This is a genomic window from Streptomyces sp. JNUCC 63 (assembly GCF_054366325.1).
Genome location: NZ_CM135963.1, coordinates 2,801,236 through 3,028,788 on the forward strand (window position 1 = coordinate 2,801,236; position 227,553 = coordinate 3,028,788).

A 227,553-nucleotide genomic window follows, 5' to 3' on the forward strand; every position below is an offset into this window, starting at 1 on the left:
CGGTGCCGACGCGGGTGTAGTTCTGCTGGACGCTGAGGGAGCCGTCGGCGGCCGGGAGGGGCTTGGCGTAGATGGGGCGGGCGTCGGTGGCCGGGAAGGCGGAGGCGGGCCAGGAGTACAGCGCGAGGTCGTACTGGCCCGAGGCGATGTGGTCCCGGAAGTAGCTCTCGTCGGAGACCTTGCTGATCTCCGTGGCGATGCCGACCTTCCCCAGCATGGCCGTGATCCGGTCGGCGACCTTGCCCAGCGTGTCGGAGCCCGGTCCGGAGGGCAGCACGAAGCGGAGCGTGAGCGGCTTGCCGTCCTTGGCCAGCGGGCCGGAGACGGCGCCCGCCGCCGGCGCCGCGGTGCCCTTGGGGGCGTAGGCACCGGGCGCGCCGCCCGGCCTGAAGCGGTCGTCGGTGTACCGCCGGACGTCCTGGGCCAGCTGCTCGGCGCCGTCGTCCGCGCCGGCCTCCTCTCCGCCCGGCTCGCGCTGTTCCCGGCCGTCCTTGTCGCCCGGGCCCTCCTGCTTCCTGGCGGGTGCCTTGTTGTCCTCCACGTGGTCGTTCACGCCGACGACGTACGTACCGTCGCCGCTGTCCGAGGAGCCCTGTGCGCCGTGGCCCTCGGCGCCGGCCGCCTTCCCCTCCTTCTTCTTCTGATCCTTCTCCTTCTTGTCCTTGACCGGGCCGGGCACCCAGCCCGCGTCCGCGAGCAGGGCGCGGGCCTGGCCGGTGTCCTGGCCACCGAGGGCGTCGCTGCCGTCGGCGTAGGCGCTCTGGCCGGACAGGGCGAGGTGGCTGCCGACCGGGACCGCGGGCAGGCCGAGCGGCTTCAGGACGACTTCGGCGAGTTCCTTACGGTTCAGCGCGTGCGCCACGGCGTGACGGACCCGCTCGTCGGCCAGGGGGCCGCCCGAGCCGTTGAGGGCGAGCTGGGTATAGGCGGGCTCCAGCGACTTGCGCACCTGGATGTCACGCAGCGACTGCTGCTGCCGCAGGCGGGTGGTGAGCGACTTGCTCTCCTTCTTCAGGGCGCGCAGTTCCCGGTCGGTGCCCTCGCCCTGAGTGCCGTGCGCCAGCGCCCAGGAGCGCAGTGCCTTGGCGGCGGTGCGGCCGCCGGCCGGGCTCTGGAAGAGCGAGCCGCCCTGGGCTGCGGCGGCCTTGATCCGGGAGGCGTCGGCGGGGTCGACGTCGGCCACGTCCACGGAGCCGTCGGCGAGCGCCGCGGCCCGCTTGTCGCGCGGTACCTCGTGCAGCACGATCTCGGACAGCTTGGCCGGGCGGCCCCACCAGCGCGGGTTGCGGGCGAGGACGACGTCCTTGGCCTTGGCGTCGATCTTCTGCACGGTGAACGGGCCCGCGCTGACCTTCAGCTTCTTGCGGGCGCCGTCGTTGAAGGAGTTCGCGGCGCCCATCACGTCCTTCGGGTACAGCGGCGAGAACAGCGACCGCCAGTCGGCGTAGGGGCGGGCGAAGGTGACCCGGACCTCCAGGTCGCCGGCGCCGCGCTCGACCTTCTGGATGCGGTCGTAGCCGGCGTTGCGAGCGGTCCAGTACGCGGAGTCCTTGCCGGACAGGGCACGCCACTGGGCCGCGAAGTCGGCGGCGCCGATCTCGCGGCCGTCGCTCCAGACGGCCTGCTGGTTGAGCCGGTAGACGACGACCTGCTTGGGCTCGGTCTCCACCACCCGGGCGGACTCCAGGTAGTCCCCGTCGCGCTGCGGGCGGCCGCTCGCGTCCATCCGGAACATGGCCGGCAGCACCGCCTGGGCGATCCGGGTGGTGCCGGCGTCGGCGTCCGCCTGGAAGGTGTTCAGCGTCTGCGGCATCGCGTCCACGGCCCAGCGCAGCGTGCCCCCGTCGGCGACCTCGTGGCGGGCGGCGGGGGCGATGTCCTGTCCGGCCAGCGGCTTGCCGCCGTCGTCGTCGGAACCGCAGCCGGCCAGGAGGGGCATCGCGAGGACGCCCGCGGTCAGGAAGGCGGCCGAGCGCATGACCGCGCCGGACCCGACACCGTCGTAGGACATCTGTGCTACCTCCGTGGAGCCGCTGCCGCCGATGGCCCGGGTGGGAAATGTCACATTTGGCGGTATTTTGGTGCTCATCAGATCTACGGCCCACTGAAGAGGAAAGGGTTCGCCGGCCGGAGGCGACACGGCGGCGCGGGTCCGGAAGGCCACCCGCCCGGCGCAACACACGCCCCGGCACACACAGAACGCATTACCGAGCCGACACAGAGCGAACACAGAGCGCATGCGAGCGCGCACGAGGGACGTGCAATCCGCCAATCGCCGCACACCCCCTTCCCACCGCGAGGTGTGACGCGCAACACTCGCAGACGCATGAACGTCGCCACCCAGGGCCGCCGCACGGCCCGCGGAAGTGAGGTCACGTCATGTCCGTGCACGACGACCTGACATCGGTCCAGCGCGCCCTCGACGACCTGCTGCGGTCGGTGGGGCGGCTGGAGCAGCAGCTCTCCGGCGGGCTGGAGATACGCCGCGTACGCACCGACGCCGATCACCTGCGCGAGAGCGTCGCCCTGCTGCGCGAGGTCTCCCGGAGCCCCGCCGCCACGCAGACCCCCGCCCTCGTCACCATCTCCGACGCGCCCTACGACATCTCCCTGTGGACGGACTCGGACGACGAGGGTCTCGGCGCCCGCGACCGCCACGCCCCCTGACCCGACCGACCGGAGTCCTGCATTGGCCACTGGTACGGAACCCCCCGGCACAGAACCCCATACGCTCCGCGACGGCGTCCGCTCCCCGGCGCGCGCCGAGATCGCCGTCCCGCACCTGCGCACCGACCGCTGGTGGCTGGCGCCCGCCGCCACCGCGGCCGGTCTGTTCGCCTTCGTCGTGTACTCGACCTGGCGGGCCTTCGCGAACACGCACTACTACGCGGCCCCGTACGTCTCGCCGTTCTACTCGCCCTGCCTGGCGGAGAACTGCCGGACCATGCGCGCGGGCCCCAACTTCGACCTCTTCGGCAGTTGGTGGGTGATCTCCCCGGCGATCATCATCCTGGTCTTCCCACTGGGCTTCCGGCTGACCTGCTACTACTACCGAAAGGCCTACTACCGGGGCTTCTGGGCGTCCCCGCCGGCCTGCGCGGTCGCCGAGCCGCACAAGAAGTACACGGGCGAGACGCGCTTCCCGCTGATCCTGCAGAACGTCCACCGGTACTTCTTCTACGCGGCGATCCTGGTCGCCGGCGTGCTGACCTACGACACCGTGCTGGCCTTCCGCGACCAGCACTACCGCTGGGGCCACATGGGGCTCGGCACGCTCGTCTTCCTGGTCAACATCGTGCTGATCTGGGCGTACACGATCTCCTGCCACTCCTGCCGGCACATCGTGGGCGGGAAGCTCAGGCACTTCTCGAAGCATCCCGTGCGCTACCGCTTCTGGCAGTTCGTGAGCAGGCTCAACGCCCGCCACATGCAGTTGGCCTGGGCCTCGCTGTTCAGCGTGGCACTCGCCGACTTCTACGTGTTCCTGGTCGCCTCCGGCGCCTTCGACGATCCGCGCTTCTTCTGATGAGTTCTGAATGAGTGGGGCCTTGTGATGTCCGTGGTGGACCGGCAGGAGTGGGACGTCGTGGTGGTCGGCGCGGGCGGCGCCGGGCTGCGGGCCGCGATCGAGGCGCGTGAGCGCGGGGCGCGTACGGCGGTGATCTGCAAGTCGCTGTTCGGCAAGGCGCACACGGTGATGGCCGAGGGCGGCATCGCGGCGGCCATGGCCAACGCCAACGAGCACGACAACTGGCAGGTCCACTTCCGCGACACCATGCGCGGCGGCAAGTTCCTCAACCAGTGGCGGATGGCCGAGCTGCACGCGCAGGAGGCGCCGCAGCGGGTGTGGGAGCTGGAGACCTGGGGCGCGCTGTTCGACCGTACGAAGGACGGCCGGATCTCGCAGCGCAACTTCGGCGGGCACGAGTACCCGCGCCTGGCGCACGTCGGCGACCGCACCGGCCTGGAGCTGATCCGGACGCTGCAGCAGAAGGTGGTGTCGCTGCAGCAGGAGGACTTCAAGGAGACCGGGGACTACGAGTCCCGCCTGAAGGTCTTCCAGGAGTGCACGGTGACGCGGATCCTCAAGGACGGCGGGCGAAGCGAGACGGGAGTCCCCCCGGCCGAAGGCCGGGGGAGGGTCTCGGGAGTCTTCGCCTACGAGCGCGAGTCCGGCCGTTTCTTCGTACTGGAGGCGCCCGCGGTCGTGATCGCGACCGGCGGGATCGGCAAGTCCTTCAAGGTGACGTCGAACTCGTGGGAGTACACCGGCGACGGCCACGCCCTCGCGCTGCTCGCCGGGGCGCCGCTGCTGAACATGGAGTTCGTGCAGTTCCATCCGACGGGCATGGTCTGGCCGCCGTCGGTGAAGGGCATCCTCGTCACCGAGTCGGTGCGCGGCGACGGCGGGGTGCTGCGCAACTCCGAGGGCAAGCGGTTCATGTTCGACTACATCCCCGAGGTCTTCAAGGAGAAGTACGCCGAGTCGGAGGAGGAGGCGGACGGCTGGTACGAGGACCCGGACAACAACCGGCGCCCGCCGGAGCTGCTGCCCCGTGACGAGGTGGCCCGCGCGATCAACTCCGAGGTGAAGGAGGGCCGTGGCTCGCCGCACGGCGGGGTGTTCCTCGACGTGTCGACGCGGATGCCGGCGGAGGTCATCCGGCGGCGGCTGCCCTCGATGTACCACCAGTTCAAGGAACTGGCCGACGTGGACATCACGGCGGAGTCGATGGAGGTCGGGCCGACCTGCCACTACGTGATGGGCGGCATCGCGGTCGACTCGGACACGGCGGCCGCGCGCGGGGTGCCGGGGCTGTTCGCGGCCGGGGAGGTCGCGGGCGGCATGCACGGCTCCAACCGGCTCGGCGGCAACTCGCTGTCCGACCTGCTGGTCTTCGGGCGCCGGGCGGGCCTGCACGCGGCCGAGTACGCGCAGGGGGTGGCGTACGAGCGTCCGCCCGTGGACGACGCCCAGGTGGACGCGGCGGCGGCGGAGGCGCTGCGGCCGTTCTCGGCGGAGGAGGCGGAGGCCGGGGAGGAGGCGGTGACCGGAGCGCCGCCGGAGAACCCGTACACCCTGCACCAGGAGCTCCAGCAGACCATGAACGACCTGGTCGGCATCATCCGCCGCGAGGGCGAGATGGAGCAGGCCCTGAAGAAGCTCGGCGAGCTGCGGGTACGGGCCCGGCGGGCCGGGGTGGAGGGGCACCGGCAGTTCAACCCCGGCTGGCACCTCGCCCTGGACCTGCGGAACATGCTGCTGGTCAGCGAGTGCGTGGCGCGGGCCGCGCTGGAGCGCACGGAGTCGCGCGGCGGGCACACGCGCGAGGACTACCCGGCGATGGAGCGCGACTGGCGCCGGATCAACCTGCTGTGCCGGCTGACCGACCCGACGGGCGGCCTGGCGGCGACGGACCCGGTCCGCGGCCAGATCACCCTCACCCGGGAGACCACCGAACCCATCCGCCCCGACCTGCTCGCCCTCTTCGCGAAGGAGGAGCTGGTCAAGTACCTCGCCGAAGAGGAGCTGTACGAGTGAGCAGCTATGAGGCCCGCTTCAAGGTGTGGCGGGGTGACGCGCAGGGCGGCGGCCTGGAGGACTTCGAGGTCGAGGTCAACGACGGCGAGGTGGTGCTGGACATCATCCACCGCCTCCAGGCCACCCAGGCGCCGGACCTGGCCGTGCGCTGGAACTGCAAGGCGGGCAAGTGCGGTTCGTGCTCCGCGGAGATCAACGGGCGCCCGCGACTGATGTGCATGACGCGCATGTCGGCCTTCACCCGGGAGGAGACGATCACCGTCACTCCGCTGCGGACCTTCCCGGTGATCCGGGACCTGGTGACGGACGTCGGCTACAACTACACCAAGGCCCGCGAGGTCCCCGCCTTCGTCCCGCCGGCCGGTCTCGGTCCCGGCGAGTACCGCATGTTCCAGGAGGACGTGGACCGGCCGCAGGAGTTCCGCAAGTGCATCGAGTGCTTCCTGTGCCAGGACGTGTGTCATGTCGTACGCGACCACGAGGACAACAAGCAGGCGTACGCGGGCCCGCGCTTCCTGATGCGCGTCGCCGAACTCGACATGCACCCGCTCGACGCCGCCGCGGAGTCGGGTCTGGACCGCAAGCGCGCGGCCCAGGACGACCACGGCCTCGGCTACTGCAACATCACCAAGTGCTGCACGGAGGTCTGCCCCGAGGGCATCAGGATCACCGACAACGCGCTGATCCCGCTGAAGGAACGGGCGGTGGACCGCAAGTACGACCCGTTGGTGTGGCTGGGGTCGAAGATCCGGCGGCGGTCGTCCTAGCCGCGGTTCAGGGAGTCCGTGCGACCGGGGCGCTGGGACAGGATCTGCATGAACGCGCCCAGGAGGAACACGGCCAGGCCGACGACCCCGAGGTCGAAGTGGCTGGTCGGCCTGGTGCTGAGCGGGCCGAAGTACTGGAACGCGCCCATGCCGACGGCGGCGGTCAGCGTCCCGTACCCCCACAGCTGGGGCCGCAGAACCTTCTTCCGGCCGATCGGTGGCACCCATCCGGTGGTGATCCCCGCGATCCCGATCACGGCCCCCGCCGTGACGACCAGCACGACCCCCCACACCCATACCTCATGCATGCCGACCACCCTCCCACCAGAGCCGTGGTCATGACAGGCGAACCCAGCCTTCCCGGTACGCCGTCCAGTCGTCCTCCGTGGCGGCGAAGTCGACGTACAGCGCCACGCCGAAGCGCTCGCGGCCGGCGTCCGTGCGAGAGAGGCCGAGGCGGACGCCGCGGACGGCGGCGGGGACCGTTTCGGCGGAGGCGCGGTGGCCGAAGCGGTTGTCGTGGAAGAAGGGCAGGCCCATCAGCAGGTCGGTGGTGGGCGGGGTGGCCTCCAGGGCGAGGGAGGTCTGCTGGGCGACGTAGCCGCCGTACAGGCTCGGCAGGGGCTGCATGGTGTCGTACGACATCAGCGCGATCTGGTCGACGCGGCGGGCGACCTGGCCGAAGTACGCCTGCGACCACCACTTGGGGTGGTTGGTGAGCGTGCCCCACAGGGAGTGGAACGCGGGGAGCGGGTCGATCTGGTGGGCGGCGACGGACAGCGGAACGCCGTGGGCGCGGGTGACGGCGCGCAGGTCGTCGAGGAGGTCGAGGTAGTGGCGGTCGCCGGAGTGCAGCGGCTCCAGGTCGAAGTGGGCGCCGTCGAAGCCGGCCGCCAGGATCTCGCGGGTGGAGGCGACCACGGCGGCGCGCGTCGCGGCCCGCTCCAGCCGCATCCCGTCGGGGCTCTCGGTGGCCAGCACGTCGCCGAGCCACGCCTGCACCCGGACGCCGGGCAACGCCCGGTGCACAGCGGGTATCAGCCAACCGGCCTTGGAGTACGCCGACCCGGGCAGGGTGCCGTCGTGTTCGAGGGGGCCCGCGTGCACGTACAGGTCACGGATGCCGGTACCGCGGAGCCGGCGGGCGAGGGCCTGGACGTCGGCGTCCTTCTTCCGCCCGTCCACCCAGGCGTGGCCGAGCCAGATCGCGTCCTGGCCCCTGGTGTGTGTGCCGTCGGCGGGGTCGCCCGTGTAGTTCACCCGGAGGGCGGTCTCGGCGGCGAGGAGGGAGAGGACCGGCAGCAGGACGAGGGCGAGGGCGGTGCGGAGGGCCCGGCGGAGGCGGCGGCGCCGGCTTCGGCGGGGCGGGGTCTCGGGGTTGTGCCGGCCGGTGTCGGAGCGTGCCGTGTCCGTGGTGTTCTCCGTGCCGGTGGTGTCTTCCATGCCGGGGTCCCCTCCCGCGTCGCCGTGTCCCGCCCACCCCACCACTGACGCAGCCCCGGTCGCCTGCCCGGCCGAGTGGTCATACGCTCCGAAACATGACGTCATCCCTGTTCCGGACGGCCGGGCCGCGGCGTGCGACCCCGCGCCTGGCCGTGCGGGTGGTGCGCGCCGTGCTGGGCGGCACGGCGGGGCTCGTGTGGCTGGTGCTTCCCGCGATGACGATCAACAGCGGCTTCGCGGTTGCACTCCCCCGGGCCGGTCCGGTGACCGCCGCCGCACCGCGGCAGGACGAGACCTCGGTGGGCTACCTCGCCCTGCCGCTCGTCGTCGTGGTGGCGGCGGTCGTGCTCGCCGGGTACGGGTACGTACGGCGGACCCGGCGGGCGAGGACCCGTACGACTCCCGGCGGCGGCCCGACCGCGCCGTCCCCGTCGCCGTCCGACGAACTTGACGAGCGGTCACGGGAGTTGCTCGTCCAGGCGGACGACTGGGTGCGCACCAGCGACGAGGAGCTCGGCTTCGCCGAGGCCCGGTCCGGCGCGGCGGCCGTCGAACCCTTCGCGCAGGCGGTGCGGGAGGCGAGGGCGGAGCTGACGGCCGCCTTCCGGATGCGTCTGCGGTACGACCACGGCCTCCCGGAGGACCCGGCGGCCCGGCGGCAGGCGCTGGCCGGCATGGTCGGGCGCTGCGAGGAGGCCGGCCGGCTGCTGGACGCGGCGGCCGACGGGTTCGACGAACTGCGCGGCCTGGACCGGGACATCGGCGGGGCGCTGGAGGTGGCGGAGGCACGGTTCCGGGAGCTGACGGCCCGGACGACGGCGGCCGAAGCGGTGCTGGCCGGTCTCGCCCAGCGATACGCCCCCTCCGCCGCGGAACACATCACGGGATACGCGGAACAGGCCAAGGACCGCCTGATGTTCGCCACCGCCCGTCTCAACCAGGCCCGCCAGGAGGCGGACCTGGGCGAGAGCGGACAAGCGGCAGGACAACTGCGCGCCGCCGAGGGCGCCGTGGCCCAGGCAGCCGTGTTCCTCGACGGCGTCGAACGGCTCGCCGCCGAGCTGGACGAGGCCGCGGCGATGGTTCCGGCCGCGCTCAGCGGGGCGGAGGCGGAGAGAGCCGGCACCGCGGACCGGCTCACGGACGTACCGGCTGGTGAGACACGGGCCCGGACCCTGCACGCCGACGCCGTACTGGCCTCCGTACGGCAGGAGCTGACCTCCGGGCGGCCGTACGACCCGCTGGACGTCCTGCGCCGGATCGTCCGGGCGACGGCGCCGCCGGCCACGGGACGTACCGGCGTGCTGTCCGCCGCCGCCCTGCTCACCGCCCGCGGCGCCACCGCCGCCGCGGCCGACTTCGTCACGACGCACCGGGGTGCGGTGGGTGCCACGGCCCGCACCCTGCTGGCGGAGGCCGAACGCCTCCTCGCCGCCCGGACCCCCGCCGACGTCCCGCACACCGACACCCTCGCCCGCGAGGCCCGGGACCACGCCGAACAGGACGTCCGCACCCACGGAAACCCGTACGCCGAAGCGGACACCCGCACCCCCGGAACCGTCGGAGCCGTCCTCGGCGGAATCCTGCTCCCCGGCCCCTCCCCCATCGCCACCCCGCCGAGCTTCGGCGGCCCCGTCACTCGCGCCCGCCGCACCACCCGACTCGCCTGACGCCTCGTGAACCCATTTACATGATGATGGGTTCACGACACGGGTCGGTTCGGTCCGGCAGTGCGGGCGAACGGGGCAACGAGACGTGATCAATCCGGGGAGATTACGCAGTTCACCGGCAACCAGCCGCAGCTGGAGAAGGACTGCGCCGACCTGAAGGCGGACGCGGGCCATGTCCGGGACACCGGCCAGGGCCACCCTCACCTTCCCGGCCGGAGCCTTCACCACATTCGTGGACGCGCTGAAGAATCGCTCCGCCCCGGGACAGAACAGCTGTGTCAGAACATACTCAGCAGCGCCTCCGCCGGATCCGCGAGGACGTTCTCGCCGTCCGGGAGCGGGAGTTCGAACCAGACCGTCTTGCCGTGCGGGGTGCGGCGTGAGCCCCAGGCCGCGCTGAGGAGGCCGACGAGTTGGAGGCCGCGGCCGCCCTCGTCGGTGTCGCGGGCGCGGCGGCGACGGGGCTGGACGAGGCCGGAGTCCCAGACCTCGCAGACCAGGGTGCGGTCGAGGAGGAGACGGAGCCTGATCTCGCCCTCGCCGTAGCGCAGGGCGTTGGTGACCAGTTCGCTGACGAGGAGTTCGGTGGTGTCGACCAGCGGCTCGAGGTCCCAGGCGGTCAGCTGGGCGCGGGCGTACTCGCGGGCGCGGCCGACGCTGCGGGGTTCGCGCGGCAAGGTCCAGTCGCCGACGGACTCGGTGGGCAGGCCCTGGACACGGGCCATCAGCAGCGCGATGTCGTCCTCGCGGTGGTGGGAGTCGAGGGTGTTGAGGACGTGGTCGCACACGTCCTCCAGGGGGCGGGCCGGGTCCGTGAGGGCGCCGACGAAGGCCTGCAGGCCCTCGTCCAGGGGGTGGTCGCGGGATTCGACCAGGCCGTCCGTGTAGAGGGCGAGGAGGGCGCCCTCGGGAAGTTCCACCTCCACCTCCTCGAAGGGTTCGCCGCCCACTCCGAGTGGCATCCCGGGCGGTACGTCCAGCATCAGGGCGGACTCGCCGGGTTCGACCAGCACGGGGGGCAGATGGCCCGCGTTGGCGAAGGTGCACCGGCGTGTGACCGAGTCGTAGACCGCGTAGATGCACGTCGCCAGGTACACCTCGGAGAGGTCGGCCTCTCGGGGACGGCGGGCCGCGCGGGTGGCCTGCTGGACGCCGCCGGGGGCGCCCAGGCCGCGGGCGATCTCGTCCAGTTGGGAGAGGACTTCGGCCGGTTCGAGGTCCAGCAGGGCCAGGGTGCGCACCGCCGTGCGCAGTTCACCCATGGCGACGGCGGCGCGCAGGCCGCGGCCCATGACGTCGCCGACGACCAACGCGGTGCGGTGGCCGGGGAGTTCGATGACGTCGAACCAGTCGCCGCCGACCTCGCTGGGCCGGCCGGTGGCCGCGCTGCCGGGCAGGTAGCGGCAGGCGATGTCGAGGCCGGAGGCCTCGGGGTCGCCGGGCGGGAGCAGGGAGCGCTGCAGTATCAGCGCGCGTTCGTGCTCGCGCCGGTACAGGCGGGCGTTGTCGATGTTCACGGCGGCGCGCGCGGCGAGTTCCACGGCGAGGGCGCGGTCGCGTTCGCCGAACGGCTCGCTGCCCTTGGCCCGGGCGAACTGCGCGAGTCCTACGACGGTGTCCTGGGCGACCATCGGAACGGCCAGCGTGGACTGCACCAGGCCGCCGTCCTCGCCGGGCACGGTCACCGGGCGGGCGGTGCGCAGGGCGTCCGCGCAGGGCGAGTTGAAGGGGTAGTGGTGGACGGCGCCGAGCTCGACGGACGCCCCCGTACCGCTGAGCGGCGCGTCGGAGACGGCGCTGGCGAAGGCGACGCGGCGCAGTTCGGCGCTACCGTCGGCGAGTCCGGGCGGGGTCTCGTCGCCGGCCAGCAGGCCCTGGTAGAGGTCGACGGTGGCCAGGTCGCAGAAGCCGGGGACCACGACGTCGAGGAGCTGGCGCGCGGTGGTCTCCAGGTCGAGGGAGTTGCCGATGCGGGCGCCGGCGTCGTTGAGGAGGGCGAGATTGCGCCGTGCGGCGGCGGCCTCGCGGGCGGCGGCGCGGCGGGCGGTGATGTCGATTCCGAGCCAGGCGATGCCGATGGGACTGCCGCTTCCGCCGTGGACGCGGTAGAGGTTGACGGACCAGTGGCGGCGCTCGTCCGAGCCGGGCACGAAGCCGGTGACGTGCAGGTCGGTGACGGCATCGCCGCTGCCCAGCACCCGGCGCAGGGTGGCGGCGACCCGCTCGGCCTCGCCGCGCGGCAGGTAGTCGTGCACGCCCTTGCCGCGGTGGTCGTCCGGCGTGCCGCCGAAGATGGACGCGAACCGCTCGTTGGCGCGACGGACCTTCAGGTCGGTGTCGATGAACAGGAAACCGAAGGGGGATTGACCGAAAATCGCCTGCGAGGCGGCGAGATCGGTCTCGATACGCCGTAGGGTGCGGACGTCGACGACGGTGCACACGGCGGCCTTGTCGCCCTCGGCCGTCCGGGTGGGCATCACGTAGACCTCGGCGAGCCCCTCCTCGCCGCGCTGTCCGGCCTCGTCGTCGGGGACCCGGAAGGGGACCACGCCGGTCCACTCCCGCCCGTCGAGGATCTCGGCCATCTTGCGCTGGCCCTGTTCGCGCAGGTCGGGGTCGACGAAGGCCTCGATGGGGTCCATTCCGACAGCGCGTTCGGCGGGGATGCCGAAGAGCTGCTCGGCGCGCAGGCTCCACTGGTCGACGAGGCCGTCGGGGCCGATGGAGAAGGAGGCGACCTTGATGTAGTCGTACATCGAGCCGGGCGGACTGCTCTGCCACATCGCGTCCGCGGGCGGAGCCTCTTCGGCACTGCCGCCGCCCGCGGACTTCGTCCTCGCGCCGTCCGACGGGTCCTCGGACTCCGTGGCCTTCGCTGGTATCTCGCTCACGCGAACCGTCCCCTCCAGCTCACCGCGTCCGGCACCGGTCACCGGGTGCGGCTGCCCGCAGTATCCAGCACTACGGCGCCGCGCAACACGGTGTTCACGATCACAGGACCATCCCGATGCTTTTCGGTCCGGCCTGCGACAACACCAACAGTCTTCTAACCAGGCAGGACCCCGCCGAATCCCGCTCGCGCACAACCGTCACCGGCCCGCTGTGGTCGCTCGACAGCGCCGTCGGGCGTGTACAACCCCGGCGCCACCCCTGCTCACCCCGGTACCGCGAGTTCGAACCAGACCGTTTTGCCGCCTTCGTCCGGCCGGGTTCCCCAGCGGCGGGAGGCGGAGGCGACCAGTTGCAGGCCGCGCCCGCTCTCGTCGTCGGGGCGGGCCGGGCGCTCGTGGGGCGGATCGGGCAACGGGTCGGAGACCTCGACGAGCAGCACCCTCGGCAGGCCCACGGGGCGCAGCAGCCGGACGCCGATGGGACCGGTGGCATGCCGCAGGGAGTTGGTGACCAGTTCGCTCACCAGCAGGGCCGCGGTGTCGCCGAGCGATTCGAGGTCCCAGCTGCGCAACTGGCCGCGGACGGCGGCACGGGCCGTGCGCACCGCGCCGGGATCCGCGGAAAAGGTCCACTCGGCGCCGTGCCCATCGGTGTCGATCACGCCGATCACTTCCCAGGCCAGCGAGCCCACCCATGTCCGGTTTCATGGGGTTAATGGGCACATACCCGGTATCCGGGTACCAGTACCGCCCACGTCGGCGCACTCTGGTGCGCCCTACGCCTCCTGTGCCACGCGGACTTTGACGGTCCGATCGGGGTGCACCTCACGCCCGCGGACCGGCACCGAGGCGGGCGAGGATCTGCCGTACGGCGGGTACGTCCTGCTCCAGCCAGGGAACGGTCCAGATCTCGGCCGGCGCGAGCCAGCGCAGCTCGTCGTGGTCCTGCAGCGGCTCGGGCCCGGCGGACCCGGGCCGCAGCCGCGCGGTCCACACCCGCAGCTCGTACGGCGCCCTCAGCGGCCAGCTGCCCGGAACCCGCTCGACGACCTCGGCCTCGACGCCCAGCTCCTCGCGCAGCTCACGCACGAGGGCACCCTCGGGACGTTCGCCGGGCTCCACCTTGCCGCCGGGCAGCTCCCAGCGTCCGGCCAGCTCGGGGGGCGCGCTGCGGCGGGCGGCGAGCAGGCGGTCGCCGTCGAGCAGGGCGGCGCCCACCACCACGATCCGTTCGGTCATGCGCCGGAGCCTACGGGAGCGGGGGCGAGGGCGGCGAAGGGGTCGCCGTCGCCCGAAGGAGGTCAGTCGTCGCCCGCGCCGCCGCCGTGCCGGCCGACGCGTTCGACCCAGTACAGATGGGTGTCCGGGCCGTCGAGGCTGTCCGCGATCTTCTGGGCCTCGGCGCGGGTGGCGTACCTGCCCACGCTGTACCGATTGCCGTTGTCGTCCTGGCGGACGACGTGCCAGGGAAGGGTGATCGTGCCGTCGTTCATCGCGTCCCACTTCTCCTTCCCGCCCCTGCGCGCCCGGCCTCCGGCCCCCACCGCACCCCGCCCGTCGAGGAAACCGCGATCCGCATATGCCTGAGCCTACGCCTAACCTTCACGCAGCGAATACGACTTTTCACAAAGAGGTAGGCAACCGGCCAGTAAGGGAACCGCGCCTCTGGGGCGCACGGAGGCGAACGCGCCCTGCGAGTGCCCCGGCACGTCCGCTCGGAGGCATACCACGACCGCAGGGGCGACCTGCGAAAACGGCCGGAATACAGCGCCCGCGCGGGGCGGCGTGGAAGACGGGCCCGTGGAGCGGATGTCCCGGGGGCGCGCACCACGGCGCGGATCAGCGCACCGGTGGTGACATCAGCCCCGGCACGCACCTACTTCACCGGCAGGTGGTACGCCACCCGGTAGCGGTCGGCGGGGATCACGACGTCCGCCGTCTCCACGGGGCGACCGGAGGCGTAGAAAGTGCGCTGGACGACCACCACCACATGGCCGGGGACGCCGCCGAGGACGAGCAGTTCCTCGGCGAGGCCGGGGCGGGCGCCGACCTCCTCGGTGACGTTGTCGACGATGACGTCGATGGCGCGCATGCGCTCGACGACGCCCATGCCGCCGAGCGGACCCTCCTCGGGGAGCATCACGGGGGTGCGGCCGGTGAGGGCGAGCGGCTCCCAGGAGGTGGAGAGCATCATCGCCTCGCCGGTGTCCCGGAACACGTACCTGGTGCGCATCACGCGGTCGCCGGGTTTGATGCCGAGCCGCTCGGCGACCGCGCCGCTCGCCTCGGTCTGCGCACTGCTGGACTCCCAGGTGCCGCGCGCCTCGACGGCCGCCTGCTCCTGCCGGAACGGGGTCGCGCCGCCGGCCGGGCGGAATCCGGAGCGGGCGACGCGGCGCGGCACGGGCCGCTCGCGCACGTACGTCCCCGAGCCGGAGCGGCCCTCGACCAGGCCCTCGGCCATCAGCACCTTGCGGGCCTCGAGGGCGACCGTGTCCGAGACGCCGTACTCCTCGCGGATCCTGGCCTGGGAGGGCAGACGGGTGTGCGGTGGCAGCAGACCGTCGACGATCTTCTTGCGGAGATCACCCGCGACACGCAGATACGCCGGCTGCTCACCGAAAGTCACTGGCCGCTCCCATCAGGTTGTACAGACAGCAACAGCCTGGCAACCGTGGGTTGTACTTGCAAGCAAAGGCCAGAGAATCACTCGATGTGATGACTTCTGGAAGCCGAGCGTCGCACCCAGGCACTTTCTTCCCGCTCTGGCCGCCGTCACGCCTCTGCGCCGGTCAGCGGACGGACGGCCCGCCCCAGAGCCTTGCGCGGGGTGACGGACGTGTCGTACGGCGCTCATGACGCAGCGTCGGCGAACAGCGCCCGTAACCTGCGGACATGACACCTCTGCCGGATCGTTACTGCCCCACGGACGGCGTCCGCGTCCCCGGCGACTCCCTCGCCTGGTGCTGTCCGTCCTGCCACGGCCCCCTGGACCTCGACTTCGCCCCCATCCCGGCGCCCCTGAAGTCCCTCACCGGACGGGTCAACTCCCTGTGGCGTTACGCCGAGACGCTGCCCCTGCCGGCTCCCACCGTGTCCCTCGGCGAGGGCCGCACGCCGCTCGTGGCGCTGACCGACGAGGTCTCGGCGAAGCTGGACTTCCTGATGCCGACGCTGTCCTTCAAGGACCGGGGCGCGGTGATGCTGGCCGAGGTCGGGCTGCGCGCCGGTCCGCGCCGGGTGGTCGCGGACAGCAGCGGCAACGCGGGCACGGCGATCGCCGCGTACTGCGCCCGCGCGCGGCTGCCCTGCACGGTGTACGTCCCGCTGGGCACATCGGCGAAGAAGCTGGAGCAGATCGAGGCGCACGGCGCCCGGCTGGAGGTGGTCGACGGCGACCGCGAGGCGGCGGGCCGGGCAGCGCGGCGGGCGGCGGACGAGCCGGACACGTTCTACGCCTCGCACGTCTACAACCCGTACTTCCTGCACGGCACCAAGACCTACGTCCACGAACTGTGGGAGGACCTCGGCGGGCGCCTGCCGGAGGTCCTGGTCCTGCCGGTGGGCAACGGCACCCTGCTCCTGGGCGCCGCGCTGGCGATCGCCGAGCTGTACAAGGCCGGTCTGCTGAACCGGCGCCCGGCGCTGTGGGCGGTGCAGGCCGCGGCGGTCGCCCCGCTCGCCCATGCCTGGGAGCAGGGCGCGGAGGATCTGACGGGTACGACCACCGTGGCCCCGACCCACGCCGAGGGCATCGCCGTCCCCCGCCCGCCCCGCGCCCGCCAGATCCTGCGCGCGGTACGCGACTCGGGCGGCACCTTCCTCACCGTGACGGAGGACCAGATCCGCCACGCCCAGACGGACCTGGCCTCCCGCGGCCTCTACGTCGAGTCGACGGGCGTGGTCTGCTGGGCGGCGATCCGGGAGACAGCCCTCGGCGGCAAGTCGGCGGTGGTGCCGCTGTGCGGCGCGGGCCTGAAGTCGGGGCTGGCCCGGCAGTAGCCGAGCCGCCGCCGGGTGCCGTAGGCGCGGACCTGCGCGACCCGGTCGCCGGACCGGTCGGTGTCGACGGTGGCCGGGTCCTCGCCCTCCGGGCCGAGGACGACGGCCTTGTCGGAGCCGTGTCCCCGGCCGGTGGCGCCGAGCGAGCCGTACAGCTCCGCCACGCCGGCCACGTCGCCCGGCAGCCCGTCCCGCTCCAGCAGCCGGACGAAGCGCCGGGCCGCCCGCGTCGGCCCCACCGCGTGCGAGGAGGAGGGGCCGATGCCGACCGGGTGGAGGTCGAGGACGCTGAGGGCCATCAGGGCACCTCGGCGCCCCGGAACTCGCTCATCGCGTCGATGAGCCAGCGGGCCAGGTAGTCGGCGAACGAGGACCGCGGGAAGAGCCGGTACGTCGTCCCGTCGGTCTGCCAGAGCACCACCGGGACCGGTCCGACCTGCGTGGACACCGCCCGGCCCGGCCCGAAGGAGCGGGGGTGCAGGTCCAGGGCGCAGCCCTTCTGAAGGACCTGGCGGGCCGAGGGGCCGCTCAGCTCCAGCGTGGTCCGGTTCGCCGACACGTCGACGACCGAGCCCGGATCCCCGGCGAGCGCGTCCAGCAGCTCGGCGACGAGCGCCGGCCCGTCGCTCCGGGACAGGACGAGCCACTCGTCGGGCCCGAGCCACACCGCGGTGTGCGGGCCGGCCTGGGCGGCCTGGCCGCAGTGGTCCGGCAGCGGCGCGCCGAGCGCCGAGCCGATGCGGCCGGCCGCCTCGGAGGCGGGGTCGACACGCAGGCTCACCATGGTGACGAAGGGCCACTCGGTCAGCGACACACCGCGCTCGCCGGTGACGGTGGCGGAGCGCATCCGCTCCTGAAGGTGCGCGAGGGGGCTGCGGCGCAGCGCCGCCGGTCCCGCGTCGATCAGCTCAGCCATCTCGCTTGGTCCCTTCGGGGTCGTAGAGGACGGGGTCGGCCACCAGGACGGGCACCAGGTCGTCGCCGACCGGGGCGAGCAGGGTCTCGCCGATCCGGTTGCGTCCGTCGGCGACGAGCGCGAGGGCGAACGGCCTGCCGAGCGCCTGGCTGTGGTAGCTGGAGGTGACGTGGCCGAGCATCGGCACCGGCCCGGCCTGCGGGGTGACGGGGACGTCCGGCGCGACGATCTGGGAGCCCTCCGGCAGCCGGGTGCTGCGGTCGACGGGCAGCAGTCCGACCAGGTGCTTGCGGTCGGTGCGGGCGGTGTCGGCGCGGGCGTAGGAGCGCTTGCCGATGAAGTCCTTCTGCTTGGAGACCGCCCAGGCCATGCCCGCGTCGTGCGGGGTGACGGTCCCGTCGGTGTCCTGGCCGACGATGACGTAGCCCTTCTCGGCGCGCAGGACGTGCATGGTCTCGGTGCCGTAGGGGGTGATGCCGTACGGCCGGCCCGCCGCGTGCACCTGCTCCCAGACGGCGAGGCCGTACCAGGCGGAGACGTTGATCTCGTAGGCGAGTTCGCCGGAGAAGGAGATCCGGCAGATGCGGGCGGGGACGCCGGAGGCCAGGGTGGTCTCACGGAACGCCATGAAGGGGAACGCCTCGTTGGACAGGTCCAGGTCGGGGGCGAGCCCGGCGACGACCTCGCGTGACTTGGGGCCGACGACGGCGATCGTGGTCCACTGCTCGGTCACCGAGGTGCAGTGCACGTCGAGTTCGGGCCACTCGGTCTGCAGCCACTCCTCGAGCCAGTCCAGTACGCCGGCGGCGCCGCCGGTGGTGGTGGTCATGAAGTAGCGGTTCTCGTCGAGGCGCAGGGTCACGCCGTCGTCGAAGATCATGCCGTCGGGCTTGCACATCACGCCGTAGCGGGCGGAGCCGGGCTTGAGCTTCTTGAAGGCGTTGGTGTAGATCCGGTTGAGGAACTCGCCCGCGTCCGCGCCCCAGATCTCGATCTTGCCGAGGGTGGAGGCGTCCATGAAGGCGACGCCCTCGCGGGCCGCACGGCACTCGCGCGCCACAGCGGCGTCCATGTCCTCCCCCTCCTGGGGGTAGTACCACGGCCGCTTCCACTGCCCGACGTCCTCGAACTCCGCGCCGTGGGCGACGTGCCAGCTGTGGATCGAGGTGGTGCGCTCCGGGTCGAACAGGTCGCCGCGCTCACGTCCGGCGAGGGCGGCGAAGGCCACCGGGGTGTACGGCGCCCGGTAGGCGGTGGTGCCGATCTCGCCCGGGGAGGCGCCGTCGCCGAGGGCGGCGGCGATCACGCCGATCGCGTTGACGCCGGAGGTCTTGCCCTGGTCGTTGGCGGTGCCGAGCGAGGTGTAGCGCTTGACGTGCTCGACGCTGCGCATGCCGGCGCCGGTGGACCGCCATACGTCGGCGACGGTGACGTCGCGCTGGTGGTCGACGAAGTGGGTGTCCCAGCTGCCGGGACCCTCGTCGGAGCCGTTGGCGGGTGCGGGCACCAGCCACAGCGCGCGCACCGGGGCGCGGCCACCGGCGTCGCCGGCCGGCGCGGGCGGCACGGACACCGGGAACCCGGCGTCCGTGGCGGCCCGCGCACCGGCCCGGGCCCCTTCGGCGAGCGCGCCGTCGAGGTCGTACGTGCCCCGGGCCGCGCCGACGACGTGCTGGTCGCGCACCGTGCCGTCGGGGACGAAGGCGGCCAGGTCCTCGTCCCAGCGCAGCTTGCCCTGGCGCTGGCTGTGCAGGTGCACCACCGGGCTCCAGCCGCCCGAGACGGCGAGCAGGTCGCAGTCGAACGAGACGGGTTCGCCGGTGAGTTCGCCGCTGTCGTCGAGGGCCTGGACGGTGACGCCGGTGAGCCGGCGCTCGCCCGCGGTGTCGGTCACCGCGCTGCCGGTCAGCACCTTGACGCCGGTGGCCGCGGCGACCTCGGCCGCCCGCCGGGACAGCTCGGGGCGGGCGTCGACGACGGCGGCGATCCCGACGCCGGCCGCGTGCAGGTCGGCGACCGTGTCGTAGGCGCTGTCGTTGGTGGTGCTCACGACGGTGCGGGAGCCGGGCGCCACCGCGTGGCGGTTGACGTAGGAGCGGACGGCGGAGGCGAGCATCACGCCGGGGCGGTCGTTGCCCGCGAACACCAGCGGCCGCTCGTGGGCGCCGGTGGCCAGGACCACCTGGCGGGCCCGGATGTGCCACAGCCGCTGGCGCGAGACGCCCTCGGACGGGTCGGGGGCGTCGGCGCCGAGGTGGTCGGTGCGCCGCTGCAGGGCCAGGACGTAGTTGTCGTCGTAGGAGCCGAAGGCGGTGGTGCGGGGCAGGACGACGGCCTCGGGGGCCGCCCTGAGAGCCGCGCGGACTTCGGCGACCCACTCCAGGGCGGTCTGCTCGCCGACCGTCTCGGTGCGCCCGGACAGCAGCGTTCCGCCGGGCTCGGGCCGGTCGTCGACGAGGATGACCCGGGCGCCGGAGCCGGCCGCCGCGGCGGCGGCCGCGAGTCCGGCCGGGCCCGCTCCGACGATCAGGACGTCGGTGTGCACGTACTTCTTGTCGTAGACGGCCGGGTCCGGGTTCGGGTCGAGTTCGCCCATCCCGGACAGGGTCGTGGCGGACAGGCCGTCGTACAGCTCGACGGTCGTGGCGGGCAGCATGCTCTCGGAGCACGGACCGTCGAGCTGGAGCAGGGCGTTGGGCTCCTCGACGCCGGCGGAGACGATGCCGCGCGGGCGGCCCCGGTAGAGGGACGGTCCGACCTCGACGACACCGTTGGCCAGCAGGGCGGAGGCGACGGTGTCACCGGGGTGGCCGGTCAGCTCGCGGCCGTCGACGGTGAACCGCAGCACGGTGTCGCGGTCGACGCGGCCACCGTGCGGCAGGCGGAATTCCTGGTCGGTCATCGGTTCCCTCCGGCCGGATCGGCGGACTGGCGAAGGTCGCTGCGCGGGGAGAGTCCGGGGAGGCCGGGTATCTCGGGGCGGGGCTCGTCGAGCCGGTGGACGGCGAGCACTTCGTAGGTGACGGTGTCGCGTACGACGTTGAACCAGCGCCGGCAGCCCGTGGAGTGCACCCACCGCTCGGCGAAGGGGCCCTTGGGGTTGTCCCGGTAGAAGACGTACTCGGCCCACTGCTCGTCGGTGAGGTCCCCGGGGGCCTCGGGGAAGGGGATGTGGGCCTGGCCCCCGTAGTGGTACTCGGTCTCGTCCCGCGGACCGCACCAGGGGCAGTTCAGCAGCAGCACGGTGTCCTCCTCTCAGTGGGCCACGGCCGCGGCGCCGTGCTCGTCGATCAGGGCGCCCGTGGTGAAGCGGTCCAGGGCGAAGGGCTTGTTCAGGGGGTGCGGCTCGCCGGTGGCGATGGTGTGGGCGAAGGTCCAGCCGGCCGCCGGAGTGGCCTTGAAACCGCCGGTGCCCCAGCCGCAGTTGACGTAAAGGTTCTCCACCGGCGTGGTGCCGATGATCGGGGAGGCGTCCGGGGTGACGTCGACGATGCCGCCCCAGGTCCGCAGCACGTGGGCGCGGGCGAAGACGGGGAACAGCTCGACGGCGGCGGCCATCTGGTGCTCGATCACGTGGAACGAGCCGCGCTGGCCGTAGCCGTTGTACGCGTCGACGCCTGCGCCCATCACCAGCTCGCCCTTGTGCGCCTGCGAGACGTACACGTGCACGTGGTTGGACATGACCACGGTGGGGTGCACCGGCTGATGCAGTTCGGAGACCAGCGCCTGCAGCGGGTGCGACTGCACCGGCAGCCGGAACCCGGCCAGTTCGGCGAGGACGCTGCTGTGTCCGGCGGCCGCGAGACCGACCCGGCCGGCGAGGATGCGGCCCCGGCTGGTCTCGACGCCGACGACCCGGTCGCCGTCCTTGACGAAGCCGGTGACCTCGCAGCCCTGGATGAGGTCGACGCCCATCTCGTCGGCCCGGCGGGCGAGGGCCCAGGCGACGTGGTCGTGCTTGGCGATGCCGGCACGGGGCTGGTAGGTGCCGCCGAGGACCGGGTAGCGGGTGGTGGGCGAGACGTTGAGGATCGGGCAGATCTTGGCGACCTCCTCGGTGTCGAGCCATTCGGCGTCGACTCCGTTGAGGCGGTTGGCGTTGACGCGGCGCACGCCCTCGCGGACGTCCTGCAGGGTGTGCGCGAGGTTGAGGACGCCGCGCTGGCTGAACAGGAAGTCGTAGTCCAGCTCCTCGGGCAGCCCCTCCCACAGCTTCAGGGCGTGCTCGTAGATGGCGGCGCTCTCGTCCCACAGGTAGTTGGAGCGGATGATGGTGGTGTTGCGGGCCATGTTGCCGCCGGCCAGCCAGCCCTTCTCCAGGACGGCGACGTCGGTGATGCCGTGGACCTTGGCGAGGTAGTAGGCGGTGGCCAGGCCGTGGCCTCCGGCGCCGACGATGACGACGTCGTAGGAGGAGCGGGGTTCGGGGGTGCGCCAGAGCCAGTCGGGGTGCTCCGGGAGGGACGTGGCGGTCATCCGGCGGTTCCGTTCTGATCGGCGTGTGCGGTCGGGTCGGCGGTCTCGGCGGTCCGGTCGGCGGTCTCGGCGGTCCGGTCGGCGTAGAGCGGGAACTTCTCGGCGAGCGCGGTGACCCGGCCGCGCAGCAGGCCGGCGCTCTCGTCGGTGAGGTCCTCCTCCTTCAGGGCGCACGCGATGATGTCGGCGACCTCGCGGAACTCGTCGGCCCCGAAGCCCCGGGTGGCCAGGGCGGGGGTGCCGATCCGCAGGCCGGAGGAGACCATCGGCGGGCGGGGGTCGAACGGCACGGCGTTGCGGTTGACGGTGATGCCGATGCGGTGCAGCCGGTCCTCGCCCTGCTGACCGTTCAGCGCGGAGTCGCGCAGGTCGACCAGGACCAGGTGGACCTCGGTGCCGCCGGTGAGGACCGAGATCCCGGCCTCGGCGACGTCGTCGGCGAGCAGCCGTCCGGCGAGGATCCGGGCGCCGTCCAGGGTGCGCTGCTGGCGCTCCCTGAACTCCTCGCTCGCCGCGACCTTGAAGGCGACCGCCTTGGCGGCGATGACGTGCTCGAGCGGGCCGCCCTGCTGGCCGGGGAAGACCGCGGAGTTGATCTTCTTGGCGAGTCCGGCCCGGCTGAGGATCACACCGCCGCGGGGACCGCCGAGGGTCTTGTGGGTGGTGGTGGTCACGACGTCCGCGTACGGCACGGGGCTGGGGTGGAGGCCGGCCGCGACCAGTCCGGCGAAGTGTGCCATGTCGACCATGAGGTACGCGCCGACCTCGTCGGCGATGCGGCGGAAGGCGGCGAAGTCCAGCCGGCGGGGGTAGGCGGACCAGCCGGCGACGATCAGCTTCGGCCGGTGGGTGCGGGCCAGCTCCGCCACCTCGTCCATGTCGACGCGCAGGTCGGACTGGCGGACGTGGTAGGGCACCACCTTGTAGAGCTTGCCGGAGAAGTTGATGCGCATGCCGTGGGTGAGGTGACCGCCGTGCGCCAGGTCCAGGCCGAGGATCGTGTCGCCGGGGTCGAGGAGGGCGGACATCGCGGCGGCGTTGGCCTGGGCGCCGGAGTGCGGCTGGACGTTGGCAGCCTCCGCGCCGAACAGGTTCTTGACCCGGTCGATGGCCAACTGCTCGACGACGTCGACGTGTTCGCAGCCGCCGTAGTAGCGGCGGCCGGGGTAGCCCTCGGCGTACTTGTTCGTCAGCACCGAGCCCTGGGCCTGCATCACGGCCGTCGGCGCGAAGTTCTCCGACGCGATCATCTCGAGCGTGGACTGCTGGCGCCGGAGTTCCTCGGAGACGGCGGCGGCGATTTCGGGGTCCAGCGCGGCCAGGGGGAGGGAGAGGAGGCCGCTGTCCTCCGTCATCGGCGGATTCGCTGCCATGGTGGGCACCACCTTAATATGCGACTGCACCAGCACTGATATATCAGTACGTGCGGTAACGTAGGTCACACCACCGGAACGGGTCAAGGGGGCGGCGAAATGAATCAGGAACGGGCTTCGACGGTGGCCGGCGAGGAGACACTCACCCTCGCCGAGCGCGCGTACCGCGACATCCGCGACCGCCTGATCATGCTGGAGATCCCGCCCGGCGCCCCGGTGAACGAGGATCTGCTCGCCCAGAGCGTCGGCTTCGGGCGCACGCCCGTGCGCGAGGCCCTCAAGCGCCTGCAGCACGAGCGGCTGATCGTGGCCTACCCGCGGCGCGGGACCTTCGCCACCGAGGTCAACATCACCGACCTCGCCCACATCTCCGAGGTCCGGCGCCAGCTGGAGCCCATGGCGGCGGCCCGCGCGGCCGAGCGCGCCACCGCCGCCGACCGCGAGGCGCTGGGCGCGCTGCTGCGGCAATTGGAGGGCGAGGACACCGCGGGGCAGGACGCGGACGCCCTGATGCGTCTCGACCTGCGGGTGCACCGGGCCATCTACGCCGCGATCCACAACCCGTACTTCGAGGACACCCTCATCCGCTACGACAACCTGGCCACCCGCATCTGGTGCCTGTTCGTGGACCGGCTGCCGGGCATGGCGGGACACGTCGTCGAGCACGGGCCGCTGCTGCGAGCCATCGTCGACGGCGACCCCGACAAGGCGTCCGAGCTGGCGCGCAGCCATGTCGTGGGCTTCGAGCGGGCGATCCGCGACGCGATCTGAGCGGACCGGTCAGCCTCCTCCACCCTCCGGCCCCCTCCGCCCTCCGGCCCCCTCCGCCCTCCGCGGCCCAGCGAGCCGCCGACCTCGAGTCGGCGGCTCGTTGCTTTGTGCGCAACAGAGATGCGGATTCAGAAAAATCATGGGCAAGCATCTTGCTGGACCACAGAGCTCGACTTACTGTCGGCAACAGAGTTGCTGCACACGCAACCTCACGCTTGGGAACACGCGCCGCTCCACGAGAACCAGGCCACCCACCGGCCACCCTTCGCCCCACGTCACACCGAGGAAAAGGAGTAACCATGTCCGCTGCCGAGCTCGAGCGCCTGAAGCTGATCCGCAACGGCGAGAAGGAGCGGCTGACGTTCTCCGACGCCGAGATGGAGCGCCGGCTGTCGCTGCTCCGCAAGGCGATGGCCGAGGCCGGAGTCGACGTCACCCTGTTCACCTCGTACCACAACATCAAGTACTACTCCGACTTCCTCTACACCTCCTTCGGCCGCCCCTACGCGCTGATCGTCACCGCGGACGACCAGATCACCGTCTCCGCGAACATCGACGCCGGCATGCCGTGGCGGCGCACCTTCGGCGACAACGTCGTCTACACCGACTGGCACCGCGACAACTACATCCACGTCATCAAGGAGACGCTGAAGGGCCGGGGAGTCTCGCCCCGCCGCATCGGCGTCGAGCACGACAGCCTGCCGCTGGACACCCTGCGCAAGTTCGAAGCGGCCTTCCCCGACGCGGAGTTCGCCGACATCGCGCAGGCCGCCATGCGGCAGCGGATGGTCAAGTCGGACGAGGAGATCGCCCTGATCAAGGAGGGCGCGCGCGTCGGCGACCTGGGCGGCGAGGCCATCCGCGAGGCCATCCACGAGGGCGTCGCGGAGTACGAGGTGGCGCTCGCGGGCACCAACGCCATGGTCCACGAGATCGCCCGTGCCTACCCGCACACCGAGATCCGCGACACCTGGGTGTGGTTCCAGTCGGGCATCAACACCGACGGCGCCCACAACTGGCCGACCACGCGCAAGGTGCGGCGCGGCGACATCCTCAGCCTCAACTGCTTCCCGATGATCTCCGGCTACTACACGGCCCTGGAGCGGACCCTCTTCTACGGCGAGCCCGACGCCCGCTCGCTCCAGCTGTGGGAGATCAACGTCGAGGTCCACCGCCGCGGTCTGGAACTGATCAAGCCGGGCATCAGCTGCGCCGAGATCGCCCACACCCTCAACGAGATCTACATCGGCCACGGCCTGCTGCCGAACCGCACCTTCGGCTACGGCCACTCCTTCGGCGTGCTGTCCCACTACTACGGCCGTGAGGCCGGCCTCGAACTCCGCGAGGACATCGACACCGTGCTCGAACCGAACATGGTGGTCTCCATGGAGCCGATGATCATGGTGCCCGAGGGCGAGCCGGGTGCCGGCGGCTACCGCGAGCACGACATCCTGGTCGTCACCGAGAACGGCGCGGAGAACATCACCAAGTTCCCCTTCGGCCCGGAGCACAACATCCTGGGCGTCTGACCGGGAAACCGCCGTCACACGGGTGCCGCACCGGCCACTTGGGCCGGTGCGGCACCGTGCACGGACCCGAACGGCGACGAGACGGGCGCGGAGGAGAACCGGCGATGCGGACAGCGGAGAAGTCGGGACGGACACGCGACACCGATTTCAATTCCTCACCAGGGAACTTTGACTTCAACAGCTCTGTTGCGACTCCCGAATCAGGATCGACTCATTCCGGCAGGCACTGAACATCCATGGCGTTCCGCTGACTGTTTCGCAAAAACCTTCAGGGCTTGCAATTCCGACTCGGGCTGGGGTTTCACCAGCCCGTTGCCGCTGTCCAACGGTTCGACGCTGTAGAGGGCGATGGACGTGCCACAGGTCGCGGTCGTCCAATACAGCCCGTCCGATCCGCCTGACTTTCCGAGGAGTTCCTTGCCTCGGGTTGTCTCCAGCCGTGCGCTCTTCACGAACGGCCCGTAGTACGCAGACACCCGGAACTGCCGCTCGGACGTATCGGTTGCCAGGATGCAGTCCTCAATCGGCGCCGACCCGTCTGCCGCGGCTTCAAAGGTGGCGCTGCCGACTCCCTTGCACGTGCCGGTCGCAGCGCCCGACTTCTTGAGGGTCTTGACCGAGCCGGCGGGAACTTGCTCCACGCGGCTGCCCAGTTCCGCGTCGCACCCCCACCTCTTGGCTGCGTTGGCCAGTGTCTGCGTGGTGACGCGTGCCAGTCGCGCTTCCTGTTCCGGCGCGGTGAACGGACCCCCGGTTGCATTACGTTGGGCGGAAACACTCACCAGGATCATGCCATCCTGCTGTTTCTGACACGAAAGCCACGCGGCGGCGTGCGCACTCTCATCGCCGCTGTTGAGGACACCGGCCCAGCCGCTCCCCATAGGGGTGACCATCTTCTGGCCCTGATGAGTGTCGGCTCGATCCAGTCGTGACAGAAGGCGCACGTCATCCGCATCGCGCTGAATACGGACGTTCAGGGAGGCCTTACCCGCACCCGGATCGCTCAGTTCACAGCGGGCCTTGTTGCCGTCCCCCTCGGCTCGCAACCGGTCGGCGCCCAGCATCTCCCTGGCTTCCGAGTAGTCCAGCAGGCCCTGGCAAGCGGAGGTGAGGGAGCGATCGTCCTGCCAAGAGTCCCAAGCTCCGGTGGCGTACAGGGTCCCGGCGCCGACAGCCGTGAGCAGGAAAGCCGCAGAGACAGCAACAGCCGTCTTGAGGCCGCGCGATGATTCATTTGCCATGTTCAGTTCCTGCCGAGTGTGGCGAATGCGGCCGTGCGAGAGGTGATGTAGGACTGGGATGCCTCGTCTCTCATATTGATGACGATGGCGTCGTTCTTGTAGTCGAGGCCCCGGGTGGCAGCCCACTGATTGATGAGATCGTGAGTTCCCTGACTCTTCGCAGCCAAATCAGCCGATGTTTCTTTCTTGGCGAACTGATCCGCCTCGGCCTTCACGTCCTTCGACCACTCGTAAGTGGCAGCGTCGAGTACTCGCTGAGCCGCGTCACCGACACCGGGAATGATTGTGATGGGGGCGCCGCCGGCATGGTATACGTACTTAGCCATGTCGTCGGCCCATTCCTTCTTCGCGTCCTGGTCGTCGAGGATGACGTCCGAACCGATAGCGTTGAAGGTACCGATCCCCTTCCCGGCGTCGCGAGCACGGATGTCCCAGTTCTCCGTGCCTCGCCCAGGAGAGTCGGGTGCGGATGCGAGGGCTTCGGCCGCCTGCGCACGCTCGGCCTCGTACAGCATCGCGAAGTTCCCTCCCGAGTCGGATGCTCCGCGCAAGACTCTCGTCAGGGTCTCCTTCGAGACGTTGATGTGCCCACCATCCTTGTCGGAGCGGACGTCTCCCCCTCCGTTGTAGTCGTAATGCGCATCCTCGGTAAGAATGTTGTGCGTGTCCGGCGCATAGGTGCTGATGGAACGAGCAAGCGAGCCCTGGAGATTCGCATCAATACTGTCGCCCTTGGCACCACGGTCGAGCAGAGAGATGGTGTCCTGCATGATGCGGGCCTGTTCCACGGTATGGGTTCCGTCCACTTTGTTGTCACTGCCTGGGACTCTGCCTGTGGTGGCCGCCTCGATGGCAGCGCCGAGGCCCCGCCTGGCATCGGACTCGTCCACCGTGCCCGTGTCGACCTCGGTGTTACCACCCGCGCCCCGCCAGCTCGTGGTCTTGACAAAGTCCGAGTCCCGGTCGAGCAAGTAGCGCAGCCGGTCGTTGGCCCGATGCTCCGCGTCACCCCCGTCCATACCGGGATCGAGATAGCCGGTGGCGGCTTCGGGATCACGGCTCATGACTTTGAGCACGCCATCGACGGGGTCGTTGGCGAACCAGCCGTCGTGGTCCTTGCCACTGAAGTCGCCGTAGAGGTTCCAGATACCCGGGTGATCCTTCTCCATGGAGATCATGTCGTCGGTGACATCGGCGACAAACTGCGGCGAGTAGCCATAGCCCTGCTGCATCAGTGTGGCCAGGCTCTGATAGCCGCGTACTTGCTGGTCGTGGCCCTTGGCGATGACATTGACCTTTTCGCCTGCGACCTTGAGATCATATGGGTCGTCACCGTGCTCCCGCAGTGCTTCGCGCCACTTGGTGTAGAACCGCGCGTCGTCAGTTCTCACCCAGTTGTTGAACGCGTCGTAGTACTCCCGGGATCCGAAGCGCAGGTGCTTGCCGTCCACGCCCTTGAAGTCGGGGACGCGTGTTGCGGTAGCCAGGGAGTCGGACAAGCCGCTGTTGATCTGCAGGTATGCGCTCTTGTGTTTGGTGTCGTCAAAGTACGCCAGGTCGCCGATTTTATTCGCCAGTTTGAGGGTCTTGTCCGGGCCAAGGGAGTCGAGCATGGTCTGGCTGAAGACCTGGTTGCCGGAGTTGTCGCGCATGAGGCGCTGCCACTCCTTCAGGTCATCGCCCCCCCAGCTTGTCGCCGGCCAGGATCTGGTCCGCGTACCGCTTGGCCTCGCGGGCCTCGTAGATCTCGATGTCGCCGACCGCGGAGCCGTTGAAGGTGTGTTCCTGCCCCAGGACATGGTCAAACGCGCGCTCGAACCAACTCTTGATGCCGGCCGCCTCGTGGAGCGCGAGTTTGACGCCCTGGTCGGCGTCGTCGACCGCCCGCACGGCGTCCTTGATCTTCTTCGTCCAAGCAGCCTCGGCGCTCTTCGCCTGCGACACGTACTTGGGATAGTCCTCGTCGTGCCGCATCGGAGTGAGTTTGCTGAAGTCGTAGACCGCTTCACCCTTGCTGTTGACGAACATCTCGTCCTTTTTCGCCTGCTCGACCAGGTCCTTGACGCGGCCGATCAGTTCGGAGAACTGCTGATGTGCATCCCGCAGAAGCGAGGCGATGGCGCGGGCCTCCGTCTGCGCGTGCGCCAACTGCTGACGCGTGGCCGACAACTGCTCCTCCGCGGCGCCGACACTGACACCGCGCCAGATGCCGTCCTTCGCAACGGACTCCACTTTGCCCTTGTAGAGCGTCTCCAGCTCCTCGAAGCCGTCGGCCATGGCGTCCCAGTCGGCGGCCGCCATGGTCAGCACACCGATTCTTACGGTGACCACATCCTGATAGCTGAGCATGTTCGCTCCCCGCCCCCCCGTTTCCTATGCCCCATGCCGGGGATCGGGCCCGGCGTCAATCTGCGCTATCCGGCTCCGGATGCCGTAGTCGACGTACTGGAAGTCGCGTTGAGACCCTTGCAGCGACTCCTGGTCCTTGGCCAGGCGCCCTTGGAGGCTCTTGACCTGCAACTCCCACTCCGCATGTGCATCCTTGAGGCCGGAGCCGGTGTCCCAGCCCGAGAACTCCCGGACCGCCGCGGACGAGGACTCGTCAGCATGGCTGCCCACCTTGTCCGTGCCACGTCGCACGTCTTCCAGGGCCTTGACCGCGGCCTTCTGCCCAGTCTTTTGGTCCTGAAATCGGGTTCGCCACCACCACCGCCTCCGCTCGCAGCGGCAGCATTGTTCAACCGCATCTGGTCCTGCCGACGAGCCAGCGCCTCGGCCTTCAACTGCTCCCACTCGTCCCACGCCATCTCAGCTTGACGTTTAACCTCGCTGGGCTTGGTGTTCCTTGATCGATTCGGCGCGTTTGACGGTCTTGCCGACGTCGTGGCGCCTGGCCCGTTGCTTGTTCTTCGAGCCCGGAGGCCGTCCAGGGCCTGGTCGGGACGGTTTCGGCGCGCTTGCCGGGCGGGCTGCTGTCGCGCGGACGTTGCGAAACCCCCGGCGGACCCGGGCGGGGGTGAGACGGCGGGGTTCCGCGGGCCGTTCCCAGGGCCGGCGGAGGTCCTCGGCGAGGGGCCGGGCGAGGCGGAGCTGGGTGTGTGCGGCGATGATCAGCCAGGTCCACAGGTCGGCCGTGTCGGGATTCCTGACCTTCGGGGCGGTCCAGCCCAGGGTCTGTTTCATCAGCCGGAAGGTGTGCTCCAGGTCGAAGCGGCGGAGGAACGACTGCCACCAGCGGTCCACATCCGCCGGTGCGGCGGCGGTGGCCGAGCACCACAGCCAGACCGGTTTCGGGTCGCGGTCACCGGGCAGGTGCTCGACTTTCAGGCGGATCAGCGTGCCGTGCAGGACGGGGAGTTCTTCCTTGGCGTGGTTCAGCCAGGGTCCGCGGTGGGTGAGCCGGGGGTGCATCCGGTCCCAGGCCGTCGCGGTGGCCGTGCCGTAGCGGGTGGTGTCCGTGGCGGTCGTGACGTCGGGCTCGTGCCAGCTGTCGGGCTTCTTGAACGTGAGGACGCCGCCATGCCGACGGGGACGCCCGCCTCGGGGACCCGACCGGGCGGGGCCGGGGTCGCGGAGCATGACGCGGTCCGAGCGCAGGCGCCCGACCAGCACGACGGGCAGGTCGGCGAGAGCGTGGGTCAGGTAGGCGACGTCGTAGCCGGAGTCCATCACGATCAGGATGTCCGGATCGCCCGGTCTCCAGTGGCCTGCGCTCGTCAACCGCTCGACGACATCGCGGAGTTGGGCGGCAGTGACGGTGGTCGCGTCATCGGCCGGGCCCAGGCGGACCGCGTCCAGCAACGCGACCCAGGAGGTGCGGCCGGACTCCAGGGCCGCGACGAAGGAGTAGGGCCAGCCGGGCACCAGCTGGTCCGAGCTGCGGTCGCCGCGTCCGTAGACATGGCAGAACAGCCGCTCGCCGCTGGTGGGAGCGTCGGGCCGCAGCCAGTGCGACACGTCCACCGCGAGCACGATCCGTCCGTCGGCTGCTTTCGGCAGCGGCAGGCCCGCCAGCGTGCGGCGCAACCGTGTCGGCTCCAGCCAGCCACGGTCCAGGGCGGCGTACAGCGCGCCATGTCCCCGCCGGTGCTCGGCCGCCAAGGAGAGCTCGACCAGGGTTTTCACCGGCCCGTCCGCGCACAGCACCGCGTCGGTGAGCTCGAAGAGCGCATCCGCGCGGCTGTACAGGCACTCGTAGAACTCGACCCGAAAGCGGGACAACAGGCCCAACGCCTCGCACGTGGGCGGATCGACGGGCAGACTCATGGGCAGCGGCCGTTCTCTCGCACTTCGTTACTCGACATCTCGAAGCGTGGCGAACGGCCGCCCTGCACATGCCCGGATCTCGCTGATCTCAGCAGGTCGAGTGACCAGCGACGTTAAACCTCAAGCTCAGGGCCTCCCCCAGGGCCCCGGCGTTTGCCCGGCTCGTCCGAACTTGGGCCGGTTGATGTCGGCGGCGGGCCCCGGGAGCAGGCGAACACGGCCCCTATGGATCATGGAGTTCTCTACGCTTCAAGATCCACGAAGGTGCCGTGTTCGTCCCATCATCATCCCCCATCACCGTTCCCGCTTGCCCCGCGCCTCGCCTGGAAGCCCTGCGCGAGGGTGTCGCACGGGATCAAGTCCGTAGCCTGGTCGCGGAGTTCGAGTCGCTCACCGATCCACGCGGAGCCAGCGGGGTGCGCTACCGGCTCTCCTCTCTGCTGGCCCTGGTGGTCTGCGCGATGACACCCGCGGGCCACGACTCGATCACCGCGGCAGCGGAGTGGTGCCGGCGTGCGGCCCCCGAGGAACTGGCCGCCTTCGGCCTGCCCTACCACCCGCTCCTGGGCCGCTACCGGGTGCCGAGCGAGAAGACCCTGCGCGGCGTGCTGGGACGCCTCGATCCGGCCGAGCTCAGCGCGGCCGGGTTCGCCTACCTGAAGTCCCTGCTCCCCGACGAGCCCGCAACTCCCGCACCGCTGATGCCCGACGGCGGCCAAGAACGCGAACAGCGCCGGGCTCACCAGGCTGCCACCCAGACCGATCCGGTGCGCCGCAGGCGCCGGGCGATCGCAGTGGACGGCAAGTGCCTGCGCGGCGCAAGACGCCGTGACGGCAGCCGGGTTTTCGTACTCTCCGCGGTCCGCCACAACGACGGCATCACCCTCGCCTCGCGTGAGATCGGCGCGAAGACGAACGAAATCCCCGAGTTCCAGCCCCTGCTCGACCAGATCGACGATGCCGACCTCGCCGGGGCGGTCATCACCGCCGATGCCCTCCACGCCCAGCACGCCCACGCCGCCTACCTGCGCGAACGCGGCGCCCACTACCTCCTCACGATCAAGAACAACCAGCGCGGTCAGGCGCGCCAACTCCACCGGCTGCCCTGGAAAGAGGTCCCCGTGATCCACCGTGACGACGCCCGCGGCCACGGCCGCCGCGAGCAGCGCCTGGTGCAGGTCGTCACCGTGGACGGCCTGCTCTTCCTGCACGCCCGCCAGGTCCTGCGCATCCAGCGCAGACGCCGCCTGTACGGGGCGAAGAAGTGGTCCAGGGAGACCGTCTACGCCATCACCGACCTGTCTGCCGAGCAGGCCGATGCGGCCGAGATCGCCGCCTGGGCCCGCGGGCACTGGACCGTGGAGAACACCGTCCACTGGGTGCGTGATGTCGTCTTCGGCGAGGACAAGTCCCAGGTCAGGACCCGCAATACGCCCGCCGTGCTCGCCGCCGTCCGCGACCTGATCCGCGGCGCGCTCAAGCTCGCCGGGTACGTCAACACCGCCGCCGGACGCCGAGCCCACACCGAACGCCACCGCGTCCTCGCCCTCTACGGCATCACATGATCAACCAGACATCCGAGGCAAACGCCGGGGCCCTGGGGCCTCCCCCCGTAGTTCCTGTCTTCATGCGGCCAAGCGACCTGATCGGGCCCCGAAGGCGCAGTCGCCTGCGAGAAACCCGCAGCGGCAACACGCCGACGTCGTCGAAGGTGCCCAGCCGCCCGGACGGCAGGGCACCCTCCGCGATCCTGCGCGGTGCGGCTTTCGACTCCTCCAGTTGAGTCAGGAGGTCGTCCACCCGCTTCTTGAAAGTCGTCAGCGTCTCACCTTCGACGCGCAGCACCTGGGCCATAGCGGCACCGACACCCGCGAACGGTCCGATGCCTGACGCTGCCAGTACGCCGGCAGCCGCCCCCAGTACAGCGGCGGTTGCCTGCGGATCTTCCCCGCCGTCAGCCATCACGCTCTCCCCGTACAGCCGGCTTCTCAGCAAGCACCCTAGGTTACTTCCCGGTAACGTCTCTGGCATCCTCATCCGCAACAGAAACAACTCCGGCGCGATAACTGTGGCCTTGAGCCTTCACGGGATTTGACGCTGCCGCGGAGCAGCACAGCCGACCAGAAGGCGATCCTGACAGTGCAGGTGCTGCAGGTGCGGCACGCGGGGCCGAGCGAGTGGACTTCGACGCGAAGGTGGCCCCGATGCCGCCACGGGCAGTCAGGGCCACTTCCGGGTTCGGAGCCGGCCCTACGAAGTCCGCTGGGCGGGATCGCCCTTCAGGGCTGTGACGAACGACGCCCAGGTGGGGGCCGTGACCGTAAGGAACGGGCCGCGGGGGAGCTTGGAGTCGCGGACGGGGACGATGCCCATGAGGCCGTCGGCGACCTCGACGCAATCCCCGCCGTCGCCGTTGCTGTAACTGCTTTTACGCCAGATAGCGCTACTCAAGTCAATCCCGTTGCTTGCCATTTCGGTAATCCTCAGCCGCTTCCTCGATCAGGGCGAGGGACGCCTCCGGTGGCAGTGCGGCGGCCCTGAGCCGATCGTATGCCTTGCGGTACTGCTTCACGAGGGCCGGATCGTCGATGGTGTCCCCGCTGTACTGCGCCTCTGTGTAGACCAGGGGTGGGGCGTCGGGGAAGGTCATGATCTTTGCCGTTCCGAGCATCAGGGGGTGCGGCCCGCCGTTCCACGGAAGGATCTGTGGAACGATTCGGCGGCGCCCGGCCAGCGCCGCGATCCGCTCCACCTGTTCGGCCGCCTGCTCCAACGGAAGGATCGGCTGGCGCAGCAGCGACTCGGGAAGGACCGCCCAGTACTCCGGCGTCCTGTGGTTGTCTTCGAAGAGACGGGACCGCGCCATGCGGGCGGCGACCTTCTCCTCCACCTCGTCGTCCGGCGCCAGCGGATGGGCCGACCGCACCACCGCCCGTGCGTACGCCTCCGTCTGCAGCAGGCCCGGAAACAGGGTCGGGCACCACTCCTCGATGGTCTCCGCGTGCTTCTCCGCCTCCAGCACCCGCTCGAAGTAACGCGCGTGACCTCGCCGCTTTGCCTTCCGCACGTCCTCGCAGCGGCGCTTGAAGAAGCCATCCGTGCCCAGCACCTGGTCCACGTGCTGGGCCAGCTCCGCCGGCATCCGGCGCTCGCCCCGTTCGATCTCACTGAGGTGGCTGGGACCGTAAAAGCTGCCCTCGACCAACTGCGAGAGCGTCAGCCCGGCCTCCTCCCGTTTCCACCGCAACTCGCTGCCGTAGAAGGTCGGGACGCCTGTTGAGCCGTCGATGTCCTTGCGCTGCCCCATCGTTCACCGCCCTTGGTGCCGTTACCGTCCGCTGCCCGGCGTTTCCCGCGCCTGTACCAACCGCACGGCACATACGCGCACTTCAAGGCCGGGAGCCCGAACCTCTTTCACGGTACGCACCATGACGCCAGTCTGTGAGCAGTTCGTCACAGAGCGCACTGGAAGGTGTGACCCCCCATGCACGACCACTCCGACGTACAGGACTGCGCCGAGGAGTTGCGGGCCGTTCTCGCCGCCCACGGCATCACGCTGCCGTCCCTCGGCATCGACCTGCCGACCTTCGCCGCCCGTTGCCCGACCCGGCCCCTCATCGCGTTGGGCAACTGCAACCTGCACACCGCCCGCGCCCTGATCGCCGCCCTGCGCAAGGGGATTGCGTGATGCGGCCGCCCCTGACGCTGGAGTTGCTCGCCACCCCGAAGGAGGTGCGCGAGGTCCGCCGGGAACTACGCGCATACCTGGGCGGACCCTGCGCCGACCTCCAGCTCTGCGCGAGCGAACTCCTCACCAACGTCATCCGCCACCTCGGTGAGGGCGTCCCTGTGACCGTCCGTGTGTCCTGCACCCAGGACCGTACGCGCCTCGAGGTCACCGACCCGAACCCGCGCGCACTTCCCGTCCTGCGCCCGGCGGCCGAAGAGGACTCCGAGACCGGCCGCGGCCTCGCCCTTCTCGACGCGCTGACCCTGCGGTGGGGCGTGGAGCAGGGCCCCGACAACAAGACGGTGTGGTGCGAGACCCAGTCCATTCACGAGAGTTCACGCGAGGTGGCCGTCGGCGTGGTCGCGGACTGATCGCTGCCGCACAGCCACGTGAACGAACCGGCCGTGCACGAGTTCGTGACACAGCCGGTTCGTCAGGCGCGGAGGCTCAGTTCGTCGCCAGGGTCACCGCCGGGCGGTCCTGCTCGGCGGTCGGCGTACCGTCCGATCCGAATCGGCGCAGGCGGAGGGTGCACCAGATGCCGATCGCGGAGATGGCCATCAGGAGGGCGGCGGCCGGCCAGTAGTGGCCGCCGGCCAGGGCGCTGAGGGAGACCGCCGCGAGCGGCGCGAAGCCACCGAAGATCATGTTGCAGACCTGGTAGGACAGCGAGATCCCGGTGTACCGCACGCGGGGCTCGAAGCCCTCGGCGAGGATCGTGGCGATCGGCCCGTACAGCGCGGACATCACGAACCGCATCGCCATCATCGCGGCGTAGATGAGGACGACGCTGCCCGTCTCCATCGCCATGAACTGCGGTATGGAGAGCACGATCACGCCCGCCAGGCCGAAGACGACCACCTTGTGCGCGCCGATCCGGTCGCCGATCCAGGACAGGCCGGGGGTGACGACGAGTTCCACGAAGGCCGCCAGGGACAGGCCGTTGAGCAGCATGGACTCCGACAGCTTCAGCTCGCCCGTGCCGTAGGAGAGGAGGAAGCTGGTCACCACGTAGTAGCCGCCGGTCGCGGTGGCCAGGGCGAAGACGCCGGTCAGCACGGTCCGCCAGGAGGACTGGAACACCTCGACGACCGGCAGCTTGTCCTCTTCGGTGCGCTGGGCCTTGATCTCGTCCATGACCGGGGCCTCCTCCAGCTTGAGGCGCACCACGAGACCGACGGCGACGAGGACCGCCGAAGCGAGGAACGGCACGCGCCATCCCCAGCTGTGGAAGGCCTCGGTGCCCCACAGGTTCATGAGGGAGAACGCACCGGTGGACAGCAGCGCGCCGACGGAGGAGCCGAGCTGGGCGAACGAGCCGAAGAACGTGGCCCTGCCCTTGGGGGCGTTCTCGACGGCGACCAGGACGGCGCCGCCCCACTCGCCGCCGATCGCGATGCCCTGGATCAGCCGCAGCACGATCAGCAGGATGGGGGCGAGGACACCGACCTGGGCGTAGGTCGGCAGGAGACCGATGGCGAAGGACGCGACGCCCATCATCATCAGCGTGATGACGAGGGTCTTCTTGCGGCCGACCCGGTCGCCGATGTGACCGAAGACGATGCCGCCGAGCGGTCGCAGCACGAAGCCGACGGCGAAGGTGCCGAAGGCGGAGAGCGTCCGCAGGAACGGTGACATGTCCTCCGGGAAGAACACGTCGTTGAAGACGATCGCCGCGGCGGTGGCGAACGCGTAGAAGTCGTACCACTCGATGGAGGTGCCGACGAGCGCCGCAACCGCGGCTCTCTTGGGGTTCTGTGCCGGTCTGGATGGGGACGGCTGGGACATGGAGTCCTCCGGGCAGGGGCGGGGAAAGGGAAGAAGACGAGGATGCGGTGCCGTGACGGAAGGGGGCGGGTCAGCGGCCCGGGGCGGCCCAGGCGCGCGTGCCGCCGATCCACGTCTCGCGCACGGTGATCGAGGCGAGCTCGGCCGGGTCGCCGGCCAGCGGGTCGGCGTCGAGGACGACGAAGTCGGCGAGCAGGCCCGGGGCGAGAGCGCCGACCGCGTGCTCGCGGTGGAGCGCGGACGCCGCGGCGGCCGTGTGGGCGTGCAGTCCGTCGGCGACCGGCAGGCGCAGGGAGGCGTCGCCGAGGACCGTGCCCAGGACGGTGCGCCGGGTCGCGGCGGCGGAGACGGCCTCCAGCGGGGCAGGCGGCGCGACGGGCGCGTCCGAGCTGAAGACGACCGGGACGCCGGCCGGGAGGCAGAGCCCCGCCGGGTTGTAGCGGTGGCCGAGTTCGCCGATCGCGGTGAGCGTGCCGTCGCCGGTGCGCAGGTGGTGCTGCGGCTGCATCACGGGTACGACGCCGAGCTCGCCCATGCGCGTGATCTGCTCGTCGGTCGGCAGCCCGCAGTGCTCGATGCGGTGGCGCATGTCGGCGCGAGGGACGTCCGACTGTGCCTTCTCGATCGCGTCGAGGACCATGCCGATGGCGAACGGGGACTGGGCGTGCGTGGCGGTCTGCAGTCCGGCGCGGTGCGCCTTGGCGACGATCTCGGCGTACTCCTCGGCCGAGTGGTACAGCTGCCCGTGGTGGCAGCAGTCGGCCGCGTATCCCTCGGGGAAGTAGGCGGTCCAGCCGCCGAGCGTGCCGTCGGCGTAGAACTTCACGCCCTGGATGCGGAAGAGGTCGTCGCCGAAGCCGTGCACCGCGCCCAGGTCGAGGGCGGTGTCGAGGAGCGCGGAGGTGAGGTAGGCGGAGACGCGCATGCGCAGCGAGCCGTCGGCGTGGGCGCGCAGATACGTCTCCATCTCGCGTCGCGAGGCCTGCGCGTCGCCGACCGTGGTCACTCCGGCGGCCAGGAAGGTCTCCTGGGCGCGCAGCAGGTGGTCGGCCATGATCGCGTCGGGCTCGGAGAGGTGGAAGTTCGGACCGTGGTTGCCGATCTTCACGCCGCCGGGGCCGGTGAGCAGGTCGCAGGCGGCGTCCCACAGCTGCCCGTCGGGCTCGCCGGAGTCGAAGCGGCCGATGGAGCCGCCCTCGGGGTCCGGGGTGCCTGCGGTGATGCCGCAGGTGCGCAGGGTGTGGGAGTTGACGACGCCGCCGTGGCCGGAGGCGTTCATGACGTACACCTCGCGGTCGGTGGCGATCCGGTCGAGGTCGTGGCAGGTGGGGTGGCGGCGCTCGGCGAGGCGGCGGTGCTCGTAGCCGAAGCCGCGCACGGGGACGCCTGCGGGCAGTTCGCGGGCCGCTTCGGTCAGGACGGCGACGAGCGTGTCGATGTCGGGCACGCGCTCGGGCCGGCAGTCGACCCAGGCCAGCGCCTGCCCGTACATCACGGGGTGGCAGTGGGCGTCGACGAAACCGGGGTGAACCAGTCCCCCGTCGAGCTCCAGCGCCTCGTCGACGCGTCCGCCGAGCGCGGCGCGGGCGTCGTCGGCGGTGCCGACGTGCACGATGCGGTCGCCGCGCACGGCGAGGGCCTCGGCCCTGACCGATGTGCCGGCGACGGCGACGTCGGCGCCCGTGACCAGCAGGGTGCGGTCGGCGTGGGATGCGGAGACGGGGTGGTGCATGAGGGGATCCTGCTTTCGGCCAGACACATGCCAGAGCGGCGAATCGTTCGCGAGAACGGTAGGTAACGAACGAGAAGTTTTCTAGAGGGCTGGCCAAATAATTTTTCGGAAGCCATTTGCCGAATCGCCTACGGATCGTCAATCACGGTGCGGCGCCCGCCGTCAGGCCGTCGACGCGCCCAGGTCGTACCGCTCCTTGATCAGTTCCAGATGCACCCAGCTCTCCACACCCCGCACCCCCGCGCAGGCCCGCATGTCGTCGAGCGTCGCCCGGACCGCCGCAAGCGACTCGGCCGTGATCGTCCCGATGAGCTCGGCCCTTCCGACACAGGTGGACAGGAACGAGATCCGCTCGAGGCCGAGCAGGGTGGGCACCACCTTGTCGCGCTCGCCGGCCAGGCGCACCGCGAAGCCGCACAGGTATCCGAGACCCAGCACCTCGGGCCGGACGAGTGCCAGCACCTTCACCACGCCACCGTCCAGCAGGCGCAGCGTGCGGGCGCGCGTGGCACCCGCGGACAGGCCGACGCGTTCGGCGAGCTCGGCGAAGGGCAGCCGTCCGTCCCGCTCCAGCTCGTCCAGGATCAGCAGATCGGTCTCGTCGAGATCGGAGACGGTCGGCTCGCCCGCCAGCAGGTACGGGTCCTTCAGTTGCCGCATGCTGATCAGCGGATCCACCGCCGACACACCGGGCAGGGCGCGCACCCGCTCGATGGCCCGGCTCAGCTCGTCGAATCCCTCGGTACGCAGTTCGGCCATGACGGCGCGCTGCCCGGCGGTGAGCGTGACGAACGGCGCCTGGGGCATCGCCGCGATCTCCCGCGCGACCCGGCGCGCCTCGCCGTGGACGTCGACCGACAGATGGGCGGAGGCCGTCAGTCCGCGCACGGCGGGATGCACGACGGCGACCACCCGGACCGCGCCCGAGTCGAGCAGTCGCTGCACGCGCGCCCGGGTCGCCGGGCGGGACAGGCCCGCACGCTGCGCCAGCGTCTCGTAGGTGAGGCGGCCATCGGTCTGCAGGGCGCGGACGACGGCCAGGTCGATGGGGTCCAGATCCACCTGGGCTGATCTCCTCGGTTCGGCGGCCCAGGGTGCGGGCGCGCCCGGGTCCGCTCACATTCTCGGCTACGGCCTTCGATCGGTCGGGGCGAAGGTGACGTGGATCACTGGTGAACGCGTCAATCGTTCATGGACAGGCGAACAAGAGGAATCGTAAGTTCAGTGGATGAGTAACGGACGAATCATCTGTACAGCAGGAGGATGACCGGGATGACGAGCCGCCCCCTCGCCGTCTTCACCGACACCGAGGACCTCGATCCCGCACCGGGCATCCGACTGCTGCGGGACGCCGGATTCGACGTACAGGTCGCCGACAGCCGCGACCCGGACGTCATCGCGGCCGTCGCCGAGGACGCCGTCGCCCTGATCGTCGGCTACGCACGCATCGACGCCGCCCTGCTGGGCCGGCTGCCCCGGCTGCGCATCCTCGCGACCATGTCCGCGGGATACGACATGATCGACACGGTTCAGGCCCGGCGCCGCGGGCTGTGGGTGACCAACCTGCCCGACGCCGCCACCGAGGACGTCGCCGTCCATGCGCTGGCCTCGGCCCTGTCGCTGGTGCGCAGACTCCCGCAGGCCGACGCCGTCGTCCGCTCGGGCGGCTGGAACACCGAGTTCATCGGCGGGACGCAACTGCCGCGCCGGGCGAGCGAGATGACCCTGGGCCTGGTCGGACTCGGTCGTATCGCCCGCACGTTCGCGACCCTTGCCGCACCCGTCTTCGGCCGCGTCGCCGCTCACGACCCGCACGCCGACCACGCCCGCTGGCCGACCGACGTCGAACGCCACGACAGCGCCGCCGGACTCGCGGCGTCCTCGGACATCCTGTCCCTGCACGTGCCGCTCACCCCGGCCACCCACGGCCTGGTCGACGACGCACTGCTGAGGGCGATGCGGCCCGGCAGCCTCCTCGTCAACGTCTCCCGGGGCGAACTCGTCGACCCCCAGGCCCTGCTGACCGCCCTGGACTCCGGGCAGCTGGCCGGCGCCGCCCTCGACGTCTTCCCCGTCGAGCCGCCCCCCACCGACGACCCCCTGCGCTCCCACCCCCGCATCCAGCTCTCCCCGCACAGCGCCTACCTGTCCGACACCTCGCGGCGGGCCTACGTCTGCCGACCCGCCGAGAACGTCATCGCCTGGCAGCGCACCGGCCGCCCCCTGACTCCCGTCATCGACCCCACCACCGAAGGAGCCGCCGTATGACCGACGTCCTCGCCGCCCCCGTCCACGACGACGCGCTCGCCGAGGAGACGCGACTGCGCCGCGAACTCGCCGCCGTCTACCGGCTCGTCGCCCACTTCCGGATGACGGACCTGATCTTCACGCACATCTCGCTGCGGCTGCCCGGGCCCGACCACCACTTCCTCATCAACCCCTACGGGCTGCTCTTCGAGGAGATCACCGCCTCCAACCTGGTCAAGATCGACCTCGACGGAAACCCGGTCGAGCCGACCCCGTACCCGGTCAACCCCGCCGGCTTCGTCATCCACAGCGCCATCCACGCCGCCCGCCCCGACGCCCACTGCGTCCTGCACACGCACACCAAGGCCGGCTGCGCCGTCGCCGCCCAGCGCGAGGGCCTGCTGCCGGTCAACCAGATGTCGATGGAGTTCCACAACCGCGTCGGCTACCACGACTACGAGGGCGTCGCCCTCAACCTCGACGAACAGCAGCGCCTGGTCGCCGACATCGGCGACCACCCCGCCCTGATCCTGCGCAACCACGGCCTGCTGACCGTCGGCGAGAGCGCGGCACAGGCCTTCCTGCGCATGTACTACCTGGAAAAGGCCTGCGAGATCCAGGTCACGGCCCAGGCGGGCGGCGGCCCCCTCGTCCTTCCGCCGGCCGAGATCTGCGAGTACACGGCCCAGCAGCTCGCGGGCGAGGCGACCTCGGACTTCGAGGACCACGACGCGTACGAACTCGCCTGGGCGGCCCTGCTGCGCCTCCTCGACCGGACCTGCCCCGACTACAAGGACTGACGCACCACCGCACCCCGGTGGACGCCTCCGGCAACGGCCATGGCGGAGGGGCCGCCCCTCCGCCATGGCCGCCGCCCGCACGGTGCGGCTGCGCACCTGACGCAACCGCCTCACCGCCGACGACGAGGGCGCCCAGATCCGCCTCGGCCCGGACAACCCATGACACCCCTACACCCGCGAAGGCCACAGCACCGCATGATGGCCCCGCACCCCGGCCACAGCCGGCCCGGTCGCCGCGCTCGTGGCAGCCCGCACCGCCGCCGCGCGCCTCCGAGCCGGCCAGAGGTTCCCGCCCGACGTCTTTCGCACCCCACCTCGAAGAGGAACGTCCGAGGCCCGATCCTGACCTGCGACGGAGCCCAACCCAGGGCACTGGCCTGCGGTTTCGCCGTTTGGTTGCGTTGGCCTCCGACGGGCGCCCACGAGCGTCCTGCGGACTGTCCGCGGACTGGCTGGTCCTCCACCGGCCTGGAAATACATGGCACCGGGACCGGCCCATCGACAAGACTGCGCCGGTGAGCCGCCGTTGCCCCTGTCCCTGCTGCGGGCACCTCGTACTCGACGAGATGCCCGGGTCGTACACGGTCTGCCCCATCTGCTTCTGGGAGGACGACGCCATCCAGTTCCGCTGGCCGACCATGGACGGCGGGGCGAACAAGGTCTCCCTGATCGAGGCCCAGCGCAACCACCGGGACTTCGGCGCGTGCGACCAGCACGGCCGACGGTTCGTCCGGCCCCCGGCAGCAGACGAACCGCTCGATCCGGCCTGGCGCCCGATCGACCTCACGCGGGACTCCTTCGAGGTCTGGGGAGCGGAGGACCGGGCCCCTGGCCGGCGGACCCCTCGGTGCTCTGCTGGTGGCTTCCCACCTTCTGGCGCCGCGACCACTCCGCCTCATGACCTCCCGAATCGAGAGACTCGTCCAGCAGCTCGACGGCGGAGCCGTGGCACCGCAAAGGCGGTGCGGCACGGGCGCTCGTCACGGTGGCTGCACGCGGCGTGCCAGCCTGCGGCCCCAGGCCTGGCTCGGCGCTTCGATGCAACGGTAGGTCAGCAGGCACAGGGGCAGCAGCACGACGAAGAACGCCACTTCGAGCGCGGGATCGTCCTGCCGCCGTCGGCCGATCGTGCTGTCGATCACCGCCAGCAGCACCGGATGCACCAGATAGACCGAGTAGCTGATCGTTCCTAATCCGGTCAGCATCCGCGGCATGCGCCGGCGGCGTGACGCCAGTCCGGCGCCGAATGTGAGCACAGCCAGCAGGAACGCGACGATCCAGCCGCGCCGTGTGAAGTGGTCACCGTCGCCGTACCAGTACGCACTCCCCACGGCACAGGCGACCACCATGACGGCAGTGCCGGCCGCACAGTGCCAGGTGCTCTGACCGTTCTCGGCACGGTGGACGGCGGTGCCGAGGAACATCACGGCGAGGATCACCAGGCCCTCCCACAGCGGGACCGTGCCGTTGAACGGGACCAGAACGAGCGCCAGCACCCCGCCCAACACACCCCCGAACCCCCGGAGCACGGGTGACCCGGCGCTCGCACAGCAGATGGCGACTCCCATGGCGATCGAGGCGAACGCGATCAGCGGGCCGGTGCCGACCAGGCCGGACAGGGCGGAGGCCGGCAGCACCACCCCCGCCGTCACGCTCGCAGCGGCGAGCACGGCCAGGATGACGGCGACCGCCGCGGACTGCCGGTGGAGGCGGACCGTGAAAAGAGCGACGACCAGCAGGTAGAAGGACATCTCGTACGAGAGCGTCCACAGGACGAGCAGGAGATTGGGCGTCCCCAGTAACTCCTGGAGCATGGTGGCGTGGGCGACGGCCACGGTGACAGCGCTCTGCTGACCGAAGTCACGCATCTCCGCGATGCCCGAGAGGTTGACGGCAAGGAGCACGGTGACGACGGCCGCCCACAGCGGGTACACACGGAAGATCCGTCCGATCCAGAACGTCCGGACGCAGCCCCGGCGCTCCAGCGACGCGGGGATGATGTAGCCGCTCACCAGGAAGAACACCATGATGCCGTAGCGGCTGGTGTTGAACTGCGGCATCAACTCCCGCCGGAAGTCCGCAAGGAAGGTGTACGACGAGTGGTCGAACACCACGACGAGTGCGGCGATGCCGCGCAACGCGTCCAGCCAGCCCAACCGCGACGGACCGGCCGCCGTGATGGCGGCCGGTAATCGCGATGCACCGAAAAGTGAGCGCACCGGTGAAGCAGGGACGAAGGGTGGCAATTCCATACGGAGACAGAGTCCTCTCCAGTGAGGTGTCGTCGGGCTTGTCGTGAGGCGGGTGTCGGCGTGGTCTGCGGCTTCGGGGAGATGACGCACCGGCCGCCTCGCACTCGGTTCCTGTGCGCTGACCAGCCGGGCGTTTCCCGCGGAGCGGTCCCCCGCACCGCTCGCACCACCGAGTTCAGCGGCTGGAGCATTGTTCGGCAGTACCGTTCCGGCGGCCGAACAATGAGACGGGGTGCCCGGGCCTTTCGTCATAGAGGTGCATGGATTGGCTGCCCGCTCCGATGCGGGGGCGGTTGGAGGGGGTGAAGGTGTGGCGGGGCGTCGTGAGGTGCCGGTGGATCCGGCGGCGGGTCCGGTGCAGCGGTTCGCGTTCGAGTTACGCAAGCTGAGGGCGGAGGCGGACGGGATCACCTACCGGTCGCTGGCCCAGCGGGCGGGCTACTCGGTGACCACACTGTCGCAGGCGGCTGCGGGCGAGCAGTTGCCGACACTGCCGGTGGCCCTGGCCTATGCGGGGGCGTGCGGTGGAGACCTGGCGGAATGGGAGGCCCGGTGGAAGGAGGCGCTGGAGGAGTCCGCCGGTGACGACTCTCGGGACGACGACGGATCACTCGCGCCCTACCGGGGCCTGGCACGGTTCGAGACCGGGGACAGCGGCCTGTTCTTCGGCCGGGAACAGCTCACCGCCGACCTGGTCGACCTGCTGCGCCGCCGGCGGTTCGCCGCGCTCTTCGGCCCCTCCGGCAGCGGCAAGTCCTCCCTGCTGCGGGCCGGCCTGATATCCGTCCTCCGGCACACCCGGGAGCCGGGCCTGCGCCCGGCCGCGATCCGGATCCTGACACCGGGCGAATGCCCCGCCCGCAGCCACGCCCCCCTCCTCGCACCCGCGGTTCCCCGCGACGGCAGCGTCGGAGCGGACACGTTCGTGATCGTCGACCAGTTCGAGGAAGTCTTCACCCTCTGCCACGATGCGGCCGAGCGCGCCCGCTTCATCGATCTGCTGCTGACAGCCCGGCAGCCCGAGAGCCGCCTGCGGGTGCTGCTGGCGGTGCGCGGCGACTTCTACGGCCGCTGCGCCGAGCACCGCGACCTGGCCGACGCACTGCGCGATGCCAACCTCCTGGCCGGAGCGATGAGCCAGGCGGAACTGCGCGACGCCGTCGTCAAGCCGGCCACGGCCGCCGGACTGACCGTGGAACGCGCCCTCACCACCCGGCTGGTCGAGGAGGTCGCCACCGCGCCGGGCGGGCTGCCGCTGCTGTCCCACGCGTTGCTGGAGACCTGGCGCCGCCGCCGCGGCAGGACACTGACCATGGCGGGGTACGAGGCGGCCGGATGCCTGGACGGCGCGATCGCCAAGACCGCCGAGGAGGTCTACGGCCGGTTCACCGAAGACCAGGCGGCTGCCGCCCGCCGGGTGTTGCTGCGCCTGGTCGCCCCCGGTGACGGCACCCCCGACACCCGCCGTCCCGTCGAGCGCGCGGAACTGCCCGGCACCGGCCGGGACGACACCGCCCAGGCGGTGGAGGCACTCGCCGGGGCGCGGCTGCTCACCCTGGACGGTGACACGGTCGAGATGGCCCATGAGGCCCTGATCACGGCCTGGCCCCGGCTGCGCGAGTGGATCGAGGAGGACCACGAACGCCTGCGTGCGCACCGGAACCTGACCGAAGCGGCCCGTGCCTGGCAGGAACTGGGGCACGAGAAGGGCGCTCTGCTCCGGGGAAGCCGGCTCGCCGCCGCCCAGGAACACTTCGGCCGCGCACCGCGCGAGGACCTGACCGACGTGGAGCACGCCTTCCTCGACGCCAGCCGCGACCACGAGCGGAAGGGCCGTCGCCGGTCCCGGTTGGTGCTCACCGCGGTCACCGCCGCCCTGTGCCTCGCCCTCGTCGCCGCCGGCCTCGCCGTGGGGCAGAGGCAGAGCGCGGTCACCGCCCAGCACCTGGCCCAGTCCCGGCAACTGGCCGCCCAGTCCCGTGCGCTGCTGGACTCCGAACCCGACCTCGCCTCACTGCTCGCCGTCCATGCCTACCGGACCAGCCCGACCCGCGAGGCCGCCGCCGCCCTGTATGCCGCCGCGGCGTTACCGCTGCGCAAGCGCCTGGTCAGCGGCACCGAACCCGTGCGTTCCCTCGCCCTCAGCCCGGACGGATACACCGTCGCCACCCACAGCGGAGACGGCACAGTGCGGATCTGGGATCTGCCCGGAGGCCGGCTCCGACACACGTTCACCGGCCACAGCCCCGGCGAAGTCGCTGCGTTCAGCCCCGACGGACGCACCCTCGCTGTCGCTTCCGTCCGCGACGCCGACACGGTGATAGGCCTGTGGGATCCGGTTACCGGCAGGAAACTCAGCACCCTCACCGTCCCCGACGGTTCGGTACGCGGGATGGCCTTCAGCCCCGACGGTCGTACTGTCGCCGCCGCCTCCCCGGCGGCTGTACGGGTGTGGGACGTGGCCACCGGCCGCACACGGCACAGCTTCACCCATCACCCCGACCCGCAGGCGGTCGCCTTCGGCCCCGACGGACGTACCGTCGCCGCGGCAAGCCTCAACGGACAGGTGCGGGTGTGGGATGCGGCCACCGGCCGCACCCTGACCGCCCACGACAGCCGGGGTGAGGGCGATGCGGTGGTCTTCAGCCCTGACGGCCGGACCTATGCGGTGGGCCGCGCCGACGGTTCGGTGCAGCTGCGGGAGGTGGCCACCGGCATCGTCCGGCACACCATGGGGGACGGTTTCACCAAGTTGAACAAGGCGGTCTTCTCCCCGGACGGGCGGACCCTCGCCGTCCCGGGCCTCGGGGACACGGTGCGCCTGTGGGACACCGCCTCCGGCACGGCGCGGGCCACCGTGACCGCCGGTCACCACGGACGGGGTGCCATGAAAGTGGCCCTCAGCGAGGACGGTCGCACCCTGGTCACCAGCAGCAACCTGGACCCCGTCACCCGCGTCCATCGCCTACCTGCTGATCACCCGCAGACCACCCTGCCAGGCGATGCCGGCACGTACATCGACGACATGGCATTCAGTCCGGACGGACGCACGGCGGCCACGGTTCGCCAAGGGCCGCCCAGCCGTGCGTCGGTACAGCTCTGGGATGTCGGGACCGGCGAGCGCGGAGCCACACTGGCGCTCGGCACCGACCCGGTACTCCGGGGGAAGCAGCCGCCCCTCACGGTTCCCCGCCCCGGGGCCGTGGGGTTCAGCCCGACCGGGCGCGCCCTGGCTGCCCGGGCCGTCGGGAACGGGGTGATCGAGGTCCGGGATGTCGCCACGGGCCGCCTCCGCCAGAGCCGTGCCCTGGGCTCCGTCGACACGGCGGTCTTCAGTCCCGACGGGACACGGCTCGCCCTCGACGGCACGGAGGGATCGGTGCGGATCTGGCACCTTGCGACCGGCGCACTGCACACCGCCCACACCGGTCGCGGCCGACCCGTCAGGACGGTGGCGTTCACCCCGGACGGCCGCACACTCGCCGTCGTGACCATTGAGGCCGACGGCGAACGGGTCACGCTGCTCGACGCCGCGACCGGCCGCACACAGCGCACCATCAAGCCGGGCACCCGGAGCCCGTTGTCCCTCGCGTTCAGCCCGGACGGACACACCCTGGCCACCGCAAGCGGCAGCAACGGACTCGTGAAGACGTGGGATGCGCGCACCGGTCGGCTCCAGGACAGCTTCCGGGCCGGCGGTGAGGTGGCGTCGCTGGCCTTCAGCCCCGACGGACGCACCCTGGCCGCAAGCAACGCACGAGGAGTCCAGCTGTGGGACCTCGCCACCAGCCAGCCCAGAATCACCCTGTCGGCCCGCTCGCGCGCAGCAGTGGCGTTCAGCCCGGACGGACGGACCCTGGCCATCGGCGCGGGCAGCTCCGTCGGGCTGTGGAACGTCGACCTGCCCGACCCGGCCCGCGCGATCCGCACCATCTGCGCGGCCGTCGACACCGCTCTCACCCCTCTGGAACGGTCCCCCTACCTGCGCGACCAGTCCACCGAAACCGGCTGCCGGCCGGCCGCGCGACAGGACCTCACCGAACGTTTTCCCACCTCACGCTGACGCGTGGTGAAGAACGCGGACGCTGCCACCGCTCGAGCCGACGGCCGCAGAACGGGACGCGGACAGAGCGGCCGACGCCCTGTCCGCCCAGCACTTGATCCCGGCCTGGTCGTCACGGGATGCCGCAAAGGCCGCCCGACCCGCTCCGCCGCGGGTCGGGCGGCCTTTCGCCGGACGTATTAGACGTTGAAGCGGAACGCCTGCGAGCCGATCCTGACCTGCGGCGGAGCTCCACCCGAGCCTCTGAACAGGCGTTTCACCGTTTGAGTGCGTTGGCCACCGACGGGCGTCTACGAGCCTACTGCGGACTGTCTGCGGACCGGCGGGCACTCCACCGGCCTGGAAATACATGGCGCCGGGACCGGCCCATCGATGAGACTGCGCGGGTGAGCCGCGCGTTCCACCCGGGCCGCGACCGGGGCGTCGATCACCGCCAGGGTGCTGTCCGAGACCGGCCGCGGGAACACCGGCCGCCAGAGGTACTGGAGCTGTTCGGCCTGAAGGACGTTCGTCGCGCCGAGCACGATCGCGCAGACCAGTTGGGCCAGCGCCATGCCCCGATCCCGCCGACCCGGCCCGGTGCCCTTCGGCAACACCGCACTCAGCGCGGTGGCCAGGCCGACACGGTCGACGACCTTCCGCAGCAGCACCACGCCCGAGCGGCCGATCAGGTTCTTGTCGTCGGCCCGCACGGCAAGCCGGTGATCCCATTCGGCAGCCTGCACCTGTTGGGTGCCTCTTCTCTGCGACGGTTTCGGTCTGGACAGTCCAGATCATCGCAGCTGGGAGGCACCCGTCTTCTGTTGGTGCGCCGGGCCATGGCCACAGCTGAACACATGAGGTCGACCCCAGCGGGCCGCGAGCGGCAGGCCGTCGGCGAGACAGCTGCGGGAGACCGTGCCCAGAGGGGTGTGCAGTTCCTGCGCCGGGCACGGCGAGCATGTCGCGGACCAGGGCGTCGCAGTCGTGGCGGTCAAAGGGCTGGTGCTCATGGCGGATCCGCCGGCAGACGCCGGCGTGCCCGCACCCTCCCCACCTTTGCCTTCCGGCCTACGCCCAGGTCGCCTTCAACCAGGTCAGGTCCGTGCCCGCAGTGCGCCGAGTCTGCCGCTCGCGCGTGAACAGTGCATCGGTCTTGGTCAGGACAAGCGTGTACGGACGGCCCTGGCGCCGGGTCGAGTGGCTCACCGGGAGACCCGCCAGGTCGATGGCACTGTGCACGTGCCGCCGTCCGTCCTTGGCCAGCGGCCACTCCAGGACCCGCTCGGTGGAGGAAGCGAGGAACGCGGCCAACGTGTCGCACAGCTCGCACCCGCCCGCGTGCACCCGCCCTCTCCCGGCGACGAGCCCACGGCCCGCCCCGCAGCCCGCCCAGGCGATCGACCAGTCGCCCTCGGCGCGCTGCGGGGTGGCGAGGAACGCCTCGAGACGCCCGACGCAGTCCCGCGCGAGCAGCGCGGCCCCCGCCGCCCCGCGCACTTGTGCCGGCAGCTTCGCCACCGCGCGCAGGGCCGGGACCACGCACTCCAGGACGGTGTCCGGGTATCCGCGCAGCGCCTGCGCGATCGCGGCCCGCCGCTCGTCCTCGGCCGCCTGCCAGACGCGTGCCAGAGGCGGGCCGAGTTCGGCCAGGCGCGGCCCGCGCTCCTCGGCCCGCGCCCGGGCGCACCACAGGCCCAGCTCTTCCTCCAGCCAGCGCCAGGCGGCGTCCGCGAGCAGCCGCGCCACGTACGAGCCCCCAGCGGCACGCAGTGCGTCGCACAGCTGGGGCAGGACCTGCACCCACTCTCCACGGTCGGCCCCGGACACGCGCCAGACGCACTGTGCGGGGAACCATCCTCCGACGAGTTCACGCGTCCACTCTCTGCCGTACGCCCCGGCCACCGCGGCCAGCGCGTCCGCATGGTCCGGGGTGAGCGCCTCCGCGCGGAACGGCTCCAGCAGCATCGCCGCTGTCCCGGGCACGCCCAGGCCGGCCGCGACCTCGAGGGCCGTACCCAGCGCTTCGTCCCGCGGCGCGGCCTGCGGCCAGAACGGCGCCAGCGAGGCCGCGTCGGCCCGGACCCTGTCCAGCTCCCCAGCCGCGATCCGGTCGCGCAGCTCGGCCAGCGCGCCTTCGGATCCGGCCTCGGCCCGGGCCGCGAACGCCCGCTCGCGCGGCCACAGCAGGACCGCGGAACGTCGGTACCAGCGGTCAAGGGTGTTGCCGTAGTTACCCATGTAGCCCTCGTACTCCGACCGGAAGGGCTCCAGGTTCTTGTTCGGCGTGGAGGCACACCGCTCCTCGTAGGAGACGGGCAGACAGATCGCCTCGCCGCCCCCGCCGTCCGGACGGGTCCACCAGCCGAGAGTGATCTCGTCGTCGATCAGGTCGTTGAGCTCGTAGTCCGCATGGTCTTCGTGGGCGCCGCTCCTGGTGCCGGGGGCCAGGTCCTCCTCGTCACAGGAGTCGTCGTAGTGGTAGCCGCGGTCCCACGGGTCACCGCCGCCGGGCGGATAGGCGTCCCAGGTTTCCTTCACCTCGGCGAGCGCGAGCACCGCCTCGCAGCCGGCCCGCGCCGCGGCGGTACGCAGCAGCGCGGCGCGCTCGGCATCCGCGCCCTTGAGGCGGCTCCAGGACAGTCCGCGCTGGGTGTACTCGTGGTCGAGCAGGTAGACCAGCCGGTTCGGCGGAGGCAGTTCCCGGCCTCCCCAGCGCGAGAGGGCCGGCTCGGCGAAGTGTTCGGTCAGGCAAGCCGCGAGGTCAGCGACCGGGCCGACGTCCCCGGACGCGTCCTCGTCCTCGGCATCGGCGAGCAGGTTGAAGGTGAGGGTCACCCGATAGCCCGACTTCACCGGCTTGACCTCGTGCCGGCAGTCGGCGTAGAAGGCGACGAAGGTCAGCCGCTCCTTCGACGCCTGATAGACCCTGCTCTCACCGCCGTGCTCCACCACCAGTTCGCCGCCGGTGTGCGCCGAAGGCAGCGACACCACCAGCGTGCCCACCATCGCGTCGTCCTTCTCGGAGTCCTGGTGAGGAAGGAAGAACTGGCCCTTGCCGTACACGAGGAGCGCGTGCGGCTCGGCCCGCAGCCGGGTCTTCGCCGGCAGCCCGAGCTCGTCACGGAAGTATTCCAGGGCGGCGTCCAGCATCGGCACCCACCCTGTCCCGCCCAGCTCGAACCGGTCCGGAGTGATCTCCCAGGTGTCGCGGACACCGGGGTCGCTCAACGTCTCCTCACCGCGCCCGAACTTCGCCGGCCGCGCCACCTCGATCAGCTTCTTCGTACGCGGAGCGCGCAGCGGAAGCACCACCGGCCCAACACCCTCCACGTCCAGCCGGAGCGCGTCGGCCGGCGCGTTCATCCAGGCGGCGAACGAGCCGCCCGGGTCCGAGCCACCGAGCAGTCGCGCCAGCCGCTCCCGTGCCGAGATCGCCATGCTCCGCCCCCTTTTCACGTCCATGCCCCGCTTCGTACCGCCGGGGACGCCCCGGCTTCCCTGACGATCGTAGTGACGGCGAGCACCGCTCCCGCGCGAACGACCGGACGCCGACGCCCGATCCCTCAGCGGCGCGGAGGCCATTGCCCCGGGAACATCCCCTGCCGGTACGACGCCGGGGCGTTCATCGCCGTCGACAACGACGACCGACGCACGCAGGGCCGCCACGGCCCGGCCGGGCCGCCCTCGACCGCAGGAAATCACACCGCCACGAGCCGGACACGATCGCCGCAGAGTTTGACCATGTCATCGATATCGGAGGTCAACATGACAACGGGGCGGTGCTGCCTCAGCGCGGCCTCGGCGACCGCCGCATCGATCGCATATTTGTGCCCGTGCAAGCCGGCGTCCATCAGCAGTTTCGAGGCCGCTCTCGCCTCCTCGTCGCCCACCGGGACTACGCGCAGTCCGGAGAGCACCCAGTTCAGACGGGACTTGTTCGTACGGGCATGTACGGCCTCGATGATGGTGAGCGCACTGATCACGACCTCCATGCCTCGCGAGCGCGCCTCAGCAACCAGAGCCACCACCTGCTCGTCGTCGGCGAGCAGCTTCGACAGCCCCTCGCTGTCGAGGACCAGCGTCCCCTCGTGACTCAGCCTGCGGCGGGCCACTCGGCCTCCTCGGCGAACACCTCGTCGAAGACCTGCCGCGCCCGCTGACGAGCCTGCTCGGAGACCGGCCCCTTGCGGTTCTCGTAGTCCGCCAGGTACTCGTCCAACACCTGGCCGCGCAGCTCACGCTCCACCGCCGCGGCGATGAACGCGGAGAACTCCCGCTTGCCCACCCGCGCACGGATCGCCTCCGCGGTCCCCTCCGGAAGCGACAAACTCACCCGCGTCGCCGGCCCTTCTCCGATGCTGTACGTCGTCTCAGCCATAACCCAAGTGTGTCAAACGAGTAGGAAAAGCGCTACGGCCCGCCCCCGCCACCCATACGGGAGCCACCCGGGAAAGGCCGGGGAAAAGTCGCCCACCCCCTCTCGTCGCGCACCGCACAGTCCGCGACTCAGCACGGAAGCCAGCCACCGTCCCAGCACAATCTCGGCACGGTAGGGATGACAAGGGATGATGACAGCCGAAGACCAGGCGGGTTTCCCAGCACCATCCCAACACGGGAAGCGACCAGGGGCCCGACCCCGAAAGGTCGAACCCCTCCTGACCTGCATGTTTGCCAGATCAGCGACGTGGCGATGCAACGCCTGCTACACGTTGAAGCGGAACTCCACCACGTCCCCGTCGCGCATCACGTAGTCCTTGCCCTCCATGCGGGCCTTGCCCTTGGCCCGGGCCTCGGCGACCGAGCCGGTCTCGACGAGGTCCTCGAAGGAGATGACCTCGGCCTTGATGAAGCCCTTCTGGAAGTCGGTGTGGATCACGCCGGCGGCCTCGGGGGCGGTGGCGCCCTTCTTGATGGTCCAGGCGCGGGACTCCTTGGGACCGGCCGTCAGGTAGGTCTGCAGGCCGAGGGTGTCGAAGCCGACGCGGGCGAGGGTGGCCAGGCCCGGCTCGTTCTGGCCGACGGACTGCAGGAGCTCCAGGGCCTCCTCCTCGTCGAGCTCGGCGAGGTCGGCCTCCAGCTTGGCGTTGAGGAAGATCGCCTCGGCGGGGGCGACCAGGGCGCGCTGCTCGTTCTTGAAGTCCTCGTCGATCAGTTCGTCCTCGTCGACGTTGAAGACGTAGAGGAACGGCTTCGTCGTCAGCAGGTGCAGGTCGTGGAGGAGTTCCGCGCGCTCGCTGCCCTGGACGATGCCGTGCGCGAAGAGGGTGTCGCCCTTCTCCAGGATCTCCTTGGCCTCCTCGACGGCCTTGACCTTCGGGGCCACGTCCTTCTTGATCCGCGACTCCTTCTGGAGCCGGGGCAGGACCTTCTCGATGGTCTGGAGGTCGGCGAGGATCAGCTCGGTGTTGATCGTCTCGATGTCCTCCTTGGGCGAGACCCTGCCGTCGACGTGGACGACGTTCTCGTCCTTGAAGGCGCGGATGACCTGGCAGATCGCGTCCGACTCGCGGATGTGCGCGAGGAACTTGTTGCCCAGGCCCTCGCCCTCGCTGGCGCCGCGCACGATGCCGGCGATGTCGACGAAGTCGACGGTCGCCGGGAGAATCCGCTCCGACTTGAAGATCGAGGCGAGCTGGGCGAGCCGCCCGTCCGGGACGCCGACCACGCCGACGTTCGGCTCGATCGTGGCGAACGGGTAGTTGGCCGCGAGCACGTCGTTCTTGGTCAGGGCGTTGAACAGGGTCGACTTGCCGACGTTCGGCAGACCGACGATTCCGATCGTGAGCGACACGTTGCGACTTCCAGTACGTGAGGAGACTGTGGGCCAGGCGGCCGATCCACCAGTCTACGGCGTGTCGCGGCCCGGCCCCGAGACGGTCCGAGCCCTCGGCCAAGGTGCGCGGCCCGGCGTGTCAGACGGCCTATTCGGCACATAAACAGACCTAGGTTGGTTCGGTGGAGCAACACAGGACGACGCGAGGCCAGCAGCACGGACCGCGACGTGGCAGGCCACCGGTGCCCTCGGCGCGGCGGGCGTCGGCGGTGCGGCCTCCGCCGGTGCCCGCGCCGGCCGCGGCTCCCGCCCCACGGCAGCTGCCCAGTCCGCGGCTGACGGGGCTGGGCGCCGGGCTGTTCTGCGGGGCCGCCATGCTCCTGCTGGGCTTTGCCGACCTGCTGCTCTTCGACGGGTCCCAGGTCGCGTACAGCGTGCTGTTCGTGCCGGTGTGCGCGCTGACCGCGGTGTGGGTGCGCCAGGGCGACCTGCTGACCGCGCCCGTCGCGGTGCCGATCGGGTTCGCCGTGGGGCTGCTGCCGGTGGTCGACGGGGACGGGGGGTTCCTCGGCAGGCTGCTGGGGCTGGTGACCGCGCTTGCCACACAGGCCCTGTGGCTGTACGCCGGGACGCTGATCGCGGGCGTGACGGTGCTGGTACGGCGGGTGGCGCTGGTACGGCGGCGGGCGGCGGTGCGGGGCCGTACGCCGGTGTGAGACGCGGCCCCGCACAGCTTCAGCCGTGCTCCGCCGCGTGCATCGCCGCGCCCACGATGCCCGCGTTGTTCTGCAGCTGTGCGGGGACTATCTCCGCCTCGATGCCCTCGATGAACGGCAGGAACTTGTGGGCCTTGCGGCTGACGCCGCCGCCGATGATGAACAGCTCGGGGGTGAAGAGCATCTCGACGTGGGCGAGGTACTTCTGGACCCGGCGCGCCCAGCGGTCCCAGGTCAGGCCCTGGTCCTCCTTGGCCTTGCTGGACGCCCGCTTCTCCGCCTCGTGGCCGTTCAGCTCCAGGTGGCCGAGCTCGGTGTTGGGGACGAGGACGCCGTCGACGAAGACCGCGCTGCCGATGCCGGTGCCGAAGGTCAGCAGGACGACCGTGCCCTTGCGGCCCCGGCCGGCGCCGAAACGCATCTCGGCGACGCCCGCCGCGTCGGCGTCGTTGACCACGGTCACCGGCAGGCCGCCGAGCCGCTCGCCGAACAACGCGCGCGCGTCGGTGTCGACCCAGCTCTTGTCGACGTTGGCCGCCGTACGGACCGTGGCGCCACCGGTGACGACGCCCGGGAACGTCAGCCCGACCGGTCCCGTCCAGCCGAAGTGCTCGACCACCTGCCTGACCCCGTCGGCCACACCGTCGGGCGTCGCCGGGTGCGGGGTGAGCACCTTGTGCCGCTCCTGGACCAGGTCGCCCCTGTCCAGGTCCACAGGGGCACCCTTGATGCCGGATCCGCCGATGTCCACGCCGAAGATCTGCATGGCACCACGTTACGACGCGGGACTGACAGTCACTCCTGCGCCGTAACGCCCGGCCGTCACTCCCGCGCCGTACCCGACCCTCCGCGCTCGGCGGCCAGCGCCGCGGCCTCCTCGCGCAGGTCCCGGCGGAGCTCCTTGGGCAGGGAGAAGGTGATGGACTCCTCGGCCGCCTTGACGATCTCCACGTCCTCGAAGCCGCGCTGCGCGAGCCATTCGAGCACCTGCTCGACCAGGACCTCCGGCACCGAGGCGCCCGAGGTCACGCCGACCGTGGAGACGCCCTCCAGCCAGGCCTCGTCGATCTCGTCGGCGAAGTCCACGAGGTAGGACTGCGCCGCGCCCGCGAGCTTGGCGACCTCCACCAGCCGCTTGGAGTTGGAGGAGTTGCGGGAGCCGACCACGATCACCAGGTCCGCCTGGGCGCCCATCTGCTTCACGGCGAGCTGACGGTTCTGCGTGGCGTAGCAGATGTCGTCGCTGGGCGGGGAGACCAGCTGCGGGAACTTCTCCTTGAGCGCGTCGACCGTCTCCATGGTCTCGTCGACCGAGAGCGTGGTCTGCGACAGCCATACGACCCTGGAGGGGTCGCGGACCTCGACCTTGGCGACGTCCTCGGGGCCGTCGACGAGCTGGATGTGCTCCGGGGCCTCGCCGGTGGTGCCGATGACCTCCTCGTGGCCCTCGTGCCCGATCAGGAGGATGTCGTAGTCCTCATTGGCGAACCGGACGGCCTCCTTGTGGACCTTGGTCACCAGCGGGCAGGTCGCGTCGATGGTGGCCAGACGCCCGCGCTCGGCCTCCTCGTGGACGACGGGGGCCACGCCGTGCGCCGAGAACATCACGATGTTGCCCGGCGGCACCTCCTCCGTCCGCTCGACGAAGACGGCGCCCTTCTTCTCCAGGGTCTGCACGACGTACTTGTTGTGGACGATCTCGTGCCGGACGTACACCGGAGCCCCGTACTGCTCCAGAGCCTTCTCGACAGCGATCACGGCACGATCCACACCCGCGCAGTAGCCCCGGGGAGCGGCGAGCAGAACACGGCGGCCAGACGAAGCAGTCATGCCCCCATCGTAAGGCCGCCCCGGCGGCCCGAAGATCGCGCCGTCCGGCCCGGGACGCCGTGGCCCGCGTTGTCAGCGGTGAGGGCTACTCTCGCGGACATGGCTGTCTCCACGTCTCCCGAAGCCCCCCTGCCCGTCGGTGAGGTGTCGCGGCTGATCGGGGGTTGGATCGAGCGGCTCGGGGCCGTGTGGGTGGAGGGGCAGATCACGCAGCTGTCGCGGCGGCCGGGCGCGGGCGTGGTGTTCCTGACGCTGCGCGATCCGTCGTACGACGTCTCCGTCAGCGTGACCTGCTACCGACAGGTGTTCGACGCGATCGCCGATGTCGTCAGCGAGGGCGCCCGGGTCGTCGTGCACGCGAAACCCGAGTGGTACGCCCCGCGCGGGCAGCTGTCGCTGCGGGCCGCCGAGATACGGCCCGTGGGGGTCGGGGAGCTGCTGGCCCGGCTGGAGCAGCTGAAGAAGGCGCTCACGTCGGAGGGGCTGTTCGCGCCCGAGCGCAAGAAGCCCCTGCCGTTCCTCCCCCAGCTGATCGGGCTCGTGTGCGGCCGGGCCTCCGCCGCCGAGCGGGACGTGCTGGAGAACGCCCGGCAGCGCTGGCCCGCCGTCCGCTTCGAGGTGCGCAACGTCGCCGTGCAGGGTGTCCATGCCGTCCCGCAGGTCGTGCAGGCCGTCAAGGAGCTCGACGAGACCGACGACGTGGACGTGATCATCGTGGCGCGGGGCGGTGGCAGCGTGGAGGACCTGCTGCCCTTCTCCGACGAACAGCTCGTCCGCGCGGTCGCCTCCTGCCGTACGCCGGTCGTCTCCGCGATCGGGCACGAGCCGGACACCCCGCTGCTCGACTACGTCGCCGACCTGCGCGCCTCCACCCCGACCGACGCCGCCAAGAAGGTCGTGCCGGACGTCGGCGAGGAGTACGAGCGGGTACGGCAGCTGCGCGACCGCGCCCGCAGATGCGTACAGGCGTTCGTCGAACGGGAGGAGCGCGGGCTGGCCCACGCGCTCGCCCGGCCCTGCATGGAGGACCCGCACCGCATGATCGACGAGCGGGCGGACCACGTCGTCTCCCTGCTCGACCGGAGCCGTCGCACCCTGCGGCACCTGCTGGACCGCGCGGACTCCGAGCTGGCGCACACGCACGCGCGCGTGGTGGCCCTCTCCCCCGCCGCGACCCTCCGGCGCGGGTACGCCGTGCTGCAGAAGGCCGACGGGCACGTGGTCCGCGACCCGGCCGAGGTGACGGCGGACGAGGCCCTGCGGGCACGGGTCGCCGAGGGCGAGTTCACTGTTCGTGTCGACACATAGGGTGGTCGAATGACAAGCAAGGCATCCCCGGCGGACGAGGCGCTCGGCTACGAGCAGGCCCGCGACGAGCTGATCGAGGTCGTCCGGCGCCTGGAGGCGGGCGGTACGAGCCTGGAGGAGTCCCTCGCGCTGTGGGAGCGGGGCGAGGAGCTGGCCAAGGTGTGCCGGCGGTGGCTGGAGGGCGCGCGCGCCCGGCTGGACGCGGCGCTGGCCGAGGAGGAGGACGGGGCACGGGCCTCGCAGTAGGCCGCGGTAGGCCCGAGTGAGCCCCGGCCCGGGGCTCAGGACGTCTTCAGCGCCTTCACCATCGTCGTCAGCCGGTCCCAGGACGCCGTGCCCGTGACCACCGTCGTGGACCCCTTGGTGCCCTCCAGCACGAGCGCGTCGTAGCGGCCGCCGGCGTAGCGGGTCCACGTACGGCCGTCGATCTTCTGGGTGACCTTCGTGGCGTGCCCGCCCTGGCTGGCGTCGTCGATGAAGTCCTTGCGCTTCTGAGCGGACTGCTCGATCGCCACGTATTGACCGTCGGGATCCTGGAAACCCAGGTGCCAGTGGTCCTTCTCGCCGGCCCGGAAGCGGACCGAGGTCGCCTTCCAGCTGTCGGGCAGGCCCTCGGGTGCGGCCACCGGGTACGACGCCGCACGGCGTGCCGTGAGCAGCTCGACGCTGTAGTCGACCCGCTTGAGGTCGGGAGCACCGCCGCCATGCGGGACGAAGAGGTAGATGACCCCCGCCGCGATCCCGATCAGGCCCAGGGAGAGGAGCATGTCCCGGACCGTCTTCTGCTTGCCATTCGAACGTGCCACGCCTCCATCGTCGCAGGTGTCCGGTCCGCTCATCCGTGGGGCCCCCTGCTCATTTTGTCCACCCGGCGATAGAGTCGGGGCAACACCCTCATCCGGCCGTCGCCGTATCAGAAAGGTGCGCTCCGATGACCGAGCATCACCACTTGCCGTCCGAGCTTGAAGTGCCCTCCGAGGCGCCCGACCGCAACATCGCCCTGGAACTCGTCCGGGTGACCGAGGCCGCGGCGATGGCCGCGGGCCGCTGGGTCGGGCGCGGTGACAAGAACGGCGCCGACGGCGCCGCGGTGCGCGCCATGCGCTCCCTCGTCTCCACCGTGTCGATGAACGGCGTCGTCGTCATCGGCGAGGGCGAGAAGGACGAGGCCCCGATGCTCTTCAACGGCGAGCACGTCGGCGACGGCACCGGGCCCGAGGTCGACATCGCCGTCGACCCGATCGACGGCACCACCCTGACCGCCAAGGGCATGCCGAACGCGATCGCGGTCCTCGCGGCCGCCGAGCGCGGCGCCATGTTCGACCCGTCCGCCGTGTTCTACATGGACAAGCTGGTCACCGGACCGGACGCGGCCGACTTCGTCGACATCGACGCGCCGGTGTCGGTGAACATCAAGCGGGTCGCCAAGGCCAAGCGGGCCACGCCCGAGGACGTCACCGTGGTCATCCTCGACCGCCCGCGGCACGAGGGCATCATCAAGGAGATCCGGGAGACGGGCGCCCGCATCAAGCTGATCTCCGACGGCGACGTGGCCGGCTCGATCCTGGCGCTGCGCGACGGCACCGGCATCGACCTGCTGCTCGGCATCGGCGGCACGCCCGAGGGCATCATCTCGGCCTGCGCCGTGAAGTGCCTGGGCGGCACGCTCCAGGGCAAGCTGTGGCCCAAGGACGACGAGGAGCGGCAGCGGGCGATCGACGCCGGGCACGACCTCGACCGCGTGCTGACCACGGACGACCTGGTCTCCGGCGAGAACGTCTTCTTCGTCGCCACCGGCATCACCGACGGCGAGCTGCTGCGCGGTGTGCGCTACCGCTCGGAGACGGCGACGACCGACTCGATCGTCATGCGCTCCAAGTCCGGCACGGTCCGCCGGATCGACTCCGAGCACCGGCTGAGCAAGCTGCGTGCCTACAGCGCGATCGACTTCGACCGCGCGAAGTAGCACCTCGTACGCGGCGGTACGGAACTCGAAGGGCGCCCCCGGTGCGGCGGGGGCGCCTCACGCGCACGAGGGAACGCGCGGGGAACCCGACTGCTAGCCGGCTGCCGCTATACGCCCCGTCGTGCGGGCCGTCTTCTTCAGCTCCAGGTCGCGGCGGCGGCGCCGGGCCAGGACGACACGGCGCTCGGCGGCGGTGAGGCCGCCCCAGACGCCGTAGGGCTCGGGCTGCAGCAGCGCGTGCTCGCGGCACTCGACCATGACCGGGCAGCGCGCGCAGACCCGCTTGGCCGCTTCCTCCCGGGACAGCCGGGCGGCGGTGGGCTCCTTGGAGGGCGCGAAGAACAGGCCGGCCTCGTCGCGCCGGCACACCGCCTCGGTGTGCCAGGGCGCCTCCTGATCCCTGTCCCGCGCTGGCACCCGCTGGGCCGGAACGGCAGCTACCTGCAGGGACGAATGCGGCGGTTGCAGCACGGTCTTCTCCTGACGACGGCTTCGCGAGCTGAAGGGTGCTCCGAGAGACGATGCAGCAAGGCCTACCCGCTGTGCGCGCGCCTATGCACTGAGTTCCGAACCGTGCGGTTGGTCAGAGGTCGGTCAGAGATGCTTGCGCAGACGCTTGTCGACCTTGCGCTGCACCCGGTCGAGGATGTCCGCGACGAGCTTGCCGCGCTTGGGCCGCGCCTCGACGTTGCCCAGGACGGCCCAGCCGTCGACGTAGACGACGGGTGCCTCGGACTCGGCCGAGTCCAGCGTGGCCACCTCGAAGTTGCCGAGGACGCCGCCGCCGGTGCCGCGCAGCGACACGTTCTCCGGGACGCGGACCTGCACGTCGCCGAAGACCGAGACGGCCCTGATCACGACCTGTTGGTACTCGAAGATCGCCTCGCTGAGGTCGATCTCCACGCTGCCGAAGATCGCGTACGCGTGCAGCCGGCGTCCGGCGCGCCAGCGGCCTCTGCGCGTGGCCTGGCTGAACACCGCCACCACGTTCTCGTCGGCGACGGGGGGTATCGTGCCGGCCGCCGGGCGGTTGGGCGCGGGGGTGTACGCCGGGGCCGTGCGGCCCTGGTGGGCGGCGGGCAGGTCCTGGATGAAGACCTCCAGCTCACCGACCGTCTTGGCGCTCAGCACCCCCTCGACGCGCTCGGCGTGCTCGTCGGCGGTCAGGCGGCCCTCGGCGAGGGCCTCGCGCAGGATGTCGGCGATACGGTCACGGTCGGCGTCCGAGGCGCGCAGCTCGGCGACGGGCGCGGGAGCGGGGGCCGCGGCCGTGCGCGGTTCGGTCTGCTTCTGAAGGTCCACGGCAGCAGGGTACCGAAACGCGATAGATCGCGACTAGAGGTGTGGACGAGCGGGCGCGTCGGGCGGCGGGCCGGGGGCCGAGCGGGAGGCTGAGCCGGACCTCACAGGTTCGCTGTCAGCGGCAGGTCCTACGCTGTCTGATGCCCGCCAATGTCGGCGGGCGGCCGTCTGTCGAGTGAGGAATGGGCTGCAATGCCGGAGTTCACGTACACCGATCTGCTCCCGCAGGGTGAGGACACCACCCCGTACCGGCTGGTGACGTCCGAGGGCGTCTCCACCGCCGAGGGGCCCGACGGGCGTACGTTCCTCAAGGTCGAGCCGGAGGCGCTGCGCAAGCTGGCCGAGGAGGCCATCCACGACATCCAGCACTACCTGCGCCCGGCCCACCTCGCCCAGCTGCGCCGCATCATCGACGACCCCGAGGCGTCGGCGAACGACAAGTTCGTCGCCCTGGACCTGCTCAAGAACGCGAACATCGCCGCCGCGGGCGTGCTGCCCATGTGCCAGGACACCGGTACGGCGATCGTGATGGGCAAGCGCGGGCAGAACGTGCTGACGGCGGGAGGAGACGAGGAGGCGCTCTCCCGGGGCATCTACGACGCCTACACCAAGCTGAACCTGCGCTACTCGCAGATGGCTCCGCTCACCATGTGGGAGGAGAAGAACACCGGCTCCAACCTCCCCGCGCAGATCGAGCTGTACGCGACGGACGGCGGCGCCTACAAGTTCCTGTTCATGGCCAAGGGCGGTGGCTCGGCCAACAAGTCCTTCCTGTACCAGGAGACGAAGGCCGTCCTGAACGAGGCCTCCATGATGAAGTTCCTGGAGGAGAAGATCCGTTCGCTGGGCACGGCCGCGTGCCCGCCGTACCACCTGGCGATCGTGGTCGGCGGTACGTCGGCCGAGTACGCGCTGAAGACCGCGAAGTACGCCTCCGCGCACTACCTGGACAACCTGCCGGCCGAGGGTTCGCCGCTCGGGCACGGCTTCCGGGACAAGGAGCTGGAGGAGAAGGTCTTCGAGCTGACGCAGCGGATCGGCATCGGGGCGCAGTTCGGCGGCAAGTACTTCTGCCACGACGTGCGCGTGGTCCGTCTGCCGCGGCACGGCGCGTCCTGCCCGGTCGCGATCGCGGTGTCCTGCTCGGCGGACCGGCAGGCACTGGCGAAGATCACGCCCGAGGGTGTGTTCCTGGAGCAGCTGGAGAAGGACCCGGCGCGGTTCCTGCCGGAGACGACGGACGAGCACCTGTCCGACGACGACGTCGTCAGGATCGACCTGAACCGGCCGATGGACGAGATCCTCGCGGAGCTGACGAAGTACCCCGTGAAGACCCGGCTGTCGCTGACCGGGCCGCTGGTCGTGGCCCGGGACATCGCCCACGCGAAGATCAAGGAGCGGCTCGACGCGGGGGAGGGCATGCCGCAGTACCTCAAGGACCACCCGGTGTACTACGCCGGGCCGGCGAAGACTCCCGAGGGTTACGCATCGGGCTCGTTCGGTCCGACCACGGCCGGGCGGATGGACTCCTACGTCGAGCAGTTCCAGGCGGCGGGCGGTTCGAGGGTGATGCTGGCCAAGGGGAACCGGAGCAAGCAGGTCACGGACGCGTGTGCCGCGCACGGCGGCTTCTACCTGGGGTCCATCGGCGGGCCCGCGGCCCGGCTGGCCCAGGACTGCATCAAGAAGGTCGAGGTCCTGGAGTACGAGGAGCTCGGCATGGAGGCGGTCTGGAAGATCGAGGTCGAGGACTTCCCGGCGTTCGTCGTCGTCGACGACAAGGGCAACGACTTCTTCACCGACCCGGCGCCGCAGCCGACGTTCACGTCGATTCCGGTGCGGGGGCCCGGTCTGGCGTAACGCCCTCGGCCGTGCGTTCCGCTCCCCTCGGCAGAGCCCCGGGACCAATCCGCGTCTTCGCGATGTCAACGGGGCGGCAGTGGCTCTACGCTGATGTCCTGTCACTCTCGGGGGGAGCTCGCGGCATGACCTTCAACCAGTCTTCCTGGCAGCTGCACAACAGCAAGGTCTACAACATCGCCGGTGACCTCCACCTCACCGAGCAGAGCGGGCCGTCGGAGTTCGTCGCGGTGGTGGAGGAACTGCGGGCCCGCATCCGGGCCCTGGAGAACGTCCCGGAGCCCCAACTCGCCGCGGTCGACCAGGAGCTGGCGGAGGTGGCCGACCTCGGGGAGACGGTGCGATCGGACGCCGGTGACGCAGACGCCGATGACACGGGCCTCGCCGACGACGACTCCGACCCGGGCGGCACGGAATCCGACGGCACAGACTCCGACGACCCGGACGGATCTCCGGACGCCGGTGACTCGACCAGAAGCGGCAGGGTCGTCCGTGGCCTCGCCCGGGTCGGCGCGCTGCTGCGCGGTCTGACCGGTGCCGCCAACGCCGCGAACGAGCTCGGCGCCTCCGTGGACGAGCTGGCGCAGTGGGCCGGCCACCACCTCTGATCGGCGCCACACCATGCCGGGATCCGATGAGGCGAACGCCGAGTTCGAGCAGCCGAACTGGACGGTCACGGCGCCGGTGTTCAACGCGCGGGACATCCACATCTCCGGCCTCGTCGGCCCGTCCCGCGGCGGCGCGGTACCAGACGGCACCGCGCCGCCTCCGTCCCCGCCGCAGGACCCCGCGTTCCGGCGGTCGCTGGCCCGGCTGCTGCTACGCAAACTGAGGTCCACGAGCGACGAAAGTCAGTGGCTGGGCGGCGAGTTGACCGACCTGGCGGTGCTCGTCGAGGACGTCGAGGGCAGTACCGCCGTCGGCCGCCGCGGTCTGCCTCACCGACGCGGCCGGTACTCGACCCAGCCCCTGACCGAGGCCCTGGCCCAGCCCGACGCCGACCTGGTCCTGCTCCAGGGCGTCGCGGGTTCCGGCAAGAGCGTCGCCCTGCGCCGGCACGCGGTGTCCCTGCTGGAACACATCAGCACTGGCCGTGCCCCGGACAGCGCGCCCCTGCCCGTCCATGTGAACCTGCGCGAACTCACCGCGAGCCCCGACGAGATCAACACCGAGTTGCTGCGCCGTTACATCATGGAGCAGACCGGCCCGCGCGGCAGCACCGACGTCGCCTCCTACTTCGCCCACTGCTTCGCCGAGGATCTGCGCAACCGCCGGGTGATCCTGCTGCTCGACTCCTTCGACGAGATCCCGGCGGTCCTCGGCAGCGCGACGGTCGACGCGGTAGTCGCCCCGTACGTCCAGACGATCATCGAGCTCGTCGGGGGCGGAGGGCGCTGCGTGGTGGCGTGCCGGGAGTACAAGGGCCTGCGCTCGGCGGGCTGGACCCAGCTGCACATCCTCGGGCTCTCCCTCACCCGGCAGGAGGAGTTCCTGCGCGGGGCCCACCTCGGCAGTGATGGCATCGCACTCGTCCGGGAGCTGCTGACGGACCCCCGGCGCGGCTTCACCACCGAGCTCCAGAACCCGCTGAGTCTCAGGCTCCTCGCCACGTACGTCCAGTCCCGGCGGGCGGCACCGGACCGGCCGAGCGCCCTGTTCGCCGAGTTCGCGAGCCTGCGGGTGCGCGAGGGCCTGTCCCACGCGGGGCTCGACCCCGACAGCTACCGGGCCGCCGACGTGAAACGCCGACTGGAGAACTTCTTCGACCGCTTCGCCTTCCGGCTGACGGCGTCCGGCGGCGGCCTCTCCGTCTCCGAGGCCGGCCTGCGGGAGGCGCTGAGGGAGGAGACGCGGGACGTGCCGGCCCTGCGCGACCTGCTCGACCGTGCGCTGACCGGCTCCCGGATCATCGGCTTCTCCTCCGCGACGGCCGACGAGGAGGGCGCGCAGGACGAGGCGACGGATACCGGCGGGCGCCGCGTCTTCTTCGGCCACCGCCGGGTCCAGCAGTACTTCGCCAGCCGGTACGTCGCCGCCCGTCCCACGGCCGTACCCCGCGAGGAGCTGGTGACCAACGGGCGGTGGAGGGAGACCGCCGTCACCGTGCTCCAGGACGGGCCGCCGGAGGTCACCGGGCCGCTGCTCGACGCGCTGGCCGCGGTCCTGGTCGGCGAGCTGGACCGGGCACGGCGGGCGAATGCGGGGGAGTTCGCGTGGTCGCCCGCCACCGTGCACGTGCTGGAGCTGCTGACCGCCGCCTACCAAGGCAGGGCGGAGTGGCCGCACGAGGCCGTCCGGCCGCTGATCGAGGAGCTGGTGGACGTGGCGTGGCGGAAAGGCAGCGTCAGCGACCGCAAGTTCGCGCTGGACTGCCTGCCGCTGCTGTCCGAGGAGACCCGGGAGCAGTACATCGACCGCGCCTTCGCCGGGGACAGCAACTGGATTCGCATGACCGCGCTGCGCGACTGCGCCACGCTGCCGTCTCTGTCGCCGGCGATCCGCGCCTCCGTCCGGCGGCTGCTGATCACCCGGCTGGGGCGCAGGACGTCGGCGGCGGAGACGCAGGCGCTGGACGTGGATCTGGAGCGGTTGCGGGGAACGGAGGACTTCGTCGGGATACGGCGAATCGTGGACCGGACGCCTCGGTGGGTGGTGGTGCTCGCGCTGCCGACCGTCGTGGTGCGACTGCTCGGGTACGGGGTCTCCCAGCCCGAGGCGGGCCCGTGGCAGCGGCCGCCCATGGCTCTGCTGGGGTTTCTCCTCCCAGTCGTCATGTTCTGGATCTTCCAGGCCACGCAGCCGCTGTCGTACGGCGGCGGCAAGCCGTTCAGCATCCTGGACGACCTCGTCCGCCGCTGGCGTCCGATACCAGGTGCGACGACCGAGTCGGTCCTCCGCTACCTGGGCGTGGTGGCGCTTCTGGGCTCAGGCGTGGGAGCCGTTCTCATGCTCGTCGACATCGGGCGCGGCCGTCTGCCTGTGGCCGAGGCCATGGCCACAGGCGTCACGTCCGTGGCGAGCTTCTACGCGATGCTCTGGGGCCCGGGCGTGCTGTACGCCGTGCACGAGGGTCGCACGGTTCAGCAACTGGGCGCCCTTCAGCGCGTGCTCGTCGTCTCCGTGGCCCTGCGGCGAGGATGGGCTGTGCTGCGGGGCGGGCTCGGCCAGATCAATCCGCGCACCGTGACGACGCTCGTGCTCTGGACAGCGGTCATCGGCGCGTTCTACCTCCTGTCCCTGCACTCCCGCATCGCCGTGATCGTCGGTGCGGGGTCCATTGTCCTGATCGCCCTGTTTCTGCTGCACAGCCTCCTCACCTCCGCCTTCCGCGAACTGCGCAGCCGCCGCCGCATAGACCAGGCCCTCCGCACCTGCAACGACGACGCGACGCTCTTCTTCACCGCTCTGTTCACCCTCCGCGACGTGGGCGAGGCCGCCGAGTACGTCCGCCGGGTCCGTGACGTGCCCCGGGCCGGTCCCCTCGGCGTGGACCGGGCCGCCCTGCGCCTGTGCATCGCTGTCCTGCAGGGCCGCACGCCACAGGTCACCGGCCTCTCCCCGGAGGGCCTCCGGCGGCTGGCCAAGTGGGAGGGCGACACGGAGCTTCTCGACGAGCTGGGCCGGCTGGACGAACAGCTGCGGACACGTTGACGGGCCGCCCCGGGAACATCACGCGCCCCGGCGATGCTGATCCCCATGGAGGTGTCCCCAATGGCAAACGGCCAGAACGACGCAGTCGGTTACCGCATCGAGCACGACTCCATGGGCGAAGTCCAGGTCCCCGTCCACGCCAAGTGGCGCGCCCAGACGCAGCGAGCCGTGGAGAACTTCCCCGTCTCCGGGCAGCGGATCGAGCGCGCGCACATCGAGGCGCTGGCGCGGATCAAGGGCGCCGCGGCCAAGGTCAACGCGGAGCTCGGGGTACTCGACAAGGACGTCGCCCAGGCGATCCAGGACGCGGCGGCGGAGGTCGCCGAGGGGAAGTGGGACGAACACTTCCCGGTCGACGTGTTCCAGACCGGGTCCGGGACCTCGTCCAACATGAACACCAACGAGGTCGTCGCCACCCTCGCCACCGAGCGGCTCGGACGGGACGTGCATCCCAACGACCACGTCAACGCGTCGCAGTCCTCCAACGACGTCTTTCCGTCCTCCATCCACATCGCCGCCACCGCCGCCGTCACCCGCGACCTGATCCCCGCCCTGGACCACCTCGCGGCCGCCCTCACCCGCAAGGCCGAGGAGTTCGCCGACGTGGTGAAGTCCGGGCGGACGCATCTCATGGACGCCACGCCCGTGACCCTCGGTCAGGAGTTCGCCGGGTACGCCGCCCAGGTGCGGTACGGGGTCGAGCGGCTGAACGCCTCCCTGCCGCGGCTGGCCGAGTTGCCGCTCGGCGGGACCGCGGTGGGGACCGGGATCAACACCCCGCCCGGGTTCTCCGCCGCCGTCATCGAAGAGGTCGCCCGCGCCACCGGGCTCCCGCTCACCGAGGCCCGCGACCACTTCGAGGCGCAGGGCGCCAGGGACGGCATCGTCGAGACCAGTGGGCAGCTGCGCACCATCGCCGTGGGCCTGACGAAGATCGCCAACGATCTGCGGTGGATGGCCTCCGGGCCCCGGACCGGGCTCGCCGAGATCTCCCTGCCCGATCTGCAGCCGGGGTCGTCCATCATGCCGGGGAAGGTCAACCCGGTCATTCCCGAGGCCGTCCTCATGGTCTGCGCCCAGGTCACCGGCAACGACGCCACCGTCGCCACCGCCGGCGCCTCCGGCAACTTCGAGCTCAACGTCATGCTCCCGGTCATCGCCAAGAACGTCCTGGAGTCCGTCCGGCTGCTGGCCAATGCCTCCCGGCTGCTCGCCGACCGCACCGTGGACGGGATCGTCGCCCATCGGGAGCGCGCCCGCGAGTACGCCGAGTCCTCCCCTTCCGTCGTCACCCCGCTCAACAAGTACATCGGGTACGAGGAGGCGGCGAAGGTCGCCAAGAAGGCGCTGGCCGAGCAGAAGACCATCCGCCAGGTCGTCGTCGAGAGCGGGTACGTCGAGCGCGGACAGCTCACGGTCGAACAGCTCGACGAGGCGCTGGACGTCCTGCGGATGACACGCCCGTGACATCTCCCGCCCGGGCGTGAACCCATGACGCCCTCGACGGCATCAGGTGCCCCGGGCACCTAAAATCTGCACATGGCAGACGACGGAGCGACCACACGCGCGGCCGTGGGCGGTGCGACGGCCCACTGGACCCCGGGCAGCCAGATCCTGTGGCGGTACCGGGAGAACGGCGGCGCGCGCTTCCACATCGCGCGCCCCGTCACCATCGTACGGGACGACCCGGACCTGCTCGCCGTGTGGATGGCGCCCGGCACCGAGTGCGTCAAACCCGTGCTCGCCGACGGCACCCCGGTACACCTGGAACCGCTCGCGTCGCGCTACACCAGGCCGCGGACCGTACGGCGCGACCGCTGGTCCGGCACCGGAGTGCTGAAGCTGGCCCGGCCGGGCGAGCCCTGGTCGGTGTGGCTGTTCTGGGAGCCGGGCTGGCGGTTCAAGAACTGGTACGTCAACCTGGAGGAGCCGCTCGCCCGTTGGGCGGGCGGAGTCGACTCCGAGGATCACTTTCTGGACATCTCCGTGCACCCGGACCGCAGTTGGCACTGGCGGGACGAGGACGAGTTCGCGCAGGCGCAGCGCGACGGACTGGTGGACGCCGAGCTCGCCGAGCGGGTCGAAGCCGCCGGCAGGGACGCGGTGGAGGTGATCCGTGCCTGGCGGTCTCCGTTCTGCGAGTCCTGGCAGCAGTGGCGCCCGGACCCGGCCTGGGCGGTACCGTCACTCCCGGACGACTGGGACCGTACGCCCGCGCGCATGGCCTCATGAGGCCCTTGATGCGCCCCCGGGCGGGAAACGTAGGATCGTCCTCCGCAACGATCGGAACGATCGAACGAGGATCAGGAGCAACTCCCGGGCCGCAGGCCAGGTCTGACCGGATGTCACCGAGGGGCGGCAGGACGTGAGCGAGGGGTACGACGGCAACACCCGTGCGGGCCACGAACGGTTCGCCGGTGGCACAGGAACAGCCTCTGACCACGCCGGAAATCCGTTCCTGGGACATGTATTCCGGGTATCGGGTCTTCGGCGGGACGAACTGCGCGCCCGGCGCGCGGCCCCGGACGGATGGATTCGACACGCGTGACGGAGCAGCCGACCTCCTTCGAACGCCCCCAGACGGGCGCCGACCCCACGGACGCCCGTGGGGCACTCCTGCGTACCCCGACCGCCTCGGGAGCCTCGGCGTTACCGCAACAGTCCCGCGCCGCCGGCTCCGAGCACTCCCAGTCCGCGTCCGCCGAGCCCGGCGCCCACCGTCCGCGTCCCGCGCCGGAGGGCATCCCGGCCCAGCCGGACGCGGCGGCGAGGGCCGCGGAGGCGACGGCCGTGGAGGCGACGGCCGTGGAGGCGACGGCCGTGGAGCCCCCGACAACTGAGGCCATGACAACCGAGACCGTGACAGCCGAGGCGGAGTCCGCCGAGGGCAGGGCGACCGACGGCGGAACCGGCGAAGGCGGAAACGCGGACCACGGGACCGGCGACGGCGAGTCCCCCGGCGGCGTCGCATCCGTTCGCACGGGCGCCGAGGCGCCCCTGGCAGCGGGCGCGCCCGGCGGCCAGGACCGCAGGACCCGGCGTGGCCTGCCCCCCGGCGGTCAGGAGCGTCGTACCGGCCAGGGACTGCCGCCCGGGCGGCCGTTGCCGATGCGGCGGGACGGGGACCGGCTGCGGTTCGTGGGGGCGGCCACGCGGCGGATCGCGCGCGGCATGGACCTCGACGAGATCGTCATGGGCCTGTGCCGGGCCACCGTGCCGACCTTCTCCGACGCGATCCTCGTCTATCTGCGCGAACCGCTGCCGGTGGGCGACGAACGGCCCGTGGGCCCGCTCGTGCTGCGGCTGCGCCGTACCGACCGGATCCCGGCGGAGCGCGACACCGACGGCGTGTACGTGCCGCCGCCGGTGCCGGAGCAGCCAGCGGAGCTGTCGGTGGTGACCAACGAGCTGTGCGAGGTGCGGCCGGGCAGCGCGCTGGGCGAGGTGCTGCGGGGCGTACGGCCGGTGTTCACGGACACGGCGGCCGCTCAGGTGGCCCTCGCCGAACTCCTCGGCCAAGGCTCCGAGTTGGCGGTGCCCGACGGACAGCGCACCATCCTCGCCCCGCTGCGCGGCCGGCGCCGTGTCATCGGTGCCGCGCTGTTCCTGCGCCGCCCGGAGCGCCAGGCGTTCGAGCCCGACGACCTGCTGGTCGCCGCCCAGCTCGCCACGCACAGCGCGCTGGGCATCGACAAGGCGGTGCTGTACGGCCGTGAGGCGTACATCGCCGACGAGCTGCAGCGCACGATGCTGCCCGAGACGCTGCCCCACCCCACGGGCGTACGGCTGGCCTCGCGCTATCTGCCCGCCGCGGAGACCGCGCGCGTGGGCGGCGACTGGTACGACGCGATCCCACTGCCCGGCAGCCGGGTCGCCCTCGTCGTCGGTGACGTCATGGGCCACTCCATGACCTCGGCCGCGATCATGGGCCAGCTGCGTACGACCGCGCAGACCCTGGCCGGGCTCGACCTGCCGCCGCAGGAGGTGCTGCACCACCTCGACGAGCAGGCGCAGCGCCTGGGCACCGACCGCATGGCGACCTGCATGTACGCCGTCTACGACCCCGTCACGCACCGCATCACCATCGCCAACGCCGGCCATCCGCCGCCCGTGCTGCTGCACCTGAGCGGCCGTTCGGAGGTACTGCGGGTGCCGGCGGGCGCGCCGATCGGTGTCGGCGGGGTCGACTTCGAGGCCGTGGAACTGGACGCCCCGGCCGGCGCGACCCTGCTCCTCTACACCGACGGCCTGGTCGAGTCGCGACTCAGGGACGTATGGACGGGCATAGAACAGCTGCGCGAGAAGCTGCAGGCGACCGCGCAGCTCACCGGCCCCGACCATCCGCCGCCGCTCGAGGCACTGTGCGACGAGGTCCTGGACATGCTCGGCCCGGGCGACCGGGACGACGACATCGCGCTGCTCGCCGCCCGCTTCGACGGGATCGCGCCGAGCGACGTGGCGTACTGGTCCCTGGAACCGGAGGACTCCGCCCCCGGCCAGGCCCGCCGCCTGGCCCGCCGGGCGCTGGACCGCTGGGGCCTGCAGGAGCTCACCGACTCCGTGGAGCTGCTGGTCAGCGAGGTCGTCACCAACGCCGTGCGCTACGCCTCCCGCCCGGTCACCCTCCGCCTGCTGCGCACCGACGTACTGCGCTGCGAGGTCGGCGACGACGTGCCGCAACTGCCGCGCCTGCGCCAGGCCCGCGCCACGGACGAGGGCGGCCGCGGACTGTACCTGGTGAACAAGCTGGCCCGGCGCTGGGGCGCGACCCGGCTGAGCACGGGCAAGGTGGTCTGGTTCGAGCTCAACCACTCGGCCGGGAACGACCAGGCCCGCTGACCCGGCATCAGGACGGTCAGTACGGCCAAGGGGCGCCCGGACGGACCGGGCGCCCCTTGGCGCCGCTCACTGGTCGTTGAGGTTGAGCGGGGGATCGCTGATGCTGTCCGTCGGTTCCCTGGCCGGCGGGGCACTGGTGGTGGGCGACTCGGACGGCGGCTCGCTGGGGGGCTGCGACGTGGGCTGGCTGGGGGTGCTGCTCGGAGGCTCGGACACCGGCGGGGCACTGGTGGTGGGCGACTCGGACGGGGACTCGCTGGGCGACTCGCTGACCGACGGGGCCGCCGAGGGCTGAACCGCGGCGCCCTGCTTGGTGTCCAGGTCGAACTTGCTGGTCTCGCCCATCACGTCGAAGGTGTACTCGGCCCAGATCTGGGCGGGGTAGCCACCGCCGTTGATACGGCCGCTGCCCGGGATGAGGCCCGTGGCGCCGCTCAACGTGGTGTGCGCGTGGGTCTTCGGATCCTCGCCGAACAGGCCGACGGAGGTGACCAGGTTCGGCGTGTAGCCGGCGAACCAGGCGGACTTGTTCTCGTCGGAGGTACCCGTCTTGCCCGCCACCTGCTGGCCGTTGCGCTGCGGATTGTCCCGCACCGACCTCTGGGCCGTACCGTCGTCGACCACACCGGTCAGCACCGAGGTGACCGTGTCGGCGGCCTGGCGGCTGATGACCTGGTCACCGATCGGGTCGGCCATCTTGACCTGACGGTTGCGCTGCTCGGCCGACTTGACGACGGTCGGGGTGACCTTCTTGCCGTGGTTGGCGAAAGTGGCGTAGATCCCGGCCATCTCCAGCGGGCTCGCGCCCATGGAGCCCAGCGTCTGGGCGGGCACCGCCTGCATACCCTTGGTGTCCATGCCGAGTTGGCCGGCGACGCCCATCACCTGCTCCATGCCCACGTCGATGCCCATCTGCGCGAAGACGGAGTTGACCGACTTGTTCATGGCCGTCTGGACGGTGATGTCGCCGTAGTTCTGGTCGTCCTCGTTGGGCGGGCCGAAGCCGACCTTGGTGCCGTGGTCCACGACCTGGCGTTCGCTGGTGCCGTCGTAGATCGCGTTCGCCGTGATCGGCTGGCCGTCCTGGGTCTTGGCGTCGTGGTCCAGGGCCGCGGCCAGGATGACCGGCTTGAAGGTGGAGGCGGGCTGGTAGTCACGCCGGGTGGCGTTGCTCAGGTAGTGCTTGAAGTAGTCGACGCCGCCGTACAGGGCGAGGATCTTCCCGGTCTTGGCGTCGACCGAGACGGCGCCGGCCTGGACGTGCCCGTCGACCTTGCGCTTCTTCGGGTCCAGCTTGCCGGTCAGCTGCGACTTGACCGCCTTCTCCAGCGCGGCCTGCTTCTTCTTGTCGATGTTCAGGGTGATGTTCCAGCCCTGGCCCTCGACCGCTCGGTCCGCCTGGGCCCGGGTCAGGCCCTGGTCCTTCATCAGCTGCTGTGCGAGCTGCTGGTTGGCCAGGGCGATCAGGTAGCCCTTCTGGCCCTGCTGCCCGGGAGCGGGCTTGGGTTCCTTGGGCTCGGGGAACTTCATGGTCCGCCGCTTGGCGGCGTCCAGCCACTTCTGCCCGACCATGTTGTCGAGCACGTAGTTCCAGCGGTCCCGGGCGAGCTTCTTGCCGTTGTCGCTCGCGACGGCCCAGTCGTACTGGCTCGGGGCCTGCATCAGGGCGGCGAGGTAGGCGCCCTGCTGGACGGTGAGGTCCTTGGCGTCGACGTGGTAGTAGGCCTGCGCGGCGGCCTGGATGCCGTAGGCGCCGCGGCCGTAGTAGCTGGTGTTGATGTACCCGGCGAGGATCTCGTCCTTGGTCATCTTCTGGTCCACCTTCAACGAGATGACCAGTTCCTGCACCTTGCGCGTGACGGTCTGGTCCTGGTTGAGGTAGAAGTTCTTGACGTACTGCTGGGTGATCGTCGATCCGCCCTGCGCGCCCTTGCCGGACAGCGTGTTGAGCAGACCGCGGGCGGTGCCCTTCAGGTCGACGCCGTGGTCGGTGTAGAAGGTCTTGTTCTCGGCCGCGACGAAGCAGTACTGGACCTTCTTGGGCACCTTGGCCAGGTCCACCATCTCGCGGTTGACCTCGCCGGTACGGGCCAGGATCGTGCCGTCGCTGTACTTGTAGACGTTGCTCTGGCGCTGCGCGTCGGCGTTGCCCTCGGGGATGTCCACGATCATGTACAGCACGATGAAGGCGCCGATGCCCAGCAGGCAGAAGCCGAAGAACGTGCCGAGGATCTTCTTCCAGGTGAACAGACGGCGTATGCCGCCCTTCCCCTTGGCCGGCCGGGCGGCCCTGCGTGCCGCGGCCCTGCCGCCGCCGGCGGGGCCGATGCCGGCCGCCGGTGTCACGGACGAGCTCCTGGGCGCAGCGCGGCGGCCACCGCGCTGCCGCGCTCGTCTCTCTTCCGCTCGTCCCATGGGTCCGTCCGCTCCGCTTCCGTCTCGGCAGTCACTCACGTGGGTGCAGGTCAGCTCAGAAAGCTAACACCGACTTCTGTGGCAAAGGGCCCCCGATTCACCCCTTATCGGACGTGAGAATGAGCACCTGCCCCAGAGGAACCGACGCTTCATGTGCCCGCAGGGTTGTCATGGCGAGAAAAAGTGATATCACTTGGATAGGAAGAAGCTATGGGCCGGCAGTTCACCGGCCGTACGAGAACGGGGGGACCCGCCATGTCCACACACGCGCCACACGACTCCGCGCCCGCCACCGACCTGCCCGACATGCCCGAGCCGCGGGTGCGGGAGTTCCCGGCGCACAGCATCGGAGGCGGACTCGCCCTGCTCCTCGGCCTGCTCGGAGTACTGATCGCGGTGGCACTGGTCGCGGGCGGCAGCATGGTCACGGCGGCCGGCGCCAAGGCCGCGCTGATCGTCGTGGGCATCCTGACCGGCATCGCCGCGCTGCTCGCGATGGGCGGGCTCAACATGGTCGCGCCGGGCGAGGCGCGGGTCGTGCAGCTCTTCGGCCGCTACCGGGGCACGATCCGCGAGGACGGGCTGCGCTGGGTCAACCCGTTCACCTCCCGGAAGAAGATCTCCACCCGCGTCCGCAACCACGAGACCGCCGTATTGAAGGTCAACGACGCCTACGGCAACCCCATAGAACTCGCCGCGGTCGTCGTCTGGAAGGTGCGGGACACCGCACAGGCCACCTTCGAGGTGGACGACTTCCTGGAGTTCGTCTCCACCCAGACCGAGGCGGCCGTACGCCACATCGCCATCGAGTACCCCTACGACGCCCACGAGGAGGACGGCCTCTCCCTGCGCGGCAATGCCGAGGAGATCACCGAGAAGCTCGCCGTCGAACTGCACGCGCGTGTGGAGGCGGCCGGGGTGCAGATCCTCGAGTCCCGGTTCACGCACCTGGCCTACGCACCCGAGATCGCCTCGGCGATGCTCCAGCGGCAGCAGGCCGGCGCGGTCGTGGCGGCCCGGCGCCAGATCGTGGACGGCGCGGTCGGCATGGTCGAGGCGGCGCTCGCCCGCATGTCCGAGCGGGACATCGTGGAACTGGACGAGGAGCGGAAGGCGGCGATGGTGTCGAACCTGATGGTGGTGCTCTGCGGCGACCGGGCGGCGCAGCCGGTGCTGAACACGGGGACGCTCTACCAGTGACGGCTGCCGAGGAGGGGCCCTCCCCCAGGCGCAGGCCGCAGCAGCGCAAGCAGGTGCTGCTGCGGCTGGATCCGTCGGTGTACGACGCGCTCGCCCGGTGGGCCTCGGACGAACTGCGCTCGGCCAACGCCCAGATCGAGTTCCTGCTGCGCCGCGCTCTCACGGAGGCCGGGCGACTGCCCGGGGACACGGGCCCACTCCCACGCCGCGGCCGCCCACCCGGGGGCTCCGCCCCCAGACCCCCATCGGCCTGAGGAACCTGGACCTGGGACCGCCGGGCCGGGGGCGCCGGACCTGGAGGACGCCGGACCTGGAGGACGCCGGGTCCGGGCGTGTCCTCGGACGAACTGCGCTCGGCCAACGGCCAGATCGAGTTCCTGCTGCGCCGCGCTCCTGCGCAGACCGGCGACTGCCCGGGGACACGGACCCGCCCCTGCGCCGCGGCCGCCCTCCCGGGGGCTCCGTCCCAGCCCCCCACCGGCCCGATGAGCGCCGAGTCCGGGGCCGCCGGGCCTGAGCGTGGCCGGGCGGCCCCGGCGCCGTAGCAGAACCGTGACAATCGCCCCCCACCTGCGGGGCCGTACCTCACGCCACGCAGTGAACACGCGGTGTATACATGCGACGTATACACCGCGTGTACAGTGCCTCCCATGTCCATCGGTCACACCCTTCTGGGACTCCTGGAGACCGGCCCGCGCCACGGCTACGACCTGAAGCGGGCCTTCGACGAGAAGTTCGGTCACGACCGGCCGCTGCACTACGGCCAGGTCTACTCGACGATGTCCCGCCTGCTGAAGAACGGGCTCGTGGAAGTCGAGGCGATCGAGGCGGGCGACGGCCCCGACCGCAAGCGCTACGCCATCACCGAGGCCGGCGTCACCGACGTGGAGCAGTGGCTCGCCACGCCGGAGAAGCCCGAGCCGTACCTCCAGTCGACCCTCTACACCAAGGTCGTCCTCGCGCTGCTGACCCACCGCGACGCCGCCGACATCCTCGACACCCAGCGCGCCGAGCACCTGCGCAGCATGCGGATCCTGACCGACCGCAAGCGCAGGGGAGACCTCGCCGACCAGCTGATCTGCGACCACGCCCTGTTCCACCTCGAGGCCGACCTGCGCTGGCTGGAGCTGACCGCCGCTCGCCTCGACAAGCTCCGTGAGGCGGTGACCCGGTGACCCCTCCCCCCGGCTCCCTGCTGGCCGCCGAGAACCTGCGCAAGGCCTACGGCCCGACCACCGCGCTGGACGGCGCCGAGTTCTCCGTCCACCCCGGCGAGGTCGTCGCCGTGATGGGCCCCTCCGGCTCGGGCAAGTCCACGCTGCTGCACTGCCTCGCCGGGATCGTCACCCCCGACTCGGGGTCGATCACCTACGACGGCCGCGAGCTGTCCACCATGACCGATGCCCAGCGCAGTGCGCTCAGGCGCTCGGAGTTCGGGTTCGTCTTCCAGTTCGGCCAGCTGGTGCCCGAGCTGACCTGCGTGGAGAACGTGGCCCTGCCGCTCAGGCTGAACGGCACCTCCCGCAAGGAGGCCGAGCGGGCGGCGCTGACGTGGATGGAGCGCCTGGAGGTCGACGACCTGCGCAAGAAGCGGCCCGGCGAGGTCTCCGGCGGTCAGGGCCAGCGCGTCGCGGTCGCCCGCGCCCTGGTCACCGACCCCAGGGTGCTGTTCGCCGACGAACCGACCGGCGCACTGGACTCGCTGAACGGCGAGCGGGTGATGGAGCTGCTCACCGAGGCCGCCCGGTCCTCCAACGCGGCCGTCGTCCTCGTCACCCACGAGGCACGGGTCGCCGCCTACTCCGATCGCGAGATCGTCGTACGGGACGGGAAGTCACGGGACATGGAGCGGGTCGTATGAGAGCGCGTCAGTGGGTCCGCGACCTGTCCATGGGCGCCAGGTTCGCGTTCACGGGGGGCCGCGAGGGCTGGACCCGGGTGCTGCTGACGGCGGTCGGCGTCGGCCTCGGCGTGGCCCTGCTGCTGCTGACCACCGCGATACCCAGCGCGCTCTCGGTACGGCACCAGCGGGAACAGGCCCGCCTGGACTTCACCTACAGCGAGCACCCCCCGCCGAAGGCCGACGACACCCTGGTGATCGCGGACGTCGACACGGAGTACCACGACAAGAACATCCGCGGGCGGCTGGTGGAGCCCGAGGGGCCGCGGGCCCCGCTCGCGCCGGGCCTGACGAAGTATCCGGCGCCGGGCGACATGGTGGTCTCCCCCGCGCTGAAGGAGCTGCTCGACTCCGACGGCGGGAAGCTGCTGCGCGAACGGCTGCCGTACCGGGTGACCGGCACGATCGGCGAGAGCGGGCTCGTCGGCTCGCGCGAACTCGCTTACTACGCGGGCGTGGAGAACCTGGCGCCGCGCATGAACGGCTGGCAGGCGGCCCGGATCAACGAGTTCGGCGACCCGCACCCGTCGTCCGAGCCGATGGACCCGGTGCTGCTGCTGCTTGTGATGGTCGTCTTCGTGGTGCTGCTGATGCCAGTCGCCGTGTTCCTCGGCGCGGCGGTGCGGTTCGGCGGCGAGGCGCGTGATCGCCGGCTCGCCGCGCTCCGCCTGGTCGGCTCCGACAGCCGGATGACCCGCCGGATCGCGGCCGGCGAGGCGCTCGGCGGCTCACTGCTCGGGCTGGTGTTCGGCACGGCCTTCTTCCTGGCCGGCCGTCAGGCCGCGGGATCCGCGGAGGTCTTCGGCATCAGCGTCTTCCCCAGCTACCTGAACCCCTCGCCCGCGCTGGCGGCGCTGGTCGCGGTCGCGGTCCCGGCCGCCGCGGTGCTGGTCACCCTGCTGGCGCTGCGCGGGGTGGTCATCGAGCCGCTGGGCGTGGTGCGTACGGCCAAGCCCGCACGACGCCGGCTGTGGTGGCGGCTGCTGCTGCCGCTGGGCGGCCTGGCGCTGCTGTACCCGATGCTCGGCAAGGGCCGCGACAACGGGGACTTCAACCAGTTCCTGGTGATCGGCGGCGTGATGCTGCTGCTCGTCGGCGTGACCGCGCTGCTGCCGTGGGTCGTGGAGACGGTCGTCGCCCGGCTCGGACCTGGCGGCGGGGTTGCCTGGCAACTGGCGGTACGGCGGCTGCAGTTGAGCAGCGGTACGGCGGCGCGCCTGGTGAACGGCATCGCGGTAGCGGTAGCCGGGGCGATCGCGCTGCAGATGCTCTTCGCGGGGGTGGAGGGCGACTACACCAAGCGCTCCGGGAACGACGTGCAGCGGGCCCAGATGACTCTGCTCGTGTCGCCGGGGGTCGCACCCACCACGACCGTCGAGAAGCTCTCCGCCACCAAGGGCGTACGGAAGGTCACCGCGCTGTCCAGGACAGCCATCGGTGCCGATTCCTGGAGCTCCGAGCGGGAGAACACCTCTGCCATGGTGACGATCGGCGACTGCGCGTCCCTGCGCGAGGTGGCGACCGTGTCCTCCTGCCGTGACGGTGACGTCTTCGCGGTGAGCGGTGCCGAGGACGACGCCGACACCGCGAAGCTGGCGAGGCCCGGCCGCAAGCTGTACTTCTCCCCCACCTCCGACGAGGACCCGGCTTCGGAGGTCCGGTGGGCCGTGCCGACCATCCTGAAGTCCGCCCGTTCGATCAAGGACCCGGGCGGGGAGACTTTCGGGGGCTTCCTGATGACGCCGGCCGCGGCGCCCGCGGAGGTGATTTCGGCGGTCAGCAACAGCGTCTACCTGTCGCTCGACGAGTCGGTACCGGACGTGCGCGAGTACGTGCGCAACACGGCGACAGCCATCGACCCGATGACAAGGGTGTACGCGTTGATGTCCACCGAGCGGTCGAAGCAGTTCACCTCCATCCGCACCGGTCTGTTCGTCGGCGCGACCTGTGTGCTGCTGCTGATCGGGGCGAGTCTGCTGGTGTCGCAGTTGGAGCAGTTGCGCGAGCGGAAGAAGCTGCTGTCGGCGCTGGTCGCCTTCGGCACCCGGCGGCGCACGCTGAGCCTGTCGGTGCTGTGGCAGACGGCGGTCCCCATCGCACTGGGCCTGCTGCTGGCCTCGACGGTGGGCCTCACCCTGGGCGCGGTGCTGCTGAGGATGACGGGCACGCCCGTGGCCGTGGACTGGCCGAGCGTCCTGACCATGACCGGCGTCGGCGCCGGCGTCGTCCTCACGGTCACCCTCCTCAGCCTGCCACCCCTCCTGCGCCTGATGCGCCCCGACGGCCTGCGCACCGAGTGACCACCAGGGACTGAGCCCCCACGCGCCGGGGCTCAGTCCCTGCCGCCGCCGTTCAGCACCCGCACCGGCAGGGGCCGCAGTTCTGCTCGCAGGGCGGCGGCGAGTTCCTGGTACTCGGCGGCGCGGGCCGCGCCCGTGCGCATGGCCAGGGCGATGCGGCGGGAGGGGGCGGGGTCGGCGAAGTAGCCGGTGAGGAGCTGGTTGCTGCGGGAGGCCTCGACCCTGAGGGCGGTGCGGGGCAGCAGGGTGCAGCCGAGGCCGCCGGCGACGAGCTGGACGAGGGTGGACAGCCCGGCGGCGGTGGTCTTCACCGGCGCGTTCACGCGGCCGGCCTCGCGGCAGATGTCGAGGGCCTGGTCGCGCAGGCAGTGACCCTCGTCGAGGAGCAGCAGCTTCAGTTCCTTCAGGGCTTCGCGGGGTATGCCCTCCCGGCCGCCGAGCCAGTGGCCGAGCGGGGTGAGCAGGACGAAGTCCTCGTCGAAGAGGGGGAGTTCGACGACGCCGGGCACACCGAGGGGCACGGCGAGCAGCAGCAGGTCGAGCCGTCCGTCGGCCAGCCCCTCCAGCAGGTTGGCGGTCTGCTCCTCGTGGACCTGGAGGTCGAGGTCGGGGTAGCGGTCGTGGACGAGGCCCAGAACGGTGGGCAGGAGGTAGGGCGCGACCGTGGGGATGACACCGAGGCGCAGTACGCCGGTGAAGGGCGCGCGGAGGGCCTCCGCCTCCTCCATGAGCGCGCCGACCTCGCCGAGCACGGCCTTGGCCCGCACGGCAAGACGTTCACCCGCAGGTGAGAGCAGTACCGTGCGCGTCGTACGCTCCAGGAGGGTGACACCGAGTGTCTTCTCCAGGGTGGCGACGGCGCCGGAGAGCGCCGGCTGGCTCATGCCGATCGCCGCGGCGGCGTCCCGGAAGTGCAGGTGCTCGGCGACGGCGGCGAAGGCGCGCAGCTGGGAGAGGCTGGGCTGCCTGCGCGAACGGCTCACTTATAGGTACCTCCGATCAACACGACCGAGTGTAGCTATTTCCGTAATCAATGCACCGTGTGCCAACATCAACATCGTCCAACCCCTGAGAAACACGGGCAAAGCCGGTGTTTCTTCGCTGCAAGGAGAGCGTGTGCTCACTGTCGGTGACAAGTTCCCCGAGTTCGAACTGACCGCCTGCGTCTCGCTTGAGAAGGGCAAGGAGTTCGCGGAGATCGACCACAAGACCTACGAGGGCAAGTGGAAGGTGATCTTCGCCTGGCCCAAGGACTTCACCTTCGTGTGCCCGACCGAGATCGCCGCCTTCGGCAAGCTGAACGACGAGTTCGCCGACCGCGACGCCCAGGTCCTCGGCTTCTCCGGTGACTCCGAGTTCGTCCACCACGCCTGGCGCAAGGACCACGACGACCTGCGCGACCTGCCGTTCCCGATGATGGCCGACCCCAAGCACGAGCTGATGCGCGCGCTGGGCATCGAGGGCGAGGACGGCTACGCCAAGCGCGCGGTCTTCATCGTGGACCAGAACAACGAGATCCAGTTCACCATGGTGACGGCGGGCTCGGTCGGCCGTAACCCCAAGGAGGTCCTGCGGGTTCTGGACGCCCTGCAGACGGACGAGCTGTGCCCGTGCAACTGGACCAAGGGCGACGAGACCCTGGACCCGGTCGCGCTGCTGGCGGGTGAGTGACGCATGTCGCTGGACGCCCTGAGGTCCGCCCTTCCGGACTACGCCAAGGACCTGAAGCTCAACCTGGGCTCGGTCATCGGCAACAGTGACCTGCCCGCGCAGCAGCTGTGGGGCACGGTGCTGGCGACGGCGATCGCCTCGCGCTCGTCGATCGTGCTGCGGGAGCTGGAGCCGGAGGCGAAGGCGAACCTGTCGCCGGAGGCGTACACGGCGGCGAAGGCCGCTGCCGCGGTGATGGCGATGAACAACGTCTTCTACCGGACGCGTCACCTCCTCTCCGACCAGGAGTACGGCACCCTGCGCGCCGGCCTGCGGATGAACGTCATCGGCAACCCCGGTGTCGACAAGGTCGACTTCGAACTGTGGTCCTTCGCGGTCTCCGCCATCAACGGCTGCGGCATGTGCCTCGACTCCCACGAGCAGGTGCTGCGCAAGGCCGGTGTCGAGCGTGAGGTCGTCCAGGAGGCCTTCAAGATCGCCGCGGTGATCCAGGCGGTCGCGACGACGCTGGACGCGGAGGCGGCGCTCTCGGAGTAACGCCCGCCGCGTTGCCCGAACCCCGTCCACTTTGAGGGTGGACGGGGTTCGCGTCGTTTTCCCACCCGCCCACCCGTCTCGATGGGTCGAGGGGTCCCGCCCCAGACCCCGGCGGGGACTCCGTCCCCTGCACCCCTGGCTCGGTCCGCCCGTCTCGGTGGGGAGAGAGGTTCCGCCCTGGGGCTCCGCCCCAGACCCCCAAGGGGCTTCGCCCCCTGCGTCCCTGTCGGGCTTCCGCCCGGGTGCCGGCGGCGCTTGGCCCGTCTGCCGCATCGTCCCCCAACCGGAACGACCGGGGACAGGGAGCGCAGCCCCTGCCTGAGTCTGAGGCGCAGCCCCAGGGACAGGACCCCTCACCCCACCGAGACGGGTGAGCCGGGCAGGCCAGGACGGGGCGCAGCCCCGAACGGAGTCTGGGGCAGAGCCCCAGGGACGGGGCGCCTCACCCCACCGAGTCGGGCGGGGAAGTGGGCGAGTCCGGCGCAGCCGGCCGCGCCGCCTGACGCCGAGCCTGCCCCTGCGCGTACGCCCGCAAATACCCGACCACCGTATTCGTCACCGCGACCAACGGCACCGCCACCACCGCCCCGCCGATCCCCGCGACCATCCCGCCCGCGGCCACCGACAGCACCACCGCCAGCGGATGCACCCGAACCGCGCGCCCGAGAATGAACGGCTGCAGCACATGCCCCTCGATCTGCTGCACCGCCAGCACGACCACCAGCACCATCACCGCGGTGAAGACGCCCTGCGTCACCAGCGCGACGACCACCGCCAGCGCCCCGGACACCACCGCCCCCACCAGCGGGATGAAGGCGAACAGGAAGATGAACACGGCCAGCGGCACAGCCATCGGCACGTTCAGGAAGTAGATCCCCAGCCCGATGAAGATCGCGTCGATCAGGGCCACGATCACCGTGCCCCGCACATACGCCGTCAGCGTCCGCCACGCCCTCGGCCCGGCCCCGGCCACCCCCGGCCGCGCCGCCGCCGGCACCAGCTTCAGCGACCACTCCCAGATCCGCCGGCCGTCGTAGAGCAGGAACAGCGTGGAGAAGACGGTCAGCAGGATCCCGGTCAGCGCCTCCACGACCACCGTCACGCCCTGCAGACCGGCCGACGTTATCTGGTCGGTGTTGGCCCCGATGGCGTCCCGCAGGTCCTTGGCGATCTGGTTGATCTGCTTGTCGGTGACGTGGAAGGGACTGTTCAGCAGCCACTTGCGCAGTTGATCGATGCCGTCCTGGATCTGGCTGGAGAGCGTGTCAATGTTCTCCATGACCTGCCAGGTCACGAACCACCCGATCAGCCCCATGATGACGAAGCCGAGGATCGCGGTGAGCGCGGTGGCCGGCCCGCGCGGCAGCCCGTAGCGCCTCAGGCGGGCCACCGTCGGCTGCAGCAGCGCGGTGATGAGCAGCGCGGTCGCGAACGCGAGCACCACCAGCCGGACAGCGCTGATGACCTGCATCAGCACCCACACCGTGCCCGCGAGCACCAGCACCCGCCAGCCGACCTCCGCCGCCACTCGTACGCCCCAGGGCACGGCCTGGGCCGGATCGGGCCGGGCCGGAACGACGGTCACATGGTCCGGCAGGGCCTGGACGTCCACGCCCGACTCCGGCTCGGACGCGGCCTGTTCCTTCTCCACCTCGGCACGGCGCTCGTCCAACCGCTCACCCATTTCGGTCAGTCCGGCACCGAGCCGGCCGAACCACCGTGGCACTAGCGACATGATCGGCCCTCTTCCCCCGTCTCTCCCCACCACTCCCCCTGGAGTCGTTCCGTCCGACCGTACAGCGCGACAGCCCCTCCCTTAAGACGGGGAGGGGCTGTACGGGGGTTGAGAGCGGCGGCCGGTCCGGCTCAGTACCAGTGGTTGGCCTGCCAGAAGTTCCACGCGCCGCAGGGGCTGCCGTAGCGGCCGTTCATGTAGCTGAGGCCCCACTTGATCTGGGTGGCCGGGTTGGTCTGCCAGTCGGCACCCGCGGAGGACATCTTGGAGCCGGGCAGCGCCTGGACGAGGCCGTACGCGCCGGAGGAGGCGTTGACCGCCCGGTAGTTCCAGGTGGACTCGTGGTTCACGATGTTGCTGAAGCACTGGAACTGACCGGCGGGCACCATCGAACGCGCCATCGCCTGGACCTGCGCCACGGTGTAGGAGCTCTGGACGGGGAAGCTGGAGGCGTCGCGGGCCGCGCTGCGGCTGGCCGCGGCCTTCAGCTCGGCGCGCTCCTTGGCCTCCTTCTCCGCCTTCTCGGCCTCCGCCTTCTTGGCGATCGCCGTCTCGGCGGCCGCCTTGCGCGCGGCCTGCTCGGCCTCCTTCTTGGCGCCGGCGTCCGCCGCGATGGCCTGTGCGTCGGCCTGCTGCGCGAGCGAGACGGTCTGCACCTGGGCCTGCTGCCCCACGGGGATGTCCGCGAGAAGCGTCGTCGCGTCGGCTGCCGTCGCCTCGGCGTCGTTGTTCTGCGCGACGCTGCCCGAGGCAACACCGACGACGCTTCCGACAGCGGTGACCGCGGTGGCGGAGGCCACTGCGAATCCCCGGACCGAGATCCGGCTCACACGGTTTCCTTCCAGCATCGCCCGCTTCGGTGACCCTGGCGGACGCAATCGTGCCCCTGGCACTGGCCTCCCAACTGCGGGGTCACGGAAGGCGCGGGCCCGGTGGGCAACTCCCCGGGGGGAGCGCCGCGTGGTGCTCGGGCGGCATACGACGACGCTATGGAGTTGAACGCGGTGCCTCTGTGGTGCCGTGCCGCTGGGGGTACGGCTGTGTCGTATGCGGGGCCTGACAGGAGTGAGACTCTGCCGTAACCCGACGCCGCAAGGCAATTCCGAGTTGCGTGTGAAAGCTCACATCCCGTTTGGTCCAGGGGTTTTCCCGAATCGCCCGCATACAAGGGCGCCGCCCGGCTAGGCTCAGGCCTTTGCCGGACGGCGCCAACTCCCCTATTGTCGCCCACGGGCGGGCGGATTCGATCAGATGTGCCCGTCTTCCAGCATTTCGGTCACAAGGGCCGCGATCTGGGACCTCTCGGACCGGGTCAGCGTCACATGCGCGAAGAGCGGATGCCCCTTCAGCTTCTCCACCACGGCGACGACACCGTCGTAGCGACCGACCCTCAGATTGTCCCTTTGCGCCACATCATGGGTCAGAACGACCCGCGAATTGGCGCCGATACGGGACAGAACGGTCAGCAGAACGTTTCGCTCGAGCGACTGGGCCTCGTCGACGATCACGAACGCGTCGTGCAGCGACCGGCCGCGGATGTGGGTGAGCGGCAGCACCTCCAGCATCCCGCGCGCGGTGACCTCCTCGATGACCTCCCGGGACGTGACCGCCGACAGCGTGTCGAAGACCGCCTGCGCCCAGGGGCTCATCTTCTCCGCCTCGGAGCCGGGCAGATAGCCGAGCTCCTGCCCGCCGACCGCGTACAGCGGGCGGAAGACCATCACCTTCTGGTGCTGACGGCGCTCCAGAACCGCCTCCAGGCCCGCGCACAGCGCCAGCGCCGACTTGCCGGTGCCGGCCCGGCCGCCCATCGACACGATCCCGACGTCCGGGTCGAGCAGCAGGTCCAGGGCGATACGCTGCTCCGCGCTGCGCCCCTTGATGCCGAACGCCTCCCGGTCGCCGCGCACCAGACGGACGTTGCCCTCGGGCGTGATGCGCCCCAGCGCCTTGCCGCGCTCGGACTGGATCGTCAGTCCGGTGTGCACGGGCAGTTCGGCCGCCTCGGGGACGTAGACGTGTCCCTCCTCGAAGAGGATGTCCACCTGTTCGCCCGGAAGGGTGAGTTCGGACATCCCGGTCCAGCCGGAGGCGTCCGTGATGGCGAGTTCCGCGCGGTACTCCTCGGCCAGCAGGCCGACGGAGGACGCCTTGATGCGCAGCGGCAGGTCCTTCGAGACGACGGTGACGTCGTACCCCTCGGCCTGCAGGTTGCGGGCGACCGCGAGGATGCGGGAGTCGTTGTCCCCCAGGCGGTAGCCGGTGGGCAGCACGCTGGGGTCCGAGTGGTTGAGCTCGACCCGGATCGTTCCGCCGAGGTCCCCGATCGGTATGGGGGCGTCGAGGCGGCCGTACCGCACCCGGTAGTCGTCGAGCAGGCGCAGGGCCTGCCGGGCGAAGTAGCCGAGTTCGGGATGGTGCCGCTTGGCCTCCAGTTCCGTGACCACGACGATGGGGAGCACGACCTCGTGCTCGTCGAAACGGGTCAGGGCGTTCGGGTCCGCCAGCAGGACGCTGGTGTCGAGAACGTAGGTGCGCCGGTCTGGCTTGTGGCGCTTTGTGCTGGTCACCACGGAAGGACGTACCCCCTCGGATGAGGTCGGGGAGCGACGAAGTGGAGCTGGGCCGGTCGACGGCCCCCGCACAGGGCGGGCCGTGAACCGGCCCTCAGCGTCGTCTTCCGTGCTGTGACCACACGGTCGGGCTGGTGCAAAGGGCCTCCCGGGCGAACGGCGCCGAGCCGCCCGCTGAGATCCGACACCCGTGGTTCGGGTGTCGACCTGTCTCACTTATGCCCTCGAACACGCGCCGCCATGCAAATGCACGGAACGACGCACGAATGAACTCTGGAAGACAGGCACCTCGCCGATGGGAGGCGTACGTCCGTCAGCCGCCGTAGCGGCGGTGGCGGGCCGCGTAGTCGCGCAGCGCGCGCAGGAAGTCGACCTTGCGGAAGGCCGGCCAGAAGACCTCGCAGAAGTAGTACTCGGAGTGCGCCGTCTGCCAGAGCATGAAGCCGGACAGCCGCTGCTCGCCGCTGGTGCGGATCACCAGGTCCGGGTCGGGCTGGGCCTTGGTGTAGAGGTGGCGGCCGATCATGTCGATGTCGACGGACTCGGCGAGCTCCTCCATGGAGGCGCCCTTGTCGTGGGCCTCCAGGAGCATGGAGCGCACCGCGTCGGCGATCTCCTGCCGACCGCCGTAGCCGATGGCGACGTTGACGACTATTCCGTCGACGTGGGCGGTGGCCTCCTCGGCCTCCTTGAGGGTGGCCTGCATGACCGGCGGCAGCAGGTCCGTGGTGCCGACGTGGTGCAGGCGCCAGCGGCCGTCGGCGGCCAGCGAGCGCACGACGTCCTCGATGATGCCGAGGAGCGGGACCAGCTCCTCCTGGGGGCGGTCGAAGTTGTCCGTGGAGAGCAGCCAGAGGGTGACGACCTCGACGTCCGTCTCGGTGCACCAGCCGAGGAACTCCTCGATCTTGTCCGCGCCGGCCCGGTGGCCCTGGGCGGTGGTGGAGCCCGCGGCCTTCGCCCAGCGCCGGTTGCCGTCCATGATGACGCCGATGTGCTTGGGCACCTGAGCGGGGTCCAGGTGGCCCTCCACCCGGCGTGCGTACAGCCTGACCAGCAGGCCGCGCAGCTTGTCGCGCAGGTTCACGTCTTCGTCAGCCCCTCCGTACGGTGGTCCCAGGGGGCGAAGCCTACCGCCGGGAAACCAACGGTTCCCCAACAGGGCGCCGTGCGCGCCTTGATGCATCGGAGCGCCTGGGTGTATCAGACGCGTCCCCCGCCGCTCCTGAAAAGAAACGGGCCGGTCCGTGGGGGGGGGAGACGGACCGGCCCGAGGGGGGGGTTCCACCATAACCCTTCGTGAGTGATGCCGCGCGCACCGGCGCGACACAACTACTCTCCGAAGCCGTCCGACGACGCGCCGAGAAGGGTGGAAGCCGCCATTCCGCGCCCGATCGTGGCCGAATCGCGCCGGAATCACAGGAAAAACGGCCGGGAGACAGCGGGAACCGGAGGGTTTGAGCCGTCCGGGGCCGCCCGGCGAGTCGCCTCCGCATCCCTCCCACGGGCGACCCGGCCGCGAACGCCCGCTTGACGCCGACGACGGCCGGGCGATGCACGGCCAACAGGGACACGGCACCGCGCAGCCCCCTCCGCCACGCGGTACCACCCGCGTGGCTTTGCTCACGCGAATTCCCTTGGTCCGTACTTTACGTGGGGCGACCGGGTGAATCGAGCGGCTGACGATAACGATGTGGACACCGTGTGCGCGTCAGACGGAGTGTCGTCGCTGCCCTTGCTGTCCTTGCTGTCCTTGCTGTTCATCACGCCTTCCGGGCTTCGAAGAGATGGCGCGTGCTGTGCGCCACGAACGGCCCCTGTGCCTCGATCCGTTCGTGCAACGCCCGCAACCGGGGCTCGTACGCCTCGACGGTGAAGCCGGGGACCATCCAGATCACCTTGCGCAGGAAGTGGACGACGGCGGCGATGTCGTGGAACTCCATACGCAGCCGCTCGGCGCGCAGGTCGACGACCTCGAGCCCGGCCGCCTCGGCGCCGGCGCGCTCACGGTCGGGGTGACGGGCGTTGCGCGTTTCCTCGGACCGGGGCCCGAGGAAGTACTCGACGAGCTCGAAGACGCTGCCGGGCCCCACGTGCTGCGCGAAGTACGTCCCGCCGGGCTCCAGGACGCGGGCGATCTCCTCCCAGTGCGGCCGGACGGGGTGCCGGCTGACGACGAGGTCGAAGGCCCCGTCGGCGAACGGCAGCGGCGCGTCCTCGCCGGAGGCGACGACCACGACCCCGCGAGGGCGGAGCAGTGCGGCGGCCTTGGCGACGTTCGGCGGCCAGCCCTCGGTGGCGGCGAGCAGCGCGGGCGCGCCCGCGGCCCGCCCGAGCGCGAAGTCGAGGACCTCCCCTCCCCCGGTCTGCACATCGAGCACGGCCCGCGCCCCGGCCAGCCGCCCGGCCACCGAAACGGCGTACCCCCAGGAGGGCCGCGCCTCGGTGGCCCGCCCCTCGAACCACGAGAAGTCCCACCCCTCGGTGGGAACGGCGGCCCCCTCGGCGACGAGGTCCTCGAAAGAACGGTAATAACGGTCTGCCATACGGGCGATCGTGCCAGGCAACGGTCGCCGTCCGCCTCTGGTATACGGTCTGGCGCTCACGCCACCGCGAACGCCCCCAGCAGCAGCCCCGTGAACGCCCCGCCGAGCATGAACGGGCCCAGCGGAATCGCCGACCTGCGGCCCGCGCGGCGCAGCGCCACCAGGCCCAGCCCGTATACGGCCCCGTACAGCAGCCCGGCGAAGGCGCCCACGACGAGCACCGGCCAGCCGTACCAGCCGAGGGCCGTGCCCAGCGCGAGCGCCAGCTTGACATCGCCGAAGCCCATGCCGGACGGGTTGACGAGGAAGAGGACGAAGTACGCGGCGCCGAGGGCGAGTCCGCCGAGCAGCGCCGCGGGCCAGGAGCCGGCGGCGCCGGGCAGTACGGCGGCGAGGCCCAGCAGTGCGGCGGTCGCGGCGGCGAGCGGCAGGGTCAGGACGTCCGGGAGCCGGTGCACGCGGTGGTCGACGAGCGCGAGCAGTACGCCGACCGGCGCGGCGAGCAGCCAGACGACGGCTTCCGGGCGGGGCCCGGTGGCGGCGGCGAGAGCGGCGCAGACGACGGTGGTCACCGTGGCGACGGCCGGAGCGCTCGGCCCGTACGGTCCGCACCCGGCCGGTACGGCCGTGCATCGGGCCGAGCCGACCCACCCCCCGAACGCCCCCGTGATCGGATGCCCGCCGGGACACCGCGCTCTCCACCCCTCCCCGGCGTCGACCGAGAACCGGTGGGCGGCGCGGGGCAGCAGCAGCCCGGCCCCCACGCCCCACAGGGCGGCCACGACGGTCAGAAGTACGCGCACGCCAGGACCCTAATGCCGGCGCACTCGGCGGGACATGAGCCCGTGGACCCCATGCGGGGCCTACTGCCCTACGACTACGGTCGGTTGACAGGGCATACGGCTCGGCGGGAGGGCGGCTCGGCATGGGACGGCGCTGGAATGACGGGCGGGGGCAGCTGACCGTGCACGGCTCACCACCCGTGACGGTCCCCCTGGAGCTGGCGACCTCCTACCGCGCCCGCACAAAGGGCCTGCTCGGCCGCGACACGATCGACGGCGCGATCCTGCTCTCCCCCGCGAACAGCATCCACACCTTCCGCATGCGCATCCCCATCGACGTCGCCTACCTCGACCGCCACTTGTGCGTCCTCACCGTCGTCACCATGTCCCCGGGCCGCCTGGGCCTGCCCCGCCTCCGCTCCCGGCACGTTCTGGAGTCGGCGGCGGGGGCGATGGCGGGGTGGGGGCTGCGGGCGGGGGTGCGGGTGGGGGTGGAGGCGGAAGCCGAGTAGCAGCCCGGGTGGACGGATCAGCGGTTCAGATCCATGACCCCGACTCCAAGCCGGTCGTAGGCTTCCGGCGCGACCGTGGCCACCAGCGCGCCGTCGGGGAGCATCGGGTTCGGCCGCGCCACATGCACGGCTGCCGCGACGCCGAAGGCGACACCGTCGCGGAGCAGCTCGGCGATGGTCACGGCCATCGCGTAGTCGTCGTCGATGACGCTGAGTACGTCCAGCAGCACACCCGCGTGGGCGACGATCCCCGCACGCTCGCGCTCGGCCTCCAGCAGGCACAGGACGGGCACCCACAGGCGCACGTCATCACTGGATGCCGCAGCGTGGATGAGACCGGAGACCTGCTTGTTGCCGCCCATCGCCAGCAGCGTGGGACTGTCGAGGACGTAGTGTTCGATCACCTGGCTCAACCGGACGACTCCGTCTCGGCGAGCGCAGCCCGGTGAGCGGCGGTGGCTTCCCGCATCTTGCGCCGCATCTCGGCGGATTCCTCATCCGTCACGTAATGCCCGAACCGCTCGGCAAGCAGGGCACGGGTGCGGTCGGCCCGGGCCTTGATCTGCTCGGGAGTCAGAGTCTGAGCGGCTATCTCCTGCATGAGGGCACGCAGACTGGTCCCCCGCGCTTCGGCCACGGCAGCAAGCTGGTCACGGACTTCGGCGGGCACTCGGATCATGACGTCGGACATGCCCTGAGTATACGTTGCGTATACGTCCGACGGGGGCGCTCCACTCCTCGGGGAGAGACGGAGTGCGAGGGCAAGTGGAGGATTTGGTCCAGCGACACCGCCAAAAAGACCTGGTCGGCGAGTGCGCACGCGGCCCAAATCCGCCACTTGCCCCCATCCGGGTCTGGAACGGCCGGATCAGGCAGCATGATCGTCGAATCCCACGGTGTTGTGCCCGCCGGAAACCACGTGCAGGTCCACCGTGACATCGAGCGCCCCTGCCAGCCTGACCAGCAGGTCCGCTGTGAGAGGAAGCATCCCGCCCAGTTCGACGGCCTCGACCTCGTCGGCGGTCATTCCCAGACGCTCACCCAGCGCCGACCGCGACAGGCCCAGCGCCGTACGCCGGTCGTACACCAACTGCCCGAGTTCGTGCGCCAGCCGGATCTGCTCACGCTCCGCGATCACCTCCGGCGGTTCCTCGTGCCCCTCGGCGATCTTCCGTTCCCGCGCCAGCTTCCAGCGGGTGTGGTTCACAGCCCCTCCCGAAACTCACGGGTGAACTCGTCGTGCGCGGGTCCATGCCCGGCCTCACACAGCTCTTTCGCCAGTTTGGCACGCTTGACCTCCGCTTCCTCCCGCATTCTGGTCTTCCTGAAGACCGTGAGCAGGACGATTCGTCGACCGGGTGCCAGCCAGTACGTGAGCCGCGTTGCGTTGCCATCCAGAACGAACCGAAGCTCACATACCCCTTCCCCCAGGTTACGAGAGTGAGGCTCGCCCAAGGTCGTCGGGAACTCGGCGAGAAGCTCGGCTTTCTCCTCCACCTGGCGATAGTGCCGCGCCGGAAGCAACCCGAGCCAAGCCCTCACCTCCGGCTCAAGTTCGATCACGTAAGACTCGATCACGTCAAGAACGTAGGCGGTGCCACACTCCACCCGACCGGCTTCCGGGCGGCTGTCACTCGCTCGTGCGACTGCCTGCGAGGTACGCGCGGGTGCCCGCCCTCGGCAGTACCGCCCACGTGCGCGTGCCGCCGCCGGGCTCGCGGGCGTCGCCGGGCTCGCGGGCGTCGCCGAAGCCCCAGTCGCCGCCGCAGGACCGGACCACGCAGGCCGGCAGGCGCAGGGTCGAGCGACGGCGGGCGTCGCAGGCGGCGGCGAGGCGGGGGTGCTGGTGGCGGGGGTGCGCGTCGTAGAGGACGACGCGCAGGGCGTCCTCCCGGTAACGGAGGCGTACGTACACCTCCGATGAGGTGGAGAAACGGCAGGCGCAGGCTGCGAGTTCGCTCGCCACCTGCACGGCCGCGTCGGTCATGTCGGCAAGGTCGTGGGCGAGGAGGACCGTGCGGAGCGTTGCGCGGACGATCGCGGGGGTGCGCGGGTCGGCGGGGAGGGTGAGGCTGTAGGCGAGGGTTTCGGCGGTGGGGGGTGTGGGGGGCCGGTCCGTGGGGGTGTGGGGAAGACAGGCCGAGGTCAGGGTGACGGGCATGGCAACTCCCTTGGTCAGCGGGGTGGTTGTTTCTCCGCGCGCACAGTGGCCTGTCACCCGGGCCTGGCTTGGCATGGGCGATGCGCTTCCGTTCGGCGGACGGAGGGTCGTAGTCGACCCGTCACAGACGGTAGAGGAATCAAGTGGCCATTTGCCACCTGTTCATCGAAAGTGCCACTAACGTGTGGACCGGGGGGACGCCCAGGGGGCAGACTGCCGCTGCGACCACTGGAGGAAGTGACATGCCGCCAAGGGCGACGCCCACAGAACGCCAGAAGCGACTGGGCGCGGAGCTGCGGAAGATGCGCCTGGCAGCAGAGGTGTCCACGGACTACGCCGCAGGACTGCTCGGCCTCGACAGGACGAAAATCTCCAACATCGAGTCAGGCGTCCGGGCCATCACACCAGAACGCCTGCGCACCCTCGCCTGCAACTACGACTGCCGCGACCATGCCTATGTCGATGCCCTGGCCGACATAGCCGGTGATCGCAAACGCGGTTGGTGGGATACGTACCGGGGTCAACTCCCCGCCGGACTGCTCGACATCGCGGAACTGGAGTGGCACGCCACCAGGGTGCGCGCCGGCCTGGCCATGCACGTACCGGGCTTGCTCCAGACCGACGCCTACGCCCGTGTCCTGTTCGCGGCAGCGCTACCGTCCCTGTCACCGATGGAGATCGAGCTACGGGTGGCCCATCGCATGCAGCGCCAGCAGGTGCTGCATCGAGAGAACCCGATCACCTACGTCGGCTACGTACACGAGGCCGCCTTGCGCGTGGAGTTCGGCGGCCCCAAGGTGATGCGAGGACAACTCGACCACCTGTGCGACCTGTCTGAACGGGAAAACATCGATGTACGCGTCATTCCCTTCAAAGCCGGGGCGTTCCCCGGAGCCGGTCAAGCAGTGATCTACGCCGAGGGACGGGTGCCCCAGCTCGACACCGTGGAGCTTGATTCGGCCCACGGCCCCGAGTTCCTGCACGGCCAGTCCCAACTGGACAAGTATCGCTCGCACTTGGATTGGATGGAGACAGCCTCACTGTCCCCGACCGAATCACGCGCGTTCATGGCAAGTATCGCCAGCCACCTCTGAGGAGCACGACGATGAGCCACATCACCTGGGAAGAGCCCTTCTGCGCCGAGGGCGCCAACTGCTTCCGCATAGGGACCGACACCGAAGGCAACGCCTACATCGCCGTCGCCGGGCAGGAGGACCGTCCGCTGACCGACAGCCGTGAATCCCTCCGTGCCCTCATTTTGGAGATCAAGGCGGGGAGAGCCGACCACCTGCTGTAGGCCGCCGGCCGTCAGCTCCCCGTGCGCGGGAACGTCACCTCCACCCGGCGGTTCTTCTTGCGGCCGTCCTCCGTGGAGTTGTCCGCGATGGGGTACTGCTCGGCGTAGCCGCGTACGTCGAAGGTGATGTTCGGGTCGTTCAGCTTCTGGGACAGGACGTCCTGGACGGCGTTGGCACGCTGCTTGGACAGGACGACACCGTGTGCGTGGGAGCCGAGGTTGTCCGTGAAGCCGAAGACGCGGACCTGGGTCGACTTCTGCTTGTTGATCTCCTGCGCGATCGCGTCGATACGGGCCTTCGCCTGGTCGCTCAGCTTCGCGCTGTCCTTGGCGAACAGCACCTCGGCCTGAAGGGCGAACGTCACGTCCGTGTTGGTGTCCTCGCGGCGCTCCTCGCCGCCCTGGTCCTCGACCACCGACTTGATGTCGAGCACCTTGGGCTCGGCGAGGGTGGCACCCTCGGGGAGCTTGAGGTCCGGATCGGTCGGGTCGACCTTCACGGGGGCGGAGGCGGAGGGTTCGGTGCCCGGGGGCTCGCTGGGGCCGCTGTCGGCGTGGGCTACGACGACGCCGCAGAGGCTGGTGGCGACCAGGACGGTGGCGGTGGTGAGAGTCAGGGTGAGTCGGGTGCGGGTCATGGGGGCTCACCCGGAGATCTTGATGGTGCCACTGGAGAAGGTCGGCAGTTGCAGGGTGACTTCGGTGGTGTCCGTGGGCGGGGAAGGAAACTGCATGAAGACAGGGATGGTTTGGCCTGACTGGATTGTCGTGAGCCCGATGGTCGTCAGTGGCCGTCCTTCGGTGTCACGCAGCACGTAGTAACGCTTCTTTCCCTTGGGGTCTACGAGGGTGGCGCCGCCCAGAGACGTGCCGTGCTTGAGGATTTCCGTCTCGTCGCCGCGCAGCGCGGATGGGATGACCAGTGACTCGGACCCGTCGTTCTTGAACTGCCCGTTCACAGTGACAAACCCGCCCGAATCCCGCTGCGCAGAAGTGATCTGCAAGAGCAGACCGTCCCCGCCCTTGAGTTCGACCATGGGTGCTTCTGACTGCCCTTCCTGAGCACTCGGCTTGGATTCACTGCCTTTGGAGGCGGATGCTGAGGCATCCGGCTTCTTTTCGTCACCGTCACCTCCGCAGCCTGCGGCCCCGAGGATCACTCCGACTGCCATGGTCAGCGCGAGTAGCCCCCTGCGGGCCTTGGCAGTGAACCAAATACTCATCGCTCTGCTTCCTTCATCACTCGTCATTCGCCAGGTGAACATCGAAGAGTTCCTGGGGTTTCGGGAGATCAGCAAGGTCCTTCGGATCCAGATCCCAGTACCTGTTCTTACACGTGAGGCGTGGCAACGCATTGGCCCCGGCGTCTGCCCCCAAAGGCTCAAACACACAGAGCGGCTTGATCACGGCAGTGGCATGTGCTTTTGAGTGCTTGCTATCCGTGATAGGGGCGACCGATTTCCCTATGGACTTGTTGGTCTCGACTTTGACCGTGTAGGTCAGCGGATCCTCTGTCCCGCAATCAAGCACATGGGCATCGTTCTGCTGTGCAAGCTGATAGGCCCGCCAGCACGATGGCTGAAGTCCCTGGCCGTTGCCGTCGAAGATGCTCTGCCACTTGGTGGGATCGAGTACGGCCTTCGTCCACTCGGCCGCAAGCTGACCCCGGGTGTCCTGGGCCGCCGCGAGTGCCGCCGCGTCGGCCGCCGTCTGAGCACTACTTCGGTTCACGGTTGCCTGGCCGACCGCGAAGTATGCGAGCGCAAGAAAGAGCAGACCCCCCACCACCGTGATGTAGATGGGGAAGGCCTGCCCTGTGTCACCGTATCGACGCGGTCGCGTCAATTCCCGACCTTGTTGATCAGTCCTGTGATCTTGTCCAGGATCACCCCGCCGATACTCGTCCCCGTGATCGCCAGCACAATCGCCACCACCACCGCGATGATCCCCAGGTACTCGACCGCGGTCTGCCCCTTGTCGCCGGCGCGACGACGCATCGCCGCAGCCGTCGTGTTCTTCCAGCCGTTCACGCGGACCTTGGTCGCAACCGCCGTCTTCAGCATCAGGTCGCTCATGGTGTTCCCCTCCGGGCTTGGTCTCGGTGCCGCTTGCGCCGCTGGCAACGTAGGCCGGAACACCCGGTCCGCCGGAGGGCCCCAGGGCCCAATTCCGGACCCAAACAGAGGTTCGGCCGTGCTTACTCCGTACCGCCGACATCCCGCCTCACCCCCGTCCTCGTGACGAACCCGGCGCCGTGCCCAGCCATTTGGCGGTGGCCTCGGCGCGGCTGGTGCTGTGGAGCTTGGCGAAGATGCGGTTGATGTGGTTCTTGACGGTCTTCTCGCTGATGAAACAGGCGGCGGCGATCTGCTGATTGGTCATGCCGGACGCGATGAGGTCCATGATCTCCGCCTCCCTGGTGCTGAGTTGGAACCTCGACCTGTCGACGGCGGCCGGACGGCCACCTGCCCATCCAGACGAAGACTGTCCCACATCCGGTTGCACTTGCGAAAGGTTTTCCGCAAAAAGAGCTGAATCACCAGCCGTTGGAGCTGCCTGGTCGTGTGCAGTCGCACCCTCAGTCTGGCGTAGCCGGGCCAGTAGGGCGCCCGCCGCCGTGGGGGTGAAGTGAGCCCTCCCTGCCCTGATGTCCCTTACCGCCGTGACCAGTTGGTCCGCCGTGAACTCGCCGTGGACCAGGTAGCCGCTCGCGCCCCGGCGCAGGGCCTCCTGGATGATGTCCGACTCCTGGCTGTAGGTCAGCATCACGACCGGGGCGATACGTACCAGGTGCGGCAGGGCCGAGATGCCGTCCACGCCCGGCATGCGGACGTCGAGCAGGACGACGTCCGGGTGGTGGCGCTGGACGGCTTCCCAGGCGGCGCGGCCGTCCGCGGCCTGCGCGACCACCGTGATGTCCGCTCGGCCGGAGAGGAGAGCCGTCAGGCCGGCGCGGACCACGGGGTTGTCGTCGGCCACGACCACGCGGAGGGGGGTGGGGGGGACGGAGGACGGTGGGAAGCCCTCGAAGGGGTCTGGAGTCGTCCGGTCGTCCGGCATGGCGGCGGCCTCCTCTCTGGTCGAGGTCACGTGGTCGGAGCGGTCGTGGTCGGAGCGGTCGTGGTCGGAGCGGTCGTGGTCGGAGCGGTCGTGGTCGGAGTCAAAGTTGCCAGCGGTAGTTCCAGGCGGACCTCCGTGCCCTTCGGATGCGTACCGCGGCCTATGCGGATGCGGGCGCCCACCGAAGCCGCGCGTTCCACCATCCCGACCAGGCCGAAGTGGCCCGCCCGGCGGAGGTCTTCCAGGCTCGTCCCTGGCGGCAGGCCGCGGCCGTCGTCGTACACGCTGATGCGCAGCAGGTCGCCGTGGACGCCCGCGTGTACGTCCACGTGGGTGGGCGCCGCGTGGCGGTGGGCGTTCTCCAGCGCCTCCGAGACGATGGGGAGGAGCTGGCGGACCACGGCGGGCGGGATCGGAGGCACGGCGGATCCGACCGTCGGGTGGCAGGTGGCGGGCAGGCCCGTGCGGGTGGTGAAGTCGCGGGTGCGGGCCGTCAGTTCCGCGAGTACGTCGGCGCCGTGCTCCGGGTCGTCCTCGTGGCGCAGGTCCATCAGCAGCTCGCGGGCTTCGGCGGCGGCTCGGCGGGCCGAGCGGGCCACCAACTCCGCCTGCTGTTTCACCAGGGTCGCGTCCATCCGGTCGGATCCCGCCGAGCCCGCCAGGCCGTCGGCGGCCAGGGCCACGCCGTGCAGGGTCTTGGCCACCGAGTCGTGCATCTCCCGGGCCAGACGGGCGCGCTCGGCGGCGACCGCCTCCGTGGCGGCCAGGCGGGCCTGGACCGTGGTCAGGGCCCGGGTGGCCTCGCCGAAGCGGAGGAGCAGGTTGCGCAGGGTGACGCCGGCCGCGCCCGCGATGACGCACAGGCCGGGGAAGAGGGCCGACTGGGCCAGGCCGGCGGAGAGTTCCTTCGAGGCGGCGTAGACGAGGAGCAGGATCAGCGACTGGAGGGAGGCGAAGACGGCCGCGCCGCGCCAGCTGTAGACGAGGCCGGCGAGGAAGGGCGTACAGACGCTGACGTAGGCCAGGGTGCTGTCCGGGCCCGCCGCGATGAGGAGGAGGGCGCCGAAGAGGGTGTCCAGGGCCAGGAGCGTGGGGTGGCGCAGAAGGAGGGGGCCGAAGCGTTCCCAGTCCCTGAAGAGGACGTAGGAGCCCATGAAGGTGACGACGACCGCGGCACTGACCAGGCGGGTGGCCAGGCCGGGGGCGGCGTTGAGGAGGGCGGCGGGGGCGGCGAGGGCGATCATCGCCAGGCGGAAGGCGAAGACGTGCCGGCACATCGCCTGCAGGGCGCTGATCTGTAATTTCTCGGGAGCGGGACCCTGCGGGGCCCCTTCGCCGTCCGCGGCCGTCCCTCCGTGCGGCTGCCGCACAGCAGGCCGCATGCGGGCCGGGAGGATCGTGTACGTCATGTCCGCGTCGCCCCCTACTCGCCCGTGATCGAGCCGAAGTCCACGCCGGACCCGAGGAGCAGGCCCGCCGTGAGGAGGATCATCGTGGCCGGGACCATGAACGTGGTGATCATCATGGTGGCCTTGGGCACCGCGCGCGCGGCCTTGCGGCGGGCGTTCTGCGCGTCGGTGCGGCGCATGTCCTTGGCCAGGGACACGAGGGTGTCGACGATCGGGGCGCCCAGTTCCTCGCCCTGCTGCAGGGCGGTCACGAACATGGCGACCTGCTCGGAGTCGTTCCTGCGCCGCAGCTCCGCGAAGGCCTGGCGGCGGCTCATGCCGAGGTCCATCTGGCGGAGTGTGATGCGCAGCTCGTCCGCCCACGGGCCCTCGTACCTCGACGCCACCCGGTCCAGTGCCTGGCGGAAGCCCAGGCCCGCGCCCACCACGACCGCGAGCACGTCGAGGAAGTCCGGCAGCGTCCGCTCGATCTCGTCCTTGCGGATGCGGATCGCCGACCAGATGCCGACCTCGGTCCAGAACGCGCCGAAGGCGAGCAGCAGCAGGGCCACGACGTACTGGCCGCGCAGCAGGAACACCAGGCAGCCCACGCCGCCCAGGAAGCCGTAGACCGCGCGCCGGGCCGCGTAGCGGTCGATGGTGAGGCCGCCGGGGTTGCCCGCCAGGTCGATCCTGCGGCGGTACTTGGCCACCAGTTTGGGGCCCATCAGGCGCAGGACGGCGGGGGCGTAGCGCATGCCGAGGCGGTCGATCAGCGAGTCCACGGCGCCGGTGCGTGTCGAGCCCACCTCCAGGGCCAGCCGCAGGTCACTGGGGAGTCGCGCGTCCGCCCGGTACATGCGGATGCCGGCGAAGACGCCCCAGACGCTCAGGCCCGTCAGCAGTGCGAGCAGCAGTGCCATTCCCTCTGCCCCTCCTTCCGTTCCTTCCGTGAACCCGGAACCTAGACGTCGATGCGGGACAGCCGGCGGATGAGGACGAAGCCGACCGCGTACAGCGCGAAGGCGGTGATCACCGCGGCCTGGCCGAGCGGGGAGCCCGTCATCCGTTCCAGGGCGCCCGCCTTGACGCCGTTCATCAGGAACAGCGCGCCGATGCCCAGCACGGGCACGGCGTACGAGGTCATGGTGACCTGGGAGAGCTGGGTGCGGATCTCACGGCGGGTCTCCTTGCGTTCCTCCAGGGTTTCCGTGAGGTTCCGCAGGGCGCTGACCACCTGGCCGCCCGCCCGGTTGGACAGGACCAGGGTGGTGACCAGGACCACCAGTTCACGCGAGGGCAGGCGCTCCGCCAGCTCGCCCAGCGCGTCGTCCATGGACGCGCCCAGGGCCAGCTGGTGGGCCACCTTGTCCAGTTCCTCGCCGGCCGGGGCCTCCAGCTCCTCGGCCGCCATGCCGATCGCGGTGCGCAGGGCGAGGCCCGCGTGGGTGGCGTTGGCCAGGATGCGGGCCAGTTCGGGAAGTTGGTTGATGAACTTCTCGATGCGTTTCTGCCGCTGCCAGTTGAGGAACTGCACCGCCGCCCAGACGCCGAGCAGTCCGGCGAGCGGGCCGAAGAAGGGGGCCAGGGCGGCCTGGCCGAGCAGCCAGAGGGCGGCCACCGTGGCGAGCATGCAGACGGAGAACTCGCCCGGGGTGACGTCCAGCCCGGTCGCGGCCAGCCTCAGCTCCAGCTTGCGGCCCAGTCCCGTACGGCGCAGGCGGCGGTCGAGGGTGTGGAAGCGGCGCCTGCGGCCCACCGGGATCCGACCGGTCTGCGAGAGGCGGTCGACGAGGGCGGCCCGCTGGGCCCTGCCCATGGCGTAGGCGTGCAGGCCCGCGACGGCCAGGACGCAGGTCAGCAGGGTGGCGCCGGTGGTGAAGGTGACGAGGGTGCTCAGATCCATGGGGGCGGTTCCTACCTGTCTACCTGGCTTCTCGGGTGGCCAGCTGGTCTGCGGACTGGGCGACGCCGAAGGCCGGGGGGATCGGCTGGTTCGCCATGTAGAGGCGGTCGGCGGTGCGGCGCGGCAGCGGGTGGTACTCGAAGGCGCCGTGGATCCGGCCGTCGGCCGCCATGGGGCGGGCGGCGAAGCGGGCCACGGTGGCCAGCCGGTACGGCTCGCCACCGTGGCTCTCGAGCAGGGCGATCTCGGTGACGCGGCGGGCGCCGTCGGCGAAGCGGGTGAGCTGGATGATCACGTCGACGGCGCTGTTGATCTGGTCGTGCAGGGCGACGAAGGGGACCTCCACGTCGGACATGGAGGCCAGGGTCTGCAGGCGCATCAGCGCGTCCTCGGCGCTGTTGGCGTGCACGGTGGCCAGAGAGCCGTCGTGGCCGGTGGACATCGCCTGGAGCATGTCCAGGGACTCGCCGCCGCGGACCTCGCCGACGACGATGCGGTCGGGGCGCATGCGCAGCGAGTTGCGCACCAGGTCGCGGATGGTGATGTGGCCCCGGCCCTCCACGTTGGGCGGCCGGGACTCCAGCCGGATCACGTGCGTCTGCTGGAGCTGGAGTTCGGCGGAGTCCTCGATGGTGATGATGCGTTCGCCCTCGGGGATCAGGCCGGAGAGGGCGTTGAGCAGGGTGGTCTTTCCGGTGCCGGTGGCTCCGGAGACGATGATGTTGAACTTCGCCTGCACCAGGCCGGCCAGCAGGAACAGCATGTGCTCGTCCAGCGAGCCGAAGCCGATCAGCTCCTGGAGGGTGAAGGAGCGCGGGAAGCGGCGGATGGTGAGGGTGGGGCCGGTGAGGGAGAGCGGCGGGATGATCACGTTGACGCGTTCGCCGGACGGCAGGCGGGCGTCGACCATCGGGTTCGACTCGTCCACACGGCGGTTGACCGTGGAGACGATCCGTTCGATGGTCTGCATCAGCTGGTCGGTGGAGGCGAAGCGGAGGGGGAGCTGTTCGACCCGGCCGCCGCGCTCCACGAAGATCGCGTCCGGACCGTTCACCATGATCTCCGTGATGGAGGCGTCCTCGAGGAGTGGTTCGAGGATGCCCAGGCCCAGGGCCTCGTCGACCACGCGGCGGATCAGCTGCGAGCGCTCCACGGTCGACAGGACCGGGCCCTCGCGGCTGATGATGTGCCCGAGCACCCGCTCGAGGCGGGCCCGGCGCTCGGCGGCGGCCAGCGAGCTCATCTCCGCGAGGTCGATCTCCTCCAGCAGCTTCGCCCGGTAGGAGGCGACCAGATGGCCGTCCTCGCCCCGGCTGCCTTGCTCCTCGGGGGAGTTGATGCGTGCGCGGAGGCTCATGAGTGCGTTCCCCGTTCAGTGGTCGAGCGGCATGGTGGCGGTCTTGTGGGCGTCGCCGATCGGGTCCCAGAGGGGGATGACCGAGGGGATGCGGACGGTGGCGGTCACGGTGACCGTGTCGCCGCCCCGGGCCTCGGTACAGCTCGTACGGCCGCTCAGCGAGGCGGACACCGCCTCCCGGCAGCCCTGCTGGGCGCTCATGCCCAGCGAGGCGGCGCGCGCTCCCGCCCGGGCCGCCGTGCCGGCCTGCTGGGCGGCGTGGGCGACGAGCCCGATCTGGATGACCGCCATGGCGACCAGCATCAGGACCGGGATGAACCCCAGGTACTCGATGGCGACCTGTCCGCGCTCGCGGTCGCGGTGTCGTGTGCTGCGGTCGTACGGCATGTCAGTTCGTCGCCTCCTCTACGGCTCCGGCGCGACCCTTGACCGTGACGGGGAAGTCGATCACCCCCGGGAAGAGGACGGGCACCTTGAGACCGACGTCGGCCTTCACGAAGCCGCCGTCCGTCGCGCAGCCCACCTCCGCCCCACTGCGCCACGCGTCCGACAGCTTGTCGAGCCCGGCCTGCCGGCAGGCGGCATCCCTGTTGCCGGGACGCGCCGCCGTCCCCGCCCGTACCGCCTCGTCGGCGGCGTTCCCCGCGAGCGTGTACGTGTATCCCAGCAACACGCACTGCCACAGCAGCACCAGCGTGATGACGATCGTCGGTGTCATGCCGAGGAACTCGACGGCGACCTGACCGCTGTCGGAGCGCAGCCGCCGCCGTAACCACGACTCCCCCGCGCCCGCTGCCCGTGTCCTCATCGCCCTGCCTCCCTGCGCCGCCGGAAGCTCACCGACCCGCGGTCGCCGCGCAGCCGGCCGCCCTTGTGGGCGCCCGCGGGCGCCTTGACGATGCCGAGTTCGCCCGCGAGGCCCCACAGGGCCTGTTTGACCGTGCTCCTGCTGTCCAGTTCGTGGATGCGGCCGGCGTCCACCGCGCCCTGGAGTTCCTTGAAGGCCGCGGGAACGGCCGTGCCCGCCACCGGTGTGCCGGTGATCTTCCGGATGAGCGGCGGCTGGATCTCGGTGCCCCGGCTGTGGCGGTTGACCACGACCGTCGTCTCCTCGGCCTTGCGGATCTGCAGCCGGTCCCACATCCGTACGGTCCGCTTGGCGGCGCGCACCGCGACCACGTCCGGGGTCGTCAGCAGCAGGGCGGTGTCGGCCATCTCCACGGCCGCCGCGCTCGCCCCGCTCATCTGGGCGCCGCAGTCCAGGACGACGACCTCGTAGCGGGAGCGCAGGGCGCTGACGATCTGGCGGGCGGCGCGGTCGGTGACCTCCTCGCCGCGTTCGCCCTCGCCGGGGGCGAGCAGCAGCGCGAGTCCGGTGTCGTGGAGGAAGACGGCGTCGGCCAGGACGCGCGGGGAGATGTCGGTGATGGCGGCGAGGTCGACGACCGAGCGGCGGAACTGGACGTCCAGGTAGGAGGCGATGTCACCGGTCTGGAGGTCCATGTCGACCAGGGCCGTGCTGTGACCGGACGCCTGGGCGGCGAGGGCGAGTTGTATCGCGGCGAGGGTGGCGCCCACTCCGCCCTTGGCCCCGCTCACCGTCACCACGCGTCCGCCGGCCCCGGTGAACACGTCACCGCCGTGGCCGAGATGACGCCGTACGCCCACCGACCACTGGGCCACCGCCTGCACACGACTGGCCAGTTCCTCGTAGCTCGGCGGGAGCGCCACCAGGCCGCGCGCGCCGGAGTCCATCGCGGCGGAGAACAGGCCGGGGCTCGCGTCGGAGGTGATGAGGATGACGCCGACCGCCGGGAAGCGCAGGGCCACTTCGCGGATCAGCTCCAGCGCCGGGACGGGGCCGATCCGCTCGTGCACCACCACGATCTCGGGCAGGTCGTCGACGGACTCGGCGGCCAGGCGCGCGAGGGTGTCGACGAGCTGGGTGGAGTCGGCGACCGGGGGCACCGGCTCGGCGTCGGGGAGCTGGCTGAGCAGGGTGATGATGGACCGGACCGCGTCCGCGTCGCCGACTGCCGGAAGGATCCTGGTGGGCATGCGTACGGGCCTCTCACTTGTCGTTCGCGAGTTCGTAGGTCCGGTCCTTGTCCGGGACGCCGGTGTCGCCGCCGGGTGCGACCAGCGCGAGCCGGACCCGCTGGGCGAACGACTCGGCGTAGGTGATGCGCTGGGCGTCGATGGTGGACAGCGCGAAGGTGATGGGGACGGCCTGGGTGGGCTGCTGGGTCCTGTTGTCGGTGCCCGGGTCGAGGGCGGTGATCCGGCCGACGTCCAGCACCCTGGCGCCGGTTACAATGATCTTGGACTGGGCGGGGTCGCCTTCCCGCCGACCGGCGAAGGTGGCGTACACGTTGACCGTGGAGCCCGGCGTGATCTTGCCGGCCACGCCGGTCGCCGCATCGATCATGATGGCGACCTCCTGCTGCCCCGGCTGCAGGGCGGGCTGGTTCACGATCATGTCGCTCTGCAGCAGGGAGCCCCGGCGCAGGGTGGTCACCGCGATCTTGTCCCGGATCCGGGCGAGGTCGGTCACGGCGTTCGGCGACAGCCACCGCTCGGGCATCTTGATCTTCTCGAACTGGTCCGTGTTCAGCGCGGTGTACGGCGGCACATCGGTCCTGAGCCGGTAGGCGGTGACCTCGGGGCCGACCTTGGACTTCACGTCGCTGACGACGGAGAGCACGCCCGCGAACGCGCCGAGGGCGCAGAGGACGGACAGAATCAGGAGTATCACGCCGCGGCGCTGACGGGAGTTCATGAACCGTGCAACCTCATGGGGGTATCGGTCGGCGGAGTCGAGCGGGATCGATGGGCGGAGGTTCAGGACTCATCCGAACCCGGTGTGCGCCGGGCTCTCGTGGACGGGCGGGGTGGCGGAGCAGAAGACGCAGCGGTCCCCGATGACGTCGATGCCGCACCAGTGGCACACAGCGCGGCGCACCGAGGTGACGAGCTGGTAGAGCACCGGCAGGTCGGGCAGGTAGGTGCAGAACTCGATCAGCTTTCCGGTCCCCCACCAGGTGGCGGACTCGGCCGGGAGTCGGGCCTCGTGCAGTCCCTGCACGTGCCAGGCGGGGGCGAGGGTGGTGCCGACCCAGTCGGACTGGAGCCGGCCCCTGGCCAGCAGCATCCAGGTGCCGAAGTCCGGTCCGGCCAGGGCGGCTCCGGGGTCGAGCCTCACGAGCTGCGGCTCGGGGTGGGCGATGACGCCGAACTGGCTGCCCGGAACCCAGGACTTGGCGTGCGCCTTGAGGCCGACGGGGACGTGGTCGAGGCGGGCGACGGAGCCCAGGACGGCGCCGGAGTGGATGTAGTGGGTGAGCAGCCGGGCGGCCGAGGCGAGCACACCGGGACCGAGGTCGCAGGAGGCGAGCTGGCGCAACTGGCGGGCGAGGACGGCGAGTCCGAGCGGAGGCAGGTCGGGCCGGAACAGGGCGATGCGGTCGCTCTCCAGCAGGGAGCGGATCGTGTGCAGGCGGCGCGCGACCCCGCTGGGGGCGGCGCGCGAGCACACGACGACGACATGCCCGTGATGGTCGATCAGCGCCTGCATCCCGTCCAGCGTCTCCTCGAGCGGCCGGCGGTCCAGGTCCGGCAGGACGACGGCGGGCACGGTCCGTTCGTCCTGCGCGGGCAGCGCCATGTCGGCACTGGTCACAGCAATGGCAGTTGACACGCGCTGCTCCCCGTTCGACGCCTGTCGGCCCGCCGGCGGTCCTCCGGCGCACCGAGTTGACTCCACTGCGTTGACTTCACTGCGTGACTACCTCAGCACTGTATCCACGCCTCTACCGGCGGAGAACAGCGATTCCGCAGCCGAATGGCAACTCTTGTTGCACAAGTCGCACGAAAACGGGTCAGGTTGAGCATCCTGTCGCGACCCAGAAGCATGGTTCGTGCACAGGCGGTTGACTCCGACCCCCGCCTGAGACCGACCCGGTGGGCCCCGGTGCGCCGTTTTGGTCTGGACCTCTTGACAAGGGAAATGGTCTGGACCAACTTGTACGACCAGGCGGTGGCCACCGTTTCCCAGTCCTCCCCTCCCTCCCCTCTCCCCCACCGGAGGCCCCAGTGGACCGCGTACCAGGCATGCCCAGACCCAACGGACGGCGGCTGCGCCTGTGGTCGGGAGCCGTCACCGCCGCCCTCGCCCTCTCCTTCGCCGCCACCGGCCAGGCCTCGGCGGCGGACGTCAACAACGCCAGGAACGCCGGCTTCGAGTCGGGCCTGAGCAACTGGACGTGCTCGGCCGGCAGCGGTACGACCGTCTCCTCCCCCGTGCACGGCGGCGCCGCCGCGCTGAAGGCCACGCCGGCCGGGCAGGACAACGCCAAGTGCACCCAGACGGTGACGGTCAAGCCCAACTCGACGTACACGCTGAGCGCCTGGGTGCAGGGCGGCTACACCTACCTGGGCGCGACCGGCACGGGAACGACGGACGTGTCGACGTGGACGCCGGACTCGGCGGGCTGGAAGCAGCTGTCGACCACCTTCACCACCGGCTCCTCGACGACGTCGGTGACGGTGTATCTGCACGGCTGGTACGGGCAGGCGGCGTACTACGCCGACGACGTCTCGGTCTTCGGCCCCGACGGGGGCGGCGGCGGTGACCCGGCCCCGACGGTTCCGGCGGCACCGGGCGGCCTCAAGGTGACCGGCACCACGTCGTCGTCCGTCTCCCTGTCCTGGAACACGGTCTCGGGCGCGACCGGCTACAACGTCTACCGGAGCGGCACGAAGGTCACGGCGGTGACCGGCACGTCGGCGACCGTGACCGGGCTCGCGGCCTCCACCTCGTACTCCTTCCAGGTCACCGCGGTCAACGCGGCGGGCGAGTCGGTGAAGTCGGCGGCCGTGACCGGCACGACGACGGCCGGCGGCGGGGGTGGCGGAGGCGGCGGCACGGGCCTGCCGAAGCACGCCGTGACCGGCTACTGGCAGAACTTCAACAACGGCGCGGCCGTCCAGAAGATCTCGGACGTCCCGTCCCAGTACGACATCATCGCGGTCTCCTTCGCCGACGCGACGGGCACGCCGGGCGCGGTGACCTTCAACCTCGACTCGGCCGGGCTGAAGGGCTACACCGTCGACCAGTTCAAGGCGGACATCAGGGCCAAGCAGGCCGCCGGCAAGAAGGTCGTCGTCTCGGTGGGCGGCGAGAAGGGCACCGTCTCGGTCAACGACTCCACCTCCGCGACGAACTTCGCCGACTCCGTGTACTCCCTGATGCAGACGTACGGCTTCGACGGCGTCGACATCGACCTGGAGAACGGCCTGAACGCCACCTACATGACGCAGGCCCTGCGCGCCCTGTCCGCCAAGGCGGGCCCGTCGCTGGTCATCACGATGGCCCCGCAGACGATCGACATGCAGTCCACGTCGGCCGGCTACTTCCGGACCGCGCTGAACATCAAGGACATCCTCACCGTCGTCAACACCCAGTACTACAACAGCGGTTCGATGCTGGGCTGCGACGGCAAGGTCTACAGCCAGGGCTCGGTCGACTTCCTCACCGCCCTGGCCTGCATCCAGCTCGAAGGCGGCCTCGCCCCCTCCCAGGTCGGCCTGGGCGTCCCCGCCTCCCCGAGCGGCGCGGGCAGCGGCTACGTCTCACCCACGGTCGTGAACAACGCCCTGGACTGTCTGGCGAAGCTCACCAACTGCGGCTCCTTCAGGCCGTCCAAGGCCTACCCGGACCTGCGCGGCGCGATGACCTGGTCCACCAACTGGGACGCCTCGGCCGGCAACGCCTGGTCGAACACGGTGGGTCCGCACGTGCACGCACTGCCGTAGTACGGACCCCGGTGTGAGGGACGGGTGCCGCGCCGTCGCGCGGCACCCGTTCCGGCGTCCGCTCACTCCTCGGTGGCCGGCGCTTCCTCTTCGGTCGCGCCGTCCTCTTCGGTCGCGCCCTCCTCGAAGTACGCGTCCAGGACCGCGTCCAACTGCTTCTCCCACTCGGCGAAACGCGCCCTGGCCGGGGCGTCGATCTCGATCGGGTACCAGCGGCGGTCGGGGGTGTGGACGGTGACGGTGAACCGCTTGCCGAAGCGGGGGGTCGCCGTCTCGACGGCGCCGATCTCGTCCCAGCGGAACTCGCACTGCTGGTCGTCGAGGGACAGGCGTATGCCCTTGTGGTCGGCGACGATACGAGCCCGGCGGTCGGAGGCCTCGAAGACGGGACCGTCCGTGGGTTGTTCCTCCTCCGGCTCGGGCTCCTCGGCGGGCTCCACGTCCGGCGGGACCGCGTCCTTGGGGGCCTCGTCCTCGGAAACCGCGTCCTCCACCGCGGGCGGCTCCTCGGCCCTCCGCGGCCGGGCGTCCGCCGGTTCCGCGGGCGCGGTGAGGCCGGGGATGTAGGCCGGGTCGAATCCGGCGCCCTTCACGGGCTCGGCCTTCAGGGGCTGGCTGCTCGAACCTATGCGCTGCTCCACAGCGGGCAGTATGGTCGACGATCCTGTGCCGGGCACAGCCAGCCCCGACTTCGTTATACGAAGATGCCCTCAGCCGAGCACGGCGAGTGCGTCGACCTCGACGAGGAGGCCCGGGGGCAGGCCGACGTAGACCGTGGTGCGGGCGGCGGGGGGCTGGGTGAGGCCCTGCTCCCCGAAGTAGGCGTTGTAGATGTCGTTCATCTCGGCGAAGTGGTCCACGTCCGTGAGGTAGACGCGGAGCATCATCACGTCGTCCCAGGTCGCGCCGCCCTCCTGAAGGATCGCCTCGACGTTGGCCAGGGTCTGGAGGGTCTGCTCGCGCAGGGTGGGGCCGGCGGGCGTGGGCGGCTTGCCCTCCTCGGCGGGCAGGAAGCCGACCTGGCCGGCGACCTGGAGGATGTTGCCCTTCCGCACGCCGTGGGAGAACTTCGCGGGCGGGGTGGTGTGGGTCTTGGGGGTGAGTGCGATCTTCTCGGTCATTCGGCAGTGCCCTTCACTGGCGTTCTTCCGGAGTACTCGCCGCTGATCACGTCCGCCGTACGGCGCACCAGCGGGAGCAGGGCGAGGAGTTCGTCGGCGGTGACGACGACGTTCGGCGCGGAGACCGACATCGCGGCGGCCACCCGGCCGTCGGCGCCCCGGATGGGCGCGGCGACGCAGTTGATGGACTCCTCGTGGCCGCCGAGGTCGGTGGCCCAGCCCTGTTCGCGCACCGTCGCCAGCTCCTTGAGGAAGGCGGCGGCGTTCGGCGTCGAACGGGCCGTGTACATCGGGTAGTCGAGCCTCTCCGCGACCGCGCGCCGCTCGGCCTCGGGCAGATCGGCGAGCAGCAGCTTGGCCACGGCGGCGACGGTGATGGCGACGGGCCTGCCGATGCGGGAGTACATGCGCACCGGGTAGCGGCTGTCCACCTTGTCGATGTAGAGCACCTCGCCGTCCTCGTACACGGCGAGGTGCACGGTGTGCCCGCACGTCTCGTTGAGGCGTACGAGGTGGGGGTGGGCGATCTCGCGGACGTCGAGGTTCTCCATCGCCTCCTGGGCGAGGGCGAAGAGCCGGGCGCCGAGGCGGTAGCGCTGGTCGGACTGGCGGTAGACCAGGCCGTGCTCGTGGAGGGTGCGCAGCAGCCGCAGGGCGGTGGACTTGTGCACGCCGAGGCGGTCGGCGACCTGCCCGAGGTCGGCGGGGCCCTCGGCGAGCAGCGGCAGGATGCCCAGCGCGCGGTCGACGGTCTGGCTCATGGCGTACGTGCCTCCTCCTCGTCCCCGGCCGCGGTACGCGTCGTCCAGCCGGGGCCGAGTCGAAGTCTCCCCCACGCCCCCTCGTCCAGGGCGACAAGGCGGTCGGCGTGGTCGAACCAGGAAGGGCGCGGCGATGGGGGCGCCCCCGGGCGTTCAGTCCTGGGGGACGCTCCGTGAGGGGCGGTGGTCGGGCGACGGGTGGGCGGTGCGGCGAGGTCGCCGGGGACGGTGAGGGCGGCGGCGGCCAGCAGGTGGCCGTGGCGGAGGCGGTCGCGGACGGGCAGTCCGCGCAGGGTGGCGGAGAGGAACCCGGCGGCGAAGGCGTCGCCGGCGCCGACGTGGGCGACGACGTCGACCTCGGGTGCCCGGACGAACGTCGCGCTGCCGTCGCCGTCCTCCAGGCCGTCGGTGTTCCTGTCGAACACGGTCGCTCCGCCCGGCCCCTGCTTGACGACCACGATCTCCGGCTCGGGCAGCGCGTCCCGGATGGCACGGCCGCCGTGCAGCCCCCAGGCCGCGCGCGCCTCGTCGTCCCCGACGAACACGATGTCCGCCCCTCGCGCCAACTCCAGCAGCACCCGTGCGCCGCCCTTGTCGCGCCACAGCCCGGGCCGGTGGTTGACGTCGAAGGAGACCGGCGGGCGACCGGGGCGGGGCGCGAGGAGGTGTCGTACGAGGTCCAGGCACGTCGGCGAGAGGGCGGCCGTGATGCCGGTCAGGTGCAGGACGCGTCCGGAGTGCAGCGCGGTCTCGTCGACGTTGCCGACGGCCATCGCGGAGGCCGCCGAGCCGGCGCGGTAGTACGCCACCTCGTGCGCGTCGGTGGCCCGGTCGCCGGCCGTGCGGAAGTAGACGCCGGTCGGGCGGTCGGGGTCGCGCCGTACGGCCGTCACGTCGACGCCGTACGACCCGATCGCCTCCACCAGGTGATCGCCGAAACCGTCCGCGCCGACCCGGCTCACCCAGCGCGCGGAATGACCGGCGGCGGCCAGCGTGCAGGCGACATTGGACTCGGCCCCGCCGATGCTCCGCTCGAAGGACGGCACGTCGGCGAGGCGGCCGGGGCGGGAGGGCAGGAACGTGACCATGGACTCGCCGAGCGCCACGACGTCCACCACGTCGGTGCCATTGCGGGGTCCGCCGGCGGTCACGATGCTCGTAGCTCCTGGGTCGCTCGGGTCGCGGGGCTCTTCGTTGACCTCGCCTGCCCGGGATGTTAGACAGCGGTGAGCGGCATGTGCAATGAGCGTTGCAAGTAATGCAACACACCTGATCAGGGAGGTTCCATGAGCACCGAGGCGCTGGCCCGACTGGCCGAGGAACGCGTCGACCACCGCTTCAAGGGCCTCCCGCCGGACGCGGACGGCCTGACCGTGGGCGAGCTGGCCGCCCAGCGCCGCAACCTCTTCACCGACGGTTTCGCCACCCCCGTGCTCGCCCTCTCCGCCGAGAGGCTGGAGCACAACCTGCGGCTGATGGAGACGTACGCGGCCCGCCACGGCCTCGCCTTCGCCCCGCACGGCAAGACCTCCATGGCGCCCCAGCTCTTCCAGCGCCAGATCGAGCACGGCGCGTGGGGCATCACGCTCGCCGTGCCGCACCAGGTGCGCGTGGCGCGGGCGTTCGGGGTCGAGCGGATCTTCCTGGCCAACGAGCTGGTGGACCCGGCCGCCCTGCGCCGGCTCGCCGCCGAACTGGCCGCCGACCCCGCCTTCCGCTTCGTCTGTTACGTCGACTCCGTGCGCGGAGTGGAGCTGATGGACGCGGCGTTGAAGGGGGCCGAGCGGCCGGTCGACGTGGTCGTGGAGCTGGGCGCCGGGGAGGGCGCGCGGACCGGTGTGCGTACGGAGGCCGAGTGCGCGGCGGTCGCCGACGCGGTGGCGGCCACGGACACGCTGCGGCTCGTCGGGGTCGCCGGATACGAGGGCGAGGTTCCGCGGGCGGATCCGGAGCGGGTGCGCGCGTGGCTGCGCCGGCTCGTCGCGCTCGCCGTCGACTTCGACAAGGCCGGGCGGTTCGCGCATGGGGGTCCCCCCTGCTCGAGCGAAGCCGAGAGCTTGGGGGCCGAGGAGATCGTGGTGAGCGCGGGCGGCAGCGCCTGGTTCGACGCGGTGGCCGACGTGTTCGCGGAGATCCCCGAACTCTCCCTCCCCGTCCTGAAGTTGCTGCGCTCGGGGGCGTACGTCTCGCACGACGACGGCCACTACCGGGAGATCACGCCGTTCAACCGCGTCCCGGAGGAAGGCGCCCTGGAGCCCGCCTTCCGCCTGTGGGCGCAGGTCGTCTCCCGGCCCTCTCCCGACCAGGCCTTCGCCAACGCGGGCAAGCGGGACGCGGCGTACGACCTCGACCTGCCCTTCGCCCAGGTGGTGCGCCGGGACGGTGTCGAGCGCCCGGCGACGGGTGTCCGGGTCACCGGCCTGTCCGACCAGCACGCCTGGCTGAGCACCGCACCCGGGGCGGATCTGGAGGTCGGCGACTGGATCGGCCTGGGGCTGTCCCACCCGTGCACCTCCTTCGACAAGTGGCCGCTGATCCCGGTGGCGGAGGCGGACGGCACGGTCGTCGACTACATCCGTACGTTCTTCTAGGTCAGGAGGCACTTCGTGGATCCGGTCGAACTCGCCGACTTCGCCGACCTCGCCATCCGGGACGCGGACGTCGTCGACGGCACCGGCGCCCCCTCCTACCGCGCCGATGTCGCGGTCAAGGACGGCCGGATCGTCTCGATCGTCAAGGAGGCCGCGGCGGCGGGCTGCCAGCGCCCGCGGGCGAGGCGGGAGCTGGACGCGGAGGGCCTGGTCCTGGCTCCCGGCTTCATCGACATGCACGCCCACAGCGACCTGGCCCTGCTGCGCGACCCCGACCACAGCGCGAAGGCCGCCCAGGGCGTCACCCTCGAGGTCATCGGGCAGGACGGGCTGTCGTACGCGCCGGTCGACGACCGCACGCTGGAAGAGGTCCGCCGGGCGATCACCGGCTGGAACGGCCACGGCGACGACATCGACTTCGACTGGCGCTCGGTGGGCGAGTACCTGGACCGGCTGGACCGCGGCCTCGGCGGCGAGGGCATCGCGGTGAACGCCGCTTATCTGATCCCGCAGGGCACGGTCCGCGCACTCGCCGTGGGCTGGGAGGACCGGGAGGCGACGCCCGAGGAGCTGGACCGGATGCGGCAACTGGTCGCCGAGGGCATGGAGCAGGGCGCCGTCGGCATGTCGTCGGGACTCACCTACACGCCCGGGATGTACGCCAAGGACGCCGAACTGACCGAGCTGTGCCGGGTGGTGGCCGCCCACGGCGGCTACTACTGCCCGCACCACCGCAGTTACGGGGCCGGGGCACTCGAGGCGTACGAGGAGATGGTGGCCCTCACACGCGAGGCGGGCTGTCCGCTGCACCTCGCGCACGCCACCCTGAACTTCGGCCCCAACAAGGGCCGCGCGCCCGAGTTGCTGGCGCTGCTGGACGACGCGCTCGCCGCCGGCGCCGACATCACCCTCGACACCTACCCCTACACCCCCGGCTGCACCACCCTGGCCGCGCTGCTGCCGAGCTGGGCGAGCGAGGGCGGGCCTCGGGCGGTCCTCGGACGGCTCACCGACGAGACCGTCGCCGAGCGGATCCGCCACGACCTGGAGGTGACCGGCTCCGACGGCTGCCACGGCGTGCCGGTGGAGTGGGACACGATCGAGATCTCCGGTGTCACCGAACCCGCGCTGGCCGAGTACGTCGGCCGCACGGTGCGCCAGTCGGCGGCCCGGCGCGGCGAGGAACCCTGGGCCACGGCCCGCCGGCTGCTGGTCGGGGACCGGCTCGGCACGACGATCCTCCAGCACGTCGGCCACGAGGAGAACGTCCGGGCGATCATGCGCCACCGCGTCCACACCGGCGGCTCCGACGGCATCCTGCAGGGCACCAAGCCGCATCCGCGGGCGTACGGCACCTTCCCGCGGTATCTCGGCCACTACGTAAGGGAGTTGGGCGTGCTGTCGCTGGAGGAGTGCGTCGCGCATCTCACCGGGCGGCCGGCGGCCCGGCTGCGGCTGCCGGACCGGGGCGTGGTCCGCGAGGGGTACCGGGCCGACCTGGTGCTGTTCGATCCGGAGACCGTCGCGCCGGGCTCGACCTTCGAGCGGCCGCGCGCGCTGCCGACGGGGATTCCGTACGTCCTGATCGACGGCCGGTTCGTGATCGAGGACGGGCGGCGCACCGACGTACTGGCGGGGCGGGCGGTCCGCCGGACTTGAGGCGCGACCGCCCGCAGCGATGCGGCGTCCGTGACTACGGCTTGGGCAGGGTGCAGCCGCTCCTGCTCAGGTCCAGCTTGTTGCCGGCGGCGAAGCAGGCGGGGATCTGGTAGGTCTGCTGGGCGTAGTTGATGCCCTGGCGGACGGTGACGTTGCCGCTCGCGTCGACCTCGCAGGGGTTGTTCACGGTGCAGCGGGCGCCGTCCTCGTTGCCGGTGTTGTTGACGGCGACGACCTTGCCGGTGGCGGTGTCGATGACGGGCGAGCCCGACGTACCGCCGATCGTGTCGCAGGCGGAGGTGTAGCGGGCGGAGTCCTTCCAGGTCCAGCCGCCCTCCTTCAGGCGGTACACGAACCCGTCGATGTTGCAGCTGTAGATCCGCTTCCAGTACCCCGAGACCACCTTGACGGCGGTGCCGGCGACCGGGTGGGTGTCGTTCAGGGTCAGCGCGTTGATGCCGTAGGAGCTCTTGATCTGCGCGTAGGTGCGGGTGAGCTGATAGAGCGTGACGTCCGTGTCGGTCATGGTCGAGTAGACGACCTTGTTCGCCTGGAGCGTCGCGACGCGGGTGCCGGCCGAGTTGAGCAGGCCGAAGGTGCGGCTGGAGGACTTGCCGACGATGACCTGGCCGGGCGACGGGAAGCCGGTCTCCAGGCAGTGCCCGTTGGTGAGCACGAGCGCCGGGTCGCTCTCCACGGAGCTGGGGAGACGGACGACCGAGCCGGAGCAGTTGCTCAGCGCGACGGTGCCGGCGAAGTCGACGGCCGCGAGGGCGGGGGCGGCGCTGACGGCTTTCCGGGCGGGGGCCGTGCCGACCGCTGTCTGTGCGGAGGCCGTACTGACCGCTGTCTGTGCGGAGGCCATGCTGCCGGATTCGTGCGCGGGCGCGGCGACCGCGGGTGCCGCACCGGCCCCGGCGATCACCAGGGCGAACAGCGCGGCGACGAGAGGCTTTCTCATGTGGGGTCCCCTCTTGCGACGGGGGCGACCGGAGGTCTTCCGGTCGCCCGCTTGTTTGTCATGCGCATTGTGAATGCAGAGGGGTGGTGGAACAAGGGCGCGGTGCCGGGTCGTAGGGCCGCCGTAGGGCTTTCCCTGCCCGCCGTGCCGGCGGCGCGCGCCGACACGCGGGTGTCTCACGTGGCGGATAACACGCACCACGGGGCGTTACCGGGTCGTAAGCTCCTTGACATGCAGGTGATCCAGTCGACCAAGCTCGCCAACGTCTGTTACGAGATCCGGGGCCCGGTGCTCGAGGAGGCGATGCGGCTCGAGGCGGCCGGTCACCGCATCCTCAAGCTGAACACGGGCAACCCGGCCGCGTTCGGCTTCGAATGCCCGCCGGAGATCCTGGAGGACATCCTCCGCAACGTCTCCACGGCCCACGGCTACGGCGACGCGAAGGGCCTGCTGGCCGCGCGGCGCGCGGTCGTCATGCACAACCAGACCCTCGGCATCGACACGGACGTCGAGCACGTCTTCATCGGCAACGGCGTCTCCGAGCTGATCGTGATGGCCATGCAGGGGCTGCTGGACGACGGTGACGAGGTCCTCGTACCGGCGCCGGACTACCCGCTGTGGACCGCCGCCGTCTCCCTGGCCGGGGGCACGGCCGTCCACTACCGCTGCGACGAGCAGGCCGACTGGATGCCGGACCTCGCCGACGTGGAGCGCAAGGTCACCGACCGCACCAAGGCGATCGTCATCATCAACCCCAACAACCCCACCGGCGCGGTGTACGACCGGGCCGTGCTCAAGGGGCTGACCGACATCGCCCGCCGGCACAACCTGCTGGTCTGCTCCGACGAGATCTACGACAAGATCCTCTACGACGGCGCCACGCACACGCCGACCGCGAAGGTCGCCCCGGATCTGCTGACCCTCACCTTCAACGGCATGTCCAAGGCGTACCGGGTGGCCGGCTACCGGGTCGGCTGGGTGTCGATCTCCGGCCCGCGCGCGCACGCCGACTCCTACATCGAGGGTCTGACGGTCCTGGCGAACATGCGCCTGTGCGCGAACATGCCGGGGCAGCACGGCGTGGTCGCCGCGCTCAGCGGGCGGCAGACCATCGACGACCTCGTGCTGCCGGGCGGGCGGCTGAAGGAGCAGATGGACGTCGCCTACGAGATGCTCACGCAGATCCCGGGCGTGACGTGCGTGCGGCCGAAGGGGGCGCTGTACCTCTTCCCGCGCCTGGACCCCGCGGTCTTCAAGATCAAGGACGACCGGCAGATGGTCCTCGACCTGCTGCGCCGCGAGAAGATCATGGTCGTCCAGGGCACCGGCTTCAACTGGCCCGAGCCGGACCACTTCCGGGTCGTCACACTGCCCACGGTCGGCGATCTGCGCGACGCCGTGGGGCGGATCGGGAACTTCCTGGAGGGCTACGGCCAGCCCTGACGCTCACCCTCGGTGCGCGTACGGTCCGGTTCCGCGAACCGACTCAACTTTAGACGAATTCTAAGCTAGGATGCCTTCTGTCAGAGCACAGGAGGCCATCCCATGTACGAACCGATACGCACCGGGCCCTCCGGCACCTCCTCCGACTTCCCGCACCATTCCCGCGAGGAGGAGCTGGACATCCAGCTCGCCGGCCATCTCGCGGCGCTGCTCGCCGTCACGGACGAACTGCGCAGCCTGGCCCCGTCCGCCGACCTGGACACGGCGGCCGAGCGGCTCACCGAGCAGGTGGCCCGGCTGCGGGCCGGCCACGCCCCGGTCCGCGCCTCGGTGTCGGTGGCCGCCGGCAGCGAGTCCTCCGCCCTGCACGAACGGGCCCACGCCCTCGCCGGCCGCGCCCTCGTCGTCGCCGCCTCCCGCGCCGACACGGCGGCGGCGATCCTGGCCGCCGAACGCATGGACGCCCACGCGGCGGCCGCCCGGACCGCCCGACGGAACCTGAGCCACGCCGGCTAGCCCTCCGGGGCCCCCGATCGGCCCCGGTCCGCGTGCACCCGCAGCGACACGCGGACCGGGCGCCATGACACCGCGCCGGCCGAGCGGGCCCGTGCGGTGCGGGCAGGGTGAGTCGTTCGGTGCCGGGGTGGAAAGGCAGAGAGGCGTGACTGTTCCCGCTGCCGCGGTTCGCGGCGCTGTTCGTGAGGACCTCGCTGCCGTTGCCGGCATTTACCGGCACTACGTCCTGCACAGCGTCGCCACGTTCGACGAGACGCCGCGCTCGGTGGCGGAGTGGGAGCTGAGGTTCGACGACCTCGCGGGGCGAGGGCTGCCGTTCCTCGTCGCGGAGGACCCGCGGGAGGAGACGGTCGTGGGGTTCGCGTACGCCGGGCCGTGGCGGCCGAAGCCGGCGTACCGGTACACCGTGGAGGACACCGTCCACCTCGCGCCGGACGCCGTCGGGCGCGGGCTCGGCGGTGCGCTGCTGGGCGAGCTGGTGGACGCCTGCACCCGGGCCGGGGTCCGGCGCATGATCGCGGTGATCGCGGACTCCGGCGGCGAGGCGTCGGCGTCGGCCGCACTCCACCGGCGGTTCGGCTTCGCCGACGTGGGGCGGCTGACCGCTGTCGGGTACAAGCACGGCCGTTGGATCGACACGTTGCTGCCGGAACGGGCGCCGGCCCCGGAAGGCCCCGGCGGGCCGGACGTCAGCCGAACATGACCGTGAAGATCACGAACAGCGCGAGGATCAGCAGGACGACGAGCCACACCGGCCAGTTGCCGCGGCCGCCCGGTTCTTCGGGGCCGCCACCACGCGGGCGGTCCTCGGCCAGGTCGGGGTTCTCCGGGCGGTCCCGGGTGTAGAAGTCCTCGTCTCCGGACATGCCCTCATCACTCCTTCACCTGGACGCGTCTTCCGAGTACCCGGAGGGACGGCGGCGACACGCCGGAGAGGCCGGGCGCGCACGCCGTTGTGCGCACCCGGCCTCTCGGGTGGACGCCGCGGCCGGCCGGGCGACGTCGCAGGTCAGGGCAAGTCGGTCAGCCGGCCGCGGAGATCAGGCGGGGGTTGGGAGCGGCTCCCGTCAGCCCAGGCGCTCGACGAGCGCGCGGTACTGGTCCCACAGCTCCTTGGGCGTGTGGTCACCGAAGGTGTTCAGGTGCTCGGGGACCAGGGCGGCCTCCTCGCGCCACACCTCCTTGTCGACCGTGAGCAGGAACTCGAGGTCGGCATCGGACAGCTCCAGGCCGTCGGTGTCCAGCGCGTCCTTGGTCGGCAGGATGCCGATGGGCGTCTCCACACCCCCGGCCTTGCCGTCCAGGCGCTCCACGATCCACTTCAGCACACGGCTGTTCTCGCCGAAGCCGGGCCAGACGAACTTGCCCTCGTCGTTCTTGCGGAACCAGTTGACGTAGTAGATCTTCGGCAGCTTGGACTGGTCCTTGCTCTTGGCGACCTCGATCCAGTGGCCCATGTAGTCGCCCATGTTGTAGCCGCAGAACGGCAGCATGGCGAACGGGTCGCGGCGCAGCTCACCGACCTTGCCCTCGGCGGCGGCGGTCTTCTCGGAGGCGACGTTCGCGCCGAGGAACACGCCGTGGTTCCAGTCGAAGGACTCCGTGACCAGCGGCACCGCGCTCGCCCGGCGGCCACCGAACAGGATCGCCGAGATCGGCACGCCCTTGGGGTCCTCCCACTCCGGCGCGATGATCGGGCACTGCGAGGCGGGGGTGGTGAAGCGGGCGTTGGGGTGCGCGGCGGGCGTCTCGGACTCGGGGGTCCAGGAGTTGCCCTTCCAGTCGGTCAGGTGGGCCGGGGTCTCCTCCGTCATGCCCTCCCACCACACGTCGCCGTCGTCGGTGAGCGCGACGTTGGTGAAGACCGAGTTGCCCCACAGCGTCTTCATCGCGTTCGCGTTGGTGTGCTCACCGGTGCCGGGGGCGACGCCGAAGAAGCCGGCCTCGGGGTTGATCGCGTACAGCCGGCCGTCCTCGCCGAACCGCATCCACGCGATGTCGTCACCGATGGTCTCCACCGTCCAGCCGGAGATCGTCGGCTCCAGCATGGCCAGGTTGGTCTTGCCGCAGGCGCTCGGGAAGGCGGCGGCGACGTACTTGGCCTCGCCCTGCGGGGGCGTGAGCTTGAGGATCAGCATGTGCTCGGCCAGCCAGCCCTCGTCGCGGGCCATGACGGAGGCTATGCGCAGGGCGTAGCACTTCTTGCCGAGCAGGGCGTTGCCGCCGTAGCCGGAGCCGTACGACCAGATCTCGCGGTCCTCGGGGAAGTGCGAGATGTACTTGGTGGAGTTGCAGGGCCAGGGGACGTCCTCCTGGCCCGGCTCCAGCGGAGCGCCGAGGGTGTGCACGGCCTTGACGAAGAAGCCGCTGTCACCGAGCTCGTCCAGCACCGGCTGCCCCATGCGGGTCATGGTGCGCATGGACACCGCGACGTAGGCGGAGTCGGTGATCTCGACGCCGATCGCCGAGAGCGGGGAGCCCAGCGGGCCCATGCAGAAGGGGACGACGTACATCGTCCGCCCCTTCATCGAGCCGCGGAAGATGCCACCGTCCCCGTTTTCGCCCTGGAAGATCTCCCGCATCTCGGCGGGTGCCTTCCAGTGGTTCGTCGGGCCGGCGTCCTCCTCCCTCTCGGAGCAGATGAACGTCCGGTCCTCGACACGGGCCACGTCCGACGGGTCCGAGGCCGCGTAGTAGGAGTTGGGGCGCTTGATCGGGTCGAGTTTCCTGAAGGTGCCCTTCTGGACGAGCTCCTCGCACAGTCGCTCGTACTCGGCCTCGGATCCGTCACACCAGACCACGTTGTCCGGCTGCGTCAGTTCGGCGATCTCGTTGACCCACGAGATCAGTTCCTTGTGGTGGGTGGGGATGACGGGGGGAGCCGCGATGTCGCGCGCCACGATCGCTCCTAAGAAAGGGATTTCTGTCTTGTCGCCCCGTGGGGGCCGCGGCCCGGATGCTTCGTAGCCGCTCATCCGGTGCCGACCATACTCATTTGATCATCCGACGAGAGTGCCCATCTGTCCAGAGGGCCGCACAAGTGAGCAGCGTGATGAATCCCACGATTTCCGCGATTCTTTGCGTCCGCCTTGAGTTCAACTGAAGGACTTTTTGCGCTCGGCCCGATCTTCGCCATCACTGTCCGGCACTGACAGCCGACTTACGGTGTCGTAGGTACGATGCGCGCATGACTGCATCCGCCTCCGACGCGCCCCTGGACACGCCGGTCGCCGGCCGCGGTCCGGTCGCGCTCTCCCTGCCGCATCCGGTCAAGCCGAAGCTGCGCGGCTGGCTGCACCTCGGCATGTTCCCGGCCGTGCTCGTCGCGGGCCTGGTCCTCACCGCGCTGGCCAGCTCCACCCGCGGGCGGGTCGCCTGCGGGATCTACGTCCTCACCGCCTGCCTGCTCTTCGGCGTCAGCGCGCTGTACCACCGGGGCGACTGGGGGCCGCGCATGGACGGCGTCCTGCGCAGACTCGACCACGCGAACATCTTCCTGATCATCGCGGGCACGTACACGCCACTGACCCTGCTGCTCCTGCCCGGCGCCAAGGGCCAGTGGCTGCTGTGGAGCATCTGGGCCGCGGCCGTCGCCGGCATCGTCTTCCGCGTCTTCTGGGTGGGTGCCCCGCGCTGGCTCTACACGCCCTGCTACATCGCGATGGGCTGGGCGGCCGTCTTCTTCCTCCCGGACTTCCTGCGCACCGGCGGCATCGCGGTCCTGGTCCTGGTGATCGTCGGCGGTGTCCTCTACAGCGCGGGCGGCGTCGTCTACGGCATCAAGCGACCGAACCCCTCCCCGCGCTGGTTCGGCTTCCACGAGGTCTTCCACTCCTTCACACTGGCCGCGTTCGTGGTGCACTACGTGGGGATCTCGCTGGTGGCGTACCACCATGCGTAGACCGCCCCAGTCCGCCGACCACCCCCCGATGGGACTCAGGGAGCGCAAGAAGCTCAAGACCCGGCAGGCGATCCGCTCGGCGACGTACGCGCTGATCGAGGAGCAGGGGTACGACGCCACGACGATCGAGCAGATCGCCGACCGCGCCGAGGTGTCGCCGTCGACCGTCTTCCGGTACTTCCCGGCCAAGGAGGACATCGTCCTCACGGACGAGTACGACACGGTCATGCTGGAGGAACTGCGGGCCCGGCCCGCGGACGAGCCGTGGATGGACTCCCTCCGGCATGTCATGCACAAGGCCCTGGCGCTGGGCATGAGCGAGGAGCCCGAGGTGACCCGGCTGCGCGCCCGGCTGGGCGTCGAGGTGCCCGCCGTCCGCGCCCGGATGGTGGAGAGCATGTCGGACACCGGCCGGCTCATCCGCCGGGCCGTCGCGGCCCGCACCGGGCTGGACGAGGACAGCCTGGAGGTGCGGGTCCACGCCATGTCCCTCATCGGCGGGCTGGCGGAGGTCTTCCTGTACTGGGCCGAGCACGGGCACCGGGACGAGCTGAGCGACCTCATGAACCGCGCCGTGGACGTCCTGGAACACGGCCTTCCCACCGGAAAACCCTGAGGTCCCGGCCCCGCACCCGTGCCATCCTGGCCGGGTGAACGGTCCCGAGATCCACGTCGAGTTCGCCCCCGGCCTGCGCCTGTTCGTCCCCCACGCCCGGCGCCGCGGCTCCACCCCGGTCGTCACCGACGGCGTCTCGACGCTCGGTCACGTCGTGGAGTCCATGGGCGTGCCGCTCACCGAGGTGGGCGCGCTGGTGGTGGACGGCCGCGAGGTGCCGGTGTCGCACGTCCCGCGGGCGGACGAGACCGTCCAGGTGCGTGCCGTGGCACGGCCCCAGCAGGTCCCCGGCGCTCCCCTGCGCTTCCTCCTCGACGTGCACCTGGGCACCCTCGCCCGCCGCCTGCGCCTGCTGGGCGTGGACGCGGCCTACGAGTCGACCGACATCGGCGACCCCGCCCTCGCCGCCCGCTCCGCCGCCGAGAAACGCGTCATGCTCAGCCGCGACCGGGGCCTGCTGCGCCGCCGCGAACTGTGGGCGGGCGCCTTCGTCTACAGCACCCGCCCCGACGACCAGCTCCACGACGTCCTCGACCGCTTCCGCCCCGCACTCGCCCCCTGGACCCGGTGCACCGCCTGCAACGGCCTGCTGGAGGACACCACGAAGGAGGAGGTCGCCGACCAGCTGAGGCACGGCACGCATCGCACGTACGACGTCTTCGCCCGCTGCCACGACTGCGGCCGCGCCTACTGGAAGGGCGCCCACCACGACCAGCTGGAGGCGATCGTGGAGCGCGCCCTGGCCGGTTACGCCGACCGGAGGTGAGCCCGGTCCCGTCTCAGCCGCTCAGCGCGGTGCGCAGGCGGTCCGGGTCGGTGGTCGGGGCGTCGCAGGTGAAGTCGCGGCAGACGTAGGCGGTCGGCTCGCCCTGGACGAGAGGCCGGTCGGCGAGCAGGGGGAACTCGTCGCTCTCCGGGGTGCCGTAGGCGACCACGGCACCGGGGGCGGTGCCCAGAAGTGCCGTACGGTGCAGGGTCCTTGCCGCCTTGTCGTCGAGCGACGGCCCTACGACGGCCACCTCGCGCGGCCCGTCGAGCACGGCCTCGGCGACGGCCAGCCCCCAGCCGATGAAGCGGGGGACGCGCGGGCCGAGCGCCCGGACCACGCCCAACGCCCTCTCGGCGGCGGTGCGGTGGGCCTCGGAACCCGTGTGGGCCGCATAGCCGAGCAGAGCACCGGCGGCCGCCGTCCAGCCGGAAGGGGCGGCGTTGTCGGTGGGGTCCTGAGGGCGGCGGATCAACTGCTCGGCGTCGGCGGCCGTGTCGTACAGGGCGCCCGACTCCGGGTCGGTGAACCGGGTGAGCACATGCCCGAGGAGCAGCCCGGCGAACTCCAGCCACACGCCCTCGCCGGTGACGGAGGCCAGGGCGAGGAAGCCCTCGGCGACATCGGCGTAGTCCTCCAGCACCCCGGCATTGGCCCCGGCCCGGCCGTCCTTGCTGGTGCGGCGGAGCCCGGCGTGCTCGTCCAAGTGCACCCGTACGAGGAGGTCGGCGGCGCCGGTCGCGGCGTCCACCAGGTCTGGGCGGTCGAAGTAGGCGCCGGTCTCGGCGAGGGCGGCGATCGCGAGCCCGTTCCAGGCGGCGACCACCTTGTCGTCCCGGCCGGGGGCGGGCCGCTCGGCCCGCTCGTCGAACAGCCGGCGCCTGACCGACTCGATCCGCCCGGCGTCGAAGACGCCCTCCTGAACGGGGAGTTGAAGGACGGAGGAGCCCTGCTCAAAGGTGCCCTCCTCGGTCACACCGAAGTACTGGGCGGCGAGTTCGGCGTCCTCCGCCCCGAGGACCTCGCGAAGCTGCTCAGGAGTCCAGACGTAGTACGCGCCTTCGACGTGTTTGCCGGTGCCGCCCTCCCCTCTCCCACCACCACCCTTCTGAAGACGCGCTTCGCGCGGCACCTCCTCTTCGCTGTCGGCGTCCAGGGCCGAGGCGAACCCCCCTTCCCCGGTGCGCAGTTCGCGCACCATGAAGTCGGCGGTCTCCAGAGCGACACGGCGGGCGAACTCCGAGCCGGTGGCCCGCCACAGGTGGGCGTAGACCCGGCACAGCAGGGCGTTGTCGTACAGCATCTTCTCGAAGTGCGGCACCACCCAGTCACGGTCCACGGAGTAACGGGCGAAGCCGCCGCCGAGCTGGTCGTAGATGCCGCCGCGGGCCATCCGCTCGCAGGTGTCCCGCGCCATCTGCAGCGCGCCCTCGGAGCCGGTGCGTGCGTGGTGCCGCAGCAGGAACTCGATCACCATCGACGGCGGAAACTTCGGCGCCCCGCCGAACCCGCCGCGCTGCGGGTCGTACTCCCGGGTCAGCGCGAGCAGCGCCTGCGCCGACTCCTCCTCACCGGGGACCTGCGTGGCGCCGTAGTCGATCTCCCGGTGCGCCAGATCCCGCACGATCTTCCCGGCGACGTCGGTGACCTCCTCCCGCCGCGTCTCCCACGCCTGCCGCACGCCCTCCAGCACCTGCCGGAACGACGGCATCCCGTGCCGGGGCACGGGCGGAAAGTACGTACCGAAGTAGAACGGCTCGGCCTCGGGTGTCAGGAACACGGTCATGGGCCACCCCCCGTGCCCGGTCGCCGCCTGCACGGCCTCCATGTACACCGCGTCGACGTCGGGGCGCTCCTCGCGGTCGACCTTGACGCTGACGAAGTGCTCGTTCATGACGGCGGCCGTGTTCCGGTCCTCGAAGGACTCGTGAGCCATGACATGGCACCAGTGGCAGCTGCTGTACCCGACGCTCAGCAGCACGGGCACCTCGCGCCGCCGCGCCTCCGCGAAGGCCTCCCCCGACCACGGCCACCAGTCGACCGGGTTGTCGGCGTGCTGGAGCAGGTACGGGGACGTCTCATGAGCCAGTCGGTTCGGCATACCCCCATCCTGCCTCACCGGACCCCGCCGGGCACGGAACGTGATCGTCGTACGGCTCCTCGTACGCCCTCGTGAGGACGGCCGGCACCCGGCCCGGCCACCCGTTGATCGCCGCCCTCTCGCGCTGTCGCCCCCGTCCAAGGACACTTGCAGGAAAAGGAGTTGCCGCCGGAGGGGGACGGGACATGCGGGACGGGCATCGGGCGGATGCCGAGCGGCTGCTGGCTCGGGCCGTGGAGGAGGAGGTGCGCCGGTCGGGTGGGCGGGTGGACGGGGGTGTGCTGCTGTCGCGGGCGCGCGGGGCGCTGGACGGCATGGCGCAGACGGCGGCGGAGGAGTACGAGGCGTACACGAGGGCGCTGGACGAGGCGGCGGCCGGGCAGCTCACGTTCACGCAGCGGTACGCGCGTGAGAGTGGGGGAACTCCCCTGCTGGTCGCGGCCGTTGCGGGACTGGCCGCCGTCGTGGCCGATCTGGCGCTGGGCACCGGCGCCGGCACCGCCGTCGGCGCGGGTGTCACCGCGGGGGCGGTGGGCGCCGCCGCCACGGTGGTGAAGGTGACCGCCGCCCATCTGCCCGCCGCGCATCACCGGGCGGGCGCGGCCGGTCAGCCCGGCGGGCCCGAGCAGTTGCGGCTGCAGTGGCTCACCGCGCTGGAGGTGCGCGGGATCCGTCCCTTCCTCGACCAGCAGCGCGTGCTGAGCGCGTCCGCCGCCGGGAAGAAGGCGGCGCCCCGGCTGCGCGGCACGGACAAGAGCGCGGCGGCCCGCAGACGCAGTGTGCTGGAGCAGTCGTTCGGGCAACTGCCCGTTCCGGACGGGGTGTTCGCGGGGCGGCGGCAGGAGATGGCGCGGATCCGGCAGTGGGTGCAGGCCGCCCGCGCGAGCACGCGGACCCGGCCAACAGTCGTCGTGCTGCACGGGGCGCCCGGTTCCGGCCGCAGTACCCTCGCGGTGCGCGCGGCCCACGACCTGAGGGACCAGTTCCGGGGCGCGGTCGTCGTGGACCTGCGCGGCGACAGCCCAAAGGAGCCGCCGCTGCCGACCCGCGACGCGCTGCTGCACCTGCTGAACCGGCTCGGCGCGCCCCGCGAGCAGCTGCTGTTCCGCGAGCGTTCCTCCCCCGCCCAGCAGCTCAAGCGGCTGGGCGAGCTGTACCACCAGCATCTGACGGGCCTGCCGGTCACGATCGTGCTGGACGACGCCTCGGACGCCGAACAGGTCCGCGCCCTGGTCCCCGAACGCTCCGACAGCCTGGTCCTGGTCACCGCCCAAAGGCCCCTGGAACTGCCCGCCGACCTGCCGGCGTGGGTGTACCAGCTGCCGGTTCAGGCGCTGGAAGCGGCGGGCGCGGAGGAGTTGCTGAGCGCGGCCGCACAGGACGGTTCGGAGCCGTACGACGGCGAATCCACCGACCGGATCAGGGAGTTGTGCGGCGGACTGCCGCTGGCGCTGCGCATCGCGGGCTCCGCCCTCGGCCCGCGCTCACCCCGCCGGCTGGCCACCGACCTCGGCGCGTACGGCCCGGTGGAGCCGGTGGAGCGGGCACTGTGGCTGCGGTACACCGACCAGTCGGAGCAGTCGCGCCGGCTGCTGCGCCGGCTGGCCCTGGCCGGGCGGGCCTCGATGGGCGCCGCGGCGGCGGCCGCGCTGCTGGCCACGGACGAGGCGGAGGCGACCCGGCATCTGGTGGCCCTCGTGCAGGCGGGCCTGATCGACCATGTGCGGGGCAACCGGTACCGGCTGCACGACCTGGTACGGGCCTTCGCGCACGCCCGTCTCCTGGACGAGGAGGACCCGGCCGAGCGGACGGCGGCGCAGGAGCGGCTGATCGCGAACTACGCCGAACTGGCCGACTCGGTGCTGCGCCTGGTCGACGGCAACATGTCGACCCGCTCGGACCGGTTCAGCCCGCACGGCTTCACCTCGCTGGACGAGGCCCTGCGCTGGCTGGACGACGAGTCGAGCTTCATCACGGCGGCCCTCAGACACGCGGAGGGCGTGAACCAGGCGGCGGTGCTGAACCTGCTCGGCGCCCTGTGCGACTACTGCCTGCTGCGCGGCGACCTGTACCGCCTGGGTGAGATCAGCGAGCTGACGCAGGCCGTGGACCAGGGGTTGCTGGTCCGGTCGGTGCAGTGGCGTACCGGTATCGCGGCCCGGCAGCTCGGTGAGCTGGACAAGGCGCGTACGACGCTGGCCTCGGTCGTCGACCTCTACCGGGAGGCCCACCACGACGCGGGGGCGGCCCGCGCGCTGAACTCGCTCGGCATCACGCTGCACCACCAGGGCAACCTGCCGGAGGCGGCGGCCCGGCTGCGCGAGGCGCTTCAGCTGCAGTCGGTGCCGGAGCTGGCGACCGACCGGGCCTGGACGATGCACGCGCTGGCGGCGGTGGAGCGGGACCGGGCGCATCTGGCCGAGGCGCTGGACCTGCTGACGCGTTCGCTGGTGCTGCACCGGGAGGGCGGGTCGGTGCACGGCGAGGCATGGGCGCACTTCCAGCTGGGCCAGCTGGCGCTGCGCCTGGGCGACGTGGAGCACGCGGAGGCGGATCTGCGCCAGGCCCTGGAGCGCTACGGCCGTACCCGTGACGCCCGCGGTGAGGCATGGGCGCTGACCCAGCTGGCCCGGGCCCGGCTGGTGGCCGGCGACGCGTCGGAGGCGGTGGACGAGCTGCGCCAGGCGGCGGTGCGGCACCGGGACAACGAGGACGCGCGCGGTGAGGCGTGGACGCTGTACTACCTGGGTCAGGCGCTGGAGGAGGCCGGCGACCTGGACCGGTCGGTGCGCGAGCTGGAGCGCGCCCGCACGATGTTCTCCCGGATGCGCGACGTGTACGGCCTGGCCTGTGCCCGGCACCACTCGGCGCGGGTGACCCGCGACCAGCGGGCGGCCCGGACGGGTTCGCTGCGCAACTCCGGTTTCGCCCGTCAGCTGCTGGTCGACGCCCGCGCCGACTTCCAGCGCATCGGCGTCGCCCACGGCGAGGCGTGGACGTGTCTGGAGCTGGCGGTGGTGGACGCCGGCAACGCCCGCACCCAGCAGGCCCTCGCCCTGTGCGACGAGGCGGTGCCCCTCTTCGCCTCCTACGGCGACCGCCGCGGTGAGGACTGGGCCCGCTTCCTGCGCTGCACACTGCTGCCGTACGCGGCCGCCGGTGGCGTGGAGGTCGGTTCGGCGGTGGCCCAGGAGGAGCTGTCCCAGCTCGCCCGCGGCGGCCATCCGCTGCGCGACGGGAAGCTGGACGACTACGTCGAGGCCTACCAGTTGCTGCTGGAGCGGGGCGTGAGCCTGGAGGCGGGCTGGCAGGCCTGGCGTCTGGGCATGGTGCCGGACCGGCACGCGCGGGAGGTGATGGGGGTGGCGGTGCCGGCCAGACAGTGAGGGCGGCACCGGCGGCACCGCCCGGTGTCAGCTCCGCTGGGCCTTGGGGTCGGCCGCGGGTGCGCCGGACTTCGCCTCCGGGTCCGGGGCCTCCTTGAAGTCGACCTTGTTCATGTGGCGGTTCATGGACTTCATCAGGCCCCACACGGCCAGGGCCATCACGGCGAAGACGATGAATCCGAGGACGCCGGGGGTGACCTTGTTCGGGTCGACCTCGGCGAGGGGGACGAGGTGCGTCATTGCCGGGCTCGCGCTTGCGCTCATGTCAGGCATTGTCCCTCAGGGCTACCGGACGCCCGCAAAGAGGTCGTCCTCGGGGAGCGAGGTGTCCACGAGGGACTTCGCGAGTTCGTACTCCTCGGTGGGCCAGACCTCCTTCTGGACCTCCATCGGCACCCGGAACCAGCCGCCGTCGGGGTCGATCTGCGTGGCGTGGGCGATCAGCGCCTTGTCGCGGGTCTCGAAGAAATCGGCGCAGGGGACGTGCGTGGTGATCGTGCGCTCCTTGTGGCCGGACTTCTCCCAGCGCTTGAGCCACTCGCCGTAGGGGGACTCCAGGCCGCGGTCCAGCATGGCCTTGTGCAGCGCCTCGGTGCGCAGGCGGTTGAAGCCCTGGTTGTAGTACAGCTTCAGCGGCTGGTACGCCGGACCGTACTCCTCCACCGGGTACTTCTCGGCGTCCGCGGCGCCCTCGAAGGCCACCATCGTGATCTTGTGGGTCATGATGTGGTCGGGGTGCGGGTAGCCGCCGTTCTCGTCGTAGGTGGTGACCACCTGGGGGCGGAAGGAGCGGATCCGGCGCACCAGCTCGCCGGCCGCCTTGTCGACGTCCTCCAGGGCGAAGCAGCCCTCGGGCAGCGGCGGCAGCGGGTCGCCCTCGGGCAGGCCGGAGTCGACGAAGCCGAGCCAGTCCTGCTTGACGCCGAGGATCTCCCGGGCCTCGTCCATCTCCCTCTTGCGTACCTCGTGGATGTTCTCCTCGATGTACTTGTCGCCCTGCAGCTTGGGGTTGAGGATGGAGCCGCGCTCTCCGCCCGTGCAGGTCACCACCAGCACGTCCACCCCCTCGGACACGTACTTGGCCATGGTGGCCGCGCCCTTGCTCGACTCGTCGTCGGGATGCGCGTGCACGGCCATCAGTCGCAGCTGCTCAGTCAAGGCTCAGTCCTCAAGGTCAGGTCGGTGCCCGGCACAAGCGGGCAGTCGGCGGTACCGCCCCGCGGGTACGTCGTCCCCGGGTGGCGGTCGGGCGGTCGTGCGCGGGCTTCTATAGTGACCGAATCGGGGGGCGAATAATTCCGGGGTACGGCTCCGGGAGCCCCTCGCGGGACACGGTCCCGCCCCGGCCGAGAGGACGATCATGAGCACGGCGAGCACCAGGCCGCCCGAGGGCCGCTACGGCCGCTCCCCGGACGAGCGTGCCGACCGCAAGCTCAAGATCGCGGGAGCCGTCCTGGGTGCGGCCCTGCTGGCCCTGATCGGCTACTTCGCCTACCACTACGTCGGCCAGAACGAGATCAGCGGGCAGGTCGTCGCCTTCCAGTCCTCGGACGACGCGGTGCGGGTCCATCTGGAGGTCCACAAGGACGCCGACGCCCGCGGCTACTGCACCCTGCGCTCGCGGGACGCAGGCGGCAACGAGGTCGGCCGGGCGGACTTCCGCTTCGACCAGCGGACCACGCGGATCGACAAGGTGGTCACGCTGCGTACGACGGCGCGGGGCTCGACGGCCGAGCTGGTGGGCTGCCACGCCGGCTGACGCGTCGGCGCGGGCCGGAATATCCGGGCGCTGATCTGCGTTGACACAGGTCTTACGGCTTATGTCCTCCCCCTTTGGAGCGGGGGTTGTTAGGCTCGTGGTTTCGCCCATCCAAGAGGGAACATTCTTCTGGGTAGGGCGATGCTTTTGTATTCCCGGTACCGACGAGGAGCACCTGTGACCCAGACCAGCGAGAACGTCACCTGGCTGACCCAGGAGGCGTACAACAAGCTCAAGGACGAGCTTGCCTACCTTACTGGTCCTGCGCGCACGGAGATCGCCGCCAAGATCGCGGCCGCGCGCGAGGAGGGCGACCTGCGTGAGAACGGCGGGTACCACGCGGCCAAGGAGGAGCAGGGCAAGCAGGAGCTCCGCGTACGCCAGCTGACCCAGCTCCTCGAGACCGCCCAGGTCGGCGAGCCGCAGGCCACCGACGGTACCGTCGCGCCGGGCATGGTCGTCACGATCGCCTTCGACGGTGACGAGGACGACACTCTGACCTTCCTGCTGGCCTCGCGCGAGTACGCCAGCGCCGAGATCGAGACCTACTCGCCGCAGTCCCCGCTGGGCTCCGGCGTGATCGGTCACAAGGTCGGCGAGGACGCGGAGTACGAGCTGCCGAACGGCAAGATCGCCTCGGTGAAGATCCTCAAGGCAGAGCCGTACAAGGGCTGAGCCCGCACGCACCCGCCTTTCTTCCGGTGAGCCCCCGGCGCCCTGCCTGTGCGCCGGGGGCTTCCTCATGTTCCGGCCGGTCTGCCGGTTCCCCCGTCGTCGTTGTCGCTCACGCCGTGGCCGAGCGGTGCTTGCGTACCGCCAGGGTGCGGAATATGAGGATGATCAGCGCCGAGTAGATCAGCGAGGCCCGGACCGGGCGCTGCGTGGGCCATGCGGTGGACGTCGACCGGCCGGGGCCGGCGAAGAGCACACGGCAGGCCCGGACGGTCGCGCTGAACGGGTTCCGCTCCGCGATGCGGCGCAGCCACGGCGTCCTCCTGCCGGAGTCCACGAACGCGTTGGAGATGAACGTCACCGGGAACAGCCGGATCAGTCCACCGGAGGTGGCCGCCCCGGGCGTACGCACCGACAGGCCGATCAGGGCGCCGATCCAGGTGAACGCGTACCCGAGCAGGGGCAGCAGGCCGAAGGCGGCCGGCACCCGGCCGGCGTTCGTGTCGCCGTTCGACCCGACGCGCCGGCCGACGAGCACGGCGACGACGGCGAGGGCGAACATGATCGGCTGGATGAGCCCGAGGACGGCCATCTCGGGGAAGACTGTGCGCGGGCGTGGTTCTGGTCGCAGCAGTCCCCGTCCCCCTCGCAGGTCTCCAGGGTCTCCGGCGCCGGCGCCGCGGACCTCGGATCAATGCTGCCCGTGACCTCCATGGGCGGCAGGCCCATGAGCGGCGGCACAGGAACCCCGCCAGAGTCCTTCAGAGCCTCCATGGCAGCCCTGCCGGGACCCGACGCGCGCCCAGGTCTCCGCGCGCCGTCCCACGGCGCTCCAGGAGTTCCCGGAGACCTCCGCCTCACTCCACCGGACAGCGGTCCGCGCTTTCCACAAGATCGCCTCGAACATCTCGCGCTTCGGCGTCCGGTTCCGGCGAGAGTCGGGAAGGACGGCATCAACCGTCTTCCGCTCCTCATCGCTGATCTTGAGAGGCACCAGCGTGCCCGTCTCCCCGTGCCACTCCGTGAGGGGATCGGCGATCCCTTTTCGGCGCGGCTGCCCCTTGCCGGTCACGTGTACGCGGCCAGACGGCGCGGTGAAGGTCAGTCATCCGCCTTGACCACGCCGACCGGGCAGGACACGCCCGCCCCGACGGGCCTGTGGTGCCGTGTGACCCATGGGCGGCAGCAGGCCGTTCGGTGGGTGTGCCCGGTCACGGACGCAGGTGCGCCATGAGGTGGTCTTCGGCCGGATACGGCTGCTCCTTGGGCAGCAGCCGGGCCGCGGAGTCCAGGTCGCCGCCGCCGACGAGTGCGCGGATCTCGCGGGCGAGTGGGGTCACGTCGCTGATGGAGACCGTCCACTCGTCCGCGTATCGTCGTACGGCCTCACCGGAGAGCCCGAGTTGCAGTGAGCGGTGGGGCAGGGGCCGCAGGCGCAGATCACGCTCGGGGTCCCACTGGACGCGAGCCGGCGCACGCTTCAACTCGCGTTGCCAGGTGCTGCGGTCGGAATGCAGCCCAGGTACGCAACTCGACAGGCACGCGTTGCGCAGCGCCCACTCGAAGCCGTCGCGAGCGATCTCGACCGCGAGAATGGTCTCCTGCCCCGCCTTCGTGCCCCAGCCGCAGCGGTACATCATCCACAGGAACGACGGCTTGATCCATGTCAAGCCTCGCTCACAAACCATTCGTGAGGCTGTGCCGGACTCGGACTGCTCCGTTGGCGGCCGTCGTCCCATCACCGCCCATGCCCTGAGCGTCTTGGGCTGGCGGCTCGCATGTGGTGACGCGCACTCGCGAGCCGCTTGTCGTGCCGCACGCGATGGACGGTCGCACGGCTGCTCAACGGTCGCCCGCGTTCGCCGCATTCCGTAAAGTCCTCCTCTTTCGCAGCCGGGGGGCGTGGAGCCGCCTTCAGTGTCTTCAATGACCAGTGGGTTCCCCTGCCTTGACGGGGCTCCACAAGTTCGCGTATCACTTCATTATGAACCACGTAACTAATTTGGAAGGGTTCGCCTGCGACGCGGACGGGCTGCTCTACGACCCCCAAGTTCGCGCATCCACAGCCGGGTTCGCGGCTGGAGGCGACACGCTCCACTTGGAGGCGGCAGCTGCCGCGCGTGCCGCGCACAAGTCCGTCGAGCGGCTTCGCACCCATGGCTCGGAAGGCCGCGGCCTCAGCGCGGGAGCCCTGGACGTCCTGGTCCGGCTGCGCACCCTCGGCGACACCGGGGCGAATCTCGGCGACCTCGCCCGCTCCGCAGGCATGAGTCCCCGCAACGCCACCGGCCTGGTCGACACGCTCGAACGCGAGGGGCTCGTCCGGCGCGACCCCGACCCCAGCGACCGCCGATCCGTCCTTGCCCGGATCACCCCCGCCGGCCTGGCGTGGCTGGAAGAGTTTCGCGCCCCGACCCAGCGTGCGATGGCGGCGTTGTTCCACGGATTCACCGACGCTGAACTCCACCAGCTCCGCCACCTGTGCCTACGGCTCGTTCAGAACCAGCAGCGCATCGCCGCCCACCTCACTGCCACCGAAGGGACGACCCGCGCATGACCACAGACACGACCACGACTCGCGCCACCGTCCGTGCCTACCACCAAGCCCGGTTCCGCGGCGACATCCCCGCCGCCGCACAAACCCTCTCCGAGCCCTTCCACTTTCGCAGCCCCCTCACGACCTCCGACAGCACATGCGACCACCTCAGCGGCTTGGACGCGTTCCTGGGGATCGTGACCGGCGTCGACCTGGTGAGCGAACTGTACGGCGAGACCGAGGCCACCCTCGTATACAACGTCCACACCTCAGTCCCGGCCATTGGAACCCAACACACCGCCGAACACTTTCACTTGACCAACGGCCGCATCGATACCATCCACCTGGTCTTCGACGCCACTCCCTGGCACGCCGTCATGCAAGCGGTCGCTCCGTCCTGACGCCGCGAACAGCCTGATCTCGCCGGGCGGCGGCGCTGCGCACGGCCTGCCATCTGGACGAGAATCCGGCGCTGAGCCGGGCAGACCCGGCTCGCCCGTACAAGATCAAACCGGGTGGGGAACGTGAGCCACCCCTGGGGCGTGGGAAGGCCGTGAACGCGGCTTGATGACCCATGTCATGCGGTCCCGCTTCCACGCGGCGGGAAAGCGGCCCCGGCGGAACCGCGGGTATGCCGATCTCGGGGGAGTACGCCTGATAGACGGTGATGGTGGATGCCGTGTGGAGCGCCCGGATCCTGCGTTGCGGTTCTTCCATGGAGCACAGGGTGAGGCCGGTGGATACCTGCCGGCCATTGATTTTCGACCGCGGCCGCTTCCGCGGGAAGACTCGGCCGGCCACTTCTCCGTGACCCATGGCACCAGGGTCGCCGGAAAGGCCGTTCGCAAGCGGGTGCGATGATATGGCCATGTTCGTAGGGCTTCTCGCAGTGGTCGGCGTGCTCGCTGTCCTGACGGTGGTTCCGGGGCCCGACATGGCTGTCGTGACGAAACGGGCGGTCGCCTGCGGCTGGCGGGACGGTCTGCGAACCGTCGGCGGCATAACAGCCGGACTGCTCATATGGGGCGTGCTCACGGTGGTCGGACTGGCGGCCGTCCTGGCGGCGTCGGCCACGGCATACACCGTCGTCAATCTGGCGGGAGCCGCCTATCTCGTCGTTCTCGGGGTCCAGTCACTGCTCAGCAGCCGGCGGAACCCTGCGGACGGACAACCGGCAGCCGCATCGGCGCCGACTGGAAACCCTTGGCGGACGGGGCTGGTCGGCAACGTCTTCAATCCCAAGATCGCTGTCTTCTACACCGGTCTGCTGCCGACGCTCGCGCCGGCTGGTCTGTCTCCTCATGCCTGGATGGCGGTTCTGGTTCTGCTGCACGCAGGGCTCACCGTCGTCTGGCTCGGGAGCTACGTGGCGTTGTTGGCCAGGGCGCGCGCGTTCTTCGAGAAGCCCGCTGTGCGCCGGGCCATGAGCCGGGTGACCGGAGTCGTCCTGATCGGGTTCGGCGTCAAGGTTGCCGCGGCACAGCCCTGACCGTGCTGACCACCCCAACAGACCTCCATGGCCGTCCAGCCGGGAGTTCGGCACGAAGAGGCCGTGCTGGGACCGCGCCAGATCGTGCGGGGAACTCCCGGGGAACGGTGGGGGCCAGGTCAGGGGCGCACACGGGCACGCCCCGGTCGCTGGACCGACAGGTGAGCGGCCTGTCGCTGCTCGCTGTCGGGGGTCGGGGCCACACCCGTCGGGCACGAGGCGTCCCCATGGTTTCGAACGGGGTACTCAGCTCGACCCCCGTCCCGCCCAGGCCGCAGTATCCCGCCAGATTCTTGTCGAGGTACTGCTGGTGACTGCTCTCGCTTGATCAGGATGGGTGTTTTGGCACGCGCTGCCGGATGCTCGGCGCTCGACGAAGCGAGCCGGCCACGCGGTGATCGACTCGCTGGACGCCGCCGTGCGACCGCCGGCCCTCCCCGCCAGGTCGAACGCCACTGGTCGCCGGAGCGGCGCGGTGTTGTCATGGGTAGGGAGACGGGCGTGGACGAGCGGCCGGGGCGCCGCGCCGTCGCGAAGCGGAGGAGGCCGATGCCATGCTGCACCGCCGCACGGTCGGTGACGTGATGACCGAAGAAGTCATCACCCTCCGCCCCGACACACCGTTCCACGAGATCGCGTCCCTGCTGGACGCGAACGACATCGCCGCGGCCCCGGTCATCGATGACGAGGGCGCCCCCATCGGCGTCGTGTCCGCGTCCGACGTGCTGCGGCACGAGACCGGCATGCCCGATCCGCAGGGGCAGGACGGGGACGACGAGCGCGCGTGGGGCAAGGCCCGGGCCCGGACCGCGGGCGCGCTCATGAGCAGCCCTGTCTTCACCGCCCGTGCCGACTGGACGATCCCCCGGGCCGTGCGGGAACTCCGCAGGCGGCACGTCAAGCAACTGCCGGTCGTCGGCGACCACGGGCTCCTGACCGGCATCGTCAGCCGTAGCGACCTGCTGACCGCCTTCATCCGCTCCGACGTCGAAATCCGCGGCGAGGTCGAGCGGGACGTCCTGGGGCGCATCCTCGGCCTGGAAGAGGGCACCGTCGCGGTCGAGGTCCGGGACGGTGCCGTCATCCTGCGGGGCCATGTCCCGGAACCGCGTCTTGTCCCGGTGGTCGTGGGCCTGTGCCAGGGCGTCGACGGTGTCGCCGCCGTGGACGCCCACCTCACGGCGGCCCGGGCGGACTAGTACTCCAGCCGCCCGGTAAAACCCGCAGGTCAGACAGCAAAATCCTGCTGGAGTACCAGCCCTGGAAGCGGCCGAGTCAGCCGTCAGTCGGCGCGGTTCCCGTGGGGCATGAGCCGCCCTCGGACAGGTCACTTGGCTTGACCCCCGCTCCTGCGGTTGTGTGCCGCCATGTGACCCACGGGTGGCAGCCGGCCCTTCGGCGAGTGTGCCCGGTCACGGGCGCAGGCGGGCCATCAGTTCATCCCCGACGGGGTATGCCCGCTCCTTGGGCAGCAGTCGGGCCGCGGAGTCCAGGTCGCCGCTGCTGACGAGTGTGTGAACCTCGTGGGCGAGCAGCCAGACGCCGGGTCACGGCATCACCCTGGTGGACCAGAGCAGGACGTCTCATCGAAACCCCCGACGGGCTTCCATCGCCCGCGAGCGCGCTCGACCAGTGGGCCGACAACGCCGTGATCGCGGGGCGCCAGTGCGTTCCGTGGCGGTCGGCGGCCGTCATGCGCATCCACCGGGGCGATGCGACGATCGTCGATAACCGGGCAGCAGCCGGCCGCGCACGGGCCCGAGCCCGCCGAGGGCCCCGGCTCGGAGGCCACTGGTGCCGTGCTCCGATGACCTGAGCCGAGGTGAGAAGCCCAGTGATCAGCAGGAGGCTCGTCCTTCAGGCCACTCTGGCAGGCGGAACGTCACTCTTTTCCGTTGCCGGTACGGCGATGCCGCGGGCTTCGCCGGCAGAAGCAGAAGTCCTCGATCCGGCGGCGATACGGAAGTACGTGGCCGAACTTGTGATACCCCCCGTCATGCCGCTGGACAGCCGGGCCGGCCGGGACATCTACACGATCGGCATCCGGCAGTTCCGGCAGCAGGTGCTTCCCCCGGGCATGCCGGCCACAACCGTGTTCGGATACGGCTCGACCGGGCATCCCGAAACGTTCCACTGTCCCGCGTTCACCATCGAAGCCCGGTACGGACGAGCGGTCCAGGTCAGGTGGATCAATCAACTGGTCGACACGAACGGCGGGCATCTGCCGCATCTGCTGCCGGTCGATCCCACACTCCACTGGGCGAACCCACCGGGCGGGGCCAAGCGACGGGACTCGCGCCCCACGTTCACCTCGACACCCGGACCGTACGGCGGACCGGTTCCCGTCGTCACCCACCTGCACGGCGGGGCGAACACGGAGGAGAGCGACGGATACGCCGAGGCCTGGTACCTGCCCGACGCGCAGGGCATTCCCCGCGGCTACGCCCGAGTCGGATCCTTCTACGAGGAGTTCGCGAAGAAGTCCGAGGCGCAGTTCGGTGTGCCCTGGGGCCCGGGCGAGGCCGTCTTCCACTACGCCAACCTCAGCCGGGCCGCCGCCCTGTGGTTCCACGACCACACCCTGGGCATCACCCGGCTGAACGTGTACGCCGGAATGTCGGGCCTCTACCTGCTGCGCGGCGGGCCGTCGGACCTGGGGGAAGGCGTCCTGCCCGGGCCCGCGCCGAGGCTCGGTGACCCGCCCGGCACGCGCTACTACGAGATCCCGGTCGTCATCCAGGACCGCTCGTTCCGCACCGACGGGACCCTGTTCTACCCGGCGAGCCGGGCGCTCTTCGACAAGTTCAAGGGCCCTTATGTCCCCGGCAGCGACATTCCGCCGATCTGGAACCCGGAGTACTTCGGCAACGCGATGGTCACCAACGGAAGGACCTGGCCGGTACTGTCCGTGGAGCCGCGCCGCTACCGGTTCCGGTTCCTCAACGGCTGCAACGCACGTACCCTGATCCTGAAGATCGTCACTGACCGATTGGCCAGCAGGCCGGTACCGGCAAGGCTTTCCCCGTGGCAGGTCGGAAGCGACGGAGGCTTCCTGCCCGCACCCGTTCGGCGCGACCAGCTGCTACTCGCCCCGGCCGAACGCGCCGACGTCGTCGTCGACTTCTCCTCGACCCCGGTCGGCACGGAGCTGTACCTGATCAACGAGGGACCGGACGCCGTGTTCACGGGAGGCACGGTCGGGACCGGCTTCCCCGCGGCGAACCCGAGGACCACCGGGCAGGTCATGAAGTTCGTGATCGAACCGCTCGTCACGGCGGACACCTCGACGCCTCCCGCACAGCTCACGCTGCCGCCCTTCGAGCCCCTGGGCGCAGCAGACCGCACCCGGCAGGTCAGTCTCGGCGAGGTGGCCTCGGCCCGCGTGCCGGGCGTGAGCCCCCGCGAAGTTCTGCTCGGTGTCATCGGTCCGAACGGCAAACCGAAACTACTGGGATGGGCCGATCCCATCACGGAGAACCCCGCCGTGGGATCGACGGAGATCTGGGAGATCCACAACCTGACGAAGGACGCCCACCCCATTCACATCCACGAAGTGCAGTTCCAGGTCGTCGACCGGCAAACGCTCCCGGCCGGCGGCCGTCGTCCCCCGGAGGCGTGGGAGCGCGGTTTCAAGGACACGGTGCTCGCCTATCCGCAGGAGGCAACCCGGGTCAAGGTGCGCTTCGGTCGGGCAGGCCGGTACATGTGGCACTGCCACCTCTTGGAACACGAGGACAACGAAATGATGCGTCCCCTGCGCGTCGGTCCGGCCTGACACTCGACCAGAGGGCCGCTGGAACCCGCCGCCGTGGACTCACGGGACGTCCGGCGCCGGACCGAGACCCATCCCGGCAGTCAAACGGCTGAGTGTCGCTTGCTACTCATCGACTTCCGGAGCCGGCGCGACGCCCGTCGGGCACGACGCACCCCAGTTGGTCTCGAACGGGGTGCTCAGCTCGGCCCCCGTCCCCCCGAGCCCGCAGTAGCCGTTCGGGTTCTTGCTGTCCGAAAGGTACTGCTGGTGATACGCCTCCGCCGGGTAGAAGGGGCGGCCGTCGGCCGGGAGGATTTCTGTGGTGATCGTGCCGTGGCCCGATGCCGTGAGGACCTTCTGGTACGCCTCGCGGGACGCTTCCGCCGTGGCTGCCTGGGCGGGGGTGTGGGTGTAGATCGCGGAGCGGTACTGGGTGCCCACGTCGTTGCCCTGGCGGAAGCCCTGGGTGGGGTCGTGGGACTCCCAGAAGGTCTTCAGGAGGCGGTCGTAGGAGATGATCTTCGGGTCGTAGACCACGCGGACCGCCTCCGTGTGACCGGTCAGGCCCGAGCAGACCTCCTCGTACGTGGGGTTCTCGGTGTAGCCGCCCTGGTAGCCCACCAGGGTCGTCCACACGCCCGCCGGGAGTTGCCAGAACTTGCGTTCGGCGCCCCAGAAGCAGCCCAGGCCGAAATCGGCGATCTCCAGGCCCTCGGGGTACGGGCCGAGGAGCGGGTTGCCGAGGACCGTGTGGCGGTCGGGGGCCTCGAACGCGGGCGTGGGCCGGCCCTTGAGCGCCTGCTCGGGGGTGGGCAGCTGCGGCGTTCGGCCGAAGAGCATGAGGGTCTCCCTGTCGGTCTGGGGCGGGCCCGTCCGTCACAACGGACCCGCCGGTTCCGCCGCTCTCGCGGTGTGCGGGCGACGGCACTCAGAACAACGATCCCGGTGCCGCCCGCATTCCAGCGCTCAGGCGGCCGGCTCGGCGGCTGCGGCCACCGCCGCGGCCGAGGCGTCGCGGACGCCGCAGTAGTACTCGGCCATGTCGCCCCGGTAGCGCCACGGCAGAGCGTTCACGTACCCGTCGACCAGCTTGAACTGCTCGAGCGCCGCCTCGTCCCGGTCCTGCAGCGACAGGTAGTACGCCAGCAGGTGCCGCAGCTCCGGCAGCCGCGGATGCGCCGGATCGGCCGCCGCCGCGTCGGCGAGGGCGGCGTCGACCCGGGCCACCATCTCGGGCGTGCGGTCGACGGCGCTGTCCTCCGACTCGTCGTGCTCGTAGTGGGCGATGAGCGGCAGGGCCGTGAGCAGGCTGCCCAGCGGCGCGTCGGCCGCGGCCCGCTCGGCGAACTCGGTGGCCAGACGCTCAGAGCCGCGCCACTTCGCACACCAGTACTGCAACGCCGAGAAGTGGGCCTCGTAGTGGTGCGGAGCGCGGGCGGTGATTTCCTTCCACAGCTTGTCCATCTCGGAGTTCGGGTAACCGAGACCGAGCGCCACCCAGATCTCCGCGATGTACGGCGTGGGGTCGTCGGGGTTCAGGGCGGCGGCCCGCGCTATCTCCTCGCGGGAGCGTGCCAGCATCCGGTGGAAGCCCTCGAACTGTTCCTGGGTCGTGTGGTTGGCCCGCTGGGCGCCTCGTATCCTCCAGGCGAGGATGACGGTGCTGCGGGCCCTGAGCACGGCGGCGTCCGGGTCGTCGGGGTGCTCGGTCTCCCAGGTGATCAGCCAGGTGTCGTCCTCGGCCGCGCGCTCGGCCAGCAGGAAAGCGACGGCGGACCGGCGCTCCCAGTCGCGGCCGGTGCTCCGCAGTACGTCGGCGGCGGGCCGCCACTCCCCGCCGCGCACCGCGCTCAGTGCTGCCGCCCAGTCGGCGGGCAGCGGGGCCGCGTGGTCGATGTTCTGCCGCTCCGGGGGGAGCAGACCGAACTTCTCGGCGGCCTCCGAGCTGCCCTCGGCGCCGCCCTCGGCACTCGGCGAGCGGGATTCCTTCACGTATTCCTTTACGAAGACCCAGGCCATCCACAGGATGAAGAGCAATGTGGGGACGGCCAGGATGCCCAGGATCCACAGCAGGACAGTCATCGGGGGTGCGAGTCCGTTTCTCGGTCGTCGGGGGAGGTCGGGTGGGAACGGAAAGGCTCAGGCGGTCCGTGCCGGAGGCAGCAGCGCGCGCAGCGGCCCGGTGTCGGGGCGGTCGGCGAGCGCGGCGTCCACGGCCGCGTCGAGTACGGCACCGGCCTCCGTGTCCTCGCCACCGTCGGCGGTGACTCCGGGAAGGCGCGCGGTCGCGGCCCGTTCCCAGGAGAACTCCCAGCTCACCAGCGAGTGCGCGCTGAACTCGGCCAGCACCATGGTCCGCAGCGAGTCACGCATCACCGGGCGGACGAACTCGCGGAAGGCGCGGCCCTTCGCGGCCGCCGCCTCGTCGGACAGCGGCAGCCGCTGTGCCAGCCGCCACAGCTGCCCGTCGTCGATCACCGTCAGCAGCCCGGGCAGGGTCGGCCGGTCCTTGGTGTAGAAGGCCAGCGCCCGGTGCAGCGGGGTGTCGAGGGAGGTGAGGGACTCGGCCATCGCGGCGTCCAGCAGCTCGTCCCAGTCGGCGGTACGGCGGAACGTCCGTGCCTCCTCCGTCAGGACCACGTCCTCCAGGGCCGCCAGGGTCCGCTCCGGGTCGGTGAGCAGGTCGAGCGCGACGCCCTTGGCCTCCTCTGCGCGTCCGTCGGCGGGCAGGGCCTCGATCCGGCGGACGCGTTCGGCGATCGGCGGGTGCGAGTCGTACGGGGACGCGGGCTCGTCCGGCACCTGCGCGCGCAGCCGTACGAGTTCCAGTGCGCGGGCGCTCAGCATCCGGCCGAAGCCGCCGAAGAACTCACCGCGCGGCGGCATCAGCCGCGCTCGTACGCCGAGCGTGGCGTAGCACTCGAGGTAGAAGTCGTGCGCGGAGGCGAGGGCCGGGATCTCGCGCAGCGCCGACGAGGTCGCGTCGCGGCCGGCGATCCGGGCGGCGGTCAGATCCGCCGCGTACTCCTGGTCGCGGGCCGTCGTCAGTGAGGCCCGCAGGTAGAACTCGCCGTACCGCGTGTAGACCCAGGCCATCGTCCGGTACGTCAGCCCGGACCCCGACGTGTCGATCTCCTTGGCCTTCTTGCCCTTGGCGGCGGCCTTGGCGGCGGCCTTCTCCTGGCGGGCGCGCTCCTTGGCCGCCGTGTGGTCGGCCTTGGTGTGGAGCTGTCCGACGATCCGCTCGATCTGCTCCCGGCCCCGGACGACGACGGCGGACAGCCGGGTGTCGCCGCCGGTGAAGTGGCCGTACTCGTGGGCGAGTACGGCGCGCAGCTGGGCCTCGCTCAGCCCGGTCATGAGCGGTACGCCGAGGTAGAGGCGGCGTGGGCCGGGGAGCAGGCCGAGGAGCCGCGGCCGCTCGGTGACGCCCGCGTTGACGTCGCCGGTGAGCACGATCCGGTCGGGGGCGCGGGTGCCGGCGGCGTCCGCGAGTTCCCGTACCAGCGCCCACAGCCGGGGCTCGTCGGCCTCGGTGACCGGCAGGCCCGCCATGCCCTCGTCCTTCGGCGTACGGAGCATGAACATGCCGCGTACGGCCGGGATGGCCAGCAGGACCGAAACGACCACGATCTTGCCGGCGGCCGGGCCGGGCGCCCAGCGCAGCGCCGCCGCGTCGAGGGCGGCCAGCGCCGCGAGCAGGACGAGGTTCAGCCCATGGAAGCCGAGCAGCAGTGCGACGGCGCGCAGCGCGCGCAGAGTTGCGCTCATCGAGCACATCCCCCCACAGGGCCTATGAAAGCGGACATGGCGGAGCGGCGGTCGCTGGGAGGTGACCGCGCGGTGATGCGTGTGTGGGGGGAAGACGCAGCAAGCGGAGTAGGCGGAGTATGCCCCACCGCAGGTCAGAGGGCAATTCCGGCCCCGGGTCGGCTCCGGTCCGGGGCGGACACGCGGGGTTTCGCCGGGTTTCTCAGTGCAGCAGCGTCGCCGGGCTGCCGCCGTTCGCCTCGTAGCCCGCCACCGCCAGGGCCCGGTAGACGGCGAACTCCGCCGCCGGGTCCGCGGACAGCGTCCACGGCAGGGCGCCCACGTGGCCGTCGACGTGTATCAGCTGGTTCATGGCCTCCGCCCACCGCTCGCAGCGGACGAGGAAGAAGAGCAGCAGATGACGGACGTGGGCCTGCATCGGATCGTCGGAGCGGGCCGCGTGCACCGCGAAGAGCGCGCCGTGGACCGCCTTGGTCACGACCTCGCTCTGGTAGAAGCCCCGGACCAGGTTCACCTCGGGCAGGTGCTCGAAGACGGCGAACAGCGGCAGGGCCGCCAGCAGCGAGCCCTGGGGTGCGCGGGCGGCCGCGGCCTCGGCGAACGACATCGCCAGCTCGCGCGAGCCGTGCCACTTCTCGCACCAGTAGTGCAGGGCCGCCAGATGCGCCCCCATGTGGTTCGGCGCGCGGTCGAGGATCTTCAGCCAGAGCTTCTCGAACTCCGGCTGCGAGTACGCCAGGCCACGCGCCACCGACAGTTCGACGATGCAGGGGATCGGGTCGCCCGGGGCGAGCAGCGCGGCCTGGCCGCACGCCTCCCTGGCCTCCTCCATGATGATCCGGAACTCGTCCGTGCCCGGCGCCGCCGTACGCCACGCCTGCTGCACCAGGAACTCGGCGTGCACCGCCGCGCCGCCCGGGTCCTTGGGCGCCTCGGCCCGCCACACCCGCAGCCACTGCCCGCCCGGCGCCTCGCTGACCCCGCCCGGCCGCTGCTGCAGCTCCAGCGAGGCGGCGCCGGCGAAGGCCTGCACGCGCTGCCAGCGCAGCTCGTCCTCCTTCTCCGTGCCCGCGAGGAGCTGGGAGGCCGCGCGATAGTCCTGGGTCCGCTGCACCAGGTCCAGGACGTCCAGCAGGTCCTGGTCGGATCCGGGCAGGCGGACGTCCAGTTGCTCCTGCCGTACGAATCCGTAGTTCGCCGGGTCCGCGCCGTCCGGGTGCCCCGCGGGCACCTGCTCGATGACGCCGCGCCTGCGCCGCAGGTACGGAATCAGCACGAAGCCCAGCATGACCAGTGCCATCAGGACCCAGAGAATCTCCATGCCTCAAGCGAACCAGACGGCGCCGACAATTGGCCAACCCGTCCCTCCGGCCTGTGGAAAACCCGGCCGCGGGCGAGGTGGGCCCTGTCGTCCGCCACCACTCCCGCAAGCGCACTACCCTCGGGCCCATGAGTGACAGGCACATCAGTCAGCACTTCGAGACGCTCGCGATCCATGCGGGCAATACCGCCGACCCCCTCACCGGGGCGGTCGTCCCGCCCATCTACCAGGTCTCGACCTACAAGCAGGACGGCGTGGGCGGCCTGCGCGGCGGCTACGAGTACAGCCGCAGCGCCAACCCGACCAGGACCGCCCTGGAAGAGAACCTCGCCGCCCTGGAGGGCGGCCGCCGCGGCCTCGCGTTCGCGTCCGGACTGGCTGCCGAGGACTGCCTGTTGCGCACGCTGCTCAGTCCCGGCGACCACGTCGTCATCCCCAACGACGCCTACGGCGGCACGTTCCGCCTCTTCGCCAAGGTCGTCTCCCGGTGGGGTGTGGAGTGGTCGGTGGCGGACACCGGCGACCCGGCCGCCGTACGGGCCGCGATCACCCCGAGGACCAGGGCCGTGTGGGTGGAGACCCCCTCCAACCCGCTGCTCGGCATCACCGACATCGCCGCCGTCGCCCAGGTCGCCCGGGACGCGGGCGCGAGGCTCGTCGTCGACAACACCTTCGCCACGCCGTACCTGCAGCAGCCGCTCGCGCTCGGCGCGGACGTGGTCGTGCACTCGCTGACCAAGTACATGGGCGGTCACTCGGACGTCGTCGGCGGCGCGCTGATCGTCAGCGACACGGCACTGGGCGACGAACTGGCGTACCACCAGAACGCCATGGGCGCCGTCGCGGGCCCCTTCGACTCCTGGCTGGTGCTGCGCGGCACCAAGACGCTCGCGGTGCGCATGGACCGGCACAGCGAGAACGCCACCAAGGTCGCCGAGATGCTGTCCCGGCACGCGCGCGTGACACAGGTTCTGTACCCGGGGCTGCCGGAGCACCCCGGTCACGAGGTGGCCGCCAAGCAGATGAAGGCGTTCGGCGGCATGGTCTCCTTCCGGGTGCGGGGCGGCGAGGAGGAGGCCGTCGAAGTCTGCAACCGCGCCAAGGTGTTCACGCTCGGCGAGTCCCTCGGCGGCGTCGAGTCCCTGATCGAGCACCCCGGACGGATGACGCACGCCTCCGCGGCGGGCTCCGCCCTGGAGGTCCCCGGGGACCTGGTCCGTCTGTCGGTGGGCATCGAGAACGTCGACGACCTGCTCGAGGACCTGAAGCAGGCCCTCGGCTGACGATCACCAGCCGCTCACGGGTGGGGTCGTCTGCGACGGCGGCTCCACCCACGGCCGGGCCGTCAGCGCCCACACGGTGAAGGCCACGGTCGCCGCGAACAGCACCAGCCACATCGCCCGGCGGGCGGCCGTCCGGCGGCACAGCATGCGTTCCCCGCGGCGCACCACGTCGTCGTACAGCTCCGTCGGCACCTGCGGCGTACGCTGCTCCAGGATCCGCCGTACGGCGGCCTCACGCTCGGTCCGGTTCACCGCGCAGCCTTCCCTCGTCCGGTCGTGTGCTCATGGCGCTCACGACGCTCATGACGCCGCCACCTCGGGGCCGCGTACCACCGGTGCCGGGCGGTCGGCCGGGTGGGTGAGCGCGACGGTCGCGCGGTCGCAGATGACGCGGACGCGGTCCACGGGCAGCCCGAGCAGAGCCGCCGCCTGCTCCTCGGCCACTCCCTCGTACAGCCTGAGGACGACGATCAGCCGCTCCTGCGGGGTGAGGGCGGCCAGCGTGCCGGGAGGCCGCCGGCGGGTGCGGCCCAGGCCGCCGTGCCGATGCCACGCCTCGCGGGCGAAGCGGGTGGCCAGGTGCCGGCGGGCGCGGTCGTACGGGTCCTCGCCGCGCAGCCGGTCCCAGCACGCGTACGTGTGCGCCAGGGCGAGGGTCAGCAGGCGTCGCGCGCGCGGGTTGTCGTCCGGGGCCTCCGCGGTGAGCAGCGTGGCGGCATGCAGCAGCCGCCCGGCCGCGCCCGCGACGAACGCCTCGAACTCCCGGGCCCGGCGAGCGCCTTGGGACGCCTGCCGTTCTCGCACCGCGCCTCCCGCCAAGGGCGACCGTGACAGCGGGACCCATTCTCGTACGACCGTTCCCGTACGGCATGCGGAACCGCGTACAGGGCCCGGTCTCATATGAGGGCAGCGACAGCCCGTCGGTCAAGAGCCGCGCGGAGGGCTCGACACCTGCCTCGGGGCGCCGGCGGTGGACCTGGGGCGGCGGAAGGAGCTCAGGACGTCGACGGCGTGTCCGTCTGCGGTGCGCCGTGGGAGGCCTGGCGGGCGGAGAGGGCGTGGTTGAAGCGGGTCAGCAGCGAGCAGAAGGTCTCGCGCTCCCCCGGCTCCCAGTCCTGGGTCAGCTCGGCCATCAACTGCCGCCGGGAGGAGCGGACCTCCTCCAGCCGCGACAGCCCGCGCGGGGACAGCTGCAGCACCACGGCCCGCCCGTCCTCGGGGTGGGAAGTGCGCTTGACGAGCCCGGTGTCGACGAGCGGTGCCACCTGGCGGGTGACGGTGGAGGAGTCGATGCCCATGCTCGCGGCGAGCGCCTTGACGCCCATCGGGCCCTCTTTGTCGAGGCGGTTGAGCAGCAGATAGGCGGCGCGGTCCATGGAGTTGCGCACCTGCCCGACCCCGCCGAGCCGGGTCTGTTCGGCACGGCGGGCGAAGACCGCCACCTCGTGCTGGAGGGTGTCGAGGAGACCGGTGTCGCCGACGGTCGTCATGTCCGTCGACATGTCGGGTGTTGTGGGCATGGCGGGGGGCTCACTTCTGAAGGGCTGCTTGGGTTGGGGGACAGGGTACGCGGCCGTGGGGCAGGGCGTACCGACGCTGCGCAAACCGGTCTCGGAGGTTGGTCACAACCGCGTCCGGCGCCCGTGAACTGCGAGACTTGCGGCATGAGCTACAGCACGGCCGGCCCGCTGCGGGCCGTCACCCTCGACGACGTGCGCGGCGCGCAGAAGATGCTCTCGGGGGTGGCGCGGGTGACCGCGATGGAGGGCAGCAGGCACCTGTCCCAGCTGGTGGGCGCGCCGGTGCACCTCAAGTGCGAGAACCTGCAGCGGACCGGGTCGTTCAAGCTGCGCGGCGCCTACGTCCGGATCGCCGGACTGCTGCCCGAGGAGCGCGCCGCGGGAGTGGTGGCCGCGAGCGCCGGCAACCACGCGCAGGGCGTCGCGCTGGCGTCGTCGCTGCTCGGGGTGCACGCCACGGTGTTCATGCCGAGGGGCGCCCCGCTGCCGAAGATCAGCGCCACCCGGGACTACGGCGCCGAGGTGCGCCTGCACGGCCAGGTGGTCGACGAGACGCTGGCCGCCGCCCAGGAGTACGCGGCCCGGACCGGGGCGGTGTTCATTCACCCGTTCGACCACCCCGACATCATCGCCGGCCAGGGCACGGTCGGCCTGGAGATCCTGGAGCAGTGCCCGGAGGTGCGCACGATCGTCGTCGGCATCGGCGGCGGCGGGCTCGCGGCCGGCATCGCGGTGGCGGTGAAGGCGCTGCGGCCGGACGTGCGGATCGTCGGGGTGCAGGCGGCGGGCTCGGCGGCGTACCCGCCGTCGCTGGCGGCGGGGCGGCCGGTGGCGATCGAGAACCCGGCGACGATGGCCGACGGCATCAAGGTCGGAAGGCCGGGCGACGTGCCGTTCGCGATCATCGACGAGCTGGTGGACGAGGTGCGCACGGTCACCGAGGACGAGTTGTCCGCCGCGCTGCTGCTGTGCCTGGAGCGGGCCAAGCTGGTCGTCGAGCCGGCCGGCGCGAGTCCGGTCGCCGCGCTGATGGGCGGCGCGGGCGACATCGCGGGTCCGGTGGTGGCGGTGCTGTCCGGCGGCAACGTCGATCCGGTGCTGCTGCAGCGGGTGCTGCGGCACGGCATGGCCGCGCAGGGCCGCTACCTGGCCGTTCGGCTGCGTCTGACGGACCGGCCGGGCGCGCTCGCCACGCTTCTGGGGGTGTTGTCAGTGGTCGACGCTAACGTCCTCGATGTGAGTCACGTACGGACCGATCCACGGCTCGGGCTCACGGAGGCGGAGGTGGAGCTGCACCTGGAGACGAAGGGCCCGGCGCACTGCGCCGAGGTCGGCCAGGCCCTGCGCGACGCCGGCTACACGGTCATCGACTGATCCGTCGGGCGACTGATCCGTCGGGCGACCGATCCGTCGGGCGGCGGAACGCCGAGGTCACCGGACCTTTGCCCTTCTCTCTGTCACTCGTTCGGGCAAATCCGTTGAGGGACGCGATACATCGCGTTATGGTGTGTCTTACGTCTCGCGGAGGTGCGCGGACGCTGCGCAGGCGAAATTCCCAGCGGAACAAGACCTGCCTCTCTAGGCTTTTCCGGCAATCCCCGACGACGTGGAGATTTCATATGCCAGGCGCCATCTATGCCGAAGGTCTGGTGAAGACCTTCGGCGACGTAAGGGCTCTGGACGGTGTCGACCTCGATGTCCCCGAGGGCACGGTGCTCGGACTTCTCGGACCGAACGGCGCGGGCAAGACCACCGCCGTCCGCTGTCTGACCACCCTGCTGCGGCCCGACAGCGGCAAGGCCGTCGTCGCCGGCCTCGACGTGCTCGAACAGCCCAACGAAGTGCGGCGTTCCATCGGCCTGTCCGGCCAGTTCGCCGCGGTCGACGAATATCTGACCGGCCGTGAGAACCTCCAGATGGTCGGCCGGCTCTACCAGATGAGGGCCGGCGCGGCCAAGGCCCGGGCGGCTGAGCTGCTGGAGCAGTTCAACCTCGCCGACGCCGCGGACCGGCCCGCGAAGACCTACTCCGGAGGCATGCGCCGCCGACTCGACCTGGCGGCGGCGCTCGTCGTCTCCCCGCCGGTGATGTTCATGGACGAGCCGACGACCGGCCTCGACCCGCGCAACCGCCAGCAGTTGTGGGACGTCATCAAGCAGCTCGTCTCCGGTGGTACGACCCTGCTGCTGACCACCCAGTACCTGGAAGAGGCCGACCACCTGGCGCACGAGATCGCGGTCGTCGACCACGGCCGGGTCATCGCCCGCGGCACCTCCGACCAGCTCAAGGCCCGCACCGGCGGCGAGCGCGTCGAGGTCGTCGTGCACGACCGCGAGCACATCCCCACCGCCCGCGAGGTGCTGCACGGCTTCGGCAAGGGCGACACCGCCGTCGAGGAGCACACCCGCAAGCTGACCGTGCCGGTCACCGGCGGTGCCAAGCTGCTGGCCGAGATCATCCGCGAGCTGGACTCCCGCGGGATCGAGATCGACGACATCGGACTTCGTCGCCCGACCCTCGACGACGTGTTCCTGTCCCTCACGGGCCACGTGGCCGAGGCCGCGGACGACGAGAACGACGCAAAGGGCGCCGACGCCAGAGACCGCAGGCGCGAGAAGGAGACCGTCAAGTGAGTGCCGTCACCGACAGCGCGCGGATCGAGCCGTCCGGCAACACCGTGTCCCAGTCCGTCCGGGACTCGCTGGTCATCGCCCAGCGGAATTTGATTCGTATGGGCCGGATTCCCGAAATGCTCATTTTCGGGCTGATCCAGCCGATCATGTTCGTGGTGCTGTTCACCTACGTGTTCGGCGGCTCGATCCAGGTCGGCTCGTCCACCTCCACCCAGGCCTACCGAGAGTTCCTGATGGCCGGCATCTTCGCCCAGACCGTCACGTTCGCCACGGCGGGCGCGGGTGCGGGCATCGCCGACGACATGCACAAGGGCCTCATCGACCGCTTCCGCTCCCTGCCGATGGCACGTGGTGCGGTGCTGACCGGCCGCACCATCGCCGACCTGGTGCAGACGACGCTCACACTCGTCGTCCTGGCGGTCGTCGCCGTGATCGTCGGCTGGCGCACGCACGAGAACTTCGGCAAGGTGCTCGCCGGATTCGGCCTGCTCCTGCTGCTCGGGTACGCGTTCTCGTGGATCGGCGCGCTCATCGGCCTGTCCGTGCGCACTCCTGAAGCGGCGACCTCGGGCGGCCTGATCTGGCTGTTTCCGCTGACGTTCATCTCGAACGCGTTCGTGGACGCGCACCAGATGCCGTCCTTCCTGCGGCACATCGCGGAGTGGAACCCGTTCAGTGCCACCGTGCAGGCGTGCCGCGAGCTGTTCGGCAACCTTCCCCCGGGCTTCCGGACGCCCGACGCCTGGCCCATGCAGCACCCCGTGTGGGCCTCGCTGATCTGGTCGGTCGTGATCATCCTGATCTTCCGTACGCTCGCGGTCCGCAAGTACCGTCGGGCGGCCGGTTGATGGCCCCGCCGGATCCTGTTCACCAAAGTTGGCCAGGCTGCGGTTGGCCTGAGTGACCATCTGAGAACGACCCGCATCGAAGCCCCCTCCTCGACTCGGAGGGGGCTCAGTGCTGTCTGATCAATGACGGAGAGTCTCCCGGCCGGACCTGACTTCTTCGCGGCCGAGTGTCACCACCACCAGCAGTATCTTTCGGACAGGAAGAACCCGGACGGCTACTGCGGACTCGGCGGTACGGGGTCAAGCCGAGTACCCCGTCCGAGACGAACTGAAGGGCGTCTTGCGCAACGGGAATCGCTCCTGCGCCTGAAGCCGTGGAGAAGTAGCCGACCGAGCCGTCCGGCGGAGAGCCTGTGCCTCGCCGCTCCTTCGCCGAGTTCGTGCCGCACCGGTACGGCCGTGCAAGAAGTTCCAGCAGACCGATGAATCTCCGCGCCCGCGGGCGTCTACAGGGGCAACAGTCCCGAACAACATGAGCCCAGGAGACGAAAAGATGAGCACCGAGCAGACCACCCCGGCCGGCGGCTTCTCCTACAAACTGACTCGAACGCTGGACGCCCCCGCCGTGAAGGTGTGGCGGGCGTGGACCACCCCCGAGCAGTATGCCCAGTGGGCTTACGCCGTCGCCGGCTCCGTCGAGATGGACGTACGGCCGGGCGGAGCGTGGAAGGCCACGATGGTCACGCCCGACGGCGGACAGTTCCCGCTGACCGGCTCCTATCTCGAGGCCGTCGAGAACCGCCTCCTGGTGGTCGGCATGGACGTACCCGGCAAGCCCGCGCCCGCGGCCATGACCATGGAACTCGACGAGCAGGACGACCACCACACGCAGATCGTGCTCCGCCAGACCTGCGACACCGCCGAGGAACGCGACATGGCCGAGCAGGGCAGCGCCATGCTCCTCGACAGTCTGAGCGCCTTCCTGGCCGACGGAGCGAGGGCCTGAACCCCCCTCACCGCTCACAGTGGGCCCTGGGTCACGCGGCAGGCTGGAACACACCCGGTCCTGTCCGCCGACCGACCGGCTGAGCAGTTCGATCCGGTCCGTCACATCGGGGTTCCGTCGAGCAATGCTCATGACTTGTGGATCGGTCTTCGGGACGGCACGCGAAGGGCGTACCTTCCCGAATGATCCTGTATCGGTCACCAAGTCAGGCCCGCGTTCGCAGCGCGGGTCGGGAAGGCACGCCCGTGCTCAGCGTAGTCAACGAAGACGGCTCCACCGCTACCGGTTCGCTGATCGACGAGATCGTGCGGGAAGGCGCCCGCCGGATGCTCGCCGCCGCGCTGGAGGCAGAAGTCGACCAGTACATAGCCGAGTTGGCTGCCGAGCGGGACGAACGCGGGCGGCGCTTGGTGGTGCGCAACGGCCACCACCGCCCCCGCACCGTGACCACGGCCGCCGGCCCGGTCGAGGTCCGCGCCCCGCGAGTGAACGACCGCCGCGTCGACGAAGCGACCGGCGAACGGCAGCGGTTCTCCTCGAAAATCCTCCCGCCCTGGTGCCGCAAGTCCCCGAAGATCAGCGAGGTCCTGCCGCTGCTCTACCTGCACGGGCTGTCCAGCGGGGACTTCGTGCCCGCCCTTGAGCAGTTCCTCGGCTCCGCGGCCGGCCTGTCGGCGGCCACCGTGAACCGGCTCACGAAGCAGTGGCAGGACGACCACACGGCCTTCCAGAACCGGGACCTGTCCGGCACTGACTACGTCTACGTGTGGGCCGACGGCGTCCACCCCAAGGTCCGCCTCGGCCAGGCCCACTCCTGTGTCCTGGTCCTGATGGGCGTGCGGCTGGACGGCACCAAGGAGCTGATCGCGCTGGCCGAGGGGCTGCGGGAGTCGACGGAGTCGTGGGCCGACCTGCTGCGGGACTGCCGCCGCCGGGGCATGCGCGATCCGGCCCTCGTCGTGGGCGACGGCGCCATGGGCCTGTGGCGGGCCCTGGCGGAGGTGTTCCCGCAGGCCAGGCACCAAAGGTGCTGGGTCCACAAGACCCGTAATGTCATGAACACGCTGCCGAAGTCCGCGCAGCCCGGAGCGAAGAAGGCCCTGCAGGAGATATACAACGCCGAGGACCGCACCCACGCCGAGAAGGCGGCCCGCGCGTTCGAGAAGACCTATGGGGCGAAGTGGCCCAAGGCCGTGAAGAAGGTCACCGACGACCTGGACGAGCTCCTGGCGTTCTACGACTTCCCCGCCGAGCACTGGATCCATCTGCGGACCACGAACCCCATCGAGTCGACGTTCTCCACGATCAGGCTGCGGACGAAGGTCACCCGAGGAGCGGGCAGCCCGGCCGCCGCCCTGGCGATGGTGTTCAAGCTCGCCGAGGCCGCCCAGGCCCGCTGGCGGGCGGTCACCGCACCCCACCTCGTCGCCCTCGTCCGCTCCGGCGCCCGCTTCGAAAACGGCCACCTCGTCGAGAACCTCGAAGCCGCCTGAACCTCAACTCACCCACAAGTCTTGACAATTACTCTTCCGTCGACTCGAACCCGGTACACCCCCTTCTTGCTGCCACCGCGCAACCGGTCCACCGCGACCGGGCGGCAGCCCGATCCCAGCGCGTCACGCACCGGCCCCGACAGGTCCTCGATCTCCGCGAGCTTTCGCATCGGCGGAACGTATCGAACAAAGCATCCGGCCGGCGGTGTGCGCCGTATGAACGCCGTCGGCGGCCGAGAGAGGCCCGCAGGGTTCGCCGTCCTGTACTCCCGCGGGGGACAATGTGGCTCCCGGCCCGGGTGAGGTGGTGGCGATGTCCGCATGGCATCTGCGGGACTATCACGACGACGATCTCGACCAGGCCATCCAGATCTGGGACCAGAGCCGCCGGGCCGACGAGGACCCGGTGTTTCCGGTCTCCGAGGTGATGGCCGCGGCCAAGGCCGGTCAGCCGGCAGTGGTCGCGATGGTGGGCGACGAGCTGGTGGGCATGGCCGTGGCCCAGGCGCACGGCAAGCGAGGGTGGGTCCTCCTGGTCGCGCTCGCCGCCCGCTGGCGCGAGCGCGGGATCGGCAGTGCTCTCCTCGGCGAGCTGGAGCGGCGCCTGCGGGCACTGGGCGTGCGCCACATCAGCGCGCTGCTGCCCGCAGGCGCCGCCGGGACGAAGGCTCTGGAGAACTCCGGCTACCGGTTGCGCGACGACCTGACCTACTACGAGAAATTCGAACCGCCCGGAGCCGCCAACGCCGACGTCCTCGCGGCACTCGGAGGCCGCATGCTGCCCGAGGGGCTCTGGGACGCCATGGCGGGCATGGAGCGGGAGAAGCACGTCGTCGAGCGCCGTGTCGTGCTCCCGCTGACGGAGCCGGCGCTGGCCGATCGTTACGGTGTCGTCCCGCCCAAGGCGATCATCCTGTTCGGACCGCCCGGCACGGGGAAGACCAGTTTCGCCAAAGCGGTCGCCTCGCGGCTCGGCTGGCCGTTCGTGGAGCTCTTCCCGTCCCGGCTCGCCTCCGACACGAGTGAGGGGCTGGCCACGGCGCTGCGGGAGGCTTTCGCGGAACTGGCGGAACTGGACTCGGTGCTGCTCTTCATCGACGAGGTCGAGGAGATCGCCGGCGTGCGGTCCGGGAAGGCGGTCGATCCCGGACACGGGGTGACCAACGAGCTGCTCAAACTCATCCCCGTCTTCCGCGAGCAGGACGCACGGCTGCTGGCCTGTGCCACCAACTCGGTCCGCTCTCTCGACGCGGCCTTCCTGCGGCCGGGCCGGTTCGACTACGTCATCCCCATCGGGCCTCCGGACCCGACCGCCCGCACGGCGATCTGGGCCCGTTACCTCAGGGACGCCACCGACACGGTCGACCTCGCACAGCTGGTCGCGGCCAGTGAGCTGTTCACGCCGGCCGACATCGAGTTCGCGGCCCGCAAGGGCGCGCAGGCGGCGTTCGAACACGAAGTCACGCACCGCCAGGGCCGGCCGGCCACCACCGGGGACTACCTGACCGCCATCGCCGACACCCGGCCGACGCTGACCGCGCAGGCGATCGAGGAGTTCGCCGAGGACATCGAGAAGTACAGCCGGCTCTGAGGCCGGCACCCGGGCTCGGTCCGCGCGGCGCCCGCCGCTCCGGGTCACCTGGTCTCTTGAGAGGAGGCCCCGGCGTTCATGCCGGGGGAAGAATCGCATCCCGCGACAGCGGCGCGGAGCACCCCGACGGCCGGCCGGCGGAGTCGGGCGAACGCGTGTGCTTTCGTTCGCTGATCAGGGTGGCCGTGGCGGAAGGGGCGTGCGGATGTGCGGGGACCGTACGTACGGTCAGTTGGCCGGGGTCGACTGATCGGAACACGGATGGGGGTGACAGGTGTGGCGGTGGTGCGGGAGGCCGACGGGGCCGGGCACGCCCGGTACACCTACCGGTTGCGGGTGTCGGCCACGGCCCGGACGGGGCTGGAGTGGGAGTGGGGCCGGTGCCGGTGGGTGTGGAACGAGTGCGTGGCCCGCTCCAAGAGGGCCCAGAGCGAGGGCGAGGCGTGTGGTCCGGCCCGGCTGGACCGGATACTCACCCGGGCCCGCGCCGTCACGCCGTGGCTGGCCGCGGGGGCCTCGGTGCCGCAGCAGCAGACCGTCCGTGACTTTGCCGCCTCCCGTGCGAAGGCGCTCAAGGACATCAAGGGCCGGCTGCCGCTCAGGCGTCGGGCGGGCATGCCCCGGCACAGGAAGAAGCACGAGGCGGATCCGAGCCTGAACTACACGAGGCGCGGCTTCCGGCTCAAGGACGGGCGGCTGCACCTGGCGGGCGGCATCGTCGTGACCGTGGTGTGGTCCCGCGAGCTGACGGCCGAACCCTCCTCGGTCCGCGTCTACCGCGACCGCCTCGGCGCCTGGTACTGCTCGTTCGTCGTCCCCGCCCCACTTCAGCCGCTTGCGCCGACTGGTGCGGTGATCGGCATCGACTGGGGCGTCAGGGAGACCGCCACCACCACCTCCGACGCCCACGACCTCCCCCACCCCCAGCACGGCCACAAGGCGAAGGAGAAGCTGACCCGCTACGACCGGATGATGGCCCGCCGCAAACCCAAGAAGGGGCAGCCCGCCTCGAAGGGCTACCGGGAGGCGAAGAGACGGCGGGCGAAGACCTACGCGAAGATCGCCCGGCAGCGGCAGGACACCGCCCGCAAGTGGGCGAAGAGAGTCGTGCGCGACCACGACGTGATCGCGGTGGAGGACTTCAAGCCGAAGTTCCTCGCCCGGACGTCGATGGCCCGCAAGGCGGCCGATGCCGCGATCGGCGCCACCAAGCAGGCGCTGGTCGAGATGGGCCGCAAGCACGGGCGGGACGTCCGCCTGGTGCATCCCGCGCACACCACCATGGACTGCGGATCGTGCGGAGCGAGAACCAAGCACGCACTGCCGCTGTCGGAACGCACCGATACCTGCACCGCGTGCGGAGCCGTGTCCCCCCGGGACAAGAACTCCGCCCGCGTGATGCTCGTCCGGGCAGGTCTGGACCCGGCCGGCGTCGAGGGCGCAAGACCTCCCGGAGCGCTGCTCCGGGAGGCGGCCTGAGCCAGGAATCCCCCCTCTTCAGGGAGGGGAGCAGTCAATTGCCGTAGTACGCGCTGTAGATCGAGATCGTCGACGTGTTGCCCTTCTTGTCGGTGATCTTGGCGCGGTAGGAGATGGCCTTGCCCTTCGCCGGGTTCTTGACGGTGATCTTGCCCTTCTTGACGGTGACCTTGTTCCAGGTCTTGCCGTTGTTGTACGACACCCAGACGGTCAGCGACTTGAGGTTCTTGCCCGCGGCGGCGCCCTCGACGGTGACCGGGAAAGTGGCCTTCTTGCCCGCCGGGACGCGGTTGTCCAGACCGGTGGTGGCCTTGAAGCGGGCCGAGGAGGCCGGGAGTTGGGTGACGCGGGACGGCTGCTTGGAGCGGAAGGTCCAGGTCGCGTCGATGCGGGTGGAGGCGTTCGCGATCTTCGCGCTGCGCGTGACCGAGGTGGTCAGCTTGTACGCGGCGTCACCGGCGGGCACCGTGAAGCCCTTGTACCCGAACAGCGGGTCGTCGTTGGAGCCGACCTTCTTGTCGTTGCGGTACAGGGTCGTCTTCACCGAGGAGAACACCGAGGAGCCGGCGTGCCCGTCGGAGTCGGCGAACAGCGGCAGGTAGCCGTAGATCGTGTTCCGGTTGCGGAACAGACCGTAGTCCCGGCTCAGACGCGGGCCGAACACCGCCCTGTTGAAGGTCTTGGTGTAGGTCTTGCCGCCCTTGAAGGTCTGCGGCGCGCCGAGCGTGTAGAACGCCTCGCTGACCGGGAAGCCGTTGCGGTCGTGGCCGCTGTACTGCTCCACGTCCATCGACCACTGGATGCCGTGGCCCGTCGACAGGTACAGCGTGCGGGTGCCCGGCAGCTTCTGCTCGACCGGGTAGCCCATGACGAGTTCCTCGGGGAGCCAGCCCCAGGTGGTGACGCCGCCGGTCTTGCGGGAGCCGCCCGTGGCGATGGCGGTCTTCACCGTGGCGAGTTCACGCGCCGTGTAGTGGCGCACCTTGCCGCCCTGGAACCTCTTGACCTTGGCGGTGGTCGCCACGTCGTACTCGGCGCTCGCGCCCTTGGTCCACTGGCCGTTCCAGGTCTGGGTCAGTCCGCTGACGTCTCCGCCGAGGGATCCGGTGCGCAGGTTGGACCAGCGGTCGAGGCCGATGCCGATGCCGAAGCCTGCCGGCTCGTAGGAGTAGCTGATCATCGCCGTGGTCTGCCGCGCGGACTTGTCCGGCACGGTGATGTCGGCCGCCTTGGCGGTCCGGGCGTCGATCGTCAGCGTGAGGTTCCTGGTCACGCTGAGCTTCGGCTGGACCAGCCAGTCCAGGCCGCCTTTGAGGGTCTGGAAGTCCTTAGCGATCCAGGCGTCCACGGCGTACGTGCCCTTGGGCACGCGCACGGTCGTCGTGCCGGAGTCGGCGGGAACCACCTGGTAGAAGCGGTCCGCGCCGAGGCCGGAGTAGCCGAACAGGGCGGTGTTGTAGCCGGCGGTGGGCTTGCCGTCGCGGCCGATGTGCTTGACGGTGACGTCGTAGGACTCGACCTCGCGGTTCACGGCCGCGGCCGTACGGACGCTGTGCCCGTCGCCGGTCGCCGTGACGTACGCCGAGTAGGCGCCGTCCAGGGTGCCGCCCAGCCGGGTGTCGGCGGTCAGGTCCACGGAGGCCTTGCCGCCGGCGGGGACGGTCACCTCGGTCGCGCCGAGCGTGAAGAAGCCGGACGGGGCCGCCTGGCCCTTGGGGCCGGTGGCCGTCAGGCTCAGGGTGAGCGTGACGTCCTCGGTGCCGAGGTTGCGGTAGGTCAGCTGCTTGGTGACCGGCTCGTCGTCGGTGTGCGGCCAGGCCTGGGTGCCGAAGCTCACCGACACCGGGTCGGCGATCACGGTCTGCTGGATCGCCCTGTCGACGGCGATACGGCCGGCGCCCTGCTGGAACGGCGTGTACGCGCCGCCCTTCGCGGAGCCGGTCAGCGCGCCCTTGAGTTCGGCGTAACCCCAGTCGGGGTGCTCCTGCTTGAGGAGGGCGGCGGCGCCGGCGACGTGCGGGGTCGCCATGGACGTACCGTCGATGGTCAGATAGCCGGCCGGGCTCTCACCGACCTCCTGGGCGATGAGGCTGCCCTTGGCCGCGGCGGCGGTGATGGCGACGCCGGGCGCGGTGACGTCGGGCTTGACGGCGCCGTCGCCGACGCGCGGGCCGGTGGAGGAGAAGTCGGCGAGCTTGTCCTTCTTGTCGACGGCGCCGACGGTCAGGGCGGCGTCCGCGCTGCCGGGCGAGCCGACCGACTCCGGGCCCTCGTTGCCGGCGGCGATCGCGAAGAGGATGCCCTTCTCGGCGGAGAGCTTGTCGACCGCCTCCTCCAGCGGGTCGGTTCCGGGCGTGTCCGGGCCGCCGAGGCTGAGGTTGACGATGTCGGCGCCCTGCTGGGCGGCCCACTCCATGCCGGCGAGGATGCCGGAGTCGTCGCCGTAGCCCTGGTCGTCGAGGACCTTGCCGTTGAGGATCTTCGCGTCGGGTGCCACGCCCTTGTACTTGCCGCCCGACTTGGCGCCGGTGCCCGCCGCGATGGAGGCGACGTGGGTGCCGTGGCCGAAGCCGTCGTTGGTGTTCTTCGCGGCGGAGAAGTTCTTGGCCGCGACGACCTGGCTCTTCAGGTCGGGGTGGGTGGCGTCGACACCGGTGTCCAGGACGGCGATCTTCACGCCCTTGCCGGTGTAACCGGCCTTCCAGGCCGTGGGGGCGCCGATCTGCGGCACGGACTTGTCGAGGCTGACCTTGCGGACGCCGTCGAGCCAGACGTGGGCGACGCCGGTGGCGGGCCTGTCCCCGCTGGTGAGTGCCTTCCACAGGTCGGGCGTGTCCTTGACCGGGGTCTGCACCGCGTCGGCGTTCAGGGCCTTGAGGGTGCGGCGCAGGGTGCCGGCCTCGCGGACGTCGGCCCGTGCGGCGGTGGCGGCCCCCTTGTAGCCGACGATGACCTTCAGGCCGTTCTTGAGCGACCTGCGGGTGGCGGACTTGTTCAACTCGGTGATGTCGAACAGCCGTTGGTCCAGTTTGCCGGAGGCGACCAGGCGGGCCGCGTCGGCCGGCACGACGTGGGTGTGCCCGCCGGCCCTGCGGACCTGCACGGGTATGTGTTCGCGCCCCTTGGCCCGCTGCAGGCCGACCACGCGCCCCTTGGCGTCCACGGTGACCCGGTCGCCGGTGATGAGGGTGATGCCGTGATGGGCGGTGAGCCGGGCGGCATCGGACGAGCGTTGCTCGGGCCCCGCCGACGCCGGGCTGGTCATACCCGCGGCGAGGGCTACGGCCGCTGCTGTGGCGACCGTGGCCGCGCACGCTCTTTTCACTTGTCTGCGCAAGACTCCCCCTGGAGATGGAGTACCGGGCGAATCCCCGTTCACCCGACCGAGGGAAGTCTCGTACAAGTGCGCGTACGCCCCCCGGAATACGCAGTATGCCGGGGGGTGATCAACTGCTCAATAGAGGGGTACGTCAATAAGCCAGACGTACGGCTGCGAGTGAGCAGTACGCCTACGCGCCCGCGTTCTCCTCGACGGTGACGCGGCCCTTGCGGATCGTCACCAGGCGCGGGGCCTTCTTCGCGAGGGCGGAGTCGTGGGTGACCATCACGAACGTCAACCCGTGCCCCTTCCACACGCGTTCGAGTACGTCCATGATCTCGTCGCGCGTCGACTCGTCGAGGTTTCCGGTGGGTTCGCCGGACATCTCGGACGGCGGATGCCCGAGCCGCTCGCCGAGTCCGACCGAATTCAGTGCGCCGGCGGCCCGTTCGCGCCTCAAGTGGGTGAGGAACATGCGCCGCACGGTAGGGACGCACTCCGATGGAGCCGTGAGGCCGGCCCGAGAGATCGACGAGAAGGCCGATGCCGCCCCGAAGGGCGGCATCGGTCAAGCGGTTTGAGGGGCCGTCAGGCCTCCGAGCCGGCCTTCCACTGCGCCCAGCTCATGTTCCAGCCGTTGAGGCCGTTGTCCGGGGCGACGGTCCTGTCGCCGGTGTTCTGCACGACCACGACGTCACCGACCATCGAGTTGTCGAAGAACCACGCGCCCGGGGTGTTGGGGTCGTCCGCGCCCTTCTTGTCCTGCAGGCCCACGCAGCCGTGGCTGGTGTTGACGCTGCCGAAGATGCCCCTGCCCCAGTAGTTGCCGTGGATGAAGGTGCCGGAGTTGCTCAGGCGCATGGCGTGCGGCACGTCCTTGATGTCGTACTCGCCCTTGCCGTCGTCGTCGGTGAAGCCGACGGTCGCGCCGTTCATCCGGGTCTCCTTGAACTTCTCGGAGATCACCATCTGGCCTTCGTACGTCTTGTTCTCGGGCGAACCGGCGGAGATCGGGATGGTCTTGACGACCTTGCCGTTCCGCGTGACCTTCATCTGCTTGGTCTTCGCGTCGACGTAGGAGACCTGGTTGCGGCCGATGTTGAAGGTGACCGTCTTCTGCTGGACGCCGTAGACGCCCTGGGCGCCCTCGACGCCGTCGAGGTCGAGCTTCAGCGTGACGGTGGAGTTCTCCTGCCAGTACTGCTCGGGGCGGCAGTCCATGCGCTGGGTGTTGAACCAGTGGCAGGCGACCTCCTGGCCGCTGGAGGAGGTGACCGTGATGCCCTTCTGGACGGCCGCCTTGTTGGTGATCGCCTTGTTGAAGTTGATCGACACGGGCATGCCGACACCGACGGTGGTGCCGTTGTCCGGGGTGAAGGTGCCGATGAAGCTGTGCTCCGGGGCGACCGTGGTGAAGGAGGCGTTCTCGTGGGCGGCACGGCCCTTGGCGTCGGTGGCGCTCGCGGAGACCTTGTAGGTGGTGGCGCGCTCGAGCTGGCCGCTGGGCTTCCAGCTCTTCTTGTCGTCGGATATCCGGCCCTCGACGGCCTTGCCGTCGGTCGTCGTCATGGTGACCTTCGTCAGCGTGCCCTTGGCCACGGTGACGGCGGCGGAGTTGTTGATGGAGGCGTTGTCGGAGCCGTCCGCGGGTGTGATCTTGATCTGGGCCTCCGACGACTCCTGGGCCGCGGCCTGGTCGGCCTTGGCCTGTGAGGTGTCGCCGCTGCCGCCGGCCGCGTCGCTGCTGCCGGAACAGGCCGTGAGTACCAGTACACCGCCGAGCAGTGCGGACGCGGCCGTCAGGCGACTGCGCCGCTTACTGTTCGTCATCACACGCTTCTCCATCGTTTGGCGAACCCCCAAAACCCCTCGAGCCCCCCGTCGCAGATCTTCAACGCTACGACCGTTTCGCCCCATTTCCCATGTCGTGCGGATGTGGGCCTCACCACGTCCGCCGCGGTGGGCGGGGCGCGGACCGGTCGGCGCGCTCCGTGAGACGACGAAACCCCGGACGGCGGTTGCGGCCAGGGTCGCCGACGGCCCGGGCGACGTCAGCCGGGGAACCCGGGGTACTCCCTGCGGTTCAGTCCCCCGTCGCCGTCCCCCTCCTCGTCGTCCCCGCCGACATCATCCTCGTCCAGTGCCCAGTCCAACGAGTCGGGGTCGTACTCGATGTGTTCGCAGGCCCAGGCCGCCTGCTGGAGTTCGATTCCCGGCACCTCACCGACCAGTACGAACGGGTCCACCAGATACGCCAGGGCCTCCGCGGTGTCTTCCGTCACAGCCACTTCGGTCTGCGCCCGCTCCACGGGATCCAGTTCCTCGTCCTCCGTGATCCGGCGGCGGGCCGCCTCCATGACGGCGTCCTCGTCCTCGATCTCGAGGACGAGGTCAACGCGAAGCCGTACAAAACGTGATGTCTCTGCAGTGCTCATGCCCGGAGCGTACGACTCAAACCTCCCGTGACTTTCCCGTGACCCGCGATTTTCACTAACATCGCTCCACACGGCCAATTCGCCAGCGCCACAAGGGGATCGATATTCCGTGTCATCCGCTCGCCGTACGTTGCTGACCGCCACCGCCGCGGGCACCCTGCTGGGCGCCCTGTGGTTCGTCCCCTCCGCGAACGCCTCGGTGGACGCCCCGGCGAGAGAGACGGGTTCGGCGGCGCCGACGACGCAGGTCACGGAGCAGGGGCGGCCGGCGTCCACGACGGCGGAGGAGCCGGGGACGGAGGCCGGGTCCGAGGGGTCGCAGGCCGGGTCCGCGTCCCGGAGCGGAACCGAACTCGCCGACACCGGAAGCATCGACACCACTCCCTATGTCATCGGCGGAACGCTCTTTCTCGCGGTGGGCGCCGGTTTCGTGGTGTATTCGGTGCGGCGGGAGCGGTTCGACTTCTGAAGCGGTCCGTGGCTCACTGACAGGCGCACCAATATCCCGATTCGCACTGAACATCCCTAGCCTGGGGTAATGGGTGAGAACAGGCGGCTGGCGGCTGTCGTGGCGTTGGCGCAGGGGATGGCGGCGGCGCACAGTCCGCGGGAGTCGTGGCGGGCGGCGGCGCTCGGGGCGTGTCGGGCGCTGGAGGGGAACTTCGCCGCGCTCTCGGTGTGGGAGCGCGAGCGGGGGCGGCTGCGGGTTCTGGTGAACGTGGGGGAGCGGGCGCCGGAAGAGGAGGAGTTCCCGGAGGACGAGACGTACCCCGTGCACCAGTTCCCGGAGATCACCGAGTTTCTGCACGAGCGGTGGGCCTCGGGCGGCGAGCCCGACGCCTGGGTGGAGACCGCCGAAGGGCCGGCCACCGGTCATCCCGGTTACTGCCATCAGCGTGTCGCGGCCCTGCGCCGGCGCGGACGCCGCTGCTGCGTGGTCGCGCCGATCGTGCAGCACGGGCGCGCGTGGGGCGAGCTCTACGTCGCCCGCGCGACCGACGCCCCCCTCTTCGACCGGTCCGACGCCGACTTCGCCACCGTACTGGCCGCCGTCGTCGCCGCCGGCCTCGCCCAGACCGAGCGGCTGGAGGAGGCCCACCGCCTGGCGTTCACCGACGCGCTCACCGGGCTCGCCAACCGCCGCGCCGTCGACGTACGGCTCGACGAGGCGATCGAACGGCACCGCGCGGACGGCGTCGCGGTCAGCCTCGTCGTCTGCGACCTCAACGGGCTCAAGCAGGTCAACGACACCCTCGGCCACGCCGTCGGCGACCGGCTCCTCGAGCGGTTCGGGTCCGTGCTGTCGCTGTGCGGGGCCATGGTCCCCGGCGCCCTCGCGGCCCGGCTCGGCGGGGACGAGTTCTGCCTGCTCGCGGTGGGCCCGTCCGCCGACGAGGTGGTCAAGGCGGCCGACGAGCTGTGCCGGCGCGCGGCCGAGCTGGAGCCGGGGCAAGGCGTCGCCTGCGGGGTGGCCTCCACCGAGGACGCCCTCGGGCCGGTGCGCTCGGCCCGGCGGCTTTTCCGGCTCGCCGACGCCGCCCAGTACCGCGCGAAGGCCCTGCGTGCCGACAGGCCGGTCGTCGCCGGCCGGGAGGGTCCCGAGGATCCGGTCGTCCGGCTGGCCGACGAGCCCTCGCCCGCCCCGCGGCCCCCGGCCGAGCGGCGCCGCTTCCGGGGCCGTAGGTCCTGAAGGGGCGGGGCCCTGAGAGGGCGGAGAAAAGTAAGGGTCATTCCCGCGCACCACTGGTGACATCTTCGCATTCACTGCGTACGCTCCTGAATATGGATATGCACACTGTGGTGGTGGGGACGTCGGAGGTCACCGCGTCCGACGTTCTCGCCGTGGCCCGCGGCGGCGCCCGCGTCGAGCTCTCCGGCGAGGCGGTGGCGGCCCTCGCCGCGGCCCGGGAGATCGTGGACGCGCTGGCGGCCAAGCCCGACCCCGTCTACGGCGTCAGCACCGGCTTCGGCGCCCTCGCGACCCGGCACATCAGCCAGGAGCTGCGCGCCCAGCTGCAGCGCAACATCGTCCGCTCGCACGCCGCCGGCATGGGCCCGAGGGTCGAGCGCGAGGTCGTACGGGCGCTGATGTTCCTGCGGCTGAAGACCGTATGCTCCGGCCGCACCGGCGTACGCCCCGAGGTCGCGCGGACCATGGCCGACCTCCTCAACGCCGGCATCACCCCGGTCGTGCACGAGTACGGCTCCCTCGGCTGCTCCGGCGACCTCGCCCCGCTCTCCCACTGCGCCCTCACCCTCATGGGCGAGGGCGACGCCGAGGGCCCTGACGGGGTCGTACGCCCCGCCGCCGGCCTCCTCGCCGAGCACGGCATCCAGCCCGTCGAGCTGCGCGAGAAGGAGGGCCTGGCCCTGCTCAACGGCACCGACGGCATGCTCGGCATGCTGATCATGGCCCTCGCCGACCTCGGCACCCTCTACAAGTCCGCCGACATCACCGCCGCCCTCAGCCTGGAGGCACTCCTCGGCACGGACAAGGTCCTCGCTCCCGAACTGCACACCATCCGCCCCCACCCCGGGCAGGGCGCCTCCGCCGCCAACATGCTCGCCGTCCTCAAGGGCTCCGGCCTCACCGGCCACCACCAGGACGACGCGCCCCGCGTCCAGGACGCCTACTCCGTACGCTGCGCCCCTCAGGTCGCCGGCGCCGGCCGCGACACCCTCGCGCACGCCCGGCTCGTCGCCGAGCGCGAACTCGCCTCCGCCGTCGACAACCCCGTCGTCCTGCCCGACGGCCGCGTGGAGTCCAACGGCAACTTCCACGGCGCCCCGGTCGCCTACGTCCTGGACTTCCTCGCCATCGCCGCCGCCGACCTCGGCTCCATCGCCGAGCGCCGCACCGACCGTCTGCTCGACAAGAACCGCAGCCACGGCCTGCCGCCGTTCCTCGCCGACGACGCCGGCGTCGACTCCGGCCTGATGATCGCCCAGTACACGCAGGCCGCCCTGGTCAGCGAGATGAAGCGGCTCGCCGTACCCGCCTCCGCCGACTCCATCCCGTCCTCCGCCATGCAGGAGGACCACGTCTCCATGGGCTGGTCGGCGGCGCGCAAGCTGCGCACGGCCGTCGACAACCTGACCCGGATCCTCGCGATCGAGCTGTACGCCGCCACGCGCGCCGTCGAGCTGCGCGAGGGACTGGCCCCGGCCCCGGCGACCCAGGCGGTCATCGACGCCGTACGGCAGGCGGGGGTCGGCGGCCCCGGCCCGGACCGGTTCCTGGCACCCGACCTCGCCGCCGCGGACGCCTTCGTGCGCGACGGCCGGCTCGTCGCGGCGGTGGAGACCGTCACCGGCCCGCTGCAGTGAGGCAGGGGCTCAGGGAGAGAGTGAGGCGGCCGCAGCCCCGTCCTTTCCGGCAGGGCCCCGGCCGCCTTCACACCACAAGCCGCTCAACCAGCCGCAAAACCGGATGATTCAGCCACGTTCACGACGGCACGGGGCGGACACGGCTCGGCGAGTGCAGGCACGAGCGGTCCGGCGCGAAAGCCATGGCTGCGGGCGAGCGCGGAGCATGCGGGCGCGGTCCGGAAACGGGCCCGCACGGCTCGATACGCACCCCGCAGGCCGGGGCGAGCCGGCGAAGGCGCGCGCGACTGCGGGGGCGCGGACGCGGCCCAGGGGTCGCAGCCCCGGCGGGCACGACCCCGCGGTCACGACTGCGAGCAGCCCCCGGCCGACCGTCACGGCCTGCCGACGGCCCGCACCACGGCCGCACGCGACAGCGGGCCGGCGTGGCTGTGGGCGGTCTCGGCGGATCGGGGCTACTCGCCCGGCCAGCGGGGTGCGCGCTTTTCGTTGAACGCGGCCACACCCTCCGCCCGGTCCCCCGAGAACGCCACCGAACGCCACGCCGCGTCCTCGACCTCGAGGCCGGCCCGCAGATCCAGCCCGTGCCCGAGCCGCAGCGCCCGCTTGGCCGCGCGCAGCCCGACCGGCGAGTTCGCCGCCATCCGGGCCCCCAGCTCCAGCGCCTCCGCACGGTCCTGCCCCTCGCCGACCAGCTGGTCCACCAGTCCGAGCTCGTGCGCCTCCTCGGCTTCCAGACGACGTGCCGTGAAGATCAGCTCGGCCGCCCGGGCCGCCCCCACCCGCCGCGGCAGCAGCTGCGTACCGCCGCCGCCGGGGATCACGCCCACGGACACCTCCGGCAGGCCCACCACGGCCGTACGGTCGGCCACGATCACGTCGCAGGACAGGGCCAGCTCGAAGCCGCCGCCGAGCGCGAACCCGTGCACCGCGGCGATCGTCGGCATCGGCAGCTCCAGTACGCCGGTGTACGCCCCGCGCGCGACCGGCCGCTGCCGCATCAGGTCGGCGTCACTGAAGGAGTTGCGCTCCTTCAGATCGGCGCCGACGCAGAACGCCCGTTCGTGCGACGACGTCAGGACCACCACGCGCGCGTCCCGGTCGGCGGCGAGCGCCGCGCACGCCCCGGCGATCGACCGGGCCATGTCCGTCGACACGGCGTTCATGGCCTTGGGCCGGTCCAGGACCAGCTCCGCGACGTACTCGTGCCGCCGCACCAGCACGAACTCCCCGAACCGCTCCTCGCTCATGGCACCCTCCCGGTTAACGAGGGTTAACAAGGTAACAGGGAAAGTGCGGTCGGGTCACAGCGTGCCCCCGCTGTCGAGACCCGGCCCCCCGTTCGAGTGACATCCCGTCCAACTTCCGCCGAACCCCCACGAGAGCGCATAACGTGCGTCCCCCACGGCGCACAGGGGGGCGCGAGCGCATCGGGGAGGACTGCGATGACGACGGATACGGCCACCGTGCGACAGGACGACACGGTCGAAGTCTGCGCGCGGGCTCATTCCTGGGACCTCCGGGCGCGCGGACGCCACCGCAGGCCCCGTCCCCGCAAGGTGCTGCTGACCGCCGGAGGGCTCGCGGTGGCCGCCGGTGTGCTGAGCCTCGTACGGCTGGCACCCGAGTACGGGGGCGGCGGCCCGGGCCGTGCGGAGGCCGGGCCCCGCGCGGGCGCCGGCAGCGACGGAGCCGCCGACACCTCAGCCACGGCCGGGGCCGGGCCGGCGGCCGCTGCCTCGGTGGCCGCTCCCTCGGCGACCGTTCCCCTGGGCGGGGTGAGCGCCGCGCCGAAGACGTCCGCGCCCCCGTCCGCAGCCGCGTCCGCCGCCGTCCGGCGCTCCGCCCTGCCCGACACCACGGCCGGCACCACGACGATCCCCGAGGACCCCGACCCGCCGGAGCGCCGGGCACCCGCCGGCACACCCGAACCGCCCGGCACCGACGACCCGCCGCCGCGTCCCGCACCGGCCCCGAGCCGCAGTACGCCCAGCCCGCCGCCCTCGTCCGGCGATGGCGGAGGCGGAGGCGGGGACGGCCTGTGCGTTCCGCTCATCGGGCTGTGCGTCGGCCTCCAGGCCGGGGCGGCGGCCCACTGAGCCGGGCTGCTACGCCTTCACGGCGTGCCGTCGTCCCGCCGCGTGAGCAGCCACGGTTCGACCACGCCCAGCCCACGCACCGGCCGCTGCCACATCGGCTGCAGCGCGAAGCGGTACGTCGGCGGCTCCTCGCCCTCCTTCTCCGCGGCGGCCGCGGCCTCGGCCGCCTCCGCCTCGGAGGCCGGGGCGTCCCCGGTGCGGATCAGCTCCTCGGCGAAGGCGCTGTCCACGAGCACGCCGTCGCGCGGGGCTATGGAGGTGAGCCGGGAGGCCAGGTTGACGGTCGTACCGAACACATCGCCCATCCGGGTGGTCACCGTGCCGAACGCCATGCCCACGCGCAACTCGGGCATCGTCTCGTCGTTCGCCATGGTCTCCACCAGCCGCAGGGCGATGTCCGCTGCCGTACCGGCGTCGTCGGCCACGTACAGCACCTCGTCGCCGAGCGTCTTGATGAGCCGGCCGCCGCGCGCCGCCACCAGGTCGGCCGAGGTCGTCTCGAAGGCCTCGACGAGCTCGCCGAGCTCCTCCTCCTCCATCCGGCGGGTCAGCCGGGTGAAGCCGACCAGGTCCGCGAAGCCGACGGCCAGGCGCCGGTCGACCATCTCCTCGTCGTCGGCGGCCTGCACGACCCGGCCCGCCGAGGCGGAGAGCTGGCGGCGCCAGACGTAGACCAGGAACTCCTCCAGCTCGGGCAGCAGCAGCTCGACGATCGGGTACGTCACCTCGGTGCGCGTCATGCCCGGCTCGGGCGGCTCGGTCAGGCCCTCCAGGAAGGAGTCGATCTGCCACTCGGCCAGCCGGGCGGTGGTCTGCCCGGTGGACCGGGCCACCTGCACCGCCATGGCCTCGCTGAGCAGCCCCGCCTCGACCAGACCGGCGAGCCGGCGCAGGGCCAGGACGTCGGCCTCCGTCAGCGCCTTGGCCTGGCCTATGTCGGCGAAGCCCATGGCCCGCCAGAAGCGGGAGGCCAGCTCCATGGAGACGCCGGCGCTGCGGGCCGCCTGGAAGGGGGTGTAGCGCCGCTCCGCGCCCAGGATGAGCTGTTCGAGGCGCAGCGCGAGAGGGTCCTCGCCGGAGTCGGAGGACTGGGAGTCTCCCCGCTCGAGCGAAGACGAGCGTGGAGGAGGATCCTCCAGGCCGTCCTCGTCCGCGCCGGAGCCCGTGTCGTCGACGGTCACGCCTGCTGCCCTTCCGATCTGCCGCGGTCAGGTATCGACCGGCCTCAACTCTACGGCAGCTGTGCGCCAGCTCACTCCGTCAGGTTGCGCCGGGGGTGAGCCGACCGGCGTTTTCCCCGCGCCCACGCAGCTGCGTGCAGTCGTTCCTCCCCCAGTGCTGAACGCCTGGGGGACCCCCAGAGGCGGCACGGGTGGGTGCCGCGGCACCCACCCCACGCGCGGGTGAGCCCTCCGCAGTGGCCCACAACAGGTTTACGCAGGCCTCAAGTGGACGATGTCGCCCGCCCCCACCGGCTCCTGCACTCCCTCCTCCGTGGCGATGACCAGGCGGCCGTCCCCGTCCACCGCCACCGCCTCCCCCACCACCGACCGGTCCCCCGGCAGCTCCGCACGGACCAGCCGTCCGAGCGTGGCGCAGCCCGCCGCGTACGTCTCCTGCAGGCCGCTCGCCGCCGGATCGCCGCCCGCCGCGCGCCACCGCCCGTACCAGTCCTCCAGAGAGCGCAGCATCGCCCGCAGCAGCGGATCGCGGTCCGTGCTCACCGCACCGGCCAGGGCCAGCGAACCGGCCCGGGGGACCGGCAGCTCGTCCTGCCGCAGGCTGACGTTGATGCCGACGCCCACGACCACTCCGTCGTCGGCCCGCTCGGCCAGGATGCCGCCGGCCTTGCGTTCCTCGCCCCCGACGGTGACCAGCAGGTCGTTCGGCCACTTCAGTGCCGTATCGACCCCGGCGGCCCGGGACAGGCCGGTCGCCACCGCGACCCCGGTGAGCAGGGGCAGCCAGCCCCAGCGGGCCACCGGCACCTCGCGGGGCCGCAGCAGAACGGAGAAGAACAGGCCGGAGCGGGGCGGAGCCGTCCACTGACGGTTCAGACGGCCCCGGCCGGCGGTCTGCTCCTCGGCGACCAGGACGGCGCCCTCGTCCGCCTTGCCCGCGGCGGCCCGGGCCACGAGGTCGGAGTTGGTGGAGCCGGTGCGCTGCACCACGTCCAGCTCGGACCACAGGCCGTCCGCGCGGACCAGCCCGCGTCGCAGGGCCGTGGCGTTCAGGGGCGGGCGGTCGAGGTCGGACCAGCGGTCCGCCCTCGACTCACGATGCCCGTCGGGCGGGTGGCCTTGTTCATCCGGTGGCAGTTCCATGCAAGCCACACTAGGTTTGACATCCCCCACCCCGCAGCCGGGACGGATTCCAGCCGCTGGGGCCGAGGTTCACGGGCGCTCGACCACTCTCGTGTGTCACCCCTCCGGCGTGTCCCGCCGCGACGCCTCGATCATGGGCGCGGTTGTGACCTCCTCGCTGCTCCTTCTGGAGATCGCACTCCCGCGCTGTGAAGAGGAAAGGAGTGTGGTAAACGCCGCACTGCTGATCAGTGAACCCCCCACTACTCTACGGATGAGTAACCGTCCCCCCTTTTGAGCAGGCAGGGAGCCGCGATCCCGATGTCCGAGCCGGAAGAGCGCCAAGAGATCGACATCCGTACGACCGCGGGCAAGCTCGCGGATCTGCAGCGCCGCATCGAGGAGGCGACGCACGCCGGCTCCGAGCGCGCGGTGGCCAAGCAGCACGCCAAGGGCAAGCTGACGGCCCGGGAGCGGATCGGGCTGCTGCTGGACGAGGGCTCCTTCGTGGAGCTGGACGAGTTCGCCCGGCACCGCTCGACGAACTTCGGGCTGGAGGCCAACCGCCCCTACGGCGACGGCGTGGTCACCGGCTACGGCACCGTGGACGGCCGCCCGGTGGCGGTGTTCTCGCAGGACTTCACCGTCTTCGGCGGCGCGCTGGGCGAGGTGTACGGGCAGAAGATCGTCAAGGTGATGGACTTCGCCCTGAAGACCGGCTGCCCCGTCATCGGCATCAACGACTCCGGCGGCGCCCGCATCCAGGAGGGCGTCGCCTCGCTGGGCGCCTACGGGGAGATCTTCCGCCGCAACACCCACGCCTCCGGCGTGATCCCGCAGATCTCCCTGGTGGTGGGCCCGTGCGCGGGCGGCGCGGTGTACTCCCCGGCGATCACCGACTTCACCGTCATGGTCGACCAGACCAGCCACATGTTCATCACCGGCCCGGACGTGATCAAGACGGTCACCGGCGAGGACGTGGGCTTCGAGGAGCTGGGCGGGGCGCGCACCCACAACACCGCCTCCGGGGTGGCCCACCACATGGCCGCCGACGAGAAGGACGCCATCGAGTACGTCAAGCAGCTGCTGAGCTACCTGCCCTCCAACAACCTCGGCGAGCCGCCCGTCTTCGCCGAGGAGGCCGACCTGGCGGTCACCGCCGAGGACCTGGAACTGGACACGCTGGTGCCGGACTCCGCCAACCAGCCCTACGACATGCACACCGTCCTCGAGCACGTGCTGGACGACGGCGAGTTCTTCGAGACCCAGCCGCTGTTCGCGCCGAACATCCTCACCGGCTTCGGCCGGGTGGAGGGCCACCCGGTGGGCGTGGTGGCCAACCAGCCGCTGCAGTTCGCCGGCTGCCTGGACATCGACGCCTCCGAGAAGGCCGCCCGCTTCGTGCGCACCTGCGACGCCTTCAACGTGCCGGTGCTGACCTTCGTGGACGTGCCCGGCTTCCTGCCCGGGGTGGGCCAGGAGCACGACGGCATCATCCGCCGCGGCGCCAAGCTGATCTTCGCCTACGCCGAGGCCACCGTGCCGCTGATCACCGTGATCACCCGCAAGGCGTTCGGCGGCGCCTACGACGTGATGGGCTCCAAGCACCTGGGCGCCGATGTGAACCTGGCCTGGCCCACCGCGCAGATCGCCGTGATGGGCGCCCAGGGCGCGGTCAACATCCTGCACCGCCGCACCCTGGCCGAGGCCGAGGCCGCCGGCGACGCCGAGGCGGTGCGCGCCCGGCTGATCCAGGAGTACGAGGACACCCTGCTCAACCCCTACGTCGCGGCCGAACGCGGCTACGTCGACGCCGTGATCATGCCCTCGGACACCCGCGCCCACCTCGTGCGCGGCCTGCGCCAGCTGCGCACCAAGCGGGAAACCCTGCCACCCAAGAAGCACGGCAACATCCCCCTGTGAAGGAGCCGCTGTGATCAAGGTCGTACGAGGCAACCCCACCCCCGAGGAGCTCGCCGCCGCCCTGGCGGTGGTCCGGGCGCGCGCCGCGGCGGCGACCATCGTGCCGCCCGGCGCCGCCGCCCGCCCACGTGACTCCTGGTCCGACCCCTCGCGTCTCGCCACCCGCGCCGTCCCGCAACCGGGCCCGACGTCCTGGGCCCGCACGTACTGGCCCGGCTGAGCCCGGCTCTGCGGTCCACCCCGGCGGGGGCTCCGCCCCCTGCACCCCGGCCCGCGGCCACTCCGCGCCGACCAGCTCGCGCGGCGGGCCGCGACCGGGGCCGGCCAAGTTGAGTACGCGTACTCAGGCGCCGGGCCCAGTCCGCGCCGGACGATCGGGGAATGCTGTGGTCCGACCCCGAGAACGAGCCTCCGAAGGAACTGCGGGACACGCAGGAGATGCTGCGGCGGCTGGGTGTTCTCATGGCGGTGGCCATGCTGCTGGCGATGTTGGTGATCGGACTGAGGTGAGACCGGTCGGCGCCGCCGATACGCTGACCGTATGACAGATCAGCCGCGCCGCCGACTCGTGCTCGCCTCCCAGTCCCCCGCCCGGCTCGGGCTGCTCCGGCAGGCCGGGTTCGACCCGGAGGTCGTCGTCAGCGGCGTCGACGAGGACGCGATCACCGCGCCCACCCCCGCCGAGTTGGCACTCGCGCTGGCCGAGGCGAAGGCCTCCGTGGTGGCGGCCCGGCCGGAGGTCCAGGGCGCGCTGGTCATCGGTTGCGACTCGGTGCTCGACCTGGACGGCCAGGCCCTCGGCAAGCCCGCCGACGCCGAGGAGGCCACCGCCCGCTGGAAGGCGATGCGCGGACGGGCCGGCACCCTCCAGACCGGGCACTGCGTCTGGGACACGACCCGCGGACGGTACGCATCGGCCACCGCCTCCACCGTGGTCCACTTCGGCGAGCCGACGGACGAGGAGATCGCCGCGTACGTCGGCTCCGGCGAGCCGCTGTACGTCGCCGGCGCCTTCACTCTGGACGGCCGCTCGGCGCCGTTCATCGACGGCATCGACGGCGACCACGGCAACGTCATCGGCATCAGCCTGCCCCTGATCCGCCGGCTGCTGGCCGAACTGGGCGTGGGCATCACCGAGTTGTGGGCGCCCCCGGCCGAGGGCTGATCAGGGGGGTCAGGGAGTGCCGGGCTCGGCCGGAGGGGCGACCGGGGCAGGGGGAGCGTCGCTCACCGGGGCGTCCCTCTCCGGGTTGTCGCCCGCGTCCCCCTGAGGGCCGCCGCCCGGCACCGCACCGGCCGGCCCCTCCTTGCCGTCGTACGTCATCAGCAGCAGCACGATGAGCCCCAGCACCACCACCATGAACAGGAACGCCCTCCAGCCCACCAGCCCCCAGGCGAAGGCGCCCAGCAGCCCGTGCACCACGGCCGCGCTGATCAGCAGGATGCGGCCGAGGCCGGCCGGGCGGCGGCCCCGCACCGCGACCAGCAGGGCGACCAGGCCGCACAGGGCGAAGTAGAGGCCGAAGACCACGCCGCCGGCCTTCGACGACGTCGACATCATGTTCGGGTCCAGGCCCGCCAGGGACATCTGCTGCCGGTGCACGACCTCACCGAGGAACCAGTTCAGCCCCGCCACCGCGAACGCCTCCGCGAAGAGCACGACCGCCACCACCCACGCCACCGGTCTGCGCACCACCGGTCCCACCCACTTCCGACTGCCGCTCCACCCGGAGCCCTGTTACCGCCAGTACCGTCGAGACATCGCGAACGCTACTAACGGGTAAACCACGGGACAAGAGTCCTGCGGAGGGCAAAGATTCATTGGGCCATTCGTAGGGACTCCACAAAGAAACGAAGTGGGCCGCAGCACGCTCTCACAGAGACCTTGGCCACATCGGAGGCTAGGGTTTTCCGGAGGAGTCCTGCGTACAGCGTTGCGACAAGGGATTTCGCAGGTCGAGCGAGCCTCGAATCACGCTCCGTGTGGGCAAGCTCACCAGTGGGGACGGGTCGAAGTGCCGTGTCGGCTGTCCCTAAACTCGGCTTGTTTCAAGGAGGGAGCCTCAATCGTGCGCAAGGTGCTCATCGCCAACCGTGGCGAAATCGCTGTCCGCGTGGCCCGGGCCTGCCGGGACGCCGGGATCGCGAGCGTGGCCGTCTACGCCGACCCGGACCGGGACGCCCTGCACGTCCGCGCCGCGGATGAGGCGTTCGCCCTGGGCGGTGACACCCCGGCCACCAGCTACCTGGACATCGACAAGGTCCTCAAGGCCGCCAAGGAGTCCGGCGCGGACGCCATCCACCCCGGCTACGGCTTCCTCTCGGAGAACGCCGACTTCGCCCAGGCCGTGACCGACGCCGGCCTGACCTGGATCGGCCCGCCCCCGCACGCCATCCGCGACCTGGGCGACAAGGTCGCCGCCCGGCACATCGCCCAGCGCGCCGGCGCCCCCCTGGTCGCCGGCACCCCCGACCCGGTGAGCGGCGCGGAGGAGGTCGTCGCCTTCGCCAAGGAGCACGGCCTGCCCATCGCCATCAAGGCCGCCTTCGGCGGCGGCGGCCGCGGCCTGAAGGTCGCCCGCACCCTGGAAGAGGTCCCCGAGCTGTACGACTCCGCGGTGCGCGAGGCGGTGGCCGCCTTCGGCCGCGGCGAGTGCTTCGTCGAGCGCTACCTGGACCGCCCCCGGCACGTGGAGACCCAGTGCCTGGCCGATGCCCACGGCAACGTGGTCGTGGTCTCCACCCGGGACTGCTCCCTGCAGCGCCGCCACCAGAAACTGGTCGAGGAGGCCCCCGCCCCCTTCCTGTCCGAGGCGCAGACAGCCGAGCTGTACCGGGCCTCCAAGGCCATCCTGAAGGAGGCCGGCTACGTCGGCGCCGGCACCTGCGAGTTCCTGGTCGGCCAGGACGGCACCATCTCCTTCTTGGAGGTCAACACCCGCCTGCAGGTCGAGCACCCGGTCACCGAGGAGGTCGCCGGCCTGGACCTGGTGCGCGAGATGTTCCGCATCGCCGACGGCGAACCGCTGGGCTACGACGACCCGCCGCTGCGCGGGCACTCCTTCGAGTTCCGCATCAACGGCGAGGACCCCGGCCGGGGCTTCCTGCCCGCCCCCGGCACCGTCACCCGCTTCGACGCGCCCGCCGGCCCGGGCGTGCGCCTGGACGCCGGGGTGGAGGCCGGATCCGTCATCGGCCCCGCCTGGGACTCGCTGCTGGCCAAGCTGATCGTCACCGGCCGCACCCGCGCCGAGGCGCTGCAGCGCGCCGCCCGCGCGCTGGCCGAGTTCACCGTGGAGGGCATGGCCACCGCGATCCCCTTCCACCGCGCGGTGGTCACCGACCCGGCCTTCGCCCCCGAACTGACCGGTTCCACCGAGGCGTTCACGGTCCACACCCGCTGGATCGAGACCGAGTTCGTCAACGACATCGCCCCCTTCACCGCCCCCGCCGACACCGCCGAGGCGGACGAGGAGACGGGCCGCGAGACCGTCGTGGTCGAGGTCGGCGGCAAGCGCCTGGAGGTCTCCCTGCCCTCCTCCCTGGGCATGTCCCTGGCCCGCACCGGCCTGGCGGCCGGCGCCCGGCCCAAGCGCCGCGCCGCGAGGAAGTCCGGCCCCGTCGCCTCCGGCGACACCCTGGCCTCCCCCATGCAGGGCACCATCGTCAAGATCGCCGTCGAGGAGGGCCAGGAGATCAAGGAAGGCGACCTGGTCGTCGTCCTGGAGGCCATGAAGATGGAACAGCCCCTCAACGCCCACAAGTCCGGCACCATCAAGGGCCTCACCGCCGAGGTCGGCGCCTCCCTCACCTCCGGCGCCGCCATCTGCGAGATCAAGGACTGATCCCCCACCGCACCGCTGGGCGCCCGGCGAACCGCGAGAGCGGCCCGCCGGGCGCCACGCCTTTCCCCGACACCGCGCCCTACCGCCACGGCGCCGACCGCGACGAGCTCAGGCCATGACCCACGACCGCCGCCCCCGGTGCGGGCAGCACCTGCCCGCGTCACAGCGTGATCGGTAGCTCGACACAGCGTGACCGGTAGTTCGACGAGCAGGTCCCATCCTCCGAGGCCCTCCGTCGGCCCTTCACCGTCTCCGCAGGTCCGCGACTCGTGCCGTCGGGCGTTCCGCCCCGGCCGACTGTTCCCCGCCCAGAGGCGCCGGGCGGAGGTTGGCGCCCGGGGGTTGGTTGCGGCGCGGCCCCGGAAGGGGGACCTCCCGGCGGCGGTCACGGGGCGGGGGCTGGTCGACCGCCGGCGTTCCTGTCCCGCCCGTCACGGCGATCTGGACGCCCTGGTCCGCCAGGGCCTGGAGTTCGGTGGCCGCGCGGTCGTCGTGAGCCGGGGGCTCGTCCGTCACCAGGCGGGTGATGAGCTCGGTCGGCACGGTCTGGAACATCGTGTCCGTACCGAGCTTGGTGTGGTCGGCGAGGACCACGACCTCCGCGGCGGCCTGGACGAGGGCCCGGTCGACGGAGGCCGACAGCATGTTGGAGGTGGACAGCCCCCGCTCGGCGGTCAGGCCGCTCCCCGAGAGGAAGGCCTTGGACACCCGCAGGCCGTGCAGCGACTGCTCGGCCCCGGACCCGACGAGCGCGTAGTTGGAGCCGCGCAGGGTGCCGCCGGTCATCACGACCTCCACCCGGTTGGCGTGGGCCAACGCCTGGGCGACCAGGAGGGAGTTGGTGACGACGGTCAGGCCGGGCACCCGGGCGAGCCGGCGCGCCAGCTCCTGCGTGGTCGTACCCGCCCCGACGACGATCGCCTCGCCCTCTCCGACGAGTCCCGCGGCGAGGTCGGCGATGGCCGTCTTCTCCGCGGTCGCGAGATGCGACTTCTGCGGGAAGCCGGACTCCCGGGTGAACCCGCCCGGGAGTACCGCACCGCCGTGCCGGCGGTCGAGGAGTCCTTCGGCCTCCAGTGCCCGCACGTCCCGCCGTACGGTCACTTCGGAGGTCTGGACGACGCGGGCGAGCTCACGGAGCGACACGGCACCGTTCGCTCGCACCATTTCGAGGATCAGTTGGCGACGTTCAGCAGCGAACACGAAACTGACAGTAACCCCAGCGACCGTCTGCTTTCAGCGGTTTGCGTCGAATAGCAGAAGTTGTTCGCACCGCAGGACACGAAGTGGTATAGAACCCCGGCCCCATGCGCCGGAACCCGGCCGTCGGGCCCGCCCTACGCCTCGGCACCCGTCTTGCGCGTGTGCAGCTGCCGGGCCACCTCGGCGATCGACCCCGACAGGGAGGGATAGACAGTGAACGCGTTCGCGATCTGTTCCACCGTCAGGTTGTTGTCGACGGCGATCGAGATGGGGTGGATGAGTTCCGAGGCGCGCGGCGCCACGACCACACCGCCGACCACGATGCCCGTACCCGGACGGCAGAAGATCTTGACGAAGCCGTCCCGGATGCCCTGCATCTTGGCGCGCGGGTTGCGCAGCAGCGGGAGCTTCACGCAGCAGGCGTCGATCTTGCCGGCGTCCACGTCGGCCTGGCTGTAGCCGACGGTGGCGATCTCGGGGTCGGTGAAGACGTTGGCCGAGACCGTCTTGAGGTTCAGCGGGGCCACCGCGTCGCCCAGGAAGTGGTACATGGCGATACGTCCCTGCATCGCCGCCACCGACGCGAGCGCGAAGACACCGGTCACGTCGCCGGCCGCGTACACGCCCGGAGCCGTGGTCCGCGACACCTTGTCGGTCCAGATGTGACCGGACTCGCGCAGCCTGACACCGGCCTCCTCCAGGCCCAGCCCCGCGCTGTTCGGGATGGCGCCGACGGCCATCAGACAGTGCGAGCCGCTGATGACGCGCCCGTCGGCCAGCGTCACCTCCACCCGGTCCCCGACCCGCTTGGCCGCGGCGGCCCGCGAGCGCGCCATGACGTTCATGCCGCGACGCCGGAAGACGTCCTCCAGCACAGCCGCCGCGTCCGGGTCCTCGCCCGGCAGCACCCGGTCCCGGGAGGACACCAGCGTGACCTTCGACCCGAGCGCCTGGTAGGCACCGGCGAACTCGGCACCGGTCACGCCGGACCCGACCACGATGAGCTCCTCGGGAAGCTCGGTGAGGTCGTAGACCTGGGTCCAGGTCAGGATGCGCTCGCCGTCCGGCTGGGCGTCGGGCAGCTCGCGCGGGTGCCCGCCGGTCGCGATGAGCACCGCGTCCGCGGTGAGCGTCTCCTCACTGCCGTCCGCCGCCGTGACGACGACCTTCCGCGACCCGTCGAGTGCCTGCATGCCCTCCAGCCGGCCACGCCCGCGCATCACCCGGGCGCCGGCCCGCGTCACGGACGCGGTGATGTCGTGGGACTGGGCGAGCGCCAGCCGTTTCACACGGCGGTTGACCTTCCCCAGGTCGACACCCACCACCCGGGCGGACTGCTCCATCGGAGGGGTGTCGTCGGCGACGATGATCCCCAGTTCCTGGTGCGACGAGTCGAAGGTGGTCATCACCTCGGCCGTAGCGATGAGCGTCTTCGACGGCACGCAGTCGGTCAGCACCGACGCTCCGCCCAGACCGTCGCAGTCGACGACGGTCACCTCCGCGCCGAGCTGCGCCGCCACCAGCGCCGCTTCGTATCCGCCGGGTCCACCACCGATGATCACGATCCGAGTCACGTACTCCATTGTCCCGCACTGTTCAAGGTGCTACTGCCCCGGGGCGCGGCCGGACCGTTTTCCGTTGCCCCTGAGATCGGCGGGGCGAGTGCGCTGCTGCCGTACGCTCGACCCATGTCGCTCTACGCCGCGTACGCCGGCAACCTCGACGCGCGGCTGATGTCCCGCCGCGCCCCGCACTCGCCGCTGCGCGCCACGGGGTGGCTGAACGGCTGGCGGCTGACCTTCGGCGGCGAGCACATGGGCTGGGAGGGCGCGCTGGCGACGCTCGTCGAGGACCCGCTCTCTCAGGTCTTCGTCGCGCTGTACGACATCGCCCCCATGGACGAGGACTCCCTCGACCGCTGGGTGGGCGCGGGCCTGGGCCTCTACCGTCGCACTCGTGTCCGCGTCCACACCCTCGACGGCGAGGAACCCGCCTGGGCCTACGTCCTCAACGCCTACGAGGGCGGCCTCCCCTCCGCCCGCTACCTCGGCGAAATCGCCGACGCGGCCGAATCGGCGGGAGCGCCACACGATTACGTGATGGAGTTGCGCAAGCGGCCCTGCTGAGCAGGCCGGCCCCTAGAATTGGGCTGATCGACGCACGAACGGGAGAGCGACATGGCCCCCATCGCCACGTACGACGTCTACTACACCGAGCAGGCTGCCGCGGCCCGTGACAGGCTCGACGACCAGCAGCGCACCGCGTTCGACAAGGGCATCGCTCTCCTGGCCCGCGACCCTTTCCTTTCGGTGTCCCGGCCCATAAGCGCCACCGGCGACGACCGCACGATCCGCCTCACGCAGAACATTCTGGTGGAGTACACGGTCAGCCGCGGCCGACTGCTGATCTTCATCGTCGAGGTGTTCAACGACAAGGACGTCCTCATCACGGACGAGGCCTGAACCCTCGACGCCCCCTCGTCGGAAACGACAAGACAACGATCCCCCTCCCTTAACCTCCATCATCTACGCGCGTAGGCGAATACCGGCTACCCTCGACAACGTGAACGCATCTCTACTCCCGGACGACATCCAGGGCGACCCCTACGCCGCTGCCGACGCCGCCGCCACGCGCCTGCGGGAACTCACCGGTGCCGAGACCCACGACGTCGCCCTCGTGATGGGCTCCGGCTGGGCTCCGGCCGTCGACGCCCTGGGGGCCCCCGACGCCGAGCTCCAGGTCACCGAGCTGCCCGGATTCCCGCCGCCGGCGGTGGAGGGCCACGGCGGCAAGATCCGCTCGTACGCCATCGGGAACAAGCGCGCCCTGGTCTTCCTGGGCCGCACCCACTACTACGAGGGCCGGGGCGTGGCCGCCGTGGCCCACGGCGTACGCACCGCCGTCTCGGCCGGATGCAAGACGATCGTGCTCACCAACGGCTGCGGCGGCCTGCGCGAGGGCATGCGCCCCGGCCAGCCCGTCCTGATCAGCGACCACATCAACCTGACGGCCACCTCCCCGATCGTCGGCGCCAACTTCGTCGACCTCACCGACCTCTACTCCCCCCGCCTGCGCGCCCTGTGCAAGGAGGTCGACCCCACCCTCGAGGAGGGCGTCTACGCCCAGTTCCCCGGCCCGCACTACGAGACGCCGGCCGAGATCCGCATGGCCCGCGTCATCGGCGCGGACCTGGTCGGCATGTCCACGGTCCTGGAAGCCATCGCCGCCCGCGAGGCCGGCGCCGAGGTCCTCGGCATCTCCCTGGTCACCAACCTCGCCGCCGGCATGACCGGCGAACCCCTCAACCACGAGGAAGTCCTCCGGGCGGGCCGGGACAGCGCCACCCGCATGGGCTCCCTCCTGGCCCAGGTGCTGGACCGCCTGTAAAGGGAACCCGCCCTCCGCCACGACGGCGGGACGGCCGCCCGACGGCGGAAGGGGCCGTGGGGGTGCGTCGACAGCCCGCCGCATACTTCGTCTCTGCCCAGTCCCACCATGGAGACTCGGAGCAGTACGCCCGTGCGCGGCGGGCTGGACGCACCCCCACGGCCCCGCCCACCACCACACCGCAGGCGCCCCCGCCCCCACCGCCGGAGGCACCCGCACCCCCACGGCCCGCCCCACCACCACACCGCAGGCGCCCCAGCCCCCACCGCCGGAGGCACAGGCCCCAGGACCGACACACGAGAGGCTGACCCCACGTGCACGACGACCTCATCGCAAGGGCCAAGGCCTGGCTGGCCGAGGACCCCGACCCGGACACCCGTGGCGAACTCGCCCGCCTCATCGACACCGGGGACGTCGAGGAACTCGCCGCCCGCTTCGCCGGCACCCTCCAGTTCGGCACCGCCGGCCTGCGCGGCGAACTCGGTGCCGGCCCCATGCGCATGAACCGCTCCGTCGTCGTCCGAGCCGCCGCCGGCCTCGCCGCGTACCTCACCAAGAACGGCCACACGGGCGGCCTGGTCGTCATCGGCTACGACGCCCGCCACAAGTCGGAAGACTTCGCCCGCGACACCGCCGCCGTCATGACCGGCGCCGGCCTGCGTGCCGCCGTACTCCCCCGCCCCCTCCCCACCCCCGTCCTCGCCTTCGCCATCCGGCACCTCGGCGCGGTCGCCGGCGTGGAGGTCACCGCCAGCCACAACCCGCCTCGCGACAACGGCTACAAGGTCTACCTGGGCGACGGCTCCCAGATCGTCCCGCCCGCCGACGCCGACATCGCCGCCGAGATCGACGCGATCACCACCCTCACCACCGTCCCCCGCCCGGACTCCGGCTGGGACACTCTCGGCGAGGACGTCCACGACGCCTACCTCGCCCGTACGGACGCCGTACTGAGCCCCGGCTCCCCCCGCACCGCCCGCACCGTCTACACGGCGATGCACGGCGTCGGCAAGGACACCCTCCTCGCCGCCTTCGCCCGCGCCGGCTTCCCCACCCCCGACCTGGTCCCCGAACAGGCGGAACCGGACCCGGACTTCCCGACCGTGGCCTTCCCCAACCCGGAGGAGCCCGGCGCGATGGACCTGGCGTTCGCGAAGGCCCGCGAGACGAACCCCGACCTGATCATCGCCAACGACCCGGACGCGGACCGCTGCGCCGTGGCGGTCAAGGACGGCGAGGACTGGCGCATGCTGCGCGGCGACGAGGTGGGCTCGCTCCTGGCCGCCCACCTGGTCGATCGCGGAGCCACCGGGACGTTCGCGGAGTCGATCGTGTCGTCCTCCCTCCTCGGCCGCATCGCCGAGAAGGCGGGCCTTCCCCACGAGGAGACCCTCACCGGCTTCAAGTGGATCGCCCGCGTGGAGGGCCTGCGCTACGGCTACGAGGAGGCCCTCGGCTACTGCGTCGACCCCGACGGCGTACGCGACAAGGACGGCATCACCGCGGCCCTGCTGATCGCCGAACTGGCCTCACGGCTCAAGCAGACGGCATCCGACGGCGGCTCCGCCGCGGGCCGCACCCTCCTGGACCTCCTCGACGACCTCGCCGTCGAGCACGGCCTGCACGCCACCGACCAGCTCTCGGTCCGCGTCCAGGACCTCTCGCTCATCGCCGACGTGATGCGCCGCCTGCGCGAGCAGCCCCCGACCGAGCTCGCGGGCCTGCCCATCACCCGCTCCGAGGATCTCACCCGGGGCACCGGCACACTGCCCCCCACGGACGGCCTCCGCTACACCCTCGACGGCGCCCGCGTGGTGGTCCGCCCCAGCGGCACGGAGCCCAAGCTGAAGTGCTACCTGGAGGTCGTGGTCCCGGTAGGGACGCACGCCGACCTCCCGACAGCCCGCGCGAAGGCCGCCGGGCTCCTGGCGTCGATCAAACGGGACCTGTCCACGGCCGCCGGCATCTGACCCACAGCCGTACCAAAGGCGAAAGGGGGGTCCCTCGCACAGAGGGACCCCCCTTCCCGAAACCCACCGGCGCGCCCGTCACCCCACCGCCAGCAGAATCGCCAGCAGAATCGCACCGGCCACCGTCGGCCCGACGATCTCGTACGCCCAGCGGACACTCACCTGCCCCTGGGCGGCCTCGGCGTTCTCGCGCCGTTCCTGAAGCTCACGCAGATCGTCCATGTGCTGGTCGGTCTCCGCGCGAATGGGCCCGTCGCCCCCGGCACCGGCGCCCGACCCGCGCCCCGGCCCCCCGAACCCGAAGGCACTGCCGCCACGTCCACCGGTCCCGGTCCGCCCCGCGCCGCCCACCCCGCGCTCGCCCGCGGCGGCGGCCCGCGCCTGCTGCCGGGCGGCCCGCTTGCGCGCCCGCAGGGAGACGGGCAACGCCCACAGCTGGTACTTGGTGCCGGACTGGTCGAAAACCTCGTTGGAGTAGCCGGAACGCAGTCCGGAGACCTGCCCCCACGGCAGCACGATCACACGGAAGGGATTGCGGACACGCAGCCGCTCGTCGTTGGCGAACACCGCGGGCCGCAGCGTGAAGGCGACCACGAGCGGCACGACGAGAATCATCGCGGCGAGCGCCAGCCAAGGGGTATGGCCCTCGCCCGCGACCAGCGCGTCGATGCCCAGCCACCCGACGACGGCGAGCAGCAGGACACCGCCCGCGATGCCGGCGGACGACCGGTACACCCGGTCCTTGAACTCGGGGCTCGGCGGCTGCGGCGCGGTGGGCTCGTGCTCGGGCGTCGTCATGGCCCCGATTGTGCACGACGCCCGAAAGCGACATGAGACGAGCCTCGGGGCTGTACAGCTGCTACGCGCGTAGATATGCTCGCCTGGTGACCATGCCCACCACTGCACCCGCTGCACCTGCTGCACTCGCCGGCGTCACCGCGTCCGACAGCACGCTGCGCCGCTTCCTCCACGGGCTGCCCGGCGTCGACGCGGTCGGCCTGGAGGCGCGCGCCGCCTCGCTCGGCACCCGTTCCATCAAGACCACCGCGAAGGCGTACGCCATCGACCTCGCCATCTCGATGGTCGACCTGACGACGCTGGAAGGCGCGGACACCCCCGGCAAGGTCCGGGCGCTCGGCGCCAAGGCGGTCCACCCCGACCCGACGGACCGTACGACCCCCACCACCGCGGCCGTCTGCGTCTACCCCGACATGGTGGCCGTCGCCAAACAGGCCGTCGCCGGCTCGGACGTGAAGGTCGCCTCGGTCGCCACCGCCTTCCCGGCCGGCCGCGCGCCGCTGAGCGTCAAGCTGGCGGACGTGCGCGAGGCGGTCGCCGCGGGCGCCGACGAGATCGACATGGTCATCGACCGCGGGGCGTTCCTCGCGGGCAGGTACCTGAAGGTGTACGACGAGATCGTCGCCGTGAAGGAGGCCTGCGGGGCGAGCGCCCGCCTGAAGGTCATCTTCGAGACCGGCGAGCTGTCGACGTATGACAACATCCGCCGGGCGAGCTGGCTCGGCATGCTGGCGGGCGCCGACTTCATCAAGACCTCCACCGGCAAGGTCGCCGTCAACGCGACCCCGGCCAACACCCTGCTCATGCTGGAGGCCGTCCGTGACTTCCGGGCGCAGACCGGTGTGCAGGTCGGGGTGAAGCCGGCCGGCGGCATCCGCACCTCCAAGGACGCGATCAAGTTCCTCGTCCTGGTCAACGAGACCGTCGGCGAGGACTGGCTGGACAACCACTGGTTCCGCTTCGGCGCCTCCTCGCTCCTGAACGACCTGCTGATGCAGCGTCAGAAGCTGGCCACCGGCCGTTACTCCGGCCCCGACTACGTGACGGTGGACTGATCACCATGGCATTCGAGTACGCACCCGCGCCCGAGTCGCGCGCGATCGTCGACATCGCCCCGTCCTACGGCCTGTTCATCGACGGCGAGTTCGGCGAGGCGGCCGACGGCAAGGTCTTCAAGACCGTCTCCCCCAGCACGGAAGAGGTGCTCTCCGAGGTCGCCCAGGCCGGTGAGGCCGACGTGGACCGCGCGGTCAGGGCCGCCCGGAAGGCCTTCGGGAAGTGGTCGGCGCTGCCCGGTTCCGAGCGCGCCAAGTACCTGTTCCGCATCGCCCGCGTCATCCAGGAGCGCAGCCGTGAGCTGGCGGTCCTGGAGACGCTGGACAACGGCAAGCCGATCAAGGAGACGAGGGACGCGGACCTGCCCCTGGTGGCCGCGCACTTCTTCTACTACGCCGGCTGGGCGGACAAGCTCGACCACGCGGGCTTCGGCCCGAACCCGAAGCCCCTGGGCGTGGCCGGCCAGGTCATCCCCTGGAACTTCCCCCTGCTGATGCTGGCGTGGAAGATCGCCCCGGCCCTCGCGACCGGCAACACGGTCGTGCTCAAGCCCGCCGAGACCACCCCGCTCTCCGCGCTGTTCTTCGCGGACGTCTGCCGCCAGGCGGGCCTGCCGAAGGGTGTCGTCAACATCCTTCCCGGCTACGGCGACGCGGGCGCCGCGCTCGTCGCGCACCCGGACGTGGACAAGGTCGCCTTCACCGGCTCCACGGCCGTCGGCAAGGAGATCGCCCGCACGGTCGCGGGCACGCGCAAGAAGCTGACCCTGGAACTGGGCGGCAAGGGCGCCAACATCGTCTTCGACGACGCGCCGATCGACCAGGCCGTCGAGGGCATCGTGGGCGGCATCTTCTTCAACCAGGGCCAGGTCTGCTGCGCGGGCTCGCGCCTGCTGGTCCAGGAGTCGATCCACGACGAGCTGCTCGACTCCCTCAAGCGCAGGCTCTCCACCCTGCGCCTGGGCGACCCGCTGGACAAGAACACCGACATCGGCGCGATCAACTCCGCCGAGCAGCTGGCCCGGATCACCGCGCTCGCCGAGCAGGGCGAGGCGGAGGGCGCCGAGCGCTGGTCGCCGGCCTGCGAACTCCCCTCCTCGGGTTACTGGTTCGCCCCGACGCTGTTCACGAACGTCACCCAGGCGCACACCATCGCCCGCGACGAGATCTTCGGCCCGGTGCTGTCCGTCCTCACCTTCCGCACCCCGGACGAGGCCGTCGCCAAGGCCAACAACACGCCGTACGGCCTCTCCGCCGGCATCTGGACGGAGAAGGGCTCCCGCATTCTGGCGGTGGCGAACAAGCTCCGCGCGGGCGTGATCTGGTCCAACACGTTCAACAAGTTCGACCCGACCTCGCCGTTCGGCGGCTACAAGGAGTCGGGCTTCGGCCGCGAGGGCGGCCGCCACGGCCTGGAGGCGTACCTCGATGTCCGATAAGACGGAAAAGACCGAGCCCCGACTGTCGGTCTTCAAGACCTACAAGCTGTACGTCGGCGGGAAGTTCCCGCGTTCCGAGAGCGGCCGGGTGTACGAGGTGACGGACTCCGAAGGCAACTGGCTGGCGAACGCACCGCTGTCCTCCCGCAAGGACGCCCGTGACGCGGTCGTGGCGGCGCGCAAGGCGTTCGGGGCGTGGTCCGGCGCGACGGCGTACAACCGGGGCCAGATCCTGTACCGCGTCGCGGAGATGCTGGAGGGCCGCCGCGAGCAGTTCGTACGCGAAGTGGCCGACGCGGAGGGCCTGTCGAAGTCGAAGGCCGCCGCCCAGGTGGACGCGGCGATCGACCGCTGGGTCTGGTACGCGGGCTGGACCGACAAGATCGCCCAGGTGGTGGGCGGCGGCAACCCGGTGGCGGGCCCGTTCTTCAACCTCTCCACGCCGGAACCGACGGGTGTCGTGGCGGTCCTGGCCCCGCAGGAGTCGTCGTTCCTGGGCCTGGTCTCGGTGATCGCCCCGGTGATCGCGACCGGCAACACGGCGGTCGTCGTGGCCTCCGAGAAGTCCCCGCTGCCCGCCCTCTCCCTGGGCGAGGTGCTGGCCACCTCCGACCTGCCCGGCGGTGTCGTCAACGTCCTGTCCGGCCGCACGGCGGAGATCGCCACGCCCCTCGCCGCCCACCAGGACGTCAACGCGATCGACCTGGCGGGCGCCGACGAGGACCTCGCCAGGGAACTGGAGATCGCGGCGGCGGACAACCTCAAGCGCGCCCTCCGTCCACAGCCTGTGGATTACTCCGCGGCTCCCGGCATCGACCGCCTGACGGCCTTCCTGGAGACGAAGACGGTCTGGCACCCCACGGGCGCGCTGGGCGCGTCGGGCTCGTCGTACTGAGCCGCCCCACGGACGAGAGCCGCGTCTCCCCTCCAACCAGGGAAGACGCGGCTCTTTCGCGTATGCCCACGGGCTTCAGCGCACCGTGCCGAGCGCCTGACCCGCCACCGGGATGCCGCCGATCGACGGGGCCTGGGCCACCGGGCCGGTCAGCATCTTCGAACTGACCGGCTTGAAGTCGGCGATCTGGGTGCCGACGCTGTTGTCGAGCGGGTCGACGCCGGTGCCCGCGAGGGGGTTGGGCTTGAGGCCCGCGACCGGGCCGGTGACGTGGTGGGCCGTGCCGGTCAGCGTCCGCACGGCCGCCTGCGGGTCGCTCTGACCGAACCGGTGGCCTCCGCCCGTGGCCGGGAGGACGTCCGCCGAGGCCGTCGTCGCGCCCGCGCCCAGAGCGACCCCGGCGGTCGCGACGGCGAGCAGGGCACGCCGGGCGGTGGAGCGGGGGGAGGACGCGTGTCGGGCCATTGCTGATGCCGCCTTCTGATGCACCGGGTAACGAGGTCGCCGCACAGAGTAGTTGAGATGTGAGCCACGCTTCAAAGCCGACCCGCGGAGTCGGCAGGGGCGTCACCATGCGTCAAACTGGTGTTCCGTGAGCTCTCATCTCCCGTCATCCGCCCGTGTCGTGCTGCTCTGCGGTCCCTCGGGCTCGGGCAAGTCCCTGGTCGCCGCCCGCTCCGGGCTTCCCGTGCTGCGCCTCGACGACTTCTACAAGGAGGGTGACGACCCCACCCTGCCGCTGGTGACGGGGAGTTCGGACATCGACTGGGACCACCCCGGCTCGTGGGACGCGGACGCCGCGGTGGAGGCGGTCACCCGGCTGTGCGCCACGGGCAGCGCGACGGTGCCGGTCTACGACATCGCCCTGAGCGCCCGTACCGGCGAGGAGCCGCTGCACATCGGCCGCGCCCCGCTGTTCATCGCGGAGGGCATCTTCGCCGCCGAGATCGTGGAGCGCTGCCGGGAACTGGGCGTCCTGGCCGACGCGCTGTGCCTGTCGCGCGGGCCGGTCACCACCTTCCGCCGGCGTTTCCTGCGCGATCTGCAGGAGGGCCGCAAGTCGGTGCCGTTCCTGCTGCGCCGCGGCTGGCGGCTGATGCGCGCCGAGCGGTCGATCGTCGCCCGTCAGGTCGCGCTGGGCGCCCACCCCTGCGACCTCGACGAGGCCCTGGGCCGGCTGAAGGCTGCGGCGGCGGGACGTCGGACGCAGGCACGGACGGCGGCGTAAGCGGCGTACGGCACGCGGACGTACGTACCCCGCACATCCGCGCGTGCGCGTGCGAAAACGGGGCTGGAAGGACCCCCCGGCCCTCCAGCCCCGCTCCCTTGGTGCTTCCCCACGTTCCCCCGTGTTGCTCCCCCGGATTCCCCCGATGTCCCCCCGGACTTCCCCCGTTCCCCCCTTTTCCCCCGTTCCCCCTGCCCTTCGGCCGGTTCAGGCGACGAGCTCGCCGAAGGACTCCTCCTGGTCACGGCCGAAGCTGAGGACCTCGTCCTCGCGCAGCCGGCGCAGCGAGCGCCAGATGCTGGACTTCACCGTGCCGACGCTGATGCCGAGGATGTCCGCGATCTCCGGGTCCGTACGGCCCTCGTAGTAGCGCAGGACCAGCATGGTGCGCTGGAGTTCGGGCAGCCGGGCGAGCGCCTGCCACAGGACCGCGCGCAGCTCGGTGCCGCGCATGGCGTCCGTGTCGCCGGGCGTCTCCGGCAGTTCCTCGGTCGGGTACTCGTTGAGCTTGCGGCGCCGCCAGGCGCTGATGTGCAGGTTGGTCATGGTGCGGCGGAGGTATCCGCCGACCGCCGCCTTGTCACTGATCCGGTCCCACGCCCGGTACGTCGAGAACAGCGCGCTCTGCAGCAGGTCCTCGGCCTCGAAGCGGTCGCCGGTGAGGTGGTAGGCGGTTGCGTACAGGGAGGCGCGGCGCTCCTGGACGTAGGCGGTGAACTCCACCTCCGACAGGGTGCGGCGCTCCCCCGAGACCTCCCCGTACGCGGTTCCCCCGTGTGTTTCCCCCGTGTGCGCGTCAACCACCGTCATGTACGCGGTGTGCTGACGCCCGGTGCCGCGAGCGCACCCCCGCCCGCTCACGGCACCGGACTTCTCCGAACCCCGGCCCACGTCGTGCAGACGCGTGACCACTGCGCTGTTGCTGGTGCTGTGCAGCGTGTTCATCTCGCGCCCCCCGTTCGTGGACTTCCGGTGTTCCGTCTGTTCCGTCGTGCTTCCTTGCCTGTGCCGAAAAGCTTGCCTGCGTGACTTCATGGCCATGTCCGCCGACTGTCACAGACCTGTCACAGGGGTCATGACACAGCGCTACCGGCCTGTAGCTGTCCAGGTGTCGAAACCCACCCCCGTATGCGCCAGAATGAGGCCCGTGCCTTCCCTGTTGCTGATCGAGGACGACGACGCCATCCGGACGGCCCTGGAGCTCTCACTGACGCGCCAGGGACACCGGGTGGCCACCGCTGCCAGCGGTGAGGACGGTCTGAAGCTGCTGCGCGAGCAGCGGCCGGACCTGATCGTGCTGGACGTGATGCTGCCCGGCATCGACGGGTTCGAGGTGTGCCGGCGCATCCGGCGCACGGACCAGCTGCCGATCATTCTGCTCACCGCGCGCAGCGACGACATCGACGTGGTGGTCGGGCTGGAGTCCGGAGCGGACGACTACGTCGTCAAACCGGTCCAGGGCCGGGTGCTGGACGCCCGGATCCGGGCCGTGCTGCGCCGCGGCGAGCGGGAGGCGAACGACTCGGCGGCCTTCGGCAGCCTCGTCATCGACCGTGCGGCGATGACGGTGACGAAGAACGGCGAGGACCTGCAGCTGACCCCGACCGAGCTCAGGCTGCTGCTGGAGCTGAGCCGGCGGCCCGGGCAGGCACTGTCCCGGCAGCAGCTGCTGCGGCTGGTGTGGGAGCACGACTACCTCGGTGACTCGCGGCTCGTGGACGCCTGTGTGCAGCGGCTGCGCGCCAAGGTCGAGGACGTGCCGTCGTCCCCGACGCTGATCCGTACCGTGCGCGGAGTCGGTTACCGCCTGGACGCGCCTCAGTGACGGATGAGCAAGGGGGGCTCCGCGGCTGGGCTGCGGGGCGCAGGGGAGCACTGTCCGGGCTGCGGTTCACCAGTCTGCGCCTGCGGCTGGTCGTCGTCTTCGCGCTGGTCGCGCTGACCGCCGCCGTGTCGGCGTCCGGGATCGCCTACTGGCTCAACCGCGAGGCGGTGCTCACCCGCGCCCAGGACGCGGTGCTGCGCGACTTCCAGCAGGAGATGCAGTACCGCGCGGGCGCGCTGCCGGCGCACCCGACGCAGGACCAGCTGCAGCACACCGCCGGTCAGATGGCCGGCAGCAGCCAGCGCTTCAGCGTGCTGCTGGTCGGCCAGGACACGAACGGCCGCACGGTGTACGGCACCTCCGGCGGCCTGAGCGGCTTCTCCCTCGAGGACGTGCCCGGGTCGCTGCGCGCCGCGGTGAACAAGCGGCAGCCGCTGTCGTCGGCCAACAAGTCGCCGTACCACCTGTACTGGCAGCGGGTCGGCCGGCACGGCACGCCGTACCTCGTCGCCGGGACCAAGGTGATCGGGGGCGGTCCGACCGGCTACATGCTCAAGTCGCTGGAGCCGGAGGCCAAGGACCTCAACTCGCTGGCCTGGTCGCTGGGCATCGCCACCGGCCTGGCGCTGATCGGCGCCGCGCTGCTCGCCCAGGCCGCCGCCACGACCGTGCTGAAGCCGGTGCACCGGCTCGGAATCGCCGCGCGCCGGCTCGGCGAGGGCAAGCTCGACACCCGGCTCAGGGTGTCCGGCACCGACGAACTCGCCGACCTGTCCCGCACGTTCAACAACGCGGCCGAGGCCCTGGAGAAGCGGGTCGCCGACATGGCCGCCCGCGACGATTCCTCCCGCCGCTTCGTGGCGGACATGAGCCATGAGCTGCGTACGCCGCTGACCGCCATCACCGCCGTGACGGAGGTGCTGGAGGAGGAGCTGGACTCCGAGGGCGGCGGCATCGACCCGATGATCGAGCCCGCGGTACGGCTCGTGGTCAGCGAGACCCGGAGGCTGAACGACCTGGTCGAGAACCTGATGGAGGTCACCCGCTTCGACGCGGGCACGGCCCGCCTGGTCCTGGACGACGTCGACATCGCCGACCAGATCACCGCCTGCGTCGACGCCCGCGCCTGGCTGGACGCGGTCGAGCTGGACGCCGAGCGCGGCATCCATGCCCGGCTCGACCCGCGCCGCCTGGACGTCATCCTCGCCAACCTCATCGGCAACGCGCTCAAGCACGGCGGCTCGCCGGTGCGGGTGTCGGTGCGCGAGTCGGCCGGGGAGACGGCGAAATCCGCCGAGATCGTCATCCAGGTCCGCGACCACGGCCCCGGCATCCCGGAGGACGTCCTGCCGCACGTGTTCGACCGGTTCTACAAGGCGAGCGCCTCCCGGCCGCGCTCCGAGGGCAGCGGCCTCGGCCTGTCGATCGCCCTGAACAACGCCCACATCCACGGCGGTGGCATCAGCGCGGCCAACTCCTCCGAGGGCGGCGCGGTGTTCACGCTGCGACTGCCGCAGGACGCCTCGGCGCTCGCGGCGGAGAAGGAGCAGGGCGACAAGGACGGCGGGAAGGGCGAGGGCAACGGTTCGAAGGGGGAGGCCCGATGAACGTACGCCGACTCCTGCCGGCGCTCCCCGCCCTGGCCCTGCTGCTCGCCGGCTGCGGGATCCGCTCCACCGAGGTGCCCACGGACTTCGGCGCCGCGCCCTCCCGTGTGCCCTGTTCGCTGTCGCAGCCGGACGTGACCACGCAGTCCTCGCGTGGAGTGCCCGTACAGGTGTTCCTGCTGTGCGGCTCGTCGCTGGTGACCGTCGACCGGACGGTACGGGTGCCGGAGAACACGGCGGACGCGCGGCGGCGCGTGATCGTGGCGCAGGGGCTGCTCGACCAGCTCGCCGCGGCACCGTCGTCCGGTGAGTCGGCGGCCGGGTACACCACGCACGTTCCCGGCGGTCTGACCGTCACCGGACCGCGCCCCAAGGACCCCGGGGAAACGCTCCGGCTGAGCACCGCACCGGACGGCCTCGCCCCTTACGCCCTCGCGCAGATCGTCTGCACACTGTCCGACTCGGCGGCCGCCGAGGGCGACGGCTCCGTGGTCCTCGGCGGCCCGGACGACACCCGGCTGCGCCGCTACCAGTGCAGCGAGGAGCTGCGCTCCCGGCCGGGCACCACGGAGCCGCCGTCGGCCCAGGTGACCGACGGCTGACACACGGACGGCCGGATACGTGTGGCACGGCACGCACGGCGGCGCGTGCCCGCTGCCGGAACCGATCGTGCCGAGGACCGCGTCTAGGGGAGCGTGCAGCGTCAAGGCTCCATCGGCGGCAGCGCCGCGATCCACGTCCGTGTGACAGGGGGTGCCCTCCTTGTCGCCCATCTCGCGCTCGTCGCCTGGCTCATGCTGCGCCCGCTGGACGTCCCCTGGGTGACGCCGCCCAACCTGCGCCCGCTCGCCACCATCCGCGCCGACCTGGCGCTGGGCCGGCTCGAGGCGGCCCGGCGCATCGGCGAGGGACTCGCGCTGCTCGCTCCGCTGGGCGTCCTGCTGCCGATGGCCCACGGCAGACTCCGCGTCTCCCCGGTGGCCTCTCTGATCCGTACGCTGGCCGCCGGCGCCCTGGTCTCGCTGGGCATAGCCCTGCTGCAGACCGGCGTGCCCGGCCGGGTCGTGGACGTGGACACCCTGCTGCTCAACACCGTGGGCGTGGCCCTGGCCCACCTGGCGATCGTCCCCGCGGGCCGCTCCCGCCTCCGCCACAGGGCCGAGCGCCGGGACCGGCCGACCGTACGCCAGGAGGACCCGCCTCAGGGTCGCACCCCGACGATTCCCAGGGTGGGCATCGCCCCGTGGAGTGACGCTCTGCCCCCTTCGTCTCCGTAACGTGGTCATCGGACGGGGCAGCCGACGGGGAGGCCCCGCACCCAACAGTTCACGGAGGAGTTCGGATGACCGCCCTTGCCCGCCCCACCCACGGCCGCATGATCGGCGGAGTGTGCGCCGCGCTGGCTCGGCGCTTCGGTACCTCCGCGACGACGATGCGCGTGCTCTTCCTGCTCTCCTGCCTGCTGCCGGGCCCGCAGTTCCTGGTCTACATCGTGCTGTGGATCCTGCTGCCCTCGGAGGACAAGGCCCGTACGGCCTGGTAGTCCCCGGGCCGATCTGCAAGTGCCGTACGCCACAACGCCGTCGGGGCGCACCCTGAAGCAAGGGGTGCGCCCCGGTCGTATGGTGGCCGGCTCAGCCCAGCGGCAGCCCGTTCACCGGCGCGCCGTGGGTGGGCAGCCCCTGCACCGGCAGCCCGCCGAGCAGGCCGGCGGCCGGCTTGGTCGGGCCGTTCCCGAGCGTGTCGCGGGCGACGGGCTGCGCGGCGGCGAGGCCCTTCTGGACCGTGGGCTTGGCCTGGTTCAGCGCCTGGCCGGCCCCCGGCAGCGTCTTGCTGACGTTCTCCGTCGGGAGCGCCTTGCTGACGGAGCCGAGTACCTGGCCCGCGTCCGGGGCGGCCGGCGCGGCGTTCGCGGCGCCCGCGCCGGCGGCGGCGAAAGCGGCACCGAGGGCGGCGACACCGAGGGTCTTGGCGGCAGACTGCTTCATGAAAATGCGTCCTTGAATGGAAGACGGGGAACCGAGCGGTCCACGACCGTAAACATCCCGAGCCGCCCGCCGCAAACGCGGAAATGCGGACGGACTGTGAAGACCGCCGGCTTCCTCTCCCCTCCCGATCAATCCCCTGATCCTGCAGAATCGCTGGTAGACGCAGCCCCCTGAAACAGCCATTCGGATTTCAGCGCCGCGTATCCGGGCTTGATCACGTCATTGATCATCGCCAGTCGTTCATCGAAAGGAATGAACGCTGATTTCATCGCATTGACGGAGAACCACTGCATGTCGTCGAGCGTGTAACCGAATGCCTCGACAAGGTGCTCGAATTCCCGGCTCATGCTGGTGTGGGACATGAGCCGGTTGTCCGTGTTGACCGTGGCGCGGAACAGCAGCCGCCGCAGCAGCCCGATCGGATGCTCGGCGTACGACGACGCCGCGCCGGTCTGGAGGTTGGAGCTGGGGCACAGCTCCAGCGGGATGCGCTTGTCGCGGACGTAGGAGGCCAGCCGCCCCAGCTCGACCGTGCCGTCCTCGTGCACCTGGATGTCGTCGATGATGCGCACCCCGTGCCCGAGCCGGTCGGCGCCGCACCACTGCAGGGCCTGCCAGATGGACGGCAGCCCGAAGGCCTCGCCTGCGTGGATGGTGAAGTGGTTGTTCTCCCGCTTCAGGTACTCGAAGGCGTCCAGGTGCCGGGTGGGCGGGTAACCGGCCTCCGCGCCCGCGATGTCGAAGCCGACCACACCCGAGTCCCGGTACTGGTTGGCGAGTTCGGCGATCTCCAGGGAGCGGGCCGCGTGCCGCATCGCGGTGAGCAGGGCGCCGACCCGGATCCGGTGGCCGTCGGCGAGGGCGCTCCGTTCCCCTTCCCGGAAGCCCTCGTTGACGGCCTCGACGACCTCCTTCAGGCTCAGCCCGCCCTCCAGGTGCTGCTCGGGGGCGTAGCGCACCTCGGCGTAGACGACACCGTCCGCGGCGAGGTCCTCGGCGCACTCGCGGGCGACCCGGACGAGGGCGTCGCGGGTCTGCATGACGCCGACGGTGTGCGAGAAGGTCTCCAAGTACCGTTCGAGGGAACCGGAGTCGGCGGCCTCCCGGAACCACAGGCCGAGCTTTTCCGGGTCGGTCTCGGGGAGCTGGGTGTATCCGGCGTCGTGGGCGAGTTCGACGATCGTGGCCGGGCGGAGCCCGCCGTCGAGGTGGTCGTGCAGCAGAACCTTGGGCGCCCGGCGGATCTGGTCCGAGCTCGGGGTGTTCCCCATGTGGGCAGTCTGGCTCGTCATTTCCGCACTCTAACTCCTACGCGCGTAGATCATCCCCTGTACACATCCGTCGATATGTAACGGTGACCGCCCGGACGGGTGGCGTACACCGGTGATTCTGAGACTGTTCTGTCATGACAGAGCAGGCGACGCCGGTTCGCACGGCCCGGCTGGGGAGGACGCTCGGCCCGGAGCCGGCGGCGGTGGGCGGAGCGGTGCTGCTGCTCCCCGGCGGCCAGGAGGTGTCCGGCCGCAGGCCCTCGCCGGTGCTGGCGGCCGCCTCGGTGCGCGCGCTGGGGCGCCGGCTGACCCGCCTGGGGCGTGACGAGGGCCTGGCCGTCCACGTGGTGCACTACCGCTACCGCGGCTGGAACGGCGGCGAGGCGCATCTGGCCCGCGACGCCGCGTGGGCCGTCGAGGAGGTCGTACGGCGCTACGGGGACGTGCCAGTGTGCCTCGCCGGTCTCGGCATGGGCGGCCGGGCCGCGCTGCACGCGGGCGGGCACGAGACCGTCGACTCCGTGGTGGCGATCGCCCCTTGGCTGCCCGGGGACGACGTGGCGGCCCCGCCCGAACCGGTGAAGCAGCTCGTCGGGCGCCGGGTGCTGATCGTGCACGGCACGAACGACGAGCGGGCCGACCCCGAGCTGTCGTTCCGGTTCGCGGAGCGGGCGAAGAAGGTGAACCGGGACGTGTGCCGGTTCGAAGTCCACTCCGACGGGCACGGGTTACGGCAGTACCGGGACGAAGTCGTCGCGCTCGCCTCGGACTTCGTCATGGGCACGTTGTTCGGGCGGGCGTTCTCGCGGCCGGTCCGGGACGCGCTCGCGGCTCCGCCGCCGCTGGGGTTGCGGATGCCGTTGGCGGCGGGGTTCGGCAGGACGTTGCGATAGGCGCCGCGGCGGCTTGTGAAGTCTTCCGGGCGCGGGGGCGTCGCAGCTCGTCGCGCCCACGATGGGGCCCCTGCTCGTCAAGAGCTCGCGGAGGAGCCGCACATGTCACAGCCCCGCGCCCCTCAGGCGGGGAGCAGCTTCCCTCGTTTCGCGAGAAGGAACTTCTTGAAGGCCGCCACCGGCGGTGTGTCCGGGTGGCCCTCCAGCCAGGCCACGCCGATCTCCCGGACCGCGCGCGGGGCCGTCACCGTCAGTTCGACGACTCCTGGGCGGGGGACGGCCGGCGGGGGCAGCAGGGCGACCCCGAGGCCCGCCGCGACCAGGCCCCGCAGCGTCTCGGCCTCCTCCCCCTCGAAGGCGACGCGCGGTGTGAAACCGGCCTCGCGGCACAGGTCGTCGGTGATACGGCGCAGGCCGTAGCCGGGTTCCAGGGTCACGAAGGACTCGTCGGCGGCCTCGGCCAGGCGGACGCGGCGGCGGGCGGCGAGGCGGTGGTCGGCGGGGACGACCAGGCGCAGCTTCTGCTCGTCCAGGCGGCGGGCCACGAGGTCGGGCGCGTCCGGCACGGGGGACGTCAGGCACAGGTCGAGCTCGCCGGCCCGCAGCCGCTCCAGCATGGCCTCGCCGTAGTTCTGGACGAGGCTGAAGCGGACGCGGGGGTGGTCGGCGCGGAAGGCGTGGATGAGGCCGGGCACGGTCTCGGCGCCCATGGTGTGCAGGAAGCCGAAGGCGACCTTGCCGGTGGCCGGGTCGGCGTCGGCGCGCACCTCGTCGGCGGCGCGCCCGATCTCCGCGAGGGCGCGTTCGACGGAGGCGAGGAAGGTGCGGCCCGCGGGGGTCAGGGAGACGGTGCGGCCCCGGCGGGCGAAGAGGTCGACGCCGAGGTCCTCCTCGAGCCGGACCATGGACCGCGACAGCGTGGACTGCGGGACCCGCATCTCCTGCGCGGCACGGGTGACGTGCTCGGTGCGGGCCACGCCGGCGAAGTACGCGAGGCGTGGCGCGAGCAGCGCGACGATGTCTTCTGTGTCACCGGTCCGTGACAGGCGACCTTGTGACCCCTGCTGATGCATCATGGGAACGATTATGGCGAGTCCGTGCATTGGACGGATGAGCGCCGGTGTTCTTACGGTCGCCGCATGACTCCTGCCCATACCGGGGCGTCCACCACCGTGGGCGCCGTCGCGTCGATCCCCGGCCCCCTCTCCGACCCCGACTCCCGCATGGCTCCGGGCGGCCCCGGCTACCGCCGGATGAACCTGGCCCTCTTCCTCTCCGGTGTCGCGACCTTCGCGCTGCTGTACTCCACGCAGGCCCTGCTGCCGCTGATCTCCGGCGAGTTCCAGGTGGCGGCGAGCGAGGCGAGCTGGACGGTGGCGGCGGCGACCGGTGGTCTGGCGCTCTTCGTCCTTCCGATGAGCGCGCTGTCGGAACGTTTCGGCAGGCGTACGGTCATGACGGCCTCGCTGGCGGTCGCGGTGACCGTCGGACTGCTGGTGCCCTTCGCGCCGTCGCTGGGCGTGCTGGTGGTGCTGCGGGCGCTGCAGGGTGCCGCGCTGGCGGGCCTGCCGGCCTCGGCGCAGGCGTACCTGGCGGAGGAGGTCCGGCCCAGGGCGCTGGTCACGGCGATCGGCCTGTTCGTGGCGGGCAACAGCGTGGGCGGCATGAGCGGCCGGGTCATCACCGGCTGGGTGGCCCAGGAGTGGGGCTGGCGGGTCGCCGTCGGGGTGATCGGTGCGATCGCGGTGGGGTGCGCGGTGGCCTTCCGCCTGCTGCTGCCGGCGCCGAAGCACTTCACGGCGGGCTCGCTGCGCCCGCGCGTGCTGGCCCGTACGGTCCGCGACCACCTCGCCGACCCGCTGCTGCGCCGCCTGTACGCGATCGGCGCGCTGTTCATGACGGTGTTCGGCGGCGTCTACACGGTGATCGGCTACCGCCTGACCGAGGCCCCCTTCTCCCTGCCCCAGGGCATCGTCGGCTCGATCTTCCTGGTGTACCTGGTGGGTACGGTGTCGGCGTCGACGGCGGGCCGGCTGGTGGGCCGGCTGGGCCGCAGGGGCGCGCTGTACCTGGCGGGCGCCACGACGGCGGCGGGTCTGCTGCTGTCCCTGTCGGCCTCGGTCGTGCCGGTGCTGCTGGGCCTGGTCCTGATCACGGCGGGCTTCTTCGCCGGGCACGCGGCCGCCTCCTCGGCGGTCAGCAAGACGGCCACCCATGGCCGCGCCCAGGCCTCGGCGCTCTACCAGTCCGCCTACTACATCGGCTCCAGCGTGGGCAGCACGGTGGGCGCGATGGCCTTCCACACCGAGGGCTGGGCGGGAACGGTCGGCGTGGGACTGCTGGCGGTCCTGGGCGTCGTGACGATCACGGTGCTCGGTTCGCGGGCGGCGCGGCGGGAGCCGGTGCCGGCGTAGCCGTCGCCCGACCTGCTGGTTCTCCCGGTCCGGGGACCGTTGTCAGTGGCCTGCGGTAGCTTCCGGAGTGCTGGGCGTGACGACGCGCACCGGACGGGACGGCCACAGGGGTGGGTGGACGATGGGAAACGGTACGACGACGACGGACCTCGACGAGCGGTTGGAGAAGTACCGGGTCGAGCTGACCGGTTACTGCTACCGGATGCTCGGCTCGTCCTTCGAGGCGGAGGACGCGGTCCAGGACACCCTGGTGCGCGCCTGGCGGAGCCACGCCACGTTCGAGGGGCGCTCCAGCCTGCGCTCCTGGCTCTACCGCATCGCGACGAACGTCTGCCTGGACATGCTGAAGGCGGGCAACAAGCGCGCCCGGCCGATGGACCTGACCGAGTCCACGCCGCTGGCCCGGGCGGCGCTGTCCCCGCGCCCGGACCACACGTGGCTGGAGCCGATGCCGGACGCCCGGGTGCTGCCGGCGGTCGAGGACCCCGCGGAGGCGGCGGTCGCCAAGGAGTCGGTGCGGCTGGCCTTCATGGCGGCCCTGCAGCAGCTGCCGCCCAAGCAGCGGGCGGTGCTGATCCTGCGCGAGGTGCTCGCCTGGAGGGCGAGCGAGGTCGCCGAGCTGCTGGGTACATCGGTCGCCTCGGTCAACAGCGCGCTGCAGCGGGCGCGTGCCACGCTCGCCGAGCGGCGCGACCGGGGCGCCGACGCGGCCGTGTCGGACCCGCTGGACGAGGAGCAGCAACGGCTCCTCGAGCGCTATGTGAAGGCGTTCGAGGGGTACGACATGACGGCGCTGACCGCGCTGCTGCACGAGGACGCGGTGATGACGATGCCGCCGTTCGACCTGTGGCTGACGGGTTCGGCGGACATCACGGGCTTCATGGCCACGCTGGGCGCCGCCTGCGCGGGCTCCCGGCTGCTGCCGGTGCGGGCCAACGGGCTGCCGGGCTTCGCCCAGTACAAGCCGGACCCGGACAAGGGCGGCTTCACTCCGTGGGCGGTGCAGGTCCTGGAGACATCACAGGGCCGGATCACCGGGTTCCACTGCTTCCTCGACACCCAGCGCTGGTTCCCCCTGTTCGGGCTGCCGCTCCACCTCGAAGGAGAGACCGACCAGGTCGAGCAGGCCGTGTAGCGCCGGGTCGGGTTCGCGCAGCCGTATGCGGCCCCCGGCCCGCCGGGCGGCGAGCTGCAGCCGCGCCAGCAGGTCGACGACGCCGAGCCCCGGCGGCCCCAGCCCACCCACATCACACACCACGACCCCGGCCCGGGTGCCCTCCAGCAGCGCCCGCACGTCCTCGCACAGCCCCGCCACCTCGTCCCGGGCGACGGGGCCGGCGAGCACGAGCACGGCAGGTGTCCTGGCATCCACGGTCTGTAGACCGCCCGGCCGGGCGCAACTCATCGCGCGCGGGGCGCGCGGCTCACCTGGCCGGGGTCAGGCAACCGGGAACTCGGCGGTGTCGATGACGAGGTCGAAGGGGGCGGGGAGCTTGATGGGCTCGCCGAACTTGGCGCTGCTCAGCGGGCGGTAGACGTCGCCCTTCGGCTCTCCGTAGAGCGTCGCGGTGGGGCCGTCGGGGGCCCAGCGGTCGACCAGGAGGTAGAGCGGGATGCCCGCAGTGGCATAGGCGGCGGGCTTGCTGATGCGGTCGTGTCGGGCGTTGGACTTGGAGGTCACCTCGACCACGAGCTCGGCCAGGGCGGCCGGGATGTGGGTGTCCGCCTCCGTGTGCTCTCGCACCGGGGCCACCACAAGGTCCGGGATGAGCATGCCCAGCCGCGAGGGCACGGCGATCGCCAGCGTCTGGAAGATTTCCCAGTCTTCGGGGATCACGGAGTAAAGGCGACGCTGGATGCGGGCCGCGATCACGTTGTGGCGGTACGCGGGAGCAGGTGACACGGTGATGATCCCCTCGATGATCTCCACCTTGCTGCCCTCAGGCCATTCCATCTCCTCCCAGAACCGGACGAGGTCGTCCCAGCCCTGCTCGGGATCCTGGCTGACGGTGAGTGCGCTCATGGCGGTCTCCTATCGGTGCGTCACCGATCCCAGCATGCCGAACGGGACCGATGGCGGTCCACCGATCCCGTTCACCCGAAAGGGAAAACACCTGGTCAGGCGATACGTTCCAGCACCACCGGCGAGGCGGTGAAGTCCGTGCCGTCCGCCGCGATGTCGTACGAACCCTCCACCGCCTGGAGCGCGTACTCGAAGCGCTCGGGAGTGTCCGTGTGGAGGGTCAGCAGGGGCTGGCCGGCGGTCACCGTGTCACCCGGCTTGGCGTGCAGCTCCACGCCCGCCGCCGCCTGCACCGGGTCCTCCTTGCGGGCGCGGCCGGCGCCCAGGCGCCAGGCGGTGACGCCGATGTCGTAGGCGTCGAGGCGGGTCAGGACGCCCGAGGACGGGGCCTTGATCACGTGCTGTTCGCGGGAGGTGGGCAGGGGGGCGTCCGGGTCGCCGCCCTGGGCGGTGATCATGCGGCGCCAGACGTCCATCGCCGAGCCGTCGGCCAGGGCCTTGGCGGGATCGGCGCCCTTCAGGCCGGCCGCGTCCAGCATCTCGCGGGCGAGGGCGAGGGTCAGTTCGACCACGTCCGCCGGGCCGCCGCCGGCCAGGACCTCGACCGACTCGCGGACCTCCAGCGCGTTGCCCGCCGTCAGGCCGAGCGGGGTCGACATGTCGGTCAGGAGGGCGACCGTCCGCACGCCGTGGTCCGTGCCCAGGCCGACCATGGTGGACGCCAGCTCACGGGCGTCCTCCATCGTCTTCATGAAGGCGCCGGTGCCGACCTTCACGTCCAGGACCAGCGAGCCGGTGCCCTCCGCGATCTTCTTGGACATGATGGAGGAGGCGATCAGCGGGATGGCCTCGACCGTGCCGGTCACGTCCCGCAGGGCGTACAGCTTCCTGTCGGCGGGCGCGAGCCCGTCGCCCGCCGCGCAGATCACCGCGCCGACGCCGTCCAGCACGGACAGCATCTCCTCGTTGGACAGCAGCGCCCGCCAGCCGGGGATCGACTCCAGCTTGTCCAGCGTGCCGCCGGTGTGGCCGAGGCCGCGGCCGGACAACTGCGGGACGGCGGCGCCGCACGCGGCGACCAGCGGGGCCAGCGGCAGAGTGATCTTGTCGCCGACGCCGCCCGTGGAGTGCTTGTCCGCGGTGGGGCGGGAGAGGGAGGAGAAGTCCATGCGCTCGCCGGAGGCGATCATCGCGGCGGTCCAGCGGGCGATCTCGCCCCGGTTCATGCCGTTGAGCAGGATGGCCATCGCGAGCGCGGACATCTGCTCGTCGGCGACCTCCCCGCGGGTGTACGCGTCGATCACCCAGTCGATCTGCTCGTCGCTGAGCTCGCCGCGGTCCCGCTTGGTGCGGATGACGGAGATGGCGTCCATGGCCATGGGCTCGGTTTCCTTCCGGGGTGCGAAGGGGAGCGGCCCCCCTGGGCCTCGACAGGCTCAGAGGGGCCGCCCGGGACTTACTTGGTGAGATGCTCCGGGCCGAACGCCTGCGGCAGCATCCGGGACAGCGGCAGGATCCCCGCCGGCGTCTCCAGCAGCAGCTCCGGCCCGCCGGACTCGTACAGCAGCTGCCGGCATCGCCCGCACGGCACCAGGATGTCGCCGTTGCCGTCCACGCAGGTGAAGTGGGTCAGCCGCCCGCCGCCGCTGTTGTGCAGCTGGGAGACCAGCCCGCACTCGGCGCACAGGCCGAGCCCGTAGGAGGCGTTCTCGACGTTGCAGCCGGTGACGATCCGGCCGTCGTCGACCAGGGCGGCGACGCCGACCGGGTAGTTCGAGTAGGGGACGTAGGCGCGCGACATCGCCGCGCGCGCCTCCTCCCGCAGCGCCGCCCAGTCGACCGCCGTGGCGTCCGGGGTGTCCGGGATGTCCGGGGTCACTTGCCCTGTCCCTTCCGGTATCGCATACCGTCCGCCTTGGGCATGCGCAGCCGCTGCGCGGACAGCGACAGCACCAGCAGCGTGACGACGTACGGGGTGGCGCCCACGAAGTCGCTCGGCACCTCGTCCGTGAACAAGTACCAGACGAGAACGAGCACGGCCACGACCCCGCTGATCGCCCCCTGCCACAGCGCCTTGCGGTACAGCTTCCAGCCTGCCAGCACCACGAGCAGCACGACCAGCAGGAGCAGCAGCGCGTGCACGGTCTCGCCGCCGTTGCGCAGCTGCAGCGCGTCGGAGAAGCCGAACAGGCCGGCGCCCATCGCCAGGCCGCCAGGGCGCCAGTTGCCGAAGATCATCGCTGCGAGGCCGATGTAGCCGCGACCGCCGGTCTGACCCTCCAGGTAGGTGTGCGAGGTGACCAGTGCGAGGAAGGCGCCGCCGAGGCCGGCGAGACCGCCGGAGACGGCCACGGCCGCGTACTTGTACGTATAGACGTTCACGCCGAGCGACTCCGCGGCGATCGGGTTCTCACCGCAGGAGCGCAGCCGAAGACCGAACGGGGTGCGCCACAGCAGCCACCAGCTGCCGACGAACAGCAGCACGGCCAGGACCGTCACCACGGACAGGCCAGTGACCAGACCGCCGATGATGCCGGCGAGGTCGGAGATCAGGAACCAGTGGTGCTTCTCGACCGACGCGAGGCCGTCGGAGAGACCGGGCAGGGTGACGTGCGGCAGCGAGTCCGCGGGCGGGGACTGCTTGGGGTTGCCGCCTGCGGTGGCCGCCTCGCCATCCGCGAAGAACAGCTTGGCGAGGTACTGGGTGGCGCCGAGCGCGAGCAGGTTGATCGCGACGCCGGAGACGATGTGGTCGACGCCGAAGGTGACGGTGGCGACGGCGTGCACCAAGCCGCCCAGGACACCGAAGCCGATGCCGCACAACAGGCCGAGCCAGGGGCTGGACTGCCAGCCGATCCAGCCGGCGCCGAAGGTACCGAGGATCATCATGCCCTCAAGGCCGATGTTGACCACGCCGGCCCGCTCCGACCACAGGCCCGCGAGACCGGCGAGGCCGATCGGCACGGCGAGGCCGAGTGCGGCGCTGACCTGACCGGCGGAGTCCAGCTGGTCGGAGCCGGTGATCATGCGGACCGCGGCAACGAGCAGCAGGGCGCCGACGACGATCCAGAGGATCTGGCCGAGCGACCGGCCCGAGCGCTTGGCCGCGGTGTCCGCCTTGGGCGCCGCGGGCGGCGGCGCATCGGTCATCGTGGCAGTCATCACGCCACCTCCTGCTTCTTCATCGGAGCGGCGACTTGGACGGCGAGTTCGGCACCAACCCGCTGCTGCTGACGCTTCAGGCCGTAGCGGCGTACGACCTCGTAGGCGATGACGACGCACAGGACGATGACGCCCTGGATGACGCCGAGGATTTCCTTGTCGTAGCCCTGGAATTCCAGGTGGTTGGTGGTGCGCTCCAGGAAGCCCCACAACAGGGCGCCGAGCGCGATGCCGATCGGGTGGTTGCGGCCGAGCAGTGCGATGGCGATGCCGGTGAAGCCGATGCCCGTCGGGAAGTCGTTGCTGAACTGGTGGCTGTCGTTGAGCAGGGTCGGCATGCCGATCAGGCCCGCCACCGCACCCGAGATGATCATGCTGGTGGCGACCATCTTCTTCACCCCGACACCGCTCGCGGCGGCGGCGGTCTCGGACTGGCCGACGGTGCGCAGGTCGAAGCCGAACCGGGTGCGGCCGAGCACGAACCAGTACGCCACCCCGACGACCACGGCGATGAAGATGAAGCCCCACAACAGGCCGGACGGACCCGTGTCGATGGTGAAGAGGTACGCCGACGACGGCAGCGGCTTGGTGGAGACCAGGGTGCCGCCCTGCTGGAGCTCGCCCAGCCTTCCGGGCTGGAGCAGGTAGGCGATGATCGCGGTGGCGATCGAGTTCAGCATGATCGTCGCGATGACCTCGCTGACGCCCCGGGTCACCTTGAGGACGCCGGCGATGGCCGCCCAGAGGGCGCCGGTGGCCATGGCGCAGATGATGATCAGCGGGATGGCGACCCAGCCGGGCGCGGAGAGGGCCCCGCCGAGGACGGCGGCGACGAACGCGGCGATCCGGTACTGACCGTCGACACCGATGTTGAACAGGTTCATGCGGAAGCCGATGGCCACCGCGACGCCCGCCAGGTAGTACGTCGTCGCCTTGTTCAGGATGTAGACCTGGCTGTCGCTGGCGGAGCCGTAGGTGACCATGTCGCTGAAGGCGTCACCGGGGTTCTTTCCGGTCGCGAGGATCACGAGGGTCGTGACGACGAGCGCGGCGATGACCGCCAGGAGCGGCGCCGCTATCCCGAGGAGCAGTCGCTCCTTGTCGATCCGTGAGGTCAGCTTGTTCATCGCTCGTCGTCCTCTGTGTGCTCCAGGTGACGGGTGGCCGCACCCGTCATGGCGGAGCCCAGCTCTTCGGGGGTGATCGTGGCAGGGTCGGCGTCGGCGACCAATCGGCCGCGGTACATCACTCGCAGAGTGTCGGAGAGGCCGATCAGCTCGTCCAGGTCGGCGGAGATCAGCAGCACGGCCAGGCCTTCGCGGCGGGCCTCGCGGATGTGGTCCCAGATCGCGGCCTGTGCGCCGACGTCCACGCCGCGGGTGGGGTGGGCGGCGATGAGCAGCTTGGGGTGGTGGCTCATCTCGCGGCCGACGATCAGCTTCTGCTGGTTGCCGCCGGACAGCGAGGCCGCGGTGACCTCGATGCCCGGGGTGCGGACGTCGTAGGCCTGGACGATGCGCTCGGTGTCCGTGCGGGCGGCCCTGATGTCGAGCAGACCGCCGCGCGAGTTGGGCTTCTCGGTGACGTGGCCGAGGATGCGGTTCTCCCACAGTGGTGCTTCCAGGAGCAGGCCGTGGCGGTGGCGGTCCTCCGGGATGTAGCCGATGCCGGCCTCGCGACGGTTGCGGGTCGGGGCGTGGGAGATGTCGGTGTCGTCGAGCGTGATGACGCCGTTGTCGGGCCGGCGGATGCCCATGATCGTCTCGACCAGTTCGGACTGGCCGTTGCCCTCCACACCGGCGATGCCCAGAACCTCACCCTTGTGGATGGTGAAGGAGATGTCGTCCAGGATGATCCGCTCGACGCCGTCGAGGTCCGTCTGGGTCAGGCGCAGGCCGTCCACCTTCAGCATGGGGACGTCCGTGACGGTGGAGTCCTCGGTCTCCGGGGTGGGCAACTCGCTGCCCACCATCAGCTCGGCGAGTTGCTTCGGGGTGGTGCCACGCGGCTCGACCGTGCCGACAGTGGTGCCGCGCCGGATGACGGTGATCTCGTCGGCGACGGAGAGCACCTCGCCCAGCTTGTGGGAGATGAATATGACGGTGAGGCCCTCGGCCTTCAGCCCCCGCAGGTTGTCGAAGAGCGCGTCGACCTCCTGTGGGACCAGCACGGCGGTCGGCTCGTCGAGGATGAGGGTCCTGGCGCCGCGGTAGAGGACCTTGAGGATCTCCACGCGCTGGCGGTCGGCGACGCCCAGCTCCTCGACCAGGACATCGGGGCGGACGTTCAGCCCGTACGCGTCGGAGATCTCCTTGATCTTGGCGCGTGCCTTGCTCCCGATGCCGTACAGCTTCTCCGCGCCGAGGACGACGTTCTCGAGGACGGTGAGGTTGTCGGCGAGCATGAAGTGCTGGTGCACCATGCCGATACCGTGGGCGATCGCATCGCCGGGGTTGTGGAAGGTGACCTGCTCGCCGCCCACCGTGATGGTGCCCTCGTCCGGCTGCTGCATGCCGTAGAGGATCTTCATCAAAGTGGACTTGCCTGCACCGTTCTCACCGCACAGCGCGTGGACGGTGCCCGTGCGGACGATGATGTCGATGTCGCGGTTGGCGACGACGCCGGGGAAACGCTTGGTGATGCCGCGCAGTTCGACGGCAGCGGGAGGGCTGGACGCGTTGATGGCGCACTCTCCTCGGGGAAAGGGGCTGCGTAGGGGAGGGCAGGGCGTCGGCGACGCTAGCGCGGCAACTCCGCGCTACACGCGTAGAGTTGACACATTGTTACGGCTCGGCGAGGGCCGAACGGCGTCCCTCGCCGAGCCGGGGTCCAGGAGGCGGCCGAACCCGTCAGGTCGACGAACCGGCCGAAGCTGTCAGATCAAGGAGTCGTCTTGACCTTGATCTGACCATCGACGATCTTCTTCTTCGCCGCGTCCAGCTTGGACTGGATGTCGTCGACGAAGCCGCCGCTGGTGGACAGCGAGACACCGTCCTTGGCGAGCGAGTAGGTGTTGGTGCCGGTGAGCGGCTTGCCGTCGTGGACCGACTTGACGAAGTCGTAGACGCCGACATCGACGTTCTTGACCATCGAGGTCAGGATCGAGTTCTTGTACTTGGCCAGGCCCGGAATGTTGTACTGGTCGGAGTCCACGCCGACGGCCCACGCGCCCTTGGCGCCGCTGACGGCCTCGATCGCGCCGTTGCCGGATGATCCGGCTGCCGTGTAGATGACGTCGGCACCCTTGTCGAGCATGCCCGAAGCCGCTTCCTTGCCCTTGTCGGGGCTGGAGAAGCCGGACAGGTCGGTGCCGCGACTCAGGTACTGCACGTCGACCTCGACCTTCGGGTTGGTGTCCTTCACGCCCTGGACATAGCCCGCCTCGAACTTCTTGATCAGCGGTGTGTCGACGCCGCCGACGAAGCCGACATGGCTCTTCTTGGTCTTCAGCGCCGCGGCGACGCCGGCCAGGTAGGAGCCCTGCTCCTCGGTGAAGGTGATGCTGTTGACGTTCTTGGCGTCCACCACCGAGTCGATGATGCCGAAATTGACCTTCGGGTACTTCGCGGCGACCTTGGTGATCGACGTGGCGTAGGCAAAGCCGACGCCTATGATCGGGTTGTAGCCGGCGTTGGCCATGTCCGTGAGGCGCTGCTCGCGGTCGGCCTCGGTGTCCGAGGTCTTGGCGGTCAGCTCCTTGATCTCGCCGCCGAACTCCTCCTTGGCCTTGTCGGCGCCGCGCGCGGCGGAGTCGTTGAAGGAACGGTCACCGCGGCCGCCGACGTCGAAGGCGAGACCGATCTTGACGCCCTTGCCACCATCGGAGGAGGACGACGAACTGCCGTTGTCGGAAGAGGTGCTGCCGCAGGCAGTGGCGGACAGTGCGAGTGCTGCGGAGGCGATACACGCAGCGGAAAGCTTGGCAACCCGGCGCACGGGAGGCTCCTTCACCTGACCTGAGCGCCTTGTCGGCGCTTGATGTGAGCACCGTTCCAGTGCTCGAGCCGAGACGCCCCAGCGGCGTCGGCCTCGGCATCGTAACGCGCGTAGATGTCAGGAAAAGACCTCTTCCAAAGCCGTTATCGATTCGAGGCAAACGGCGTCTGAACTCAAGATCCGGCGGCTCCGCGGCGAGGACCGGAGGCAGTGCGCGACTGGCTTGCACGTGGTGCGCCGGACGGCGCAACGGCCCCCGGAGGGGCCGCCACTCATCGGTGCGTCGGGTGCAGCAGGGCGGCGGCGGTGAACAGCTCCACGCCCACCCTGATGGCGGACTCGTCGGCGTCGAAGTCCCCCTGGTGCAGGTCGCGCACGGTCCGCTCGCCCGGGGTGCGCACCCCGAGACGGGCCATCGCGCCGGGCACGCGCTCCAGGTACCAGGAGAAGTCCTCGCCGCCGAGGCTCTGCTCGGTGCTCTCGACCGAGGAGGCGCCGCGCCGGGCGACCATGGCGTCGCGCAGCAGTTCGGTCGTCTCCGGTTCGTTGACGACCGGCGGCACGCCGCGCACGTAGTTGATCTCGGACTTGGCCTTGTACAGGTTGGCGATCTCGTCGATCGCGGCGACCACGATGTCGGGGGCCTGCCGCCAGGCGTGGATGTCCAGGCAGCGGACGGTCCCGGCGAGTTCGGCGTGCTGCGGGATGACGTTCGGGGCGTGCCCGGACTCGATCCGGCCCCAGGTCACGGCGAGCCCGACACGGGTGTCGACCCGGCGGCCGACGAGCGCGGGCACGTCGGTGACGACCCGGGCGGCGGCGGTGACCAGGTCCGTCGTCAGATGCGGCCGGGCGGTGTGCCCGCCGGGACCGTCCAGCTGGATCTCCAGCCGGTCGCAGGCGGAGGTGATGGGTCCCTTGCGCAGCCCGATCCGGCCGGCGTCGACCCGGGGGTCGCAGTGCACGGCGACGATCCGGCTGATGCCGTCCAGCGCTCCGCTCTTGATGGCCTCGGCGGCACCGCCGGGCAGCACCTCCTCGGCGGGCTGGAAGATCAGCCGCACGGGCCGGGGCAGCAGGCCCTGCCGGTGCAGGTCGGCGAGCACCAGCCCGGCGCCGAGTACGACGGTGGTGTGCACGTCGTGCCCGCAGGCATGGGCGCGGTCGGGGACGGTGGAGCGGTACGAGCACTCGTCCTTGGTGTCGGGGATGGGGAGGGCGTCGATGTCGGCGCGCAGGGCGAGCAGACCCGGGCCGCCGTCCGGCCCCCCGGGGTCCGCACCGATGTCACAGACGAGCCCGGTCCCGGCCGGAAGCACCCGCGGCGCGAGCCCGGCCTTCTCCAGCCGTTCCTTGATCGCGGCGGTGGTGCGGAACTCCTGGTTGCCGAGCTCCGGGTGCATGTGCAGGTCGCGCCGGAACGCGACGAGCTCGGCGTACAGCGCCTCCGGCAGGGTGCCGGGAAGGGCGGCGTCCGCCGTGGCATCAGCGGGGAGATCGGCCTCGGACTCTGGGGACATCAGCTGTTTCACCCTTTGAAGGGTAGGACGCCGAGGCGGTCGACTGACCCACGATCAACAAAAGTTCAACCCCTCAGGGGAAGAAAAACTGACCGCCCGGCGCATAGGTATTGGCTGGGATGGGTACACTCGCCCGCCTTGGACGGCCGAGCGGATCACGGAATCCCCGGAAGTGTGGCGCTCGTCACACCCCTGGCACCCGCCCCTTTTGTGCTTTTCTCCACGCATACCACGCCCCACCCGAACCACGCCCGAGTTGTTCGCCTGTCGGACGGACGTCCGTGCCGGTCCGCTCCGCTCCGGCCTGCTCCGGGTGGCCGTATCACCGGCGCGTCCGGACGGGCCCTGAGGCCCCGCGGGCACGGTCGGCCGGCTCGGGCCTGTCAGCCGGCGTGGGCCGTCCGGGTGAGCCGGTGCACGTCGCGGGCCGTGCCCGTCACCCCGGACAGGAAGCTCTGGGCCCGCGGAGAGGCGTGCGCGGTCAGCCAGCTCGGGTCGATGTCGCAGACGGTGACGCGGACGCCGGTGCCGGCCAGGGCGGGCGGCAGGGTGTGGACGACGGTGGAGGGAAAGCTGAGGATCGTACGGCCGATCGGGCCGCGCCGGGCGATCAGCTCCAGGGGGAGCTCGGGGCGGACGATCTCCAGACCCGTCTCCGCCGCCAGCCGGTGGAGTTTCTCGGCGCTCTCGCGCCGGTGGGCGAAGTAGCGGGTGACCCCGTGGGCCCTGGCCAGCCCTCGTACGGCGTCCAGGTACCGGTCGCCGTCGACCACGCCCGTCTCCACCAGGGACGTACCCACCAGGTCGGCGCCCTTGGTGACACGGGGCGGGCCGAAGCGGGCGCGGGTCCAGGCGAAACGGTTCCCGGTGACGGTCACGCCGTCCGGGACCTCGTCGACCGGCATGGCCGAGAACACCTCCACCCGGCGTCCCCCGCCCGGTGTCAGCCGGCGCCGGGCCGCGGCCGACACCGGGCCGAGGAGAAGGTCCCGCGGGCCGCGGCGGCCCCCCTTGCGGTGCCAGCGCACCAGCCGCTCCCCGCGGGCGAGCTGGGCGACGAACTCCATCGTCGCCGTGCCGTCGTCCACGACGACGAGGTCCTGCGCCCTGGTGATCGTCAGCAACAGCTGGACGTACCGCGAGAACGGATCGCCCATCACCACCCGGTCCGCCCGCCGCAGCAGCGGGGTGAGCCCGCCGACGGTCCGCAGCGGCGCCCCCGCACCGCCCCGCGCCTCCTCCCACCGGACCTCGTGCCCCTCCTCCCGCGCCAGCTGCGCCATCCGGCGCAGCTGCCCCCGGCTCATCGGATCGGTCGGGGACAGCACGACGAGGGTGATCCCCGGGACGAGGGGCGCCGGGCGGCGCCTCGTCTGGGAGGGGATCAGACCCGTGTGGGAGGAGGTCTCGGCGGCGGGATGGTCGTGGGTGTGGGCCCACTCCAGTACGTTCAGCAGCTGTACCGGGCTCTCGACGAAGGCGAGGGTGCGGGGGCTCATCGGTGTGGGACCGTCCGGGGGTGAGGGGCTCGGTCTCACACCGCTACCGGCTCACCCGCCGCCGCGGCGATCTCCGCCTCGGCGACGACGCCGGTGACGCGGCGCAGCTTCTTCATGGGGCCGAGCTCGGAGTCGTAGACCTTCTTCACGCCGTCGCCGAGGGACGCCTCGATCGTGCGGATGTCGCGGACCAGGCGCTGCAGGCCCTGCGGCTCCACGGAGGCGGCCTGGTCGGAGCCCCACATCGCGCGGTCCAGGGTGATGTGGCGCTCGACGAAGACCGCGCCGAGGGCGACGGCGGCCAGCGTGGTCTGCAGGCCGGTCTCGTGGCCGGAGTAGCCGATCGGGACGTTCGGGTACTCCTGCTCCAGGGTGTTGATGACGCGGAGGTTCAGCTCCTCGGCCTTCGCCGGGTAGGTCGACGTGGCGTGGCACAGGAGGATGTTCTCCGAGCCCAGGACCTCGACCGCGTGGCGGATCTGCTTCGGCGTCGACATGCCGGTGGAGAGGATGATCGTCTTGCCCGTGGCGCGCAGGGCGCGCAGGAGCTCGTCGTCCGTCAGGGACGCGGAGGCCACCTTGTGGGCGGGCACGTCGAACTTCTCCAGGAAGGCGACGGCCTCGGTGTCCCACGGGGAGGCGAACCAGTCGATGTTCTTGCTCTTGCAGTACTCGTCGATCTGGCGGTACTCGTCCTCGCCGAACTCCACGCGGTGGCGGTAGTCGATGTAGGGCATCCGGCCCCAGGGGGTGTCGCGCTCGATGTCCCACTGGTCGCGCGGGGTGCAGATCTCGGGCGTGCGCTTCTGGAACTTGACGGCGTCGCAGCCGGCCTCGGCGGCCACGTCGATCAGCTTGAAGGCGTTCTCGATGTCGCCGTTGTGGTTGATGCCGATCTCGCCGGTGACGTAGACGGGGCGGCCGGGGCCGGCCTCGCGCGAACCGAGGGTGCGGATGCGGGAGTTGGTGCTCATGACCGGTGCTTTCCTTACTTGGGGAGGGAATCGAGGGAGGGGCCGAGGATCCAGCCGGCGATCTCCCGGATCGCGCCGTCGCCGCCGGGGACGGTGGTGACGGCGCGTGCGGCGTCGCGTACGACGTCGTGGGCGCTCGCGACCGCCACGGGCCAGCCGACGAGGGCGAAGCACGGGAGGTCGTTGACGTCGTTGCCGACGTAGAGCACGCGCTCCGGCGCGATGCCCTGCTCCTCGCACCACTGCTTCAGGGCGAGGTCCTTGCGGTCGATGCCGTGCAGCACGGGGAGCTTGAGCTTGCGTGCGCGGGCGGCGACGACCGGGTTCTGTTCCGTGGACAGGATCAGCATCTTCAGGCCGCTGCGCCGCAGGGCCGCGATGCCGAGGCCGTCCCCGCGGTGCACGGAGACGAACTCCCGTCCGTCGGAGTCGATCAGCACCCTGTCGTCGGTCTGGGTGCCGTCGAAGTCGAGGACGACCGCGTCGATGTCGTCGGCGGTCGGGAGGGCGCCGACGGGGGTCCCCCCTGCTCGAGCGGAGTCGAGAGCTTGGGGGAGGTCCGCGTCGAAGAGCGGCGCGAGGGCCCGGGCGCGGGCGAGGTCGTGCGGGTCGTCGATCTCCAGCACCCGCGCGGGGTCGGTGCGCACCAGTTCCGTACGGCCGAAGAAGCGGTGCCGGTGCTCGCGGAAGCCCTTGGCGTCCATCGCGTAGGCCGCGCCCGTCTCCAGCAGGTCCTGGGGGCGGTCCTGGCGGCGCGGGCGGAAGGACTTGTCGTGGTTGACGCCGTAACCGCCGCCGGTGGCCGTGGAGTCGACGACGTTCATGCCGCCGCCGACGGCCGCGGTGGGCTCGGTGCCGACGGTCACCGCCTCGTCCGCCGCGTCCCGCCACACGAAGCCGTGGAAGGGCGCCACGGTCACCGCGGTGTCCGCGCCGTTCTCGACGACCGCGGCGGCCACCCCGTCGACGTCCTCGCGGACCAGGAACGGGCTGGTGCACTGCACGAGCAGGACGACGTCGGCCGGGGAGCCGTGCAGCGTCTCGTGCGCGTCCAGGGCGTGCAGTACGGCGGCCTCGGAGGTGGCGGTGTCACCGGCGATCGCGGCCGGCCTCAGCACCACCTCGGCGCCGGCCCGGCGGGCGGCGGCCGCGATGGCCTGGTCGTCGGTGGAGACCACCACGTCGGTCACCAGCCGGGCCGCCCGGCACTCGCGCACGGCGCGGGCGACCAGCGGTACGCCGCCGACGGGGGCGAGGTTCTTCGCGGGCACGCCCTTGGAGCCGCCGCGCGCGGGGATCACCGCGAGCACACGGCGCACCGGGGTGCCGGGGCCCGCTTCCGGGTTGGCGTGGGGCATGGGGTTCGCTCCTTGACGTGGGCGTGGGATGCGGTCGCTCACAGCTCCCCCATCCGCCGGATCACGGGCGCGACGCGCTGTACGCCGTGGCGGTAGGCGCCGCGGGCGGCGCGGCGGACGATCTGCCGGACCGGCCCCGGCTCCCGGTCGGCGGCCGGGGCACCGGGCAGCGGGGCGCCGTCGGGGGCGAGGTGGTGGCGGGCGAGGATGCCGGGCAGATAGCCGGGTGCGGTCGTGAGCGTGTAGTACGGGGCGAGGGGCGGCAGCCCGCCGGGGCGGTCGAGCAGCTTGGCGATGCGCTCGCGGGCGGCGTCGAAGGCCGTGGCGTACCCCCCGTCGGCGGCGACGCCCTGCCGGGCCACCCACTCCTCGTCGGGCACCGGGCGGTGTCCGGCGTCCAGTTGGTCCCAGGAGGCGAGGCAGCCGGAGCCGGCGAAGTGGTGGTTGCCGAGCTGCTCGCGCACGCCCAGGTCGGTGAGGACGGCGGTGGGGATACGGCGGTGCAGGGCCTCCAGGGCGGCGGTGGAGCTGACCGTGACCAGCAGGTCGGTACGGTCGAGGACCTCGCCCATGTGGCCGTACACGAGGCGGAAGTTGGGCGGCAGCTCGGTCTTCTGCGCCAGCTTCTGGTACGGCAGTTCCTCGATGTGCGTGGTGTGCTCGCCCGGCTTGGAGCGCAGCTTGAGCAGCACCTCGCGCTCGGGGTGCAGGCGGGCGTGCCGGATCAGCCGGTCGAGGAGGTACGTACGGTCCTTGCGGCTCTCCGGCACGGAGGGCTGGGCGGCGAACACCACGGTGTACGGGTCGTGCCGGCCGGTGTAGGCCGTACCGCCGAGGAACGGCAGGGCGACCTCGGTGACGGCGGAGGCGTCGGCGCCCACACCCTCGTACACGGTCCGGAAGCGCTCGGCGTCCTGACGGGAGTTGGCGAGGACGAGGTCCGCGCCGTGGCGCAGCAGCAGGCCGTCGGCGAGCTTCTCGTAGACGACGCCGACGTAACCGGTGACGACCACGGGCCGCTCGGTGCGCCCCTGCCAGGCGTGGGCCAGTCCGTGCAGCATCGCCTGGACTCCGCCGCCGACGAGGGCGAGCACGAGGATGTCGTACGGCTCCTCCGCCATCTCCCGCAGGAACTCGACGGCGGTCACCTCCCGGAGCGAGTCCGCGCGGGCGCCGACCTCCCTGAGCTGGCGGGCGGTGGGGGTGGCCCGGCCCCGCAGGAGGTAGCCGTCGAGGCGGATGTCCGGTTCACCCGAGTCGGGGGAAACACCGGCGGAAACGATGCGGTTCGCCGTGAGGGAACCCCATTTCCACCGGGTGTCGGAATCCGCGAGAACGGCCACTCGCCGGGACTTCTTCGCACTTGCTGGCACGTCGAAGACCGTAGGAAGGCATTTCTAGGTTCTACCCAACCCGAAGGCAACAACTGGTTAACAGCACTTCGCCGAATGGCGAATCGGGCCGCGATCGGCGTGAAAACAAGGCGGGTTCACGCCATCGCCACGTGTCGTTCACCCGCGTTCAAACTGAAGGTAAAGTCGCAGGAAGGGGCCGCCCCCTACCGTCACCCACGTGGTCAAGCTCTCCGTCATCGTGCCGTTCTACAACGTGCGGCAATACGCGTCCGACACTTTGAAGAGCCTGCGTGCGAACGCCCGTGAGGACTTCGAATTCATCCTTGTCGACGACTGCTCGCGCGACGAGACGCCGGACATTCTCGCGCGCGCGGAGCGCGAGTTGCCGGGCGCGGTGTACGTCAGACACGAGAAGAACGGAGGGTTGGCGACCGCGCGCAACACCGGAATCGACAAGGCGCGCGGCGAGTACCTCACCTTCCTCGACGGGGACGACTGGCTCGCACCCGGCTACTACCCCCAGCTCGTCTCCGCCATCGAGAACCTGGGGTGTGACTTCATCCGCACCGACCATGTCCAGTGCACCGCGCGGGCCCGCTCCATCCACCGGGTGCCGCACGGCCGGCGCGGTGTGGTGATGAATCCACGCGACGCGATCCTGCCCGCCGACCGCTCCACCTCGGTCGACTACGCGTACGCGTGGGCGGGCGTCTATCACCGCCGGCTCGTCGACCGCGGCCTGCTGCACTTCACCGACGGCCTGCGCACGGCCGAGGACCGGCCGTGGATCTGGAAGCTGCACCGGGAGGCGGACTCCTTCGCCGTGGTGGGCCTGCTGGGCGTGTTCTACCGGCGGGGTGTCGCCTCTTCGCTGACGCAGATCGGCGACGTACGACAGCTGGACTTCATTCGCGCGTTCGACCAGGTGATCGAGGAAACGGCGGGTGACCCCGACGGCGACAAGCTGCTCCCGAAAGCCGTGCGCACCTACTGCGCGATCATCGCCCATCACCTGTCGGAGATCGACAAGTTCGAACCGGCCGTGGCCGGGCGGTTGCGGGCGATGAGTGCCGCGGCGATCAAACGTATGCCCCAGGAACTGCTCACCGACGTTCTCGACACCATGGACCTGAACCGTTCCTCCAGGCTGCGACGACTGCGCCGCCGGGTCACCACAGCGAAGGCGGCCTCCTGATGTCCCGAACCACCCAGATCTTCTGCGCCTCGACGCTGTACGGCGCCGCCACCCTGGCCGCCGCGATCGAGTCCGACTGCTTCCCCGAGGCGGACCGGCGCCTGCTGCTGGTGTGCAACACCGCCGCGACGCCGGAGACCACCCCCGCCGTCGACGAGATGCCGGGCTTCGCTCCGCTGCGCGACCACTTCGACGCCGTGCTGTCCTGGAACGACGCCATCCGCCCCTTCCACCCCGGAGCCTGGTCCCCGCGCCCCGACGACATCCCTCTGTTCGAACGCTATCTGCGGCTGCTGTGGGACCTGGGCGACGACCGCGTGGCCCTGGTGATGGAATCCATCCAGGTCAACCCCGCCCTGGCCATCGCCCAGTCGTTCACCGAGGCACCCATCGACGTCTACGCCGACGGACTGATGAGCTACGGCCCCACCCGCAACAAGATCGACCCGCTGGTCGGCACGCGGGTGCGGCGGCTGCTCCACCTGGACCTGGTCCCCGGCCTGACCCCGCTGCTGCTGACCGAGTTCGACGTGCCCGCGCAGACCGTGCCGACCGGTGCGTTCGTGAAGGTGCTGAGCCGGCTCGGCGACGCCGTGCCGCAGCTTCCGCCCCTGCCCGACCATGCCGCCGTCCTGCTCGGCCAGTACCTGTCCGCGCTGGGCATCCTCTCCCCGGAGGAGGAGGAGGACCTGCACGTGCGGATGATGCGGGGCGCGGTCGCCCGCGGGCACCGCTCGATCGTCCTCAAGCCGCACCCGACCGCGCCGGCCCGCTACAGCCGGGTGTTGGAGGCCGAGGCCGACAGGCTCGGCGTGGACCTCACCGTCCTGGACCTGCCCGTCCTTGCCGAGGTGCTGTTCGAGAAGGCCCGGCCCGCGCTGGTGGTCGGATGCTTCTCGACCGCGCTGTTCACCGCCTCCGCGTTCTACGGCCTGCCGGTCGCCCGCACCGGGACCGAGCCCTTGCTCGACCGCCTGACGCCCTACCAGAACAGCAACCGGGTCCCCCTCACCCTGGCCGACGCGCTGCTGCCGGACCTGGAGGACGAGCAGGGGGACGGCACCATCGCCGCCGACACGCTGACCGGTCTGGTCACCGCCGTCGGCTTCACCATGCAGCCGCAGATCCTTCCGGACCTGCGCCCGGCAGCGGAACGCTTCCTCTCCCGGCACTTCGGCCCGCGCACCCAGCGCTACTTCAAACGCCGTCGGCTCACCTCGCTGGGGCTGCCGGGCGGCATCCCGGAGCGGCTTGCGTTCCTCCCCCGCAATGCCACGGCGCGCCGGGTCGTACGGCGGGCCCGTGCCCTGCGCAAGGCGGTACGCCGCTGAGTGCGGGCGGACGAGCGTGTGGATCACCGGGTGGTCCACACGCTCCCCGAAGGGATTCCGAAGAGAAACGGGGAAGACGACTCCCGGATGTGGACCGTTCGGCCATGGTTCACGCATCTTCCATAGCTTCGCTCAATGCTTCCGCTTCGCACCGCGGCTCCCGGTCCGCTCGCGCGGCCCGAGCCGCAGCCGGGCCGACGGCCGCTGATCTCGTACGTGCTCCCGGTCTACAACGAGCAGGACGGCATCGCCGCCTTCCACGCCGAACTGACGGCCGTACTCGCCGACCGCCCGGAGCTCGACTACGAGCTGGTGTACGTCAACGACGGCTCCGGTGACGACTCGCTCGCCATCCTCAGGGACCTGGCGCGCGACGACGGACGCGTCCGGGTGGTCGACTTCGCCCGCAACTTCGGGCACCAGATCGCCATCACCGCCGGCCTCGACCTTGCCGTGGGCGACGCGGTGATCGTGATGGACACCGACCTCCAGGACCCTCCGCGGGTGAGCCTGGAGCTGATCGACGCCTGGCGCGAGGGCGCCGAGATCGTGCACGCCCGCCGCCGCACCCGGCAGGACACCGCGTTCAAGCGGGCCACGGCGCACCTGTACTACCGCGTCCTGCGGGCCAGCGCCGAGGTGGACATCCCCCTGGACACCGGGGACTTCCGGCTGCTGGACCGGCGGGTCGCCGACGAGCTGCGCCGGTACCGCGAGCGCAGCCGCTTCGTGCGCGGCATCGTCGCCTCGATGGGCTTCAGCCAGACCGAGGTGGCGTTCGACCGCGACGAGCGGTTCGCGGGCGAGACGAAATACCCGCTGCGCAAGATGGCCCGGCTGGCGATCGACGGGGTGACCAGCTTCTCCACGGTGCCGCTGAAGATGATCACCCGGCTGGGCTTCGTGGTGCTGCTGCTGTCACTGATCGGCATCGTCTACGCGCTGGCGATGAAGTTCTTCCGGCCCGACATCACCGTCTCCGGCTGGACGATGCTGATGGTGGTGGTGCTCTTCCTCGGCGGCACCCAGATGCTGTCCCTGGGGGTGCTGGGCAGCTACATAGGGCGCATCTACGGCGAGGTCCAGGCACGCCCGCTGTACCTGGTGCGCGAGGTGATCGGCTCCCACGGGGACGGGCGGGTCGGTCCCGGTGGCGTCTGAGACCTCGGCCGCGGCCGAGACGGCCCCCGGCCGACCGCCCGGAAACCCGGCCCAGGACCGGTCCCGCACGCTGCGCCAGCTGCTGAGCTACACCCTGATCGGCGGCAGCGGCGTCGTGCTCGACCTCGTGGCCTTCCTGCTGCTGCACAACACCGCGGGAATGGACGAGCAGTTCGCCAACGCGCTCAGCACCACCCTCGGCATCGCCAACAACTTCGTCCTCAACGCGCTGTTCACCTTCGAACGGCGTGACCGGATCGTGGTGCGCTTCCTGCGCTTCTACGCCGTCGGGCTGACCGGGATCGCCCTGACGAACCTGCTCTTCCTCGTCTTCACCGACGCACTGGGGATCGACGCCAACCTCGTCAAGGCGGGCTCACTGCCACTGGTCCTGGCGCTCCAGTTCGTGCTCAACAGAAAGTGGAGCTTCGCATGAACCTCGGCATCATCGGCGCGGGTGCCACCGGCCTGACCGCCGCCTGGGACGCCGTACGCGCCGGCCACCAGGTCACCGTGCTGGAGGCGGCCGGAGAACTCGGCGGCCTGGCCGCGTCGTTGGATGTGGGCGGCGTTCCGCTGGAGCGCTACTACCACCACATCTTCCGCAGCGACCGCGACATGATCGCCCTGATCGAGGAGCTGGGGCTCGGCGACGCGCTGCGCTTCCACAAGCCGACCACGGGCATCTTCCGCGGGGGCCGGTTGATCGACTTCACCACCCCGTTCGACATGCTGCGCTTCCCGGACTTCTCCCCGCTGGACGCCGTGCGGTTCGCCGGATCGTCGGCGGTGCTGAAGGCGGTCCGCGGCGGTGAGCGGTACAACGACCGCACCGCCCTGGCCTGGCTGCGCCGGTGGGCGGGTCGCACCGCGACCGAGGCGATCTGGGAGCCGCTGCTGCGCGGCAAGTTCGGGGAGCGTGCGGAGCAGGTGTCGATGGCCTGGCTGTGGGCCCGTATCCACTGCCGCACGTTCGAACTCGGCTATGTGGACGGCGGGTTCGAGCGGGTGTACGCGGCGCTGCGCGACGGCGTCGAGGAGCGCGGCGGCAAGGTGGAGTTCGGCAAGGCGGTCGAGTCCATCCGGCAGGAAGGCACGGACGCGCCCGCCGTGGTGCGCTGCGCGGACGACTCCAGGTACGAGTTCGACCAGCTGATCGTCACCACTCCGCAGCCGGCCTTCGCCAAGGCGGCCGGTCTGCCCACCGACGACACCGTGTGGAAGAACCAGTACCTGGGCGCGACCTGCTTCGTGCTGGAACTGGACCGCAGCGTGATCCCGTACTACTGGCTCAATGTCAACGAGCCGGACTTCCCGTTCCTCGCAGTGGTCGAGCACACCCGGATGATCGACCCGTCCGTCTACGGCGGCCGGCACATCCTCTACGTGGGCAACTACGTGGAGCGCGACGACTGGCGGTTCACCTCCGCGCCCTCCGACCTGCTGACGGCCTTCCTGCCGTATCTGCGGCGGATCAACCCGGAGTTCGACGAGTCCTGGGTCAAGGACTGGCACTTCTCGAAGGCCGGGTTCGCCCAGCCGGTGGTGACGCCGGAGTACCGCTCGCTGATTCCCGGCCACGACACACCCATGAGCCGGGTCAAGCTGGTGACGATGGCGCAGATCCATCCGCAGGACCGGGGACAGAGCTACTCCGTGGCACTGGCCCGCAGGGTCACCGCCTCCCTCGGGCTGCGCTGAGCCCCTTTTTTCGGTCCCGGCAGCCCCGGCAGTGCGTCGGCCGTGCTACCGCGCGCCACCGCTCTTGCGCACGCACAGGACCGTCTTGGTCCCGGTGCTCGCGGGCGGGCAGTCGTACTCGGCGCGGATGCGCCGCGCGAGGTCCTGGTCGACCTTGCCGGGCCGGAACCAGGCCCGGTCCAGCACCGCGTACGGAGCCGGGTCGTGGTCGACGCAGTCGGCGTTCTCCCGGAACGACGGCAGTTCGGCGACGTCCGCGAGGAAGCGGCTGCGCTGGAGGAAGGTGGCGATCGGGTAGCGGCACTGGGCCGGGTGGTCCACGTAGTACGTCGTGTCGCCGAAGGCGAGGTAGAGCACCGGAGCGCCGTCGGGCATCCGAGCCCGTAGCCGGTCGGCGTCGGCGGCGGTGTCCCGCATCTCGCGCAGGTACGCGGCGCTGGTCATCGTGACCCTGCCGTGCGCCGCCAGGTGCGGGGAACCGGGCCAGACGCTTGCGGCCAGGCACACCACACCGGCCAGTGCGGCCAGCACGGCCGGCCCCGCCCCACGTGCGGGGCGCCGTGCCCCGCGTTCGGCGCCGGTCCTCCGGCGGGCCTCCACCAGCGCGTCCACGAGGGCCGCGAACAGCGCGAGGGCGCCCGCCGCCCAGACCACGGCCGGCCGCTGCACGCCCTCCGGCGCCCGGGCGTACAGCACGGGCAGCACGCCGCAGCACAGCGACACGGCACCGAACAGCCAAGGCGGCGACCGGCGGGCGCCCCCCACGGCGAGGCCCCACAGGGCGGCGGCGAGTACGGGCAGCTGAGCCGCGTGGTACAGGAACCAGTTGCCCTGCACGACCACCACGGCCTGCGCGGCGAGACCGATGACCAGGGCGACCAGGAGCAGTTCGGCGCGCCTCAGCCGCCCGCGCACCCGGCCCAGGACCAGCAGCAGCGCTCCGGGCAGAAGCAGCAGTACGGGGCTGAGCACGGCCCGGTCGGCCAGGAAGTCCACGGAGCGCTGGACGACGAAGGACGGATGGATGCCGGTGCGGCTCAGCGCCGACTGGTTGATCTGCGGCATGTCCCGCGTCCACTGCCACTCATGGGACCCGGCGAGCATGCTCAGCCCGAACAGGGCCACCGCACTGGGCGCCGCGACCAGGGCGAGCCGCACGGCCCGCCCCCGGTCGACGGCGTACACGAGCAGCACCCCGACGGCGGCCGTGGCGGCGGTGGAGTACTTCATCATCACCGCGAGCCCCAGCGGCACAGCGGCGAGCAGCGCCGCCGGCCACGGCCGGGCCGGGCCGAGCGCCGCGGCGACGCCCAGCACGGTCAGCACCGCCGCCGCCCACTCCGGCTGGAGGAAGTCGGTACGGGGGGCCAGTGCCAGGGCGAGGCCGGTGGCGCCCGCCGTGAGCGCCGCCTCCCACCCGCTGACCCGGCGCAGCAGCGCCGAGTGGAGTGCCACGGCAGCCGCGGCCGCGAGCAGCGCTCCGGCCGTCTCCACCAGGGTCTCGCGCAGGCCCGTGCCGCCGGAGGCGATCCGGTCGAGGCCGGCGATCAACCACCGGTAGAAGAACGGCCGGTGCGTGAACACCTCCGACGGCGAGTAGCCGGCTTCCCCACCGGTCCGCAGCGCGCCGAGGACGTAGTGGAGATCGCCGGTCAGTCGCCGGGTGGCCACGGTGTACACCACGGCCACCGCGGCGGGCAGGGCGACCGCCGGCCACCACAGCGGTGAGCGGCGCACGCCCCTGGGGGGCCGGGGGGTGGCGTGCGTGTCGCCGACCCCGTCGGCCGGTACGGTCGGCACGGGTCAGCCGCCCAGGACGGCGCGCAGGTCCGCGGCGTTGGTCTCGGTGACCTTCCACAGCTCCTGCTGCCGGCCGTGCACGTCGGCGACGGTCGCGTCGTGGTCGGCCAGCAGGCCCCGGGCGCGCTCCACGAGCAGTGCGCCGAGGTCGCGGTCGTGCACGGACACGCCCCACTCGGGCCGTTCGATGTCGTGCAGGAAGTACGCCATCTTCGGGTGCGAGATCAGGCTGATGATGGGCGTGCCGCAGCCGAACGGGATCATGCCGGCGTGCCCGCGCATGCCGATCACCAGCTTGGTACGGGCGTACAGGTCGCGGATCGCGTCGTTCTCGAAGTCGTACATCGGGATGACGGGCATCGAGATGCCGTACTCGCGGCGCAGGTCGAAGACGATCTTCTCGTCGTCCAGCGAGTGCGCCACGCACTTCACCTCGGCGAGCTCGCCCAGGCCCTTCACCGCCTTGGCCATCTGCGCCAGGAAGTAGCCGTAGTCGTGGCCGAAGCGCAGCCCGGCGCGGTCGTAGGCGGCGTTGATCAGGATGGTGTCGTCGCGCCGCGCCGGGTCCTGCCAGTCGGCGACGAGCTGCCGGGTGACCGTGGTGGGGCACGGCTGGAAGCGCACCTTGTCGTGCAGGTGCGCCGGGAGCATGGCGCGCACCTTCTCGATCGAGCCGTGGTTGCGCAGCCCGAAGAAGGCCGCCCGCTCCACGAGGAGACGCAGCGAGGCGCGAAACCGCTCGGCGCGGTAGGACTGGCCGTCGAAGGCGTTGAACCCCACGGCGTAGACCGCGATGGGCACGTCGATGCGGTCCAGTAGGGCGTCGGGGACGTTCCACTGCCAGGCGCTGTTGCCATTGGGCATGGTGTCCGGGATGAACAGTCCGCCGCCGCCGATGATCAGGCCGCGGCGGGCGTTGACCCGCTCCAGCGCCGCCTCGTCGAACAGCCGGTGGGCGTGCACCGAGTGCCAGCGGCGGGACGTGGTGTCGGGCCCGAAGGCGAGGCGGACGCTCTCCGGAAGGAGCTTGTCGCCCGCGTTGCCCTGACGGTCCATGTAGAAGGCGACGTGCGCCAGCTGGTCCTCGGGGCTGCCCTGCTGCTGGGCCGGCACGCCGCCGAGGGTGCGGCGCTGCCACAGACGGCCGGCCCGGTGTGTGGGGTCGACGCCGACCCCGGCCAGGGCGTACTTCTGCGCGGTGGCGTCGTCGCCGTGGACCCAGGCGATCTGGGCGAGCCGGGCGAAGGCCGTGGCGGCGCGGTTGGGAGCGGCGGTGGCGAACAGCAGCTGGGCCCTGGCCTCGTCGTACCGGGAGACGCTCATCAGGGCGTGCCCGTAGACCTCGTGCGGCCAGGCCTCGTCGACCGGGATGTGCACCCGCTCCATGATGTCGACGGCGGCCTGGTAGTCGCCCGCGCCGATGTGCGCGAGGGCGACCCGGCGGGCGATGTCGACGTCGCCGGTGCGCTCCACGTGCGGTGTGCCGTAGTGCACGAGCAGGTCGTGGTGCAGGGGGGCGGGGAGGGCGAGGTAGGCGGCGTGCAGCTCGGCGTCGTCCATGTCGAACTCGCGCCAGCGCTCCTGCGCCAGTTGGTAACCCGCCTCTCCGCCCTGCCACGGCTTGTGCCTGCCGGTGAAGTGCAGGACGGCCGTGTCCTCGGGCACCGGAAGGTCCCCGGACAGGCGGCGCTTGACGAAGTTGTACTTCGGGTCGAGACGGACGAAGTCGCCGTCGAACAGGGCGTTCAGGATGCCCTGGTCGTGCTTGTCCAGCTCGTAGGTGCCGGCGCGGCCGATCTCGTCGATCCTCGCGCAGAATTCGTCGCTCAGGTGTTCCTTCTGGATGACCAGCAGGCCGCTGTTGAGCTTGGACTCCCCGTAGAAGAACTGCGGCACGGCCGCGAACCCCTCCCGCAGCGTGAGCAGTTCGTTCAGGGAGCCGAGGACCACCATGTCCGTGTCCAGAGTGATCACGGTGTCGTAGTCGCGGATGCGGAAGACGTCGAGGATGAAGTACGCCTTGCGCACGAGGTAGTTGTCCTGGTCGCCCTTGACGTACGAGTCGTAGTGGTCGGCGTCGACGCGGCGCAGCACGATCCGCGGGTGCAAGGCGCGTATCCGGGCTATGGAGGAGGGGCGCAGGTCGTCGTGCAGGACGATGAAGTCCTCGCACACCTCCGGGTTGGACAGCGCGAGCGAGCGAAGCAGGGCGAGGAACCCGGGCAGGTAGTTCTCGTCCACGAAGCTGGCGAAGGCGATGCGGCGCTTGCCGGTGAGCGTGCGGGCGGAGCCCTCGTCGACGGCCGGTGCCGGGGACCCGGCCGCGGTGACGACGGGGCCGGAGGCGGAAACAGGGGTCGCGGTCATCGCAGGGAGATCCTCATGCCGGAGACGCTCTGGGCCCGTTCCATGACCCACGCCTTCTCAGTGGTGTATTCGTGGACGGACGTGATGGGCAGCTTCATCGCGGCGTCGATGCGGTACGCGCCGCTCTCGTAGAAGTCGAAGCCGATCAGGTCCAGGGTGGGGCTGACGTCGAGGAAGTCGAGCAGCCAGAGCATGTTGAAGCCGCTGGTGGGGATCCCGGCGAACACGCCGGAGTCGAGGTTGCCGATGTTGCGTACGGGCCAGCGCAGCGACTCGTCACCGAGATACCGCTGCGCCCCCGGCACCAGCCGGTTGCGCAGGGAGTGCTTCCAGTCGGGGGAGCTCCCGCCGAAGACGAGACGGGTGGTCACCGGCTGATCCCAGTTGAACCCGTGCTTGTGGATGGTGACGTGGATGTCCGTCCGCTCGCCGGTGTGGACGGGGTCGATCCGGTACGAGTTGAAGCGTACGACGAGGTCGTACGCGTCGATCTCGGAGCCCATGGAACTCTGGCCGACCTTGCCGGAATTGGCGACCAGGCAGATGGACTTTCCGGCGATCTGGTTGCGGAACTCGCCGAGAGTGAGCCACTCCACACCGCCGAAGAGCGGGTCCTGCAGGGGGCCGCGCAGACGGACGCGGCGCATCTCGGCGAAGAGGGCGATGACCTCGGTCAGTTCGGCCGTGGGCCGGACGTGGACGCCGGTGGCCAGGTCGAGGTACTGACTGAGCGCCTCCTGGAAGTCCTGCTCGGGGGATCCGGTGCGGTCCATGGCGAGCAGGGCGCCCACCAGGCGGGCCTGTGCGCCGCCCCAGTCACCGTCGGCATGCGCCTGCAGGCCCTCGGCCCACACGTCGGTCGGGGGCCGCTCGTCGAACCGGGCGGCGGCCGGGACGTCGCGCTCGAGCAGCGCGAGCAGTTCCGCGCGCCGCTCCTGGGCGGTGCGGATGCCCGCGATCCGGGACGCGGTGCCGAACCCGTCTTCCTTCGTCAGGTCCAGGTAACGCTCGTAGGCCTCGAGCGCGGCGACCGGCAGACCCATGGCCTCCAGCAGCCGGCCGCGCAGCCGCCAGCCGGCGCGGGAGTTCTTGCGCTGGGTCAGGACGGTGTCGCTGACGAGCAGCGCCAGGTTCAGCTCGTCGTCATAGCCGCAGGCCAGCGCCTTGTTGCCGACGGCAAGGAGGGCGTCGAGCAGTTCGTTGCCGATACCTCCGGTGAACGCCTTGGGACCGCGCCGCAGCAGGCTGCCCGCCGCGGACGCCGCCGGTGCGGGCTGTTGCTGTCCGGCCCAGAGGGCGAGCAGCTGACGCAGCTGTTCGGCCAGGGCCGTGCGCCGGGCGTCGAGGCTCCCGACGACCTTGCCGCTGTGCACGGCGCATGCGCGCAGACAGTCCTCCAGCTCGGTCGGGGCGACCTCGGCAGCCGGGGGACCGGGGTCCACCGACGCCGGCGCCGGTCCCCCGGGCCGGGAACGTGACCATCTGCTGCGAACCCTCGTCATGGTGCTCCTGCTCTGAACAGTGGGAAAACGGCATGGCTTTGCCAAGGGCCTGGGGGAAGGTTGAAGAACGGTAAGAAACCAATGCGACACCTCGGTGAACCAATGAGGACCGGCAGACAAACGACGACCTCACCGAACAAAAGCGCTCACGGTGACGCCTTAGGGTTCGCGTAGGCGGCTCTTCTCCGACCCCGGCTCATTTGGTCCGGAGTGCGCGGAAACAGAGCCCGCGGCGCACCATGAGGGGTGAAAGCGTGACCGAAACGGTCGTGGGCACGTCGAAGCCGCAGCCTGCCGAGGCTGCTCTCGTCCGGGACCGGGGCGCTCCGGCCGATCCGCCCCGGGCGAAAACCTCGGGGGGCAGGCTGCGCGCCCTCGACGGCCTGCGACTCATAGCCGCGCTGATGGTGGCGGTCTACCACTACAGCGGCCGCGGCGGTTTCGTCACCCAGGCCTGGGGTATCTCGCCCAAGCTCCAGTTCCCCACACTGCACGCGTACGCCGCCTACGGCTGCCTCGGCGTCGAGGTCTTCTTCGTGATCAGCGGCTTCGTGATCTGCATGAGCGGCTGGGGTCGGTCCCTGGCATCGTTCTTCGCCTCCCGGGCTTCCCGGCTGATGCCGGCCTACTGGGCCGCGGTCATCCTCGTGACGGCGGTGTTCGCACTGCCGATGGTCGCCTACGAGGCGGTGTCACCGAGCGACGCGCTGGTGAACCTGACGCTGCTTCAGCAGCCTTTGGGTGTGGATCGGGTGCTCGGGGTGTGCTGGACCCTTTGGGTGGAGATCCGGTTCTACGCGCTGTTCGCGGTGTGCGTCGTGCTGCCTGGGGCGAACCGGCGGCGCGTGATCCTGTTCTGCGCGGGCTGGACGCTGGCGGCGGCGATCGCGCAGGCCGCGCACCAGCCGCTGCTCGACCTCGTCCTGATGCCGCAGTACGCGCCGTTCTTCATCGGCGGCGTCGGCCTCTACCTCGTCCACCGCGACCGGCGGGACGCCTACGCGTGGGGCATCGTGGCCGTGAGCTTCCTGATCGGACAGCACTACGCGGTGCGGGAGTTGTGGAACGCCTCGGACCCGAACGCCTTCGCCCACCGCACCTTCCTCGGCATCACCCTCGTGGTCGCCTTCGGCTTCGTGGCGGTCGGGGCGATCGCGCTGGGCCGGCTGAACTGGGCGAACTGGCGCTGGCTGACGGTGGCCGGGGCGCTGACGTACCCCTTCTACCTGGTCCACGAACACCTCGGCTGGGTGGTGATCCATGCCCTGCACCACGGCCTGCACCTGTCGGCGGCGGTCACCTTCGCCCTGACGCTCGCCTCGATGCTGCTGCTGGCCTGGCTGCTGAACCGGTACGTGGAGCAGTGGCTGACACCGAAGCTGCGTACGGCACTGTCTCGGCCACGGCTGTAGGACCCGCGCCGCCGGGCGCTGAACCCTACGCGCTCGCCAGGGACAGCTTCACCGCGAAGCCCAGGAACAGGGCGCCCGCCGCCGAGGTCGCCCCTGCCGACAGGCGCCTGCGGCGGCGGAAGGCGGCGGCGAGCTTCGTGCCACCGAATATCAGGGCGCTGAGGTAGAGGGAGCTGGCCAGCAGGAGCAGGGCGCCGAGGATGACGAAGGAGAGGGCCGGGTAGGCGTAGGCCGGGTCGACGAACTGCACGAAGAAGGCGATGACGAACAGGATCGCCTTGGGGTTGATCAGGCTGACGACGAAGGCGCGCCGGAACGGCCGCTCGTCGGCGGCCGCCGGGGCGGGATCCCCGGGCGCCGCCTGCTCCCGTCGCGTCCGCCACATCCCCCAGCCGGCCCGCAGCATCCCGATCGCGAGCCAGGTCAGATATCCGGCGCCCGCGTACTTCACGATTCCGAACAGCACGGGGTTCGCCTTCAGCAGGGAGGCGGCCCCGGCCGCCCCCAGCGTCATCAGCACGGTGTCCCCGCACCAGACACCCGCCGCGGCGGTGTACCCGGCGCGTGTCCCGCGCCGGGCGGCGACGGACAGCACGTAGAGCGAGTTGGGCCCGGGCAGCAGGACGATGAGGATGAGTCCCGCCAGGTAGGTGGGGAGATGAACGACACCGAACATGGCAAGGAGTGTCGCACGGGAGTACGACACTCCGGTTGGGGGTTCCCTGGGACGAGACGGTCAGCCGTCGAGGAGGGTGTCGACGGAGAGCTCGACGCGGAGTCCGACGGACTCCGGCACGGGCACGGTCTGCCCGCGCTTGAAGCGCTGTGGGTCGGGATACTTCCCGTCCACCGGGCGAGTGAAGAGGAGTACCTCGTCGTGCTTGCGGTCCGCGATGAGGTAGGCCGGGATACCTGCCTGGGCGTAGCACTCGACCTTGGGGCCAAGGTCGTCGGACCAGTTGGACGACGTCACTTCCACGACCAGACGGAAAGCGTGTGGGGCGTAGTAGTTCTTGGTGACATGGGCGTCGTCGATGTCCTCATCCACGACAGAGAGGTCGGGGATGGCGAAGTCCTCGGGCAGCGTAGGCAGCCAAAGGCCGATGCCCTGGATCCATTCAGCACCGGTTCCCTCGATACCCGCACGCTCGAGCGCCCTGCACAACTTCGTCAGTGACCGTCCATGCGAGCTGTCCGGCGGCGGTGTCGCAGTGAGCCTCCCCTGGAGAATCTCCACGCGGTGGCCAGGCAGTGCACGGGCAAGCTGGTCGGCAGCCTCGCCCAGGGTCAGCTCCTGCTGCAGTACGGCCATGGCGTCCTCCTTTTCGGGGCCCACTCTCCACGAGCGTAACCGGGGACGGACGGTTTCCGTCCCCGATCACCCATTCGGAGGAATCGTGCAGGTCAGAACGCATCCGACGGCACGTAGTTCCCCCAGACCTCCCGCAGCGCGTTGCACACCTCGCCCACGGTCGCCCGCGCCCGCAGGGCCTCCTTCATCGGGTACAGGACGTTGTCCTCGCCCTGGGCGGCCTTCTTCAGGGACTCCAACGCCGTGTCCACCGCCGCCTGGTCCCGCTCGGCGCGGAGCTTGGCCAGCCGCTCCGCCTGCTGGGCCTCGATGGCGGGGTCGACGCGGAGCGGTTCGTACGGCTCCTCCTCGTCGAGCTGGAAGCGGTTGACGCCGACGACCACGCGCTCGCCGGAGTCGGTCTCCTGGGCGATGCGGTAGGCGCTGTGCTCGATCTCCTGTTTCTGGAAGCCGTGCTCGATGGCGTTGACCGCGCCGCCGAGGTCCTCGACCTTCCGCATCAGTTCCAGCGCGGCCGCCTCGACGTCGTCGGTCATCTTCTCGACGACGTAGGAACCGGCGAAGGGGTCGACCGTCGCGGTCACGTCGGTCTCGTACGCCAGGACCTGCTGCGTGCGCAGGGCCAGGCGCGCGGACTTGTCGGTCGGCAGCGCGATGGCCTCGTCGAAGGAGTTCGTGTGCAGGGACTGGGTGCCGCCGAGGACCGCCGCCAGGCCCTGGACGGCGACGCGGACCAGGTTGACCTCGGGCTGCTGGGCCGTCAGCTGCACGCCCGCCGTCTGGGTGTGGAAGCGCAGCATCAGCGACTTGGGGTTCTTCGCGCCGAACTCCTCCTTCATCACCCGCGCCCAGATCCGGCGGGCCGCGCGGAACTTGGCGACCTCCTCCAGGATCGTCGTACGGGCGACGAAGAAGAAGGACAGGCGGGGCGCGAAGTCGTCGACGTCCATGCCTGCCGCGACCGCCGTGCGGACGTACTCGATGCCGTCGGCGAGCGTGAACGCGATCTCCTGCGCGGGGGACGCGCCCGCCTCCGCCATGTGGTAGCCGGAGATCGAGATGGTGTTCCACTTGGGGATCTCGGCCTTGCAGTACTTGAAGATGTCCGCGATCAGGCGCAGCGAGGGCTTGGGCGGGAAGATGTACGTCCCGCGCGCGATGTACTCCTTCAGCACGTCGTTCTGGATCGTGCCCGTGAGCTTGTCGGCCGGGACGCCCTGCTCCTCCGCCACCAGCTGGTAGAGGAGCAGCAACAGCGCGGCCGGGGCGTTGATCGTCATCGACGTCGACACCTTGTCCAGCGGGATCCCGCCGAACAGCACCCGCATGTCGTCGACGGAGTCGATGGCCACGCCCACCTTGCCGACCTCGCCGTGCGCGATCGGCGCGTCGGAGTCGTGGCCCATCTGGGTGGGCAGGTCGAAGGCGACGGACAGGCCCATCGTGCCGTTGGCGATCAGCTGCTTGTAGCGGGCGTTGGACTCCGTGGCCGTACCGAAGCCGGCGTACTGGCGCATGGTCCAGGGGCGGCCGGTGTACATCGTGGGGTACACGCCGCGGGTGAACGGGTACGACCCCGGCTCGCCCAGCTTCTCGGCCGGGTCCCAGCCCTCCAGGGCATCCGGCCCGTAGACCGGCTCGATGGGCAGCCCGGACTCCGACTCGCGCGCCATGGTGTGTGCCTCCGCGTTCTGAATTTCTCGGTTACTCGCCAGTTACTCGCCGGTACAGCCAACCCTCGCTACGGACTGTAGCGGCGGCCGTGCGCCGGGTGGAGTGCCCCGCGCTGGGACCTTGCTCACAGACCGGCGGCTCCTCGTCCTTGTGTCTTCTGTCTCCCCACCTTGCCCCGTGGTTCGCCACCCGTCACGCGTGGGGAGACATCCGGTGTACCGCCGGAGACGGACACCGGTGAGACAGCGGGGGGGCGCCATGCGTACCGGGGGCATGAGGAGACCGATCGCCGCCGTCGCCGCGGCCGCGGCACTGGCCGCGGTGTGCGGCTGTACGGTGCGGGCTCCCGGCTCGGACGGCACGCACCGCTCCCCGGTGCACATCGAGATCCCGGCCACCCGGCCGCCCGGCGGTCCCGCCCCCGGCGGCGGCACGGGGCCGGCGAAGAATCCGGCCCCGGCCCCGGCCCGCACCGCCGCGCAGGTCCTGTGGTCCCGCGGCGACAGCGGCCGTGGCGTGCGGGAACTCCAGGCCCGGCTGCGCCAGATCGGCTGGCTGTTCGACGGGCCCACCGGGTCCTACGACGATCTGACGGAACAGGCCGTCAAGGGCTTCCAGGGCAAGCGCGGGCTGTCGCGGACCGGGCGGACCGACACGGTCACCTGGCAGCGGCTGCTGCGGATGACGCGCGAACCGGGCAGGTGGGAGCTGTACCGGATGGGCGGGCAGCCGGCCGGCACGCCCGACCCTCGCTGCCGGACCGGCCGGGTGCTGTGCATCGACAAGACCAGCCGGACCCTGCGCTGGATGATCGGCGGGCGGACGGTCTCGACGATGGCGGTGCGGTTCGGCACGCAGTACACGCCCACCCGCGAGGGTGTGTTCCAGGTCTACTGGAAGTCACGGCACCATGTGTCGACGCTCTACCACTCCCCCATGCCGTACGCCATGTTCTTCAGTGGCGGTCAGGCCGTGCACTACTCCTACGACTTCGCGGCCCGCGGCTACGCGGGCGGCTCGCACGGGTGCGTCAACGTACGGGACGAGACGGCCGTCTCACAGCTGTTCGCGCAGGTGCGGGTCGGCGACAAGGTCGTCGTGCACTGGTGAGACGAGGGGAGAGAAAAAGAGAGGAGACAGGGCGCGGGCGGGACCGGGGGAACGTGTCCCGCCCGCGCCGAATGCACGAGCCGTGGGTACGGGGGGAACCCCGGCTCTGTGCGACAGCCGATGACCAGTCGGCTCACTCATTACTGCGCCGCGGCGGGCGAAAACGTCACACCCCGCCGAGAGAAAATTTCACGAGGTGCGAAACCGCAGGTCAGAGACGGTCACCGGGATGAGTGGCCGAGGAGGCGGGCGTTCTCTTCGGGGGCTGCGGAGCGAGGGCCGGGGGCGTGACGGCGCTCTTCCCGTGGCGGTGGCCGCCTCCGTGACCACGTTCGTGACCGCCCTTGTGGCGGCCTTTGTGGCCGCCTTCGTCGTCGCCCTGACCGTCCTGGTCGCCCTGGTTGCCCTGGTCGCCCTGGTTGCCCTGGCCGCCTTGGTTGCCCTGGCCGCCCTGGCCTCCACGGCCCTTCTGACCGCCCTTGTCGTCGCGGCCGCCGCCCTGGTTCTCGCCCCGGCCCTTGCCGCCCACGTCACCGGTTCGGCCGTCGGCCGACTTCAGGACGCCCTTGCAGTACGTCCACACGCGCGCGGAGCCGCCGGCCGCCCCCTCCAGGACGCGCCTGCGGTCGGCGTCCAGGCCCTTGCCGTCGCGCAGGTCGCGGCAGGCCGAGACCAGGCGGCCCCGCCCGCCGGTGGTACCGCCCCGGGTGTCGTCGGCGCCGGCGGTGGCGTCGTGGCCGGGGATGGTACCGGAGTCGCCCGCGACACTCCCGGCCTCGGAAGAGCCGGCCGTGGTGCCGCCGGGCGCCGGCGTGCCCGGACCGCCGCTCGTGGTGCCGTCGGGCGAGGGCGGGCTCAAGGAGCGTCCGGGCGTCGCCTGGGCCGAGACGGAGGCGCCGGGCACCGGCTGCTCGTCACCGCCGAACGGTGTCGGCAGTACGCCGGTCGTGGTCGCCGTCGCGACTCCGCCGACCGCGCCGGCGGCCAGCGCGGCCGACAGCGCGAGACGTACCGGGCGGGTCCAGCGCGGACGCCCGGCGCGTGCGCGCGTGTCCCCGGTACGGAAGCCACGCGCGTGCGTGCCGATGCGGACGAGCCCCGCGTCGGCGGGCCCGGTGGGCGTTTCAAGGGCCGCGGCCT

208 protein-coding genes and 6 pseudogenes (2 of these 214 cut by a window edge) are annotated in these 227,553 nt (G+C 71.0%); 93 read left to right on the forward strand and 121 right to left on the reverse strand.

Annotated elements, in window-relative coordinates; translation table 11 throughout:
• On the reverse strand, positions 1–2,011 hold the 5' portion of the coding sequence (locus ACX25U_RS12605; protein WP_454394239.1) for an ABC transporter family substrate-binding protein. The gene continues 233 nt to the left of window position 1, outside the view; 2,011 of the gene's 2,244 nt are visible here — the first part of the coding sequence; its start codon is at positions 2,009–2,011; its stop codon lies off the left edge, out of view.
• A gap of 368 nt (positions 2,012–2,379) precedes the next feature.
• Between ACX25U_RS12605 and ACX25U_RS12610 the strand changes: the two genes are divergently transcribed.
• From ACX25U_RS12610 to ACX25U_RS12625, 4 genes are read left to right on the forward strand one after another with little or no spacing between them, the layout of a single operon-like run.
• Positions 2,380–2,667, forward strand: a complete 288-nt coding sequence (locus tag ACX25U_RS12610; protein ID WP_454391580.1) for a hypothetical protein — start codon at positions 2,380–2,382, stop codon at positions 2,665–2,667.
• Between the two features lie 22 nt (positions 2,668–2,689).
• Complete coding sequence (locus ACX25U_RS12615) at positions 2,690–3,526, forward strand: hypothetical protein (RefSeq protein ID WP_454391582.1); 837 nt, start codon at positions 2,690–2,692, stop codon at positions 3,524–3,526.
• A gap of 27 nt (positions 3,527–3,553) precedes the next feature.
• The gene (locus ACX25U_RS12620; RefSeq protein WP_454391584.1) at positions 3,554–5,542 is read left to right on the forward strand and encodes a fumarate reductase/succinate dehydrogenase flavoprotein subunit; all 1,989 of its coding nucleotides are present in this window, start codon (positions 3,554–3,556) and stop codon (positions 5,540–5,542) included.
• The gene (locus ACX25U_RS12625) at positions 5,539–6,309 is read left to right on the forward strand and encodes a succinate dehydrogenase/fumarate reductase iron-sulfur subunit (protein WP_454391586.1); all 771 of its coding nucleotides are present in this window, start codon (positions 5,539–5,541) and stop codon (positions 6,307–6,309) included. The genes ACX25U_RS12620 and ACX25U_RS12625 overlap by 4 nt, the downstream gene beginning before the upstream one ends.
• On the opposite strand, the gene ACX25U_RS12630 is transcribed toward ACX25U_RS12625, so the two are convergent.
• The gene (locus tag ACX25U_RS12630) at positions 6,306–6,617 is read right to left on the reverse strand and encodes a hypothetical protein (RefSeq protein WP_454391587.1); all 312 of its coding nucleotides are present in this window, start codon (positions 6,615–6,617) and stop codon (positions 6,306–6,308) included. The genes ACX25U_RS12625 and ACX25U_RS12630 overlap by 4 nt on opposite strands.
• Positions 6,618–6,645: 28 nt before the next feature.
• Entirely contained in the window at positions 6,646–7,752 is a 1,107-nt protein-coding gene (locus ACX25U_RS12635; protein ID WP_454391589.1) for a hypothetical protein, read from the reverse strand.
• Between the two features lie 95 nt (positions 7,753–7,847).
• Here ACX25U_RS12635 and ACX25U_RS12640 point away from each other — a divergent pair, with 95 nt between their 5' ends.
• A complete protein-coding gene (locus tag ACX25U_RS12640) occupies positions 7,848–9,422 on the forward strand; it encodes a hypothetical protein (RefSeq protein ID WP_454391590.1) in 1,575 nt (524 codons plus the stop codon).
• 278 nt (positions 9,423–9,700) lie between these two features.
• Here ACX25U_RS12640 and ACX25U_RS12645 read toward each other — a convergent pair whose 3' ends face one another.
• The 5 genes from ACX25U_RS12645 to ACX25U_RS12665 all read right to left on the reverse strand — a co-directional run bounded on the left by ACX25U_RS12645 (position 9,701) and on the right by ACX25U_RS12665 (position 14,942).
• Positions 9,701–12,313: a SpoIIE family protein phosphatase gene (locus ACX25U_RS12645; protein WP_454391592.1), complete on the reverse strand. Its 2,613-nt coding sequence runs from the start codon at positions 12,311–12,313 to the stop codon at positions 9,701–9,703.
• 263 nt (positions 12,314–12,576) lie between these two features.
• Positions 12,577–13,005, reverse strand: a complete 429-nt coding sequence (locus ACX25U_RS12650) for an ATP-binding protein (RefSeq protein WP_454391594.1) — start codon at positions 13,003–13,005, stop codon at positions 12,577–12,579.
• A gap of 133 nt (positions 13,006–13,138) precedes the next feature.
• The gene (locus ACX25U_RS12655; protein ID WP_454391596.1) at positions 13,139–13,552 is read right to left on the reverse strand and encodes a (deoxy)nucleoside triphosphate pyrophosphohydrolase; all 414 of its coding nucleotides are present in this window, start codon (positions 13,550–13,552) and stop codon (positions 13,139–13,141) included.
• Between the two features lie 62 nt (positions 13,553–13,614).
• Positions 13,615–13,806 (reverse strand): SPOR domain-containing protein, encoded by a 192-nt coding sequence (locus ACX25U_RS12660; RefSeq protein WP_454391598.1) that lies wholly within the window; start codon positions 13,804–13,806, stop codon positions 13,615–13,617.
• A gap of 383 nt (positions 13,807–14,189) precedes the next feature.
• Complete coding sequence (locus ACX25U_RS12665; RefSeq protein WP_454391600.1) at positions 14,190–14,942, reverse strand: GntR family transcriptional regulator; 753 nt, start codon at positions 14,940–14,942, stop codon at positions 14,190–14,192.
• A gap of 266 nt (positions 14,943–15,208) precedes the next feature.
• Here ACX25U_RS12665 and ACX25U_RS12670 point away from each other — a divergent pair, with 266 nt between their 5' ends.
• Positions 15,209–16,315 carry a pyridoxal-phosphate dependent enzyme gene (locus ACX25U_RS12670; protein ID WP_454391602.1) on the forward strand — a complete coding sequence of 369 codons (1,107 nt, stop codon included), beginning with the start codon at positions 15,209–15,211 and terminating at the stop codon, positions 16,313–16,315.
• A gap of 32 nt (positions 16,316–16,347) precedes the next feature.
• Here ACX25U_RS12670 and ACX25U_RS12675 read toward each other — a convergent pair.
• From ACX25U_RS12675 to glyA, 6 genes and pseudogenes are all read right to left on the reverse strand, one after another.
• Positions 16,348–16,614 (reverse strand): annotated as a pseudogene (locus ACX25U_RS12675) (serine dehydratase beta chain); the annotation flags it as partial.
• The gene (locus tag ACX25U_RS12680) at positions 16,614–17,231 is read right to left on the reverse strand and encodes a sarcosine oxidase subunit gamma (RefSeq protein ID WP_454391604.1); all 618 of its coding nucleotides are present in this window, start codon (positions 17,229–17,231) and stop codon (positions 16,614–16,616) included. The pseudogene ACX25U_RS12675 and the gene ACX25U_RS12680, both read right to left, overlap by 1 nt.
• Positions 17,224–20,133, reverse strand: coding sequence for a sarcosine oxidase subunit alpha family protein (locus ACX25U_RS12685; RefSeq protein ID WP_454391605.1), 2,910 nt, complete (start codon positions 20,131–20,133; stop codon positions 17,224–17,226). The genes ACX25U_RS12680 and ACX25U_RS12685 overlap by 8 nt, the downstream gene beginning before the upstream one ends.
• On the reverse strand, positions 20,130–20,474 hold the full coding sequence (locus ACX25U_RS12690; RefSeq protein WP_454391607.1) for a sarcosine oxidase subunit delta: 345 nt from the start codon (positions 20,472–20,474) through the stop codon (positions 20,130–20,132). Before ACX25U_RS12690 ends, ACX25U_RS12685 begins: the two co-directional genes overlap by 4 nt.
• A gap of 12 nt (positions 20,475–20,486) precedes the next feature.
• Positions 20,487–21,707, reverse strand: coding sequence for a sarcosine oxidase subunit beta family protein (locus tag ACX25U_RS12695; protein ID WP_454391609.1), 1,221 nt, complete (start codon positions 21,705–21,707; stop codon positions 20,487–20,489).
• Entirely contained in the window at positions 21,704–23,080 is a 1,377-nt protein-coding gene (gene glyA / locus ACX25U_RS12700; protein ID WP_454391611.1) for a serine hydroxymethyltransferase, read from the reverse strand. The genes ACX25U_RS12695 and glyA overlap by 4 nt, the downstream gene beginning before the upstream one ends.
• 99 nt (positions 23,081–23,179) lie before the next feature.
• Here glyA and ACX25U_RS12705 point away from each other — a divergent pair, with 99 nt between their 5' ends.
• Positions 23,180–23,851: a GntR family transcriptional regulator gene (locus ACX25U_RS12705; RefSeq protein WP_454391613.1), complete on the forward strand. Its 672-nt coding sequence runs from the start codon at positions 23,180–23,182 to the stop codon at positions 23,849–23,851.
• A gap of 299 nt (positions 23,852–24,150) precedes the next feature.
• Positions 24,151–25,380: an aminopeptidase P family protein gene (locus tag ACX25U_RS12710; RefSeq protein ID WP_454391615.1), complete on the forward strand. Its 1,230-nt coding sequence runs from the start codon at positions 24,151–24,153 to the stop codon at positions 25,378–25,380.
• Positions 25,381–25,580: 200 nt separating this feature from the next.
• Here ACX25U_RS12710 and ACX25U_RS12715 read toward each other — a convergent pair whose 3' ends face one another.
• The 5 genes from ACX25U_RS12715 to ACX25U_RS12735 form a co-directional block, all read right to left on the reverse strand.
• A complete protein-coding gene (locus ACX25U_RS12715; RefSeq protein WP_454391617.1) occupies positions 25,581–26,621 on the reverse strand; it encodes a hypothetical protein in 1,041 nt (346 codons plus the stop codon).
• A gap of 2 nt (positions 26,622–26,623) precedes the next feature.
• Positions 26,624–28,273, reverse strand: a complete 1,650-nt coding sequence (locus tag ACX25U_RS12720) for a hypothetical protein (protein ID WP_454391619.1) — start codon at positions 28,271–28,273, stop codon at positions 26,624–26,626.
• 22 nt (positions 28,274–28,295) lie between these two features.
• A complete protein-coding gene (locus ACX25U_RS12725; RefSeq protein ID WP_454391621.1) occupies positions 28,296–28,970 on the reverse strand; it encodes a hypothetical protein in 675 nt (224 codons plus the stop codon).
• 24 nt (positions 28,971–28,994) lie between these two features.
• Complete coding sequence (locus ACX25U_RS12730; RefSeq protein ID WP_454391623.1) at positions 28,995–29,261, reverse strand: hypothetical protein; 267 nt, start codon at positions 29,259–29,261, stop codon at positions 28,995–28,997.
• Between the two features lie 180 nt (positions 29,262–29,441).
• The gene (locus ACX25U_RS12735; RefSeq protein WP_454383905.1) at positions 29,442–30,887 is read right to left on the reverse strand and encodes an NF041680 family putative transposase; all 1,446 of its coding nucleotides are present in this window, start codon (positions 30,885–30,887) and stop codon (positions 29,442–29,444) included.
• A gap of 269 nt (positions 30,888–31,156) precedes the next feature.
• Between ACX25U_RS12735 and ACX25U_RS12740 the strand changes: the two genes are divergently transcribed.
• Complete coding sequence (locus ACX25U_RS12740; RefSeq protein ID WP_454391625.1) at positions 31,157–32,452, forward strand: ISAs1 family transposase; 1,296 nt, start codon at positions 31,157–31,159, stop codon at positions 32,450–32,452.
• Here ACX25U_RS12740 and ACX25U_RS12745 read toward each other — a convergent pair.
• The 3 genes from ACX25U_RS12745 to ACX25U_RS12755 form a co-directional block, all read right to left on the reverse strand.
• Positions 32,445–32,849 (reverse strand): hypothetical protein, encoded by a 405-nt coding sequence (locus tag ACX25U_RS12745; protein ID WP_454391627.1) that lies wholly within the window; start codon positions 32,847–32,849, stop codon positions 32,445–32,447. The two genes, ACX25U_RS12740 and ACX25U_RS12745, sit on opposite strands and share 8 nt — an antisense overlap.
• A 288-nt stretch (positions 32,850–33,137) precedes the next feature.
• Complete coding sequence (locus tag ACX25U_RS12750; protein ID WP_454391628.1) at positions 33,138–33,359, reverse strand: DUF397 domain-containing protein; 222 nt, start codon at positions 33,357–33,359, stop codon at positions 33,138–33,140.
• Positions 33,340–34,194, reverse strand: coding sequence for a helix-turn-helix domain-containing protein (locus ACX25U_RS12755; protein WP_454391630.1), 855 nt, complete (start codon positions 34,192–34,194; stop codon positions 33,340–33,342). The genes ACX25U_RS12750 and ACX25U_RS12755 overlap by 20 nt, the downstream gene beginning before the upstream one ends.
• Before the next feature lie 177 nt (positions 34,195–34,371).
• Here ACX25U_RS12755 and ACX25U_RS12760 point away from each other — a divergent pair, with 177 nt between their 5' ends.
• Together ACX25U_RS12760 and ACX25U_RS12765 are read left to right on the forward strand one after the other, a co-directional pair.
• Positions 34,372–34,575 (forward strand): hypothetical protein, encoded by a 204-nt coding sequence (locus ACX25U_RS12760; RefSeq protein WP_454391632.1) that lies wholly within the window; start codon positions 34,372–34,374, stop codon positions 34,573–34,575.
• Positions 34,575–34,988 carry an ATP-binding protein gene (locus ACX25U_RS12765; RefSeq protein ID WP_454391634.1) on the forward strand — a complete coding sequence of 138 codons (414 nt, stop codon included), beginning with the start codon at positions 34,575–34,577 and terminating at the stop codon, positions 34,986–34,988. Before ACX25U_RS12760 ends, ACX25U_RS12765 begins: the two co-directional genes overlap by 1 nt.
• Before the next feature lie 76 nt (positions 34,989–35,064).
• Here ACX25U_RS12765 and ACX25U_RS12770 read toward each other — a convergent pair whose 3' ends face one another.
• From ACX25U_RS12770 to ACX25U_RS12780, 3 genes are all read right to left on the reverse strand, one after another.
• Positions 35,065–36,405 carry an MFS transporter gene (locus tag ACX25U_RS12770; RefSeq protein WP_454391636.1) on the reverse strand — a complete coding sequence of 447 codons (1,341 nt, stop codon included), beginning with the start codon at positions 36,403–36,405 and terminating at the stop codon, positions 35,065–35,067.
• Between the two features lie 70 nt (positions 36,406–36,475).
• Positions 36,476–38,137, reverse strand: a complete 1,662-nt coding sequence (locus ACX25U_RS12775) for an amidohydrolase (protein WP_454391638.1) — start codon at positions 38,135–38,137, stop codon at positions 36,476–36,478.
• Between the two features lie 162 nt (positions 38,138–38,299).
• A complete protein-coding gene (locus ACX25U_RS12780; RefSeq protein WP_454391640.1) occupies positions 38,300–39,199 on the reverse strand; it encodes an Lrp/AsnC family transcriptional regulator in 900 nt (299 codons plus the stop codon).
• Between the two features lie 210 nt (positions 39,200–39,409).
• Here ACX25U_RS12780 and ACX25U_RS12785 point away from each other — a divergent pair, with 210 nt between their 5' ends.
• The 3 genes and pseudogenes from ACX25U_RS12785 to ACX25U_RS12795 form a co-directional block, all read left to right on the forward strand.
• Positions 39,410–40,405 (forward strand): C-terminal binding protein, encoded by a 996-nt coding sequence (locus ACX25U_RS12785; RefSeq protein WP_454391642.1) that lies wholly within the window; start codon positions 39,410–39,412, stop codon positions 40,403–40,405.
• Positions 40,402–41,184 (forward strand): class II aldolase/adducin family protein, encoded by a 783-nt coding sequence (locus ACX25U_RS12790; protein WP_454391644.1) that lies wholly within the window; start codon positions 40,402–40,404, stop codon positions 41,182–41,184. The genes ACX25U_RS12785 and ACX25U_RS12790 overlap by 4 nt, the downstream gene beginning before the upstream one ends.
• Before the next feature lie 566 nt (positions 41,185–41,750).
• Positions 41,751–41,876, forward strand: a pseudogene (locus ACX25U_RS12795) (CPCC family cysteine-rich protein); the annotation flags it as partial.
• A gap of 288 nt (positions 41,877–42,164) precedes the next feature.
• Here ACX25U_RS12795 and ACX25U_RS12800 read toward each other — a convergent pair.
• Complete coding sequence (locus ACX25U_RS12800; RefSeq protein WP_454394241.1) at positions 42,165–43,340, reverse strand: acyltransferase family protein; 1,176 nt, start codon at positions 43,338–43,340, stop codon at positions 42,165–42,167.
• A gap of 406 nt (positions 43,341–43,746) precedes the next feature.
• Between ACX25U_RS12800 and ACX25U_RS12805 the strand changes: the two genes are divergently transcribed.
• Positions 43,747–47,499, forward strand: a complete 3,753-nt coding sequence (locus tag ACX25U_RS12805; protein WP_454391646.1) for an nSTAND1 domain-containing NTPase — start codon at positions 43,747–43,749, stop codon at positions 47,497–47,499.
• A 290-nt stretch (positions 47,500–47,789) separates the two neighbouring features.
• Here the strand turns inward: ACX25U_RS12805 and ACX25U_RS12810 are convergent, their stop codons facing one another.
• From ACX25U_RS12810 to ychF, 5 genes are all read right to left on the reverse strand, one after another.
• Positions 47,790–48,224, reverse strand: coding sequence for a hypothetical protein (locus tag ACX25U_RS12810; protein WP_454391648.1), 435 nt, complete (start codon positions 48,222–48,224; stop codon positions 47,790–47,792).
• Between the two features lie 325 nt (positions 48,225–48,549).
• Positions 48,550–50,919: a 2OG-Fe(II) oxygenase gene (locus ACX25U_RS12815; RefSeq protein WP_454391650.1), complete on the reverse strand. Its 2,370-nt coding sequence runs from the start codon at positions 50,917–50,919 to the stop codon at positions 48,550–48,552.
• Positions 50,920–51,179: 260 nt separating this feature from the next.
• A complete protein-coding gene (locus ACX25U_RS12820) occupies positions 51,180–51,593 on the reverse strand; it encodes a DNA-binding protein (protein WP_454391652.1) in 414 nt (137 codons plus the stop codon).
• The gene (locus ACX25U_RS12825) at positions 51,575–51,859 is read right to left on the reverse strand and encodes a hypothetical protein (RefSeq protein WP_100571986.1); all 285 of its coding nucleotides are present in this window, start codon (positions 51,857–51,859) and stop codon (positions 51,575–51,577) included. Before ACX25U_RS12825 ends, ACX25U_RS12820 begins: the two co-directional genes overlap by 19 nt.
• A 324-nt stretch (positions 51,860–52,183) precedes the next feature.
• A complete protein-coding gene (gene ychF / locus ACX25U_RS12830; protein WP_454391654.1) occupies positions 52,184–53,272 on the reverse strand; it encodes a redox-regulated ATPase YchF in 1,089 nt (362 codons plus the stop codon).
• Positions 53,273–53,436: 164 nt separating this feature from the next.
• Between ychF and ACX25U_RS12835 the strand changes: the two genes are divergently transcribed.
• The gene (locus tag ACX25U_RS12835) at positions 53,437–53,970 is read left to right on the forward strand and encodes a DUF6542 domain-containing protein (RefSeq protein WP_454391656.1); all 534 of its coding nucleotides are present in this window, start codon (positions 53,437–53,439) and stop codon (positions 53,968–53,970) included.
• A 19-nt stretch (positions 53,971–53,989) separates the two neighbouring features.
• Here the strand turns inward: ACX25U_RS12835 and ppgK are convergent, their stop codons facing one another.
• The gene (gene ppgK, locus ACX25U_RS12840) at positions 53,990–54,736 is read right to left on the reverse strand and encodes a polyphosphate--glucose phosphotransferase (protein ID WP_454391658.1); all 747 of its coding nucleotides are present in this window, start codon (positions 54,734–54,736) and stop codon (positions 53,990–53,992) included.
• Between the two features lie 56 nt (positions 54,737–54,792).
• Positions 54,793–55,800, reverse strand: coding sequence for a 4-hydroxy-3-methylbut-2-enyl diphosphate reductase (locus ACX25U_RS12845; protein ID WP_454391660.1), 1,008 nt, complete (start codon positions 55,798–55,800; stop codon positions 54,793–54,795).
• Between the two features lie 99 nt (positions 55,801–55,899).
• Here ACX25U_RS12845 and xseA point away from each other — a divergent pair, with 99 nt between their 5' ends.
• Both xseA and ACX25U_RS12855 read left to right on the forward strand, forming a co-directional pair.
• Complete coding sequence (gene xseA / locus ACX25U_RS12850; RefSeq protein ID WP_454391662.1) at positions 55,900–57,108, forward strand: exodeoxyribonuclease VII large subunit; 1,209 nt, start codon at positions 55,900–55,902, stop codon at positions 57,106–57,108.
• Positions 57,109–57,117: 9 nt separating this feature from the next.
• Positions 57,118–57,354 carry an exodeoxyribonuclease VII small subunit gene (locus ACX25U_RS12855; protein WP_454391664.1) on the forward strand — a complete coding sequence of 79 codons (237 nt, stop codon included), beginning with the start codon at positions 57,118–57,120 and terminating at the stop codon, positions 57,352–57,354.
• 35 nt (positions 57,355–57,389) lie between these two features.
• Here the strand turns inward: ACX25U_RS12855 and ACX25U_RS12860 are convergent, their stop codons facing one another.
• Complete coding sequence (locus ACX25U_RS12860) at positions 57,390–57,914, reverse strand: DUF4245 domain-containing protein (protein ID WP_454391665.1); 525 nt, start codon at positions 57,912–57,914, stop codon at positions 57,390–57,392.
• 125 nt (positions 57,915–58,039) lie between these two features.
• Between ACX25U_RS12860 and glpX the strand changes: the two genes are divergently transcribed.
• On the forward strand, positions 58,040–59,074 hold the full coding sequence (gene glpX / locus ACX25U_RS12865) for a class II fructose-bisphosphatase (protein ID WP_454391667.1): 1,035 nt from the start codon (positions 58,040–58,042) through the stop codon (positions 59,072–59,074).
• 93 nt (positions 59,075–59,167) lie between these two features.
• Here the strand turns inward: glpX and ACX25U_RS12870 are convergent, their stop codons facing one another.
• Positions 59,168–59,545, reverse strand: coding sequence for a WhiB family transcriptional regulator (locus tag ACX25U_RS12870; protein WP_454391669.1), 378 nt, complete (start codon positions 59,543–59,545; stop codon positions 59,168–59,170).
• A 123-nt stretch (positions 59,546–59,668) separates the two neighbouring features.
• Entirely contained in the window at positions 59,669–60,376 is a 708-nt protein-coding gene (locus ACX25U_RS12875; RefSeq protein ID WP_454391671.1) for a DUF1707 SHOCT-like domain-containing protein, read from the reverse strand.
• Positions 60,377–60,568: 192 nt separating this feature from the next.
• On the opposite strand from ACX25U_RS12875, the gene ACX25U_RS12880 reads away from it, so the two are divergent.
• From ACX25U_RS12880 to ACX25U_RS12905, 6 genes are all read left to right on the forward strand, one after another.
• On the forward strand, positions 60,569–62,236 hold the full coding sequence (locus ACX25U_RS12880; RefSeq protein ID WP_454391673.1) for a fumarate hydratase: 1,668 nt from the start codon (positions 60,569–60,571) through the stop codon (positions 62,234–62,236).
• 125 nt (positions 62,237–62,361) lie between these two features.
• Positions 62,362–62,844, forward strand: coding sequence for a hypothetical protein (locus ACX25U_RS12885; RefSeq protein WP_454391675.1), 483 nt, complete (start codon positions 62,362–62,364; stop codon positions 62,842–62,844).
• Between the two features lie 13 nt (positions 62,845–62,857).
• Positions 62,858–65,887, forward strand: coding sequence for an NACHT domain-containing protein (locus ACX25U_RS12890; RefSeq protein WP_454391677.1), 3,030 nt, complete (start codon positions 62,858–62,860; stop codon positions 65,885–65,887).
• Positions 65,888–65,947: 60 nt separating this feature from the next.
• Entirely contained in the window at positions 65,948–67,354 is a 1,407-nt protein-coding gene (locus ACX25U_RS12895; RefSeq protein ID WP_454391679.1) for a class II fumarate hydratase, read from the forward strand.
• Between the two features lie 72 nt (positions 67,355–67,426).
• A complete protein-coding gene (gene fomD / locus ACX25U_RS12900; protein WP_454391681.1) occupies positions 67,427–68,119 on the forward strand; it encodes a cytidylyl-2-hydroxypropylphosphonate hydrolase in 693 nt (230 codons plus the stop codon).
• A gap of 312 nt (positions 68,120–68,431) precedes the next feature.
• Positions 68,432–70,726: a SpoIIE family protein phosphatase gene (locus ACX25U_RS12905; RefSeq protein ID WP_454391683.1), complete on the forward strand. Its 2,295-nt coding sequence runs from the start codon at positions 68,432–68,434 to the stop codon at positions 70,724–70,726.
• Between the two features lie 66 nt (positions 70,727–70,792).
• Here ACX25U_RS12905 and ACX25U_RS12910 read toward each other — a convergent pair whose 3' ends face one another.
• Positions 70,793–73,141: a transglycosylase domain-containing protein gene (locus tag ACX25U_RS12910; protein WP_454391685.1), complete on the reverse strand. Its 2,349-nt coding sequence runs from the start codon at positions 73,139–73,141 to the stop codon at positions 70,793–70,795.
• 255 nt (positions 73,142–73,396) lie between these two features.
• On the opposite strand from ACX25U_RS12910, the gene ACX25U_RS12915 reads away from it, so the two are divergent.
• From ACX25U_RS12915 to ACX25U_RS12940, 6 genes are all read left to right on the forward strand, one after another.
• Positions 73,397–74,341 carry an SPFH domain-containing protein gene (locus ACX25U_RS12915; protein ID WP_454391687.1) on the forward strand — a complete coding sequence of 315 codons (945 nt, stop codon included), beginning with the start codon at positions 73,397–73,399 and terminating at the stop codon, positions 74,339–74,341.
• Positions 74,338–74,595 carry a hypothetical protein gene (locus ACX25U_RS12920; RefSeq protein ID WP_454391689.1) on the forward strand — a complete coding sequence of 86 codons (258 nt, stop codon included), beginning with the start codon at positions 74,338–74,340 and terminating at the stop codon, positions 74,593–74,595. Before ACX25U_RS12915 ends, ACX25U_RS12920 begins: the two co-directional genes overlap by 4 nt.
• A 78-nt stretch (positions 74,596–74,673) precedes the next feature.
• The gene (locus ACX25U_RS12925) at positions 74,674–74,886 is read left to right on the forward strand and encodes a hypothetical protein (RefSeq protein ID WP_454391691.1); all 213 of its coding nucleotides are present in this window, start codon (positions 74,674–74,676) and stop codon (positions 74,884–74,886) included.
• 105 nt (positions 74,887–74,991) lie between these two features.
• Positions 74,992–75,516 (forward strand): PadR family transcriptional regulator, encoded by a 525-nt coding sequence (locus ACX25U_RS12930; protein ID WP_454391693.1) that lies wholly within the window; start codon positions 74,992–74,994, stop codon positions 75,514–75,516.
• Positions 75,513–76,202, forward strand: a complete 690-nt coding sequence (locus tag ACX25U_RS12935) for an ABC transporter ATP-binding protein (protein WP_454391695.1) — start codon at positions 75,513–75,515, stop codon at positions 76,200–76,202. The genes ACX25U_RS12930 and ACX25U_RS12935 overlap by 4 nt, the downstream gene beginning before the upstream one ends.
• Entirely contained in the window at positions 76,199–78,541 is a 2,343-nt protein-coding gene (locus ACX25U_RS12940) for an ABC transporter permease (protein WP_454391697.1), read from the forward strand. Before ACX25U_RS12935 ends, ACX25U_RS12940 begins: the two co-directional genes overlap by 4 nt.
• Before the next feature lie 32 nt (positions 78,542–78,573).
• Here the strand turns inward: ACX25U_RS12940 and ACX25U_RS12945 are convergent, their stop codons facing one another.
• Entirely contained in the window at positions 78,574–79,524 is a 951-nt protein-coding gene (locus ACX25U_RS12945) for a hydrogen peroxide-inducible genes activator (RefSeq protein ID WP_454391699.1), read from the reverse strand.
• Between the two features lie 133 nt (positions 79,525–79,657).
• Here ACX25U_RS12945 and ACX25U_RS12950 point away from each other — a divergent pair, with 133 nt between their 5' ends.
• Positions 79,658–80,212 (forward strand): peroxiredoxin, encoded by a 555-nt coding sequence (locus ACX25U_RS12950; RefSeq protein WP_454391701.1) that lies wholly within the window; start codon positions 79,658–79,660, stop codon positions 80,210–80,212.
• Positions 80,213–80,215: 3 nt separating this feature from the next.
• Entirely contained in the window at positions 80,216–80,749 is a 534-nt protein-coding gene (locus ACX25U_RS12955) for an alkyl hydroperoxide reductase (RefSeq protein ID WP_454391703.1), read from the forward strand.
• 442 nt (positions 80,750–81,191) lie between these two features.
• Here the strand turns inward: ACX25U_RS12955 and ACX25U_RS12960 are convergent, their stop codons facing one another.
• The 6 genes from ACX25U_RS12960 to ACX25U_RS12985 form a co-directional block, all read right to left on the reverse strand.
• Positions 81,192–82,484 (reverse strand): AI-2E family transporter, encoded by a 1,293-nt coding sequence (locus ACX25U_RS12960; protein WP_454391705.1) that lies wholly within the window; start codon positions 82,482–82,484, stop codon positions 81,192–81,194.
• Positions 82,485–82,615: 131 nt separating this feature from the next.
• On the reverse strand, positions 82,616–83,314 hold the full coding sequence (locus ACX25U_RS12965) for an aggregation-promoting factor C-terminal-like domain-containing protein (protein ID WP_454391707.1): 699 nt from the start codon (positions 83,312–83,314) through the stop codon (positions 82,616–82,618).
• A 417-nt stretch (positions 83,315–83,731) separates the two neighbouring features.
• Positions 83,732–85,057 carry a PhoH family protein gene (locus ACX25U_RS12970; protein WP_454391709.1) on the reverse strand — a complete coding sequence of 442 codons (1,326 nt, stop codon included), beginning with the start codon at positions 85,055–85,057 and terminating at the stop codon, positions 83,732–83,734.
• A 313-nt stretch (positions 85,058–85,370) separates the two neighbouring features.
• Entirely contained in the window at positions 85,371–86,144 is a 774-nt protein-coding gene (locus ACX25U_RS12975) for an isoprenyl transferase (protein WP_454391711.1), read from the reverse strand.
• A 676-nt stretch (positions 86,145–86,820) separates the two neighbouring features.
• Positions 86,821–87,603 (reverse strand): methyltransferase domain-containing protein, encoded by a 783-nt coding sequence (locus ACX25U_RS12980; protein WP_454391713.1) that lies wholly within the window; start codon positions 87,601–87,603, stop codon positions 86,821–86,823.
• Positions 87,604–87,659: 56 nt separating this feature from the next.
• Positions 87,660–88,406 (reverse strand): prepilin peptidase, encoded by a 747-nt coding sequence (locus ACX25U_RS12985; protein WP_454391714.1) that lies wholly within the window; start codon positions 88,404–88,406, stop codon positions 87,660–87,662.
• Positions 88,407–88,528: 122 nt separating this feature from the next.
• On the opposite strand from ACX25U_RS12985, the gene ACX25U_RS12990 reads away from it, so the two are divergent.
• The gene (locus ACX25U_RS12990; RefSeq protein ID WP_454391716.1) at positions 88,529–88,897 is read left to right on the forward strand and encodes a DUF192 domain-containing protein; all 369 of its coding nucleotides are present in this window, start codon (positions 88,529–88,531) and stop codon (positions 88,895–88,897) included.
• Between the two features lie 17 nt (positions 88,898–88,914).
• Here ACX25U_RS12990 and ACX25U_RS12995 read toward each other — a convergent pair whose 3' ends face one another.
• The 5 genes from ACX25U_RS12995 to ACX25U_RS13015 all read right to left on the reverse strand — a co-directional run bounded on the left by ACX25U_RS12995 (position 88,915) and on the right by ACX25U_RS13015 (position 91,058).
• Complete coding sequence (locus tag ACX25U_RS12995) at positions 88,915–89,301, reverse strand: hypothetical protein (RefSeq protein ID WP_454394243.1); 387 nt, start codon at positions 89,299–89,301, stop codon at positions 88,915–88,917.
• Between the two features lie 5 nt (positions 89,302–89,306).
• Positions 89,307–89,588 carry an Arc family DNA-binding protein gene (locus tag ACX25U_RS13000; RefSeq protein ID WP_454391718.1) on the reverse strand — a complete coding sequence of 94 codons (282 nt, stop codon included), beginning with the start codon at positions 89,586–89,588 and terminating at the stop codon, positions 89,307–89,309.
• Positions 89,589–89,765: 177 nt separating this feature from the next.
• Positions 89,766–90,104, reverse strand: a complete 339-nt coding sequence (locus ACX25U_RS13005) for a helix-turn-helix domain-containing protein (protein ID WP_454391720.1) — start codon at positions 90,102–90,104, stop codon at positions 89,766–89,768.
• Positions 90,101–90,475 carry a type II toxin-antitoxin system RelE/ParE family toxin gene (locus ACX25U_RS13010; RefSeq protein WP_454391721.1) on the reverse strand — a complete coding sequence of 125 codons (375 nt, stop codon included), beginning with the start codon at positions 90,473–90,475 and terminating at the stop codon, positions 90,101–90,103. Before ACX25U_RS13010 ends, ACX25U_RS13005 begins: the two co-directional genes overlap by 4 nt.
• 52 nt (positions 90,476–90,527) lie before the next feature.
• Positions 90,528–91,058 carry an ATP-binding protein gene (locus ACX25U_RS13015; protein ID WP_454391723.1) on the reverse strand — a complete coding sequence of 177 codons (531 nt, stop codon included), beginning with the start codon at positions 91,056–91,058 and terminating at the stop codon, positions 90,528–90,530.
• 242 nt (positions 91,059–91,300) lie between these two features.
• Between ACX25U_RS13015 and ACX25U_RS13020 the strand changes: the two genes are divergently transcribed.
• Both ACX25U_RS13020 and ACX25U_RS13025 read left to right on the forward strand, forming a co-directional pair.
• On the forward strand, positions 91,301–92,152 hold the full coding sequence (locus ACX25U_RS13020) for a helix-turn-helix domain-containing protein (protein WP_454391725.1): 852 nt from the start codon (positions 91,301–91,303) through the stop codon (positions 92,150–92,152).
• 11 nt (positions 92,153–92,163) lie between these two features.
• Positions 92,164–92,355, forward strand: coding sequence for a hypothetical protein (locus ACX25U_RS13025; protein WP_454391727.1), 192 nt, complete (start codon positions 92,164–92,166; stop codon positions 92,353–92,355).
• A gap of 11 nt (positions 92,356–92,366) precedes the next feature.
• On the opposite strand, the gene ACX25U_RS13030 is transcribed toward ACX25U_RS13025, so the two are convergent.
• The 14 genes from ACX25U_RS13030 to ACX25U_RS13095 form a co-directional block, all read right to left on the reverse strand.
• Positions 92,367–92,993: an OmpA family protein gene (locus ACX25U_RS13030; protein ID WP_454391729.1), complete on the reverse strand. Its 627-nt coding sequence runs from the start codon at positions 92,991–92,993 to the stop codon at positions 92,367–92,369.
• 6 nt (positions 92,994–92,999) lie between these two features.
• Positions 93,000–93,578: a hypothetical protein gene (locus tag ACX25U_RS13035; RefSeq protein WP_454391731.1), complete on the reverse strand. Its 579-nt coding sequence runs from the start codon at positions 93,576–93,578 to the stop codon at positions 93,000–93,002.
• Between the two features lie 16 nt (positions 93,579–93,594).
• Positions 93,595–94,200, reverse strand: a complete 606-nt coding sequence (locus ACX25U_RS13040) for a pilus assembly protein TadG-related protein (protein ID WP_454391733.1) — start codon at positions 94,198–94,200, stop codon at positions 93,595–93,597.
• Positions 94,197–94,430 (reverse strand): hypothetical protein, encoded by a 234-nt coding sequence (locus ACX25U_RS13045; protein ID WP_454391734.1) that lies wholly within the window; start codon positions 94,428–94,430, stop codon positions 94,197–94,199. Before ACX25U_RS13045 ends, ACX25U_RS13040 begins: the two co-directional genes overlap by 4 nt.
• A 148-nt stretch (positions 94,431–94,578) precedes the next feature.
• Complete coding sequence (locus tag ACX25U_RS13050; RefSeq protein WP_454394245.1) at positions 94,579–95,415, reverse strand: response regulator; 837 nt, start codon at positions 95,413–95,415, stop codon at positions 94,579–94,581.
• Between the two features lie 26 nt (positions 95,416–95,441).
• A complete protein-coding gene (locus ACX25U_RS13055) occupies positions 95,442–96,797 on the reverse strand; it encodes a sensor histidine kinase (protein ID WP_454394247.1) in 1,356 nt (451 codons plus the stop codon).
• 41 nt (positions 96,798–96,838) lie between these two features.
• Positions 96,839–97,726: a DUF5936 domain-containing protein gene (locus ACX25U_RS13060; protein ID WP_454391736.1), complete on the reverse strand. Its 888-nt coding sequence runs from the start codon at positions 97,724–97,726 to the stop codon at positions 96,839–96,841.
• Between the two features lie 41 nt (positions 97,727–97,767).
• The gene (locus ACX25U_RS13065; protein WP_454391737.1) at positions 97,768–98,709 is read right to left on the reverse strand and encodes a type II secretion system F family protein; all 942 of its coding nucleotides are present in this window, start codon (positions 98,707–98,709) and stop codon (positions 97,768–97,770) included.
• A gap of 19 nt (positions 98,710–98,728) precedes the next feature.
• Entirely contained in the window at positions 98,729–100,066 is a 1,338-nt protein-coding gene (locus tag ACX25U_RS13070) for a CpaF family protein (protein WP_454391739.1), read from the reverse strand.
• A gap of 15 nt (positions 100,067–100,081) precedes the next feature.
• Positions 100,082–100,453, reverse strand: a complete 372-nt coding sequence (locus ACX25U_RS13075; RefSeq protein ID WP_454391741.1) for a TadE family protein — start codon at positions 100,451–100,453, stop codon at positions 100,082–100,084.
• Between the two features lies 1 nt (position 100,454).
• Positions 100,455–100,874, reverse strand: a complete 420-nt coding sequence (locus ACX25U_RS13080; protein ID WP_454391743.1) for a TadE/TadG family type IV pilus assembly protein — start codon at positions 100,872–100,874, stop codon at positions 100,455–100,457.
• Positions 100,871–102,124 carry an AAA family ATPase gene (locus tag ACX25U_RS13085; protein WP_454391745.1) on the reverse strand — a complete coding sequence of 418 codons (1,254 nt, stop codon included), beginning with the start codon at positions 102,122–102,124 and terminating at the stop codon, positions 100,871–100,873. The genes ACX25U_RS13080 and ACX25U_RS13085 overlap by 4 nt, the downstream gene beginning before the upstream one ends.
• A 13-nt stretch (positions 102,125–102,137) precedes the next feature.
• Positions 102,138–102,845 (reverse strand): Flp pilus assembly protein CpaB, encoded by a 708-nt coding sequence (gene cpaB, locus ACX25U_RS13090; RefSeq protein WP_454391746.1) that lies wholly within the window; start codon positions 102,843–102,845, stop codon positions 102,138–102,140.
• 69 nt (positions 102,846–102,914) lie between these two features.
• A complete protein-coding gene (locus ACX25U_RS13095) occupies positions 102,915–103,745 on the reverse strand; it encodes a hypothetical protein (protein WP_454391748.1) in 831 nt (276 codons plus the stop codon).
• 431 nt (positions 103,746–104,176) lie between these two features.
• Here ACX25U_RS13095 and ACX25U_RS13100 point away from each other — a divergent pair, with 431 nt between their 5' ends.
• Complete coding sequence (locus ACX25U_RS13100; protein WP_454391750.1) at positions 104,177–105,880, forward strand: chitinase; 1,704 nt, start codon at positions 104,177–104,179, stop codon at positions 105,878–105,880.
• Positions 105,881–105,942: 62 nt separating this feature from the next.
• Here the strand turns inward: ACX25U_RS13100 and ACX25U_RS13105 are convergent, their stop codons facing one another.
• The 4 genes from ACX25U_RS13105 to ACX25U_RS13120 all read right to left on the reverse strand — a co-directional run bounded on the left by ACX25U_RS13105 (position 105,943) and on the right by ACX25U_RS13120 (position 108,913).
• A complete protein-coding gene (locus ACX25U_RS13105) occupies positions 105,943–106,521 on the reverse strand; it encodes a hypothetical protein (RefSeq protein WP_454391752.1) in 579 nt (192 codons plus the stop codon).
• Positions 106,522–106,590: 69 nt separating this feature from the next.
• Positions 106,591–107,001, reverse strand: coding sequence for a RidA family protein (locus tag ACX25U_RS13110; protein WP_454391754.1), 411 nt, complete (start codon positions 106,999–107,001; stop codon positions 106,591–106,593).
• On the reverse strand, positions 106,998–107,762 hold the full coding sequence (locus ACX25U_RS13115; protein WP_454391756.1) for an IclR family transcriptional regulator: 765 nt from the start codon (positions 107,760–107,762) through the stop codon (positions 106,998–107,000). Before ACX25U_RS13115 ends, ACX25U_RS13110 begins: the two co-directional genes overlap by 4 nt.
• The gene (locus tag ACX25U_RS13120; protein WP_454391758.1) at positions 107,759–108,913 is read right to left on the reverse strand and encodes a sugar kinase; all 1,155 of its coding nucleotides are present in this window, start codon (positions 108,911–108,913) and stop codon (positions 107,759–107,761) included. Before ACX25U_RS13120 ends, ACX25U_RS13115 begins: the two co-directional genes overlap by 4 nt.
• A 135-nt stretch (positions 108,914–109,048) precedes the next feature.
• Here ACX25U_RS13120 and ACX25U_RS13125 point away from each other — a divergent pair, with 135 nt between their 5' ends.
• Both ACX25U_RS13125 and ACX25U_RS13130 read left to right on the forward strand, forming a co-directional pair.
• Positions 109,049–110,353, forward strand: coding sequence for an amino acid deaminase (locus ACX25U_RS13125; protein ID WP_454391760.1), 1,305 nt, complete (start codon positions 109,049–109,051; stop codon positions 110,351–110,353).
• A 15-nt stretch (positions 110,354–110,368) separates the two neighbouring features.
• Positions 110,369–112,012, forward strand: coding sequence for an N-acyl-D-amino-acid deacylase family protein (locus ACX25U_RS13130; RefSeq protein ID WP_454391762.1), 1,644 nt, complete (start codon positions 110,369–110,371; stop codon positions 112,010–112,012).
• 34 nt (positions 112,013–112,046) lie between these two features.
• Here ACX25U_RS13130 and ACX25U_RS13135 read toward each other — a convergent pair whose 3' ends face one another.
• Positions 112,047–112,973: a trypsin-like serine peptidase gene (locus ACX25U_RS13135; protein WP_454391764.1), complete on the reverse strand. Its 927-nt coding sequence runs from the start codon at positions 112,971–112,973 to the stop codon at positions 112,047–112,049.
• Between the two features lie 231 nt (positions 112,974–113,204).
• Between ACX25U_RS13135 and ACX25U_RS13140 the strand changes: the two genes are divergently transcribed.
• From ACX25U_RS13140 to ACX25U_RS13150, 3 genes are all read left to right on the forward strand, one after another.
• Entirely contained in the window at positions 113,205–114,416 is a 1,212-nt protein-coding gene (locus ACX25U_RS13140; protein WP_454391766.1) for a pyridoxal phosphate-dependent aminotransferase, read from the forward strand.
• 102 nt (positions 114,417–114,518) lie between these two features.
• Positions 114,519–114,932, forward strand: coding sequence for an SCO4983 family protein (locus ACX25U_RS13145; protein ID WP_454391768.1), 414 nt, complete (start codon positions 114,519–114,521; stop codon positions 114,930–114,932).
• 145 nt (positions 114,933–115,077) lie between these two features.
• Positions 115,078–115,635: an N-acetyltransferase family protein gene (locus tag ACX25U_RS13150; RefSeq protein ID WP_454391770.1), complete on the forward strand. Its 558-nt coding sequence runs from the start codon at positions 115,078–115,080 to the stop codon at positions 115,633–115,635.
• Here the strand turns inward: ACX25U_RS13150 and ACX25U_RS13155 are convergent.
• Positions 115,622–115,798 (reverse strand): hypothetical protein, encoded by a 177-nt coding sequence (locus ACX25U_RS13155; protein WP_454391772.1) that lies wholly within the window; start codon positions 115,796–115,798, stop codon positions 115,622–115,624. The two genes, ACX25U_RS13150 and ACX25U_RS13155, sit on opposite strands and share 14 nt — an antisense overlap.
• 201 nt (positions 115,799–115,999) lie before the next feature.
• The gene (locus ACX25U_RS13160) at positions 116,000–117,832 is read right to left on the reverse strand and encodes a phosphoenolpyruvate carboxykinase (GTP) (protein ID WP_454391774.1); all 1,833 of its coding nucleotides are present in this window, start codon (positions 117,830–117,832) and stop codon (positions 116,000–116,002) included.
• Between the two features lie 287 nt (positions 117,833–118,119).
• Between ACX25U_RS13160 and trhA the strand changes: the two genes are divergently transcribed.
• From trhA to ACX25U_RS13175, 3 genes are read left to right on the forward strand one after another with little or no spacing between them, the layout of a single operon-like run.
• Entirely contained in the window at positions 118,120–118,833 is a 714-nt protein-coding gene (gene trhA / locus ACX25U_RS13165; protein ID WP_454391776.1) for a PAQR family membrane homeostasis protein TrhA, read from the forward strand.
• Positions 118,826–119,449 carry a TetR/AcrR family transcriptional regulator gene (locus ACX25U_RS13170; protein ID WP_454391778.1) on the forward strand — a complete coding sequence of 208 codons (624 nt, stop codon included), beginning with the start codon at positions 118,826–118,828 and terminating at the stop codon, positions 119,447–119,449. The genes trhA and ACX25U_RS13170 overlap by 8 nt, the downstream gene beginning before the upstream one ends.
• A 34-nt stretch (positions 119,450–119,483) precedes the next feature.
• Positions 119,484–120,215, forward strand: a complete 732-nt coding sequence (locus tag ACX25U_RS13175) for a Mut7-C RNAse domain-containing protein (protein ID WP_454391780.1) — start codon at positions 119,484–119,486, stop codon at positions 120,213–120,215.
• A 13-nt stretch (positions 120,216–120,228) separates the two neighbouring features.
• On the opposite strand, the gene ACX25U_RS13180 is transcribed toward ACX25U_RS13175, so the two are convergent.
• Entirely contained in the window at positions 120,229–122,316 is a 2,088-nt protein-coding gene (locus ACX25U_RS13180; protein ID WP_454391782.1) for a thioredoxin domain-containing protein, read from the reverse strand.
• A 185-nt stretch (positions 122,317–122,501) separates the two neighbouring features.
• On the opposite strand from ACX25U_RS13180, the gene ACX25U_RS13185 reads away from it, so the two are divergent.
• Positions 122,502–125,702: a tetratricopeptide repeat protein gene (locus ACX25U_RS13185; protein WP_454391784.1), complete on the forward strand. Its 3,201-nt coding sequence runs from the start codon at positions 122,502–122,504 to the stop codon at positions 125,700–125,702.
• 27 nt (positions 125,703–125,729) lie between these two features.
• On the opposite strand, the gene ACX25U_RS13190 is transcribed toward ACX25U_RS13185, so the two are convergent.
• Both ACX25U_RS13190 and mca read right to left on the reverse strand, forming a co-directional pair.
• Positions 125,730–125,975, reverse strand: a complete 246-nt coding sequence (locus ACX25U_RS13190) for a hypothetical protein (protein WP_454391786.1) — start codon at positions 125,973–125,975, stop codon at positions 125,730–125,732.
• Positions 125,976–125,987: 12 nt separating this feature from the next.
• Positions 125,988–126,860: a mycothiol conjugate amidase Mca gene (mca, locus tag ACX25U_RS13195; RefSeq protein WP_454391788.1), complete on the reverse strand. Its 873-nt coding sequence runs from the start codon at positions 126,858–126,860 to the stop codon at positions 125,988–125,990.
• Between the two features lie 202 nt (positions 126,861–127,062).
• Here mca and ACX25U_RS13200 point away from each other — a divergent pair, with 202 nt between their 5' ends.
• Positions 127,063–127,461: a DUF4307 domain-containing protein gene (locus ACX25U_RS13200; protein ID WP_454391790.1), complete on the forward strand. Its 399-nt coding sequence runs from the start codon at positions 127,063–127,065 to the stop codon at positions 127,459–127,461.
• A 177-nt stretch (positions 127,462–127,638) separates the two neighbouring features.
• Entirely contained in the window at positions 127,639–128,136 is a 498-nt protein-coding gene (gene greA / locus ACX25U_RS13205; protein ID WP_454391791.1) for a transcription elongation factor GreA, read from the forward strand.
• Between the two features lie 109 nt (positions 128,137–128,245).
• Here greA and ACX25U_RS13210 read toward each other — a convergent pair.
• From ACX25U_RS13210 to ACX25U_RS13220, 3 genes and pseudogenes are all read right to left on the reverse strand, one after another.
• Positions 128,246–128,812: pseudogene (locus tag ACX25U_RS13210) on the reverse strand (ABC transporter permease); the annotation flags it as partial.
• A gap of 12 nt (positions 128,813–128,824) precedes the next feature.
• Entirely contained in the window at positions 128,825–129,205 is a 381-nt protein-coding gene (locus ACX25U_RS13215; protein WP_454391793.1) for a transposase, read from the reverse strand.
• Positions 129,206–129,344: 139 nt separating this feature from the next.
• Complete coding sequence (locus tag ACX25U_RS13220) at positions 129,345–129,872, reverse strand: DUF4291 domain-containing protein (RefSeq protein WP_454391795.1); 528 nt, start codon at positions 129,870–129,872, stop codon at positions 129,345–129,347.
• A gap of 245 nt (positions 129,873–130,117) precedes the next feature.
• Here ACX25U_RS13220 and ACX25U_RS13225 point away from each other — a divergent pair, with 245 nt between their 5' ends.
• Both ACX25U_RS13225 and ACX25U_RS13230 read left to right on the forward strand, forming a co-directional pair.
• Complete coding sequence (locus ACX25U_RS13225) at positions 130,118–130,690, forward strand: MarR family winged helix-turn-helix transcriptional regulator (protein WP_454391797.1); 573 nt, start codon at positions 130,118–130,120, stop codon at positions 130,688–130,690.
• On the forward strand, positions 130,687–131,070 hold the full coding sequence (locus ACX25U_RS13230; RefSeq protein WP_454391799.1) for a hypothetical protein: 384 nt from the start codon (positions 130,687–130,689) through the stop codon (positions 131,068–131,070). Before ACX25U_RS13225 ends, ACX25U_RS13230 begins: the two co-directional genes overlap by 4 nt.
• A gap of 159 nt (positions 131,071–131,229) precedes the next feature.
• Here the strand turns inward: ACX25U_RS13230 and ACX25U_RS13235 are convergent.
• Positions 131,230–131,386 (reverse strand): annotated as a pseudogene (locus ACX25U_RS13235) (DUF4291 family protein); the annotation flags it as partial.
• Positions 131,387–131,537: 151 nt separating this feature from the next.
• Here ACX25U_RS13235 and ACX25U_RS13240 point away from each other — a divergent pair.
• A complete protein-coding gene (locus tag ACX25U_RS13240) occupies positions 131,538–132,158 on the forward strand; it encodes a LysE family translocator (RefSeq protein ID WP_454391801.1) in 621 nt (206 codons plus the stop codon).
• A 119-nt stretch (positions 132,159–132,277) separates the two neighbouring features.
• On the opposite strand, the pseudogene ACX25U_RS13245 reads toward ACX25U_RS13240, so the two are convergent.
• Positions 132,278–132,483, reverse strand: a pseudogene (locus tag ACX25U_RS13245) (hypothetical protein); the annotation flags it as partial.
• 229 nt (positions 132,484–132,712) lie between these two features.
• Here ACX25U_RS13245 and ACX25U_RS13250 point away from each other — a divergent pair.
• The gene (locus ACX25U_RS13250; protein WP_454391803.1) at positions 132,713–133,357 is read left to right on the forward strand and encodes a CBS domain-containing protein; all 645 of its coding nucleotides are present in this window, start codon (positions 132,713–132,715) and stop codon (positions 133,355–133,357) included.
• A gap of 797 nt (positions 133,358–134,154) precedes the next feature.
• Positions 134,155–135,933 (forward strand): multicopper oxidase family protein, encoded by a 1,779-nt coding sequence (locus ACX25U_RS13255; protein WP_454391805.1) that lies wholly within the window; start codon positions 134,155–134,157, stop codon positions 135,931–135,933.
• Between the two features lie 102 nt (positions 135,934–136,035).
• Here ACX25U_RS13255 and msrA read toward each other — a convergent pair whose 3' ends face one another.
• From msrA to ACX25U_RS13275, 4 genes are all read right to left on the reverse strand, one after another.
• Complete coding sequence (gene msrA, locus ACX25U_RS13260) at positions 136,036–136,752, reverse strand: peptide-methionine (S)-S-oxide reductase MsrA (protein WP_454391807.1); 717 nt, start codon at positions 136,750–136,752, stop codon at positions 136,036–136,038.
• Between the two features lie 126 nt (positions 136,753–136,878).
• Entirely contained in the window at positions 136,879–137,994 is a 1,116-nt protein-coding gene (locus ACX25U_RS13265; protein WP_454391809.1) for a hypothetical protein, read from the reverse strand.
• Between the two features lie 57 nt (positions 137,995–138,051).
• Positions 138,052–139,683, reverse strand: a complete 1,632-nt coding sequence (locus tag ACX25U_RS13270; RefSeq protein WP_454391811.1) for a M48 family metalloprotease — start codon at positions 139,681–139,683, stop codon at positions 138,052–138,054.
• Positions 139,684–139,885: 202 nt separating this feature from the next.
• A complete protein-coding gene (locus tag ACX25U_RS13275; protein ID WP_454391813.1) occupies positions 139,886–141,004 on the reverse strand; it encodes a hypothetical protein in 1,119 nt (372 codons plus the stop codon).
• A 128-nt stretch (positions 141,005–141,132) separates the two neighbouring features.
• Here ACX25U_RS13275 and ACX25U_RS13280 point away from each other — a divergent pair, with 128 nt between their 5' ends.
• Positions 141,133–142,287 carry a cystathionine gamma-synthase gene (locus tag ACX25U_RS13280; RefSeq protein WP_454391815.1) on the forward strand — a complete coding sequence of 385 codons (1,155 nt, stop codon included), beginning with the start codon at positions 141,133–141,135 and terminating at the stop codon, positions 142,285–142,287.
• Positions 142,288–142,290: 3 nt separating this feature from the next.
• On the opposite strand, the gene ACX25U_RS13285 is transcribed toward ACX25U_RS13280, so the two are convergent.
• From ACX25U_RS13285 to ACX25U_RS13295, 3 genes are all read right to left on the reverse strand, one after another.
• Positions 142,291–142,539, reverse strand: coding sequence for a hypothetical protein (locus ACX25U_RS13285; protein ID WP_454391817.1), 249 nt, complete (start codon positions 142,537–142,539; stop codon positions 142,291–142,293).
• A gap of 48 nt (positions 142,540–142,587) precedes the next feature.
• Complete coding sequence (locus ACX25U_RS13290; protein ID WP_454391819.1) at positions 142,588–143,091, reverse strand: sigma factor-like helix-turn-helix DNA-binding protein; 504 nt, start codon at positions 143,089–143,091, stop codon at positions 142,588–142,590.
• 191 nt (positions 143,092–143,282) lie between these two features.
• Entirely contained in the window at positions 143,283–143,789 is a 507-nt protein-coding gene (locus tag ACX25U_RS13295) for a MarR family winged helix-turn-helix transcriptional regulator (RefSeq protein ID WP_454394249.1), read from the reverse strand.
• 162 nt (positions 143,790–143,951) lie between these two features.
• Here ACX25U_RS13295 and ilvA point away from each other — a divergent pair, with 162 nt between their 5' ends.
• From ilvA to ACX25U_RS13330, 7 genes are all read left to right on the forward strand, one after another.
• Positions 143,952–145,181, forward strand: a complete 1,230-nt coding sequence (ilvA, locus tag ACX25U_RS13300; RefSeq protein WP_454391821.1) for a threonine ammonia-lyase — start codon at positions 143,952–143,954, stop codon at positions 145,179–145,181.
• Between the two features lie 245 nt (positions 145,182–145,426).
• A complete protein-coding gene (locus tag ACX25U_RS13305) occupies positions 145,427–146,440 on the forward strand; it encodes an ATP-binding cassette domain-containing protein (protein WP_454391823.1) in 1,014 nt (337 codons plus the stop codon).
• Positions 146,437–147,288, forward strand: a complete 852-nt coding sequence (locus ACX25U_RS13310) for an ABC transporter permease (RefSeq protein ID WP_454391825.1) — start codon at positions 146,437–146,439, stop codon at positions 147,286–147,288. Before ACX25U_RS13305 ends, ACX25U_RS13310 begins: the two co-directional genes overlap by 4 nt.
• 493 nt (positions 147,289–147,781) lie before the next feature.
• Positions 147,782–148,234: an SRPBCC family protein gene (locus tag ACX25U_RS13315; RefSeq protein WP_454391827.1), complete on the forward strand. Its 453-nt coding sequence runs from the start codon at positions 147,782–147,784 to the stop codon at positions 148,232–148,234.
• A 245-nt stretch (positions 148,235–148,479) separates the two neighbouring features.
• Complete coding sequence (locus ACX25U_RS13320; protein WP_454382163.1) at positions 148,480–149,727, forward strand: IS256 family transposase; 1,248 nt, start codon at positions 148,480–148,482, stop codon at positions 149,725–149,727.
• 313 nt (positions 149,728–150,040) lie between these two features.
• Positions 150,041–151,318, forward strand: a complete 1,278-nt coding sequence (locus ACX25U_RS13325) for an ATP-binding protein (protein WP_454391829.1) — start codon at positions 150,041–150,043, stop codon at positions 151,316–151,318.
• A gap of 261 nt (positions 151,319–151,579) precedes the next feature.
• Entirely contained in the window at positions 151,580–152,797 is a 1,218-nt protein-coding gene (locus tag ACX25U_RS13330; protein WP_454391831.1) for an RNA-guided endonuclease InsQ/TnpB family protein, read from the forward strand.
• 34 nt (positions 152,798–152,831) lie between these two features.
• On the opposite strand, the gene ACX25U_RS13335 is transcribed toward ACX25U_RS13330, so the two are convergent.
• From ACX25U_RS13335 to ACX25U_RS13350, 4 genes and pseudogenes are all read right to left on the reverse strand, one after another.
• Positions 152,832–156,062 (reverse strand): S8 family peptidase, encoded by a 3,231-nt coding sequence (locus ACX25U_RS13335; protein WP_454391833.1) that lies wholly within the window; start codon positions 156,060–156,062, stop codon positions 152,832–152,834.
• Positions 156,063–156,306: 244 nt separating this feature from the next.
• Positions 156,307–156,573, reverse strand: a pseudogene (locus ACX25U_RS13340) (ABC transporter ATP-binding protein); the annotation flags it as partial.
• Between the two features lie 131 nt (positions 156,574–156,704).
• Positions 156,705–157,946, reverse strand: a complete 1,242-nt coding sequence (locus tag ACX25U_RS13345; protein ID WP_454391835.1) for a L,D-transpeptidase — start codon at positions 157,944–157,946, stop codon at positions 156,705–156,707.
• Positions 157,947–158,167: 221 nt separating this feature from the next.
• The gene (locus ACX25U_RS13350; protein WP_454391837.1) at positions 158,168–158,551 is read right to left on the reverse strand and encodes a hypothetical protein; all 384 of its coding nucleotides are present in this window, start codon (positions 158,549–158,551) and stop codon (positions 158,168–158,170) included.
• Between the two features lie 109 nt (positions 158,552–158,660).
• On the opposite strand from ACX25U_RS13350, the gene ACX25U_RS13355 reads away from it, so the two are divergent.
• The 3 genes from ACX25U_RS13355 (at position 158,661) to hutH (ending at position 161,878) form a co-directional block, all read left to right on the forward strand.
• Positions 158,661–159,020 (forward strand): LPXTG cell wall anchor domain-containing protein, encoded by a 360-nt coding sequence (locus tag ACX25U_RS13355; RefSeq protein WP_454391839.1) that lies wholly within the window; start codon positions 158,661–158,663, stop codon positions 159,018–159,020.
• Between the two features lie 69 nt (positions 159,021–159,089).
• Positions 159,090–160,241: a diguanylate cyclase domain-containing protein gene (locus tag ACX25U_RS13360; RefSeq protein WP_454391841.1), complete on the forward strand. Its 1,152-nt coding sequence runs from the start codon at positions 159,090–159,092 to the stop codon at positions 160,239–160,241.
• A 98-nt stretch (positions 160,242–160,339) separates the two neighbouring features.
• The gene (hutH, locus tag ACX25U_RS13365) at positions 160,340–161,878 is read left to right on the forward strand and encodes a histidine ammonia-lyase (RefSeq protein WP_454394251.1); all 1,539 of its coding nucleotides are present in this window, start codon (positions 160,340–160,342) and stop codon (positions 161,876–161,878) included.
• A 455-nt stretch (positions 161,879–162,333) separates the two neighbouring features.
• Here the strand turns inward: hutH and ACX25U_RS13370 are convergent, their stop codons facing one another.
• Positions 162,334–163,128 carry an enoyl-CoA hydratase/isomerase family protein gene (locus tag ACX25U_RS13370; protein WP_454391843.1) on the reverse strand — a complete coding sequence of 265 codons (795 nt, stop codon included), beginning with the start codon at positions 163,126–163,128 and terminating at the stop codon, positions 162,334–162,336.
• 195 nt (positions 163,129–163,323) lie between these two features.
• On the opposite strand from ACX25U_RS13370, the gene ACX25U_RS13375 reads away from it, so the two are divergent.
• Complete coding sequence (locus ACX25U_RS13375; protein WP_454391845.1) at positions 163,324–163,977, forward strand: hypothetical protein; 654 nt, start codon at positions 163,324–163,326, stop codon at positions 163,975–163,977.
• 17 nt (positions 163,978–163,994) lie between these two features.
• Here ACX25U_RS13375 and ACX25U_RS13380 read toward each other — a convergent pair whose 3' ends face one another.
• Positions 163,995–165,158, reverse strand: a complete 1,164-nt coding sequence (locus tag ACX25U_RS13380; protein WP_454391846.1) for an adenylate/guanylate cyclase domain-containing protein — start codon at positions 165,156–165,158, stop codon at positions 163,995–163,997.
• Between the two features lie 252 nt (positions 165,159–165,410).
• The gene (locus ACX25U_RS13385; protein ID WP_454391848.1) at positions 165,411–166,301 is read right to left on the reverse strand and encodes a biotin--[acetyl-CoA-carboxylase] ligase; all 891 of its coding nucleotides are present in this window, start codon (positions 166,299–166,301) and stop codon (positions 165,411–165,413) included.
• Between the two features lie 300 nt (positions 166,302–166,601).
• On the opposite strand from ACX25U_RS13385, the gene ACX25U_RS13390 reads away from it, so the two are divergent.
• The 4 genes from ACX25U_RS13390 (at position 166,602) to ACX25U_RS13405 (ending at position 169,368) form a co-directional block, all read left to right on the forward strand.
• On the forward strand, positions 166,602–168,203 hold the full coding sequence (locus tag ACX25U_RS13390) for an acyl-CoA carboxylase subunit beta (RefSeq protein ID WP_454391850.1): 1,602 nt from the start codon (positions 166,602–166,604) through the stop codon (positions 168,201–168,203).
• 10 nt (positions 168,204–168,213) lie between these two features.
• Complete coding sequence (locus ACX25U_RS13395; RefSeq protein WP_454391852.1) at positions 168,214–168,423, forward strand: acyl-CoA carboxylase epsilon subunit; 210 nt, start codon at positions 168,214–168,216, stop codon at positions 168,421–168,423.
• A gap of 161 nt (positions 168,424–168,584) precedes the next feature.
• Positions 168,585–168,713 (forward strand): morphogenic membrane protein MmpB, encoded by a 129-nt coding sequence (gene mmpB / locus ACX25U_RS13400; RefSeq protein ID WP_454391853.1) that lies wholly within the window; start codon positions 168,585–168,587, stop codon positions 168,711–168,713.
• 31 nt (positions 168,714–168,744) lie between these two features.
• Positions 168,745–169,368 (forward strand): Maf family protein, encoded by a 624-nt coding sequence (locus ACX25U_RS13405; RefSeq protein ID WP_454391855.1) that lies wholly within the window; start codon positions 168,745–168,747, stop codon positions 169,366–169,368.
• 9 nt (positions 169,369–169,377) lie between these two features.
• Here ACX25U_RS13405 and ACX25U_RS13410 read toward each other — a convergent pair whose 3' ends face one another.
• A complete protein-coding gene (locus ACX25U_RS13410) occupies positions 169,378–169,899 on the reverse strand; it encodes a hypothetical protein (protein WP_454391857.1) in 522 nt (173 codons plus the stop codon).
• Between the two features lie 373 nt (positions 169,900–170,272).
• Here ACX25U_RS13410 and ACX25U_RS13415 point away from each other — a divergent pair, with 373 nt between their 5' ends.
• Positions 170,273–172,048, forward strand: coding sequence for an acetyl/propionyl/methylcrotonyl-CoA carboxylase subunit alpha (locus ACX25U_RS13415; protein ID WP_454391859.1), 1,776 nt, complete (start codon positions 170,273–170,275; stop codon positions 172,046–172,048).
• Positions 172,049–172,291: 243 nt separating this feature from the next.
• On the opposite strand, the gene ACX25U_RS13420 is transcribed toward ACX25U_RS13415, so the two are convergent.
• Positions 172,292–173,251: a DeoR/GlpR family DNA-binding transcription regulator gene (locus tag ACX25U_RS13420; RefSeq protein WP_454391860.1), complete on the reverse strand. Its 960-nt coding sequence runs from the start codon at positions 173,249–173,251 to the stop codon at positions 172,292–172,294.
• Positions 173,252–173,385: 134 nt separating this feature from the next.
• Positions 173,386–174,834, reverse strand: a complete 1,449-nt coding sequence (locus tag ACX25U_RS13425) for an NAD(P)H-quinone dehydrogenase (RefSeq protein WP_454391862.1) — start codon at positions 174,832–174,834, stop codon at positions 173,386–173,388.
• Positions 174,835–174,939: 105 nt separating this feature from the next.
• On the opposite strand from ACX25U_RS13425, the gene ACX25U_RS13430 reads away from it, so the two are divergent.
• The 4 genes from ACX25U_RS13430 to ACX25U_RS13445 all read left to right on the forward strand — a co-directional run bounded on the left by ACX25U_RS13430 (position 174,940) and on the right by ACX25U_RS13445 (position 178,608).
• Complete coding sequence (locus tag ACX25U_RS13430; RefSeq protein WP_454391864.1) at positions 174,940–175,377, forward strand: gamma-glutamylcyclotransferase; 438 nt, start codon at positions 174,940–174,942, stop codon at positions 175,375–175,377.
• Positions 175,378–175,428: 51 nt separating this feature from the next.
• Complete coding sequence (locus ACX25U_RS13435; RefSeq protein ID WP_454391866.1) at positions 175,429–175,713, forward strand: type II toxin-antitoxin system RelE family toxin; 285 nt, start codon at positions 175,429–175,431, stop codon at positions 175,711–175,713.
• Between the two features lie 100 nt (positions 175,714–175,813).
• Positions 175,814–176,638 carry a purine-nucleoside phosphorylase gene (locus ACX25U_RS13440; RefSeq protein ID WP_454391868.1) on the forward strand — a complete coding sequence of 275 codons (825 nt, stop codon included), beginning with the start codon at positions 175,814–175,816 and terminating at the stop codon, positions 176,636–176,638.
• A 314-nt stretch (positions 176,639–176,952) separates the two neighbouring features.
• Positions 176,953–178,608, forward strand: a complete 1,656-nt coding sequence (locus ACX25U_RS13445; protein ID WP_454391870.1) for a phospho-sugar mutase — start codon at positions 176,953–176,955, stop codon at positions 178,606–178,608.
• Positions 178,609–178,686: 78 nt separating this feature from the next.
• Here the strand turns inward: ACX25U_RS13445 and ACX25U_RS13450 are convergent, their stop codons facing one another.
• Positions 178,687–179,406, reverse strand: a complete 720-nt coding sequence (locus tag ACX25U_RS13450) for a PH domain-containing protein (RefSeq protein ID WP_454391872.1) — start codon at positions 179,404–179,406, stop codon at positions 178,687–178,689.
• 92 nt (positions 179,407–179,498) lie between these two features.
• On the opposite strand from ACX25U_RS13450, the gene deoC reads away from it, so the two are divergent.
• Genes deoC through ACX25U_RS13465 form a run of 3 tightly spaced genes read left to right on the forward strand, consistent with a single transcriptional unit; the run spans position 179,499 to position 182,795 of the window.
• On the forward strand, positions 179,499–180,461 hold the full coding sequence (deoC, locus tag ACX25U_RS13455; protein ID WP_454394253.1) for a deoxyribose-phosphate aldolase: 963 nt from the start codon (positions 179,499–179,501) through the stop codon (positions 180,459–180,461).
• Positions 180,461–181,900, forward strand: a complete 1,440-nt coding sequence (locus ACX25U_RS13460) for an aldehyde dehydrogenase family protein (RefSeq protein WP_454394255.1) — start codon at positions 180,461–180,463, stop codon at positions 181,898–181,900. The genes deoC and ACX25U_RS13460 overlap by 1 nt, the downstream gene beginning before the upstream one ends.
• Positions 181,890–182,795, forward strand: coding sequence for an aldehyde dehydrogenase family protein (locus ACX25U_RS13465; RefSeq protein ID WP_454391874.1), 906 nt, complete (start codon positions 181,890–181,892; stop codon positions 182,793–182,795). The genes ACX25U_RS13460 and ACX25U_RS13465 overlap by 11 nt, the downstream gene beginning before the upstream one ends.
• Positions 182,796–182,870: 75 nt before the next feature.
• On the opposite strand, the gene ACX25U_RS13470 is transcribed toward ACX25U_RS13465, so the two are convergent.
• A complete protein-coding gene (locus ACX25U_RS13470) occupies positions 182,871–183,260 on the reverse strand; it encodes a hypothetical protein (protein ID WP_454391876.1) in 390 nt (129 codons plus the stop codon).
• A 127-nt stretch (positions 183,261–183,387) separates the two neighbouring features.
• Between ACX25U_RS13470 and ACX25U_RS13475 the strand changes: the two genes are divergently transcribed.
• Complete coding sequence (locus ACX25U_RS13475) at positions 183,388–184,023, forward strand: uridine kinase family protein (protein ID WP_454391878.1); 636 nt, start codon at positions 183,388–183,390, stop codon at positions 184,021–184,023.
• A gap of 207 nt (positions 184,024–184,230) precedes the next feature.
• On the opposite strand, the gene ACX25U_RS13480 is transcribed toward ACX25U_RS13475, so the two are convergent.
• The gene (locus ACX25U_RS13480; RefSeq protein ID WP_454391879.1) at positions 184,231–184,968 is read right to left on the reverse strand and encodes a SigE family RNA polymerase sigma factor; all 738 of its coding nucleotides are present in this window, start codon (positions 184,966–184,968) and stop codon (positions 184,231–184,233) included.
• Positions 184,969–185,170: 202 nt separating this feature from the next.
• On the opposite strand from ACX25U_RS13480, the gene afsQ1 reads away from it, so the two are divergent.
• From afsQ1 to ACX25U_RS13505, 5 genes are all read left to right on the forward strand, one after another.
• Entirely contained in the window at positions 185,171–185,848 is a 678-nt protein-coding gene (gene afsQ1 / locus ACX25U_RS13485; RefSeq protein WP_454391881.1) for a two-component system response regulator AfsQ1, read from the forward strand.
• Positions 185,845–187,455, forward strand: coding sequence for an ATP-binding protein (locus ACX25U_RS13490; RefSeq protein WP_454391883.1), 1,611 nt, complete (start codon positions 185,845–185,847; stop codon positions 187,453–187,455). Before afsQ1 ends, ACX25U_RS13490 begins: the two co-directional genes overlap by 4 nt.
• Entirely contained in the window at positions 187,452–188,057 is a 606-nt protein-coding gene (locus ACX25U_RS13495; RefSeq protein WP_454391885.1) for a hypothetical protein, read from the forward strand. The genes ACX25U_RS13490 and ACX25U_RS13495 overlap by 4 nt, the downstream gene beginning before the upstream one ends.
• 93 nt (positions 188,058–188,150) lie before the next feature.
• Positions 188,151–188,732 (forward strand): VanZ family protein, encoded by a 582-nt coding sequence (locus ACX25U_RS13500; RefSeq protein WP_454391887.1) that lies wholly within the window; start codon positions 188,151–188,153, stop codon positions 188,730–188,732.
• Positions 188,733–188,797: 65 nt separating this feature from the next.
• Positions 188,798–188,998: a PspC domain-containing protein gene (locus tag ACX25U_RS13505; RefSeq protein WP_454391889.1), complete on the forward strand. Its 201-nt coding sequence runs from the start codon at positions 188,798–188,800 to the stop codon at positions 188,996–188,998.
• A gap of 91 nt (positions 188,999–189,089) precedes the next feature.
• Here the strand turns inward: ACX25U_RS13505 and ACX25U_RS13510 are convergent, their stop codons facing one another.
• Positions 189,090–189,443, reverse strand: coding sequence for an ATP-binding protein (locus ACX25U_RS13510; protein ID WP_454391891.1), 354 nt, complete (start codon positions 189,441–189,443; stop codon positions 189,090–189,092).
• A gap of 128 nt (positions 189,444–189,571) precedes the next feature.
• Entirely contained in the window at positions 189,572–190,735 is a 1,164-nt protein-coding gene (locus ACX25U_RS13515; RefSeq protein ID WP_454391893.1) for an adenosine deaminase, read from the reverse strand.
• Between the two features lie 113 nt (positions 190,736–190,848).
• Here ACX25U_RS13515 and ACX25U_RS13520 point away from each other — a divergent pair, with 113 nt between their 5' ends.
• On the forward strand, positions 190,849–191,607 hold the full coding sequence (locus tag ACX25U_RS13520; protein WP_454391895.1) for an alpha/beta hydrolase: 759 nt from the start codon (positions 190,849–190,851) through the stop codon (positions 191,605–191,607).
• Positions 191,608–191,729: 122 nt separating this feature from the next.
• Here the strand turns inward: ACX25U_RS13520 and ACX25U_RS13525 are convergent, their stop codons facing one another.
• Entirely contained in the window at positions 191,730–192,683 is a 954-nt protein-coding gene (locus ACX25U_RS13525) for a LysR substrate-binding domain-containing protein (protein WP_454391896.1), read from the reverse strand.
• Positions 192,684–192,746: 63 nt separating this feature from the next.
• Between ACX25U_RS13525 and ACX25U_RS13530 the strand changes: the two genes are divergently transcribed.
• Positions 192,747–194,021: an MFS transporter gene (locus tag ACX25U_RS13530; RefSeq protein WP_454391898.1), complete on the forward strand. Its 1,275-nt coding sequence runs from the start codon at positions 192,747–192,749 to the stop codon at positions 194,019–194,021.
• Positions 194,022–194,142: 121 nt separating this feature from the next.
• On the forward strand, positions 194,143–195,156 hold the full coding sequence (locus tag ACX25U_RS13535) for a sigma-70 family RNA polymerase sigma factor (protein ID WP_454391900.1): 1,014 nt from the start codon (positions 194,143–194,145) through the stop codon (positions 195,154–195,156).
• Here ACX25U_RS13535 and ACX25U_RS13540 read toward each other — a convergent pair.
• From ACX25U_RS13540 to ACX25U_RS13600, 13 genes are all read right to left on the reverse strand, one after another.
• Positions 195,040–195,426 (reverse strand): STAS domain-containing protein, encoded by a 387-nt coding sequence (locus ACX25U_RS13540; protein ID WP_454391902.1) that lies wholly within the window; start codon positions 195,424–195,426, stop codon positions 195,040–195,042. The genes ACX25U_RS13535 and ACX25U_RS13540 overlap by 117 nt on opposite strands.
• A gap of 33 nt (positions 195,427–195,459) precedes the next feature.
• On the reverse strand, positions 195,460–196,044 hold the full coding sequence (locus ACX25U_RS13545; protein WP_454391904.1) for a Uma2 family endonuclease: 585 nt from the start codon (positions 196,042–196,044) through the stop codon (positions 195,460–195,462).
• 95 nt (positions 196,045–196,139) lie between these two features.
• Complete coding sequence (locus ACX25U_RS13550; RefSeq protein WP_454391905.1) at positions 196,140–197,423, reverse strand: thymidine phosphorylase; 1,284 nt, start codon at positions 197,421–197,423, stop codon at positions 196,140–196,142.
• A 77-nt stretch (positions 197,424–197,500) separates the two neighbouring features.
• Positions 197,501–197,923 (reverse strand): cytidine deaminase, encoded by a 423-nt coding sequence (locus ACX25U_RS13555; RefSeq protein WP_454391907.1) that lies wholly within the window; start codon positions 197,921–197,923, stop codon positions 197,501–197,503.
• Positions 197,920–199,206: an ABC transporter permease gene (locus ACX25U_RS13560; RefSeq protein WP_454391909.1), complete on the reverse strand. Its 1,287-nt coding sequence runs from the start codon at positions 199,204–199,206 to the stop codon at positions 197,920–197,922. Before ACX25U_RS13560 ends, ACX25U_RS13555 begins: the two co-directional genes overlap by 4 nt.
• Complete coding sequence (locus tag ACX25U_RS13565; protein ID WP_454391911.1) at positions 199,206–200,333, reverse strand: ABC transporter permease; 1,128 nt, start codon at positions 200,331–200,333, stop codon at positions 199,206–199,208. Before ACX25U_RS13565 ends, ACX25U_RS13560 begins: the two co-directional genes overlap by 1 nt.
• Positions 200,330–201,856 carry an ABC transporter ATP-binding protein gene (locus ACX25U_RS13570; RefSeq protein ID WP_454394257.1) on the reverse strand — a complete coding sequence of 509 codons (1,527 nt, stop codon included), beginning with the start codon at positions 201,854–201,856 and terminating at the stop codon, positions 200,330–200,332. The genes ACX25U_RS13565 and ACX25U_RS13570 overlap by 4 nt, the downstream gene beginning before the upstream one ends.
• Before the next feature lie 230 nt (positions 201,857–202,086).
• Positions 202,087–203,142 carry a BMP family lipoprotein gene (locus ACX25U_RS13575; protein WP_454391913.1) on the reverse strand — a complete coding sequence of 352 codons (1,056 nt, stop codon included), beginning with the start codon at positions 203,140–203,142 and terminating at the stop codon, positions 202,087–202,089.
• Positions 203,143–203,414: 272 nt separating this feature from the next.
• Positions 203,415–204,662, reverse strand: a complete 1,248-nt coding sequence (locus ACX25U_RS13580) for a M20 family metallopeptidase (protein ID WP_454391915.1) — start codon at positions 204,660–204,662, stop codon at positions 203,415–203,417.
• A gap of 383 nt (positions 204,663–205,045) precedes the next feature.
• On the reverse strand, positions 205,046–206,161 hold the full coding sequence (locus tag ACX25U_RS13585; RefSeq protein ID WP_454391917.1) for a hypothetical protein: 1,116 nt from the start codon (positions 206,159–206,161) through the stop codon (positions 205,046–205,048).
• A gap of 35 nt (positions 206,162–206,196) precedes the next feature.
• A complete protein-coding gene (locus tag ACX25U_RS13590) occupies positions 206,197–207,135 on the reverse strand; it encodes an N-acetylneuraminate synthase family protein (protein ID WP_454391919.1) in 939 nt (312 codons plus the stop codon).
• Positions 207,136–207,149: 14 nt separating this feature from the next.
• Positions 207,150–208,493 (reverse strand): cytidylyltransferase domain-containing protein, encoded by a 1,344-nt coding sequence (locus ACX25U_RS13595; RefSeq protein ID WP_454391921.1) that lies wholly within the window; start codon positions 208,491–208,493, stop codon positions 207,150–207,152.
• A 38-nt stretch (positions 208,494–208,531) separates the two neighbouring features.
• On the reverse strand, positions 208,532–209,866 hold the full coding sequence (locus tag ACX25U_RS13600) for a DUF6716 putative glycosyltransferase (protein WP_454391922.1): 1,335 nt from the start codon (positions 209,864–209,866) through the stop codon (positions 208,532–208,534).
• A 199-nt stretch (positions 209,867–210,065) separates the two neighbouring features.
• On the opposite strand from ACX25U_RS13600, the gene ACX25U_RS13605 reads away from it, so the two are divergent.
• From ACX25U_RS13605 to ACX25U_RS13625, 5 genes are all read left to right on the forward strand, one after another.
• Positions 210,066–211,043: a glycosyltransferase family 2 protein gene (locus tag ACX25U_RS13605; RefSeq protein WP_454391924.1), complete on the forward strand. Its 978-nt coding sequence runs from the start codon at positions 210,066–210,068 to the stop codon at positions 211,041–211,043.
• On the forward strand, positions 211,043–212,374 hold the full coding sequence (locus ACX25U_RS13610; protein WP_454391926.1) for an alpha-2,8-polysialyltransferase family protein: 1,332 nt from the start codon (positions 211,043–211,045) through the stop codon (positions 212,372–212,374). The genes ACX25U_RS13605 and ACX25U_RS13610 overlap by 1 nt, the downstream gene beginning before the upstream one ends.
• Positions 212,375–212,509: 135 nt before the next feature.
• On the forward strand, positions 212,510–213,535 hold the full coding sequence (locus tag ACX25U_RS13615) for a glycosyltransferase family 2 protein (RefSeq protein WP_454391927.1): 1,026 nt from the start codon (positions 212,510–212,512) through the stop codon (positions 213,533–213,535).
• Entirely contained in the window at positions 213,525–213,971 is a 447-nt protein-coding gene (locus ACX25U_RS13620; protein WP_454391929.1) for a GtrA family protein, read from the forward strand. The genes ACX25U_RS13615 and ACX25U_RS13620 overlap by 11 nt, the downstream gene beginning before the upstream one ends.
• Positions 213,968–215,236, forward strand: a complete 1,269-nt coding sequence (locus ACX25U_RS13625; protein WP_454391931.1) for an NAD(P)/FAD-dependent oxidoreductase — start codon at positions 213,968–213,970, stop codon at positions 215,234–215,236. Before ACX25U_RS13620 ends, ACX25U_RS13625 begins: the two co-directional genes overlap by 4 nt.
• A gap of 45 nt (positions 215,237–215,281) precedes the next feature.
• Here the strand turns inward: ACX25U_RS13625 and ACX25U_RS13630 are convergent, their stop codons facing one another.
• Genes ACX25U_RS13630 through ACX25U_RS13640 form a run of 3 tightly spaced genes read right to left on the reverse strand, consistent with a single transcriptional unit; the run spans position 215,282 to position 220,845 of the window.
• On the reverse strand, positions 215,282–217,036 hold the full coding sequence (locus tag ACX25U_RS13630) for a hypothetical protein (RefSeq protein WP_454391933.1): 1,755 nt from the start codon (positions 217,034–217,036) through the stop codon (positions 215,282–215,284).
• Positions 217,037–217,039: 3 nt separating this feature from the next.
• A complete protein-coding gene (locus tag ACX25U_RS13635) occupies positions 217,040–219,403 on the reverse strand; it encodes a glycosyltransferase (RefSeq protein ID WP_454391935.1) in 2,364 nt (787 codons plus the stop codon).
• Positions 219,400–220,845 (reverse strand): glycosyltransferase family 29 protein, encoded by a 1,446-nt coding sequence (locus tag ACX25U_RS13640; RefSeq protein ID WP_454391937.1) that lies wholly within the window; start codon positions 220,843–220,845, stop codon positions 219,400–219,402. The genes ACX25U_RS13635 and ACX25U_RS13640 overlap by 4 nt, the downstream gene beginning before the upstream one ends.
• Before the next feature lie 314 nt (positions 220,846–221,159).
• On the opposite strand from ACX25U_RS13640, the gene ACX25U_RS13645 reads away from it, so the two are divergent.
• Positions 221,160–222,317, forward strand: coding sequence for an acyltransferase family protein (locus ACX25U_RS13645; protein ID WP_454391939.1), 1,158 nt, complete (start codon positions 221,160–221,162; stop codon positions 222,315–222,317).
• Between the two features lie 25 nt (positions 222,318–222,342).
• On the opposite strand, the gene leuE is transcribed toward ACX25U_RS13645, so the two are convergent.
• From leuE to ACX25U_RS13660, 3 genes are all read right to left on the reverse strand, one after another.
• The gene (leuE, locus tag ACX25U_RS13650; protein WP_454391941.1) at positions 222,343–222,993 is read right to left on the reverse strand and encodes a leucine efflux protein LeuE; all 651 of its coding nucleotides are present in this window, start codon (positions 222,991–222,993) and stop codon (positions 222,343–222,345) included.
• A gap of 60 nt (positions 222,994–223,053) precedes the next feature.
• A complete protein-coding gene (locus ACX25U_RS13655) occupies positions 223,054–223,629 on the reverse strand; it encodes a Uma2 family endonuclease (protein WP_454391943.1) in 576 nt (191 codons plus the stop codon).
• A 92-nt stretch (positions 223,630–223,721) separates the two neighbouring features.
• On the reverse strand, positions 223,722–225,302 hold the full coding sequence (locus tag ACX25U_RS13660; RefSeq protein WP_454391945.1) for an acyl-CoA mutase large subunit family protein: 1,581 nt from the start codon (positions 225,300–225,302) through the stop codon (positions 223,722–223,724).
• A gap of 274 nt (positions 225,303–225,576) precedes the next feature.
• Here ACX25U_RS13660 and ACX25U_RS13665 point away from each other — a divergent pair, with 274 nt between their 5' ends.
• Complete coding sequence (locus ACX25U_RS13665; protein ID WP_454391947.1) at positions 225,577–226,413, forward strand: L,D-transpeptidase family protein; 837 nt, start codon at positions 225,577–225,579, stop codon at positions 226,411–226,413.
• A gap of 211 nt (positions 226,414–226,624) precedes the next feature.
• Here ACX25U_RS13665 and ACX25U_RS13670 read toward each other — a convergent pair whose 3' ends face one another.
• Positions 226,625–227,553: the 3' portion of an extensin gene (locus tag ACX25U_RS13670; RefSeq protein WP_454391949.1), read on the reverse strand. Its footprint extends 256 nt past the window's final position; 929 of the gene's 1,185 nt are visible here — the last part of the coding sequence; its start codon lies off the right edge, out of view; it ends in the stop codon at positions 226,625–226,627.

Bases quoted from the DNA above. Each gene is read 5' to 3' on its own strand.
- ACX25U_RS12610 (WP_454391580.1), top strand. From the start codon at position 2,380: ATGTCCGTGCACGACGACCTGACATCGGTCCAGCGCGCCCTCGACGAC.
- ACX25U_RS12620 (WP_454391584.1), top strand. From the start codon at position 3,554: ATGTCCGTGGTGGACCGGCAGGAGTGGGACGTCGTGGTGGTCGGCGCG.
- ACX25U_RS12630 (WP_454391587.1), bottom strand. From the start codon at position 6,617: ATGCATGAGGTATGGGTGTGGGGGGTCGTGCTGGTCGTCACGGCGGGG.
- ACX25U_RS12635 (WP_454391589.1), bottom strand. From the start codon at position 7,752: ATGGAAGACACCACCGGCACGGAGAACACCACGGACACGGCACGCTCC.
- ACX25U_RS12640 (WP_454391590.1), top strand. From the start codon at position 7,848: ATGACGTCATCCCTGTTCCGGACGGCCGGGCCGCGGCGTGCGACCCCG.
- ACX25U_RS12655 (WP_454391596.1), bottom strand. From the start codon at position 13,552: ATGACCGAACGGATCGTGGTGGTGGGCGCCGCCCTGCTCGACGGCGAC.
- ACX25U_RS12660 (WP_454391598.1), bottom strand. From the start codon at position 13,806: ATGAACGACGGCACGATCACCCTTCCCTGGCACGTCGTCCGCCAGGAC.
- ACX25U_RS12670 (WP_454391602.1), top strand. From the start codon at position 15,209: ATGACACCTCTGCCGGATCGTTACTGCCCCACGGACGGCGTCCGCGTC.
- ACX25U_RS12680 (WP_454391604.1), bottom strand. From the start codon at position 17,231: ATGGCTGAGCTGATCGACGCGGGACCGGCGGCGCTGCGCCGCAGCCCC.
- ACX25U_RS12685 (WP_454391605.1), bottom strand. From the start codon at position 20,133: ATGACCGACCAGGAATTCCGCCTGCCGCACGGTGGCCGCGTCGACCGC.
- ACX25U_RS12695 (WP_454391609.1), bottom strand. From the start codon at position 21,707: ATGACCGCCACGTCCCTCCCGGAGCACCCCGACTGGCTCTGGCGCACC.
- glyA (WP_454391611.1), bottom strand. From the start codon at position 23,080: ATGGCAGCGAATCCGCCGATGACGGAGGACAGCGGCCTCCTCTCCCTC.
- ACX25U_RS12705 (WP_454391613.1), top strand. From the start codon at position 23,180: ATGAATCAGGAACGGGCTTCGACGGTGGCCGGCGAGGAGACACTCACC.
- ACX25U_RS12710 (WP_454391615.1), top strand. From the start codon at position 24,151: ATGTCCGCTGCCGAGCTCGAGCGCCTGAAGCTGATCCGCAACGGCGAG.
- ACX25U_RS12715 (WP_454391617.1), bottom strand. From the start codon at position 26,621: ATGGCAAATGAATCATCGCGCGGCCTCAAGACGGCTGTTGCTGTCTCT.
- ACX25U_RS12720 (WP_454391619.1), bottom strand. From the start codon at position 28,273: ATGCGCGACAACTCCGGCAACCAGGTCTTCAGCCAGACCATGCTCGAC.
- ACX25U_RS12725 (WP_454391621.1), bottom strand. From the start codon at position 28,970: ATGCTCAGCTATCAGGATGTGGTCACCGTAAGAATCGGTGTGCTGACC.
- ACX25U_RS12735 (WP_454383905.1), bottom strand. From the start codon at position 30,887: ATGAGTCTGCCCGTCGATCCGCCCACGTGCGAGGCGTTGGGCCTGTTG.
- ACX25U_RS12745 (WP_454391627.1), bottom strand. From the start codon at position 32,849: ATGGCTGACGGCGGGGAAGATCCGCAGGCAACCGCCGCTGTACTGGGG.
- ACX25U_RS12750 (WP_454391628.1), bottom strand. From the start codon at position 33,359: ATGGCAAGCAACGGGATTGACTTGAGTAGCGCTATCTGGCGTAAAAGC.
- ACX25U_RS12755 (WP_454391630.1), bottom strand. From the start codon at position 34,194: ATGGGGCAGCGCAAGGACATCGACGGCTCAACAGGCGTCCCGACCTTC.
- ACX25U_RS12760 (WP_454391632.1), top strand. From the start codon at position 34,372: ATGCACGACCACTCCGACGTACAGGACTGCGCCGAGGAGTTGCGGGCC.
- ACX25U_RS12765 (WP_454391634.1), top strand. From the start codon at position 34,575: ATGCGGCCGCCCCTGACGCTGGAGTTGCTCGCCACCCCGAAGGAGGTG.
- ACX25U_RS12770 (WP_454391636.1), bottom strand. From the start codon at position 36,405: ATGTCCCAGCCGTCCCCATCCAGACCGGCACAGAACCCCAAGAGAGCC.
- ACX25U_RS12775 (WP_454391638.1), bottom strand. From the start codon at position 38,137: ATGCACCACCCCGTCTCCGCATCCCACGCCGACCGCACCCTGCTGGTC.
- ACX25U_RS12785 (WP_454391642.1), top strand. From the start codon at position 39,410: ATGACGAGCCGCCCCCTCGCCGTCTTCACCGACACCGAGGACCTCGAT.
- ACX25U_RS12790 (WP_454391644.1), top strand. From the start codon at position 40,402: ATGACCGACGTCCTCGCCGCCCCCGTCCACGACGACGCGCTCGCCGAG.
- ACX25U_RS12815 (WP_454391650.1), bottom strand. From the start codon at position 50,919: ATGGCGATCTCGGCACGGGAGCGGCTGGCGCGACTGCTCGGTGGCTCG.
- ACX25U_RS12825 (WP_100571986.1), bottom strand. From the start codon at position 51,859: ATGGCTGAGACGACGTACAGCATCGGAGAAGGGCCGGCGACGCGGGTG.
- ppgK (WP_454391658.1), bottom strand. From the start codon at position 54,736: ATGCAGATCTTCGGCGTGGACATCGGCGGATCCGGCATCAAGGGTGCC.
- ACX25U_RS12845 (WP_454391660.1), bottom strand. From the start codon at position 55,800: ATGACTGCTTCGTCTGGCCGCCGTGTTCTGCTCGCCGCTCCCCGGGGC.
- xseA (WP_454391662.1), top strand. From the start codon at position 55,900: ATGGCTGTCTCCACGTCTCCCGAAGCCCCCCTGCCCGTCGGTGAGGTG.
- ACX25U_RS12855 (WP_454391664.1), top strand. From the start codon at position 57,118: ATGACAAGCAAGGCATCCCCGGCGGACGAGGCGCTCGGCTACGAGCAG.
- glpX (WP_454391667.1), top strand. From the start codon at position 58,040: ATGACCGAGCATCACCACTTGCCGTCCGAGCTTGAAGTGCCCTCCGAG.
- ACX25U_RS12880 (WP_454391673.1), top strand. From the start codon at position 60,569: ATGCCGGAGTTCACGTACACCGATCTGCTCCCGCAGGGTGAGGACACC.
- ACX25U_RS12885 (WP_454391675.1), top strand. From the start codon at position 62,362: ATGACCTTCAACCAGTCTTCCTGGCAGCTGCACAACAGCAAGGTCTAC.
- ACX25U_RS12890 (WP_454391677.1), top strand. From the start codon at position 62,858: ATGCCGGGATCCGATGAGGCGAACGCCGAGTTCGAGCAGCCGAACTGG.
- ACX25U_RS12895 (WP_454391679.1), top strand. From the start codon at position 65,948: ATGGCAAACGGCCAGAACGACGCAGTCGGTTACCGCATCGAGCACGAC.
- fomD (WP_454391681.1), top strand. From the start codon at position 67,427: ATGGCAGACGACGGAGCGACCACACGCGCGGCCGTGGGCGGTGCGACG.
- ACX25U_RS12910 (WP_454391685.1), bottom strand. From the start codon at position 73,141: ATGGGACGAGCGGAAGAGAGACGAGCGCGGCAGCGCGGTGGCCGCCGC.
- ACX25U_RS12915 (WP_454391687.1), top strand. From the start codon at position 73,397: ATGTCCACACACGCGCCACACGACTCCGCGCCCGCCACCGACCTGCCC.
- ACX25U_RS12930 (WP_454391693.1), top strand. From the start codon at position 74,992: ATGTCCATCGGTCACACCCTTCTGGGACTCCTGGAGACCGGCCCGCGC.
- ACX25U_RS12940 (WP_454391697.1), top strand. From the start codon at position 76,199: ATGAGAGCGCGTCAGTGGGTCCGCGACCTGTCCATGGGCGCCAGGTTC.
- ACX25U_RS12955 (WP_454391703.1), top strand. From the start codon at position 80,216: ATGTCGCTGGACGCCCTGAGGTCCGCCCTTCCGGACTACGCCAAGGAC.
- ACX25U_RS12960 (WP_454391705.1), bottom strand. From the start codon at position 82,484: ATGTCGCTAGTGCCACGGTGGTTCGGCCGGCTCGGTGCCGGACTGACC.
- ACX25U_RS12980 (WP_454391713.1), bottom strand. From the start codon at position 87,603: ATGGCAGACCGTTATTACCGTTCTTTCGAGGACCTCGTCGCCGAGGGG.
- ACX25U_RS12990 (WP_454391716.1), top strand. From the start codon at position 88,529: ATGGGACGGCGCTGGAATGACGGGCGGGGGCAGCTGACCGTGCACGGC.
- ACX25U_RS13000 (WP_454391718.1), bottom strand. From the start codon at position 89,588: ATGTCCGACGTCATGATCCGAGTGCCCGCCGAAGTCCGTGACCAGCTT.
- ACX25U_RS13015 (WP_454391723.1), bottom strand. From the start codon at position 91,058: ATGCCCGTCACCCTGACCTCGGCCTGTCTTCCCCACACCCCCACGGAC.
- ACX25U_RS13020 (WP_454391725.1), top strand. From the start codon at position 91,301: ATGCCGCCAAGGGCGACGCCCACAGAACGCCAGAAGCGACTGGGCGCG.
- ACX25U_RS13025 (WP_454391727.1), top strand. From the start codon at position 92,164: ATGAGCCACATCACCTGGGAAGAGCCCTTCTGCGCCGAGGGCGCCAAC.
- ACX25U_RS13030 (WP_454391729.1), bottom strand. From the start codon at position 92,993: ATGACCCGCACCCGACTCACCCTGACTCTCACCACCGCCACCGTCCTG.
- ACX25U_RS13035 (WP_454391731.1), bottom strand. From the start codon at position 93,578: ATGAGTATTTGGTTCACTGCCAAGGCCCGCAGGGGGCTACTCGCGCTG.
- ACX25U_RS13045 (WP_454391734.1), bottom strand. From the start codon at position 94,430: ATGAGCGACCTGATGCTGAAGACGGCGGTTGCGACCAAGGTCCGCGTG.
- ACX25U_RS13050 (WP_454394245.1), bottom strand. From the start codon at position 95,415: ATGCCGGACGACCGGACGACTCCAGACCCCTTCGAGGGCTTCCCACCG.
- ACX25U_RS13055 (WP_454394247.1), bottom strand. From the start codon at position 96,797: ATGCGGCCTGCTGTGCGGCAGCCGCACGGAGGGACGGCCGCGGACGGC.
- ACX25U_RS13060 (WP_454391736.1), bottom strand. From the start codon at position 97,726: ATGGCACTGCTGCTCGCACTGCTGACGGGCCTGAGCGTCTGGGGCGTC.
- ACX25U_RS13065 (WP_454391737.1), bottom strand. From the start codon at position 98,709: ATGGATCTGAGCACCCTCGTCACCTTCACCACCGGCGCCACCCTGCTG.
- ACX25U_RS13070 (WP_454391739.1), bottom strand. From the start codon at position 100,066: ATGAGCCTCCGCGCACGCATCAACTCCCCCGAGGAGCAAGGCAGCCGG.
- ACX25U_RS13075 (WP_454391741.1), bottom strand. From the start codon at position 100,453: ATGCCGTACGACCGCAGCACACGACACCGCGACCGCGAGCGCGGACAG.
- ACX25U_RS13080 (WP_454391743.1), bottom strand. From the start codon at position 100,874: ATGAGGACACGGGCAGCGGGCGCGGGGGAGTCGTGGTTACGGCGGCGG.
- ACX25U_RS13085 (WP_454391745.1), bottom strand. From the start codon at position 102,124: ATGCCCACCAGGATCCTTCCGGCAGTCGGCGACGCGGACGCGGTCCGG.
- cpaB (WP_454391746.1), bottom strand. From the start codon at position 102,845: ATGAACTCCCGTCAGCGCCGCGGCGTGATACTCCTGATTCTGTCCGTC.
- ACX25U_RS13100 (WP_454391750.1), top strand. From the start codon at position 104,177: ATGCCCAGACCCAACGGACGGCGGCTGCGCCTGTGGTCGGGAGCCGTC.
- ACX25U_RS13110 (WP_454391754.1), bottom strand. From the start codon at position 107,001: ATGACCGAGAAGATCGCACTCACCCCCAAGACCCACACCACCCCGCCC.
- ACX25U_RS13115 (WP_454391756.1), bottom strand. From the start codon at position 107,762: ATGAGCCAGACCGTCGACCGCGCGCTGGGCATCCTGCCGCTGCTCGCC.
- ACX25U_RS13125 (WP_454391760.1), top strand. From the start codon at position 109,049: ATGAGCACCGAGGCGCTGGCCCGACTGGCCGAGGAACGCGTCGACCAC.
- ACX25U_RS13135 (WP_454391764.1), bottom strand. From the start codon at position 112,973: ATGAGAAAGCCTCTCGTCGCCGCGCTGTTCGCCCTGGTGATCGCCGGG.
- ACX25U_RS13140 (WP_454391766.1), top strand. From the start codon at position 113,205: ATGCAGGTGATCCAGTCGACCAAGCTCGCCAACGTCTGTTACGAGATC.
- ACX25U_RS13145 (WP_454391768.1), top strand. From the start codon at position 114,519: ATGTACGAACCGATACGCACCGGGCCCTCCGGCACCTCCTCCGACTTC.
- ACX25U_RS13155 (WP_454391772.1), bottom strand. From the start codon at position 115,798: ATGTCCGGAGACGAGGACTTCTACACCCGGGACCGCCCGGAGAACCCC.
- trhA (WP_454391776.1), top strand. From the start codon at position 118,120: ATGACTGCATCCGCCTCCGACGCGCCCCTGGACACGCCGGTCGCCGGC.
- ACX25U_RS13170 (WP_454391778.1), top strand. From the start codon at position 118,826: ATGCGTAGACCGCCCCAGTCCGCCGACCACCCCCCGATGGGACTCAGG.
- ACX25U_RS13180 (WP_454391782.1), bottom strand. From the start codon at position 122,316: ATGCCGAACCGACTGGCTCATGAGACGTCCCCGTACCTGCTCCAGCAC.
- ACX25U_RS13185 (WP_454391784.1), top strand. From the start codon at position 122,502: ATGCGGGACGGGCATCGGGCGGATGCCGAGCGGCTGCTGGCTCGGGCC.
- ACX25U_RS13190 (WP_454391786.1), bottom strand. From the start codon at position 125,975: ATGCCTGACATGAGCGCAAGCGCGAGCCCGGCAATGACGCACCTCGTC.
- ACX25U_RS13200 (WP_454391790.1), top strand. From the start codon at position 127,063: ATGAGCACGGCGAGCACCAGGCCGCCCGAGGGCCGCTACGGCCGCTCC.
- ACX25U_RS13220 (WP_454391795.1), bottom strand. From the start codon at position 129,872: ATGGGACGACGGCCGCCAACGGAGCAGTCCGAGTCCGGCACAGCCTCA.
- ACX25U_RS13225 (WP_454391797.1), top strand. From the start codon at position 130,118: ATGAACCACGTAACTAATTTGGAAGGGTTCGCCTGCGACGCGGACGGG.
- ACX25U_RS13230 (WP_454391799.1), top strand. From the start codon at position 130,687: ATGACCACAGACACGACCACGACTCGCGCCACCGTCCGTGCCTACCAC.
- ACX25U_RS13240 (WP_454391801.1), top strand. From the start codon at position 131,538: ATGTTCGTAGGGCTTCTCGCAGTGGTCGGCGTGCTCGCTGTCCTGACG.
- ACX25U_RS13250 (WP_454391803.1), top strand. From the start codon at position 132,713: ATGCTGCACCGCCGCACGGTCGGTGACGTGATGACCGAAGAAGTCATC.
- ACX25U_RS13255 (WP_454391805.1), top strand. From the start codon at position 134,155: ATGCCGCTGGACAGCCGGGCCGGCCGGGACATCTACACGATCGGCATC.
- msrA (WP_454391807.1), bottom strand. From the start codon at position 136,752: ATGCTCTTCGGCCGAACGCCGCAGCTGCCCACCCCCGAGCAGGCGCTC.
- ACX25U_RS13265 (WP_454391809.1), bottom strand. From the start codon at position 137,994: ATGACTGTCCTGCTGTGGATCCTGGGCATCCTGGCCGTCCCCACATTG.
- ACX25U_RS13270 (WP_454391811.1), bottom strand. From the start codon at position 139,683: ATGAGCGCAACTCTGCGCGCGCTGCGCGCCGTCGCACTGCTGCTCGGC.
- ACX25U_RS13275 (WP_454391813.1), bottom strand. From the start codon at position 141,004: ATGGAGATTCTCTGGGTCCTGATGGCACTGGTCATGCTGGGCTTCGTG.
- ACX25U_RS13280 (WP_454391815.1), top strand. From the start codon at position 141,133: ATGAGTGACAGGCACATCAGTCAGCACTTCGAGACGCTCGCGATCCAT.
- ACX25U_RS13295 (WP_454394249.1), bottom strand. From the start codon at position 143,789: ATGTCGACGGACATGACGACCGTCGGCGACACCGGTCTCCTCGACACC.
- ilvA (WP_454391821.1), top strand. From the start codon at position 143,952: ATGAGCTACAGCACGGCCGGCCCGCTGCGGGCCGTCACCCTCGACGAC.
- ACX25U_RS13305 (WP_454391823.1), top strand. From the start codon at position 145,427: ATGCCAGGCGCCATCTATGCCGAAGGTCTGGTGAAGACCTTCGGCGAC.
- ACX25U_RS13315 (WP_454391827.1), top strand. From the start codon at position 147,782: ATGAGCACCGAGCAGACCACCCCGGCCGGCGGCTTCTCCTACAAACTG.
- ACX25U_RS13325 (WP_454391829.1), top strand. From the start codon at position 150,041: ATGTCCGCATGGCATCTGCGGGACTATCACGACGACGATCTCGACCAG.
- ACX25U_RS13330 (WP_454391831.1), top strand. From the start codon at position 151,580: ATGGGGGTGACAGGTGTGGCGGTGGTGCGGGAGGCCGACGGGGCCGGG.
- ACX25U_RS13335 (WP_454391833.1), bottom strand. From the start codon at position 156,062: ATGACCAGCCCGGCGTCGGCGGGGCCCGAGCAACGCTCGTCCGATGCC.
- ACX25U_RS13345 (WP_454391835.1), bottom strand. From the start codon at position 157,946: ATGACGAACAGTAAGCGGCGCAGTCGCCTGACGGCCGCGTCCGCACTG.
- ACX25U_RS13350 (WP_454391837.1), bottom strand. From the start codon at position 158,551: ATGAGCACTGCAGAGACATCACGTTTTGTACGGCTTCGCGTTGACCTC.
- ACX25U_RS13360 (WP_454391841.1), top strand. From the start codon at position 159,090: ATGGGTGAGAACAGGCGGCTGGCGGCTGTCGTGGCGTTGGCGCAGGGG.
- hutH (WP_454394251.1), top strand. From the start codon at position 160,340: ATGCACACTGTGGTGGTGGGGACGTCGGAGGTCACCGCGTCCGACGTT.
- ACX25U_RS13370 (WP_454391843.1), bottom strand. From the start codon at position 163,128: ATGAGCGAGGAGCGGTTCGGGGAGTTCGTGCTGGTGCGGCGGCACGAG.
- ACX25U_RS13375 (WP_454391845.1), top strand. From the start codon at position 163,324: ATGACGACGGATACGGCCACCGTGCGACAGGACGACACGGTCGAAGTC.
- ACX25U_RS13385 (WP_454391848.1), bottom strand. From the start codon at position 166,301: ATGGAACTGCCACCGGATGAACAAGGCCACCCGCCCGACGGGCATCGT.
- ACX25U_RS13390 (WP_454391850.1), top strand. From the start codon at position 166,602: ATGTCCGAGCCGGAAGAGCGCCAAGAGATCGACATCCGTACGACCGCG.
- mmpB (WP_454391853.1), top strand. From the start codon at position 168,585: ATGCTGTGGTCCGACCCCGAGAACGAGCCTCCGAAGGAACTGCGGGAC.
- ACX25U_RS13405 (WP_454391855.1), top strand. From the start codon at position 168,745: ATGACAGATCAGCCGCGCCGCCGACTCGTGCTCGCCTCCCAGTCCCCC.
- ACX25U_RS13425 (WP_454391862.1), bottom strand. From the start codon at position 174,834: ATGGAGTACGTGACTCGGATCGTGATCATCGGTGGTGGACCCGGCGGA.
- ACX25U_RS13430 (WP_454391864.1), top strand. From the start codon at position 174,940: ATGTCGCTCTACGCCGCGTACGCCGGCAACCTCGACGCGCGGCTGATG.
- ACX25U_RS13435 (WP_454391866.1), top strand. From the start codon at position 175,429: ATGGCCCCCATCGCCACGTACGACGTCTACTACACCGAGCAGGCTGCC.
- ACX25U_RS13450 (WP_454391872.1), bottom strand. From the start codon at position 179,406: ATGACGACGCCCGAGCACGAGCCCACCGCGCCGCAGCCGCCGAGCCCC.
- deoC (WP_454394253.1), top strand. From the start codon at position 179,499: ATGCCCACCACTGCACCCGCTGCACCTGCTGCACTCGCCGGCGTCACC.
- ACX25U_RS13465 (WP_454391874.1), top strand. From the start codon at position 181,890: ATGTCCGATAAGACGGAAAAGACCGAGCCCCGACTGTCGGTCTTCAAG.
- ACX25U_RS13470 (WP_454391876.1), bottom strand. From the start codon at position 183,260: ATGGCCCGACACGCGTCCTCCCCCCGCTCCACCGCCCGGCGTGCCCTG.
- ACX25U_RS13480 (WP_454391879.1), bottom strand. From the start codon at position 184,968: ATGAACACGCTGCACAGCACCAGCAACAGCGCAGTGGTCACGCGTCTG.
- ACX25U_RS13495 (WP_454391885.1), top strand. From the start codon at position 187,452: ATGAACGTACGCCGACTCCTGCCGGCGCTCCCCGCCCTGGCCCTGCTG.
- ACX25U_RS13505 (WP_454391889.1), top strand. From the start codon at position 188,798: ATGACCGCCCTTGCCCGCCCCACCCACGGCCGCATGATCGGCGGAGTG.
- ACX25U_RS13510 (WP_454391891.1), bottom strand. From the start codon at position 189,443: ATGAAGCAGTCTGCCGCCAAGACCCTCGGTGTCGCCGCCCTCGGTGCC.
- ACX25U_RS13515 (WP_454391893.1), bottom strand. From the start codon at position 190,735: ATGACGAGCCAGACTGCCCACATGGGGAACACCCCGAGCTCGGACCAG.
- ACX25U_RS13520 (WP_454391895.1), top strand. From the start codon at position 190,849: ATGACAGAGCAGGCGACGCCGGTTCGCACGGCCCGGCTGGGGAGGACG.
- ACX25U_RS13525 (WP_454391896.1), bottom strand. From the start codon at position 192,683: ATGATGCATCAGCAGGGGTCACAAGGTCGCCTGTCACGGACCGGTGAC.
- ACX25U_RS13530 (WP_454391898.1), top strand. From the start codon at position 192,747: ATGACTCCTGCCCATACCGGGGCGTCCACCACCGTGGGCGCCGTCGCG.
- ACX25U_RS13535 (WP_454391900.1), top strand. From the start codon at position 194,143: ATGGGAAACGGTACGACGACGACGGACCTCGACGAGCGGTTGGAGAAG.
- ACX25U_RS13540 (WP_454391902.1), bottom strand. From the start codon at position 195,426: ATGAGTTGCGCCCGGCCGGGCGGTCTACAGACCGTGGATGCCAGGACA.
- ACX25U_RS13545 (WP_454391904.1), bottom strand. From the start codon at position 196,044: ATGAGCGCACTCACCGTCAGCCAGGATCCCGAGCAGGGCTGGGACGAC.
- ACX25U_RS13550 (WP_454391905.1), bottom strand. From the start codon at position 197,423: ATGGCCATGGACGCCATCTCCGTCATCCGCACCAAGCGGGACCGCGGC.
- ACX25U_RS13560 (WP_454391909.1), bottom strand. From the start codon at position 199,206: ATGACTGCCACGATGACCGATGCGCCGCCGCCCGCGGCGCCCAAGGCG.
- ACX25U_RS13565 (WP_454391911.1), bottom strand. From the start codon at position 200,333: ATGAACAAGCTGACCTCACGGATCGACAAGGAGCGACTGCTCCTCGGG.
- ACX25U_RS13580 (WP_454391915.1), bottom strand. From the start codon at position 204,662: ATGTCCCCAGAGTCCGAGGCCGATCTCCCCGCTGATGCCACGGCGGAC.
- ACX25U_RS13585 (WP_454391917.1), bottom strand. From the start codon at position 206,161: ATGAGCCCCCGCACCCTCGCCTTCGTCGAGAGCCCGGTACAGCTGCTG.
- ACX25U_RS13590 (WP_454391919.1), bottom strand. From the start codon at position 207,135: ATGAGCACCAACTCCCGCATCCGCACCCTCGGTTCGCGCGAGGCCGGC.
- ACX25U_RS13595 (WP_454391921.1), bottom strand. From the start codon at position 208,493: ATGCCCCACGCCAACCCGGAAGCGGGCCCCGGCACCCCGGTGCGCCGT.
- ACX25U_RS13610 (WP_454391926.1), top strand. From the start codon at position 211,043: ATGTCCCGAACCACCCAGATCTTCTGCGCCTCGACGCTGTACGGCGCC.
- ACX25U_RS13615 (WP_454391927.1), top strand. From the start codon at position 212,510: ATGCTTCCGCTTCGCACCGCGGCTCCCGGTCCGCTCGCGCGGCCCGAG.
- ACX25U_RS13625 (WP_454391931.1), top strand. From the start codon at position 213,968: ATGAACCTCGGCATCATCGGCGCGGGTGCCACCGGCCTGACCGCCGCC.
- ACX25U_RS13635 (WP_454391935.1), bottom strand. From the start codon at position 219,403: ATGACCGCGACCCCTGTTTCCGCCTCCGGCCCCGTCGTCACCGCGGCC.
- leuE (WP_454391941.1), bottom strand. From the start codon at position 222,993: ATGTTCGGTGTCGTTCATCTCCCCACCTACCTGGCGGGACTCATCCTC.
- ACX25U_RS13655 (WP_454391943.1), bottom strand. From the start codon at position 223,629: ATGGCCGTACTGCAGCAGGAGCTGACCCTGGGCGAGGCTGCCGACCAG.
- ACX25U_RS13660 (WP_454391945.1), bottom strand. From the start codon at position 225,302: ATGGCGCGCGAGTCGGAGTCCGGGCTGCCCATCGAGCCGGTCTACGGG.
- ACX25U_RS13665 (WP_454391947.1), top strand. From the start codon at position 225,577: ATGAGGAGACCGATCGCCGCCGTCGCCGCGGCCGCGGCACTGGCCGCG.